Source organism: Schumannella sp. 10F1B-5-1, assembly GCF_006517535.1.
Taxonomy (GTDB): domain Bacteria; phylum Actinomycetota; class Actinomycetes; order Actinomycetales; family Microbacteriaceae; genus Schumannella.
In genome coordinates, this window is sequence record NZ_VHQH01000039.1 from 364,469 (window position 1) to 566,631 (window position 202,163).

191 protein-coding genes, 2 tRNA genes and 1 pseudogene (1 of these 194 cut by a window edge) are annotated in these 202,163 nt (G+C 71.7%); 53 read left to right on the plus strand and 141 right to left on the minus strand.

Features of this window, described 5'->3' with window-relative positions:
• From FJ658_RS12445 to FJ658_RS12455, 3 genes are all read left to right on the plus strand, one after another.
• Window positions 1-2,861: the 3' portion of an RHS repeat-associated core domain-containing protein gene (locus FJ658_RS12445; protein WP_181408443.1), read on the plus strand. Its footprint begins 238 nt before the window's first position; only the last 2,861 of its 3,099 coding nucleotides appear in the window; its start codon lies off the left edge, out of view; it ends in the stop codon at window positions 2,859-2,861.
• A gap of 1,097 nt (window positions 2,862-3,958) precedes the next feature.
• Window positions 3,959-4,510: a dihydrofolate reductase family protein gene (locus FJ658_RS12450; RefSeq protein WP_141145688.1), complete on the plus strand. Its 552-nt coding sequence runs from the start codon at window positions 3,959-3,961 to the stop codon at window positions 4,508-4,510.
• 53 nt (window positions 4,511-4,563) lie between these two features.
• Window positions 4,564-5,115 (plus strand): dihydrofolate reductase family protein, encoded by a 552-nt coding sequence (locus FJ658_RS12455; protein WP_141145689.1) that lies wholly within the window; start codon window positions 4,564-4,566, stop codon window positions 5,113-5,115.
• A 25-nt stretch (window positions 5,116-5,140) separates the two neighbouring features.
• Here FJ658_RS12455 and FJ658_RS12460 read toward each other — a convergent pair whose 3' ends face one another.
• From FJ658_RS12460 to FJ658_RS12475, 4 genes are read right to left on the minus strand one after another with little or no spacing between them, the layout of a single operon-like run.
• Entirely contained in the window at window positions 5,141-5,953 is an 813-nt protein-coding gene (locus tag FJ658_RS12460; RefSeq protein ID WP_141145690.1) for an ABC transporter ATP-binding protein, read from the minus strand.
• Entirely contained in the window at window positions 5,950-6,441 is a 492-nt protein-coding gene (locus tag FJ658_RS12465) for a heme-degrading domain-containing protein (protein ID WP_141145691.1), read from the minus strand. The genes FJ658_RS12460 and FJ658_RS12465 overlap by 4 nt, the downstream gene beginning before the upstream one ends.
• 40 nt (window positions 6,442-6,481) lie before the next feature.
• On the minus strand, window positions 6,482-6,952 hold the full coding sequence (locus FJ658_RS12470; RefSeq protein WP_141145692.1) for an NUDIX hydrolase: 471 nt from the start codon (window positions 6,950-6,952) through the stop codon (window positions 6,482-6,484).
• A 4-nt stretch (window positions 6,953-6,956) separates the two neighbouring features.
• Complete coding sequence (locus FJ658_RS12475; RefSeq protein WP_141145693.1) at window positions 6,957-7,718, minus strand: SDR family oxidoreductase; 762 nt, start codon at window positions 7,716-7,718, stop codon at window positions 6,957-6,959.
• Window positions 7,719-7,874: 156 nt separating this feature from the next.
• Here FJ658_RS12475 and FJ658_RS12480 point away from each other — a divergent pair, with 156 nt between their 5' ends.
• The 4 genes from FJ658_RS12480 to FJ658_RS12495 all read left to right on the plus strand — a co-directional run bounded on the left by FJ658_RS12480 (window position 7,875) and on the right by FJ658_RS12495 (window position 10,625).
• Window positions 7,875-8,348: an NfeD family protein gene (locus FJ658_RS12480; protein ID WP_141145694.1), complete on the plus strand. Its 474-nt coding sequence runs from the start codon at window positions 7,875-7,877 to the stop codon at window positions 8,346-8,348.
• Entirely contained in the window at window positions 8,345-9,364 is a 1,020-nt protein-coding gene (locus tag FJ658_RS12485; protein WP_141145695.1) for an SPFH domain-containing protein, read from the plus strand. Before FJ658_RS12480 ends, FJ658_RS12485 begins: the two co-directional genes overlap by 4 nt.
• 2 nt (window positions 9,365-9,366) lie before the next feature.
• The gene (locus FJ658_RS12490) at window positions 9,367-10,155 is read left to right on the plus strand and encodes a glycerophosphodiester phosphodiesterase family protein (protein ID WP_255447707.1); all 789 of its coding nucleotides are present in this window, start codon (window positions 9,367-9,369) and stop codon (window positions 10,153-10,155) included.
• Window positions 10,156-10,262: 107 nt separating this feature from the next.
• Complete coding sequence (locus FJ658_RS12495) at window positions 10,263-10,625, plus strand: RNA polymerase-binding protein RbpA (RefSeq protein ID WP_141145696.1); 363 nt, start codon at window positions 10,263-10,265, stop codon at window positions 10,623-10,625.
• Window positions 10,626-10,666: 41 nt separating this feature from the next.
• Here FJ658_RS12495 and lnt read toward each other — a convergent pair whose 3' ends face one another.
• From lnt to FJ658_RS12540, 9 genes are all read right to left on the minus strand, one after another.
• The gene (gene lnt / locus FJ658_RS12500) at window positions 10,667-12,301 is read right to left on the minus strand and encodes an apolipoprotein N-acyltransferase (RefSeq protein ID WP_370454797.1); all 1,635 of its coding nucleotides are present in this window, start codon (window positions 12,299-12,301) and stop codon (window positions 10,667-10,669) included.
• Window positions 12,298-14,742 carry an RNA helicase gene (locus FJ658_RS12505; RefSeq protein WP_141145697.1) on the minus strand — a complete coding sequence of 815 codons (2,445 nt, stop codon included), beginning with the start codon at window positions 14,740-14,742 and terminating at the stop codon, window positions 12,298-12,300. The genes lnt and FJ658_RS12505 overlap by 4 nt, the downstream gene beginning before the upstream one ends.
• Window positions 14,739-15,503 carry a twin-arginine translocase subunit TatC gene (gene tatC / locus FJ658_RS12510; RefSeq protein WP_141145698.1) on the minus strand — a complete coding sequence of 255 codons (765 nt, stop codon included), beginning with the start codon at window positions 15,501-15,503 and terminating at the stop codon, window positions 14,739-14,741. Before tatC ends, FJ658_RS12505 begins: the two co-directional genes overlap by 4 nt.
• Before the next feature lie 53 nt (window positions 15,504-15,556).
• Entirely contained in the window at window positions 15,557-15,817 is a 261-nt protein-coding gene (tatA, locus tag FJ658_RS12515; RefSeq protein ID WP_141145699.1) for a twin-arginine translocase TatA/TatE family subunit, read from the minus strand.
• Window positions 15,818-15,888: 71 nt separating this feature from the next.
• Window positions 15,889-16,887 carry a YafY family protein gene (locus FJ658_RS12520; protein ID WP_141145700.1) on the minus strand — a complete coding sequence of 333 codons (999 nt, stop codon included), beginning with the start codon at window positions 16,885-16,887 and terminating at the stop codon, window positions 15,889-15,891.
• Entirely contained in the window at window positions 16,874-17,887 is a 1,014-nt protein-coding gene (locus FJ658_RS12525) for a YafY family protein (protein WP_141145701.1), read from the minus strand. The genes FJ658_RS12520 and FJ658_RS12525 overlap by 14 nt, the downstream gene beginning before the upstream one ends.
• A gap of 62 nt (window positions 17,888-17,949) precedes the next feature.
• A complete protein-coding gene (locus FJ658_RS12530) occupies window positions 17,950-18,882 on the minus strand; it encodes a hypothetical protein (protein ID WP_141145702.1) in 933 nt (310 codons plus the stop codon).
• 31 nt (window positions 18,883-18,913) lie between these two features.
• Window positions 18,914-19,942 (minus strand): tRNA (adenine-N1)-methyltransferase, encoded by a 1,029-nt coding sequence (locus tag FJ658_RS12535; RefSeq protein WP_141145703.1) that lies wholly within the window; start codon window positions 19,940-19,942, stop codon window positions 18,914-18,916.
• The gene (locus tag FJ658_RS12540) at window positions 19,939-20,625 is read right to left on the minus strand and encodes an HAD family phosphatase (RefSeq protein WP_255447709.1); all 687 of its coding nucleotides are present in this window, start codon (window positions 20,623-20,625) and stop codon (window positions 19,939-19,941) included. The genes FJ658_RS12535 and FJ658_RS12540 overlap by 4 nt, the downstream gene beginning before the upstream one ends.
• Window positions 20,626-20,696: 71 nt before the next feature.
• Between FJ658_RS12540 and FJ658_RS12545 the strand changes: the two genes are divergently transcribed.
• Both FJ658_RS12545 and FJ658_RS12550 read left to right on the plus strand, forming a co-directional pair.
• Window positions 20,697-21,557 (plus strand): proteasome assembly chaperone family protein, encoded by an 861-nt coding sequence (locus FJ658_RS12545; protein ID WP_141145704.1) that lies wholly within the window; start codon window positions 20,697-20,699, stop codon window positions 21,555-21,557.
• 131 nt (window positions 21,558-21,688) lie between these two features.
• Window positions 21,689-22,180, plus strand: coding sequence for a VanZ family protein (locus FJ658_RS12550; protein ID WP_181408444.1), 492 nt, complete (start codon window positions 21,689-21,691; stop codon window positions 22,178-22,180).
• Here FJ658_RS12550 and FJ658_RS12555 read toward each other — a convergent pair.
• The gene (locus FJ658_RS12555) at window positions 22,117-22,977 is read right to left on the minus strand and encodes an undecaprenyl-diphosphate phosphatase (RefSeq protein WP_141145706.1); all 861 of its coding nucleotides are present in this window, start codon (window positions 22,975-22,977) and stop codon (window positions 22,117-22,119) included. The genes FJ658_RS12550 and FJ658_RS12555 overlap by 64 nt on opposite strands.
• Before the next feature lie 14 nt (window positions 22,978-22,991).
• Entirely contained in the window at window positions 22,992-24,290 is a 1,299-nt protein-coding gene (locus FJ658_RS12560) for a M20/M25/M40 family metallo-hydrolase (RefSeq protein WP_141145707.1), read from the minus strand.
• A 109-nt stretch (window positions 24,291-24,399) separates the two neighbouring features.
• Between FJ658_RS12560 and FJ658_RS12565 the strand changes: the two genes are divergently transcribed.
• The 3 genes from FJ658_RS12565 to FJ658_RS12575 all read left to right on the plus strand — a co-directional run bounded on the left by FJ658_RS12565 (window position 24,400) and on the right by FJ658_RS12575 (window position 26,239).
• Window positions 24,400-24,484, plus strand: a tRNA-Leu gene (locus tag FJ658_RS12565).
• Window positions 24,485-24,627: 143 nt separating this feature from the next.
• The gene (locus FJ658_RS12570; RefSeq protein ID WP_141145708.1) at window positions 24,628-25,107 is read left to right on the plus strand and encodes a hypothetical protein; all 480 of its coding nucleotides are present in this window, start codon (window positions 24,628-24,630) and stop codon (window positions 25,105-25,107) included.
• Between the two features lie 109 nt (window positions 25,108-25,216).
• Complete coding sequence (locus FJ658_RS12575) at window positions 25,217-26,239, plus strand: hypothetical protein (protein ID WP_141145709.1); 1,023 nt, start codon at window positions 25,217-25,219, stop codon at window positions 26,237-26,239.
• Window positions 26,240-26,246: 7 nt separating this feature from the next.
• Here the strand turns inward: FJ658_RS12575 and FJ658_RS12580 are convergent, their stop codons facing one another.
• Window positions 26,247-26,597, minus strand: coding sequence for a VOC family protein (locus FJ658_RS12580; RefSeq protein ID WP_141145710.1), 351 nt, complete (start codon window positions 26,595-26,597; stop codon window positions 26,247-26,249).
• Between the two features lie 98 nt (window positions 26,598-26,695).
• On the opposite strand from FJ658_RS12580, the gene FJ658_RS12585 reads away from it, so the two are divergent.
• The gene (locus FJ658_RS12585; protein WP_141145711.1) at window positions 26,696-28,345 is read left to right on the plus strand and encodes a DNA polymerase Y family protein; all 1,650 of its coding nucleotides are present in this window, start codon (window positions 26,696-26,698) and stop codon (window positions 28,343-28,345) included.
• Between the two features lie 19 nt (window positions 28,346-28,364).
• Here the strand turns inward: FJ658_RS12585 and FJ658_RS12590 are convergent, their stop codons facing one another.
• Entirely contained in the window at window positions 28,365-28,979 is a 615-nt protein-coding gene (locus tag FJ658_RS12590; protein ID WP_141145712.1) for a GNAT family N-acetyltransferase, read from the minus strand.
• Between the two features lie 86 nt (window positions 28,980-29,065).
• Here FJ658_RS12590 and FJ658_RS12595 point away from each other — a divergent pair, with 86 nt between their 5' ends.
• The 3 genes from FJ658_RS12595 to FJ658_RS12600 are packed head-to-tail and all read left to right on the plus strand — an operon-like array spanning window position 29,066 to window position 33,502.
• Window positions 29,066-32,611, plus strand: coding sequence for an error-prone DNA polymerase (locus FJ658_RS12595; protein ID WP_141145713.1), 3,546 nt, complete (start codon window positions 29,066-29,068; stop codon window positions 32,609-32,611).
• Between the two features lie 51 nt (window positions 32,612-32,662).
• Entirely contained in the window at window positions 32,663-32,914 is a 252-nt protein-coding gene (locus FJ658_RS17000; RefSeq protein ID WP_370454798.1) for a hypothetical protein, read from the plus strand.
• 39 nt (window positions 32,915-32,953) lie between these two features.
• Window positions 32,954-33,502 carry a hypothetical protein gene (locus tag FJ658_RS12600; RefSeq protein WP_370454799.1) on the plus strand — a complete coding sequence of 183 codons (549 nt, stop codon included), beginning with the start codon at window positions 32,954-32,956 and terminating at the stop codon, window positions 33,500-33,502.
• Window positions 33,503-33,616: 114 nt separating this feature from the next.
• Here the strand turns inward: FJ658_RS12600 and FJ658_RS12605 are convergent, their stop codons facing one another.
• From FJ658_RS12605 to FJ658_RS12625, 5 genes are all read right to left on the minus strand, one after another.
• Window positions 33,617-34,054 carry an MSMEG_6728 family protein gene (locus FJ658_RS12605; RefSeq protein WP_141145714.1) on the minus strand — a complete coding sequence of 146 codons (438 nt, stop codon included), beginning with the start codon at window positions 34,052-34,054 and terminating at the stop codon, window positions 33,617-33,619.
• A gap of 55 nt (window positions 34,055-34,109) precedes the next feature.
• On the minus strand, window positions 34,110-35,921 hold the full coding sequence (locus tag FJ658_RS12610; protein WP_141145715.1) for a DEAD/DEAH box helicase: 1,812 nt from the start codon (window positions 35,919-35,921) through the stop codon (window positions 34,110-34,112).
• Between the two features lie 136 nt (window positions 35,922-36,057).
• Complete coding sequence (gene dinB / locus FJ658_RS12615; RefSeq protein WP_141145716.1) at window positions 36,058-37,293, minus strand: DNA polymerase IV; 1,236 nt, start codon at window positions 37,291-37,293, stop codon at window positions 36,058-36,060.
• Window positions 37,294-37,354: 61 nt separating this feature from the next.
• On the minus strand, window positions 37,355-38,875 hold the full coding sequence (locus FJ658_RS12620) for an FG-GAP-like repeat-containing protein (protein ID WP_141145717.1): 1,521 nt from the start codon (window positions 38,873-38,875) through the stop codon (window positions 37,355-37,357).
• A 163-nt stretch (window positions 38,876-39,038) separates the two neighbouring features.
• A complete protein-coding gene (locus FJ658_RS12625; protein ID WP_141145718.1) occupies window positions 39,039-39,311 on the minus strand; it encodes a GlsB/YeaQ/YmgE family stress response membrane protein in 273 nt (90 codons plus the stop codon).
• A gap of 68 nt (window positions 39,312-39,379) precedes the next feature.
• Here FJ658_RS12625 and FJ658_RS16880 point away from each other — a divergent pair, with 68 nt between their 5' ends.
• Both FJ658_RS16880 and FJ658_RS12630 read left to right on the plus strand, forming a co-directional pair.
• Window positions 39,380-39,508, plus strand: a complete 129-nt coding sequence (locus FJ658_RS16880) for a hypothetical protein (protein ID WP_255447710.1) — start codon at window positions 39,380-39,382, stop codon at window positions 39,506-39,508.
• 4 nt (window positions 39,509-39,512) lie between these two features.
• On the plus strand, window positions 39,513-40,373 hold the full coding sequence (locus FJ658_RS12630) for an SGNH/GDSL hydrolase family protein (RefSeq protein WP_141145719.1): 861 nt from the start codon (window positions 39,513-39,515) through the stop codon (window positions 40,371-40,373).
• A 13-nt stretch (window positions 40,374-40,386) separates the two neighbouring features.
• Here the strand turns inward: FJ658_RS12630 and FJ658_RS12635 are convergent, their stop codons facing one another.
• From FJ658_RS12635 to FJ658_RS12655, 5 genes are all read right to left on the minus strand, one after another.
• Window positions 40,387-41,058 carry a hypothetical protein gene (locus tag FJ658_RS12635; protein WP_141145720.1) on the minus strand — a complete coding sequence of 224 codons (672 nt, stop codon included), beginning with the start codon at window positions 41,056-41,058 and terminating at the stop codon, window positions 40,387-40,389.
• Window positions 41,059-41,168: 110 nt separating this feature from the next.
• Window positions 41,169-41,738 (minus strand): SMI1/KNR4 family protein, encoded by a 570-nt coding sequence (locus FJ658_RS12640; RefSeq protein WP_141145721.1) that lies wholly within the window; start codon window positions 41,736-41,738, stop codon window positions 41,169-41,171.
• Between the two features lie 76 nt (window positions 41,739-41,814).
• Window positions 41,815-43,056: a D-alanyl-D-alanine carboxypeptidase family protein gene (locus tag FJ658_RS12645; protein ID WP_141145722.1), complete on the minus strand. Its 1,242-nt coding sequence runs from the start codon at window positions 43,054-43,056 to the stop codon at window positions 41,815-41,817.
• 79 nt (window positions 43,057-43,135) lie between these two features.
• Window positions 43,136-44,743: an APC family permease gene (locus FJ658_RS12650; protein WP_141145723.1), complete on the minus strand. Its 1,608-nt coding sequence runs from the start codon at window positions 44,741-44,743 to the stop codon at window positions 43,136-43,138.
• A gap of 98 nt (window positions 44,744-44,841) precedes the next feature.
• A complete protein-coding gene (locus FJ658_RS12655) occupies window positions 44,842-45,657 on the minus strand; it encodes an RNA methyltransferase (protein ID WP_141145724.1) in 816 nt (271 codons plus the stop codon).
• A gap of 157 nt (window positions 45,658-45,814) precedes the next feature.
• Here FJ658_RS12655 and FJ658_RS12660 point away from each other — a divergent pair, with 157 nt between their 5' ends.
• Window positions 45,815-46,609 (plus strand): Sir2 family NAD-dependent protein deacetylase, encoded by a 795-nt coding sequence (locus FJ658_RS12660; protein ID WP_141145887.1) that lies wholly within the window; start codon window positions 45,815-45,817, stop codon window positions 46,607-46,609.
• Between the two features lie 23 nt (window positions 46,610-46,632).
• Window positions 46,633-47,256, plus strand: coding sequence for a histidine phosphatase family protein (locus tag FJ658_RS12665; RefSeq protein WP_141145725.1), 624 nt, complete (start codon window positions 46,633-46,635; stop codon window positions 47,254-47,256).
• A 52-nt stretch (window positions 47,257-47,308) separates the two neighbouring features.
• Here the strand turns inward: FJ658_RS12665 and FJ658_RS12670 are convergent, their stop codons facing one another.
• Both FJ658_RS12670 and FJ658_RS12675 read right to left on the minus strand, forming a co-directional pair.
• Complete coding sequence (locus tag FJ658_RS12670; RefSeq protein WP_141145726.1) at window positions 47,309-48,409, minus strand: glycosyltransferase family 1 protein; 1,101 nt, start codon at window positions 48,407-48,409, stop codon at window positions 47,309-47,311.
• A complete protein-coding gene (locus FJ658_RS12675) occupies window positions 48,406-49,302 on the minus strand; it encodes an alpha/beta fold hydrolase (RefSeq protein ID WP_141145727.1) in 897 nt (298 codons plus the stop codon). Before FJ658_RS12675 ends, FJ658_RS12670 begins: the two co-directional genes overlap by 4 nt.
• Window positions 49,303-49,464: 162 nt before the next feature.
• Between FJ658_RS12675 and treS the strand changes: the two genes are divergently transcribed.
• The 3 genes from treS (at window position 49,465) to FJ658_RS12690 (ending at window position 52,439) form a co-directional block, all read left to right on the plus strand.
• A complete protein-coding gene (gene treS, locus FJ658_RS12680; RefSeq protein WP_141145728.1) occupies window positions 49,465-51,192 on the plus strand; it encodes a maltose alpha-D-glucosyltransferase in 1,728 nt (575 codons plus the stop codon).
• Window positions 51,193-51,276: 84 nt separating this feature from the next.
• Window positions 51,277-51,966 (plus strand): exonuclease domain-containing protein, encoded by a 690-nt coding sequence (locus FJ658_RS12685; protein ID WP_141145729.1) that lies wholly within the window; start codon window positions 51,277-51,279, stop codon window positions 51,964-51,966.
• A complete protein-coding gene (locus FJ658_RS12690; RefSeq protein ID WP_141145730.1) occupies window positions 51,963-52,439 on the plus strand; it encodes an NUDIX domain-containing protein in 477 nt (158 codons plus the stop codon). The genes FJ658_RS12685 and FJ658_RS12690 overlap by 4 nt, the downstream gene beginning before the upstream one ends.
• Window positions 52,440-52,547: 108 nt before the next feature.
• Here FJ658_RS12690 and FJ658_RS12695 read toward each other — a convergent pair whose 3' ends face one another.
• From FJ658_RS12695 to glgA, 3 genes are all read right to left on the minus strand, one after another.
• Complete coding sequence (locus FJ658_RS12695; protein WP_141145731.1) at window positions 52,548-52,796, minus strand: type B 50S ribosomal protein L31; 249 nt, start codon at window positions 52,794-52,796, stop codon at window positions 52,548-52,550.
• Window positions 52,797-52,920: 124 nt separating this feature from the next.
• Entirely contained in the window at window positions 52,921-53,706 is a 786-nt protein-coding gene (locus FJ658_RS12700; RefSeq protein ID WP_141145732.1) for an ABC transporter ATP-binding protein, read from the minus strand.
• A 123-nt stretch (window positions 53,707-53,829) separates the two neighbouring features.
• A complete protein-coding gene (gene glgA / locus FJ658_RS12705; RefSeq protein WP_141145733.1) occupies window positions 53,830-55,023 on the minus strand; it encodes a glycogen synthase in 1,194 nt (397 codons plus the stop codon).
• A gap of 87 nt (window positions 55,024-55,110) precedes the next feature.
• Here glgA and glgC point away from each other — a divergent pair, with 87 nt between their 5' ends.
• Both glgC and serB read left to right on the plus strand, forming a co-directional pair.
• Complete coding sequence (glgC, locus tag FJ658_RS12710) at window positions 55,111-56,349, plus strand: glucose-1-phosphate adenylyltransferase (protein WP_141145734.1); 1,239 nt, start codon at window positions 55,111-55,113, stop codon at window positions 56,347-56,349.
• 32 nt (window positions 56,350-56,381) lie between these two features.
• Window positions 56,382-57,056, plus strand: a complete 675-nt coding sequence (gene serB / locus FJ658_RS12715; RefSeq protein WP_141145888.1) for a phosphoserine phosphatase SerB — start codon at window positions 56,382-56,384, stop codon at window positions 57,054-57,056.
• 63 nt (window positions 57,057-57,119) lie between these two features.
• On the opposite strand, the gene FJ658_RS12720 is transcribed toward serB, so the two are convergent.
• Entirely contained in the window at window positions 57,120-57,308 is a 189-nt protein-coding gene (locus FJ658_RS12720) for a hypothetical protein (protein WP_141145735.1), read from the minus strand.
• Window positions 57,309-57,475: 167 nt separating this feature from the next.
• Window positions 57,476-58,183, minus strand: coding sequence for a 3-oxoacyl-ACP reductase FabG (fabG, locus tag FJ658_RS12725; RefSeq protein WP_141145736.1), 708 nt, complete (start codon window positions 58,181-58,183; stop codon window positions 57,476-57,478).
• 84 nt (window positions 58,184-58,267) lie between these two features.
• Between fabG and FJ658_RS12730 the strand changes: the two genes are divergently transcribed.
• Genes FJ658_RS12730 through FJ658_RS12740 form a run of 3 tightly spaced genes read left to right on the plus strand, consistent with a single transcriptional unit; the run spans window position 58,268 to window position 59,657 of the window.
• Window positions 58,268-58,552: a DUF3099 domain-containing protein gene (locus FJ658_RS12730; RefSeq protein WP_141145737.1), complete on the plus strand. Its 285-nt coding sequence runs from the start codon at window positions 58,268-58,270 to the stop codon at window positions 58,550-58,552.
• A complete protein-coding gene (locus tag FJ658_RS12735) occupies window positions 58,549-58,824 on the plus strand; it encodes a hypothetical protein (protein ID WP_141145738.1) in 276 nt (91 codons plus the stop codon). The genes FJ658_RS12730 and FJ658_RS12735 overlap by 4 nt, the downstream gene beginning before the upstream one ends.
• The gene (locus FJ658_RS12740) at window positions 58,821-59,657 is read left to right on the plus strand and encodes an SURF1 family protein (RefSeq protein ID WP_255447711.1); all 837 of its coding nucleotides are present in this window, start codon (window positions 58,821-58,823) and stop codon (window positions 59,655-59,657) included. Before FJ658_RS12735 ends, FJ658_RS12740 begins: the two co-directional genes overlap by 4 nt.
• A gap of 56 nt (window positions 59,658-59,713) precedes the next feature.
• Here the strand turns inward: FJ658_RS12740 and FJ658_RS12745 are convergent, their stop codons facing one another.
• The 4 genes from FJ658_RS12745 to FJ658_RS12760 all read right to left on the minus strand — a co-directional run bounded on the left by FJ658_RS12745 (window position 59,714) and on the right by FJ658_RS12760 (window position 63,375).
• Window positions 59,714-61,312 carry an ABC-F family ATP-binding cassette domain-containing protein gene (locus FJ658_RS12745; RefSeq protein WP_141145739.1) on the minus strand — a complete coding sequence of 533 codons (1,599 nt, stop codon included), beginning with the start codon at window positions 61,310-61,312 and terminating at the stop codon, window positions 59,714-59,716.
• 106 nt (window positions 61,313-61,418) lie between these two features.
• Window positions 61,419-62,027, minus strand: coding sequence for an energy-coupling factor transporter transmembrane component T (locus FJ658_RS12750; RefSeq protein WP_141145740.1), 609 nt, complete (start codon window positions 62,025-62,027; stop codon window positions 61,419-61,421).
• The gene (locus tag FJ658_RS12755; protein WP_141145741.1) at window positions 62,024-62,752 is read right to left on the minus strand and encodes an energy-coupling factor ABC transporter ATP-binding protein; all 729 of its coding nucleotides are present in this window, start codon (window positions 62,750-62,752) and stop codon (window positions 62,024-62,026) included. The genes FJ658_RS12750 and FJ658_RS12755 overlap by 4 nt, the downstream gene beginning before the upstream one ends.
• On the minus strand, window positions 62,749-63,375 hold the full coding sequence (locus FJ658_RS12760) for a biotin transporter BioY (protein ID WP_141145742.1): 627 nt from the start codon (window positions 63,373-63,375) through the stop codon (window positions 62,749-62,751). The genes FJ658_RS12755 and FJ658_RS12760 overlap by 4 nt, the downstream gene beginning before the upstream one ends.
• 116 nt (window positions 63,376-63,491) lie before the next feature.
• Here FJ658_RS12760 and FJ658_RS12765 point away from each other — a divergent pair, with 116 nt between their 5' ends.
• Both FJ658_RS12765 and FJ658_RS12770 read left to right on the plus strand, forming a co-directional pair.
• Window positions 63,492-64,148: a TetR family transcriptional regulator gene (locus FJ658_RS12765; protein WP_255447713.1), complete on the plus strand. Its 657-nt coding sequence runs from the start codon at window positions 63,492-63,494 to the stop codon at window positions 64,146-64,148.
• Entirely contained in the window at window positions 64,145-64,813 is a 669-nt protein-coding gene (locus tag FJ658_RS12770) for a biotin transporter BioY (protein WP_141145743.1), read from the plus strand. Before FJ658_RS12765 ends, FJ658_RS12770 begins: the two co-directional genes overlap by 4 nt.
• Before the next feature lie 39 nt (window positions 64,814-64,852).
• On the opposite strand, the gene FJ658_RS12775 is transcribed toward FJ658_RS12770, so the two are convergent.
• From FJ658_RS12775 to FJ658_RS12805, 7 genes are all read right to left on the minus strand, one after another.
• Entirely contained in the window at window positions 64,853-65,182 is a 330-nt protein-coding gene (locus FJ658_RS12775) for a metal-sulfur cluster assembly factor (protein WP_141145744.1), read from the minus strand.
• A 20-nt stretch (window positions 65,183-65,202) separates the two neighbouring features.
• Window positions 65,203-65,961: a Fe-S cluster assembly ATPase SufC gene (gene sufC, locus FJ658_RS12780; protein WP_141145745.1), complete on the minus strand. Its 759-nt coding sequence runs from the start codon at window positions 65,959-65,961 to the stop codon at window positions 65,203-65,205.
• A 34-nt stretch (window positions 65,962-65,995) separates the two neighbouring features.
• Window positions 65,996-66,322 carry a non-heme iron oxygenase ferredoxin subunit gene (locus tag FJ658_RS12785; RefSeq protein ID WP_141145746.1) on the minus strand — a complete coding sequence of 109 codons (327 nt, stop codon included), beginning with the start codon at window positions 66,320-66,322 and terminating at the stop codon, window positions 65,996-65,998.
• Window positions 66,319-67,506, minus strand: a complete 1,188-nt coding sequence (gene sufD, locus FJ658_RS12790) for a Fe-S cluster assembly protein SufD (RefSeq protein WP_141145747.1) — start codon at window positions 67,504-67,506, stop codon at window positions 66,319-66,321. The genes FJ658_RS12785 and sufD overlap by 4 nt, the downstream gene beginning before the upstream one ends.
• Window positions 67,503-68,921, minus strand: coding sequence for a Fe-S cluster assembly protein SufB (gene sufB, locus FJ658_RS12795; RefSeq protein WP_141145748.1), 1,419 nt, complete (start codon window positions 68,919-68,921; stop codon window positions 67,503-67,505). The genes sufD and sufB overlap by 4 nt, the downstream gene beginning before the upstream one ends.
• Window positions 68,922-69,123: 202 nt before the next feature.
• Window positions 69,124-70,095 (minus strand): heme A synthase, encoded by a 972-nt coding sequence (locus FJ658_RS12800; RefSeq protein WP_141145749.1) that lies wholly within the window; start codon window positions 70,093-70,095, stop codon window positions 69,124-69,126.
• 13 nt (window positions 70,096-70,108) lie between these two features.
• On the minus strand, window positions 70,109-71,044 hold the full coding sequence (locus FJ658_RS12805) for a heme o synthase (RefSeq protein ID WP_141145750.1): 936 nt from the start codon (window positions 71,042-71,044) through the stop codon (window positions 70,109-70,111).
• A gap of 406 nt (window positions 71,045-71,450) precedes the next feature.
• Here FJ658_RS12805 and tkt point away from each other — a divergent pair, with 406 nt between their 5' ends.
• From tkt to pgl, 6 genes are read left to right on the plus strand one after another with little or no spacing between them, the layout of a single operon-like run.
• Window positions 71,451-73,550, plus strand: a complete 2,100-nt coding sequence (gene tkt / locus FJ658_RS12810; protein ID WP_141145751.1) for a transketolase — start codon at window positions 71,451-71,453, stop codon at window positions 73,548-73,550.
• 36 nt (window positions 73,551-73,586) lie between these two features.
• Window positions 73,587-74,702, plus strand: a complete 1,116-nt coding sequence (gene tal, locus FJ658_RS12815) for a transaldolase (RefSeq protein WP_141145752.1) — start codon at window positions 73,587-73,589, stop codon at window positions 74,700-74,702.
• The gene (locus FJ658_RS12820; RefSeq protein WP_141145753.1) at window positions 74,699-76,306 is read left to right on the plus strand and encodes a glucose-6-phosphate isomerase; all 1,608 of its coding nucleotides are present in this window, start codon (window positions 74,699-74,701) and stop codon (window positions 76,304-76,306) included. The genes tal and FJ658_RS12820 overlap by 4 nt, the downstream gene beginning before the upstream one ends.
• 2 nt (window positions 76,307-76,308) lie before the next feature.
• On the plus strand, window positions 76,309-77,871 hold the full coding sequence (zwf, locus tag FJ658_RS12825; protein ID WP_141145754.1) for a glucose-6-phosphate dehydrogenase: 1,563 nt from the start codon (window positions 76,309-76,311) through the stop codon (window positions 77,869-77,871).
• Complete coding sequence (locus tag FJ658_RS12830; RefSeq protein ID WP_141145755.1) at window positions 77,868-78,869, plus strand: glucose-6-phosphate dehydrogenase assembly protein OpcA; 1,002 nt, start codon at window positions 77,868-77,870, stop codon at window positions 78,867-78,869. The genes zwf and FJ658_RS12830 overlap by 4 nt, the downstream gene beginning before the upstream one ends.
• Complete coding sequence (gene pgl, locus FJ658_RS12835) at window positions 78,866-79,669, plus strand: 6-phosphogluconolactonase (RefSeq protein ID WP_141145756.1); 804 nt, start codon at window positions 78,866-78,868, stop codon at window positions 79,667-79,669. Before FJ658_RS12830 ends, pgl begins: the two co-directional genes overlap by 4 nt.
• 114 nt (window positions 79,670-79,783) lie before the next feature.
• Here pgl and FJ658_RS12840 read toward each other — a convergent pair whose 3' ends face one another.
• The 19 genes from FJ658_RS12840 to uvrB all read right to left on the minus strand — a co-directional run bounded on the left by FJ658_RS12840 (window position 79,784) and on the right by uvrB (window position 103,566).
• Window positions 79,784-80,149 carry an RNA polymerase-binding protein RbpA gene (locus tag FJ658_RS12840; RefSeq protein ID WP_141145757.1) on the minus strand — a complete coding sequence of 122 codons (366 nt, stop codon included), beginning with the start codon at window positions 80,147-80,149 and terminating at the stop codon, window positions 79,784-79,786.
• 53 nt (window positions 80,150-80,202) lie between these two features.
• On the minus strand, window positions 80,203-80,454 hold the full coding sequence (gene secG / locus FJ658_RS12845; protein ID WP_141145758.1) for a preprotein translocase subunit SecG: 252 nt from the start codon (window positions 80,452-80,454) through the stop codon (window positions 80,203-80,205).
• A gap of 123 nt (window positions 80,455-80,577) precedes the next feature.
• Window positions 80,578-81,366: a triose-phosphate isomerase gene (tpiA, locus tag FJ658_RS12850; protein WP_141145759.1), complete on the minus strand. Its 789-nt coding sequence runs from the start codon at window positions 81,364-81,366 to the stop codon at window positions 80,578-80,580.
• Window positions 81,357-82,565 carry a phosphoglycerate kinase gene (pgk, locus tag FJ658_RS12855; protein WP_141145760.1) on the minus strand — a complete coding sequence of 403 codons (1,209 nt, stop codon included), beginning with the start codon at window positions 82,563-82,565 and terminating at the stop codon, window positions 81,357-81,359. Before pgk ends, tpiA begins: the two co-directional genes overlap by 10 nt.
• 60 nt (window positions 82,566-82,625) lie before the next feature.
• Window positions 82,626-83,630, minus strand: coding sequence for a type I glyceraldehyde-3-phosphate dehydrogenase (gap, locus tag FJ658_RS12860; protein ID WP_141145761.1), 1,005 nt, complete (start codon window positions 83,628-83,630; stop codon window positions 82,626-82,628).
• A gap of 87 nt (window positions 83,631-83,717) precedes the next feature.
• Entirely contained in the window at window positions 83,718-84,344 is a 627-nt protein-coding gene (locus FJ658_RS12865; RefSeq protein WP_141145762.1) for a superoxide dismutase, read from the minus strand.
• Window positions 84,345-84,478: 134 nt separating this feature from the next.
• The gene (gene whiA, locus FJ658_RS12870; RefSeq protein WP_141145763.1) at window positions 84,479-85,456 is read right to left on the minus strand and encodes a DNA-binding protein WhiA; all 978 of its coding nucleotides are present in this window, start codon (window positions 85,454-85,456) and stop codon (window positions 84,479-84,481) included.
• A 69-nt stretch (window positions 85,457-85,525) separates the two neighbouring features.
• Window positions 85,526-86,419, minus strand: a complete 894-nt coding sequence (rapZ, locus tag FJ658_RS12875; RefSeq protein ID WP_141145764.1) for an RNase adapter RapZ — start codon at window positions 86,417-86,419, stop codon at window positions 85,526-85,528.
• On the minus strand, window positions 86,416-88,518 hold the full coding sequence (gene uvrC / locus FJ658_RS12880; RefSeq protein ID WP_141145765.1) for an excinuclease ABC subunit UvrC: 2,103 nt from the start codon (window positions 88,516-88,518) through the stop codon (window positions 86,416-86,418). The genes rapZ and uvrC overlap by 4 nt, the downstream gene beginning before the upstream one ends.
• Complete coding sequence (gene uvrA, locus FJ658_RS12885; protein ID WP_141145766.1) at window positions 88,518-91,421, minus strand: excinuclease ABC subunit UvrA; 2,904 nt, start codon at window positions 91,419-91,421, stop codon at window positions 88,518-88,520. Before uvrA ends, uvrC begins: the two co-directional genes overlap by 1 nt.
• 62 nt (window positions 91,422-91,483) lie before the next feature.
• Entirely contained in the window at window positions 91,484-92,965 is a 1,482-nt protein-coding gene (locus FJ658_RS12890) for a CoF synthetase (RefSeq protein ID WP_255447714.1), read from the minus strand.
• Window positions 92,958-93,626: a phosphohydrolase gene (locus FJ658_RS12895; protein WP_255447715.1), complete on the minus strand. Its 669-nt coding sequence runs from the start codon at window positions 93,624-93,626 to the stop codon at window positions 92,958-92,960. Before FJ658_RS12895 ends, FJ658_RS12890 begins: the two co-directional genes overlap by 8 nt.
• Window positions 93,619-95,592, minus strand: a complete 1,974-nt coding sequence (locus tag FJ658_RS12900) for a VWA domain-containing protein (protein WP_255447716.1) — start codon at window positions 95,590-95,592, stop codon at window positions 93,619-93,621. Before FJ658_RS12900 ends, FJ658_RS12895 begins: the two co-directional genes overlap by 8 nt.
• Complete coding sequence (locus tag FJ658_RS12905; protein ID WP_141145767.1) at window positions 95,589-96,254, minus strand: hypothetical protein; 666 nt, start codon at window positions 96,252-96,254, stop codon at window positions 95,589-95,591. The genes FJ658_RS12900 and FJ658_RS12905 overlap by 4 nt, the downstream gene beginning before the upstream one ends.
• The gene (locus FJ658_RS12910; RefSeq protein ID WP_141145768.1) at window positions 96,251-97,819 is read right to left on the minus strand and encodes a MoxR family ATPase; all 1,569 of its coding nucleotides are present in this window, start codon (window positions 97,817-97,819) and stop codon (window positions 96,251-96,253) included. The genes FJ658_RS12905 and FJ658_RS12910 overlap by 4 nt, the downstream gene beginning before the upstream one ends.
• Window positions 97,820-97,847: 28 nt before the next feature.
• The gene (locus tag FJ658_RS12915) at window positions 97,848-98,933 is read right to left on the minus strand and encodes a hypothetical protein (RefSeq protein ID WP_141145769.1); all 1,086 of its coding nucleotides are present in this window, start codon (window positions 98,931-98,933) and stop codon (window positions 97,848-97,850) included.
• On the minus strand, window positions 98,933-100,072 hold the full coding sequence (locus tag FJ658_RS12920; RefSeq protein ID WP_141145770.1) for a hypothetical protein: 1,140 nt from the start codon (window positions 100,070-100,072) through the stop codon (window positions 98,933-98,935). Before FJ658_RS12920 ends, FJ658_RS12915 begins: the two co-directional genes overlap by 1 nt.
• A 55-nt stretch (window positions 100,073-100,127) precedes the next feature.
• Window positions 100,128-101,324, minus strand: a complete 1,197-nt coding sequence (locus tag FJ658_RS12925; protein WP_141145771.1) for a hypothetical protein — start codon at window positions 101,322-101,324, stop codon at window positions 100,128-100,130.
• 175 nt (window positions 101,325-101,499) lie between these two features.
• A complete protein-coding gene (gene uvrB / locus FJ658_RS12930; protein WP_141145772.1) occupies window positions 101,500-103,566 on the minus strand; it encodes an excinuclease ABC subunit UvrB in 2,067 nt (688 codons plus the stop codon).
• 160 nt (window positions 103,567-103,726) lie between these two features.
• On the opposite strand from uvrB, the gene FJ658_RS12935 reads away from it, so the two are divergent.
• The gene (locus tag FJ658_RS12935) at window positions 103,727-105,028 is read left to right on the plus strand and encodes an MFS transporter (protein ID WP_141145773.1); all 1,302 of its coding nucleotides are present in this window, start codon (window positions 103,727-103,729) and stop codon (window positions 105,026-105,028) included.
• Between the two features lie 4 nt (window positions 105,029-105,032).
• Here the strand turns inward: FJ658_RS12935 and FJ658_RS12940 are convergent, their stop codons facing one another.
• The 15 genes from FJ658_RS12940 to FJ658_RS13010 form a co-directional block, all read right to left on the minus strand.
• The gene (locus FJ658_RS12940) at window positions 105,033-106,151 is read right to left on the minus strand and encodes an acyltransferase (RefSeq protein WP_141145774.1); all 1,119 of its coding nucleotides are present in this window, start codon (window positions 106,149-106,151) and stop codon (window positions 105,033-105,035) included.
• Window positions 106,148-107,788 (minus strand): class I adenylate-forming enzyme family protein, encoded by a 1,641-nt coding sequence (locus tag FJ658_RS12945; RefSeq protein ID WP_141145775.1) that lies wholly within the window; start codon window positions 107,786-107,788, stop codon window positions 106,148-106,150. The genes FJ658_RS12940 and FJ658_RS12945 overlap by 4 nt, the downstream gene beginning before the upstream one ends.
• Window positions 107,785-108,471, minus strand: a complete 687-nt coding sequence (gene coaE, locus FJ658_RS12950) for a dephospho-CoA kinase (protein WP_141145776.1) — start codon at window positions 108,469-108,471, stop codon at window positions 107,785-107,787. Before coaE ends, FJ658_RS12945 begins: the two co-directional genes overlap by 4 nt.
• A 148-nt stretch (window positions 108,472-108,619) precedes the next feature.
• A complete protein-coding gene (rpsA, locus tag FJ658_RS12955; protein ID WP_141145777.1) occupies window positions 108,620-110,080 on the minus strand; it encodes a 30S ribosomal protein S1 in 1,461 nt (486 codons plus the stop codon).
• A 209-nt stretch (window positions 110,081-110,289) separates the two neighbouring features.
• Complete coding sequence (locus tag FJ658_RS12960) at window positions 110,290-110,976, minus strand: hypothetical protein (RefSeq protein ID WP_141145778.1); 687 nt, start codon at window positions 110,974-110,976, stop codon at window positions 110,290-110,292.
• Between the two features lie 83 nt (window positions 110,977-111,059).
• Entirely contained in the window at window positions 111,060-112,739 is a 1,680-nt protein-coding gene (locus FJ658_RS12965) for a DUF885 domain-containing protein (RefSeq protein WP_141145779.1), read from the minus strand.
• A gap of 65 nt (window positions 112,740-112,804) precedes the next feature.
• Complete coding sequence (locus FJ658_RS12970; protein ID WP_141145780.1) at window positions 112,805-113,074, minus strand: HPr family phosphocarrier protein; 270 nt, start codon at window positions 113,072-113,074, stop codon at window positions 112,805-112,807.
• Window positions 113,075-113,144: 70 nt separating this feature from the next.
• Window positions 113,145-114,185 carry a zinc-dependent dehydrogenase gene (locus FJ658_RS12975; RefSeq protein WP_141145781.1) on the minus strand — a complete coding sequence of 347 codons (1,041 nt, stop codon included), beginning with the start codon at window positions 114,183-114,185 and terminating at the stop codon, window positions 113,145-113,147.
• A gap of 7 nt (window positions 114,186-114,192) precedes the next feature.
• Window positions 114,193-114,654, minus strand: a complete 462-nt coding sequence (locus FJ658_RS12980; RefSeq protein WP_141145782.1) for a PTS sugar transporter subunit IIA — start codon at window positions 114,652-114,654, stop codon at window positions 114,193-114,195.
• Window positions 114,655-114,658: 4 nt separating this feature from the next.
• Entirely contained in the window at window positions 114,659-114,967 is a 309-nt protein-coding gene (locus FJ658_RS12985; protein ID WP_141145783.1) for a PTS lactose transporter subunit IIB, read from the minus strand.
• Between the two features lie 34 nt (window positions 114,968-115,001).
• Window positions 115,002-116,258: a PTS transporter subunit EIIC gene (locus FJ658_RS12990; RefSeq protein WP_141145784.1), complete on the minus strand. Its 1,257-nt coding sequence runs from the start codon at window positions 116,256-116,258 to the stop codon at window positions 115,002-115,004.
• Window positions 116,259-116,318: 60 nt separating this feature from the next.
• Complete coding sequence (locus FJ658_RS12995; RefSeq protein WP_141145785.1) at window positions 116,319-117,299, minus strand: 1-phosphofructokinase family hexose kinase; 981 nt, start codon at window positions 117,297-117,299, stop codon at window positions 116,319-116,321.
• On the minus strand, window positions 117,296-118,060 hold the full coding sequence (locus tag FJ658_RS13000; protein ID WP_141145786.1) for a DeoR/GlpR family DNA-binding transcription regulator: 765 nt from the start codon (window positions 118,058-118,060) through the stop codon (window positions 117,296-117,298). Before FJ658_RS13000 ends, FJ658_RS12995 begins: the two co-directional genes overlap by 4 nt.
• A gap of 164 nt (window positions 118,061-118,224) precedes the next feature.
• Entirely contained in the window at window positions 118,225-120,882 is a 2,658-nt protein-coding gene (gene polA, locus FJ658_RS13005; RefSeq protein WP_141145787.1) for a DNA polymerase I, read from the minus strand.
• A gap of 86 nt (window positions 120,883-120,968) precedes the next feature.
• The gene (locus tag FJ658_RS13010; RefSeq protein WP_141145788.1) at window positions 120,969-121,721 is read right to left on the minus strand and encodes a hypothetical protein; all 753 of its coding nucleotides are present in this window, start codon (window positions 121,719-121,721) and stop codon (window positions 120,969-120,971) included.
• Window positions 121,722-121,879: 158 nt separating this feature from the next.
• On the opposite strand from FJ658_RS13010, the gene FJ658_RS13015 reads away from it, so the two are divergent.
• Together FJ658_RS13015 and FJ658_RS13020 are read left to right on the plus strand one after the other, a co-directional pair.
• Window positions 121,880-122,302: a PaaI family thioesterase gene (locus FJ658_RS13015; RefSeq protein WP_370454804.1), complete on the plus strand. Its 423-nt coding sequence runs from the start codon at window positions 121,880-121,882 to the stop codon at window positions 122,300-122,302.
• The gene (locus FJ658_RS13020; protein WP_181408445.1) at window positions 122,299-123,060 is read left to right on the plus strand and encodes a tyrosine-protein phosphatase; all 762 of its coding nucleotides are present in this window, start codon (window positions 122,299-122,301) and stop codon (window positions 123,058-123,060) included. The genes FJ658_RS13015 and FJ658_RS13020 overlap by 4 nt, the downstream gene beginning before the upstream one ends.
• A gap of 39 nt (window positions 123,061-123,099) precedes the next feature.
• On the opposite strand, the gene FJ658_RS13025 is transcribed toward FJ658_RS13020, so the two are convergent.
• A complete protein-coding gene (locus tag FJ658_RS13025) occupies window positions 123,100-123,708 on the minus strand; it encodes an ANTAR domain-containing response regulator (protein ID WP_141145789.1) in 609 nt (202 codons plus the stop codon).
• A 109-nt stretch (window positions 123,709-123,817) separates the two neighbouring features.
• Here FJ658_RS13025 and FJ658_RS13030 point away from each other — a divergent pair.
• Window positions 123,818-123,901: transfer RNA gene (locus FJ658_RS13030), tRNA-Leu, on the plus strand.
• Between the two features lie 87 nt (window positions 123,902-123,988).
• Here the strand turns inward: FJ658_RS13030 and FJ658_RS13035 are convergent.
• The 32 genes from FJ658_RS13035 to pyrR form a co-directional block, all read right to left on the minus strand.
• Window positions 123,989-124,246: a hypothetical protein gene (locus FJ658_RS13035; protein WP_141145790.1), complete on the minus strand. Its 258-nt coding sequence runs from the start codon at window positions 124,244-124,246 to the stop codon at window positions 123,989-123,991.
• Between the two features lie 223 nt (window positions 124,247-124,469).
• Window positions 124,470-125,927, minus strand: coding sequence for a pyruvate kinase (gene pyk, locus FJ658_RS13040; RefSeq protein WP_141145896.1), 1,458 nt, complete (start codon window positions 125,925-125,927; stop codon window positions 124,470-124,472).
• 42 nt (window positions 125,928-125,969) lie between these two features.
• Entirely contained in the window at window positions 125,970-127,427 is a 1,458-nt protein-coding gene (locus FJ658_RS13045) for a glutamate synthase subunit beta (protein ID WP_141145791.1), read from the minus strand.
• On the minus strand, window positions 127,420-132,012 hold the full coding sequence (gene gltB, locus FJ658_RS13050) for a glutamate synthase large subunit (protein WP_141145792.1): 4,593 nt from the start codon (window positions 132,010-132,012) through the stop codon (window positions 127,420-127,422). The genes FJ658_RS13045 and gltB overlap by 8 nt, the downstream gene beginning before the upstream one ends.
• A gap of 115 nt (window positions 132,013-132,127) precedes the next feature.
• The gene (gene lgt, locus FJ658_RS13055; protein WP_370454800.1) at window positions 132,128-133,165 is read right to left on the minus strand and encodes a prolipoprotein diacylglyceryl transferase; all 1,038 of its coding nucleotides are present in this window, start codon (window positions 133,163-133,165) and stop codon (window positions 132,128-132,130) included.
• A gap of 78 nt (window positions 133,166-133,243) precedes the next feature.
• Window positions 133,244-134,074, minus strand: coding sequence for a tryptophan synthase subunit alpha (gene trpA / locus FJ658_RS13060; RefSeq protein ID WP_141145793.1), 831 nt, complete (start codon window positions 134,072-134,074; stop codon window positions 133,244-133,246).
• Window positions 134,071-135,282: a tryptophan synthase subunit beta gene (gene trpB / locus FJ658_RS13065; protein ID WP_141145794.1), complete on the minus strand. Its 1,212-nt coding sequence runs from the start codon at window positions 135,280-135,282 to the stop codon at window positions 134,071-134,073. Before trpB ends, trpA begins: the two co-directional genes overlap by 4 nt.
• Window positions 135,279-136,100 (minus strand): indole-3-glycerol phosphate synthase TrpC, encoded by an 822-nt coding sequence (trpC, locus tag FJ658_RS13070; protein WP_141145795.1) that lies wholly within the window; start codon window positions 136,098-136,100, stop codon window positions 135,279-135,281. Before trpC ends, trpB begins: the two co-directional genes overlap by 4 nt.
• Window position 136,101: 1 nt before the next feature.
• Window positions 136,102-136,332, minus strand: a complete 231-nt coding sequence (locus tag FJ658_RS13075; protein WP_141145796.1) for a DUF6704 family protein — start codon at window positions 136,330-136,332, stop codon at window positions 136,102-136,104.
• Window positions 136,333-136,426: 94 nt separating this feature from the next.
• Complete coding sequence (locus FJ658_RS13080) at window positions 136,427-137,227, minus strand: Trp biosynthesis-associated membrane protein (protein ID WP_141145797.1); 801 nt, start codon at window positions 137,225-137,227, stop codon at window positions 136,427-136,429.
• Entirely contained in the window at window positions 137,224-138,774 is a 1,551-nt protein-coding gene (locus tag FJ658_RS13085; RefSeq protein ID WP_141145798.1) for an anthranilate synthase component I, read from the minus strand. Before FJ658_RS13085 ends, FJ658_RS13080 begins: the two co-directional genes overlap by 4 nt.
• On the minus strand, window positions 138,771-139,259 hold the full coding sequence (gene hisI / locus FJ658_RS13090) for a phosphoribosyl-AMP cyclohydrolase (protein ID WP_141145799.1): 489 nt from the start codon (window positions 139,257-139,259) through the stop codon (window positions 138,771-138,773). The genes FJ658_RS13085 and hisI overlap by 4 nt, the downstream gene beginning before the upstream one ends.
• Window positions 139,256-140,017: an imidazole glycerol phosphate synthase subunit HisF gene (hisF, locus tag FJ658_RS13095; protein ID WP_141145800.1), complete on the minus strand. Its 762-nt coding sequence runs from the start codon at window positions 140,015-140,017 to the stop codon at window positions 139,256-139,258. The genes hisI and hisF overlap by 4 nt, the downstream gene beginning before the upstream one ends.
• A gap of 10 nt (window positions 140,018-140,027) precedes the next feature.
• Window positions 140,028-140,867 carry an ATP phosphoribosyltransferase gene (hisG, locus tag FJ658_RS13100; protein WP_141145801.1) on the minus strand — a complete coding sequence of 280 codons (840 nt, stop codon included), beginning with the start codon at window positions 140,865-140,867 and terminating at the stop codon, window positions 140,028-140,030.
• Between the two features lie 63 nt (window positions 140,868-140,930).
• On the minus strand, window positions 140,931-141,194 hold the full coding sequence (locus FJ658_RS13105) for a phosphoribosyl-ATP diphosphatase (RefSeq protein ID WP_141145802.1): 264 nt from the start codon (window positions 141,192-141,194) through the stop codon (window positions 140,931-140,933).
• A gap of 94 nt (window positions 141,195-141,288) precedes the next feature.
• Window positions 141,289-141,660 (minus strand): FKBP-type peptidyl-prolyl cis-trans isomerase, encoded by a 372-nt coding sequence (locus tag FJ658_RS13110; RefSeq protein WP_141145803.1) that lies wholly within the window; start codon window positions 141,658-141,660, stop codon window positions 141,289-141,291.
• Window positions 141,661-141,691: 31 nt separating this feature from the next.
• The gene (gene rpe / locus FJ658_RS13115) at window positions 141,692-142,384 is read right to left on the minus strand and encodes a ribulose-phosphate 3-epimerase (protein WP_255447718.1); all 693 of its coding nucleotides are present in this window, start codon (window positions 142,382-142,384) and stop codon (window positions 141,692-141,694) included.
• A 37-nt stretch (window positions 142,385-142,421) separates the two neighbouring features.
• On the minus strand, window positions 142,422-144,065 hold the full coding sequence (locus FJ658_RS13120; RefSeq protein ID WP_141145804.1) for an RsmB/NOP family class I SAM-dependent RNA methyltransferase: 1,644 nt from the start codon (window positions 144,063-144,065) through the stop codon (window positions 142,422-142,424).
• Window positions 144,062-144,982 (minus strand): methionyl-tRNA formyltransferase, encoded by a 921-nt coding sequence (gene fmt, locus FJ658_RS13125; RefSeq protein WP_141145805.1) that lies wholly within the window; start codon window positions 144,980-144,982, stop codon window positions 144,062-144,064. The genes FJ658_RS13120 and fmt overlap by 4 nt, the downstream gene beginning before the upstream one ends.
• A gap of 253 nt (window positions 144,983-145,235) precedes the next feature.
• Window positions 145,236-147,356, minus strand: a complete 2,121-nt coding sequence (locus FJ658_RS13130; protein WP_255447719.1) for a primosomal protein N' — start codon at window positions 147,354-147,356, stop codon at window positions 145,236-145,238.
• A 1-nt stretch (window position 147,357) separates the two neighbouring features.
• Window positions 147,358-148,554: a methionine adenosyltransferase gene (gene metK / locus FJ658_RS13135; RefSeq protein WP_141145806.1), complete on the minus strand. Its 1,197-nt coding sequence runs from the start codon at window positions 148,552-148,554 to the stop codon at window positions 147,358-147,360.
• 65 nt (window positions 148,555-148,619) lie between these two features.
• On the minus strand, window positions 148,620-149,843 hold the full coding sequence (coaBC, locus tag FJ658_RS13140; protein WP_141145807.1) for a bifunctional phosphopantothenoylcysteine decarboxylase/phosphopantothenate--cysteine ligase CoaBC: 1,224 nt from the start codon (window positions 149,841-149,843) through the stop codon (window positions 148,620-148,622).
• Window positions 149,844-149,877: 34 nt separating this feature from the next.
• Window positions 149,878-150,147 carry a DNA-directed RNA polymerase subunit omega gene (rpoZ, locus tag FJ658_RS13145; protein WP_141145808.1) on the minus strand — a complete coding sequence of 90 codons (270 nt, stop codon included), beginning with the start codon at window positions 150,145-150,147 and terminating at the stop codon, window positions 149,878-149,880.
• 61 nt (window positions 150,148-150,208) lie between these two features.
• Window positions 150,209-150,970, minus strand: coding sequence for a hypothetical protein (locus tag FJ658_RS13150; protein WP_141145809.1), 762 nt, complete (start codon window positions 150,968-150,970; stop codon window positions 150,209-150,211).
• 32 nt (window positions 150,971-151,002) lie between these two features.
• The gene (gene gmk, locus FJ658_RS13155) at window positions 151,003-151,908 is read right to left on the minus strand and encodes a guanylate kinase (protein ID WP_141145810.1); all 906 of its coding nucleotides are present in this window, start codon (window positions 151,906-151,908) and stop codon (window positions 151,003-151,005) included.
• A complete protein-coding gene (gene pyrF / locus FJ658_RS13160; protein WP_141145811.1) occupies window positions 151,905-152,783 on the minus strand; it encodes an orotidine-5'-phosphate decarboxylase in 879 nt (292 codons plus the stop codon). The genes gmk and pyrF overlap by 4 nt, the downstream gene beginning before the upstream one ends.
• Complete coding sequence (carB, locus tag FJ658_RS13165; RefSeq protein ID WP_141145812.1) at window positions 152,776-156,087, minus strand: carbamoyl-phosphate synthase large subunit; 3,312 nt, start codon at window positions 156,085-156,087, stop codon at window positions 152,776-152,778. Before carB ends, pyrF begins: the two co-directional genes overlap by 8 nt.
• Window positions 156,087-157,250 (minus strand): glutamine-hydrolyzing carbamoyl-phosphate synthase small subunit, encoded by a 1,164-nt coding sequence (gene carA / locus FJ658_RS13170; protein WP_141145813.1) that lies wholly within the window; start codon window positions 157,248-157,250, stop codon window positions 156,087-156,089. Before carA ends, carB begins: the two co-directional genes overlap by 1 nt.
• Window positions 157,247-157,798 carry a hypothetical protein gene (locus tag FJ658_RS13175; RefSeq protein ID WP_141145814.1) on the minus strand — a complete coding sequence of 184 codons (552 nt, stop codon included), beginning with the start codon at window positions 157,796-157,798 and terminating at the stop codon, window positions 157,247-157,249. Before FJ658_RS13175 ends, carA begins: the two co-directional genes overlap by 4 nt.
• Window positions 157,795-159,108 (minus strand): dihydroorotase, encoded by a 1,314-nt coding sequence (locus FJ658_RS13180; RefSeq protein ID WP_141145815.1) that lies wholly within the window; start codon window positions 159,106-159,108, stop codon window positions 157,795-157,797. The genes FJ658_RS13175 and FJ658_RS13180 overlap by 4 nt, the downstream gene beginning before the upstream one ends.
• Window positions 159,105-160,058 carry an aspartate carbamoyltransferase catalytic subunit gene (locus FJ658_RS13185; RefSeq protein ID WP_141145816.1) on the minus strand — a complete coding sequence of 318 codons (954 nt, stop codon included), beginning with the start codon at window positions 160,056-160,058 and terminating at the stop codon, window positions 159,105-159,107. The genes FJ658_RS13180 and FJ658_RS13185 overlap by 4 nt, the downstream gene beginning before the upstream one ends.
• A complete protein-coding gene (pyrR, locus tag FJ658_RS13190) occupies window positions 160,055-160,630 on the minus strand; it encodes a bifunctional pyr operon transcriptional regulator/uracil phosphoribosyltransferase PyrR (RefSeq protein WP_141145817.1) in 576 nt (191 codons plus the stop codon). The genes FJ658_RS13185 and pyrR overlap by 4 nt, the downstream gene beginning before the upstream one ends.
• Before the next feature lie 169 nt (window positions 160,631-160,799).
• On the opposite strand from pyrR, the gene FJ658_RS13195 reads away from it, so the two are divergent.
• Window positions 160,800-161,240: a MarR family winged helix-turn-helix transcriptional regulator gene (locus tag FJ658_RS13195; protein WP_141145818.1), complete on the plus strand. Its 441-nt coding sequence runs from the start codon at window positions 160,800-160,802 to the stop codon at window positions 161,238-161,240.
• A 30-nt stretch (window positions 161,241-161,270) separates the two neighbouring features.
• Here the strand turns inward: FJ658_RS13195 and nusB are convergent, their stop codons facing one another.
• The 13 genes from nusB to FJ658_RS13260 form a co-directional block, all read right to left on the minus strand.
• Window positions 161,271-161,732 carry a transcription antitermination factor NusB gene (nusB, locus tag FJ658_RS13200; protein ID WP_141145819.1) on the minus strand — a complete coding sequence of 154 codons (462 nt, stop codon included), beginning with the start codon at window positions 161,730-161,732 and terminating at the stop codon, window positions 161,271-161,273.
• Window positions 161,729-162,292 (minus strand): elongation factor P, encoded by a 564-nt coding sequence (gene efp / locus FJ658_RS13205; RefSeq protein WP_141145820.1) that lies wholly within the window; start codon window positions 162,290-162,292, stop codon window positions 161,729-161,731. The genes nusB and efp overlap by 4 nt, the downstream gene beginning before the upstream one ends.
• Before the next feature lie 167 nt (window positions 162,293-162,459).
• On the minus strand, window positions 162,460-162,897 hold the full coding sequence (locus FJ658_RS13210; protein WP_141145821.1) for a type II 3-dehydroquinate dehydratase: 438 nt from the start codon (window positions 162,895-162,897) through the stop codon (window positions 162,460-162,462).
• A gap of 38 nt (window positions 162,898-162,935) precedes the next feature.
• Window positions 162,936-164,057: a 3-dehydroquinate synthase gene (gene aroB, locus FJ658_RS13215; RefSeq protein WP_141145822.1), complete on the minus strand. Its 1,122-nt coding sequence runs from the start codon at window positions 164,055-164,057 to the stop codon at window positions 162,936-162,938.
• Entirely contained in the window at window positions 164,054-164,584 is a 531-nt protein-coding gene (locus FJ658_RS13220; protein WP_141145823.1) for a shikimate kinase, read from the minus strand. The genes aroB and FJ658_RS13220 overlap by 4 nt, the downstream gene beginning before the upstream one ends.
• A complete protein-coding gene (gene aroC / locus FJ658_RS13225) occupies window positions 164,581-165,780 on the minus strand; it encodes a chorismate synthase (protein ID WP_141145824.1) in 1,200 nt (399 codons plus the stop codon). The genes FJ658_RS13220 and aroC overlap by 4 nt, the downstream gene beginning before the upstream one ends.
• A 134-nt stretch (window positions 165,781-165,914) precedes the next feature.
• On the minus strand, window positions 165,915-166,730 hold the full coding sequence (locus FJ658_RS13230) for a shikimate dehydrogenase (RefSeq protein ID WP_141145825.1): 816 nt from the start codon (window positions 166,728-166,730) through the stop codon (window positions 165,915-165,917).
• Window positions 166,731-166,739: 9 nt separating this feature from the next.
• The gene (gene mltG / locus FJ658_RS13235; protein WP_255447720.1) at window positions 166,740-168,095 is read right to left on the minus strand and encodes an endolytic transglycosylase MltG; all 1,356 of its coding nucleotides are present in this window, start codon (window positions 168,093-168,095) and stop codon (window positions 166,740-166,742) included.
• A gap of 1 nt (window position 168,096) precedes the next feature.
• A complete protein-coding gene (gene ruvX, locus FJ658_RS13240) occupies window positions 168,097-168,579 on the minus strand; it encodes a Holliday junction resolvase RuvX (RefSeq protein WP_219995771.1) in 483 nt (160 codons plus the stop codon).
• A gap of 2 nt (window positions 168,580-168,581) precedes the next feature.
• Window positions 168,582-171,239: an alanine--tRNA ligase gene (gene alaS / locus FJ658_RS13245; protein ID WP_141145827.1), complete on the minus strand. Its 2,658-nt coding sequence runs from the start codon at window positions 171,237-171,239 to the stop codon at window positions 168,582-168,584.
• Between the two features lie 71 nt (window positions 171,240-171,310).
• Window positions 171,311-171,538 carry a hypothetical protein gene (locus tag FJ658_RS13250; protein WP_141145828.1) on the minus strand — a complete coding sequence of 76 codons (228 nt, stop codon included), beginning with the start codon at window positions 171,536-171,538 and terminating at the stop codon, window positions 171,311-171,313.
• A 183-nt stretch (window positions 171,539-171,721) separates the two neighbouring features.
• Window positions 171,722-172,351 carry a 30S ribosomal protein S4 gene (rpsD, locus tag FJ658_RS13255; RefSeq protein WP_141145829.1) on the minus strand — a complete coding sequence of 210 codons (630 nt, stop codon included), beginning with the start codon at window positions 172,349-172,351 and terminating at the stop codon, window positions 171,722-171,724.
• A gap of 178 nt (window positions 172,352-172,529) precedes the next feature.
• Complete coding sequence (locus FJ658_RS13260) at window positions 172,530-173,978, minus strand: replication-associated recombination protein A (RefSeq protein WP_141145830.1); 1,449 nt, start codon at window positions 173,976-173,978, stop codon at window positions 172,530-172,532.
• 156 nt (window positions 173,979-174,134) lie between these two features.
• On the opposite strand from FJ658_RS13260, the gene FJ658_RS13265 reads away from it, so the two are divergent.
• From FJ658_RS13265 to FJ658_RS13275, 3 genes are all read left to right on the plus strand, one after another.
• Window positions 174,135-174,920 (plus strand): peptidylprolyl isomerase, encoded by a 786-nt coding sequence (locus tag FJ658_RS13265; protein ID WP_141145831.1) that lies wholly within the window; start codon window positions 174,135-174,137, stop codon window positions 174,918-174,920.
• Window positions 174,921-175,027: 107 nt separating this feature from the next.
• The gene (locus FJ658_RS13270) at window positions 175,028-176,257 is read left to right on the plus strand and encodes a DUF349 domain-containing protein (protein ID WP_255447721.1); all 1,230 of its coding nucleotides are present in this window, start codon (window positions 175,028-175,030) and stop codon (window positions 176,255-176,257) included.
• Between the two features lie 110 nt (window positions 176,258-176,367).
• Window positions 176,368-176,991: a hypothetical protein gene (locus FJ658_RS13275; RefSeq protein ID WP_141145832.1), complete on the plus strand. Its 624-nt coding sequence runs from the start codon at window positions 176,368-176,370 to the stop codon at window positions 176,989-176,991.
• Here the strand turns inward: FJ658_RS13275 and FJ658_RS13280 are convergent.
• The 8 genes from FJ658_RS13280 to FJ658_RS13315 form a co-directional block, all read right to left on the minus strand.
• The gene (locus FJ658_RS13280; RefSeq protein WP_141145833.1) at window positions 176,978-179,233 is read right to left on the minus strand and encodes a bifunctional (p)ppGpp synthetase/guanosine-3',5'-bis(diphosphate) 3'-pyrophosphohydrolase; all 2,256 of its coding nucleotides are present in this window, start codon (window positions 179,231-179,233) and stop codon (window positions 176,978-176,980) included. The genes FJ658_RS13275 and FJ658_RS13280 overlap by 14 nt on opposite strands.
• Before the next feature lie 61 nt (window positions 179,234-179,294).
• Complete coding sequence (gene secF / locus FJ658_RS13285) at window positions 179,295-180,326, minus strand: protein translocase subunit SecF (RefSeq protein ID WP_141145834.1); 1,032 nt, start codon at window positions 180,324-180,326, stop codon at window positions 179,295-179,297.
• On the minus strand, window positions 180,326-182,038 hold the full coding sequence (gene secD / locus FJ658_RS13290) for a protein translocase subunit SecD (RefSeq protein WP_141145835.1): 1,713 nt from the start codon (window positions 182,036-182,038) through the stop codon (window positions 180,326-180,328). The genes secF and secD overlap by 1 nt, the downstream gene beginning before the upstream one ends.
• A 99-nt stretch (window positions 182,039-182,137) precedes the next feature.
• Window positions 182,138-182,512 (minus strand): preprotein translocase subunit YajC, encoded by a 375-nt coding sequence (gene yajC, locus FJ658_RS13295; RefSeq protein ID WP_141145836.1) that lies wholly within the window; start codon window positions 182,510-182,512, stop codon window positions 182,138-182,140.
• 103 nt (window positions 182,513-182,615) lie between these two features.
• Window positions 182,616-183,698 carry a Holliday junction branch migration DNA helicase RuvB gene (ruvB, locus tag FJ658_RS13300; protein WP_141145837.1) on the minus strand — a complete coding sequence of 361 codons (1,083 nt, stop codon included), beginning with the start codon at window positions 183,696-183,698 and terminating at the stop codon, window positions 182,616-182,618.
• Window positions 183,699-183,729: 31 nt separating this feature from the next.
• On the minus strand, window positions 183,730-184,338 hold the full coding sequence (ruvA, locus tag FJ658_RS13305) for a Holliday junction branch migration protein RuvA (protein WP_141145838.1): 609 nt from the start codon (window positions 184,336-184,338) through the stop codon (window positions 183,730-183,732).
• Entirely contained in the window at window positions 184,335-184,985 is a 651-nt protein-coding gene (ruvC, locus tag FJ658_RS13310; protein ID WP_141145839.1) for a crossover junction endodeoxyribonuclease RuvC, read from the minus strand. Before ruvC ends, ruvA begins: the two co-directional genes overlap by 4 nt.
• Window positions 184,986-185,058: 73 nt before the next feature.
• A complete protein-coding gene (locus tag FJ658_RS13315) occupies window positions 185,059-185,826 on the minus strand; it encodes a YebC/PmpR family DNA-binding transcriptional regulator (RefSeq protein ID WP_141145840.1) in 768 nt (255 codons plus the stop codon).
• Between the two features lie 169 nt (window positions 185,827-185,995).
• Between FJ658_RS13315 and FJ658_RS13320 the strand changes: the two genes are divergently transcribed.
• Window positions 185,996-186,502, plus strand: coding sequence for a hypothetical protein (locus tag FJ658_RS13320; RefSeq protein WP_141145841.1), 507 nt, complete (start codon window positions 185,996-185,998; stop codon window positions 186,500-186,502).
• Window positions 186,503-186,532: 30 nt separating this feature from the next.
• Here FJ658_RS13320 and FJ658_RS13325 read toward each other — a convergent pair whose 3' ends face one another.
• The 4 genes from FJ658_RS13325 to pdxS all read right to left on the minus strand — a co-directional run bounded on the left by FJ658_RS13325 (window position 186,533) and on the right by pdxS (window position 190,095).
• On the minus strand, window positions 186,533-187,189 hold the full coding sequence (locus tag FJ658_RS13325) for a response regulator transcription factor (RefSeq protein WP_141145842.1): 657 nt from the start codon (window positions 187,187-187,189) through the stop codon (window positions 186,533-186,535).
• Complete coding sequence (locus tag FJ658_RS13330) at window positions 187,186-188,421, minus strand: sensor histidine kinase (protein ID WP_141145843.1); 1,236 nt, start codon at window positions 188,419-188,421, stop codon at window positions 187,186-187,188. The genes FJ658_RS13325 and FJ658_RS13330 overlap by 4 nt, the downstream gene beginning before the upstream one ends.
• Window positions 188,422-188,543: 122 nt before the next feature.
• Window positions 188,544-189,170, minus strand: a complete 627-nt coding sequence (gene pdxT / locus FJ658_RS13335) for a pyridoxal 5'-phosphate synthase glutaminase subunit PdxT (RefSeq protein WP_255447722.1) — start codon at window positions 189,168-189,170, stop codon at window positions 188,544-188,546.
• Window positions 189,160-190,095, minus strand: a complete 936-nt coding sequence (gene pdxS, locus FJ658_RS13340) for a pyridoxal 5'-phosphate synthase lyase subunit PdxS (protein ID WP_370454801.1) — start codon at window positions 190,093-190,095, stop codon at window positions 189,160-189,162. The genes pdxT and pdxS overlap by 11 nt, the downstream gene beginning before the upstream one ends.
• 199 nt (window positions 190,096-190,294) lie before the next feature.
• On the opposite strand from pdxS, the gene pdxY reads away from it, so the two are divergent.
• Window positions 190,295-191,146 (plus strand): pyridoxal kinase PdxY, encoded by an 852-nt coding sequence (pdxY, locus tag FJ658_RS13345; RefSeq protein ID WP_141145844.1) that lies wholly within the window; start codon window positions 190,295-190,297, stop codon window positions 191,144-191,146.
• Window positions 191,147-191,170: 24 nt separating this feature from the next.
• On the opposite strand, the gene FJ658_RS13350 is transcribed toward pdxY, so the two are convergent.
• The 3 genes from FJ658_RS13350 to FJ658_RS13360 all read right to left on the minus strand — a co-directional run bounded on the left by FJ658_RS13350 (window position 191,171) and on the right by FJ658_RS13360 (window position 195,946).
• Complete coding sequence (locus FJ658_RS13350; protein WP_255447734.1) at window positions 191,171-191,674, minus strand: HIT domain-containing protein; 504 nt, start codon at window positions 191,672-191,674, stop codon at window positions 191,171-191,173.
• Between the two features lie 125 nt (window positions 191,675-191,799).
• Window positions 191,800-193,755, minus strand: coding sequence for a threonine--tRNA ligase (gene thrS / locus FJ658_RS13355; protein WP_141145846.1), 1,956 nt, complete (start codon window positions 193,753-193,755; stop codon window positions 191,800-191,802).
• A gap of 28 nt (window positions 193,756-193,783) precedes the next feature.
• The gene (locus tag FJ658_RS13360) at window positions 193,784-195,946 is read right to left on the minus strand and encodes an alpha-galactosidase (RefSeq protein WP_141145847.1); all 2,163 of its coding nucleotides are present in this window, start codon (window positions 195,944-195,946) and stop codon (window positions 193,784-193,786) included.
• Window positions 195,947-196,122: 176 nt separating this feature from the next.
• On the opposite strand from FJ658_RS13360, the gene FJ658_RS13365 reads away from it, so the two are divergent.
• From FJ658_RS13365 to FJ658_RS13375, 3 genes are read left to right on the plus strand one after another with little or no spacing between them, the layout of a single operon-like run.
• Complete coding sequence (locus FJ658_RS13365; RefSeq protein ID WP_141145848.1) at window positions 196,123-196,578, plus strand: hypothetical protein; 456 nt, start codon at window positions 196,123-196,125, stop codon at window positions 196,576-196,578.
• A gap of 55 nt (window positions 196,579-196,633) precedes the next feature.
• The gene (locus FJ658_RS13370; RefSeq protein ID WP_141145849.1) at window positions 196,634-197,977 is read left to right on the plus strand and encodes a TrkH family potassium uptake protein; all 1,344 of its coding nucleotides are present in this window, start codon (window positions 196,634-196,636) and stop codon (window positions 197,975-197,977) included.
• On the plus strand, window positions 197,970-198,662 hold the full coding sequence (locus FJ658_RS13375) for a TrkA family potassium uptake protein (RefSeq protein ID WP_255447723.1): 693 nt from the start codon (window positions 197,970-197,972) through the stop codon (window positions 198,660-198,662). Before FJ658_RS13370 ends, FJ658_RS13375 begins: the two co-directional genes overlap by 8 nt.
• Window positions 198,663-198,746: 84 nt before the next feature.
• On the opposite strand, the pseudogene FJ658_RS17005 reads toward FJ658_RS13375, so the two are convergent.
• Window positions 198,747-198,857: pseudogene (locus FJ658_RS17005) on the minus strand (dihydroxyacetone kinase subunit DhaK); the annotation flags it as partial.
• Between the two features lie 423 nt (window positions 198,858-199,280).
• Between FJ658_RS17005 and FJ658_RS13385 the strand changes: the two are divergent.
• From FJ658_RS13385 to FJ658_RS13400, 4 genes are all read left to right on the plus strand, one after another.
• The gene (locus tag FJ658_RS13385) at window positions 199,281-199,559 is read left to right on the plus strand and encodes a helix-turn-helix domain-containing protein (protein ID WP_141145850.1); all 279 of its coding nucleotides are present in this window, start codon (window positions 199,281-199,283) and stop codon (window positions 199,557-199,559) included.
• Complete coding sequence (locus FJ658_RS13390) at window positions 199,559-199,804, plus strand: hypothetical protein (RefSeq protein ID WP_141145851.1); 246 nt, start codon at window positions 199,559-199,561, stop codon at window positions 199,802-199,804. Before FJ658_RS13385 ends, FJ658_RS13390 begins: the two co-directional genes overlap by 1 nt.
• A gap of 464 nt (window positions 199,805-200,268) precedes the next feature.
• Entirely contained in the window at window positions 200,269-201,237 is a 969-nt protein-coding gene (locus FJ658_RS13395) for a hypothetical protein (protein ID WP_141145852.1), read from the plus strand.
• A 5-nt stretch (window positions 201,238-201,242) separates the two neighbouring features.
• Window positions 201,243-201,911: a zinc ribbon domain-containing protein gene (locus tag FJ658_RS13400; RefSeq protein ID WP_141145853.1), complete on the plus strand. Its 669-nt coding sequence runs from the start codon at window positions 201,243-201,245 to the stop codon at window positions 201,909-201,911.
• The last annotated feature ends 252 nt before the right edge of the window (window positions 201,912-202,163 follow it).

Consider the following 202,163-nt stretch of genomic DNA (forward strand, 5'->3'; position numbering starts at 1 on the left):
CCGGCTATCTCACTTCGGGTGCGTCGGGTGTGGTGGTCTATGTCGCCGGGGATGGGGGGACGTGGTCGTTCACGCCGGTCGCGGGGTCGTCGACGGCGTACACGGCGCCGGCGGGGATCAAGGCTGACCTGGTGGCTGGGGGAGGGGGCTGGACGCTGACGTTCCGGCAGTCGCAGCAGAAGGTCGTCTTCAACGGCAATGGCCAGCCGACCTCGATCGCGGACCGCAACGGCAACGCGACCACGATCGCGTACACGGGCGCGAACCCGACCTCGATCACCTCGTCGGGAGGTCCGGTCGCGGCGCGCACGGCGACGCTGAGCTACTCCGCGTCGACCTACACGCTGACCGCGTCGCAGGCCTCGGGGTCGTCGTCGCGGCAGCTGCAGTATGTGAAGAACTCGGCCTCCAACCTGACCTCAATCGTGGATGCGAACGGCAAGACCACGAGCTTCGGCTACACCGGCACGAACCTGACCACGATCACCTCGCCATCGGGCAGCGTGATGACGATCACCTACAACACCACCACCGGGAAGGTGGAGAAGGTCGCCCAGACCAACACCACCTCCGGCTCCCCGGGTACGTCGACGACGCGGATCTCGTACCCGTCGGCGACGCAGACCCTCGTCGCGGGCCCGAACACCGACCAGGCGCAGCCGATCACCTCGGTTCCGCGCACGACGTACACGATCGACGCGGCCGCTCGTCTCGCGACGGCCGCGGTCGACGCGGCGGGCAGGTCCCGTTCGGCGACGTACACGCCGAATGGAGATATCGCCTCGAGCACCGATGGTGCGGGCGCCGGGTCGGGAACCACGACCTCGACCTTCGGCGCGAACGGCGGCGACTCCAAGACCGGCCAGAGCGACCCCGGTGGTGCGAGCTCGGCGGCCGCGTACGGTAACACGGCCGCCGCGACCTCCTACCTGGCGTCCTCGAGCACGGACGACGCCGGCAACAGCTCGACCTTCACCTACAACGGTGCCGGGAATCAGCTCACCTCCACCGATGCGCTGACGAACGTCGCCACCCTGACCTACAACGCAGACGGCACGGTCGCGACCGCTCTCGCTCCCGGCAACGGGACCAACAAGACCCTCTACGGCTACAACGCGACGACGAAGCAGCTGACCTCGATGACCCCGGTCACCGGCGCCGGGCTCGGCGCGCGCGCGTTCACCTACGACGACTTCGGCCGCCTGCGCACCGCCACCAACGGCCGCGGGATCACCACGACCTATTCCTACGACAAGCAGGACCGACTGCTGACGACGTCGTTCTCCGACGGCACCGGAACCGTCACCAACACCTACACCGACACCGGCCTGACGAAGACCCGCGCCGACGCGAACGGCACCACCACGTTCGGCTACGACCAGCTCGGCCGGCTGACCTCGCGAGTGAACACCTTCGCCGGTGGCACCATCAGCTATGGCTACGACCGCGCCGGCAACCTGACAACGACGACCGACTCCCGTGGGACCACGACAAACGCGTTCGACGCCTCCGGCGTGCCCACCCAGATCACCTACGTCAAGGGCGCCGGCACCCAGGTCCTCGGCTTCGCCACCGACAACCGCGGACGCCGCACCGACTCCTGGCTGCAGACCAACGCCGCACACACCACCTGGAAAGCGCACTCGCACCAGGACTACGACACCTCCGGCCGAGTCAGCCGCGTCATCGGCGAGACCATGGACTCCGGCACCATCGCCAAGATCCTCGACGTGTCCTACTGCTATAACACGGCGACCGCGGCCCCCACCTGCTCCACCGGGACGACCACGGATCGCAAGAAGCTGCAGTGGGAACTGAACAACCTCACCGGCCAGGTCACCGCCTACAGCTACGACACCGCTGGTCGGCTCACCGGTGCCGCCCAGTCTGGCGGCAGCGGACCCAACAGCACCTACGCCTACACCTACGACGCGCGCGGCAACCGCCTCACGGCCGTCGTGAGCGGCGCGAGCCCGTCGTCGCAGACCTTCACCGTCAACGCCGCCAATCAGATCACCTCCACCGGCTACAGCTACGACGGCACCGGAAACCTCACCGCCGATACCGGCGGCAGCTACGCCTACAACGGCGCCGAGCAGATGACCACCGTCACCCAGGCGAGCGCGAGCTACACCTACAAGTACGCCGGCGCCAGCCAGAACGAGGTGATCCAGCAGGACAAGGCCGGCGCCTCCTACAAGCTCGTCTACGGCCGCACCGCCGCCACCGGTGAACCGGTCGTCGAGCAGGTAAAGGTCGGCTCCGACACTGCTTACATCGAGAACGACCCTGTCACCGGCCAGCCACTGCTGCTGCAGGCATCCTCCGGGGTGCAGTCGCTCTACGTCTACTCCGGCACGGGCTCACCGGTGGCGGCGCTGACCGACTACTCCTACGCCGCCTACGCCTACAAGTTCGACCCCTACGGCGTCCCCACCGTCACCACCAACACCGGCGGCAACGGCTACGTCCAGAACCCCTTCGTCTTCTCCGGCGGCATCCAAGACCGCGCCACCGGATGGATCCACTACGGCGCCCGCTGGTACAACCCCAACGTCGGACGCTGGACCCAGCAAGACACCCTCGACGCACCCCTCGAACCCGCCAACGCCAACCGCTACGCCTACGCCGGCGGCGACCCCATCAACGCAATCGATCCGACCGGTAACATCACCCAGTCGCAAGCCTGCAGCCTTACCCTCGTTGGAGTCGGGCTCGCGCTCGGAGCGCTGGCGGCCGGGGCGACAGCGGGGCTCGGCGCGGCGGCCATTGTATCGGCCAGTGCGGCGGGAGCGATCGGAGCAGGCGCCGATATTGGGATCGCAGCCGGGATAGGTGTTTTCAGCACCTTCGTCTGCTGAGGACGATCCGTGCGCGCACCGATATGGGCAGTAATACTTCTCGTCGGGGGGGTGGCCATGACTGTCCTGTTTGTCGCCCTGGCTATAGCGGATGCGAATCCTGATCCAGCCATACCCCTGATGTGGGCAATAATCGGCGCCATTTTCGCTGCTGTCGGAGCGATCCGATTGTGGCTAGCGCGGCGCGGCAAGTGACTGGTAGAGCGCCTCTCGCCGCGGCAGCGCCGGTCATAGGGGCAATTGCCGGAGCGATCCTCGGGGTTGGCGTTGGTGCCGGCGGCTTGGCTGGGTGTCATGCGGTGGCCGATCCTCCCGGTTTCGCGGGCACAGTACTCGGCACCGTAGGTGGGTTCTACTCGACGATTCCGGGCTGATGATGCAGTCAGAACGCTCAGGATGGGCGGCGGCAGCCATCAGCGGGCTTGTCACCGTTGCGTGCGTGGTCGTATGTATCACTAGCGCCCAGGACGGCAATTCGAGTCTGGCAGCCTTCACGGGCATCTTGGCTGGCCTGTGCGCAGCGTGGATGATCATCTCGACGATTCGGCTGCTGACGCGGCGCCGAGCCGGGCGTAGGTGAAGCCGGGAGGCCGCCCGTGGGACCACCTGGATCATGTGGGCAAGCTTTGTTCAGCGCGGGTCTGACCATCGTCGGCACCGTTGGCTGCGTTGCCGGCTTCACAGCGGCCGTTGATGCTCAGATCGAGCAGTACTAATGCGACCCGGAATTCTGATCGCGGGATTCGCGATCGCTGCTATTGGAACGGCGATCGTCGGGATCGACGCCTTGGTAGAGGCGAATTGGGTGCTGGCGGTGGCGATGTTCCTTATCGCCGTTGCGGCCGTAGGTTGCGGCGCTACCTGGGTGGCTCGTCTTCGTCGGCCACGTACAGACGGAGACTCCGACGCCGATGGGCCGACGCAGTAGCAGTTGACTCTCGACCCTCGTGATAACTGCACCATGAGAAAGAGAGGCGCATCCGACCCATCGATCTGCCTTAAACTGACATAATGTGCATTATCGGTTTAATCCACTGGATGCGGCGGCCGCCGCTGCGCATCGCCGAAATGTCGGCGGTTGATCCTACGGTCGCCGCATGGCGATCTTCTTCGACACGGCGACGACGCTCGACGGGTACCTGGCGGACGACGAGGATTCGCTGGCCTGGCTGTTCGCCGTTCCCGGCGGCGATGAGCCGGCTCCCGAGCTCGCACCCGCGCCGGCGGCCGTCATGGTCGAGGGCTCGACGACGTACGAATGGGTGCTGCGCGATCAGGACCTGATCGCGCATCCGGAGCGCTGGGCGCAGTTCCACGGCGCGACGCCGGTGTTCGTGTTCACGACGCGCGAGCTGCCGGTTCCCGACGGCGCGGATGTGCGGTTCGTGCGCGGGCCGGTCGCCGACGCGCTGCCGCAGATCCGCGCGGCGGCCGGCGAGAGCGACATCTGGCTCGTCGGTGGCGGCGACCTCGTCGGCCAGTTCGACGACGCCGGCGCCCTCGACGAGCTCCGGCTGTCGTACGCGCCAGTCACGCTCGGCTCGGGGGCCCCGCTGCTCCCCCGGCGCCTCGAGGCCGATCGGCTGGCGCTCAGCTCGGCGACGCAGGTCGGTGCCTTCGCCCGACTGATCTATCGCGTCACGCGCTGATCGCCGCATCCCGTCTCCCCTGCATCATCGCCCTCGATGTGTACAGTGTACACATGAGCGCGACTCTGCTGCACTTCACGATGTCGCTCGACGGCTGCATCGCCGACGAACACGGCTCGATCGACTGGGCCTTCGGCTTCGGTCCCGCCGTGCTGCCCGAGGCCGACCGCATCCGCACCCGCGCGACCGTCGTGGTCGGCGGCCGACGCGGCTACGACGTCGACCCCGCGGCGCAGCCCTATGGCGGTGACTGGAACGGCACCGTGATGGTGCTCAGCCATCGCCCCGCTCCCCCGGATGCCGACCCGGCGACCGTCTTCCTCGACGCGTCGATCGACGACGCGCTCCGGGCGGCTCACGCCCGCGCGGAGGGCGGCGACGTGCTGCTGCTCAGCGCCGACCTCGCGCGGCAGGCGCTCGATGCGGATCTGGTCGACGAGATCCTGCTGCACGTCGTGCCGGTGGCGCTCGGCCGCGGCATCCGCCTGTTCGACGGCCTCGCCGCTCCGCGGCGCTTCAGAACCGCGCTCACCGCCCAGTCCGGCGAGGTCACGACCCTGCTCCTGCGCCGGGCCGCCGACGGCGACTGCGCGAGCCTCGGCTGATCCGCCGCACGCGATCCGCCGGTGCTCAGTCGAGTCGCACGGCGCGCCGCGCCCGCGCCGACCAGCGCCCGCCGCGGTGCTCGACGTCGATCGGGTGCTCGAACGCCGCCGAGACCGCCTCGCTCGTCACGACGTCGCCGACGGGTCCGGATTCGGTGATGCGCCCGTGCGCCACCAGCACCGCGTGCGTGGTCGTCTCCGGCAGCTCCTCGAGGTGGTGCGTGACCAGGATCGACGCCAGCTCGGGATGCGTGCGCTCGAGCGAGTCGACGGTCTCCAGCAGCTGCTCGCGCGCCGCCACATCGAGTCCTGTCGAGGGCTCGTCGAGCAGCAGCAGCGCGGGATCCGAGAGCAGCGCCCGCGCGATCAGGGTGCGCCCGCGCTCGCCCTGCGAGAGGGTCGGCCAGCGCGACTCGGCGATCGCCGACAATCCCAGCTGGGCCAGCATCCCGTCGACGCGCTCGATCTCGGTCGCGCTCGCCTCCCAGCGCATCGGCAGCTCGATCGTGCCGGTGAGGCCGGTCAGCGCGACCTCGCGCACGGTCAGCGGCGAATCCAGGGCGTGGCGCGGATTCACGTGTCCGATGCGACGGCGCAGCGCCGCGAGCTCGACGCGTCCCAGGCGCTCCCCCAGCACCTCGACGGAGCCCGACGAGGGATGCGTCACCGCCCCGCAGAAGCCGAGGATCGTGCTCTTGCCGGCGCCGTTCGGACCGAGCAGCGCCCAGTGCTCTCCCGCCTGCACCTCGAGCGAGACCTCGTCGAGGATCTGACGCCCGCCGCGCCGGAATCCGACGGAGCGCAGTGCGATGACCGGAGTCGGCGACCCGGCGCTCACCGGCCGTTCTCGGCGCTGAGGAACTGGCTGACCGCATCCACGACGAGCGCGTGGTCGTCGGCCTGCGACAGACCCGAGATGCCCACCGTGCCGAGCAGGGCGCCCGACGCGGTCTTGATCGGCACGCAGCCGCCGGCGATCGCGAAGCGCGTCGAGTCGAGCTCGGCGTAGGAGCGCCCGCTCACCTCGCCGCGGATCTTCAGCAGGAACGTGCTGGCGCCGAAGCGCTGCACGGCGCGCGCCTTGCGCACCAGCCAGTCGTCGTTGTCACTCGACGAGCCCGGCATGCCGACCTGGAACGCGGTCTGCTCGCCGATCGTGATGCGGATCGCGATCGGCAGGCTGCGCTCGGCGGCGATGCCGACCAGGATCGTGCCGAGCTGCCAGGCGTCGGCGTGCGAGAAGTCGGCGAAGACGAGCTTGCGCTCCTGCTCCTCGAGGCGCTTGAGCTTGCGACGCTGCGTGGTGGTGGTGTCGCCGTCGGCCATTCGGTCCTCCGTGTCAGTGCCGTATCAGTGCTGGGATGCGTCAGTGCTGGGACGCGTCGGGCCGGGAGGAGCGGATGGCGCGGCGCACCAGCTCGGGGAGCTCCTCCGGCTCGTAGGGGTCGTCGGTGGCGTCGAGCTCGTCGACGCTCCACCAGCGGTGCTGCTCGAGATCGACCTGCTCGTCGTCGGTCCAGTTGTCGCTGGCCGGCGTGAAGCTCATCGTGCGCGTCACGTAGTACTCGGCGTGTCCGCGGTCGTGATCGGCCTGATCCCAGGTCACATCGAAGTCGAGGCTGAACACCGGGCCCTCGAGCGGCGCATCCTGCAGCCCGGTCTCCTCGAACAGCTCGCGCACGCCCGCCTCGAGGTGCGTCTCGTCGCCCTCCACTCCCCCGCCGGGCGTCATCCAGCGCGCGAACCCGCTCGAGTCGGGAGCGCGCGTCAGGAAGAGCAGCACCCGGTCGCGCTCGTCGACGACCAGGATGCGCGAGGTGCGGCGCAGGCGGGGCATGCGCTCAGCGCTGGAAGCCGCTGATGTCGCCGACGTAGCGCGTGTGGTCCTCGGGGATCGGGTCGACAGCCGCCTGGGCGACCTCGGCGGCGAACTCGTCGACCTTGTAGAGACGGCCGGCGTCGTCGCGACGCGACTGGATCGCGCCCGGATTGACGCGCTCGAGCAGGGTCGCCGTGATGGTGCCCTCGATCATGTCGCCCGAGACCACCACGAAGGCGATGTCCTTCTCGGTCAGGCCGGGGATGCGCTCGCGCAGCGCGTCCTCGCCGGCCCGCTTCGACAGGGCGACCGCCTCGTACTCGGGCATCGTCGGGGTGGTCTTGATGAAGTGCGCCTGGTGGCTCGTGACGAACACGACGCGCGATCCGGGCACGAGCACCTTCTCGGCGGCGGTGAGCACGTTGACCTGCGCGTCGCGGTTGAGCTTCATGGCGTAGTCCTCGCCGAGGCCCGACTCCATGCCGCCCGAGGCGTTGAGCACGAGCAGGTCGAGGCCGCCCCAGCGCTCCTGCACCTGGGCGAACATCGCCTCGACCGAGGCGGGGTCGGTCAGGTCGGCGCCGACGGCGAAGGCCTCGCCACCCTGCGCCTCGATGCCCGCGACGATCTTGAGCGCGCGCGGCTCCTTGTTGCGGAAGTTGATGACGACCTTCGCGCCGGCGTCGGCGAGGAACTTGGCCGTGTCGGCGCCGATGCCGCGGGAGGAGCCGGTGACGAGTGCGCGGATGCCGGTCAGGGAGCCGGGAGCGAGGGGAGTTTCCACGGACAGCGAGCCTAGCAACGCCCGCCGCCGGAGGAATTCTCGCGCCCGGTCGGGGATGACCCGGAACCCCGGCCGGCGCTGTGGAGAGCCCCGTCTCGCCGCCACCCGCGGGTGATAGTTTCGACACATCGTCGGACTATCCGAAGGAGGCGCCCGATGGCCGAGTTCCTGACCCAGTGGGCCTGGGTGGTCTGGATCGCGCTGATCCTCCTGTTCGTGATCATCGAGATGATGAACCTCGAGTTCACCTTCCTCATGCTGGCGATCGGCAGCCTCGGCGGGCTCGTCTCCGGTCTCTTCGGCGCTCCCTGGTGGGCGCAGGTGATCATCGCCGGCGTCGCCGCGGTGCTGCTGCTCTTCCTCGTGCGCCCGGCGCTGCATCGCCGGCTGCACCGCGGGGCCGACCCCGCCAAGAGCAACGTCGAGGCGCTCCTCGGCCTCACCGGCAGCGTCGTCAAGGCCTTCGACGAGGGCCGCGGTCAGGTGAAGCTCGCCAACGGCGAGACCTGGACCGCCCGGCTTGGCGTCGACTCGCCCCTCCAGCCCCACGACGGCGACCGCATCGTCGTCACCGCGATCGAGGGCTCGACCGCCGTGGTCGCGCCCGCAGAAAGGACCGCACCCCAGTGAATTCCTCCGGTGAGCTCTTCGGAGCGGCCCTCCTCGTGATCCTCGTGGTCATCGTCGTCATCTTCGTGCTGGTGACGATCTTCCGCTCGATCCGCATCGTGCCCCAGGCCTACGCCGGCGTCGTCGAGCGCCTCGGCCGCTACCACAAGACCCTCACGCCCGGTCTGAACCTGCTGGTGCCCTTCATCGACCGGCTCCGTCCGCTCGTCGACATGCGCGAGCAGGTCGTCTCCTTCCCTCCGCAGCCCGTCATCACCGAAGACAACCTGGTCGTCTCGATCGACACGGTCGTCTACTTCCAGGTGACGGATGCGCGCGCCGCGACCTACGAGATCGCCAACTATCTCGGGGCGGTCGAGCAGCTCACCACGACGACGCTGCGCAACGTGGTCGGCGGTCTGAACCTCGAGGAGGCGCTGACCAGCCGCGACAACATCAACGGCCAGCTGCGCATCGTGCTCGACGAGGCCACCGGCAAGTGGGGCATCCGCGTCGGCCGCGTCGAGCTCAAGGCGATCGACCCGCCCATCTCGATCCAGGACTCGATGGAGAAGCAGATGCGCGCCGAGCGTGACCGCCGCGCGCAGATCCTCACCGCCGAGGGCACCAAGCAGGCCGCGATCCTGCAGGCCGAGGGAAGCCGTCAGGCCGCGATCCTCGAGGCCGAGGGTGACGCCAAGGCCCAGGTGCTGCGCGCGCAGGGTGAGGCCGAGGCGATCCAGACCGTCTTCAGCGCCATCCACACCGGCGACCCCGACAGCAAGCTGCTCGCCTACCAGTACCTGCAGACCCTGCCGAAGCTGGCCGAGGGCGACGCCAACAAGCTCTGGATCATCCCGAGCGAGCTGACCGAGGCGCTCAAGGGCATCGGTCAGGGCTTCTTCGCGCCGCGGGCCGAGCAGCCGTTCACGGCGAAGCCCGCCGGAGCGACGAGCCCGGTCGCGACGACCGCGGCGCCGACGTCGCCGGCTGCGCCGCCGAGCACGCCACCGACCACCCCGCCGACGAGCGCCTGAGCGTGGGCGCTCGAATCGGGTCGAGCGCCTACCTGCAGCCCGCTCCCCCGCGCGTGATCGCGCACCGTGGGCTCGCGCTCGACGCCCCGGAGAACACCCTGCTGGCGTTCCTGCACGCCTTGAACGTCGGCGTCACGCATCTCGAGACCGACGTGCACGGCAGCCGGGATGCGGTGGCGGTCGTCAGCCACGATCCCGACCTGCGGCGCGTGGCCGGGCGCCCCGACCGCGTGTCGGAGCTGACCATGGCGGAGCTGCGCCGCGTGCCGCTCGGCCACGACCAGGGCTACTGCTCGCTCGAGGAGCTGCTCGACGCGTTCCCCGAGGCGCGCGTGAACATCGACATCAAGAGCGCCGACGCGATCGGCCCCGCGCTCTCGGCGATCCGCCGCACGCGCGCGGAGCGGCGGGTGCTGATCGGCTCCTTCAGCGGCACGCGCCGACGCGCGGTCGTGCGCGGGCTCACCGGCGTGGCGACCTCGGTGTCGGCGCGTGGCGGTGTGGCGGCCGTGGCCGCCGCCAACGCGGGTCTGACGCCGATCGTGCGACGGGTGCTGCGCGATGTCGACGCGACGCAGCTGCCCGTCCGGGTGCTCGGCATGCCCGTCGACAGCGCCCGCGTCATCCGCGCCTTCCACGCCGCGGGCGTCGAGGCGCACTTCTGGACGATCAACGACGCGACCGAGATGGAGCGCCTTCTCGACGCCGGGGCGGACGGGATCGTGACCGATCGGGCCGACATCGCGATGCAGGTTCTGCGGGCCAGGGCAGGTGCCGCCGATCCCCTGTGAATGGTCTGGAAAGGGCCGTTCGCGGGCATCCGCAGAGGACCCTTTCCGTTAGACAGTGGTGTCACAGCGACAGGTTGTGGCACACAGCGCACGGAGGAGGCCACACGATGGCAGATCGAAGCCTGCGCGGTATGCGACTCGGGTCCCAGAGCCTGCAGAGCGAAGAGGGTATCGAGTTCTCACCGCGCAAGAAGAGCATCTATCGCACCGAGGACGGACAGACCTTCGAGGTCATGTTCTCGGCCGACGCGGAGGTGCCGGAGTTCTGGTCCTCGCCCCGCACCGGTCAGGAGGGCCACCTCGTCGGCGAGGACGGCGAGCTGGTCGAGGTCGAGCAGGTCGAGGCGAAGCCCGCCCGCACCCACTGGGACATGCTGCTCGAGCGCCGCACCGAGGCCGAGCTCGAAGAGCTCCTGCAAGAGCGACTCGAGTATTTGCGAGCCCGCCGCGGCAGCCGCAAGAGCGCCTAGCGCTCCCCGCTCCACTCCCCCGATTTCCGAGGGCGTCGTCGTCAGACGGCGCCCTCGTCGCGTGTCCGGCGAGTGACCGACCGCGTGAGGCGGAGCATGACACCCGCGGCGATCAGCAGGAGCAGCGCGCCGAGCGCGAGGAACCACTCGAGCTGCGCGCCGATCGCCACCGCGGGCGTCGTGCCCGTGCGCAGCGGCACATCGTCGACGATGACGCCGGGCTCGTAGGTCGCCAGCCGGTGCGTGACCGTGCCATCGGGCAGCACCACGGCCGAGGTGCCGACGGTCGAGATGTTCACGACCGAACGCCCGAGCTCGAGGGCCCGCACCTGCGCGATCCCGAGCTGCTGCACGCTCTCGTCGGTGTCGCGACCGAAGTCGGCGTTGTTCGTCTGGGCCAGGATCACCTGGGCCCCGTCGTCGACGCTCTGCCGCATGATCGCGTCGTCGACGATGTCGAAGCAGATCGCGAACCCGGCGATCGCGCGGCCCACATCCATCACCGTGTCGGTCGTGCCGGGGGTGTACTCGCGCTGCACCAGATCGATCAGGTCGGGGGCGAAGGGCCGCCAGAAGGCGCGGTCGGGGATGTACTCGCCGAACGGCACCGGATGCTTCTTGTCGTAGTGGTCGACGGCGTCGCCGTCCTCCCAGAGCAGCGAGGTGTTGAAGTACTCGTCGCCGCGCTGCGTGATCGTGCCGCCGACGATCGGGGCGTCGGTCTCGGCCGACACCAGATTCCAGATGCGAGCGGCCCACGGATCGCGCAGCGGGTCGACGTCGGAGGCGCCCTCGGGCCAGACCACGACGTCGACGTGCTGGTCGAAGACGGGCTCGGTCGCCTCCGCCTGGCCGATCAGGTTGTCGCCGACCGCCGCGGGCGGGTCGAAGTAGCCCGCCTTCGTGTCGCCCTGCACGGCGCCGACGCGCAGCGTGCCGTCGGGAGCGGTGGGGAACGCCGGCACAATCAGCAGCACGAGCGTCACGGCGGTCACGAGCGCGCCGCGCCGCGCACGCCCCGGCGCGAGGAGCCGCGAGAAGCGTGCGGCTGCGCCGACCGGCGTCGACGCGGCGCGCGAGCGGAGGGCGGGGGCGAGCGCGGGGTCCAGCGCCACCTCGATCGCGACCGCGACGAGCAGCACCATGACGAACCCCACGCCCGAGGTGCCGAGCCAGCTGAACAGGCCGTCGAACGGCGAGGCCGACTGCGAGAACGCGACGCGCCCCCACGAGAAGCCGCCGTAGGGCCACACGCTCGACACGCCCTCGCGCAAGGTCCACAGACCGGCGACCACGGCGGGAGTCAGCAGCAGGCGACCGAGGCGTCCCGGGGCGACCCGCGGCATCCAGCGGTAGGCGAGGGCGATCAGCATCGTGCCGAGCCCGGTCCAAATCGTCATGAGGCCCGCGAGCGCCGCCCAGGGCAGCACGCCGAGGAACCGGCTGGCCCAGCCGATGTGCGGGAACCAGAAGGCGGCGCCGAACGCGAGCCCGATCAACAGTGCAGCGCCGAGGCGTCGGCCCCGCGCGGTGAGCAGCGCGAGCGCGATCGCCGGGAAGGCCAGCACCCAGATGCCGAGCTCGGGGAACGCGGCGTCGAGCACGGGCCCGGCCGCGAGCGCGACCAGCACGGCGGCGCCGAGCGGCAGGCGGCCGCGCGGCGGGGATGCGATCACAGGGCGCCGTCCGACACGACACCGCGGCGGATGCCGTCGATCGCCCGGCGCGCCGTCGGCCCGACCTTGCCCTCGGCCACGATCGAGATCTGGTCGAGCAGATCGATCGCCTGCTTCATCCAGCGCACGAAGTCGCCGGCGGCGAGGCCCGCATCCCGCAGCACGCTGTCGAGGCGGGCGCCCCCCGCCCAGCGGTAGGCGGCGAGCGAGAGGCCCGCGGCGGGCACGTCCTTCGAGGGCAGGCGGTGCTCGTCCTCGAGGTCGCTGAGCTGCGCCCACAGCTCCTCGGTGGCCGTGAAGGCCGGGCGGAACGGGCCGCGGGGCAGCTCGATCGGCTCGCCCGTCTCGCGGCGCGGCTCGAAGACCAGCGCGATGGCCATCGCGGCCAAGGCCGGCGCATCCAGCTCGTCCCAGAGGCCGCGACGCAGGCACTCGGCCACGAGCAGGTCGCGCTCGCCGTAGATGCGGCGCAGCAGGCGGCCGTCGGCGGTCGTCTCGATCTGGTCGCCCGTGCCGGCCAGGTAGCCGAGCTCGAGCAGCACCTCGGTGACGCGGTCGAAGACCTTCGCCACGGCCCCCGTGCGCCCGTCGACCTGCGAGCTGAGCTTGTCGGTCTCGCGCTTGAGACGCCACCAGCGCTCGGCCCAGCGGGAGTGCGCCTCGCGGTCGTTGCAGGAGTGGCAGGGATGCTGCCGCATCCGCCGTCGCAGGTCGGCCATGTGCCGCTGACGCCGATCGCGCTCTCCGCGACTGCCCCCGTCGGAGCGCGAGTTCTTGCGCTCGAGATCGCTCAGCTCGCGACGCATCGAGGCGTACTCACGGAAGTCGCCGAGGTGGCAGGTCATCGCCTGGGCGTAGCCGTCGAGGCTCTCGCGCTGCGACTTGACCTTGCGCGCCAGGTCGACGACCGCGCGGTCGGCCTGGAACTGCGCGAACGAGCTCTCGAGGATCTCGCGCGTGCGCACCCGGCCGAACTGCGCGACCAGGTTGACGGCCATGTTGTAGGTCGGCCGGAAGCTCGAGTTGAGCGGATAGCTGCGCCGGGAGGCGAGCGAGGCGACGGCCTGCGGGTTGAGTCCGCTCGACCACTGGATGACCGAATGGCCCTCGACGTCGATGCCGCGGCGCCCGGCGCGACCGGTGAGCTGCGTGTACTCCCCCGGCGTGATCGGCACGCGGGCCTCGCCGTTGAACTTCTCGAGCTTCTCGAGCACGACCGTGCGGGCGGGCATGTTGACGCCGAGCGCGAGGGTCTCGGTGGCGAAGACGACCTTGACCAGCTTGCGCTGGAACAGCTCCTCGATGACCTCTTTGAAGGCCGGCAGCAGCCCCGCATGGTGCGCGGCGACGCCCCGGGTCAGCCCCTCGAGCCACTCCCAGTAGCCGAGCACCGCCAGATCCTCGTCGCGCAGGGTGCGGCAGCGCTCCTCGGCGATCGCGCGGATCTCCTCGCGCTCCCACGCCTCGGTCAGCCGGATCCCGCTGCGCACGACCTGCGTGACCGCCTGGTCGCAGCCGATGCGACTGAAGACGAAGAAGATCGCCGGCAGCAGGTTCTTGTCGTCGAGCATCCGCACGAACTCGGCACGGTCGATGCGATCCGCGTTGCGGAAGTCGCGACGCCCCTTGTCCTTGTGGTGGATGCGCCGCAGGTCGCCGCCCGCGCGCCCGCCGAGCCCGCGCCCTCCCGCCGCCGCGAGGCGGGCGAGCTCGGGATTGACCCGGTTCGTCGCCGCCTGCCCCGAGGAGTCGAAGAGGTCGAGCATCTTGGTGCGCACGACGACGTGCTGGTCGAGCGGCACGGGCCGCTCCTCCGAGACGATCACGTCGGTCTCGCCGCGCACGGCGCCGAGCCAGTCGCCGAACTCCTCGGCGTTCGACACCGTGGCGCTGAGCGACACCATCCGCACCGCCGGGGGCAGGTGGATGATGACCTCCTCCCACACGGCCCCGCGGAAGCGGTCGGCCAGGTAGTGCACCTCGTCCATGACGACGAAGGCCAGGTCGCGCAGCAGGGGCGAGTCGGCGTAGAGCATGTTGCGCAGCACCTCGGTCGTCATCACGACGACGCGGGCGGAGCTGTTGACGTTGCTGTCGCCCGTGAGCAGGCCGACCTCGTCGGGGCCGTACTCGGCGACGAGCTCGGCGTACTTCTGATTCGACAGCGCCTTCATGGGCGTCGTGTAGAAGACCTTGGCGCGCGGCGAGAACATCGCCAGGTACACGGCGAACTCGGCGACGATCGTCTTGCCGGCCCCGGTCGGGGCAGCGACGAGCACGCTGCGGCCCTCCTCCAGCACGCGGCACGCCGCCAGCTGGAAGGGATCGAGGTCGTAGCTCAGCTTCGACCGGAACGCCTCGAGGCGTGGAGACCCGTGCCGCGCCCGCGACGCGGCATAGCGCTCGGAGGGGCTCGGGGCGCTCGGCTCGACGGCGCTCATGCCTCGGCCGGCAGGCCGGAGGAGGCGAGGGCGGCGGCGGCCCGCCGGTCGACGGCACGGTCGTGCCACATCGAGAGGCCGACCGCGGCGAAGTAGAGCGCGACCATCGGCACCGCGAGCAGGAACATCGAGAAGATGTCGGCGGCCGGGGTCGCCGCCGCCGTGAACAGCGTGATCGCCAGGATCGCCCAGCGCCAGCCCTTGAGGATCGAGCGGCCGCGCAGCACCCCGGCGAAGTTCAGCAGCACGAGGAACACCGGCAGCACGAAGGCGACGCCGGTGGCCAGCACGAGCTTGAGGATGAAGTCGAGGAAGTACTTCGCGTCGAAGAAGGTCGTGCCGTTCGCCGGCACGAAGCTCGCCATGAGCTCGACGATGTGGGGCATCACGAAGAAGCCGGCCGCGCATCCGGCCAGGAACAGCGGAACCGCCGAGAAGAAGAAGCCGAAGACGTAGCGCTTCTCGGTGCGGGTCAGACCCGGCGTGAGGAACGCGAAGATCTGCCACAGCCAGACCGGGCTCGAGATGACGATGCCGATCGCCAGGGCGATCTGGAACCTCACGTCGAAGGCGGTGGCGATGCCGGAGAAGTTGATCGACACCGCGCCCTGCTTGGCCTCGGAGAGGACCGTGACGGGGTTGGAGAGGATCGGCCAGACGAAGTCGTAGAGGAAGAACCCGGCGACCGTGCCGGCCACGACGCCCAGGGCGCCGATCATCAGGCGATTGCGGAGCTCGACGAGGTGTCCCCCGAGCGACATCCGGCCCTCGGGGTTACGCTGCCGCTTCCGCTTGGTGCGCGCGGCCACCCGGGTCAGGACTTGTCAGCGGGCGGGGCGCTGCTCGTCGTGGCCGTCGTGGTCTCGGCCGGCGCGGCGGGGGCGCTCTCGACGGTGCCGACCGGAGCATCCTTGGCCGGCTTGTCGTCGCTCTTCATCTCGTTCTTGAGGATCTTCGCCGACTGGCCGACGCTCTTGGCGAGGGCGGGGAGCTTCGTCGCTCCGAAGATCAGCAGGATGACGACGAGGACCAGCAGCAGGTGCCAGCCGGTGAATGCGTTTCCGAAGATGCCCATGGTCCGATCCTCCGTGGTCGGGAAGTGTCCTTCAGTGTAACCCCGTCACGACGATGCCCCGGGGATCGAGGTCACACCTCGTCGTATCGTGCGAGCGCCCTGTGAGCCCACGCGGCGACGGCTGTGCGCGCCTCGGGCGGCCCGACGACGGTCGCGACGCCCGGCATCCCCGAGATCAGCCGGGTGAGCACCTCGAGGTGCGAGATCGGCAGTTCGAGACGCACGAGGTCGCCGTGCTGCGACCGCGGGGCGTCGTCGGGCAGGTAGTCCGCCAGCAGCGGCAGGGCCGCGGCCGCGACGTCGATCGTCGCGACGAGCTCGGTGGATGCGCCCTCGAACAGCTTGTCGGGCAGCGCCACCTCATCGACGCCGTGCTCGATCGGCCGGTCGGTCACGACCACGTCGGACATCCGGTCGAGCCGGAAGGTGCGCACGGCCTGACGCAGGTGGCACCAGCCGCGCAGGTACCAGTCGGTGTCGTTGGAGTCGATGCGCAGCGGATCGACGCGACGACGCTCGCTCTCGCCGCGCGAGTTGAGGTAGTCGAGCTCGAGCTGCACGCCGCGGGCGACGGCGTCGCGGATCGTCGCGAGGGTCGCATCCCCCGCCACGCCGGCCACGCCCACGGGGGCGACCTGCCCCGAGGTGCCGCGCGAGAGCTTGCCCATGAGCGTCGCGATCGCGGCGCTGTCGGCCGTCTCGGGCAGCGACGAGAGGTACTGCAGGCCGGCGATGAGCGCCGCCGCCTCCCGTGCCGAGAAGCGCGGGGCGTCGTCGATGGCCACGAGGTTCGTCAGCACGATCTCGCCGCGCTCCTCGAAGGCGTCCCAGGCGATGTCGAAGAGGTCGCCGTGCTGGTACGACGAGGTGTCGCCGGGCACGCCGCTCACGGCGATCAGCTCCACCGACTCGCGCACGAGGTCCGCATCCACGTCGAAGTGCGCGGCGGCCTCGTCGACCGTGACGCGCTCGTGGTCCATGAGCCACGGCACGAGCGCCAGCAGGAACGCCAGGCGGTCGCGCGCGCTGAACTTGGGCGCCGACGGCGCGTCGGCCTTACGCCTCGGCATGGGCGTCTCCGATCGCGGTCAGGCGCTGGCGCACGGCCGAGCGCAGCTCGGGCGGCGCGAGCACGAGCACCTCGGGGCCGAAGGCCGCGAGCTCGTCGGCGAGGATCGCCAGATCGACGTAGTGCAGTCGCAGGCGCGGATCGGCGGCCGCGTCGTCGAGCACGCGCTCCGCCCCCGGACGGTGTCCGAGCCGGCGCTCGGCGTCGCTGCCGGCCACGACCTCGACCTCGGCGACGCCGTCCTGCCAGACCTCGGCGAGCGAGGCCAGGGCCTCGGCCGCGAAGTCGCCGTCGCGCGGCGGAGCGGCCCGGCCCGTCGCGACCGGCCCGACGATGCGGCGCAGCAGGAACATCTTGCGGCGCCCGGTGTCGGGCTCCTCCGCCGAGAGGTGCCAGCGCCCCTGGTACTGCACGAGGGCGAGCGGGATGACGTTCCGGTCGCTCGCGGCCGTCTGGCCCGGCTTGAGGTACTGGAACCGCACCATCAGGTGCTTCTCGAGGGCCGCATCCAGGGCGGCGAAGGCCGCATCGCGCGAGCGCACCCGCGGCTGGTAGCCGAGCACCGGCTGCGGCGTGTCGGCGCCGATGCCGCGCAGCTTGAGCAGCGCGCGCCGCGACTCCCCCGACAGCGCGCCCTCTCGCCACACCATGGCGGCGAGGTTGAGCATCGAGGTCTCCTCGGCCGTGAACCGCACATCGGTCGGCAGCTCGTAGGCGCCCTTGCGGATGCGGTAGCGCAGCGTCTGGTTGTTGCCGGCGTCGCCCGGCGCCTCGATCGTCTCGAGCGGCACTCCGAGCTCGCGGATGTCGTCTTTGTCGCGCTCGAACTGACGCTCGAGGTTCGCGTTGTCGCCGCCCGCGACGTAGCGCTGGCGGTAGCCCTGCACGGTCGACAGGATCTCGCTCTTGCTCAGGCCGCCCTCGGTGGCGAGCAGCGCGAGCACGAGGCTGAAGAGGCGCTCCTCGACGGCGACGCGCGGCGCGGGGGTGGATGCGGACACGTGAAGGATCCTAGGTCGCGACACCCGGCCGTGTCGGTGGTGGAGGTGAGGAGGTGCGTCGCCTACTTGACGACGCCGAGCACGTCGACGACCACGATCGTCGCGGCGGCGTCCGTGCCACCCGAGGCGCTGGCGGGCAGCACCTGGATCAGCTGGGTGCCGATCTTCTTGCCGACGAGCTGCGGCGAGAAGGGAGCTGCCTGGTCGCCGGTCTCCCCCGCGGGCACGATCTGCGGCGAGCCGTTGTCCCAGGTGGAGGTGTTCACCGAGGCGGTGTCGCCCCACGACCAGGCGGTGTACTGCACGAGCACGTTGTCACCCTTGTGCACCGTCGCTCCGCCGCCGGCCTTGACGGTCGCCGTGGTCTTCTTCGTGGGGGCGTCGTCGCCCGGCAGCACGATGCCCGGCTGACCGTCGGTCGCGGTGACGACCGAGGGCAGGCCCGGGGTCTGCAGCTGGTTCACGCCATCAGCCTTGCCGGCGTAGCGGCCGACGACGTCGATCACGAAGACGAGCGAGGTGTCGTCGGGGATGCCCTGCTGGGCGAGGGCGCCCTCGCCGAAGGCGGCCTTGACCGTCGCGGTCATCGCGACGCGCGAGCCGACGGTCTGGCACACGAGGGCCTTCGCCAGAGCATCCTTGCCGTGGGTCCACCGCAGCACGGCGCCGGAGTCGTCGTAGCCGGCCGAGGTGACGGTCTGGCCCGTGCTGGCGAGCTCGATGCGCGCCGTGAACGCGGCCACGTCATCCTGCTGCACCTGCGCGCCGTCGCCGCGCGTGATCGCGCTGAGCTGCACGCCCTTGGCGTTGAGCGGGGTCGGGAAGTCGATCTTCGGCTCGGCGCCGATCTTGCCCGTGGCCTCGATGGTCGAGCTGGCCGCTCCCGAGCGGTAGGGGCTGCAGGAGACGTCCTTGCCGGTCTCCGCCGCCGCGCAGGCGCTCAGCGAGGCGATCGCCAGGGCGGCGATGGCGAGAACGGGGGCGATGCGACGCACGGGTGTCCTTCCGAAGGGGCCGAGGGGAAGTCTAACGGGGCTGATCGGCGTCGCCGTGCGCGCCGTCGGCGTCGGGCGAGCTCTCGGCGCCGGTCTCGCTGGCGAGCTTCTGCGCATCCCGCACGACGCGGCGCAGGCGCTTGTCGCTCGTGTTCCGCTGCCCGAGCGAGCCCGGGGTCCACAGCTCGACGTCCTCGTCGCTGAACTCGCTCTTGGATGCGCGGCGCTTCAGCTGCGGCAGCTCCGCGCCCGGCGCGAGCCGGCGCGCGGTCACGAGGAAGCCGGTGTGACCGACCATGCGGTGGTCGGGTCGCACGGCCAGGCCCTCGACATGCCAGCCGCGCACGAGGGTCTCGACGGGCTCGGGATGCGTGTACTCCCCCGTCGCGCGGATCGCCTCGACGACGCGCGAGAGCTGCGTGACCGTGGCGACGTAGCAGATGACGACGCCGCCGGGGCGGAGCGCGGCGGAGACGGCGGGCAGGCACTCCCAGGGCGCGAGCATGTCGAGCACGACCCGGTCGATCGTGCCCGGCTCGGCCGCCTGCGGCAGCTGCTCGGCCAGGTCGCCGACCGTGACGCTCCAGTTCGCGGGCTGCTCGCCGAGGAACGCGGCGACGTTCGCCTGCGCGATCTCGGCGAACTCCTCGCGGCGCTCGAACGACATCAGGCGCCCCTCGGAGCCGACGCCGCGCAGCAGCCAGAGCGACAGCGCGCCCGAGCCGACGCCGGCCTCGACGACGGTCGAGCCCGGGAAGACGTCGGCCAGCGCGAGGATCTGCGCGGCGTCCTTCGGGTAGACGATCGCCGCACCGCGTGGCATCGACATGACGAAGTCGGCCAGCAGCGGCCGCAGCGCGAGGTACTCGTCGCCGTTCGTCGCGGTGAGCACCGAGCCGTCGGGCCGGCCGATGATCTCGTCGTGATTCAGCATGCCGCGGTGCGTGTGGAACACCTTGCCCGGCTCGAGCGTGATCGTGTTCATGCGGCCCTTGGGGCCGGTCAGCTGCACGCGGTCGCCCGTCACGAAGGGGCCGCTGCTGCGGCGCTGGGCGCTCATGCGACACCCCCGCTCGTGCGCGCGGCCCGCGAGGCGTGCACCGCGAGCAGGTCGTCGAGGCCGCGGCCGGCGAAGCCATCCCACAGCGCGTAGTCGGGGCTCTCGGGCAGCTGCACGTGCAGCGGCACCGCGATCACGGCGGCACCGGAGGCGACGGCGGAGGCCACGCCGGGGCGCGAGTCCTCGACCGCGACGGCGGTGCGCGCATCCACCCCCAGCAGCTCGGCGCCGCGCAGGTAGGGGGCGGGATCGGGCTTCGTCGCCGCGACCTCGTCGCCCGTCACGGTCACGTCGAAGAGCTCGGGGCCGATCGCCGCGATGACGACGTCGGCGAAGTCGCGGTACGACATCGTCACCAGGCCGGTCGGGATGCCCGCCGCCCGCACCGCGCGCAGCAGGTCGAGCGCGCCCTCCCGGTAGGGAACCTCGACGCGCGTCAGCTCGATCACGCGGTCGGTGAGGGTCTGGATGATCTGCTCGACCGGGAGGTCGACGCCGTGGCTCTGGAACACCTTCGCGGCGTCGGGCAAGCCGAAGCCGACGACCGAGAGGCCGTCCTGCTCGGTCCAGGTGCCGCCCCACGATCCGATCAGCTCGGATTCGGCCCGCATCCAGTACGGCTCGGTGTCGACGAGCGTGCCGTCCATATCCCAGAGAACAGCAGAGGGCAGCGCGTCGGTCACGAGCGACGAGTCTACGACGCGCCTATTGTGGGTCAGGACAGCGGCCCCGTCGGTCGCGGGACGGATGACGCATGACGGATGAGCAGGGCTTCGGCGCCGGACCCGTCGTCGTCGTGGCCTTCGAGGGCTGGAACGACGCCGGCGAGGCCGCCAGTGGCGTCGCCCGCGCGCTGCGCGATCAGCTCGAGCTCGATCCGATCACCAGCGTCGATCCCGAGGACTACTTCGACTACCAGTTCAACCGCCCGCAGGTCGAGACCGACGAGAACGGCGACCGCGTGCTGCGCTGGCCCGAGGTGACGCTCTACGGCGATGGCGGCGGCGCGTCGCCGGTCATGCTGCTCATGGGCACCGAGCCCTCGCGCGGCTGGCGCACCTTCTCGGCCGAGATCGTCGACAAGATCCTCGCCTCGGGCGCGAGCGGCGTCGTCTTCCTCGGCGCGATGCTCGCCGACGTGCCGCACACCCGCCCGATCTCGATCTTCACCTCGAGCGAGAGCCCCGAGCTGCGCGAGCGCTTCACGCTCGACCGGTCGAGCTACGAGGGCCCGGTGGGCATCCTCAGCGTGCTCGGGGATGCGCTCGACCGCGCCGGCGTGCCGACCCTGTCGATCTGGGCCTCCGTTCCGCACTACGTGCACAACTCCCCCAGCCCCAAGGCCACGCTCGCCCTGATCGAGCGGCTCGAGGACTTCATCGACGTGCAGATCGCGCGCGGCTCGCTCGTCGAGGAGTCGGCGGCCTGGGAGGACGGCATCGACGCCCTGGCCGGCGACGACGACGACATGGCCGCCTACATCCAGCAGCTGGAGCAGGCGCGCGACACGGTCGACTCGCCCGAGGCCAGCGGCGACGCGATCGCCGAGGAGTTCGAGCGCTACCTGCGCCGCCGCGACGGCAAGGCCGGCGGCGAGCCGGGCCCGCGGGGCTAGACCGGCCGGGTGAGGACACGATGACCGCACGCGCACCTCACCGCCCCGGGCATCGACACGCCCTGCATCACGAGCACCGGCGCGCGCTGCACCACGAGCATCGGCGCGCACTCACCCGCTCGAAGGCGGTCGTGATCGCGCTGAGCGCGGCGTATGCCGTGCTGCTCGGCGTCGTGGTGCTGTCGCCCGAGCGCATCGACGGGATGCACGGCGAGCGGATCGAGCCGGTGCTGCGGCTGCTCGCGGGCTGGGGCGTGCCGCGGGCTGCGGCCTACGACGTCATCGAGTCGGCCGCGAACGTCGTGCTCTTCGTGCCGGGCGGACTGCTGGTGGTCGCGCTGCTCTCGTTCCGCTGGCGCTGGTGGGTGCCCGTGCTCGGCGTCGCGATCTCGACGGCCGCCGAGCTCGCGCAGCACACCTGGCTGCCCGACCGGGTGGCCGACCCGCGCGACATCGTCGCCGACGCGGTCGGCTTCACGCTCGGCGGGGTGATCGGCGTGCTGATCGGGGTGGCGCTGCACCGCCGGCACGCACGGCCGTCCCCGGCCCCGTCCGCGGATCAGGCCGCGACGACTCCCGTGCCCAGCAGCACCAGCAGCACGACGCCGAGCAGCACGCGGTAGATCACGAAGGGCAGGAACGAGCCCTTCGACACGTAGCGCAGGAAGAAGTGGATGACGGCGAAGCCGATCACGCCCGCGATCACGGTCGCGACGAGCGTCTCCACCGGGCCGAACACCTCGGGGGCGCAGGCTCCCGCGGTTGCCGAGGGGTCGCATCCCCTGACCGACTTGTAGACCTGATAGAGCCCGCTGCCGAAGACCGCGGGCAGCGCCAGCAGGAACGAGTAGCGCGCGGCCGACGGGCGGTCGTAGCCCATCAGGCGACCGGCGGTGATCGTGCCGCCCGAACGCGAGACGCCCGGGATGAGCGCGGCCGCCTGCGCGAGACCGTAGATCACCGCGTGCGGGAAGGTCAGCTTGTCGAGCGTGCGGGTGCGGGCCGCGAAGCGATCGGCGACGCCGAGCAGGATGCCGAACACGATCAGCGAGATCGCCACGAACCAGAGCGAGCGGAAGGTCGTCTCGATGTCGTCCTGGAACAGCAGGCCGAGCACGACGATCGGGATCGTGCCCAGGATGATGAACCAGCCCATGCGCGCATCCGGATCGCTGCGCGGCGCCCTGCCGACGAGCGACTTCGCCCAGGTGCCGACGATGCGCACGATGTCGCGCCAGAAGTAGATCAGCACCGCCGTCTCGGTGCCGAGCTGCGTGATCGCGGTGAACGCCGCGCCGGGGTCGCGCCCGTCGAGCAGGAACTCCCCCACGATGCGCAGGTGGGCGCTCGAGGAGATGGGCAGGAACTCGGTCAGACCCTGGACGATGCCGAGGATGATCGCGGTGAGGAGATCGGTCACGGGGAGGAAGTCTGTCAGCAGTCGAGCAGGAGGTCGCCCAGAACCCGCCGCCCGAACGTCAGAGCGCTCAGCGGGACCCGCTCGTCGACGCCGTGGAACATGGCCGGGAAGTCGAGATCCCCGGTCAGCTGCAGCGGGGCGAAGCCGTAGCCGGCGATGCCGAGCTTCGACAGCGCCTTGTTGTCGGTGCCGCCGCTCAGCAGATAGGGCAGCACGGCCGCACCCGGGTCGGCGCGCAGGAGCGCGTTCGACATGCGCTCGACGAGGTCGCCCGAGAAGGGGTTCTCGAGGCCGACGTCGCGGTGCATCGTCTCGATCTCGATGTCGGAGCCGACGATGCGCTGCACCTCGGCCAGCACGCGGTCCTCCTCGCCTGGCAGCACGCGGATGTCGACGAGCGCCTCCGCGCGGTCGGGCACGACGTTGTGCTTGTAGCCGGCCTGCAGCACGGTCGGGTTCGAGGTGGTGCGCAGGGCGCCGTAGAGGAAGCCCGCACCGGTGCCCGTGCGGCGCAGCAGCTCGTCGGGCTCGACCGAGCCGGGCTCGACGCCGTGCAGCCTCGCCAGCTCGGTCAGCATCCCGTCGGTCGTGCCGGTCAGCTCGATCGGCCAGTCGGTGCGGCCCAGCGCCGAGACCGCCTCGGCGAGCCGCGTCACGGCGTTGTCGCGCACGAGGCGCGAGCCGTGCGCGGCCGGACCGCGGGCGATCAGCTTGATCCACAGCAGCGCCTTCTCGCCGGTCTGCAGCAGGTAGGCGCGGCGGCCGGCGACGTCGATCGAGTAGCCGCCGACCTCGCTGATCGCCTCGCTCGCGCCCGCGAAGAGCTCGGGATGCGCATCCACGACGTGATGGGCGCCGAAGTCGCCGCCGTTCTCCTCGTCGGAGAAGAACGCCACGATCACGTCGCGCGCCGGGCGCTTGCCGGCGTCGTGGATGTCGCGGAGCGCGGTGATGATCATCGCGTCCATGTCCTTCATGTCGACCGCGCCGCGGCCCCAGAGCAGGCCGTCGCGCACCTCGCCGCCGAAGGGGTCGACGGTCCAGTTCGCGGGGTCGGCCGGCACCACGTCGGTGTGCCCGTGCAGCACGAGCGCCGGGCGGCTCGGGTCGGCGCCCTCGACGCGGGCGACGACGCTCGTGCGACCGGGCGCCGCGTCGAAGAGCTGCGGCGCGAGGCCCATCGAGCGCAGCTCGGCCTCGAGGTACTCGGCCGCCTCGGTCTCGCCGTTCGAGCGCCCCTCGCCGTGATTCGTGGTGTCGAACCGGATGAGGTCGCGGGCGATGCGGGCGGTGTCTTCGAGCTGCTCGGCCATGCTCTCCACGCTACCCGGGGGCGGCGTGCGCGAGTGGTCGGAGAGGGGGTCTGGGCCGTGCTACTGTCGTCTCTCGGTGCTGACGCTCAGAGCGTCGGGACCGCGACTCGCGCGGGTGGCGGAAATGGCAGACGCGCTAGCTTGAGGTGCTAGTGCCCGTATAGGGCGTGGGGGTTCAAGTCCCCCCTCGCGCACGCGAGTCAGACGGCCCCGGATCGAGAGATCCGGGGCCTTCTGCGTTCTCGGATGGCGTGCTCTGCGTTCTCGGATGCCGTGGTCCTGCGCGCGCGCTGAGTGCGCATCCGGAGCCCGCTGTCGCACCTCTAGCCTCGTTCTCATGGACCAGGACGCCGCATTCGATCAGGTCGCGACCGCGCTGCGCGCGTCATCCATCGTCTGGGACTCGGCCGGCTTCACGACCGCGTTCCCCGACGGCTTCGAGCGCATCGTCTCGGGCATCGTGCACACGATCGGCCCCGAGCGCATCGAGTGGATCGAGTCGCGGTTCCTGCCCGACAGCCCCAAGGCCCAGGCGATCGTGCTCGCGGACGGACTCGTGCTGCTCGCGGTCATGACGCCCGAGGGCTTCGGACTGCACGTGCGGCCGCTGCACGTCGAGGCGCTGAGCGTGACCGCGACGCCGCTCGTGCATCCCGTCGGACACGGCGGCGGATCGGTCACCGAGGAGTCGGTGTTCCGCTTCTCCGCCGCGATCGACGGGCTCGACCAGGTCGAGTTCCCCTGGCAGCCCGAGACCTCGGCGCAGCTCGAGCGGCTGTCGGCGCAGTACCAGCGGATGCTCGCGCGGCTGCGCTGAGCGCGGCGGGCTGAGGGCGGTTGGGCTGATGTGAGGGATGTCGGCGGCCTTTGACACCATCGAACATGTGTTCGATGCTGGGTCCATGAGAGCGGGAGCGGAGCGCGGGGTGGCAGCGGCCGTCGCCGTGCTCGAGATCGCGCCCGATCTGCTGGGTGACGAGTTCGGCGACGGCGGAGAGGGCGCCGACACGAGCGACGACGAGTTCGACGCCGCAGGCCCCGCGGGCACCACGGCCTCGTCGAGACGCTCCGGAGTCGCCGGCCTCGCCGGCATCCCCGGTCTCCGATCGGCCTCGGCGCTCGGAGGCTCCGGCGCGCATCCGGATCGCCGACCCGAGCGACGAGACGGCACCCGGGAGACGCAAGGCCGCGACCAGCACGGGCAGGGCGAGATCGTGCAGGAGCTGCAGGGGCGCATCCGGGGCATGCAGCGCCGGCGGCTCGACAGCCGCGCCCTGCCGGCCGACGAGACGCTCGGCGATCTGCTGCCCGGCGGCGCGCTCGCCGCGGGCGACAGCTATGCGATCCGCGGCTCGACCTCGCTCGCGCTCGCGCTGCTGCGCGCCCCCAGCCAGGCCGGCTCGTGGTGCGCGATCGTCGGCCTGCCCGACGTCGGCCTCGAGGCGGCCGCGGGGCTGGGGCTCGACCTCGATCGCGTCGTGCTGGTGCCGCATCCCGGCGACCACTGGATGGCCGTGGTGTCGGCGCTCGTCGACGTCGTGTCGGTCGTGCTCGTGCAGCCGCCCCTGCGCGACGGGCGCGCGCGCGTCGGCGAGACGGCCGCGACCCGGCTCGCCTCGCGCCTGCGCCAGCGCGAGGCGGTGCTGCTCGCGATGGACGACTGGCCGCGGGCCGAGGCCCGGCTCGCGGTCGGCGAGTCGAGCTGGTCGGGCATCGGCGCCGGATTCGGGCACCTGACCGGACGCCAGGCGACCGTGACGTCGGTCGCGCGCGCCTGGGCGGGGCGGGAGCGCTCCCGGCGACTGTGGCTGCCGGGCGCCGACGGCGCGATCGCCCCGGTCGGGCGCGCCGCGGGCGGCGCGGCGAACCAGGACTCCCCCACGACCGCGATGCCCGGCGAGGTGACGGGGGGCGAGGCGCGGCATCCCCGCCTGCGCAGCGCGGGGTGAGGGGGCGCTACTCGCTGTCGAGCACGCAGAAGGTGTTGCCGTCGGGATCGCGCAGCACCGTGTAGTCGGCGTCGTCCTCATAGCGCCAGTCGTCGACACGGGTGGCGCCAAGACCGACGAGGCGCGCGATCTCGGCCTCGGCATCATCGGGCGTCAGGTCGAGATGGTGGCGACGCGGTCGATCCGACGTCGCCTTCTGCAGTGCGAAGCGCGGGATGGCCTCCCCCGTGCGCGGCACCAGCACGGTCCACTCGTCGTCGGAGCCGGGCTTGACCTCGTAGTCGAGCGCGGCCGTCCAGAACTCGATCGCCCGCGACATGTCGGTGACACCCCAGACGAAGGTCTTGATCGTCAGCATGGCGGCAGTCTGCCGTGCGCCTCCGACAGCGACGACGGCTCTCGGAGGCTGTGGAGAATCGGAGTTGACACACTCGAACATGTGTTCGAATATGTGGCATGCGATTCCGACCGACACCCGGCCTGGCGGAGTCCGGCCGTCCGGCCGGCGACCGTCTCGGGCAGCGCCTGCTGGTGCTCTGGGCGCCCGACTGGCCGGTCGTGGCGCACGCGCGGGCCGAGCGTCTCTCCGCCGACGCCCCGGTCGCGCTCGTCGATCGCGGCGAGGTGCTCGCCTGCTCGCGGGCGGCTCGGGCCGAGGGCGTGCGGCGGGGTCTGCGTCAGCGCGAGGCGCAGTCGCGCTGCCCCGGCCTGCGCGTGCTGCGCTACGACTCGTCACTGGATGCGCGGGCCTTCGAGCCGGTGATCGCCGGCCTCGAGCAGCTGCTGCCGGGGGTGCACCCGATCCGCCCGGGCATTCTCGCCGTCGCGGCGCGGGGCCCGGCGCGCTTCTACGGCGGCGAGAAGGCGGCGGCGCTGGCGCTCCTGGGCGCCCTGCACGAGCTGGGGGTCGCCGATGCACGGGCGGGCGTGACCGAGGGGCTCTTCGCCGCGACGCTCGCGGCTCGGGCGACCCGCGCCGACGCCCCCGTGCTCGTGGTTCCGGCGGGCTCGGCGGCGGCGTTCCTCGCCCCGCTCCCGGTGCGGCTGCTCGAGTCGCCCGAGCTGGGCACGCTGCTCCCTCGGCTCGGTGTGCACGACCTGGGCTCGTTCGCGGCCCTGCGGGCGCATGACGTGGCCTCGCGCTTCGGCCCCGAGGGCTCGCGTCTGCACGCACTCGCCAGCGGATCCGACGTGCGAGCGGCGACCCCGCGCACGCCTCCGCGCGACGTCGAGGCCGTGATCGACTTCGAGCCTGCGCTCGACCGTGTCGATCAGGTGGCGTTCGCCGTGCGCTCTGCCGCCGACGACATCGTGACGGGTCTGCTCGAGCAGAAGCTCGTCTGCACCGCGCTGCGCATCGTATTCGAGGGCGAAGAGGGCGAGCAGAGCGATCGGCTCTGGCTGCACCCCCGCTGGTTCCAGGCGACCGAGATCGTCGACCGCGTGCGCTGGCAGCTCAGCGGCGCCCTGCGCAGCGACGAGCGCCGACACGACCCGGATGCGGCGGGCGAGCTGCGCAGCGCCGTCGCGCGGGTGCGCATCGAGCCCGAGACCGTGGATGCGGCCGGCAGTCACGAGCGCGGGCTCTTCGGCTCGGGGCCGGAGGAGGGCGTGCACTCGGGGCTCTCGCGCGTGCAGGGGCTCATCGGGCACCGCGGCGTGCTGACGGCGACGCCCTCGGGCGGGCGCGGGCCGGCCGAGCGGCAGACGACCGTGCCGTGGGGCGATCGCGCGATCATCACCCGCGAGCGCCGTCGCCCCTGGCCGGGGAGGCTGCCCGACCCGGCGCCGTCGACGGTCTACGAGCTGCCGCGTGAGCTGCGGGTTCAGGATGCGGCGGGCCGAGCCGTCGCGGTCGACGAGCGCGGTGTGCTCAGCGCGCCCCCGGCGGCGCTGCTCTGCACGACGCCGACCACGCCGCTCTGGCCCGGCGGCGAGCGGCTCGACGTGAGCTCGTGGGCGGGGCCCTGGCCGCTCGACGAGCGGTGGTGGGATGCGCGGGCCGCGCGGCGCGCGCACCGGTTCCAGATGGTCGACAGCCGCGGCGGCGCCTGGCTGCTCGTGCTCGACGAGCGCGGCTGGTGGGCGGAGGGCCGCTATGACTGAGCGTGCCGACGCGCTGGTCTCAGGCGTCGGCCGCCGTCAGCTCACGGCGCATGATCCAGCGATCCCGGCCGCCGCTGTGCGCGGTCGTCTCCGCGGCGCGGGAGAAGCCGTGCTGCTCGAAGAGTCGCACCGTGCCGACGTAGCCCGAGATCACATCCACCTTGTCGGTCGCGTCGATCTCGACCGGATAGCCCTCGATCACGTCGGCGCCGTGGGCCGCCGCGTGCGCCACGGCGCCCTCGAGCAGCACGTGCATGAGCCCGTGCCGGCGGAAGCCGGCGCGCACGACGAAGCAGACCGCCACCCAGGCGTCGCGCTCGTCGAGCACCGGGATCGTGCGCGAGTTCATGAGTCGGCGATAGCTCGAGCGCGGAGCGATCGAGCACCAGCCCGCGACCTCGCCGTCGACGTAGGCGAGCACGCCGGGCCCGGGCTCCTGCTCGCACTCGGCGCGCATGTAGAGAGGGCGCTCGGCGTTCGAGAGCCGCGCGTCGCGGTAGCTCATGCACCAGCATCCGCCGCCACCCGGCTTCTTCACGCCGACCACCTCGGTGAAGTCGTCGAAGCGGTGCAGGGCCGGGCGCACCTCGATGTCGGGCTCGTGGTCGACGGGATACCTCGGTCGGCTCGCCATGTCGGGAGCGTAGACCCCGCCCCCGACGATGTGGCCACGCGGGATGCGGCGCACGTCACGGCGGCACGCGATCGGGCGGTGCGCTGATGGGCTGGAGCAACCCCCCGATCCCGTGGTCGGAGTTCGAGCGCGCGCTCTCCGACGTGCGGCGCCCGAGCGAGAAGCCCGGCGACGTCGACGGCGGCGACAGCCCGGCCTGGGGCCCGAAGCGCCCGCGCTACCAGGCGCCCGGCGACGTCGTGCGCGCCGCCGACGCCCTGCCCTACGCCGAGCTGCACGCGCACTCGAGCTACAGCTTCCTCGACGGCGCATCCGGCCCCGAGGAGCTCATCGAGGAGGCCGAGCGGCTGGGTCTGCACGCGCTCGCGCTGACCGACCACGACGGCTTCTACGGCATCGTCCGCTTCGCCGAGGCCGCCGAGCCCGCGCAGGTGAAGACCGTGTTCGGCGCCGAGCTGTCGCTCGGGCTGTCGGGTCCGCAGAACGGCGAGGCCGACCCCGAGGGCACTCATCTGCTCGTGCTGGCACGGCGAGAGGAGGGCTACCACCGGCTCTCGGCCGCCATCACGGCCGCCCAGCTGGCCGGCGGCGAGAAGGGGCGGCCGATCTACGACCTCGCCGATCTGGGCCGGCGGGCCGAGGGGCATTGGGTCGTGCTGACCGGATGCCGCAAGGGCGCCGTGCGCCAGGCCCTCGAGCGCGAGCTGCCGCAGGCCCGGCGCCGCGCGCAGCAGGGCGATGCCGACCAGAACGGCGCCGTCGGGAATCGAGCCGATCACGACGACGTCCGGCGCGGGGCCGCCACCGAGCCCCCGCCCTTCCCGCAGACCCTCGCCGAGCTCGACCGCCTGGTCGAGCTGTTCGGCGCCGGCAACGTGGTCGTCGAGATCTTCGACCACGGCGAGCCGCTCGACAGCGAGCGCAACGACGTGCTGGCCGCGCTCGCCGCACTGCGCGGCCTGCCGGTGATCGCGACCGGCAACGTGCACTACGCGACCCCCGACCGGCATCCGCTTGCGACCGCCGTCGCCGCCGTGCGCGCGCAGCGCAGCCTCGACGAGCTCGAGGGCTGGCTGCCGCCCTCCGGCGCCGCGCACCTGCGCAGCGGGCGCGAGATGCGCGAGCGCTTCTTCCGCTATCCCGGTGCCATCGAGCGCACGGTCGAGCTGGCCGACGAGCTCGCCTTCACCCTGCGCACCGCCCGGCCTAAGCTGCCGCGGCAGCAGGTGCCCGAGGGGCACACCCCGATGTCGTGGCTGCGCCACCTGGTCTGGGATGCGGTGCCCCGCGTCTACCCCGACGCCGACGACGCCGTGCGCGAGCGCATCGAGAGCGAGCTCGCGGTGATCGAGACGAAGGACTTCCCCGGCTACTTCCTGATCGTGCACGAGATCGTGAGCTTCGCGAAGGGCGAGGGCATCCTCTGCCAGGGCCGGGGATCCGCGGCCAACTCGGCCGTCTGCTACCTGCTCGGCATCACCGCCGTCGACGCGATCTTCTACCGGCTGCCGTTCGAGCGCTTCCTCTCCAGCCTGCGCGACGAGGAGCCCGACATCGACGTCGACTTCGACTCCGACCGGCGCGAGGAGGTCATCCAGCACGTCTTCGATCACTACGGTCGCGAGCGGGCCGCGCAGGTGGCGAACGTCATCCAGTACCGCCCCAAGAACGCCGTGCGCGACATGGCGAAGGCGCTCGGGCACTCCCCCGGCCAGCAGGACGCCTGGTCGAAGCAGGTCGAGCGCTGGGGTGCGCAGCTCACCAGCGACGAGGGCAACGACATCCCCGAATCGGTGATCGGCCTGGCGACGCAGCTGCTGAAGTTCCCCCGCCACCTCGGCATCCACTCGGGCGGCATGGTGCTGACCGAGCGTCCCGTCGGCGAGGTCGTGCCGATCGAGCACGCGCGGATGGAGAAGCGCACGGTCGTGCAGTGGGACAAAGACGACTGCGCCTGGATGGGGCTCGTCAAGTTCGACCTGCTCGGCCTGGGGATGCTCGCCGCCCTGCAGCACTGCTTCGACCTGCTGCGCGCCGGCACGGGCGAGGACTGGACGCTCGCGACCCTGCCCAAGGAGGAGGCCGGCGTCTACGACATGCTCTGCCGCGCCGACTCGATCGGGGTGTTCCAGGTCGAGTCACGGGCGCAGATGGGCCTGCTGCCGCGCCTGCAGCCGCGGCGCTTCTACGACCTCGTCGTGCAGATCGCGCTCGTGCGCCCCGGGCCGATCCAGGGCGGCGCCGTGCATCCCTTCGTGCGCCGCAAGCTCGGGCAGGAGCCGATCAGCTACCTGCATCCCAAGCTCGTCGGCCCGCTCGAGCGCACGCTCGGGGTGCCCGTGTTCCAGGAGCAGCTGATGCAGATGGCCGTCGCCGTCGGCGGCTGCACGGGCGAGGACGCCGACCAGCTGCGCCGGGCGATGGGCTCGAAGCGCGGGCTCGAGCGCATCGACCGGCTCAAGGCCAAGCTCTACGAGGGGATGGCCGAGAACGGACTCGTCGGCGAGGTCGCCGACGACATCTACGGCAAGATCCAGGCCTTCGCGAACTTCGGCTTCGCCGAGAGCCACAGTCTCAGCTTCGCTCTGCTCGTCTACGCCTCGTCGTGGCTCAAGCTGCACCACCCCGCCGTCTTCCTCGCCGGGCTGCTGCGCTCGCAGCCGATGGGCTTCTACTCCGCCTCGTCGCTCACCGCCGACGCGCGCCGGCACGGCGTCGAGGTGCGCCGGCCCGACCTGCAGCGCTCCGACTGGCAGGCCGGGGTCGAGCCGCTCGACCCGGATGCGCCGCTCGCGCCCGCGGGAGGACCGGCCTCACCGCAGACGGTCACCGGGCGCGATGCCTGCGCCGAGCGGCTGCAGCCCGAGGTCGATCGATTCGACCCCGCCGCACCGAACGAGGATGCGGCGCACCGCCGCGACGGCAACCTGGCCGTGCGGCTCGGGCTCGCCTCGGTCACCCGCATCGGCGACGCCGTCGCGAAGCGGATCGTCGCCGAACGGGTGCGCGGCGGCGCCTACCGCGACATGGAGGACCTGGTGCGGCGCACCGGCCTCACGACGCCGCAGCTCGAGGCGCTCGCCTCGGCCGGCGCGCTCGAGTGCTTCGGCCTCAGCCGCCGCTCGGCGCTGTGGCGCGCGGGCAGCGCCGCGCAGGACCGCGCCGAGTTCCTGCCCGGCACGGTCGTGACCGTGCAGCCGCCGCTGTTCCCCGACCCGACCGGATTCGAGACCCTCGCCGCCGACCTCTGGGCCACCGGCGTCAGCGTCGACGACCATCCGCTGCATCACCTGCGGCCCCGGCTCGACGAACGGAAGGTGCTCACCTCGGCCGGCCTGCGCACGGGCGAGAGCGGGCGGCGCATCGAAGTGGCCGGCGTCGTCACGCACCGCCAGCGCCCGGCGACCGCGAGCGGCATCACCTTCCTCAACCTCGAAGACGAGACCGGCCTCACGAACGTGATCGTGTCGATGGGCGTGTGGGGGCGCTACCGCCGGGTCGTGCGCGACTCCCCCGCCCTGATCGTGCGGGGCATGCTCGAACGCAGCAGCGAGGGCGTCACCAACGTGCTCGCCGACCGCATCGAGCCGCTGCGCCTCGACGTCAAGCACCGCAGCCGGGACTTCCAGTGAGCAGCGGGTCGGGCGACCGGTGCGGGCTCGCCGGAATGGGAGGATCGACCCGTGAGTGAGACCCCCCGCCTCGGCCTGCTGCTCGACGTCGACGGTCCGATCGCCAGCCCGATCACCCGCACCGTCGCGATTCCGAGCATCGCGAGCGACCTCGTCGCCATCGCGAACGCCGGCAACCCGGTCGTGTTCAACACCGGGCGCTCGGATGCCTTCATCCGCGAGGTCGTCATCCCCGCCCTCGTCGAGGCCGGCCTCGACAGCGCCGCGCCCGTGCACGCGATCTGCGAGAAAGGCGGCAGCTAGTTCTCGCTGGACCGGAGCGCTGCCGACCTCGTCGGCCCCGTGCGCACCGACCCGCGTCTCAGCACGCCCGCCGAGCTGGGCGACGTCGCCCGTGAGGTCGTCGCCGCCCGCTACCGCGACCTCATGTTCTTCGATGAGACCAAGCTCACGATGGTCTCGGTCGAGCAGAACGTCGAGGTCGACAACGGCGACTACCGCCAGGCTCAGGCGCGCTTCGATGCCGAGATGCTCGCCTTCATGACCGAGCACGATCTCATCGAGTCGTTCCGCATCGACCCGACCATCATCTCCACCGACATCGAGCACCGCGAGACCGGCAAAGACCTGGGGGCGCGCCGGGCGCTCGAGCTGATCCAGGCGCGCGGACCGCTGCCCCGCCGCTGGTACACGGCCGGCGACTCCCGCAGCGACTACGCCATGGCCGACGCCCTGCACGAGCTCGGCTACGAGGTCGAGCACCTCGACGTGCGTCCGCTCGACGGCGTGCCCGAGACCCCGTATCCGGTGCTGCGCGCCGCCGACGACGACGTCATCCACGACGAGGCGACGGCGCAGTTCCTCACCGCTTGGCGCGGCGGCGCGCACTGATTCACACCACAACCCGCACACCGCGCCGCCACGAGCTCTAGTTCATCCCGCTGCGCGGCCGAGGGACGAACCGGAGTGGCGCGCACTGCCCCGCTCTGACGGCGTGAGACCGCGTCAGGCGTCGCCCGCGGGCCAGACGTAGGGCAGGTCGTCGGGGATGCCGCCGAACAGGGGCCGGTAGAACTCCGGATCCTTGCGCACCAGATTAGAGCGGTGGCTGAGATGCAGCGCCGCGTCTCCGAGCCAGCTCGGCATCTCGATCGACGACTCCGCGGCGCCATCCGCCTCGGGCGCGAACTCGAGCAGCTGGTCGCGCACCGTGTCGGCGTGACCCTCGGCGATCCAGCGATCGGTCATCGCGAGTCCGTAGAGCACGAGCGCCGGCAGACGCCCCGCCCACATCCGCGCGGCTGGATGATGACGCCACCCGTAGTCGGGCACGGTGTTCGCGCGCAGCAGCTGCAGTGTCTCGACACGCTGCTTGCCGAGCCGCGCCCGATCGAGCACGGCCGCCGACTCGGCGAACGACGGAAACGGCAGGAAGGTCTGCATCGTCGTCGACCCTACGGGCGGCGCCGCGCACCCCACGGTGACGGTCGGCTCCCGGTCAGGTCCCGTGCAGGCGCCGGCGCAGGTGCTCGATGCGGGCCTGCAGCTGCACGACGGTCGCCCGCGCGACCTCTGGGCCGCCGCAGAGCCGGCGCACCTCGGCATGCACCTGTCCGTGGGTCATGCCGCTGTTGCGGGCCTGGATGGAGACGAGGCTGTTGAGCAGACGGCGCTGCTCGGCCATGGTGCGGTGCAGGGCGACGGGCTCCGCGGCCGCGGCGGCGACGCGCTCCGACTCGGGCAGCGAGCGGCGTCGCTCCTCGGCGCGGCGCGACTGTCGCGCCTGACGCTGCCGCAGCAGGTCGCTGACCTGCTCGGGTTCGAGCAGCCCGGGCAGGCCGATGAAGTCCCACTCCTCGTCGCTCCCCGGCTCGGCGAGCGTGCCGAACTCGTGCCCGTCGTACATGACCTTCTCGAACTCGGCGACCGAGCCGAGCGCCTGCCAGGTGAACTCGTCGACGAGGGCCTCCGAGGCCTTCTCCTCGCGGTTCGCGCTCTCGATGAGCGAGTCGTCGAGTCCGGTCTCGTCGTCGCTGTCCTTGTCGAGGGCGTGGTCGCGCTCCCGCTCGAGCTGGGCGGCCAGCTCGGTCAGCACGGGCACGCTCGGCACGAAGATCGACGCGAGCTCACCACGACGGCGGGCGCGCACGAAGCGGCCGATCGCCTGGGCGAAGAACAGGGGCGTGGATGCGCTGGTCGCGTAGACCCCGACGGCGAGCCGCGGCACGTCGACCCCCTCCGACACCATGCGCACCGCCACCATCCAGCGCTGGTCGCCGTTCGAGAACTGCTCGATGCGCTCGCTCGCGCCGACGTCGTCGGAGAGCACGACGACCGGCTCGCGTCCGGTGCGCTGGGTGAGGATCTCGGCGTAGGCGCGCGCCTGGGTCTGGTCGGTCGCGATCACGAGACCGCCCGCATCCGGGATCGCGTGGCGCACCTCGGTCAGGCGGCGGTCGGCGGCGGTGAGCACGGCGGGGATCCACTCGCCGCCGGCGTCGAGCGCCGCGCGCCAGGCCTGCGAGGTGACGTCCTTGGTGTCGTCCTGCCCGAGCCGCGCCTCCATCTCGTCGCCCTGGCGGGTGCGCCAGCGCATCGAGCCGGCGTAGGAGAGGAAGATCACCGGGCGCACGACGCCGTCGCGCAGCGCGTGCCCGTAGCCGTAGCTGTAGTCGGTGCGCGAGAGGCGGATGCCGCGCTCGTTCGGCGCGTAGTCGACGAAGGGGATCGGCGCGGTGTCGCTGCGGAACGGCGTGCCCGACAGCGACAGCCGCCGCTCGGCCGGTTCGAAGGCCTCGCGCACGGCGTCGCCCCAGCTCAGCGCGTCGCCGGCGTGGTGCACCTCGTCGAGGATCACGAGACTGCGCGCCGACTCGGTCAGCTGGCGGTGCAGCGCCGCGCGCACGGCGACCTGCGCGTAGGTCACGACGACGCCGTGATAGCCGCGCCCCTCGCGCCGGTGGCGGTTGCTGAAGCGCGGGTCGAGGTGGATGCCGGCCCGGTGCGCCGCATCCGCCCACTGCACCTTGAGGTGCTCGGTCGGCGCGACGACGGTGACGCGGTCGATGACGCGCTCCTGCAGCAGCGTGCTGGCGAGACGGAGCGCGAAGGTCGTCTTTCCCGCGCCAGGGGTCGCGGCGACGAGGAAGTCCTTCTGGCCGGCGGCGGCGTAGGCGTCGAGCGCCTCCTGCTGCCAGGCTCGCAGCTTGGTGACGGTGCCGCGGGCGGCGCGATCGGGGAAGGCCGGCGAGAGATGGTCCGCGGCGGCGGTGGCGCGGAAGGCGGCACTGCTCGCGGAGGTGTCGGTCATCGTTCCTCGATGGTAGGTCAGGGTGGCGACACGGGCAGGGTCGGGCGGGGTGTCACGGCCTCCCTCGGGCGTGTCGCCGGGGAGACGGGTCGATCAGGGGTCGATCACGGGACGAGCACGACACGAACGCCCCGATCTACTCGATCCGCATGCGCCGCCGCGTCTGGCCGTTGAGGAGCGTGGCGGGACGCAGGGCGGCCGTGCCGAACCGCTGGGTGACCGCATCCACTGTCGACTCGGCGTCGCGCCACTGCTCGTCGTCGTCCCAGAGCGCGAGCCCCGCCGCCCCTCCGCCGAGCTGCTCGGCGCGCACGCCGATCAGCCGCACGGGACGGCCGCCCTGCGACGCCTGATCGTAGAGCTCGCGCGCGGCCTCGTAGATGCGGCGGCTCACGTCGGTCGGGTCGCTCAGCGTGCGCGAGCGGGTGATGGTCGAGAAGTCGCCGAAGCGCAGCTTCAGCACGACCGTGCGGGCCGTGACGCCGTTCGCCCGCAGGCGCGATCCGACGCCGTCGGCGAGCCGCAGCAGCTCGCGGTGCAGCTCTCCGCGATCGCTCACGTTGCGCTCGAAGGTCGTCTCGTGCCCGATGCTCTTCTCCTCGCGCTCGAGCGTCACCGCGCGCGGGTCGCGGCCCCAGGCGAGGTCGTGCAGGCGCTGGGCGCCGGCGTCGCCGATCGCGCGCCGCAGCGTGTCGACCGGCGTCGTGGCGAGGTCGCCGACCGAGCGGATGCCGAGCCGGGTGATCTTCTCCTCGGTCGTCGCGCCGACGCCCCACAGCGCCGACACCGGCTGCGGATGCAGGAAGCCGAGGGTCGCGTCGCGGGGCACCACGAGCAGCCCGTCGGGTTTGGACCGCGACGACGCGAGCTTGGCGACGAACTTCGTCGCGCCCGCGCCCACCGAGCAGACGAGCTGCGTCTCGCGCAGCACCCGCGCGCGGATCGCCGTGCCGATCTGCCACGGAGAGCCCATCAGCCGCAGCGCGCCCGACACATCCAGGAAGGCCTCGTCGATGCTGAGCTGCTCGACCATCGGGGTGACGTCACCCAGGATGCGCATGACCGCCGTCGAGGCGGCGCTGTAGAGCTCGAAGTGCGGCTCGAGCACGATCGCGTTCGGGCACAGCCGCAACGCGACCGACATCGGCATGGCCGAGTTGACGCCGTAGCGTCGCGCCTCGTAGGTGGCGGCCGTGACGACGCTGCGCGTGGAGTCGTGGCCGACGATGACCGGCTTGCCGCGCAGCTCGGGGCGCTGCAGCAGCTCGACCGAGGCGTAGAACGCATCCATGTCGACGTGCAGCACGGTGGCGGTGAGGTCGCCGGTGTCGGCGTCGGTGACCTGCCGACCCCGCCCGTCCTGCTTGCTCACGCGCACATCCTCGCACCCGCCGCCGACATGCGCGGCGCAGCGGACAATCCGGCGGCGCCCGTCAATCGAGGAAGGTGAGACCGCCCCAGCCCCACCCGACGACTCGTCCGGTCCCGCCTGCTATCCAGCCGCCTCGAGCGTTGCTGCGGTACATGACGAGGTTGCCGTTGCCCGCGTCGCGCGCAAGCACATCCGCGAAGCCATCGCCGTCGAAATCTCCCGCGTTGATGATCGCGTCGAAGATGTTCCACCCTGATCCGACCTGCACGCCTCGGGCGTTGGTCCATCCGCCGGCGCCGTCGCCGTAGTAAGCGAACAGCGCACCGCTGCGAGTGCGAGCGAGCACGTCTACGTCGCCATCTCCGTTGTAATCGTCGCCAGCGAGGATGCTGTCGAAGATGTTCCAACCCGCACCGGCGAGGCTGCGGGATTTGAAGCCGCCAGACCCGTCACCCGGGTATAGCCACAGGTTCCCCGACACGTCCCGAGCAAGCACATCAGCGACGCCATCGCCGTCGAAATCGCCCGGGCTGAAGACAGCGGTCATCACATTCCAGCCGCGTCCGACCAGCTCGTTCGTCCTCGACCAGGTCGTCCCCGGCATGCCATACCCACGGTAGAGATACAGGTTGCCAGCGGCGTCACGGCCCAGCACATCGGGCTCACCGATCGCACCGAATCCGGTCGCGTTGAAGACCAGATTCATGTTGTTCCAGCCGCCGTACCCGATCTGCTGCGTCTGTAGCCAGCCGGCACCGCCATTCCCCCGATAATTGATCAGGTCGCCGCCCGACGTGCGCACGACCACATCGCTCTTGGCGTCGCCGTCGAAGTCGATTCCTCCCCCGACCTTGCGCAGGGCAGGTGAATCGATGTCGCGGGCCTCGCCGGCTTTCAGGTAATACGGCCCGAGGACGCGTGAGCAGACGCCCCGCCTGCCAACGGTCTGAACCCGAACCATGTACGCCTCACCGTTGGCGTGCAAACCGGTGAAGCTGATCACGCCACCGCCGATGGCGGGCGGTGTCACGGGCTCGATTATCGAGAAGCCGAACGGGGGGAACTGCGGGCTCACCTGCAACTGCGCCGTGGTGGTCGCCGTCGGAGAGTCACATGCCGATGCGACGCCGACGGTGAGCGCGGCTCCCCGGAACGCCTGCCAGGACTGCACCGTGTAAGTGCCGCCATCGGGAACACGGATCGCCGTCTCGGGCCGAGCCGAGTACTGATAGTACTGGCGAGTGATCCCAGTGCTGCCTGGGCCGCTGCGCAAGTCGTGCGCGCTGAGCACATAGTCACCGGCTTCGACCCCGGTGAACTCGAACCCGCCGTCGTCGTCGCTCACCTGAGATGCGACCGCCTGGCCCAGCGCGTTCGGCTTCTCGAGCGCGATCGTCACGCCCACCGCCGGGCGAGTCTGCTGCGTCGTTGGATCGACGAAACTGATCATTCCCGTCACAGAACCCGGCGCCGCGGCGCGAGCCGGCTGTGCAACCGTCGAGGCGAGCGCGACTGCCGCCGACAACGCGATGATCGACAGGCGGAGGGTGCGGGACGAGACCGGGCCGCTGGTGGGAGGCATGGCACGATCTTCCCACCCCTCAGCGAGCTCCGCGACCGCTGATCTGAGGGGTCAGCCACCGGATGCCAGGTCGCCTTGTCGCGGACAAGCACAGCGCATGCGCCCGGACACGCAGAAGGGCGCCGATCCCGGAGGATCGACGCCCAGCGCTGTGACGCGGCGGTCAGGCCTTCGCGCCGCCCTTGCGGCCCACGATGAGGCCATAGACGAGCAGCACGATGATCGAGCCGATCACCGCGAGGATGATGCTGCCGAGGTTGATGCCGGTGACATCGGCGCCGCCGAACAGCGCGCCGCCGATGAATCCGCCGACGAGGCCGCCGATGATTCCGATCACGATCGTCGCGATGATGCCTCCGGGCTGCTTGCCCGGAAGGATCAGCTTCGCGATGGCTCCGGCGATCAGCCCGAGCACGATCCAGGCGAGAATTCCCATCGTTCGACCTCCCAGTCGGTCTGGTGCACAGGGTGAGTGCACGGCCCGTTGCCGGGCCTGAATCCACCGTGGCACTGCACCCAGACGAGGGCAACGAGGAACTGCCTGGGCGCCGTCTGGGCGCTCGCCGTGCATTCCTGAACGCCGCCCGCGAGCTCATCGACCTGGCCGCGCGTCTGTGGGATGCGGCATCCTGAGGGCATGGACCGACGGCATCCGTGGTCGCGCTACGTCGCGATCGGCGACTCGTTCACCGAGGGCATCGGCGACCCCGATCCGGGCAGTCCGGGCGGGCACCGCGGCTGGGCCGACCGGGTCGCCGAGGTGCTGGCCGGCGACGCCGACGCCGCTCCCGACGAGTCCGGTGACGACGACCGCGGTCACGACCTCGCTTACGCGAACCTCGCCATCCGCGGCCGTCTGCTGCAGCAGATCCTCGACGAGCAGGTGGATGCGGCCCTCGCGCTGCGCCCGGACCTGGTGACGATCTCCGCCGGCGGCAACGACATCATCCGCCCCGGCACCGACCCCGACGAGGTCGCCTCGCGCCTGGACGGCGGCGTCGAGCGGCTGAGTCGCGACGGCGCGACCGTCGTGCTGTTCACCGGGCCCGACATCGGCATGACCCCGGTGCTCAGCCGCATCCGGGGCAAGGTCGCGATCTACAACGAGAACGTGCGCGCCGTCGCGCTGAAGCACGACGCGATCGTGGCCGACATGTGGGCGCTGCGCGAGCTCGCTGACCCGCGCATGTGGGCGCCCGACCGGCTGCACTTCTCGCCGCTCGGCCACCACACGATCGCCCGCATGGTGCTCGACGCTCTCAACGTCGAGAACGATCTGGTGGCCTCCGACCCCGGCCCCGCCCCGGTGCGGCACTGGCGCGAGGCGCGGGCCGACGATCTCGGCTGGGCGCGCGAGTACCTCGTGCCCTGGGTGCTGCGGCGCATCCGGCACCAGTCGTCGGGTGACGGGATCGACCCGAAGCGCCCGGTGCCCGGCCCGATCGCGGCGATGCGCGCGGAGTCGGCGGCCAAGCCCGACACCCACGGTCGGCGCTGAGCCTCGCGGATTCTCAGGTCGTCGTGAGTCCGCGGCTGGCGGCGAAAGCGGCAGTGGCGAAGATCGCGTCGCCCAGGTCACGAGCCGTCGACGCCTTCTCTCGTCGGACCGTCACGGCCACTCCGGGGCTGAGCTGATCGTCGAGACCATCGGCGATGTCGTAGATGTCGTCCTCGTCGAGGTCATTCGGCTCGGTCAGAGCGAAGACCAACTCGACAGCGTCGACGCCGCACACGACGCCGACCGCCGCAGCACCCGGCGGAACGAGACCACAGAGCGCCTCCGTCGACAAGGCCACGAGATAGTCGCACCAGTTGCGCGAGTCTGGGTCGTTCGTCGTGATCGCCTCGACGGTCCCTGCCGGCCAACGCTGGCCATCGCTCGGATATCGGTCGACGTGACGACGGTAGATCGTCGCCGCGTCTCGCCCCGGCGGAGTCGTGCGACCGCTCACCACGCCGGCAATGACTCGCACTCCGGGATCCAGTCGGGCGCTCAGTGCTGCGCCGATGCCACGAATCGAAGCCGTTGCCTCGTCCGAAGGCACCACCATCTCTAGTTCGATGCGTACCGAATCGCCGTGAATCGACACCGCGAGCGTGTCAGCGTCGGCAGGAATGGCGCCGGCGCTGGCGCGCGCGGTCTCGGCCACGACTCGGTTGCGCCAGAGCGGCGCGAGACCCATGTCTCCGAAACGAGGGATGCGCATGGCCGCGGGATCGCCGTCATCGGCGGTGGAGACAGGAGTCGAGTCTCGGGAGCCCCGAGCGGATCGAGACTGCCGTGGCCACCAGCTCAGTCCCACCACGGGACTCCCGGGTTGAGCCGCTTCGCGAGGGCGTCGAACTGTTCGTGATCCATCTCGAGCGAGCCGCGTGGGCCCCGATGGATCACCCCTGACTCGAATCCCGCCGCGATCGTGCCGAGGAGATGCTCGAGGTCGCGGTGGATGAAGGGCTGCTCGTCCTCGTCGTTGTAATAGCGCCGGGCAGGCGGGCCTTCGACGTAGTAATCGAGGAAGACGAAGTCACCGGCGCCGTCGGCGAGCACGGGAAGCCACCCGTCGTTCCACCGTCCGAACGAATTGAGCTCGTCGTAGTACTCGATCGCCTCTTCGGCGCTGAGCAGGAAGAAACCCGGCATGATCCAGCTCTGACCGATCAGGGGTGTGAGGTCCGGGTCGAACCCGTTGTGCCAGGCCCACAGCTGTTCGAGCGCTGGCGTGCGCGGAAAGCCCCGAGAGTCCAGTGTCCGCGCGACCTGCTCTGCGGAGATGCCTTCGTTCCAAGCGTTAAGCAAGACCTCGGCCTGCGCTCGACGCAGCCCCGCGTCGATCACTCTTCCCGAGTCCAGAATGTGCCCCACGTCTGCGAGCCTAGATCGACGATCTCAGTCTGCAGGCTAGAAGAGCCGTGTCGCGCGGTGGCGGAGTCCGCCCGCGTCAGCCCAGAGAGCCCGGATTCGTCAGGCGCCACCAGGCGCCCGGGTCGGTGACGCCCTTCGAGAGCTCGAGCGGCACGGTCACGGTGTTCGGCCCCGCGGTGAAGGTGGCCTTTCCGACGTCGGCGCCCTTGACCGCGACCCCGGTGGGATCCGCGGTGACGGCGACGGCGACCGGCGTGTCCGACCAGACCAGCAGGCTCTTCTTCGCGGCCGCGACCGCCTGGGTCTTCTGGCCCCACACCGTGCGATACGACGCGAAGGCGGTGCCCTCTGCCGAGACGTCAACCGAGTGGAAACCATCATGCGTCGACTGCAGCAGGTTGACCAGATCGCCCTTGAGGGTGCGATGGTCGGGCGCGCCGAGCACGACGCCGACGACGCGCACGGCGTGGCCGCCGATCTTCCAGCTGGCCGAGAACAGCAGGTTCGCGCCGTAGCCGTCGAGCGTTCCGGTCTTGATGCCGTCCACCCCGTCATGGCCAAGCAGGTAGTTGGTGTTCTCGACCTCGCCGACGCCGTGGATGTCCGCCTTCTTGGTGTCGACGATCTGCGCCAGGGCGGGCTGCGCCAGGGCGAGCTTGCCGAGCTGCACGAGGTCGCTCGCGGTGCTGCGGCTGTTCGGGTCGAGTCCGATGGTGTCGGCGACCGTCGTGGAGTTCAGGCCCTTCGAGGCCAGCCAGTCCTTCGCCGCCGCGAGGTAGGCGTCCTCGCTGCCGTAGGCCCACACGGCGATCGTCTGCGCGTAGTTGGCGGCCGACTCGATGAGCGCCAGCTGCAGCAGCTCGCGCTCGGTGTAGACGTCGCCCGCCTTGACCGGCTTCACCGCGCCGTTCTGGCGCTGGTAGTAGGAGTAGTAGCCCGCATCCGTCGCCGACATGGTGACCGAGGGGCCGTCCTCGTCGGCGCCGAGCGGATGCTTCTCGAGCACGACCATCGCGGTGACGATCTTCGTGATCGAGGCCATCGCGTGAGGCTGTCCGTCTCCGGATTCGGCGAGCACGCCATCCCAGCCGATCGCGCCGATCGCGCCGACGCCGTAGCCGGGGAAATCCGGCGCGGCCGCGGCCTGCGGTCCGGCGGTCGACGGGATGGTCTGCGCCGAGGCCTTCGCGACGGGCGCGAGCAGGGTCAGCGGCAGGTAGACGAGCAGGGCGACGACGAGCGCGAGCCCCGTGCCCACGACGAGACGGCGGCGACGGTAGACCTGCGCGCGCGATCGGGTCGGGCGTTGCGATGGCACCGCCTCAGGCTAGTCGGGCGAGGATGCGCATCCGGTCAGACCCGCCCGCGGCAGCGCTCAGACCCGCCCGTGGCAGCCGTCAGACCCGCCCGCCGTCGACGCTGCGGCCGTAGTCGACCTCCTCGTCGGGCACGAGCACCGCGGTGTCGCGGTTGAGGCTCTCGCCGCGGAAGAACGGCTTCGACGCCGGGAAGAGCGACCACACGATCATCAGCACGACGCCGAGCGCGAGCGATCCGACGCCGACGACGAAGACGCCGCCCACGCCGAGCAGCACCGTGTAGCCGTAGTCGGGGTCGAGCATGTCGATCGCGCTGACCACGAAGGCTCCGAGCAGCATGAGCCCGCCGAGCAGCGGGAACACGAGGCGGTAGACGACGTTGCGGGCGCTCGAGAACAGCGAGTCGCGGAAGTACCAGACGCAGGCGAAGCCGGTGATGCCGTAGTAGAACGCGATCGCGAGCCCGAGCGAGAGGATCGTGTCGGCCAGGATGTTCTCGCTGATCAGCGTCATGCCGACATAGAACGCGACCGCGATGACGCCCATCACGAGCGTCGAGAACCCGGGCGTCTTGAATCGGGGATGCACGCGGCCGAAGCGCTCGGGCAGGGCGCCGTAGACCGCCATCGCGAGGGTGCCGCGCGCCGTGGGCAGGATCGTCGTCTGCGTCGACGAGATCGCCGAGATCATGACCGCGAGCACCAGCAGCCAGGCCCAGGGACCGAACAGCGCATCCTTGACCGCGAAGAAGACGTCTTCGGCGTTCGATTCGTTGCCGAGCCCGATGCCGCTCGAGCCGAGGCCGGCGTAGGCCATCGCCGCGACCGTGACGCCGACGTAGGTGACCATGAGGATGACGGTCGACAGCAGCGCGGCCCGGCCCGGGATGCGCGCGGGGTCCTTGGTCTCCTCGTTGAGGGCGAGGCAGGTATCCCAGCCCCAGTAGATGAAGAGCGCGAGCAGCACCGCCTCGGTGAAGCTGTGGAAGTCGGAGAAGGCGAAGGGGTCGAACCAGTCGAGCTCGGGCGGCGCCGCCCCGGCCGGCGCCTGGCCGGTCGCGAGGGCGACCACGGCGAAGACGACGAACAGGATGAGCGCCAGGTACTGGATGGCGAGCAGCACGTTCTGCAGGCGCTCGCCGATCTCGAGGCCGCGGTAGCTCACGTAGACCATGAGCGCGATGAACACGACGCCCGTGATCGTCTGCACGGCGATGTTCGAGGCCAGGTCCTCCTGGCCGAGCAGCAGCCAGAAGTACTTGCCGCCGATCTGCGCCAGGTTCGCGAGCACGATGATGCCGGCGACGGCGACGCCCCAGCCGCCCATCCACCCGAGCCTCGGCCCGAAGGCCTTCGTCGCCCAGGTGAAGGTGGTGCCGCAGTCGGGCACGGCCGTGTTGAGCTCTCGGTAGGCGAAGGCGATGAAGAACATCGGCACGAACGCGAGCAGCATCGCGATCGGCGCCTGCTGGCCGACCGCGACGACGACGAAGCCGAGGGTCGCCGCCAGCGAGTAGACGGGGGCGGTGGAGGCGAGCCCGATCACGGTCGACCCGATCAGGCCGAGCTGCCCGGTGGCGAGTCCCTTGCCGTCGCCCGTGGGCGGGCCCGCGGCACTCCCCGGGCTCACCACACCTCCGGGGCTCGCGGCTCTGCCGGGCTTCGCGCTGCTGCTCGGGTCGGACATGGCGGCCTCCCGTCTCGGGTGGCGCGAGCCTACTCGGCGGCGCGTCCGGCGCGGAAGAGCGGACGGCGCGGAGAGAGTCGAAAGCGGTGGATGCCCGCTCAGGCCGCTCCGGCGCCCGGCCGCAGCGCCCACAGCGCCACGGCGCTCGCTGCGGCCACGTTGAGCGAGTCGACACCGTGCAGCATGGGGATCGTGACGACCCGGTCGGCGTCGCGCAGCGCGGCCCGGCTCAGCCCGTCGCCCTCGGTGCCGAGCAGCAGCGCGACGCGCTCCGGCGCCGCGGCCGCGTAGACGTCGAGCGGAACGGCGTCGTCGGCCAGCGCCAGCGCCGCGATCTCGAAGCCGGCGGCATGCAGCTGGTCGGCGCCCTCGGGCCACTCGGCCAGTCGCGTCCACGGCACCTGCAGCACCGTGCCCATGCTGACCCGCACCGCACGCCGATAGAGCGGGTCGGCGCAGCGCGGCGTGACGAGCACGGCGTCGGCGCCGAGCCCGGCGACCGCGCGGAAGATCGCGCCGACGTTGGTGTGATCGACGACGTCCTCGATCACGACGACGCGGCGCGCACGGATAAGCAGCTCGGCGACCGGGCGGAGCGCCGGCCGGTGCATCGAGGCGAGCGCGCCGCGGTGCATGACGTAGCCGGTGAGCTGCTCGAGCACGCTCGACTCCCCCACGAAGACGGGGATGTCGTAGCTCTCGACGAGCGGACCGATCTCGTCGAGCCACTTGCGCTGCAGCAGAACCGAGCGCGGGCGATGCCCGGCGGCGAGAGCGCGCTCGACGACCTTGGTCGACTCGGCGATGTACAGGCCGCCTTCGGGCTCGGTCTTGCGCCGCAGCACGACGTCGGTGAGGCGGTTGTAGTCCTCGAGCCGCGGATCGGCGGGGTCGTCGATCTCGATCAGCTGCACTCGCGGAAACATATCCGAAAACTCGTGCGTTTAGTCTGGCGAGGCACGACCGCTCCCGACGGGTCGTCGCCGGAGAGGAGGTCGCCGCGTGACGAGCACCAGCACGGCCGGCGAACCCGCGGTGCGCAGCGCCGGACTCGACGAGGCGGTCGACGCCATGGCCGCGATCCTGACCGGGCGGCCGATCGCGATCCTGACCGGCGCCGGCATCAGCACCGACTCCGGCATCCCCGACTACCGCGGCGAGGGCTCGCGCGTCGTCAACCCGATGACCATCAGCCACTTCCTCGGCGACCCGACCGCGCGCAAGCGCTACTGGGCGGGCAGCCACCTCGGCTGGCGCCGCTTCACCGAGGTGCGGCCGAACGCCGGCCACCGCGCCGTTGCCGCGCTCGAGCTCGCCGGCGTCGCGAACGGCGTCGTCACCCAGAACGTGGATGGGCTGCACCTGCGGGCCGGATCGCGGCGGGTCGTCGACATCCACGGTTCCTCCGACCGCGTGCGCTGCCTGCGCTGCGGCCAGATCTTCGCCCGCGACGGCATCGCCCAGCGCATGGCCGACGCGAACCCCTGGCTGAACGCACCCGAGAGCGTCGAGCTCAACCCCGACGGCGACGTCGCGATCGAGGCCTACGGCGACATGATCGTGCCCGAGTGCACGGTGTGCGGCGGCGACCTCAAGCCCGAGGTCGTCTTCTTCGGCGAGTTCGTGCCGACCGAGAAGTTCGCCGAGGCGAGCGCGCTCGTCCGCGGGGCCGAAGCGCTCGTGATCGCCGGGTCGTCGCTGACCGTGAACTCCGGCATCCGGCTGCTTGACCAGGCCGCCAAGCGGCGCATCCCGATCGTGATCGTCAACCGCGGCACGACCAAGGGCGACGCCCGGGCGACGCTTAAGATCGACGCGGGGACCTCGGAGGTGCTCGGCGCTCTCGCCGAGCGTCTGACCTCCTGAGCCGGGTCCCGAGAGACGGATCCATGACCGAGCTGTACCTCGTGCGCCACGGCGAGACCGACTGGAACCTCGCCCGGCGCATCCAGGGCACGACCGACATCCCGCTCAACGACACCGGTCGCGCGCAGGCGCAGGCGACGGGGCGGCTGCTGGCCCGGCGGCAGTGGGACGGCATCTACGCCAGTCCGCTCGGCCGCGCGATGGAGACCGGGTCGATCATCGCGGCCGAGCTCGGGATGCCGACCCCGACCCCGGTGCTGGGCGTCGTCGAGCGCGAGTACGGCGAGGCCGAGGGCCTCACCTGGGAGCAGATCGAGGAGCGCTTCCCCGAGGGCGCGGAGGTGCCCGGCCGTGAGACGCGGGAGCACGTCGCCGAGCGCGTCGTCGCCGCGCTCTGCGAGCTCGCGAACGCGCATCCCGGCGAGAAGCTCATCGTCGTCAGCCACGGCGGCGCGATCCGCTCGGTGCTGCAGACCGCCGAGCCCGACGCGAAGCACCCGATGATCACGAACGGCTCGGTGCACAGCTTCCGGATGACCGAGGGCGGGCTCGAGCTGATCGCCTTCGACGACTCGATCGAGGCCGAGTCGCTCGGCGGGGGCGGCGACATCGAGCAGCAGAACGCGCTCGAGCACCGGCCGGCCTGAGCGGGATCGCTCCGCCGACCCGGGTCGTCAGCCCAGCTGAGCGGCTGTCCGCTCAGCGGCGCGCGGATCGGGCGGCGTGCACGCGTTGCAGCACCGCGAAGAGCGCCGCGGCGGCATCCGACCAGCGGTAGTGGGCGGCCCGCTCGCGCGAGGCGGCCGACCGCGACGTCCACTCCGCCGGATCCTCGAGCGTGCGCACGGCGGCGGCCAGCTGCTCAGCCGAACCCGGCGCGAAATAGAGCGCCGCATCCGCCCCCACCTCGCGGAAGATCGGGATGTCGCTGACGACGACGGGGGTCCCGCGGCTCATCGACTCGACGAGCGGGATGCCGAAGCCCTCCGCGCGCGAGGCGTGCACGAAGGCGGTGGCCCGGTCGAGCGCGGCGGCGTACTCGGCGTCGCTCGCGCCGTTCGCGAAGGCGACGCTCTCGGGCGAGGGCGCGAGCGCCGTCAGCCGCGCGCGCTCGGCGTCGGAGATGCGGCTCAGCAGGTTCAGCCGGTAGCCGGGAAGGTGATGCAGAGCCTGCACCAGCACATCCACGCCCTTGTAGGGCATGTACGAGCCCATGTAGACGAGCTCGCGCGGGACGTCCGCCGTCGCGACCGCGGCCACCGCGCGCTCGACCGGCGGCGCCAGCTCGTCGGCCGCGTTCGTCACGACCGTGAGTCGGCGCTTCGTCAGGCGGTTCTTCCGGATGAGCCGCTCCGACGTCGCCGAGACGGTCACGACCTCGTCGGCGCGGTTCAGCAGCCAGCGCTGCGGCCACCACGACAGGTGGTAGACGCGCCACAGCAGCCGGATGATCTGGGGCAGGTCGCGCGGCGGGGTGCGGTTCTCGTAGTAGATGAGGTCGTGCAGCGTCAGCACGAGCCCGTAGCGGCGGCCGGCCGAGCCGATCGTCTGCATCGGCGACCAGACCACGTCGGGCTTCAGCCGGTTGATCTGGCGAGCGATGAACGGCTCGCGGACGCTCGTGGGCCCCGAGACCTTCTGCCACGGCAGGTCGGGCAGCATCTCGAGCTGCCGCTCGTCGTTCACGAGCATCGTCACGTCGTGCAGCTCGGCCAGAGCGCCCACGACGCGCGCGGTGTAGCGGCTGATGCCGTCGTGATGCCCGATGCGGGTGTAGCGGCAGTCGACGACGATCCTCACGCGGCGCCCTCGGCCAGGAAGCGCTCGATCTCGGCCGCGGCCTCGCGCGGGCGCTCGTAGTGCACGAGGTGCCCGACGCCGGCCAGCTCGACGAGCCGCGCATCCGGGAGCTGCGCCGCGAGGGCGCGCTGACCCGCGAGCGGCGCGATCATGTCGTCGGAGCCGACGATCAGCAGGGTCGGCATCGTGAGCGCACCGGCGGCGCGCGCGACATCGGTGCTGAGCGAGGCGTCGAAGCCCTCGGCGAGGGTGTCGCGGTCGCTGAAGCCGGAGAAGTAGCGGCCGTGCTCCTCATGGATCCAGCGCTTGAGTCGCGCATCCGGCGTCTTCGCCAGGGTCACCGACATGAAGCGCACGATCAGCGGGTTGCCGAGCCACGCGGCTCCCGCCCGCGCGGGGAGCTTGCGGCCGACCGTGTAGTAGAGCCGGGTCAGGCGCGCGAGCACGCCGTTGACGCCCGACATCGGGTCGGTCGAGATCGGATTCACCAGCACCAGGCGCGGCGTCGTCAGCCCGGCGGCCAGGGCGTGCGCGACCACGATCGAGCCGAAGCTGTGACCGAGCAGCGGCACGGTTCCGCGCAGCCCGAGCGCGTCGAGGAAATCGCCCAGCCAGGCCGCGTAGCCCGGGATGCCGTGCTCCCCCGCCGCCATCGGCGACGACTCCCCGAAGCCGGGCAGATCGGGGGCGATGATGCGCAGGCCCGGCAGCTGCGCGAGCACGGGCTCGAGGCCGTGGTGGTCGCCGCGGTAGCCGTGCACGACGACCAGGGCGACCGGGGCGTCTGCGGGGCCGTAGTCCCAGTACCGGGTGCGCGCGCCGCGCGCCACGACCTCGCCGGTGCGGGTGGGCAGGGCGGCGAGCTGGGCGGCGTAGGGCGAGGCGACGGGCATCCCGGCCAGTCTAGAGAGCCGAGGATGCGCGGCCGCCGCTCCCCCGCCGACGCCGCGATCGCTCCCCTGATGCGCGGCCGCCGCATCCCGGACCCGAGCCCAACCCGGACGAACCCTGAACGCCTCTGGGCACGCGCCGACCCCGTGCCTAGGGTGAGGAGGGTGACCTTCACCGCGCCGATCACCCTGCCCGGTCTCGCCCTGAACCCGCAGTGGTATCGCAGATCGGTGTTCTACGAGGTGATGGTGCGCTCGTTCGTCGACTCGAACGGCGACGGCACCGGCGACCTGGCCGGCCTGATCGGCAAGCTCGACTACCTGCAGTGGCTGGGCATCGACGGCATCTGGATCCCGCCGATCTACACCTCGCCGCTGCGCGACGGCGGCTACGACATCAGCGACTACAAGGGGATCCTGCCCGAGTTCGGAACCCTGGATGAGTTCCGCGAGCTCGTGACCAAGGCGCACGAGCGCAACATGCGCATCATCATCGACCTGGTCATCAACCACACCTCCGACCAGCACGAGTGGTTCCAGCAGTCGCGCAGCGACCCCGACGGGCCCTACGGCGACTTCTACGTGTGGAGCGACACCGACGACAAGTACAACGACGTGCGCATCATCTTCGTCGACACCGAGGACTCGAACTGGACCTTCGACTCCGAGCGCCGCCAGTTCTTCTGGCACCGCTTCTTCTCGCACCAGCCCGACCTCAACTTCGAGAACCCGGCCGTGCACGACGCGATCTTCGACGTCGTGCGGCACTGGCTCGACATGGGCGTCGACGGCCTGCGACTGGATGCGATCCCCTACCTCTACGAGTCGGAGGACGGCAACGGCGAGAGCGAGCCCGAGACGCACGAGTTCGTCAAGAAGCTGCGCGCCATGATCGACGTCGACTACCCCGGCCGCGTGCTGATCGCCGAGGCGAACCAGTGGCCGAGCGAGGTCGCCGAGTACTTCGGCACCGAGGAGGAGCCGGAGTGCCACATGGCCTTCGACTTCCCGGTCATGCCGCGCATCTTCTACTCGCTGCGCTCGCAGTCGGCGCAGGAGCTCAAGCGCGTGCTGTCGGAGACGCAGGAGGTGCCCGAGGGCGCCGCCTGGGGGGTGTTCCTGCGCAACCACGACGAGCTGACGCTCGAGATGGTGAGCGAGGAGTACCGGCAGGCGATGTACGGCTGGTACGCCTACGACCCTCGGATGCGCTCGAACATCGGCATCCGGCGCCGCCTGGCTCCCCTGCTCGACAACTCGCGCGCCGAGCTCGAGCTCGCGCACGCGCTGCTGTTCTCGCTGCCGGGATCGCCGTTCCTCTACTACGGCGACGAGATCGGCATGGGCGACAACATCTGGCTGCCCGATCGCGACTCCTCGCGCACGCCCATGCAGTGGACGCCCGATCGCAACGCCGGATTCTCGACCGCCGACCCGGGCAAGCTCTACCTGCCGGTCGTGCAGTCGCTCGTCTACAACTACTCGCTCGTCAACGTCGAGTCGCAGCTGGCGCAGTCGCGCTCGCTGCTGCACTGGGTGCGCAACGTCATCCACGTGCGCAAGAACCACCCGACCTTCGGCCTCGGCTCGATCCAGGTGCTCGACACCGATCACGAGTCGGTGCTGGCCTTCGTGCGCGACTACCCCGGCTCGGGAACCCAGTTCGGCGACGCGCCCGAGCGCATCCTGTGCGTGTTCAGCTTCGCCCACAACCCGGTGTCGGCGCGCATCCGCCTGCCCGAGGATGCCGGCGAGCCGCTGTTCGACCTGTTCGGCGGCGGGGAGTTCCCGACGATCGGCGACGACGGCGAGGTGCGCCTCACGCTCGGAACGCAGAGCTTCTTCTGGCTTCACGTCGGCCAGCCGCGATTCACGGCGACCCAGCACTACTGAGACGCCGACACCGAACGGGCGCGGGATGCGCGGCTCCCGCGCGCGCCGCCCGGCCGTGTCCGTGGCTCGTCTTAGCCTGAGGCCATGAGCAACTGGTTCGACCTGCTGGGCGTCTTCGATCTCGAGACGACGGGAGTCGACACCAGCACGGCACGGATCGTCAGCGCGCACGTCGGTCTGCTCGACCACACCGGCGCCGTGCTCGAGCGCGACGACTGGCTCGCCGATCCGGGCGTCGAGATCCCCGAGCAGGCGAGCGCCGTGCACGGCATCACGACCGAGCGCGCCCGCGCCGAGGGCGCCCCGGCGTCGATCGTCGTGGCCGAGATCATCGAGACGCTGCGCCGGCTGATGGACCGCGGCATCCCGATCGTGGTCTACAACGCGCCCTACGACCTCAGCCTGCTGCACGCCGAGGCGCTGCGGCACCACCTCGAGCCGCTCGGCGAGCCCGGCCCGATCATCGACCCGCTCGTGATCGACAAGGCCGTCGACCGCTACCGCAAGGGCAAGCGCACGCTCGTGCTCGCCGCCGAGCATTACGGCGTCGATCTGGATGCGGCGCACGACGCCGGCGCGGATGCGATCGCCGCAGGGCGCGTGGCCCAGGCGATCGCCCGCACCTTCCCCGACGAGCTCGCCGTGACCGCGCAGGATCTGCACGGCCGCCAGGAGATGTGGTTCGCCGAGCAGGCGCGCAGCTTCCAGGACTACATCCACCGAGTGAAGGGCGACACCTCCTTCGTGGCGCCGACCGCCTGGCCGGTGCGATGAGCGCGGCCGTCCCGCTCGATCCGTCCGACTCCCCCTCCACCGGAGCCCCTGCCGCCGACACCCCCGCACCCGCGGTGCTGCGCATCGCCGCCGCGGTCATCGAGGGTTCCGACGGCCGGCTGCTGTTCGTGCGCAAGCAGGGCACGACGGCGTTCATGCAGCCGGGCGGCAAGCTCGAGCCCGGCGAGGCCCCCGACGCCGCCCTGGTGCGCGAGCTCGCCGAGGAGCTCGGGCTGTCGGTCGCGACCGACGAGCTCGGCTTCCTCGGCCGGCACCGGGCCGCCGCGGCCAACGAGCCCGACACCGAGGTGGATGCGTGGGTCTACGACGCCCCGCTGCGCACCGAGCCGCGCATCGCCGCCGAGATCGCCGAGCTGGCCTGGGTCGATCCGACCGACCTCGGCGACCGCGACGTCGCGCCCCTCAGCCGTGACATCCTCGTGCCCCTCGTGCTCGCCCGCCGCGAGGTCTGAGACGCGCCCACGGCGCAGCCCGGCGGCGGCTCGGACGGCGCCCGACACGACGAAGGCCCCGACCAGACGGTCGGGGCCTTCGTCGTGTCGCCCGCGTGGGGCGGTGGCTCACTTGCCGAAGTTGGCGAAGCGCTTGTTGAACTTCTCGACGCGGCCGGCGCTGTCCATGATGCGCTGCTTGCCCGTGTAGAACGGGTGCGAGGCCGACGAGATCTCGACGTCGATGACGGGGTAGGTCTCGCCGTCGAGCTCGATCGTCTTGTCGCTGGTCGCGGTCGAGCGGGTCAGGAAGGTCTCACCGCTCGCGAGGTCGCGGAAGACGATCGCGGTGTACTCGGGGTGGGTTTCGGTCTTCATGGCTCTACCTCGGTGGATCGGATCGTGAATGGAGAGAAAGTCTGCGGGTCCGAGAGGACCAAGGAGCGATGCTATCAGATCGGCTCCCCCGCGCGGATGCAGTATCCGGCGGTGCGTCCGGCGCTCAGGCGGCGCGGGCGGTGAAGCGGCCGTCGTCGCTGCGCTCGACCTGCAGCGGAAGGCCGAAGGCCTCGCTCAGGTGCGGCTCGGTGATGACGTCCTCGATCGCTCCCGCGGCGCGCACGCGCGCGTCGGCGATGAGCAGGGCGTGAGTGAATCCCGGCGGGATCTCCTCGACGTGGTGGGTGACCATGACCATGGCCGGGGCCTCGGTCGAGCGGGCGTAGTTGCCGAGCAGCTGCACGAGCTCCTCGCGCGCGCCGAGGTCGAGGCTGGCGGCCGGCTCGTCCAGCAGCAGCAGCTCGGGGTCGGTCATGACCGAGCGGGCGATCTGCACGCGCTTCTGCTCGCCGTCGCTGAGGTTGCCGAAGCGGCGCTCGGCCAGGTGGTCGAGCTTCCACTCGGCCAGCACGCGGCGGGCCCGGCGGATGTCGACGTCCTCGTAGGTCTCGTTCCAGCGGCCGGTGACCGAGTAGGCGGCGGTGAGCACGACATCCAGCACGCTCTCGTCGGCCGGGATGCGGCGGGCCAGCGCGCTCGAGGCGAAGCCGATGCGCGGGCGCAGGTCGAAGACGTCGATCTTGCCGAGCGTCTCGCCGAGCAGCACCGCCTCGCCCTCGCTGGGGTGGATCGACGCGGAGACGACCTGCAGGAGCGTGGTCTTGCCGGCGCCGTTGGGGCCGAGGATGACCCAGCGGTCGGTGGGCTGCACCTCCCACGACACACGATCGAGGATGCGATTGCCGTCACGCACGACCGACACGTCGGTGAGCTGGAGAACGCTGCCCATGATCCCCCACCCTAGTGGCCGCGAGCCGGGCGTTCCGGGTGCGTGGGCGCGTGTCCCGAGGTCGAGTCGCCCGGGCGGCTCCCGAGCCGGCGGCGGCTCGTCAGTGTGAGCGGCGCCGGGTGCTCAGGCGAGCACGCGGTCGTAGATGGCGCGGGTCGCCTCGGCGATGCTCGTCCAGGCGAACTGCGCCTCGGCCCGGGCGCGGCCGGCCTCGCCGTAGCGACGGGCCTGCTCGGGGTCGGAGACGACCTCGGTGAGCGTGCGCGCGAGATCGGCGACGAAGGTCTCCGGATCGATCGGCGTGCCGGTGCCGTCGTCGACCTGCTCGATCGGCACGAGGCGGCCGGTCACGCCGTCGTCGACGACCTCGGGGATGCCGCCGGTGGCGGTGCCGACCACGGCGGCGCCGCAGGCCATCGCCTCGAGGTTGACGATGCCGAGCGGCTCGTAGACCGAGGGGCAGACGAAGGTGGTGGCCTGCGAGAGCACGGCGCTGAGCTCGTGGCGGCTCAGGATGCGCTCGATCCACACGACGCCGGTGCGCTCCTGCTGCAGCAGGTTCACGCCCGCCTGCACCTCGGCCAGGATCTCGGGGGTGTCGGGCGCGCCGGCGCAGAGCACGAGCTGCACGTCGGCGGGCAGGCTGCGCGCCGCCTGCAGCAGGTAGGGCAGGCCCTTCTGCCGGGTGATGCGGCCGACGAAGACGACGCTCGGGCGATCGGGGTCGATGCCGAGCTCGCGCAGCACCTCGCCGTCGTCGACGCGCTGCCAGCGGCTCAGGTCGATTCCGTTGTGCACGACATGCACGCGCGTCTCGTCGAGGTCGGGGTAGCTGCGCACGATGTCGAGGGCCATGCCGTTCGAGACCGCGATCACCGCATCCGCCGCTTCGAAGGCGGTCTTCTCGATCCAGCTCGACACGCGGTAGCCCCCGCCGAGCTGCTCGGCCTTCCAGGGGCGCAGCGGCTCGAGGCTGTGCGCGGTCACGACATGCGGGATGCCGTGCAGCAGCTTCGAGAAATGTCCGGCGCCGTTCGCGTACCAGGTGTGCGAGTGCACGAGGTCGGCGCCGGCGGTGTCCTGCGCGATCGAGAGGTCGACGCCGAGGGTCGCGAGCGCGGGGTTGGCGGAGGTCAGCGTCGGGGGCACGAGGTAGCTCGTCACGCCGTCCTCGTCGCGCGGCATGCCGAAGGCGCGCACCTGCACGTCGAGGTCATCCTGCGTGGCGCGGAGCGCGGTCACGAGCTCGGCGACGTGCACGCCCGCACCTCCGTAGACCTCCGGCGGGAACTCACGGCTCAGCAGGTCGACTCGCATGGAGCCGACGGTAGCGCAGACTGACCGGCGCCTGTACGGATCGATCCATGCTGGTCGCGCGCCGCTCCCGCCCCGTATGTTGGCCCCATGGCATCGAGGAAGATCTTCGGAATCGTTCTGGCAGGGGGCGAGGGGAAGAGACTGATGCCCCTCACGGCCGACCGCGCGAAGCCCGCGGTCCCGTTCGCCGGCGGCTACCGCCTGATCGACTTCGCGTTGTCGAACCTCGTGAACTCCGGCCTGCGCCAGGTCGTCGTGCTGACGCAGTACAAGTCGCACTCGCTCGACCGCCACGTCTCGCAGACCTGGCGCCTCTCGGGCATGCTCGGCGCCTACGTGGCCTCGGTGCCGGCGCAGCAGCGTCTGGGCAAGCGCTGGTTCAGCGGCTCGGCCGACGCGATCCTGCAGAGCCTCAACCTGCTGCGCGACGAGAAGCCCGACATCGTGGTCGTGGTCGGCGCCGATCACGTCTACCGCATGGACTTCAGCCAGATGATCGAGGCGCACATCGCCTCGGGCGCCGGCGCGACGGTCGCGGCGATCCGCCAGCCGATCGCGCTCGCCGACCAGTTCGGCGTGATCCAGACGGATGCCGACGACCCGACGCGCATCGCCGAGTTCCTCGAGAAGCCGAAGAACCCGGTCGGCCTCGCCGACTCCCCCGGCGAGGTGCTCGCCTCGATGGGCAACTACGTCTTCGACGCCGACGTGCTGATGGATGCCGTCATCCGCGACGGGGAGAAGCCCGACTCGAACCACGACATGGGCGGCGACATCGTGCCCGACTTCGTGTCGCGCGGCGATGCAGCGGTCTACGACCTCAACCGCAACGAGGTGCCCGGCTCGACCGACCGCGACAAGTTCTACTGGCGCGACGTCGGCACGATCGACAGCTTCTTCGAGGCCCACCAGGACCTCATCTCGTCGCTGCCGGTGTTCAACCTCTACAACCGCGACTGGCCGATCTTCAGCCAGCAGCTCAACTCGCCGCCGGCGAAGTTCGTGCGCGACGAGGTCGGCTCGATCGGCACGATGATCGACTCGATCGTCTCGCTCGGCGTCGTGATCGTGGGCGGGCACGTGGAGCGCAGTGTTATCGGACCCTGGACGACGGTCGACTCGGGCGGCAAGGTCGTCGACTCGATCCTGTTCGACCAGGTCTCGGTGGGCGCGGGCGCCGTCGTGCAGCGCGCCATCCTCGACAAGGAGGTCGTGGTGTCGCCCGGCGCACAGGTGGGCGTGGACCACGCCGCGGACCGCGCGCGCGGCTTCACCGTGACCGACTCGGGCATCACCGTGGTGGGCAAGGGCGAGCGGGTCGACTGACCCCGTCCGCGACTGACCTCGACGGCGTCGTGATGCGCGTCCCCGCGCCGCTAGGCTCGGGAGCCGTGCCTCGCTTTCTCGTCGTGCTCGATGTCGACTCCACGCTGATCGAGAACGAGGTGATCGAGCTGCTCGCCGACGAGGCGGGCTCCGCCGAGGCCGTGCGCGACGTCACGTTCCGCGCGATGAACGGCGAGCTCGACTTCGAGCAGAGCCTGCGCGAGCGCGCCGCCACCCTGGCCGGCCTCGACGCGGACGTCTTCGCCCGCGTCGGCGAGAAGGTCGTCGTGACGCCGGGTGTGCCCGAGCTGGTCGCCGGCGTGCAGGCCGCGGGCGGGCGGGTCGCGGTCGTCTCGGGCGGGTTCCACGAGGTCGTCGACCCGGTCGCCGAGCGGCTGGGTCTCGACCACTGGCGAGCGAACCGGCTCGAGGTCGTCGACGGCCGCCTCACCGGCGGGCTGACCGGGCCGATCATCGACGCGGCGGCGAAGTCGACCGCGCTGCGCGAGTGGGCCGACGCGCTCGGGGTGCCGCTCAGCCAGACCGTCGCGATCGGCGACGGCGCCAACGACCTCGACATGATGTCGATCTGCGGGCTCTCGATCGGCTTCGACGCGAAGGCCCCGGTGCGCGACGAGGCGGCCGTGCTGCTCGACCGCCGTGACCTGTCGCTCGTGCTGCCGCTGCTCGGCCTTCCCCGCGGCTGAGTCACGGCCGGGCGGTGCGCCGGCCCTCGGCTGACGAAGCCCCGCGTACTCACGAGCCGCGGGTCAGAGGAAGCTGACGACCGCCAGCACGACGACGACGGCGAGGGACACGACCCCGATCGGGATCAGCACCGCGCGACGCACCGGCTCGCGCATCCCGCCGCGGTTCAGAGCCGTGCTCGCCACCAGCAGGGTCGCGAACAGGATGCCCGCCGTCAGCAGCAGGCCGATCGCGAGCGGGATCGGCAGCACGCCGTCGCCCGTGCCGCGCAGCGCGGTCGCGACGAGCGGCGCCGAGACGAGCCACTGGATGCCGGCGCCGATCAGGCCGATGCCGATCGCCGGGGCGACGACCCGCCCGGTGGAGGCCTGCTCGGGCTGCGGCTCGCGCGACGCGGAGCCGCCCGGCTGCCGCCGGCTCAGTGCCCCATCCCGAGACCGCCGTCGACGGGGATGACCGCGCCGGAGATGTAGCCGGCGTCGTCGCCCGCGAGCCAGGTCACGACGCGCGCGACCTCGTTCGCGCTGGCGTAGCGCCCGGCGGGGATCGCCTTCAGGTACTCGGCCTGCTGCGCCTCGGGAAGCGAGGCCGTCATCTCGGTCTCGATGAAGCCGGGGGCGACGACGTTGGCCGTGATGCCGCGGGCGCCGAGCTCGCGGGTGAGCGAGCGGGCCATGCCGACCAGGCCGGCCTTCGACGCGGAGTAGTTGACCTGGCCGGCGCTGCCGTACAGCCCGACGACGCTCGAGATCAGCACGATGCGGCCGAACCGGGCCTTGAGCATCCCCTTCGACGCCCGCTTGACGACGCGGAAGGCGCCGCCGAGGTTCGTGTCGACGACGTCGTGGAAGTCGTCGTCGCTCATGCGCATGAGCAGCGTGTCGCGGGTGATGCCGGCGTTGGCGACGACGACCTCGATCGGGCCGAGCTGCTGCTCGACCTCGGTGAACGCGGTGTCGAGCGCGGCCGTGTCGGTCACGTCGGCACGCACCGTCAGCGTGCCCTCCGGGCCCTCGCCCGAACGGGCGGTGACGGCGACGCGGTGGCCCTGGGCCACGAACTCCTCCGCGATCGCGCGGCCGATGCCGCGATTGCCGCCGGTGATGAGCACGGTGCGAGAGGTCATGACTCACGAGCCTATCCGCGCGCAGGACGGCTCCCGGCATCCGTGCCGGTTCGCGCGCCGCGACGGACGTACTCTTGAGGGGCCATGCGCACCGAGCACGCCACCGTCACCGAGCTGCCGCTCTCTCCCGAGCAGGAGCGGCGCTCGCGCATGATCAAGTACGTCGTGGCGATGTCGATCCGCGTCGTCTGCATCATCCTCTGCGTCGTCGTGAAGGGATGGTGGCTCGTGCTGCCGATCGCGGGCGCCGTCTTCCTGCCCTACTTCGCCGTCGTCGTCGCCAACGCGGGCGGCAGCCACGCGCCGCGCCGGCGCGTGCTGCGGCCCGGCGCGATCGTGCGCTCCTCGCGACGGGACGACGCGGCGTGATCGGACTCGGCTCGCTCGGGCTCGGCGGCGACCCCGACCGCCCGACCTGCTCCAGCGCGGCATGCCGCGCCGCCGCGAGCTGGCGGGTCAACTGGCGCAATCCCCGCATCCACACCGCCGACCGGGTGAAGGTCTGGCTCGCGTGCGACGAGCACCGCTCGAGCCTGAGCGACTACCTCGCGACCCGCGGCTTCCCCGTTCTCGTGAGCGCGCTCGACGAGCCGGTGGATGCGGTGCCCGACGCCGCGACGTCGGCGGGAGCCGGCTCGTGATCGCCGCGATCGGCCGTTTCCTGCAGCGCTGGGGCGGCTATCTCGCCCTCGTGATCGTCTTCGCGATCGCCTGCGCGCTGCTCTCGAACTGGCAGTGGGAGCGCCGCGCCGAGGCCGTCGCCGCCATCCAGCGCGTCGTCGACAACTACGACGCGAAGCCGGTCGCTCTCGACACGGTGCTGCCCGAGCTCGACTCCTGGAAGCTCGACGACGAGTGGACGCCCGTGACCCTGACCGGGCGCTACCTGCGCGCCGACCAGACGCTCGTGCGCAACCGCCCGCTCGAGGGCAACCCGGGTTGGGAGGTGCTCGTCCCGCTGCAGCTCGACGACGGACGCGTGTTCCTCGTCGACCGGGGCTGGGTCTCGGTGGGCGACACGCAGGACCTGCCCGACAGCATCCCGGCCGCGCCGAAGGGCGAGGTCACGGTGGTCGCGCGCCTCAAGCCGAGCGAGCCGACGATCGGGGCGAGCACCTCGACGAAGGGGCAGCTGGCGAGCATCCATCTGCCGACCGTCGCCGAGCACCTCGCCGGCGAGCAGGTCTACACGGGCGCCTACGGGCTGCTCGCGAGCGAGACCCCGTCGGCCGCGACCGCGACGCTGTCGACCAAGCCCGACCCCGACGAGGGTCCGCACCTGTCGTATGCGCTGCAGTGGATCGCCTTCGGCATCCTCGCCTTCGTCGGCCTGGTGTGGGCCGTGCGCCGCGAGCGGCGGATCGCCCGCGAGGAGGCCGCCGAGCGCGCCGGCCTGCCGGCACCCGAGCCGAAGCGGCCGCGCCGCAAGACAGACGCGGACATCGAGGACGAGCTGCTCGACCGGGTCGGCTGAGTCCGAGCCCCGCTCTGACGCGAGCTCGATCGGGTCGGCTGAGTCCGGTTCCCCGGCTACGCCAGCTCGACGAGCTCGGCGTACTCCTTGTTCCAGTGGTCCTCGACGCCGTCGGGCAGGATCAGCACCCGCTCGGGGTTGAGCGCCTCGACCGCGCCGGGGTCGTGCGAGACGAGCACGACGGCGCCTCTGTAGCCGGCCAGAGCCGAGAGGATCTCCTCGCGGCTCGCCGGATCGAGGTTGTTCGTCGGCTCGTCGAGCAGCAGCACGTTCGCGCCCGAGACCACGATCATCGCCAGCGCGAGACGGGTCTTCTCGCCGCCGGAGAGCACCCCGGCGGGCTTGTGCCCGTCGTCGCCCGTGAACAGGAACGAGCCGAGCACCTTGCGGGCCTCGGTGTCGTTGAGGTTGGGTGACGAGGTCTTCATGTTCTCGAGCACGGTGCGCTTGACGTCGATCGTCTCGTGCTCCTGCGCGTAGTAGCCGATGCGCAGGCCGTGACCCGGCTCGACGCGGCCCGTGTCGGGCGCATCCACGCCGGCGAGCATGCGCAGCAGCGTCGTCTTTCCGGCGCCGTTGAAGCCCAGCACGACGACCTTCGAGCCGCGGTCGATCGCCAGGTCGACGGCCGTGAAGATCTCGAGCGAGCCGTAGCTCTTCGACAGATTGGATGCGGCCAGCGGCGTGCGACCGCAGGCGGCCGGCTCGGGGAAGCGCAGCTTCGCGACGCGGTCGACCTGACGCACCTCGTCGAGGCCCGAGAGCATCTTCTCGGCGCGGGCGACCATCTGGTGCGCGGCGGCGGCCTTCGAGGCCTTCGCGCCGAAGCGGGCGGCCTGCTGCTGCAGCTGCGTGGCCTTCTTCTCGACGTTGACGCGCTCCTTCTTGCGGCGCTCCTCGTCGGCCTCGCGCTGGCGCAGGTAGTGCTTCCAGCCCATGTTGTAGACATCGATGACCTGGCGATTCGCATCCAGGTAGAAGACCTTGTTGACGGTCTCGCCGACCAGCTCGACGTCGTGGCTGATCATGATGACGCCGCCCGGGTAGCCCTTGAGGAACTCGCGCAGCCACACGACGCTGTCGGCGTCGAGGTGGTTGGTGGGCTCGTCGAGCAGCATCGTGTCGGCGCCCGAGAACAGGATGCGCGCGAGCTCGATGCGGCGACGCTGACCGCCCGAGAGGGTCTTGAGCGGCTGGTCGAGGATGCGGTCGGGCAGCGCCAGGTTCGACGCGATCGCGGCGGCCTCGGCCTCGGCGGCGTAACCGCCCTGCGCGAGGAAGCGGTCTTCGAGGCGGCCGTAGCGGGCCATCGCAGCCTCGCTGACCTTCGGGTCGGGCGAGCCCATGTCGTCGGTCGCGGCCCGCAGCTCGAGGGCGATCTGGCCGAGGCCGCGGGCGTCGAGGATGCGCGTGCGCGCGGTCGACTCCGGGTCGCCGGAGCGCGGGTCCTGCGGCAGGTAGCCGATCTCGCCCGTACGATCGATGCGGCCGGCCGTGGGCAGGCCCTCGCCGGCGAGGATCTTGGTCATCGTCGTCTTGCCAGCGCCGTTGCGGCCGACGAGGCCGATCTTGTCGCCGGCGTCGACGCGGAAGTTCACGTTCTCCATGAGGAGACGCGCCCCGACGCGGAGTTCGAGGTCGTGGACGGCGAGCACGATGATGATCCGATCTGCGGGAGGCCCGCGGAGGAGGTGGGCGTCGGCGGCGACGGCGGCCGGACGGCCAGCTGCCCAGTCTAGGCGCTCCGGACCGGACTCGCCGTCAGTCGATGCCGCGGGCGCTCAGCGCGTCGGCCACGTCGTCGGCGTGACGCAGCGCGAGCACGAGCAGCGGCACGACCGCACGCACGCCGAGGCGCACCCCGCGGGCCTGCTGCGCCTCGCGCACCTGCCGCGCCAGCTCGGCGATCACGGGGATCATCGTGATCGCCAGCGACAACGTCAGGCTGACGCGGCGCGGATCGACGCCGACTCGGGCCAGCGGCGCCAGCAGCCGCTCGAGCGTCGTCAGCAGCTCGGCTGTGCGGGTCGTGAGGCTCAGGAGCCCGGCGAGCACGACGATCGCGACGACGCGCACGGTGTTGTTCGCGGCTTCGGCGGGACCCAGGAAGATCAGCTGGGTCACGACCATGAGCACGACGATCCAGCGCGTCGACCAGAGCTGGCGCAGCAGCGGCCGTGCGGCGAGCCCAGCGAGGGCGTAGAGCAGGACCACGAGCACGAGCCCGGCACCCGCGAGCACCAGCCCGAGGAGCGCCGGCTCGCGCGGCAGCAGCGAGAGCGCCAGCCCGAGCACGGCCAGCAGCAGCAGCTTCACGCCCGCGGGGGCGCGGTGCACGAGGCTGTCGCCGGGCAGGTAGACCGCGATCACGCGTGCAGCGCCCGGTAGTCGGCGATCAGCGCGGCGGGCTCCCCCGCATCCACCAGACGCCCCTCGGCGAAGCGCAGGGCCACGTCGCAGCGCGCCGCCAGCTCGAGGTCGTGCGTGACCACGACGAGCTGCGCATCCAGGTCGTCGATGAGGATCCCGCCGATGCGACGTGCGTTGCCGAGGTCGAGCAGCGTGGTCGGCTCGTCGGCGATCACGAGCGCCGGCTCGCGGATCAGCACGGCCGCCAGGGCGAGCAGCTGCTTCTGCCCGCCCGAGAGCTGGTGCGCGGGCGCGTCGGCCAGCTCGGACATCCCGAAGCGGGCCAGCGTGCCCGCGACGCGCTCGACGACCGCGGCGCGGTCGAGCCCGCTCCCCCGCAGCGAGAACGCGACGTCGTCGGCCACGGTGGGCATCAGGATCTGCGCATCCGGGTTCGTGAAGACGACGCCGACCGCGGCGCGCAGAGCCTTCCGCCCGCGCTCCACATCGATCCCGTGCACGCGCACCGTACCGCGCGTCGGCGGCACGAGCCCGCCGAGCAGCCGGGTGAAGGTCGACTTGCCCGAGCCGTTCGCGCCGATGACGGCCACGCGGCGCTGATCGAGCCGCGCATCCACGCCCGACAGCACCGGCGTGCCGCCGAGTTCGACGTCGACTCCCGACAGCTCGATGACGGCGCCGGGCGGTCGACCGGGATGCGGTTCGGCGGGCTGCGCGGGCGTCATCGCGCCGCGGTCTCCTCGACCGACGTCGGCGCAGCAGAGCGGACGCCCCGACGCTCGGCGCGGCGGCCGAACGCCGGCGGGTAGGCGCGCCAGAGCGCGAGCGTCAGCAGCGTCGCCACCACGACCTTGATCAGATCGCCCGGGATGAAGGCGAGACTCGAGATGATCGTCGCGCCGAGCGGCAGACCCGTCACGAGCGACTGCACGGGGATGCCGCAGGTGTAGATCACGACGATGCCGCCGATGACCGCGCCGAGCGCCACGCGCCACCCGGCGAGCGCACCGCGGCCGCTGTGCGCCACGAGGCCGGTCACGAAGGCGCCCGGCAGCCAGCCGAGCAGGTAGCCCGCGGTCACGCCGACGAACACGGCCGGTCCACCGTGCCCGCCGGAGAGCAGCGGGAGCCCGACGAGCACGAGCAGCTCGAACACGGCGACGGCCGCGAGTCCGCGCAGCGGGCCGAGCACGGTGCCCGCCAGCACGACCCCGAGGGTCTGCGCCGTGATCGGCACGAGGCCGGGAACCGGGATCGGGCCGGGCAGCCCGAGCACCGCGATGATCGCGGCGAAGACGGCGATGCGCGCGAGGTCGCGGGTGTCGAAGCGGGAGGCGGTGCGGGCCATGTCGGCTCCTCGGGTCGGACGGCGGTGGAGCGCGACGCGAGCGGATCACCGCCGGACTCCGGAACGGCGCTCTCCTGAACACCGTTCACCTGAACGCCGTTCACTATAGTGGCGTCATGGCCTCCGACCGCGCGCACGCCCGTCACGACCGGGACTCCGTGATCGACGCGGCCCTGCGCCTGCTCGACGAGCACGGACTCCCCGAGCTCACGATGCGCCGCCTCGCCGGCGCCCTCGATGTGCAGCCCAGCGCGCTCTACTGGCACGTCGAGAACAAGCAGACGCTGCTGGCGGCCGTCGCCGACCGCATCCTCGCCGCCGCCCGCCCCGCGCCTGGTCCCGGCCTCGACTGGCGCGATGCGACCCGCCACGAGGTGCTCGCGGTCCGGGATGCGCTGCTCACCTACCGCGACGGAGCCGAGGTCGTGCTCAGCACGCGGGCCCTCGGTCTCGGCGGCGACGACGCGCTGCAGCGCATCTCCGCCGCGCTCGGACGCGGCCACGACGCGACCACCGCCCGCCGCGCCGCGACCGCGCTACTGCACCTCGTGCTCGGCGATGCGACGCTCGTGCAGCAGCGCATCCAGGCCGACAGCCTCGGCGTCACGACGCGTACGGCGGCGCTCGACCCCACCGGCCCGGCCGCCGACGTCGACACCGTGCGGACCGGACTCGAGCTCGTGCTCGACGGACTCGCCGCCGACACGGACGCCGCCGTCGATCCTGCCGCCGAGGCCGCCACGGCCCCGTATCGCCCGGAGCGCCGAGCATGAGCTTCGCCGTCTCGCGCCGGCTCGTGCTCGCCGACCGGCTGATCGGGCGATCGCTTCTCGGCGACATCGGCCTGGTCGCCGGAGGCGTCCTGTTCACAGCCGTGCTCGCGCAGGTCTCGATCGAGCTGCCCATCGTGCCGATCACCGGCCAGACGCTCGCCGTGCTGCTGGTCGGAGCGACCCTCGGCGCCGCCCGCGGCGCGCTGTCGATGATCGTCTACGCGGCCGCCGGAGCCGCCGGCCTCCCCGTCTTCAGCGGCCTGAGCAGCGGCGTGCACGTGCTGCTCGGCACGACCGGTGGCTTCATCGTCAGCTATGTCGTGTCGGCCGCGTTCGTCGGCTGGCTCTCGGAGCAGGCCTGGGATCGACGCCGCGTCACGGCGATGCTCACGTTCCTCGGCGGCACGGTCGTCACCTTCGCGATCGGCGTGCCGTGGCTCTACGCCTCGCTCACGCGGCTCGGGCCCGAGGTCTGGCGCGCCGAGGGCTATGACAGCGCGCTCGCCGCGGCGTTCGGGCTCGGACTGCTCCCGTTCATCCCGGGCGGCATCATCAAGGCCGGCCTCGCGGCGGTGCTCATCCCGCTGTGCTGGCGCGGTGCCGACGCCCTCGAGGCGCGACGCGAGCGTCGCCGTTCGGCAGCGGCCTCCGCGCCCGTCGGCTGAGGGTCACCCGACCGCGCGGGTCGGGGCTGACGGCTGACGTCAGATGCTGAAGCCGATCGCGCGCATCATGTCGCGACCGTCGTCGGTGATGCGCTCCGGACCCCACGGCGGCATCCACACCCAGTTGATGCGGAAGCGCTCGACGATGCCGTCGAGCGACTGCCCGACCTGCTCCTCGATCACATCGGTGAGCGGGCATCCGGCCGAGGTCAGCGTCATCGAGATGATGAGCGCGTCGTTCTCGTCGTCCCAGGCGAGGTCGTAGACCAGGCCGAGGTCGACGATGTTGACCCCGAGCTCGGGATCGATCACGTTCTTCAGGCCCTCCTCGACGTCGTCGAAGAGCTTCGGCTCGAGAGCAGTGGGCATGGTGACCTCCTGGCCGGAGCCTACGCCTGGGCGGTGAGGTAGCGGTCGTAGCCCTCGTCCTCGAGGCGGTCGGCCAGCTCGCGGCCGCCCTCCTCGGCGACACGGCCGTTCACGAAGACGTGCACGTGCGTCGGCTGGATGTATCGCAGGATGCGCGTGTAGTGCGTGATGAGCAGCACGCCGAGGTCGGTCTCCTGGTGGGCGCGGTTGACGCCCTCGGAGACGATCTTGAGCGCATCCACGTCGAGGCCCGAGTCGGTCTCGTCGAGCACGGCGAAGCGCGGCTTCAGCAGCTCGAGCTGCAGGATCTCGTGGCGCTTCTTCTCGCCGCCCGAGAAGCCCTCGTTGACGTTGCGGGCCGAGAACGAGCTGTCCATGCGCAGCTTGTCCATCTGCTCGTTGACGGTCTTGGCCCAGCCGCGGATCGCGGGGGCCTCGCCGTCGATCGCCGTCTTGGCGGTGCGCAGGAAGTTCGCCACCGTGACGCCGGGGATCTCGACCGGGTACTGCATCGCGAGGAAGAGGCCGGCGCGGGCGCGCTCGTCGACGCTCATCTCGAGCACGTTCTCGCCGTCGAGGGTGATCGAGCCGCCGTCGACGTTGTAGCGCGGGTGGCCGGCGATCGTATAGGCGAGCGTCGACTTGCCCGAGCCGTTGGGGCCCATGATCGCGTGGATCTCGCCGCTCGCGATCGTCAGGTCGACGCCCTTGAGGATCGGCTTCGTGCCCTGGTCGGTCTCGATGCTGACCTGCAGGTCGCGGATCTCGAGGGTGCTCATGCTTCTTCCTTGCTGATTCGGTTCAGTGCTGCGGTCAGACCGCGAGCTTCTGGCTCGGGTCGATGTAGACGTCGCCGTCGATGATCTCGACCGCGAAGACGGGGACCGGCTCGTACGCCGGCAGGGTGAGGGGCTTGCCGGTCGTCAGCTCGAACTTCGAGCCGTGCGCCCAGCATTCGAGGCTGCCGTCGTCGACGAAGCCCTCGGCGAGCGAGATGTCGCCGTGCGTGCAGGTGTCGCCGATCGCGTGCACCGCACCGGCCGAGTCGAGCACGACGGCGATCGCGACGCCCTCGACGACGACGCGGTGCGCTTCGTCCTGCGTCAGCTCGTCGAGTGCCAGCACCCGGGTCGCGCTCATGCCCCGGCCTTCGAGGCCGGCGCGAGGTCTGCACCGCGGGCGAGCTCCGCCTCGATGTCGGCCGCGAGACGCTCCTCGAGCTCGGGGATGCCGATGCGCTGCACGATCTCCATCAGGAACCCGGCGACGACGAGACGGCGGGCCGTCTCCTCGGTGATGCCCCGCGCCTGCAGGTAGAACAGCTGCTCGTCGTCGAACCGGCCGGTCGCGCTCGCGTGGCCGGCTCCGGCGATGTCGCCCGTCTCGATCTCGAGGTTCGGGATGCTGTCGGCGCGGGTGCCGTCGGTCAGCACGAGGTTCTGGTTCTTCTCGTAGCTGTCGGTTCCCGTCGCATCCGGCCCGATCAGCACGTCGCCGATCCAGACCGTGCGGGCTCCGGCGCCCTGGAGGGCGCCCTTGTAGAGCACGTCGCCCTTCGTGTCGGGGCCCTCGTGGAAGAGGTAGACCTGCGACTCGAGGTGCTGGCCGGAGTCGGAGAAGGCGAGCCCGTAGAGCGCGGTCTCGGCGCCCTCGCCGGCGAGGCGCACCGAAGGGTTGACGCGCACGACGCCGCCGCCGAACGAGACGACGATGTGCTTGAGGTTCGCGCGGGCGCCGACGACGGCCTGGTGAGCGGAGGCGTGCACCGCGGTGTCGTCCCACTGCTGCACGCTGATGAGCGTCAGGTCGGCCTTGTCGCGCACGATGATCTCGACGTTCTGCGCGAGCGCCGCCGATCCGCTGTGCTCGAGCACGACGGTCGCGTTGCTGCCGGGCAGGGCCTCGACCACGATGTGGGCGTTCGCGTGGCCGGCGGCGTCGACACCGCGCAGCCGCACGAACACCGGCTCGGCGATGGCCTCGCCCTCGGGGATGCGCACGTGCAGCCCGGTCTCGCTGCGCTTCCAGGCGATCGCGCTCGGCAGGTCCTCGGGGCGGAAGATCTCGCCGCGCACGGCGTCGCCCTCGGCGGGCGCGATCAGTCCGGCGGCCTCGAGAGCGGTCACGTCGAACTCGACGGCGCCCGAGGTCTCCTCATCGACGAACAGCGGCGCCAGGCGCGCCACGTCCGACAGCTTCCAGTTGACCTCGCGCCCGGTGGGCGTGCCGAAGTCGGCCGGGTCGAAGGAGGTCGGGCGCTCCGAGCGCGTCTGGATCGGCGCCGCCGATCCGGGGGTGGACGGGGCGGTGTCGACCAGGGTCATCCGACGCTGCCTTCCATGCTCATCTCGATGAGCTTGTTCAGTTCCAGGGCGTACTCCATCGGCAGCTCGCGCGCGATCGGCTCGATGAAGCCGCGCACGATCATGGCCATGGCCTCGTCTTCGGGCATGCCGCGCGACTGCAGGTAGAACAGCTGCTCCTCGCTCACGCGCGACACGGTCGCCTCGTGGCCGAGCTGCACGTCGTCGACGCGGATGTCGATCGCGGGGTAGGTGTCCGAGCGCGAGATGGTGTCGACCAGCAGCGCGTCGCAGCGCACCGTGTTGGCGGCGTGGTGGGCATTCGCATCCACCCGCACCTCACCGCGGTAGCCCGCACGGCCGCCGCCGCGCGCGATCGACTTCGAGACGATCGACGACGTCGTGTACGGCGCCATGTGGATCATCTTCGCGCCGGCGTCCTGGTGCTGGCCGGGGCCCGCGAACGCGACCGACAGGGTCTCGCCCTTGGCGTGCTCGCCCGCGAGGTAGATCGACGGGTACTTCATCGTCACCTTCGAGCCGATGTTGCCGTCGATCCACTCCATGGTCGCGCCCTCGTGCGCGATCGCGCGCTTGGTGACCAGGTTGTACACGTTGTTCGACCAGTTCTGGATCGTCGTGTAGCGCACGCGGGCGTTCTTCTTCACGATGATCTCGACGACGGCCGAGTGCAGCGAGTCGGACTTGTAGATCGGCGCCGTGCAGCCCTCGATGTAGTGCACGTAGCTGCCCTCGTCGGCGATGATCAGCGTGCGCTCGAACTGGCCCATGTTCTCGGTGTTGATGCGGAAGTAGGCCTGCAGCGGGATCTCGACGTGCACGCCCTTGGGCACGTACACGAAGGAGCCGCCCGACCAGACGGCCGTGTTCAGCGCGGCGAACTTGTTGTCGCCCGAGGGGATGACCGAGCCGAAGTACTCCTCGAAGAACTCCGGGTGCTCCTTGAGCGCCGTGTCGGTGTCCATGAAGATGACGCCCTGACGCTCCAGGTCCTCCTGGATCTGGTGGTAGACGACCTCGGACTCGTACTGCGCGGCGACGCCGGCGACGAGGCGCTTGCGCTCGGCCTCGGGGATGCCCAGGCGGTCGTAGGTGTTGCGGATGTCCTCGGGCAGGTCCTCCCACGACTGGGCCTGCTTCTCGGTCGACCGCACGAAGTACTTGATGTTGTCGAAATCGATGCCCGTGAGGTCGGCGCCCCAGGTCGGCATCGGCTTGCGGTGGAAGATGCTGAGCGCCTTGAGGCGGTTCTTCGTCATCCACTCGGGTTCGCTCTTCAGCTGCGAGATCTCGCTGACGATCTGGTCGGAGAGCCCGCGCTTGGCGATCGCGCCGGCGGCGTCGGAATCCGCCCAGCCGAACTCGTACTGGCCGAGGGAGGCGAGTTCGGGTCGGTCGATGAGCACATCGGACATGGGTTACCTCGTTTCTGCCGAAGCGGACTGTCCTGTCCGTGTCGGTCGCGTCGGGCTGCGCATCCGGATCCGGAGGATCGGCGTCGCAGACGCTGCGGTTCAGGCGCCGGGCTCGTCCGGAAGCCGGGGCGAGCGACCGTGCTCCTGAACCCATCAAGACTACAGGGCGCGAAGCCCGAACGCAGGCGCGCGCACGGCCTGTTCAGGATGCGGTGACCGCGGGCTCCTCGGCGGCGGCCCGCGGCGCGCTCACGTCGTGCACGGCGAAGAGCCGCGTGTCGGTGTCGAGCAGCACGCGCAGCGCGCCGATCCACACCAGCGCCGCGCCGACCAGGTGCAACGCGACCTGCCACTCGGGCAGCCCGGTCAGCGCCTGCGTCGCGCCGAGCGCGCCCTGCAGCACGGTGACGACGATGAACGCGATCACGCGGCGACGCGCGAGCGGATACCCGCGCAGGGCGAGCAGCAGCGCGATCGCGAGCACGAGCACGCCCGAGCCGAGCACGGCGTGCACGACCGTGACCGAGGCCCAGTCGAAGGGCATGCGCGGAACGTCCGTCGAGTCGCCCGAGTGCGGGCCCGAGCCGGTCACGAGGGTGCCGACGAGGATCAGCAGCAGCGTCAGCGAGACCAGCGCCCAGGCGAGTCCGCGGGCCAGGCGCGGCGCGCGCGGCGGATGCTCCTGCCGCAGCCCGGCGCGGGCGCGGTGCCAGGTGAGCGTCGCCGTGGCGAGCAGTCCGATCGCGAGCACGAAGTGCACCGCGACCATCCAGGGGCTCAGCTTGAACAGCACCGTGAAGCCGCCGGCCACCGCGTTCGCGACGACGAGCCAGAACTGCGACCAGGCGAGACGGGTCAGCACGCGGTCGCGCGGGCGCTGCAGTCGCGCCGCGACGATCGCCCAGCCGACCGCCACGATGAGCAGGCCCGTCAGCATCCGGTTCGTCTGCTCGATCAGCAGGTGGATGGAGTCGGGCACGACCAGGATGACGCTCTCGCCGTCGCAGGTCGGCCAGGTCGGGCAGCCGAGGCCCGAGCCGGTGACGCGCACGACTCCCCCGCCGAGCACGATCAGCACGCTCACCACGAGCGCCGCGGTCGTGCCCCAGCGCAGCGCGCGCGGGCCGAGCCGCCAGCGCGCGGCCGCCCAGCCGAGCGGGGTCGTGATCCTCATCGCCGCGCCTCGATCAGAACGGGATCGGCAGGTGCACGAGCGGGTCGATGCCCACCGCGAGGAAGACCAGCGTGAGGTAGCTGATGCTGGCGTGGAACACGCGCATCGGCTTGATCTCGGCGCCACGCACGGCACGGCCGTAGAGCTTGTGCGACTCGACCACGAACCAGGCGCCCGAGGCGAGGGCCGCGACGCCGTAGATCATGCCCATCTGCGCGAGCGGCACGAGCAGCAGCGAGCACGCCACGGTCGCCCAGGCGTAGAGCACGACCTGCAGGCCGACCGCGGTGCCGCCGCGCACGACGCCGAGCATCGGCACCGAGACGGCCGCGTAGTCGGCCTTGTAGCGCATCGAGAGCGGCCAGTAGTGCGGCGGCGTCCAGAGGAACACGATGCCGAACAGGATGACGGGCGCCCAGTCGAGCGAGCCCGTCACGGCCGCCCAGCCGATCAGCACCGGCATGCAGCCGGCCGCGCCGCCCCAGACGATGTTCTGCGGCGTGCGGCGCTTGAGCCACAGCGTGTAGACGAAGACGTAGAAGAGGATCGCGACGAGCGAGAGCCCCGCGGCGAGCCAGGTCGTGACGACGCCGAGCCAGACGATCGACACGACGCCGGTCGTGAGGGCGAAGACGAAGGCCTCGCGCGGGCTCAGCTCGCCGGTCACGAGCGGACGCTTCTTCGTGCGCTCCATGACCTTGTCGATGTCGCGGTCGATGTAGCAGTTGAAGGCGTTGGCCGACGCCGCCGACAGCGTGCCGCCGACCAGCGTGGCGAGCACGAGCCAGAGGTTCGGGATGCCGCCCGCGGCGAGGATCATGACCGGCGCGGTCGTGACCAGCAGCAGCTCGATCACCCGCGGCTTGGTCAGCGCGACGTAGGCCTTGACCTTGCGGCGGACGCCGATCCGCTCGAGCTGCGGGCTCGCGGTGTCGGCGACAGGCTGCATGGTTCCTCGGGGTGACGATCCGGCGGGGTGAGCGCCGGGTGGCGACGCGGATGACGCGGGATGACGCGCCGGCGGCCCGGACGGCCGCCCGCCGGAGGTGACCCGGCGACTCCCTGAGTCTAGGCGATCCGCGCGCGCACGCCGACACGGCGCCCGGACCCGCCCGGTGCCCGGCGCGGGCTCGGCGCCGCCTGTGCGCCGCCTCCGATTCGGCGGCGGACGTGAGCACAGCACTAGGATCGGGACTGCTCGCCGACCGTCGCCTTCCACCCCCGGCCGACATCCCCGGTGCTCCGAGATGAGCAGCGCGGGAATCCGGCGCGGTGCGCCGACGACGACGACGGCGAGATGTCCAACCATCCGCGATGAATCCGTCCGTCGCACAGCACATGAAGGGTCACTCTCCGTGGCAGCTCTCTCCTGGGAACCCATCGACGCGAAGGCAGTGGACACGGCGAGGGTTCTCGCCGCCGATGCCGTGGAGAAGGTCGGCAACGGCCATCCCGGCACCGCGATCAGCCTCGCTCCGGCCGCCTACCTGCTGTTCCAGAAGGTCATGCGTCGCGACCCGAGCGACGACCAGTGGATCGGCCGCGACCGCTTCATCCTGTCGGCGGGCCACAGCTCGCTGACGCAGTACGTGCAGCTCTACCTCGGCGGATACGGGCTCGAGCTCAAGGACCTCGAGGAGCTGCGCACCTGGGGTTCGCTGACCCCCGGCCACCCCGAGTACGGCCACACCAAGGGCGTCGAGATCACGACCGGCCCGCTCGGCCAGGGACTCGCCTCGGCCGTCGGCTTCGCCTACGCCCAGCGCTACGAGCGCGGTCTGTTCGACCCCGAGTCGGCGCCCGGCACGAGCCCCTTCGACCACCACGTCTACGTGATCGCCAGCGACGGCGACATCCAGGAGGGCGTCACCAGCGAGGCCGGCTCGCTCGCCGGTCTGCAGCAGCTCGGCAACCTCATCGCGATCTACGACTCGAACCAGATCTCGATCGAGGACGACACCGACATCGCCCTCGGCGAGGACGTCGCCGCCCGCTACGCCGCCTACGGCTGGCAGGTGCAGACGGTCGACTGGAACACGAAGGCCGGCTACGTCGAGAACGTGCAGGAGCTGTTCGACGCGATCGAGACCGCCAAGGCGAACACGACGCAGCCGTCGCTGATCGTGCTGAAGACGATCATCGGATGGCCGTCGCCCACCAAGCAGAACACCGGCAAGATCCACGGATCCGCGCTCGGCGGCGACGAGGTCTCCGGCCTGAAGAAGGTGCTCGGCTTCGACCCCGAGAAGCACTTCGACGTCGCCGACGACGTGATCGCGCACACGCGCCGCGCGATCGAGCGCGGCCAGGCCGAGCGCGCCGAATGGCAGACCGGCTTCGACGCCTGGGCCGCCGCGAACCCCGAGCGCAAGGTGCTGTTCGACCGCCTCGAGGCGGGCGAGCTGCCCGACGGCCTGGGCGAGGCGCTCCCGGTCTTCGAGCCGGGCAAGGACGTCTCGACCCGCGTCGCGTCGGGCAAGGCCATCAACGCCGTCGCCGGGCTCCTCCCCGAGTTCTGGGGCGGATCGGCCGACCTGGCCGAGTCGAACAACACCACGATCGAGGAGGCCGGCTCCTTCGCGCCGGCCGAGCGCTCGACCGCGATGTGGAAAGCCAACCCCTACGGCCGCGTGCTGCACTTCGGCATCCGCGAGCACGCCATGGGCGCGATCGTCAACGGCATCGTGCTGCACGGCAAGACGCGGGCCTTCGGCGCGACCTTCCTGATCTTCAGCGACTACATGCGCCCCGCCGTGCGTCTGGCCGCCCTCATGGGCATCCCGTCGGTCTACGTCTGGACGCATGACTCGGTCGCGCTCGGCGAGGACGGCCCGACCCACCAGCCGGTCGAGACCCTGACGGCGCTGCGCGCCATCCCGAACCTGACGATCGTGCGCCCCGCCGACGCCAACGAGACGGCGTGGGCGTGGAAGGCGATCCTCGAGCACCGCGACGGCCCCGTCGGCCTGGTGCTGAGCCGCCAGAACCTGCCCGTGTTCGAGCGCGGCGAGGGCGACGCGTCCGGCGACGTCTTCGGCGCCGCGTCGAACACCGCCAAGGGCGCCTACGTGCTCGCCGAGGCCCCGAACGGCACGCCCGACGTGATCTTCCTGGCCACCGGCTCGGAGGTGCAGCTCGCCGTCGAGGCGCGCGAGGTGCTGCGCGGTCAGGGCGTCAACGCCCGCGTCGTGTCGGTGCCCAGCCAGGAGTGGTTCCTGGCGCAGTCGGCCGAGTACCGCGAGTCGGTGCTGCCGGCCGCCGTGAAGGCCCGCGTCTCGATCGAGGCCGGCCTGAAGCTCACCTGGGCGCCGTTCCTCGGCGACGCCGGGCGCAGCGTCTCGATCGAGCACTTCGGCGCCTCCGCCGACTACAAGACCCTCTTCCGCGAGTTCGGCATCACGACCGAGGCGGCCGTCGCGGCCGCCGTCGAGTCGATCGCCGCCGCCCGCGCCTGACGAGTCAGAACAGACAGAGAGAAGAAGAAGCGGATCATGTCCGACACCACAACCCCCACCGCCCAGCTCTCCGCCGTCGGCGTCAGCATCTGGCTCGACGACCTGTCGCGTGAGCGCATCGCCTCCGGCGGCCTCGAGAAGCTGATCGCCGAGCGCGACGTCGTCGGCGTCACCACGAACCCGACGATCTTCGCGGGCGCGCTCGCCAAGGGCGAGGCCTACGACGAGCAGGTCGCGAAGCTGGCCGCCTCGGGCGCCAACGTCACCGAGGCCGTCTTCGCCATCACGACCGACGACGTGCGCGCCGCGTCCGACGTCTTCCGCGGCGTCTACGACGCGACCGCGGGCCAAGACGGCCGCGTCTCGATCGAGGTCGAGCCCGGCCTCGCGCACGACGCCGCCGGCACGATCGCCCAGGCCCAGCAGCTCTGGGACACGGTCGACCGCCCCAACGCGATGATCAAGATCCCCGCGACCCTCGAGGGCCTCGAGGCGATCACCGAGGTCATCGGCCGCGGCATCAGCGTCAACGTGACCCTGATCTTCAGCCTCGAGCGCCACCGACAGGTCATCAAGGCCTACCTCGCCGGCCTCGAGAAGGCGAAGGCCGCGGGCATCGACCTGTCGACCATCCGCTCGGTGGCGTCGTTCTTCGTGTCGCGCGTCGACACCGAGACCGACAAGCGCCTGGCCGAGATCGGCACCGACGAGGCCGTGGCGCTGAAGAGCAAGCTCGGCGTCGCGAACGCCCAGCTCGCCTACCGCCTCTTCGAGGAGGAGTTCGCGACCGAGCAGGCGAAGGCCCTGCTCGAGGCCGGCGCGCACCCGCAGCGCCCGCTCTGGGCCTCGACCGGCGTCAAGGACCCGAGCCTGCCCGACACGCTCTACGTGACCGAGCTCGCCGTCGCCGGCGTCGTCAACACGATGCCCGAGAAGACGCTCGAGGCGACCTTCGACCACGGCGTCATCGAGGGCGACGCGGTCACCGGCTCCTACGCCGCGGCCGACGAGGTCTTCGCCGCCATCGCCGCGGCCGGCGTCGACTACGACGACGTCAGCGCCGTGCTCGAGAAGGAGGGCGTGGAGAAGTTCATCGTCAGCTGGAACGAGCTGCTCGACACCGTCACGGCAGCTCTGGAGGCGGCCAAGTGAGTGCCACCGTGCACGCCACCGGCGCCGCGGCCGAGGCCGTGGCGCGGGTGGTGCCGCAGCTCGTCGCCGACGGCGTCGCGAGCGGCATCACCACGCAGGACCCGACCCTCTGGGGCGAGGCCGCCGAGTCCGAGTCGGCCAAGCGCCTCGGCTGGGTCGAGGCGGCCGCGGTCAGCGCGCCGCTCGTCGACGAGATCCTCGCCCTGCGCGAGCAGCTGCACAGCAAGGGCGTCGAGCACATCGTGCTCGGCGGCATGGGCGGCTCCTCGCTCGCGCCCGAGGTCATCACCCGCACCTACGGCGTGCCGCTGACGGTGCTCGACTCGACCGATCCGCGCCAGGTGCGCGCCGCCCTCGACGACCGCCTCGCGGCGACCGCCGTGGTGATCTCGTCGAAGTCGGGCTCGACGCTCGAGACCGACAGCCAGAAGCGCGTCTACGAGGCGGCGTTCCGCGAGGCCGGCATCGAGCCGACCGAGCGCATCGTGATCGTGACCGACCCGGGCTCGCCGCTCGACGAGTCCGCGCGCGCCGACGGCTACCGCGTCTTCAACGCCGACCCCAACGTGGGCGGCCGCTACTCGGCGCTCACCGCCTTCGGCCTCGTGCCGAGCGGACTGGCCGGCGCCGACATCCGCGAGCTGCTCGACGAGGTGCAGGCCGCCTCGCTCGAGCTCGCGATCGACCGCGACAGCAACCCGGGTCTCGTGCTGGGCGCCGCCATCGGCGGCACGCAGCCCCTGCGCGACAAGATCGTGATCGTCGCCGACGGCACCCACATCGTGGGCTTCGGCGACTGGGTCGAGCAGCTGATCGCCGAGTCGACCGGCAAGGACGGCACCGGGCTGCTGCCCGTCGTCGTGGGCGTGGATGCTCCCGAGCTCTCCTCCCCCGCCGCCGACGTGCAGATCGTGCGTCTGGTGGCCGACGCCGACGCGACCCGCGAGGTGCGCGAGGGCGAGATCGAGGTCTCGGGCTCGCTCGGCGCGCAGATGCTGACCTGGGAGTACGCGACCGCGGTCGCCGGGCGCCTGCTCGGCATCAACCCCTTCGACCAGCCCGACGTCGAGTCGGCCAAGGCCGCCGCGCGCAGCCTGCTCGAGGCCACCCCGGCCGCGGAGGAGCCGCTGTTCGTCGACGGCGCCGTGCAGGTGCGGGTGAAGGGCGACCTCGCCCCCGCCGAGCACACCGTGGCGTCCGCTGTTCAGGCGCTCGTCGCCGCGCTGCCCGCCGACGGCTACGTCGCGGTGCAGGCCTACCTCGACCGGCTCGCGCACGCCGAGCTCGAGTCGGTGCGGGATGCGCTCGCCAGCGCATCCGGACGCCCCGTCACCTTCGGCTGGGGCCCCCGCTTCCTGCACTCGACCGGCCAGTACCACAAGGGCGGAGCGCCGGTCGGCGTGTTCCTGCAGATCGTCGCCGACGCCGACAGCGACGGCCCCGACCTGCCGATCCCCGAGCGGCCCTTCACCTTCGGCCAGCTCATCCGGGCTCAGGCCGCGGGTGACGCGACGGTGCTCGCCGAGCACGGCCGCCCGGTGCTGACGCTCACGCTGAGCGACGTGGCGGCGGGAATCGCCCAGATCCGCGCGGCGGTCGCCTGAGCATGGCCCCTGCTGAGATCACCCCGGAGTCGAATCCGCTCCGGGTCTCCTACGACCGGCGCCTGAACCGGATCGCGGGGCCCAGCGGCCTCGTCATCTTCGGCGTCACCGGCGATCTGTCGCGCAAGAAGCTCATGCCGGCGGTCTACGACCTCGCCAACCGCGGTCTGCTGCCGCCGGGCTTCGCGCTCGTCGGCTTCGCGCGTCGCGACTGGGAGGACCAGGACTTCGCCCAGGTCGTGCACGACGCCGTCAAGCAGCACGCGCGCACCAAGTTCGACGAGGACGTCTGGGCGCAGCTCGCCCAGGGCATCCGCTTCGTGCAGGGCGAGTTCGACGACGACGCGGCCTTCGACCGCCTCAAGGAGACGCTCGACGAGCTCGACCGCGACCGCGGCACGATGGGCAACCACGCGTTCTACCTGTCGATCCCGCCGAAGTCGTTCCCCCAGGTCACCGAGCAGCTGCGCCGCAGCGGCCTCGCCGAGCCCAAGGGAGGCGAGAACGGCGAGCCCGGCCAGTGGCGTCGCGTCGTGATCGAGAAGCCCTTCGGCTCCGATCTGAAGACCGCCCGCGAGCTGAACGCCGTCGTCGAGTCGGTGTTCCCGCCCGACTCGGTGTTCCGCATCGACCACTACCTGGGCAAGGAGACGGTGCAGAACATCCTGGCTCTGCGCTTCGCCAACCAGCTCTACGAGCCCATCTGGAACGCCAACTACGTCGACCACGTGCAGATCACGATGGCCGAGGACATCGGCGTCGGCGGGCGTGCCGGCTACTACGACGGCATCGGCGCGGCCCGCGACGTCATCCAGAACCACCTGCTGCAGCTCTTCGCGCTGACGGCGATGGAGGAGCCGGTGTCGTTCGACGCCGCCGACCTGCGCGCCGAGAAGGAGAAGGTGCTCTCGGCCGTGCACCTCGATGAGGACCTGTCGAAGGCCACGGCCCGCGGACAGTACTCGGGCGGATGGCAGGGCGGCGAGAAGGTCGTCGGCTTCCTCGACGAAGACGGCATGAACCCGGAGTCGGTCACCGAGACCTACGCCGCGATCAAGCTCAACGTGGACACCCGCCGGTGGGCCGGGGTGCCGTTCTACCTGCGCGCCGGCAAGCGCCTCGGACGCCGCGTGACCGAGATCGCCGTCGTGTTCAAGCGCGCGCCGCAGTACCTCTTCGCCGAGGAGCAGACCTCGGCGCTCGGCCAGAACGCGCTCGTCATCCGCGTGCAGCCCGATGAGGGCGTCACGCTGCGCTTCGGCTCGAAGGTGCCGGGGGCGGGCATGCAGGTGCGCGACGTCACGATGGACTTCGGCTACGGCCACGCCTTCACCGAGGCGAGCCCCGAGGCCTACGAGCGCCTCATCCTGGATGTGCTGCTCGGCGACCCGCCGCTGTTCCCGCGCCACCAGGAGGTGGAGCTGAGCTGGAAGATCCTCGACCCGATCGAGGAGTTCTGGGCCGCGCAGGGCGGACCGCTCGAGCAGTACAAGCCCGGCACGTGGGGGCCGTCGGAAGCCGACGATCTCCTCGCCCGCGACGGACGTGTCTGGAGGCGCCCGTGATCGTCGATCTGCCCAACACCACGACGAGCGCGGTCTCGAAGGCGCTCGTGTCGATCCGCGAGGAGGGCGGCGCCGTCGCCCTCGGCCGCGTGCTGACGCTCGTGATCTCGACCGTGCTCGGCGAGGAGGAGGAGGCCATCGAGGCCGCCAACGACGCCTCGCGCGAGCACCCGATGCGCGTCATCGTCGTGTCGCTCGGCCCCGACGCCCGCACGGGCGTCAAGACGGCCGCCCCGGCCGGAGCCGAGATCCAGGACGCGCGTCTCGACGCGCAGATCCGGGTCGGCGGCGACGCCGGTGCGAGCGAGGTCATCGTGCTGCGCGCCTACGGCGACGCCGCGTCGGACGAGGAGGGGCTCGTCACGAGCCTGCTGCTGCCCGACGCGCCCGTCGTCGTGTGGTGGCCGCACGTGACCCCCGAGAACCCGAGCGAGTCGCCGCTGGGCCGCATCGCCCAGCGCCGCATCACCGACTCGGCCACGGCCGACGACCCGAACACGTCCATCGAGCGTCTCGCCGCGACCTACCGCCCCGGCGACACCGACTTCGCCTGGACGCGCCTGACGCTGTGGCGGGCCCAGCTCGCCGCGGTGCTCGACCAGCCGCCCTTCGAGCCGGTCACCTCGATCCAGGTCGAGGGCGCCGCGCAGTCGCCGTCGACCGAGCTGCTGGCCGCCTGGCTCGGACTGCAGCTCGACGCGGAGGTGACGCTCGAGCTGGCCGGTCCCGGTCACGGCTCCAGCGGCATCCACAAGGTCGTGCTGAACCGCCCGTCGGGCGAGGTGCGCCTCGAGCGCATCACCGCGACGGTCGCGAGCCTCGTGCAGCCGGGACAGCCGACGCACGACATCTCGCTCCCCCGCCGCAGTCTGCGCGACTGCCTGGCAGAGGAGCTGCGCCGCCTCGACCCGGACGAGCTGTTCGGCGAGGTCGTGCAGACCGGCGTCGGCCGCCTCGAGCGCCGACTCGGCACCACCGTGGGAGGAGACCGGGCGTGACCAACGAGCGGCGGGTGCTGGTTCACCCCGACAAGGCGTCGCTGGCCGGCAGCGTCGCCGCGCGCTTCATCACCAAGATCATCGACGTGCTCGAGGAGCAGGGCTCGGCCCATGTGTCGCTCACGGGCGGCAGCATGGGCGAGGCCGTGCTCAGCGCGATCCGCGACTCCGCCGCACGGCAGAGCGTCGACTGGTCGAAGATCACCTTCTGGTGGAGTGACGAGCGCTACCTGCCGCGCGGCGACCCGGATCGCAACGACACCCAGGCGAAGGCCGCTCTGCTGGATGCGCTGGGGCTCGATCCCGCGCAGATCAAGTCCGCGCCCGCTCCCGGCGAGCACGCCACGATCGAGGAGGCCGCGGAGGCCTACGCGGCGGAGCTGAAGGCGGCGGCGCCCGAGGGCGCCGAGCACCCGCGCTTCGACGTGCTCTTCCTCGGCGTCGGCCCCGACGGGCACATCGCGTCGCTCTTCCCCGAGCGCGCGGCCGTGCATGTCACCGACCGCACGGTCGTGGCCGAGACCGACTCCCCCAAGCCGCCGCCGGAGCGCCTCAGCTTCACGCTGCCGGTGATCAACGCCGCCGACCGCATCTGGCTCGTGCTCGCGGGCGCCGACAAGGCCGGTGCACTCGGGCTGGCTCTGGCCGGCGCGAGCATCTCCGATGTGCCGGCCGCCGGCGCCGAGGGGCGCAAGCGCACGGTGTTCTTCGTCGACCAGGATGCCGCGGCCGAGGTGCCCGAGGATCTGATCACCCCCGAGCAGTTCTGGACGGCGGCGCACGCGGTCGACCCGCTCTGAGCCGGCGCTGCGACCGCGCGCAGCACGCACCACGCAGCACGCACGCGAAAGGCCCGGATCCGTGAGGATCCGGGCCTTCGTCGTCGGGGCTGCGCTCGCTCCGGCGCGCAGCGCTCAGGACGCGGCGCTGGTGCCGCGACGGGCGCGCAGCTGCTGCAGCGCCTCCTCGAGGAGCTGAGCGGCCTCCTCGTCGGTGCGACGCTCCTTCACGTAGGCGAGGTGCGTCTTGTAGGGCTCGTTCTTCGCCATCTGCGGCGGGTTCGCCTTGTCGCGACCGGCCGGCAGACCCGAGCTCGGGCTGTCGATGGTCTCGGGGATCTCCTCGGCCGGCACGTTCGCGGCGAAGTAGCGCACGGTCTCGTTGCCGAGCGCATCCCAGTAGGACACGGCGACGCGCTCCGCGTGATAGCCGCGGTCCTGCTCGCCCATGGGTCCGGATCCGACACGGGATCCGCGGATGGCACTGCCTCCGGTAGCCACTGATGCTCCTTGCTCCGTCGCCGCGCGACGGATGCTCGATCGGGTGGCCGGGCTTACGCGCCGGCGTCGAACTTGGTGATGAGGCCCAGCACGATCACCGACGCGACCCAGACGAGTCCGAGCACGACGGTGATGCGGTTGAGGTTGCGCTCCGCGACGCCCGAGGCGCCGAGGTTCGAGGTGACGCCGCCGCCGAACATGTCCGACAGACCGCCACCGCGACCGCGGTGCAGCAGGATGAGCAGGGTCAGCAGGAGGCTCGTGATGCCGAGCACCACCTGCACGATGACCTGGAGGATTTCCACGCGAGACCTTTCCTGTGCTTCCGGGCGCGAAGAGGCGCCGGAATGCCAGCGTTCAGTATAGGCGACGGGCCGCGCGCCGAGGCGACGCGTCCCGCCGATGCCATGAGGCAGGTGAGCCGGAGCTCAGACGCCCACGTGGCTCTTGAAGCGCACGATCGCGGCGAACTCGTCGACCTGCAGGCTCGCGCCGCCGACCAGGGCGCCGTCGACGTCCTTCTCGCGCAGGAAGCCGGCGATGTTGCCCGACTTGACCGAGCCGCCGTACAGGATGCGCGTCGACTCCGCGGCCTCGGCGCCGAGCTCCTCGGCGACGACGGCGCGCAGCGCCTCGCAGACCTGCTGGGCCTGCTGCGCCGTGGCGGCCTGGCCGGAGCCGATGGCCCAGACCGGCTCGTAGGCCACGACGATCTCCGAGGCCTTGAGCGCGCCGCCGAGGGCGGTGCGCAGCTGGGCGACCGGCACGGCGCTGGGGCCGTGCTGCTCGAGGTCGTCGGCGGTCTCGCCCACGCAGATCACGGGCACGATGCCGTGACGGTGCGACGCGGCGACCTTCTCGGCGATGAGCTCGTCGGTCTCGCCGTGGTACTGGCGGCGCTCCGAGTGGCCGATGATGACGTACTTGGCGCCCAGGGCGGCGAGGAACGCGCCCGAGGTCTCGCCGGTGTACGCGCCCGAGTCGTGCGCCGAGACGTCCTGCCCGCCGTAGGCGAGCGAGTACTTGTCGGCGGCGGCCAGCGTCTGCACCGAGCGCAGGTCGGTGAACGGCGGGAAGACCGCGACCTCCGCGTCGGCGTAGTCGTGGTTGCCCTCTTCGAGCTTCCAGTGCAGCTTCTGCACGAAGGCGATCGCCTGCAGGTGGTCGAGGTTCATCTTCCAGTTGCCTGCGATGAACGGGGTGCGCTTCACTGCCATCCGAGGACCTCCAGTCCGGGGAGCTTCTTGCCCTCGAGGAATTCCAGGCTCGCTCCGCCGCCTGTCGAGATGTGTCCGAACTGTTCGTCGTCGAAGCCGAGCGTGCGCACGGCCGCGGCGGAGTCTCCGCCGCCGACGACGCCGAGACCCGAGACCCGGGTCAGCGCCTCGGCGACCGCCTTCGTGCCGGCCGCGAATGGCGCGAGCTCGAAGACGCCCATGGGCCCGTTCCAGAACACCGTGCGCGAGCGCTCGACGACGGCCGCGAAGGCCTTCGCCGTCTCGGGCCCGATGTCGAGGCCGAGTCCCTCGGCGCCGAACGGGGTGTCCTCGATCGCGTCGGCGGAGGTCACGACGTGCTCCGCGTCGGCGCCGAACTTCGAGGCCACCACGACGTCGGTGGGGATGATCAGCTCGACGCCGCGCTCCTCCGCCTCCTTCAGGTAGCCCTTCACGGTCTCGATCTGGTCGGCCTCGAGCAGGCTCTTGCCGACCTGGTGGCCCTGGGCCGCGAGGAAGGTGAAGAGCATGCCGCCGCCGATGAGCATCGCGTCGACGCGCGGCAGCAGGTGGCCGATCACGCCGAGCTTGTCGCTGACCTTCGAACCGCCGAGCACGACCGCGTAGGGCTTCTCGGGGTTCTCGGTGAGCCGGTCGAGCACGTCGAGCTCCGCGGCGATGAGCAGACCCGCCGCGCTCGGCAGCTGCTGCGCGAGCTCGTAGACGCTGGCCTGCTTGCGGTGCACGACGCCGAAGCCGTCGGAGACGAGCACGTCGCCGAGCTCGGCGAGCTGCGCCGCGAAGGCCGCGCGCTCGTCGTCGGCCTTGGCGGTCTCGCCCGCGTTGAACCGCAGATTCTCGAGCAGCACGACACGCGCGCCGCTGTCGACGGCCGCGCGGGCGCTGTCGCCGACGGTGTCGTCGGCGAAGCGCACGTCCTCACCGAGCAGCTCGCCGAGTCGCGCGGCGACGGGAGCGAGGCTGTACTTCGGGTCAGGCGCGCCGTCGGGGCGGCCCAGGTGCGACATCGCGATGACGGTGGCGCCGGCCTCGACCAGCGCCTGGATGGTGGGCACCGACGCGCGCACGCGGCCGTCGTCGGTGATCACGCCGTCCTTGAGCGGCACGTTGAGGTCGCACCGCAGAAGGACCTTCGTGCCCGCGAGAGCGCCGAGGCTCTCGATCGTGCGAAGAGCCATGCTCTCCCTTTCTGCAGAGAGAGCCCGGAGCCCTGACGGGCTCCGGGCTCTCCAGTCGGATCAGAGACGCGCGGCGACGAACTCGGCGAGGTCGACGAGGCGGTTCGAGTAGCCCCACTCGTTGTCGTACCACGAGGTCAGCTTGACCTGGTTGCCGATCACGCGCAGCAGGCCCGCGTCGAAGATCGACGAGTGCGGGTCGCTGACGATGTCGCTCGAGACGATCTCGTCTTCGGTGTACTTGAGGATGCCCTTGAGCGGGCCCTCGGCGGCGGCCTTGTAGGCGGCCTTGACCTCGTCGACCGTGACCTCGCGCGAGGCGGTGACGGTGAGGTCGGTGACCGAGCCGGTGGGCACGGGAACGCGGAGAGCGAAGCCGTCGAGCTTGCCGACGAGCTCGGGCAGCACGAGGCCGATGGCCTTGGCGGCGCCGGTCGAGGTCGGCACGATGTTGACGGCGGCGGCGCGGGCGCGACGCAGGTCGCTGTGCGGGCCGTCCTGCAGGTTCTGGTCGGCGGTGTACGCGTGCACCGTCGTCATCAGGCCGCGCTCGATGCCGAAGGTGTCGTTGAAGACCTTGGCGAGGGGCGCGAGGCAGTTCGTCGTGCACGAGGCGTTCGACAGGATGTGCATGGTCGCCGGGTCGTACTCCGACTCGTTGACGCCCATGACGAAGGTGCCGTCCTCGCCCGAGGCGGGGGCCGAGATGATGACCTTCTTCGCGCCGCCGGCGATGTGCTTCTTGGCGTCGTCGGCCTTGGTGAAGCGGCCGGTCGACTCGATGACGATGTCGACGCCCAGCTCGCCCCAGGGCAGGTTCGCGGGGTCGCGCTCCTCGAAGACCTTGATGGCCTTGCCGTCGACGTAGATGTTGGCCTCGTCGTAGGTGACCTCGGCGTCGAGACGGCCGGTGATCGAGTCGTACTTCAGGAGGTGCGCGAGCGTCTTGTTGTCCGTGAGGTCGTTGACGGCGACGATCTCGAGGTCGCTGCCCTTGGCGAGGGCGGCACGGAAGTAGTTGCGACCGATTCGGCCGAAGCCGTTGATACCGATCTTGACGGACATGGTTCTCCTTGAGCTCGTGCGTGACGGCGGTGGGGGGTGGTGGTAGAAGGTCGGGGGAACCGGGCCTGAGCCCGGTTCCCGGACCGCTTACGACAGTACCAGCAGGCCCTCGGTCTTCTGACGGGCGGCGTCGAGGCGGGCGGCCACGTTCTGCCAGTTCGCGATGTTCCAGATCGCCTTCACGTAGTCGGCCTTGACGTTCAGGTAGTCGAGGTAGAACGCGTGCTCCCACATGTCGATCTGGAAGATCGGGGTGAGGCCCAGGTTCGTGTTGCCCTGCTGGTCGAACAGCTGCTCGATGATGAGCTTCTGGCCGATCGGGTCCCAGCCGAGCACGGCCCAGCCGGAGCCCTGGATGCCGGTCGCGGCGGCCGTGAAGTGCGCCTGGAACTTGTCGAACGAGCCGAAGTCGTTCTCGATCGCGGCCTTCAGCTCGCCGTCGGGCTCGCCGCCGCCCTCGGGCGACAGGTTCGTCCAGAAGATCGAGTGGTTGACGTGCCCGCCGAGGTTGAAGGCGAGGTCCTTCGAGAGCTTGTTGACGTTGGCGAGGTCGCCGCTGTCGCGGGCCTCGGCGAGCTTCTCGAGGGCGGTGTTGGCGCCCGCCACGTAGGTGGCGTGGTGCTTGTCGTGGTGCAGCTCCATGATCTTGCCGCTGATGTGCGGCTCGAGCGCGGCGAAGTCGTACGGGAGCTCAGGGAGCGTGTACTGGGCCATTCGGATGTCATCTCCTCGGGGATCGATCCGGATGCCAGTTCGAACTGCATCCGGCTTCTTCTTTCACAGTAGTGAAAGCCGCGACCCCTTTCAGGGATTCCGTGAACGACGTCCAGAGAACTCCCGGTGCGCGCCTACTCGGCTCCCGGAGGCACGTTGGCCTCGGTGCCGGGGATGCCGCGGTCGGTCGCTTCCTTGTCGGCCATCGCGAGCAGGCGGCGGATGCGGCCGGCGACCGCATCCTTCGTCATCGGCGGGTCGGCGTGGTGGCCGAGTTCGTCGAGGCTCGCGTCGCGGTGCGCGAGGCGCAGCGCGCCGGCGTAGCGGAGGTGCTCGGGCACCCCGTCGCCGAGGATCTCGAGGGCGCGCTCGACGCGGGCGCAGGCGGCGACGGCGGCCTGCGCCGAGCGGCGCAGGTTCGCGTCGTCGAAGTTGACGAGGCGGTTGGCGGTGGCGCGCACCTCGCGGCGCTGGCGCATCTCCTCCCACTCGTCGACCGTGTTGCCGGCGCCCATGAGGCGCAGCATCGCCGAGATGGCCTCGCCGTCGCGCACGACGACGCGGTGGATGCCGCGCACCTCGCGCGCCTTCGCCGGGATGCGCAGACGACCGGCCGCGCCGACGAGGGCCATCGCGGCCTCGTTGCCCGGGCAGACGACCTCGAGCGCGGCCGAGCGGCCGGGATCGGTGAGCGTGCCCGCGGCGAGGAAGGCGCCGCGCCAGATGGCCGCGAGCTCCTCGCGGGAGCCGGTGGTGAGGCGGTTCGGGAGTCCGCGGATGGGGCGGCGGCGCGCATCCATCAGCCCGGTCTGGCGGGCCAGGGTCTCGCCGCCGTCGATCACGCGCACGACGAAGCTCTCGCCCTTGCTGCGGCCGCCGCCGGCGCCGATCGAGGCGACCTCGCTGCGCACGCCGTAGAGCTCAGCCAGATCCTTGCGCACGCGGCGCGCGATCGCGGGCGTGTCGACCTCGGACTCGACCGCGATGCGGCCGGAGATGATGTGCAGCCCGCCCGAGAAGCGCAGCAGCGACGCCAGCTCGGCGGCGCGGACCGTGTTCTTGCCGACCTGCACGGCGGTCAGCTCGTCCTTCACATCGGACGTCAATGCCACGCCGGGTCCTCTCTCGCGGGATGTCAGGGGAAGTGCGGCGCGCGGGCGCCGCGGTGCTGGGGTGGGCTGCTACTCGCGGCCCAGATCGCGGTGCTTCACGGTCACCGACACATCCGGTGCGGTGCGGAGCCTGCGGGCGATCTCCTCGGCCATCGCGACCGAGCGGTGCTTTCCGCCGGTGCAGCCGACAGCGATCGTAGCGTGTCGTTTGTTCTCGCGGAGATACCCCGCGAGCTGCGGCTCGAGCGCCGCCACATAGCGCTCGGCGAACTCGAGCGCGCCTTCCTGGCCGAGCACGTAGTCGGAGACCTCGGGGTCGAGTCCGGTGTGCTCGCGCAGCCCCGGAACCCAGAACGGATTCGGCAGGAAGCGCACGTCGGCGACGTTGTCGGCATCGGCGGGCAGGCCGTACTTGAAGCCGAAGGTGAGCAGGATCAGCCGCAGGCGCACCGCGTTTTCGGCCGTGAAGCGCTCGGCCGTCTCGCGCGCGAGCTGGTGGATGTTGAGGTCGGAGGTGTCGATCAGCACGTCGCTGGTCGAGCGCAGCTCGGCCATGCGCGCACGCTCGGCGTGGATGCCGTCAAGCAGCGTGCCCTCGCCCTGGAGCGGATGCGGTCGCCGCACCTGCTCGAAGCGGCGCACGAGCGCGGCGTCGCTGGCGTCGAGGAACACGACGCGCACCTCGGCCATCGAGCGCAGCTCGTCGATCGCCTGCTGCACGTCGGAGAACAGCCGGCCGCCGCGCACGTCGACGACGGCGGCGACCTTCGGGACCGCGTCGGCCGCGTGGCCGGAGAGGTCGGCGAGCGGTCGCAGCATCTGCGGTGGGAGGTTGTCGACGACGTACCAGCCCAGGTCCTCGAGGGCGTTGGCGACCGTGGAGCGGCCCGCCCCCGACATCCCCGTGACGATGAGGATCTCGCGCTCGTCGGGACTGCTGGTGCTGTGGCCGCTGTCGGTCATGGCTCCCCGGGGCTGCTGTCGTGGTCCGCGGTCGCGGGTACGGCATCCGCCGTTCCCCGCGTGCCCAGCCTAGCCGCGATGGTCGCGGCGAGAGCCGGGCCGATGCCCTTGACCTCGCCGATCGCATCGGCGTCGGCGGCGCGCAGGCGGGTCACCGAGCCGAAGTGCTTGAGCAGCGCCGTCACGCGGGTCGGCCCGAGGCCGGGGATGCCGCTCAGCTCGGTCTGGATGCCGCCCTTGCGCTTCTGCCGCTGGAAGGTGATGGCGAAGCGGTGGGCCTCGTCGCGCACCCGCTGCAGCAGGAACAGCGCCTCGCTGTTGCGCGGCAGGATGACCGGGTAGTCGCTGCCGGGCAGCCAGATCTCCTCGAGGCGCTTGGCGAGCCCGGCCAGCGGGATGTCGTCGGCGCCGGCATCGCGCAGGGCGCGGGCCGCCGCCTCGACCTGCGGCTGTCCGCCGTCGACGATGAGCAGGCCGGGACGGTAGGCGAAGCGCTTGCGCGGGCCCGTCGCCGTCTCGGCCGCGACGCGGTCGGCGATCTGCTCGGCGGAGGGCGCGGCGCCGTCGAGGTCGGACTCGGCCTCATCGGGATCCCCGCCGAGGCGCGCATCCACGTCGTCGTCGAAGCCGTCGACGTCGTCGTCGGCCTCGTCGCGGAGCTCGATCGTCGTGCCCCGCTCCCCCGGCGACCCGGGCTCGGGGTCGTCGTCCAAGTGGGCGAGGCGCCGCGACAGCACCTGGTAGAGCGCGGCCGTGTCGTCGGCGTACTCGGGCACCGAGAACTTGCGGTACTGGTTCTTGCGCGGCAGGCCGTCTTCGAACACGACCATCGACGCGACGATCCCGGTGCCGCCGAGGTGCGACACGTCGTAGCACTCGATGCGCAGCGGCGCCTCGGCCAGGCCGAGCGCGTCGCGGATGTCCTCGAGGGCCTGCGTGCGCGCCACGTAGTCGCCCGTGCGCCGCGTCTTGTAGAGCGCGAGCGCCTGCTTCGCGTTCATGGTCGCGGTCTCGAGCACCTGGCGCTTGTCGCCGCGCTGCGCCGTGCGGATGACGACCTGGCGACCGCCGCGTCGCTCCCCCAGCCACAGCTGCAGCGCCTCGACGTCGTCGGGCACCTCGGGCACGATGATCTCGCGCGGCGGCTCCTCGCGCTCGTAGGCGGTCTCGAGCACGCCGTCGACGAGCTCGCCGAGCGGCACGTCGAGCTCCTTGTCGACGACCCAGCTGCGCACACCGCGCACCCGCCCGCCGCGCACCACGAACTGCTGCACGGCCGCCGCGAGCTCGTCGTGCTCGATGCCGAACACGTCGGCGTCGACGCCGTCGGCCAGCACGACCGCGCTCTTCTCGAGCACGTTCTCGAGGGCCTGGATGCGGTCGCGCAGCTTGGCGGCCTCCTCGTAGTCCTGCATGCCCGCGGCATCCTTCATGTCCCGCTGCAGCCGGCCGATGATCGACCGGTCGTGGCTGGCCATGAAGGCGACGAACTGCTCGACGACGCGGCGGTGCTCCTCGATCGTGACCTTGTGCGAGCAGGGCCCGCCGCAGCGGCCGATCTGGCCGGGGAAGCAGGGCCGCCCGGTCTGCATCGCGCGCTTGTAGCTCGAGTCGGAGCAGGTGCGGATGGGGAACGCCTTCACCATCAGCTCGATCGTCTCGCGCACCGCCCAGATCTTCGGGTACGGCCCGAAGTAGCGGGCGCCCGGGATGCGGCGGTTGCGCGTCACCATGACGCGCGGCGCCTCGTCGGCCATCGTCACCGCGAGGTAGGGGTAGCTCTTGTCGTCGCGGAACTTGACGTTGAACGGCGGATCGAACTCCTTGATCCAGGTGTACTCGAGCTGCAGCGACTCGAAGTCGCTGCCGACGACGGTCCACTCGACGCTCGCCGCCGTCAGCACCATCGCGCGGGTGCGGTCGTGCAGGCTGCGCAGCGGCTGGAAGTAGTTCGCCAGCCGCTGGCGCAGGTTCTTCGCCTTGCCGACGTAGATCACGCGGCCCGACGGCGACCGGAAGCGGTAGACGCCCGGCTGGGTCGGGATCTCGCTCGGCTTCGGCCGCCACGGGATGGCGTCGGCGCGCTCGGGCCTCGCCATCAGCCGGCCTTCCGGCGACCCCGTCCCGCGGCCTCCGACTCGAGCAGCTCGGCGAGGAACCGCCCGGTGTGGCTGTCGGGGTTCTCGGCCACCTTCTCGGGCGTGCCCTCGGCGATCACCGTGCCGCCGCCCGAGCCGCCCTCCGGGCCCATGTCGACGAGCCAGTCGGCGCTCTTGATCACGTCGAGGTTGTGCTCGATCACGATGACCGTGTTGCCCTTGTCGACGAGGCCGTTGAGCACCAGCAGCAGCTTGCGCACATCCTCGAAGTGCAGACCCGTCGTCGGCTCGTCGAGCACGTAGATGCTGCGGCCGTTCGAGCGCTTCTGCAGCTCGGTCGCGAGCTTGACGCGCTGCGCCTCGCCGCCCGAGAGCGTCGTCGCCGACTGGCCGAGGCGCACGTAGCCGAGGCCGACATCCACCAGGGTCTTGAGGTAGCGGTGGATGGCCGTGATCGGCTCGAAGAACGTCGCGGCCTCCTCGATCGGCATGTCGAGCACCTCGGCGATGTTCTTGCCCTTGTAGTGCACCTGCAGGGTGTCGCGGTTGTAGCGCGCACCCTGGCACACCTCGCACGCGACGTAGACGTCGGGCAGGAAGTTCATCTCGATCTTGATCGTGCCGTCGCCCGAGCAGTTCTCGCAGCGCCCGCCCTTGACGTTGAAGCTGAAGCGGCCCGGCTGGTAGCCGCGCGACTTCGCCTCGATCGTCTCGCTGAACAGGGTGCGGATGCGGTCGAAGACGCCCGTGTAGGTGGCCGGGTTCGAACGCGGGGTGCGGCCGATGGGCGCCTGGTCGACGTGCACGACCTTGTCGAGCTGGTCGAGTCCGGTGACGCGCTTGTGCTTGCCCGGCACCTGCTTGGCGCCGTTGAGCGTGTTGGCGAGCACCTTGTAGAGGATGTCGTTGACGAGCGACGACTTGCCCGAGCCGCTGACGCCCGTGACGGCCACGAAGGCGCCGAGCGGGAACTTGACCGTGACATCCCGCAGGTTGTTGGCCGAGGCGCCCTCGACGGCGATCATGCGCTTGCGGTCGATCTTGCGGCGGCGCTCGGGCATCTCGATCGCGCGGCGGCCGGCGATGTAGTCGCCCGTGATCGACTTGCGGTTGTCGAGCAGCGCCTGGTAGCCGCCCGAGTGGATGACCTCGCCGCCGTGCTCGCCCGCGCCGGGGCCGATGTCGACGATCCAGTCGGCCGTGCGGATCGTGTCCTCATCGTGCTCGACGACGATGAGCGTGTTGCCGAGGTTCTTGAGCTTGACGAGGGTGTCGATCAGGCGACGGTTGTCGCGCTGGTGCAGGCCGATCGACGGCTCGTCGAGCACGTAGAGCACGCCTGTCAGACCCGAGCCGATCTGGGTGGCGAGACGGATGCGCTGGGCCTCGCCGCCCGACAGCGTCGCCGCCGCGCGGGCCAGGGTGAGGTAGCCGAGGCCGACCTCGAGCAGGAACTCGAGGCGCAGGCGGATCTCGCGCAGCACCTGCGCGGCGATGCGCGCCTGGCGCTCGGTCAGCTCGAGCGTCTGCATGAGCTGGTAGGCCTCGATCAGGCTGAGGTCGGTGACGGCCGAGATGCTGTGGCCGACGACCGTGACGGCGAGCACCTCGGGCTTGAGCCGCTGCCCGTCGCAGACGTGGCAGGGCACCTCGCGCAGGTACTCGCCGTAGCGCTGCTGCGACCAGTCGCTCTCGGCCTCCTGGTACTTGCGCTCGATGTAGGGCATGACGCCCTCGAAGCCGGTCGAGTACTTCATGGTGCGGCCGAAGCGGTTGCGCCACTGCACGACGACCTCGAAGTCGTTGCCGCGCAGGATGGCCTGCTGCACCTCGGTGCTGAGGTCGCGCCACGGGGTGTCGAGATCGAAGCCGAGGTCGCGGGCGAGGCCGCCGAGCAGGCGCTGGAAGTAGCTGTAGAGGCCCTTTCCGCCCTGGTTCCAGGGCAGGATGACGCCCTCGTTGAGCGTCAGCTCGGGGTCGCCGACGAGCAGGTCGGTGTCGACGGCCATCTTGGTGCCGAGGCCCGAGCACTCGGGGCAGGCGCCGAAGGGCGCGTTGAACGAGAAGGTGCGCGGCTCGATCTCGGTGAGCTGCAGCGGGTGGCCGTTGGGGCAGCTGAGCTTCTCGCTGAAGGTGCGGCGGCGGCCCTTCGCCTTCTCCTCGCGGTCGACGAAGTCGATCGTCACGAGCCCGTCGGTCAGGCGCAGCGCCGTCTCGAGCGAGTCGGTCAGGCGGCCGATGATGTCGTCAGCGGCGACGAGGCGGTCGACGACGACCGCGATGTCGTGCTTGTACGACTTCTTGAGCGTCGGCGGCTCGGTCAGCTGCACCATCTCGCCGTCGACGATCGCGCGGGAGTAGCCGCTCGCGCTGAGCTCGGCGAACAGGTCGACGAACTCGCCCTTCTTCTGGCTCACGACCTGGGCGAGCACCTGGTAGCGGGTGCCGGTCTCGAGCTCCATGAGCTGGTCGGCGATCTGCTGCACGGTCTGCTTCTGGATCGCCTCGCCGCAGACGGGGCAGTGCGGCTCGCCGACGCGGGCCCAGAGCAGGCGCATGTAGTCGTAGATCTCGGTGATCGTGCCGACGGTCGAGCGCGGGTTGCGGTTCGTCGACTTCTGGTCGATCGACACGGCCGGGCTCAGGCCCTCGATGAAGTCGACGTCGGGGCGGTCGACCTGGCCGAGGAACTGGCGGGCGTAGGCCGAGAGCGACTCGACGTAGCGGCGCTGGCCCTCGGCGAAGATCGTGTCGAAGGCGAGGCTCGACTTGCCCGAGCCGGAGAGGCCGGTGAAGACGACGAGCGAGTCCCGCGGGATCTCGAGGTCGACGTCCTTCAGATTGTGGACGCGGGCACCGCGGACGCTGAGTTTCGAGTTTCCGGGCACGGCAGAGATCGACACCCCGAGAGTCTACGAACGACCACCGACATCCGCCGGACGGTCCGCTCTCGGCGGAGCCCTGCTCAGCCCTCCCGGAGGTAGCGCCGCGGCTTGCCCTCGCCGAGGTCGATCGGGCGGGGCACCGCATCCACCTCGACCGGCACCCCGAGCAGGGCGTGGATGCGGCGGGCCGCGGCGGGCGCGTCTCCCCCGGCGATGCGCGCCAGCACCGAGCCGTCGAGCCGCTGGGTGAGCGACCAGGCCAGCGCGCCCGCATCCTGCAGGTACTGGGTGAGGTCGACCGTGTTGATCGGCGCGCCGTCGGCCGTGACGAAGTCGACGTGCTCGCGCCCCTCGAGGTCGGCGATCGCCGGGGCGCCGTCGCGCAGCACGAGGCGTCCGTGGTCGCCCGTGCGGTAGCGCACGAGCGGCAGCAGCGGATTGCTGCCGGCCGTGACGACGAGCTCGCCGCGCGGGGTCGCTCCCTCGGCGTCCGGGGCGAGCATCCGGCCCGCATCGTCGGCCACCTCGACCCGCACGCGCGTGTCGAGCACGCGGAACGGACCGTCGTCGGCCCGCCAGGCGATCGGGCGGGTCTCGTGCAGGCCGTAGAGGTCGAGCACCGGAACGCCGAAGCGCGCCTCGAGCGCCGCCCGCAGCGGGGCGGTCAGGTGCAGGGCGCCGCTCACGATCGCGAGCGGCGCCACGGCCGCAGCCGTGTCGGGCTCGAGCAGGGTCGCGAGGCTGCTCGGGTTGCCGCTGATCACCTGCGGGTCGTGCGCGCGCAGGAAGGCGACGCGGTCGGCGACGGGCCAGTCGCGGGCGTCGAGGTTGAGGCGGGCCATGATGCCCGGGCCGGCGGCGGCGGCGCCCGGAGCGTGCGGGCCCGCCGCGTCAGCGTCGGTGACGACATCGCCGGCGAACCCCGGGATGGGCGAGGCGTAGGTGAACGCCTGCCGCTGGTGCACGACGAGAGCGAGCGCCAGGCGCCGCGCATCCGGCTGCCAGTCGACGCCGAGCCCGGCGAGCAGCCGGCGCACGAGCCAGAAGGTGCGCGCGACGTCCTCGGTGTCGTCGGGCAGCAGCAGCGCCGCCCCGGTCGACCCCGAGCTCGAGCCCTGCACGAGCCGGCCGAGATCCGCGTCGCGCGGCACGAAGCCCGCGACGTCGGCGGCGAGGTCGCGGCGCGAGATCAGCGGGAAGTCGTCGAGCTCACGGAGGCCCGCGTCGTCGCTTCCCCGCAGGGCCCGATAGGCGGGCAGAGCCCGCGCGACCGCGAGATGCCCGGGCAGCCAGTCGTCGGCCGGCAGCTCGGTGCGCGCGCGAGCGACGCCGTCGGCCGCGAGCCGGTGGCCGACGCGATGCCGCCAGACCGGCGCGGCGGGATGCGCGAGCACTGCCTCGAGTCGGTCGCGGTCGTGCGGGGCCAGCCCCGGCCAGCGCTCCTCGTCGCTCAGCGCGACGGTCGAGCCGGGCACGTAGTGCGGCAGCACGATGTCGGCGATCGGCTCCGTCGCGCTCCGAGGAGCGGCCGGATCGCTGATGCGGGCATCCGCCTCACTCATGCGAGTAGCGGGCCGCCGCCTCCGCCGCGCGCTTCTCGGCCAGAGCCGCCTGGATGCGCCGCCGGTGCTCCTCGTCGGCGACGAGCTCGCGCAGCGCCGCGTCGCGGGCCAGGCTGTCGCGGCGCTCCCAGCGGGCCCGCGCCGTCGGCACGTCCTCCCCGGCCGGCAGCCGTCCGCTCCACAGCAGGAACAGGCGGGCGGCCTCCTCGCGGGTGTCGTCGTCCGACAGCCAGCGTCGCGGGGGCGCGACCGGCGCGAGCCGGAAGGCGAGCGCGCCGATCGAGGAATGGGCCCAGCGCGCATCCAGAGGCGGATCGAAGGGCTCGAGCAGCTCGTCGCTGGCCCAGAGCCAGAGCGCGAGCGCCGCGCCCTGACGGCTCGCCGGATCGGGCTGCGCCTCGGCGGCGATGGCGGCGGCGCTCGCCCGCACGTGATCGGGCGCGCCGGCCAGCACATCGCCCGCGAGCGCGACGAGCGACACCGCATCGGCGAGGAAGGCCTGCGGCGCCGACGAGAGCCGGGTCTGCACGACGTCGAGCGACGGCCCGGGCGCGAGAGCGTCCCAGACGCGCACCTCGTCGAGGCGCAGGTCGAACCAGCGGCGCAGCGGCTGGTCGCCGAGTCCGCCCCCGGCCGGCCGGGGATCGGGACGGTCAGTCACGGGCGTCCTCCTTCGCGGTGCGCACGATCGTGGCGGCGAGACGCCGACAGGCCGCCGGGGCGTCGGCGTGCGTGGCGATGTGCTCGAGCGTGTACCCGTTGGTCCGCGCGAGCGCCGGCAGATCGCCGAGCCACCCGATCACCAGCAGGGTCGCGGTGTCGACCTTCGCCCGCACCTCGCCCGCGACGTGCTCGAGCCCGTCCTGGCCGCGCCCGAACAGCGACTCGAGCCCGCCGTCCGAGAGCACGACGAGATGCCGCCGCCTGTCGGCGCGACGACGCTGCTCGCGGTAGCGCCGGCCGAGCAGGTCGAGCGGGAAGGTCGTGCCGCCGCCGAAGTAGTGCAGCAGCGCGCCGATCGCCTCGCTGCGGTTGCGCGTCGGCCGCTCGAGGCCGGCGACCTGACCCGGGCCCGAGAACGAGGTGACCTGCACGCGCCCGCCGCCCGCGAGCACCGATTCGAGCAGGATCGCCCCGGCCAGCAGCGCCGGCGAATCGGCCGAGGGCCTTGGCATCGAACCCGAGGAGTCGACCCAGAGGTCGAGGTCGATGCCCTCCTCGCGCACGGGCGGATCATCGTCGAGCCAGGTGCGCCGGCGCGTGGTGACGCCCGGCACGATCCGCGGCGCCGCCGCGAGCGTCGCCCGCCAGTCGACCGCCGTCAGCTCGTCGTCGACGCCCCAGATCTCGGTCGGCCCGGGGATCTGCTCCCCGGTCGGCTCGGGCACGGCGGGCTCCCGCAGCGGCGTCACCCAGCGCCGGGCGCCGTCGAGGTACCACGCGCGCAGCACGCGGTCCGCCATCGCCGGCCCGTAGAGCTCGAGCGTCTGCGCGAGCCCATAGCCCTGACCGCCCGAGGCGGCGGGCGCGCCGGCGCTCGTCGCGACCTCCTGCACGGCGCTCGCGCCGCTGCCGCCGCCCGCCTCCAGCGCCGGATGCTGCGGGGTCTCGCTGAGGCGCGCATCCCGCAGCACCTCGCCGAGCTCGGCCTCCGTGGGATCGGGGCTGCCGATCTCGCCGGCGCAGGGCACGCCCGTGCCGCCCGCATCGCCCGCGCCGCCGCGACCCGGGCGGCCGCGCCCGGAGCCGCGCCCGCCGCCGCCGCCGGCACGATCGGCCTCGAGCAGGTACGGGGCCAAGATCATCCCCGCCCGCAGCGCGCCGCGGATCGGGTCGTCGCCGAAGGTGCGCACCGTCCGCGCCAGCAGACGCGCGTCGGCCTCGGGATGCGTGCGGGTCAGCGCGAGCAGCTCGGCGTGCGCGCGCTCGGCCTCGGCGGTCGCGGCGTCGAGCTTCGCCTGCTGCTCGCGGAACCGCTCAGCGACCGCGGTCGCGCGCGCCGCCGAGGGCTCCGGTACCGCGGGCGGCGGCGGGGCGGCGGGCGGCTCGATCGGCACCAGGCTGCCGTCGGGCAGGTCCCACAGGTGCTCGTAGGCACGCAGCACGACCCAGAACAGCCGACCCGGCGGCTCGGTCGACAGCAGACGCCAGAGACGGATCATGCCGGGCTCGCGCACGACGCCGTCGCGCGCATCCCGCTGCGCCTGCATCTCGGCGACGCGCACGTTGATCAGCATGTCGGACCAGAGATTCGCCATCAGGGCCGCGCGATCGGCGAGGTCGTGCGGCGCCTCGAACGAGCTCGCCACGAGCGCCCGCGCCATCTGCTGGCGGATCTTCAGACTCGCGATCCGCGTGCTCGGCGACAGCACGTGGTGGCCGATCTCGTGCGCGAACACGGTCGCCCACTCCCGGTCGGCGCCGACGCGCCGCGCCTCGACCGGGTCGACGGTCACCTGCGGCGGGAAACCGAACCAGGCGAAGCTCGGCTGCCCGGCCTTCGGCTCGATCTGCGCGGGGTGCAGGCGCACGCCCCACAGCTCCTGCGCCTCCTCCCACGCCGGCGCGAGCTCGGGCGGCAGCGGCTGCGGCCGCGCCCGCGATCCCGGGTGCGCCGCGCGGCTCACGCGCGCCGCCGCACGGTCACGAGGTAGCTGTCGGGCGCGATCGCGGCCTCGAGACGGGCGTCGGGATGCGCGGCCCCCGCGGGCGCGTCGGCTCCGAGCGGCACGGACTCGAGCGCGTGCAGGCGCACGCCCACCGCATCCAGCTCGACCCGCCACCAGGCGCCGTCGGCCCGCACGGCGAGATCCTCGCCGGCGCCGACCACGACCTGCGCGGGAGGGGCGGTCCAGGCTCCGCCGAGCCCGCGGAATCCGCCGACGCGCACGATCTCGTCACCGGGTCCGGTCCCGGGCCAGAACAGCGGATCGTCCGCCGCCGCACGCCAGTCCGCCACCGCCGCGACGCCGATGCCGAGCACGGCCGCCACCGCCGCATCCGGCAACGCGCCGGCGCCCTCGTGAGCGCTGCGCCGGAACGCCGGGATGCCGGAGCGCCACGCCGCGAGCGTGCCCAGCGCGCGCACCGCCGCGTCGGTCGCCGCTGTCGCATCGTGCCCCGCGGCATCCAGCGCCGCCAGCCCGGCCGCCGCGGCGGCCCGGTAGCGGGCGACGTCGCCGCCCCAGGTCGCGACGCGCTCGACCGTGGCGGCGAGCGGCTCGGGCAGCGCGCCCGGATCCGCGACGACGCCGGCGTCGTTCGCCGACACCCCGGGGTGGCGCATCATCGCCGCGACGACTCGAGCCAGCGCAGGTAGTTCGTGTAGCGCTGGTGCAGGTATTTGAGGGCGAGCAGGTCGTCGTAGTCGCGGCCGTAGAGCTTGCCGGTCGCGGCGATCGCGCCGATCGCCGACTCGACCGCGGTCACCCGCCGCGACGTGGTCAGCGCATCCAGCCCCTCGAGCCCGGGCGCGGCCTCGGCGAGCAGCCGACCCACCGGATCCTCCCGGTCACGGCGCAGCGTGGCGAACTGCGCCGACGACTGCCGCCACAGATCGCGCAGCCAGGCCACCGCATCCGTCGCCAGCTCGCGATCGAGCTCGCCCTCGAAGCGCGGATGCGTCGGGTTCGGCAGCAGCTTGCCGCGCAGCACGAAGGGCAGCACGGCCGCCACGTCGTCGTGCGTGACCTCGGCGACGCCGCGGAACCAGGCCATCGCCTTCGCGTACAGCACGAGCGTCTGCAGCGCGCGCACCGAGATGCTGTTGGTGGTCTGCGCCCCGAGGTCGGCCTCGAGGTCGGCGCCGCCGTTGCTCTCGATCACCTCGGCGACGCTCGCGCCGGCCGTCGCCACCGTGTCCTTGGTGCGGTACTCGAAGGCGCGACCGCCGTGCTGCACGAACTCGAAGTGACTCGTGAAGAACTCCAGCCGCCGCAGCACGGGCGCCGGCACCGGCACCGCGCGGATCTCGGCGGCCATGCTGCGCCGCCCCTCGGCGTCGAAGCGCAGCTCGGGCGGCACGTGGTCCTCGGGGCGCTCGCCGCGCTCGACCCGCGCCACCAGCTCGCCGAAGAAGCGGCTGTTGAAGCCGAGCGCCGCGACCGTCACATCCATGCGATCGCGCAGCGCCTGGATGACCGGGAAGGTGCCGCCGCCGGCGTCGTCGTTCGCCGTGAAGTACCAGGCGTCGACCCCCGACTCCCCCGCCGTGCGCAGCTGCTGGTCGTAGCTCTCGACGTAGCCCTCGGCCACCATCGTGAGCAGCGCCGACTGCGTCTTCGTCGGGATGCGGTTGTACTCGTCGACGATCTTCACCGGCCGGGCGAGCCAGCCGCGCCAGGCGACCCGCACCGCATCCAGGCTCTCGGCCTCGACCAGGTCGCGCGGCAACGGGGCGCCCACGAGGTCGCTCACGGTGAGCTGCGGCTGACCCTGCACGACGGCCGTGCGCACGGCGGCGGGCTCGTCGCCCGCCAGCACGCCCATGAGCACGGCGAGTGTCGTCTTGCCGCGCCCCGGCCCGCCGATCAGCAGGCAGCGTCCGCCGACGGCGAAGGTCAGCAGCGGCAGCAGCACGTTCGACGAGTACGACTGGTCGGTCGCCAGCTCGAGCCGCGCGCCCGCGTCGCCCAGCTCGAACGAGAGCGGCGCATCCCGCGAGAACTCGACGTCGTAGAACGGCGAGATGACGGCCCGGTTCACGAGCCAGAAGTAGGCCTGCCGCAGCCGCTCGTCGAGCGGCGGCGCGACCGGCGCCGCCGTGCCGAAGAGGTCGTCGGCGTCGAGCTCGGCGCCCTGGTCGGCCCCGCTGCGGGTGGGCGACGACGAGACGTGGCTCCAGCGGTCGCTCATGTCGCCACCCTAGCCGCCGGGTCGGTGATCACTCGTCGACCGTCACGGTCACCGTGTCGCCGTCGAAGGAGCCCGATCCGCGCAGCACGATGGTCGACTCCCGCTGCTGGGATGACGTCGCACCCGACCGGTCGGTGACGTCGTAGGTCGCGACGGCGACCCCCTCCACCCGCCACTCGAAGGCGCCGTCGGGCTGGATCGACACCTGCGCCGGCTGCCGCGACCCCAGGCTCCAGCTGACGGGCCCGGTGCGCGCGGGCAGACCGGGCATCAGGCAGTCGCCCCGGTTCGGCCAGGGGTCGCTCGTGTGCAGGCAGGCCGCGATGCGCGCGTCGGCCACCGGGTCGATCTGGGCCGCGAGATCGTCGGTCGCCTGCGCCTGCAGCAGCAGACTGCGATCGCCGAGCGTGTCGGACATGTACGTCCAGACCGGCCCCGCCGTCTGCCAGCGATCGCCCGCCCAGCTCGCCTCGTAGCGGCCGGGCATGACCGCGAACGACCGCGGTGCGCCGTTCTCCAGATCGACGTCGACGCCGTTGACCTGCACGGGAGCTCCCGGCAGCTCGTGGATGTCGAAGCCGATCGCCGTCGAGACGGAGATCTGGCCCCGCAGCGGCTCGGTGACCTGCCAGCTGTCGAGCAGCACGCGGGGCTTGTCGAAGCGCGGAGACCGCAGACGGACCTCCGTGTGCACGGTCTCGCCGCCCAGCGCGTAGGCGACCTTCACGGTCGCCTCGTCCCACTCACGGCCCACGTGCTGGCTGACGGCGCCGATGCGGATGTCGCGGATGCGCGACCCGGCGGGCAGCGCGGCATCGACGAGCAGCGGGTCGGCGTCGGTCTCGTCGGCGTCGTCGGCGGCGTCGGACTCCCCGGCGTCGTCGCGCTCCTCCATCGCGATCGCCGCGCGCACCTGCCCGTGCGCGATCGCGTCGAGGTAGTCCCGCACCCGCTGCTCGGGCGAGAACCACTGCGCATTGACGACGGCGACCGCAGCGACTCCGGCGATCAGCGCGAGCACCACGAGCGACGCCGTGACGGTCATCCACGGCCGGATATAGAGCACGCGCCGACCGTGCTCGTCGAAGCGCGGCTCGTCGCGCAGGTCGGCCATCAGTCGGCCGTCACGGTCGGCTCGGCGCCGTCGAGCGCGACGGACCCGCTGACGACCGAGCGCACCCGGCGCGTGCTGGTCTCGGGCCCGGCGCCGTCGTCGCGGGTGTAGGTGGCGACGACCACGCCCTCGCCCGACCAGCTGAGCTCGTGCTCGTCGACGAGGCGGAAGTCGAGGCGCGGGTACGACTCGACCGACCAGGTGACGGCGTCGACGCCGCGGATGCTCGTGCCGAAGGGGCACCCGGCGGGCATCGAGGCGGTCTGCGCGAGGCAGGCGTCGACCTCGCCGTCGGCCACCGGCTGCACCAGGGCGGCCAGATCGTGCGAGGCGCCGAGACTGAGGCTGATCGCCGCCTTGTCGTCGTCGGCGCCGACGGCGGTCGAAGCGCTCGCGGCGTAGAGCCAGCGCGAGTCGCGGTACTCGGCGTCGTAGCGGCCCGGCAGCACGGCGAACACGGCCTGCCCGCCGTCGACGTCGACATCCACGCCGTTGACGGTCGCGGTGTCGACGGTGTCGATGCGCACGCTCAGCTCGCGGTCGAGGCCGCGCACGACGCGCCAGTCGTCGAAGACGCCCCACTGACGGCCGCGGGACTCGAGCTCGATCTCGGTCTGCACCTCGGCGCCGCCCAGCTGGTACTCGACCTCGATGACGGCTCGGTCGACGCCGTCGCTCGTCGTGCGGCGCACGTCGCCGAGCTTCCAGTCCTGGAGGCGGCTCTCGGGATCCGCCAGCGCCGCGTCGACCAGCAGCGCGGACCCGCCGTCGGCGGTCGGCGGCGCCAGCTTCACGGCCTGCGCGACATCACCGCGGGCGACCAGGCGCAGGTACTGCTCGGCCGTGCCGGTCGGCGCGAACATGGCGCGGTTGACGGCGCCGATCGTGATGCTGCTCGCGATGATCAGCACGAGAAGCACGGCCGCCGAGATGGCGATGGCGCGCACCCGGCGCCCGCGACGCGAGAGCCCGGTCGGCGCCGCTGACGGGTTCGCGCCCGCGGCGACCGGCGGGACGTCGGCACGCGGCGCCTCGGAGAAGACGGCGCGACGCCCGTGGTCGGCCGGCAGCTCGTTCGCGCGGCGGTAGCCGAGATCGAAGGGAGGCGGAGCAGGATCGCTCCTCGGAGGGGTGGTCATCTCGGCTCCGCCTCGCTCGATGCGCCGGGTCGTCGTCGCGACCGTGTTCCGCGGGTCAGGAGTAGGTGATCTTGACCTTGCCGCCGGAGATCGTCACGTCGCCGTAGAGGTAGAACGTGTCGGTGTCGACCTGGGTCTCGTACGCCGAGCTCGAGCTGTAGCGCTGCTGGTACGTCGCCGTCGCCGATCCGTTCTCACCCGAGAAGCGGATGCTGCTGCCCGAGTCGATCGTCAGGTCGGGGTAGCTGTCGATCTTCCAGCTGAGGCCCTGCACGTCGCCGTAGGCGTAGGTGCGGAAGGGGCATCCGCTCGGACGCGTGTCGGTGCTGGCCGCGCACTCGTCGAGGTAGGCCTTGACCTGCGACTCGACCTCCTTCTCGAGCGCCTGCGTCGGCTTGACCTCGAGGTCGGCCGACGAGTACGAGGCGGCGCTGCCGCCGACGACGAGCTTGGCCTTGTCGGCAGCGAGCCACTTGCTGGTGTCGGGGATCGACACGTCGTAGACACCCGGGTAGGCGACCATGCGCACGACGCCGTAGTCCTTCTGCGGCAGATCGACCTCGACGCCGTTGACCGACACGGCGTCGGCCCCGCGGGCGCTGACCGTGATGGTGCCGGCGAGCGAGTCGGCGATGACCCACTTGTCGAAGAAGACGGCCTGCTTGCCGTCGCGCTCGAGGCGCAGGTAGTCGTTGTTGGTGCGGCCGTCGAGCTTGTAGCTGATCGTGGCGTAGCCGCCGCTCGAGATGCGCGAGACCTTCACGTCGGAGATGCGGTTCTCGGCCGACTTCAGCACCTCGCTGTTCACGAGCGAGGTATCGGGGCTGCCGGTGCCGTCGGGCTCGATCATCTTGTCGGCCTTCTCGAGGTCGCCCGACGCGATCGCGTTGAGGTACTCCATCGCCACGGCCTTGGGCGAGAACGCGACGTCGCGGATCGTGTTGACGGCGAAGACGCCGACCACGAGGGCGGCCAGAACGATGCCGCCGATCACGATGCCGCGGGCGAGACCGGTCATGCCCGGCGTCGCGTTCGGGTAGCCGGGGTGACGGCCGTCGGGGCCCGGCGTCGCCGTGGGGGCGACGGGGGTGCCGCCGCCGTAGGCCGCGCCGTACGGGGCGCCGGCGGGCGCGCCCTGCGGCGGGGTCGGCTGCTGCTGCGGAGCGCCCTGCGGCGACCCGTATCCGAAGCCGCCGTTCGGCTGCTGACCGTGCTGCTGCGGATACGCGTTCGGATCGTTCGGGGTGGACATGCGCTCTGCTCCGTGTCTCGTCGTGAAGTCCGAATCACCCTAACCGAGAAGTCGAGGGGTCTTCGACGCCCGTCGGGGATGACACCATGGTGCTCCCCCGTCCGCTCCGACGCGATGGAGAGCACTCCCCATCAGCGCGGGACCCCGCCGGAGGCGACTCCGCAGCACGGCGGGATCAGCGCACGTGCCCCGCGGCCTCCATCTGCCGCAGCTCCTTCTTGAGGTCGGAGAGCTCGTCGCGCAGCCGCCCGGCCAGCTCGAACTTGAGCTCATCGGCGGCGGCGAGCATCTGGCTGTTCAGATCGGCGATGATCGCCTCGAGCTCGTTGGCGCCCTTCGCGGCCAGGCCCTCGCGCCGCAGGTTCGGCGTCGCGGCCCGCTTGCCGGGGTCGCGCCCCGAAAGCAGCTTCGCCGTGTCGGCGCCCTCGCGCGCCAGCACGTCGGTGATGTCGGCGATGCGCTTGCGCAGCGCGGTCGGCTCGATGCCGTTCTCGACGTTGTAGGCGATCTGCTTCTCGCGGCGCCGCTCGGTCTCCTCGATCGCCGAGGCCATCGAGTCGGTCATGTTGTCGGCGTACATGTGCACCTCGCCCGACACGTTGCGCGCGGCGCGGCCGATGGTCTGGATGAGCGAGGTCGAGCTGCGCAGGAAGCCCTCCTTGTCGGCATCCAGGATCGCGACCAGCGACACCTCGGGCAGGTCGAGCCCCTCGCGCAGCAGGTTGATGCCGACGAGCACGTCGTAGACGCCGGCGCGCAGCTCGGTCAGCAGCTCGACGCGGCGCAGCGTGTCGACGTCGCTGTGCAGGTAGCGCACCTGCACGCCCGCCTCGCCGAGGAAGTCGGTGAGCTCCTCGGCCATCTTCTTGGTCAGCGTCGTGACCAGCACGCGCTCATCGCGCTCGACGCGGGTGCGGATCTCCTCGAGCAGGTCGTCGATCTGCCCCTTCGAGGGCTTGACCACGATCTTCGGGTCGACGAGGCCGGTCGGGCGGATGATCTGCTCGACCACGCCGTCGGCGACGCCCATCTCGTAGCGCCCCGGGGTCGCCGAGAGGTACACCTTCTGCCCGACGCGGTCGAGGAACTCCTCCCAGCGCAGCGGCCGGTTGTCGAGCGCGCTCGGCAGGCGGAAGCCGTGCTCGACGAGCGTGCGCTTGCGGCTCGCGTCGCCCTCGTACATCGCGCCGATCTGCGGCACGGTCACGTGCGACTCGTCGATGACGACGAGGAAGTCGTCGGGGAAGTAGTCGAGCAGCGTGTTCGGCGGCTGGCCGGCGACGCGGCCGTCCATGTGCCGCGAGTAGTTCTCGATGCCGTTGCAGAACCCGATCTGCTCCATCATCTCGAGGTCGAAGGTCGTGCGCATGCGCAGGCGCTGGGCCTCGAGCAGCTTGCCCTGGCGCTCGAGCTCGGGCAGCCGCTCCCCCAGCTCGGACTTGATCGTGCCGATCGCCTTGTGCATCGTCTCGGGGCTGGCCGCGTAGTGCGTCGCCGGGAACACCGAGATCGCATCCATCTTGCGGATCACCTCGCCGGTGAGCGCGTGCAGCTCGTAGAGCGCCTCGATCTCGTCACCGAACATCTCGATGCGGATCGCGTGCTCCTCGTACATCGGGATGATCTCGATCGTGTCGCCGCGCACGCGGAACTTGCCGCGCGAGAAGTCGATGTCGTTGCGCTCGTACTGCATGTTGACGAACTGGCGGATGAGGCGGTCGCGCGAGACGCGATCACCCACCTGCACGGCGACCATCGCATCCAGGTACTCCTCTGCCGCGCCGAGGCCGTAGATGCACGAGACCGTGGACACGACGATGACGTCGCGCCGCGACAGCAGCGAGTTCGTCGTCGAGTGACGCAGGCGCTCGACCTCGGCGTTGACCGAGGAGTCCTTCTCGATGAAGGTATCGGTCTGCGGCACGTAGGCCTCGGGCTGGTAGTAGTCGTAGTAGCTGACGAAGTACTCGACCGCGTTGTTCGGCAGCAGCTCGCGGAACTCGTTCGCGAGCTGCGCGGCGAGCGTCTTGTTGTGCGCGAGCACGAGCGTCGGGCGCTGCACGGCCTCGACGAGCCAGGCCGTCGTGGCCGACTTGCCGGTTCCCGTCGCGCCCAGCAGCACGATGTCGGTCTCGCCCGCGTTCACCCGGCCGGCGAGCTGCGCGATGGCCGTCGGCTGGTCGCCGCTCGGCTGGTACTCGGAGATCACCTCGAAGGGGCGCACGGAGCGGGTCGGTTCCATGGCTCCAGCCTAGGGACGACCACCGACACGCGCTGGGGTGCCGGGAGCGCCCGGACGTTGCCTGAGCGCCGGACGGGTGGACATAGCCTGAACATAGGGTGGACGAGTAGCGTTCCCGGGTGATCCTGCGCCCCCGAAACCCGCGATCCGAGGTCATCCGATGAGCGTCACCGCGCCCTCCCCCGTGCGTCCCACCCCGCTTCTGCACCGTCGACGCACCCGGGTGGTGGTGCTGCTGTGCGTCATGTACTTCATCGCGTACTTCGACCGCACCAACATCTCGACCGCGGCGACGCACATCATGGACGAGTTCAGCCTCGACAAGGCCCAGTTCGGCCTGCTCGCCTCGGTGTTCTCAGCCTTCTACGTCTCGCTGCAGATCCTCGGCGGCTGGGTCGGCGAGAAGATGGGCCCGCGCCTCGGCCTGCTCGTGCTCGGTCTGCTCTGGGGCGTCTCGACGCTCTTCACCGGCATGGCGGTCGGCCTCGTGACGCTGCTGCTGGCGCGCGGCCTGCTCGGCCTCAGCGAGTCGGCCACGTTCCCGACGGCGACCCAGGCCATGAGCCGCTGGGTGCCGCAGGACCGCAACGGCTTCGTGCAGGGCATCGTGCACTCCGCATCCCGTCTCGGCACCGCCGCCGCGCCCTTCGTCGTCGCGTGGCTCATCGGCCTGGTCGACTGGCGCTTCTCGTTCATCGCCGCCGGCGTCGTCAGCATGGGCTGGGCGGTCGTCTGGTACATGCTCTTCCGCGATCGCCCCCGCGACATGAAGGGCATCAGCCGTCAGGAGCTGTCGGAGATCCCCGACATCCCCAAGGCCGCCGACCGCCCGCCGGTGCCGTGGAAGCGCCTGATCCGCTCGATCCTGCCGGTCACGATCGTCGACTTCGGCTACGGCTGGGTAGCCTGGGTGTTCTTCACCTGGATCCCGACCCTGCTCACCGAGACCTACGACCAGGCGCTCACCGGCACCGGCATCCTGGCCTCGGTCATCCTGGCGGGCGGCGTGATCGGCGACACGCTCGGCGGCGTCTGGAGCGACCGCATCTACGTGCGCACCGGCGACGCGCTGCGCGCCCGCAAGACGCTGCTGCTGATCGGCTTCATCGGCTGCGTCGTCTGCCTGCTGCCGGTCGTCTTCACCCCGCCGCTGTGGGTCGCCGTCGTGTCGCTCGCGCTGTCGTTCTTCTTCCTCGAGCTGACCAACGCGCAGCTGTGGTCGATCCCGATGGATGTCGCGCCCACCTGGTCGGGAACGGCCAGCGGCATGATGAACACCGGCTTCGGCATCGCCGGCATCGTCTCGCCCCCGATCATCGGCGCGCTGGCCGACTCGACCGGCAGCTTCGGCTTCCCGTTCGGGCTGTCGATCGGCATCCTCGTCGCCGCGACCGTGCTGGCCGCGGTCATGCGCCCGAAGCGCGTCGACCCGATCGCTCCGGCCGAGGAGCGCGTGGCCTGAGCGGTCAGCCGCCGACGCGGCGGCGCTGGTAGCGGCGCCCCGTCAGCGGCAGGCTGGCCGGGGTGCGCCGCGCGATCTCGGCGAACACGATCGAGCCCGCGATCACGGTCACGTAGACCAGCAGGGTCAGCCACGGACTCGGCACGACCGAGGCGAGCCAGCCCGCGCCGGCCCAGCCGAGCACCCAGATGAGCAGCGGGTGGATCAGGAAGATCGCGAAGGAGCGGTCGGATGCCTGGTCGACGGCGCGCGCCGTGAAGCTCGCCGGGTCGCGGCGATCGGCCCACCAGGTGCCGAGGGCGAGGAAGCCGAGGCCGATCGCGGCCGACCAGACCATCATGATCGGCTGCAGCGGCGTGCCGGCGCGGTAGAGCGAGAGCCCCTGCAGGTGCGCGATCCACCACCAGGTCAGCAGCACGAGCGCGCCGACCGCGGTGATCACGGCGATCAGCCGCCGGTTGCCGCGCACCCAGCCCAGGAACGCATCCTTGTGCCAGGCGCAGACCGCCCCGGCCAGGATGAAGAACAGGTAGCTGAAGAAGAAGATCTTCGAGTTCGACGATACGAAGCCGAGCGAGCCCGGCAGGTACATGTAGACCGCCGTGATCGCGAGCTGGAACACCGCCGCGACGCTCAGCAGCAGCGCATGCCGGCCGGCCGTCTTGCGCACGAGCCACATGATCAGCGGGTGCAGCAGGTACACCTGCATCGTCACGAGCAGGAAGTACAGGTGGTACCAGCCGGTGCCGGTCACGACGCGGTAGAGGAAGCCGCCGATGTCGTTCCACTCGAGGTCGTCGCGCTGGATGTTGGAGGCGAGGAAGTAGATCGCCGTCCAGGTCAGATACGGGATGCCGACCAGCAGGAAGCGCTTCGGCCAGAACTTCTTCAGCGGCGTCGGCTTGGCCAGGTAGCTCAGCGCGAGCACGAAGCTCGTCAGCCAGAAGAACACCTCGCGGGTGAAGTGCAGCAGGGCGAGCAGGCCGTAGAGCCCGACGTCCTCCGAGCGGGCCGTATGGCTCGTCGTGTGCACGCCGATGACGCAGGCGAAGGTCAGGATGCGCAGCACATCCACCTCGTAGAGGTGACGTGCCTTCGTGACGACGGTGGCGGCGGCGCTCATCCGGCGGCTCCGGCCGGCGCCGAGGGCGCGGTCGGGCCGGTGGGACCGGAGGGGGCGGCCGGGCCGCTCGGGGCGTCGAGCTCGCGCACGCGGCTGCGCTGCACCTTGCCGGCGGCGGCGCGCGGCAGGTCGGCGACGACCGCGATCTCGACGGGGCGACGGAAGCGCGCGAGCCCCCGATCGGCGGCCGCGGTGAGCGAGGCGACCAGCTCGGCGTCGGCGGACTCGGAGCGCTCGACGCCCGGCGCCGGGATCACGTAGGCGACCGGCACGGCCCCCAGCACCTCATCGGGGCGGCCGATCACGACCGCCTCCTGCACGCGCTCGTCCTGCAGCAGCACTTCCTCCACCTCTCCGGGATAGACCTTCTCGCCGCCGCGGTTGATCACGTCGTCGTCGCGGCCGACCAGGCTGACCCGGCCGTCGGCATCCACCGCGCCGAGGTCGCCCGTGCGCAGCCAGCCGTCGGCGTCGAAGCGGTCGGCCGCCGCGCCGAACAGATAGCCATCGATCACGCCGGGTCCGCGGATCCAGAGCGCGCCGACCTCGCCCGCGGCCAGCGCCGCACCGTCGTCGCCGCGCGCGACGACCTCGCTCCCCCGCGGCAGGCCGACGCCCTCCGCGCTCGCCGCCGGGGTCGGGTCGGTCGCCGTGATCTGGCTGGCGCCCTCGGTCATTCCCCAGCTGAGCACGAGCGGGATCGGGTCGAGCTGCTCGCGGATGCGGTCGGGCAGGGGCGACGACGCGCAGCGGATGAGGCGCAGGGTCGCGGGCGGCGCGAGCGGACCCGAGCGGGCGAGCACGGCGAGGATGGCCGGGACGGCGTTGAGCCAGGTCACGCGCCGTTCGGCGAGCAGCTCCCAGAAGCCGGTGCGCCGGAAGCGGCGGTCGAGCACGAGCGTCGAGCCCGCCGTCAGCGTCGCGAGCAGCGCGACGACCTCGGCGTTGACGTGGTGCAGTGGCAGCGAGTTGAAGCCGCGATCGCCGGGCTCGAGGCGCAGGTCGTCGACGACCTGACGCGCGACGAACAGCAGCTGCGGCTCGGGCAGCTCGACGCCCTTCGGCGTCCCCGTGCTGCCGGAGGTGAAGAGCACGGCCGAGCCGGTCTCGCGGGGCTCGGCGGGGTCGACCGGCACGGTCGCGGCTGAACCGGCGTCGGCGGGGAACTCGACGACATCGGGGCGGAGACCGCCGCTCTCCGCATCGGCGGGGCGGATGCGCGCCACGCCGGCGACCGCGCGGTCGTCGTCGCCGTCGCTCACGAGCACGCCGGCGCCGCGGATGAGTCCGGCCAGACGCGCGGGCTCGCCCGCCGCGGCGGAGGGGTCGACGGGCAGCGACCGGAGTCCGTGGGCGATCGCCGCCAGGTGCACGACCGCGAAGGCGAGGGGATCGGCCAGGTCGACGAGCACGGCGGCCGAGGGGCGCAGCGCGAGCTCGCCGAACCGCTCGCGCCAGGCGGTGGTCAGCTCACGCAGCTCGGCGAAGGTCAGGGCTCGGTCGCTGCGGGCGTCTTCGAGGTAGACCGCGTCGGGGCTCTGCGCGGCGCGCTGCGCGAGCAGCGCATCCAGGGTCCCGGTCGACGCGGCGACCGGATCGTCGGCGCTGCCGCCATCGGGAGTTCGGGCGTCGTTCACCGCTCCACGCTACCGGCGTCGGACTGAGCGGCCGATGCGCCGGGTGTGTGCGGGCTGTGAGCGGCGTGTGCTGAGGGCGACGCGAGCGCCGTGTGCTGCGTCCACCAGGCGTCGACCTGGGCGAGCGTGCTCTCGAGGGTTCCGCTGGAGTCGATGATCCGCGTGGCGACCGCGGCGCGCTGCGCGTCGCTCGCCTGCGCGGCGATGCGGCGCTCGGCCTCCGCGCGTTCCATGCCGCGCAGCTCGACCATGCGCCGGATGCGCTCCTCGGCCGGCGCCTGCACGACCAGCACCTCGTCGAAGCCGTGATCGCTCCCCCGCGACTCGACCAGCAGCGGCACGTCGTTGACGACCACCGCCTGTGAGTCGCGGGCGAGAGCGGCATCCCGCAACGCGCGCGTGCGCTCCCGGATCGCCGGATGCAGGATGCCCTCGAGCACCCCGCGCTTCTCGGGGTCGCGGAAGACGATCGCGCCGAGCGCGGGCCGGTTCAGCGCGCCCTCCGCGTCGAGCACCTCGGGGCCGAAGGCCTCCGCCACGGCCGCGAGCCCCGGCGTGCCGGGCTCCACGACCTCGCGCGCGACCACGTCCGCGTCGATCACGACCGCGCCGTGCTCGGCCAGACGTGCGGCGACCGCCGACTTGCCCGCCGCGATGCCTCCGGTCAGTCCGATCCAGCTCACCGATCCAGCCTAGCCAGCCGGATGCGGCATCCACTCGCCGACGGCGGTCCTGCAGCAGGCCCGGTGGTGATACGCCGGAAGCCGGCCGACACGAGGTGTCGACCGGCTTCCGAAGCGGGTCTCGGCTGGATCAGCCGATGACGTGCGATCAGGCGTTGCCCGACAGCTTCTCGCGCAGAGCCGCGAGCGACTCGTCGTCGGCGAGGGTGCCGGAGTTGCTGTCGCTCGAGTAGCTCGACGACGTGCTCGGGAGGAAGTCGTCGTTGTCGCCGGCCGCCTCGGCCGCCAGGATCTGCGCCTTGTGCGCCTCCCAGCGGGTCTGAGCGGCGGCGTACTCGCCCTCCCAGGCCTCGCGCTGCGCCTCGAAGCCCTCGAGCCACTCGCCCGTCTCCGGGTCGAAGCCCTCGGGGTACTTGTAGTTGCCCTGCTCGTCGTACTCGGTGACCATGCCGTACAGCGCGGCCAGGCCCGAGTCGAACTCGGCCGAGTTGGGGTCGATGCCCTCGTTCGCCTGCTTCAGCGAGAGGCTGATGCGGCGACGGTCGAGGTCGATGTCGATGACCTTGACGAAGACCTCGTCGCCGACCGAGACGACCTGCTCGGCGAGCTCGACGTGCTTGGTCGAGAGCTCCGAGATGTGCACGAGGCCCTCGATGCCGTCGGCCACGCGCACGAAGGCGCCGAAGGGGACGAGCTTGGTGACCTTGCCCGGGGCGATCTGGCCGATCGCGTGGGTGCGGGCGAAGACCTGCCACGGGTCCTCCTGCGTCGCCTTGAGCGACAGCGACACGCGCTCGCGCTCCAGGTCGACCTCGAGGATCTCGACGGTGACCTCCTGGCCGACCTCGACGACCTCGCTGGCGTGCTCGATGTGCTTCCAGCTGAGCTCGGAGACGTGCACGAGGCCGTCCACGCCGCCCAGGTCGACGAACGCGCCGAAGTTGACGATCGACGAGACGACGCCCTTGCGGACCTGCCCCTTCGAGAGGTTGTTGAGGAAGGTCGAGCGCGACTCCGACTGGGTCTGCTCGAGCAGCGCACGGCGGCTCAGGACCACGTTGTTGCGGTTCTTGTCGAGCTCGAGGATCTTCGCCTCGATCTCCTGGCCGAGGTACGGCGTGAGGTCGCGCACGCGGCGCAGCTCGATGAGCGAGGCCGGGAGGAAGCCGCGGAGGCCGATGTCGACGATGAGGCCGCCCTTGACGACCTCGATGACGGTGCCGGTGACGACGCCGTCCGACTCCTTGATCTTCTCCACGTCGCCCCAGGCGCGCTCGTACTGCGCGCGCTTCTTCGACAGGATCAGGCGGCCTTCCTTGTCCTCCTTCTGGAGAACGAGGGCCTCGACGGTGTCGCCGACCTCGACGACCTCGTTGGGGTCGACGTCGTGCTTGATCGAGAGCTCGCGCGAGGGGATGACGCCCTCGGTCTTGTAGCCCACGTCGAGGAGGACCTCGTCGCGATCGATCTTGACGACGGTGCCCTCGATGAGGTCTCCGTCGTTGAAGAACTTGAGCGTCTTCTCGACCGCGGCCAGGAAGTCGTCGGCGGATCCGATGTCGTCGATCGCGATCTGCTTGGGGGCCGTGGCGGTCGTAGCGGTAGTCATGTAGTGGTTGCTCCGTGGGGCGGATGCCCGGGGGTCATGTCAGGCCGACGACGACGTGCTTCCGGAGGAAGAGGACCGGTCTCACGCGAGTGATCACGATGCTTCGCCGACGGCGTGCGGATGGGATGTCGCAGAGAAGCGACGGTCTAGCTTAGCCATCCCGGGGAAACGGTTCAACCACGGCATCCATTCCCCGCGGTCAGATGGGATCAGCTGTCGTGGTCGGCGCCGGGCGCGAGCGTCACGATCGTGATGTCGGCGTAGACCAGCCCCACCGAGACGACCCCCGGCCACAGCCCGTCGTCGTCTCCCGGCCCTCCGAGCGCGATCGCGATCCCGTGGCTCCCGTCCGGGCCGTCCGCATCGCGGTAGTACTCGATGAAGAGGTCGCCGAGGTCGTCGCCGCCGGCGTAATCATCGATCAGCTCGAATCCTCGCGCCTGCAGACGCGCCAGCAGCGCGTCGCGTGCCGTGCGCAGTTCGGCCGGATCCCGCGCGTAGTAGTAGGCCTGCACGAAAGCGCCGTCAGGGAACTGCGCGTCGCAGTCCCAGCCCGCGCAGTCGTCGACCCCTCCACCACCCCAGGATGAGGTGCCCGCGAGCACGCAGGATGGCGCGACATCGAAGAGGAGCTCGGCGTCGACGGCCCCGGAGTACGGCGCGAGCCCCCAGGCCTCGCGCCATGTGGCGCTCCACTCGGCCGCGAGGTCACTGCCATCGGGGTCGGCGCAGGTGCCCTCGTCGGCGCCGACCTGCGTCGTGCGTGCGGAGTCGTCGGCGCTCGATGCACCGGCGTCGCCATCGCCCATCCCACGGACGAAGGGCTGCAGTGCGCAGCCCGCGAGGAGGGTCACCACGACGAGAGCGGGCGCGAGCACGCGGATGGCACGGCGCATGATGAGGCCCTTTCGACTTCATCGAGCGTAGGTGCCATCGTGCGCGCGTCCGATCCCCCGACCGGGGGTGGACGCCGGAGCGGTCAGTCGAGCAGCGCCGACTTCAGCGTGTCGAGGCCGACGCCGCCGATGTCGAGGGCCTTCTGGTGGAAGCGCTTCATGTCGAAGGCCGCGCCCTCGCGGCGGCGGTACTCGTCGCGGAGCTGCTCCCAGATGCGCTGGCCGACCTTGTACGACGGCGCCTGCCCCGGCCAGCCGAGGTAGCGGTTGGTCTCGAAGCGCACGAATTCGTCGGGCATGTTCACATTGGCGCGCAGGAAGGGGAAGGCGTCGTCGCCCGTCCAGACCCGGTCGGAACCGGGCATCCGCTTCTCGAGGTGCACGCCGATGTCGAGCACGACGCGGGCCGCGCGCATCCGCTGCCCGTCGAGCATGCCGAAGCGGTCGGCCGGCCTGTCGAGGTAGCCGAGGTCGGCCATGAGGCGCTCGGCGTAGAGCGCCCAGCCCTCGGCGTGACCCGAGGTGCCGGCGAAGCGGCGCCAGGTGTTGAGCTCGGCCTTGTTGAAGGTCGCCTGCGCGATCTGCAGGTGATGGCCCGGAACGCCCTCGTGGTAGACGGTGGTCAGCTCGCGCCAGGTGTCGAACTCGGTCACGCCCTCGGGCACGCTCCACCACATCCGGCCCGGGCGCGCGAAGTCGTCGGAGGGGCCGGTGTAGTAGATGCCGCCCTCCTGCGTCGGCGCGATGCGGCACTCGAGCGCGCGCATCTCGGGCGCGATGTCGAAGTGGGTGCGGCCGAGCTCCTCGATCGCCCGGTCGCTGGTCTCCTGCATCCAGCGCTGCAGCGCCTCGGTGCCGTGCAGCTTGCTCGCCGGGTCGGCGTCGAGGAACGCGATGGCCTCGGCCACTCCCCCGCCCGCGACGATCTCGGCGGCGATCGACTCCTGCTCGGCGGTCATGCGCGCGAGCTCCTCGATGCCCCACTCGTAGGTCTCGTCGAGGTCGACGACGGCGCCGAGGAAGCCGCGCGAGGCGAGCTCATAGAGCTCGCGGCCCACCGCGTCCTTCTCGGGCGCGACGGGGGCGAGCTCCTGCTCGAGGAACTCGGCGAGGCGGCCGTAGGCGGCCGTGGCGCCTTCGGCGGCGCGGCCCAGCTCGGTGCGCAGCGACTCGGGCAGCTCGTGGCCGTCGGCCGTGGCCGAGCCGGTGAACTCGGCGAAGAAGCCGTCGGCGGCGGCCTGGCGGCGGGCCTGCGTCGCGACCTCGCGCACCTGGCGCACGGCCGGCACGACGCCGGTGCGGATGCCCTCGCGCAGCGTCGCGACGTAGCCGTCGAGAGCGCCCGGCAGATTGCGCAGGCGGGTCGCGATCGCCTCCCAGTTCTCGGGGATGGCGGTCGGCTCGAGGTCGAGGATGTCCCGCAGCTCCTGCGCGGGCGAGGCGATCACGTTGAGGTCGCGCAGGGGGAAGCCGGCCTCGTGCTTCGCGATCTCGAGCTCGAGCTCGCGGCTCAGGTCGAGCTGCGTGACGCGGTCGATCTCGTCGGCGACGGGCGCGCGACGCACCTCGTCGAGGGTCGCGCGCATCGCGGCGACGGCGCGCTCGGAGCCGGCCGGCGAGTAGTCGGAGTACTCGCCCTCGCGGCCCGGGCGGCCGAGGTAGACGTGGAACTCGGGGAAGAGCTCCAGCTGGGTGTCGATCCATCGCTCCGCGACGGCGTCGAGCTCGGTGGATGCGCGGCCGGGCTGGGGTTCATTCGCCATGAGCCCCAGCCTGGCACGCGGTGGTCCGGACGGTCCACCGACCGGACCGGACGATCAGCGGGTCGTCACTCCTTGTCGAGGTCGCGCGACAGCAGCGCGACGAGCTCGTCGAGCGCGCCCTCCGAGCCCTCGGCATCGGAGGCCAGGGTGACCTCCTCGCCCGAGCCGATGCCGAGCGAGAGCACGCCGAGGATGCTGGCGGCGTTGACCGACTTGCCGGCGGCCGAGGTGAGCGTGACGGGCACTCCGACCTTCGCGGCGGCCTGGCTGAAGAGCGAGGCGGGGCGGGCGTGCAGGCCGACGCTCGAGGCGACGGTGACGGTGCGTTCGGGCATGGGATCCTCCTGAGGGTCGGGGGTCGTGGTGGTCGGAAGTCGAAGTCGGACGGCGGCGGACCGCCGGAGGTCAGGGCTCGATCGTGACCTTGATGGCCTCGCCGCGGGCGACGAGCTCGATCGCGTCGAGCACCTGCTCGAGCGGGAGGCGGTGGGTGATGAGGTCGGCGACCGGCACGGCGCCGGTCGCGATGAGGCGCAGCGCCTCGGCGTTGTGGGCGGGGCTCGAGCCGTTGACGCCCAGCACGCTGAGCTCGCGGTAGTGCACGAGGTTCGCATCCAGCGCGATGACGGCGGCGTCCTTCGGCAGCCCGCCGAACAGGCTGAGCCGACCCCGGCGGGCCAGCATCTGCAGGCCCAGCTCCTGGGCTCGGCCTGACGCGGCGGCGGTGATGACGACGTCGGCGCCGTCGCCGCCGGTCGCTTCGAGAACCTGCTCGACGATGTCGCCGTCGCCGGCCGCGAGGGCCAGGTCGGGCTGCACGAGCGCGGCCGAGGCCGCCAGGCGTTCGGCGTTGAGGTCGATCAGGATGACGCGCTCGGATCCGCGGGCCCGCGCGAGCCGCACGTGCAGGCAGCCGATCGGGCCGGCGCCGATCACGACGACCGTGTCGCCGTCGCCGACGCCCGCGATCTGCTGGCCGTTGAGCACGCAGGCGAGCGGCTCGGCCAGCGAGGCCTCGGCGAAGGAGAGGGTGTCCGGGATGCGGTTCAGTCCGTCGACCGCGAGCACCTCGCGCGGCACGATCATGTGCTCGGCGAAGCCGCCCGCGAACTGGTAGCCCATCGACAGCTGGTTGCGGCACACCGCCGGAAAGCCGGAACGGCACTCCCGGCAGGTGCCGTCGGGGATCGCGGCGATGACCTGCACGCGATCCCCGACGCTCCACCCGTCGACGCGCGCGCCGACCTGGGTGATCTCTCCCGCGATCTCGTGGCCCATGACCTGCGGAGCAGACATGTTCGGGTGGCCCGAGCGGGAGATCTTGACGTCGGTTCCACAGGTCGAGCACGCGCGCACGCGGATCACGACCTCGTCGTCAGACGCCACCGGGTCGGGATCCGTCTCGAGACGGATGTCGCCCGGGGCGTGGAACCTCGCGACTCTCACGAGCTGATTACTCGTCCTCGTCAGTGGCGGCGAGCAGCTCGTAGACCGTCTCCGGGGTCGTCGCGCCGCGCAGGGCGGCCGCCTTCTCCGGGTCGAGCAGGATCGTCGCGAGCTGCGAGAGCAGGGCGATGTGCCCGTTGCCCTTCGCGGCGATCCCCACGGCCACGCTGACCTCGTTGCCGTCCCAGTCGACCGTGGCGGGGAAGCGGATGACGCTGAGCGCGTCGTCCTTCACCGCCTCCTTGCCGGCGAGGGTGCCGTGCGGGATCGCCACACCCTCGCCGACGAAGGTCGACACCGAGTTCTCGCGCTCGAGCATCGCGTCGATGTACGAGGCGTCGATCGCCCCCGCGTCGAGCAGGGCCTGGCCCGCCTGACGGATCGCGTCGTCGCGGTCGGTCGCCGTCGCATCCAGTCGGATGGACTGCTCGGCCAGCAGCTCGGTCAGGGGCTTCGACTCGTCGCTCATCGGATCAGACCTCGACCGTCTCGCCGTTCAGGATCGCCTTGACGACCTTGGTGACCGAGGGGTCGCCCATGAAGAGCTGGAAGGGCACGACCGGGACGTCGGGCACGACGCCCCGGGCGCGCTCAGCCAGGCTCGCCTGGGTGACAACCACGTCGGCGTCGGCCGGGATGTGCGCGACGGGCGAGTGCTCGACCGTCACGCCGCTCTTGGCGAGCTGCTTCTTGAGGGTCGAGGCGAGCATGACGCTCGATCCCATCCCCGCGTCGCAGGCCACGATGAGCTTCTTGACGTTCGATCCGTCGATGGTTGCCATGAGGGTCTCTCCTTCGATGAGTGAGGTGGTCGGGTCAGCTCGCGGCGTCGGCCGCGGGCTGGTTCTTCGACTGTGCCTTATTCTGCGCCGACTTCTGCTGAGCCGCTTCGAGGTTCATCGCCTCGTCAGCTGCGCTCTCACCGCGGCCGAACTTGAGCAGGGCCGAGCCGACGAGCGCCGCGACCGCGGCCGCCAGCACGATGCCGACCAGGTTGAGCAGCACGTTGTCAGGCGGCGAGACCAGGATCCAGGCGATCACGGATCCCGGGGAGGCGGGAGCCCGCAGGCCCAGACCCCAGATGACCTCCCACAGCACGCCGGTGGCGCCACCCGCGATCGCGGCGATCACGAGGATCGGCTTCATGAGCACGTAGGGGAAGTAGATCTCGTGGATGCCGCCGAGGAAGTGCACGACCATCGCGGCCGGGACGGTCGGGCGGATCGCACGGGGTCCGAAGAGCAGCATCGCGGTCAGGATGCCGAGGCCCGGGCCGGGGTTCGACTCAAGCATGAAGAGGATCGACTTGCCGGCCTCGCCCGCGGCCTGCTCGGCGCCCAGCGGGGTGAACACGCCGTGGTTCAGGGCGTTGTTGAGGAAGAGGATCTTCGCGGGCTCGACGATGATCGACACCAGCGGCAGCAGCTTCGCCTCGACCAGCGCGTTCGTCGCGGCGCCGAGTCCCTGAGCGACCCAGAAGGTGGCCCAGCCGACGACGTAGAGGCCGAGCACGGCCATGGCGCCGCCGATGATGCCGGCCGAGAAGTTGTCGACCAGCATCTCGAAGCCGCCCTTGACCTTGCCGGCGATGGCGCGGTCCCAGAGCTTCAGCAGCAGGGCGGTGAGCGGTCCGAGGATGAAAGCCGCGAGGAAGTTCGGCGCGATGCCCGCGATGTTCTCGGGGGCGGCGGCCGGCTCGTCGGCGTTCAGCTGGATGCCGACGAGCTGCAGCGCGACGGGCGACAGCATGCCGCCGAGGGTCGCGACCGCGCCGACGACGGCGCCGCGGGTCTCGTAGACCATCTTGCCGCCGGTGTAGCCGATCAGCAGCGGCAGCAGGATCGAGATCAGCGGACCGACGAGCTGCCCGATCTGCACCGTGATGGGCAGCGGGTTCTCGGTGGTGCCGGCGATCGTGTTGATCCATCCGGTCGGGATGAAGAGGGCCGTGACGAGGCCGAAGGCGATGAACGCGCCCAGGTTCGGCATCACCATGCCGGCGAGGAACGCGCCGAACCGCTGGACGCGGGCGCGCGCCCCGGAGCCGGTGGCGGCGGGGGTGTAGTCGGACATCGGGGGTACTCCTTCGTACAGAGTGAGGTGCGGTGGTAGGTGGTGGTGCAGGGTTCGGCGTCAGCCGGCCACGAGGGGCCGATCCAGGTCTGGCTGCCACACCAGCTGGACGTTCTCGGGATGGAGGTCGCCGGGCGACGGCACGGCGCTGCCGGGGAGTCCGGCCGCGGCCGCGCCCCAGGTCAGGCCGGTCGTGAACGCATCGGCGAGATCGCTCTCGACCGACGCGCCCGCGCTGAAGGCCCCGTCGGCGCCGTAGCGCGACAGGAACCCGGCGAGCAGGCAGTCTCCCGCGCCGACCGGGCTGACCGGGCGGGCGACGGGCGACTCGCCGACGAGCTCGACGTCGTCGGCGACGAGCACGGCGCCCGCGGCGCCGAGCGTGACGAGCACGATGCCCACGCCGCCGTCGCGCACCTGGCGCGCGGCGTCGAGCACGTGGGCGATCGTGTGCAGGGGGCGGCCGACGAGCTCGGCGAGCTCGTCGCGGTTGGGCTTCAGGATGCGCGGCGCGGCCGACACCGCCGCGGCGAGGGCCTCGCCGCTCGTGTCGACGGCGACCTGGGCTCCCCCGGCGCCGGCGGCCTCGATGAGGGCGCGCAGGTCGTCGGCGATGAGCCCGGGCGTGACGCTGCCCGAGACGACCAGCCAGTCGCCGGGGCGCACGGTGCCGCGCAGCGTGGTCGCGATCGCGAGCAGATCGTCCGCGTCGAGCGGCGAGCCGGGCTCGTTGAGCTTGGTGACGGTGCCGTCGTCGCCGACGATGCTGAGGTTCGAGCGGGTGCGACCGCTCACGGCGACGTAGCGGCCGTCGACCTCCGCCGCATCCAGCAGCCGGCCGAGCTCGCTGCCCTCGGCTCCGGCGACGGGCACGACCGCGATCGAGGGGTGGCCGTTGGCGGTGAGCGCGCGGGTGACGTTGACGCCCTTGCCGCCGGGCTCGAGCACGGGCTCGGAGGTGCGCAGCACGGCGCCGGGCACGAGCCGGTCGAGCGTGACCGTGCGGTCGAGGCTCGGGTTGAGGGTCAGCGTGACGATCACGGCACGATCACCACCCGCGGTCCGGCGTTCTCGAGGTCCTCAGCCAGCTCGGCGTCGATCGCGGCGTCGGTGATGATCGTGTCGATCGCCGAGATCGGGGCGACGCGGGCGAAGTCCTCGCGGCCGAACTTGGTGTGGTCGGCCAGCAGCACCGTGCGGCGCGCGGCGGCGATGAGCTCGCGCTTCACCGAGGCCTCGGCCATGTCGGGCGTGGTGAGACCGCGCTCGACGCTGATTCCGTTCGTTCCCATGAACGCCACGTCGGCGAAGACCTCGCCGATCTGCGCCCGCGTCCACTCGCCGACGGCGGCGAGCGTGCGCGGACGGACGACGCCGCCCAGCAGGTGCAGGCTGATGTTCGGGCGCGCGACGAGCGCGGCGGCCACGGGAAGACTGTGGGTGACGACCGTGAACTCGCGGTCGGTCGGCAGGAGCTCGGCCAGGCGCACGGTCGTGGTGCCGGCGTCGAGGATGATCGAGCCGCCGTCGGGCAGCTCGTCGAGCGCGGCGCGGGCGATGGTCTCCTTCTCGCCGGTCGCGCGCACCTCGCGGTCGGCGACGCCCGGCTCGATGCCCAGGCGCTCGACCGGGATGGCCCCGCCGTGCACGCGACGCAGCACGCCGCGGCGTTCGAGGGCGGTCAGATCGCGGCGCACCGTCTCGGGCGTGACCGAGAGCTCCTTGGCGAGACCGGCGACATCCACGCGACCGCGCGAGCGCGCGGTGGCGAGGATCTGCTGGTGACGCTCCGGTGCGTACATCGATCCGACCTCTTCGTGGGATGCGATCGCCGATCGCCGTGCTGATTTCTGACAAAGACCTGTGTTGGTCTGTGCCCATAAAAGCCCGATTGCCTGCGGATGTCAACACAGACGGGCGGCGCGGCGTGGCGAACCCGGAACGAAACGGGCGAGATCGGGGGTGTCTAGTGCGCGGCGGCGTCCCAGTTCGCGCCGACGCCGACCTGCACGACGAGCGGCACCGACAGCTCGGCGGCGCCCTCCATGCGCGAGCGCACGATCTCGGCCATCGCCTCCTGCTCGCCCTCGGCGACCTCGAAGACGAGCTCGTCGTGCACCTGCAGCAGCATGCGCGAGGCGAGCTGCTGCTCGCGGATGTCGGCGTCGATGTCGATCGAGGCGCGCTTGATGATGTCGGCGGCCGAGCCCTGGATGGGCGAGTTCAGCGCCTGGCGCTCGGCGTTGTCGCGCAGCACGCGGTTCGTCGACACCAGGTCGGGGAACGGCCGGCGACGACCGAAGATCGTGGTCGTGTAGCCGTCGACGCGCGCCTGCTCGACGACGCCGCGCAGGTAGTCGCGCACGGCCCCGAAGCGGGCGAAGTAGTCGGCCATGAGCTCCTTGGCCTCCTTCGTCTCGATGCGCAGCTGCTTCGACAGGCCGAAGGCGCTCAGGCCGTAGGCGAGGCCGTACGACATCGCCTTGACCTTCGTGCGCATGACCGGCGTGACATCGGCGGGGTCGACGTGGAAGATGCGCGCGCCGACGAAGCGGTGCAGGTCCTCCCCCGAGTGGAACGCCTCGATCAGGCCCTCGTCGCCCGAGAGGTGCGCCATGATGCGCATCTCGATCTGCGAGTAGTCGGCCGTGATCAGCTGCGAGAACTCCGGCCCGCTGCGGAACGCCGAGCGCACCTCGCGCCCGGTCTCGGTCTTGATCGGGATGTTCTGCAGGTTGGGGTCGTTCGACGACAGGCGGCCCGTGCTCGAGCCGGCCTGCTCGTAGGTCGTGTGCACGCGGCCGTCGGCCGCGACCGCCTTCTCGAGGGTCTCGACCATCTGCTTGAGCTTGGTCGCGTCGCGATGCTTGAGCAGCAGCTCGAGGAAGGGATGCGGGTTCTGCTCCTGCAGGTCGGCCAGCGCCGCCGCATCCGTCGAGTAGCCGGTCTTGTTCGCGCGGGTCTTGGGCATCTGCAGCTGCTCGAAGAGCACCTCCTGAAGCTGCTTGGGCGAGCCGAGGTTCACCTCGCGGCCGATCTCGGCGTAGGCGGACGCGGCGTACTCCCCCGCCGCCTCGGTCAGGCGCGTGTTGAGCGAGCCGAGCACCTCGCCGTCGACCGTGATGCCCTGCAGCTCCATGCGGGCGAGCACCGGGATGAGCGGCACCTCGATGTCGGCGAGCACGCCGAGCGAGCCGGCGTCGAGCTGCTCCTGGAACTCGTCGCGCAGGCGCAGCAGGTACCAGGCCTCGGTCGCCGGGCTGACCTGAGCCTCGGGCACGAGCTGGTTGGGGTCGGGCTCGGGCAGGGTCTCGCCGAGGTGGTCGTAGACCTGCTTCGACAGCGACTCCGGCTTGTTGCCGGGCCGCAGCAGCCAGCCGGCGATCGCGGTGTCGAAGACGACGCCGTCGAGCGGGATGTCGAGCCGGGCGAGCGCCTTGATCGCGCGCTTCGACTCGTGCAGCACCTTGGGGGCCGGGCTCGCCAGCCATTCCTCGAGCGCGGCGTAGTCGGGGCGGTGGGCGCCCCAGGGGACCCAGGCGGTCTCGGTGGGCGTCGCGATGCCGAAGCCGTCGAGTTGCCCGCCGGTCACGACCACGCGCAGGCCGAGCGGATCGCTCGACTTCGTGGCGGTCTGCAGCCACTTCGCGAGCTCCTCGTCGACCATCTGGCGCACGGCGGGCGCACCGGCTCCCGCCAGCGTCTGCTCGACGCCGGCCGCCGCATCCTCGGCCGTGCCCTCGAGCTTGATCACGCGATCGAGCAGCGTGCGGAACTGCAGTCGCGCGAAGACCTCGCGCACCGCGGCCGCGTCGATCGGCTTGCGCGCCAGGTCGGCGGGGCCGTAGGGCAGCTCGACGTCGCGCACGAGACGGTTGAGGCGGCGGTTGCGCACCGCGCGGTCCTGCTGCTCGCGCAGGTTGTTGCCGACGACGCCCTTGATGTCGTCGGCGTGCTTCAGCAGCTCGTCGACGGTGCCGTACTGCTGGATCCACTTGACGGCGGTCTTCTCGCCGACCTTGTCGATGCCGACCAGGTTGTCGCTGGTCTCGCCGACGAGCGCCGCGATCTCGGGGTACTGCGCCGGCTCGATGCCGTAGCGCTCGACGACGGCGTCGCGGTCGTAGCGCTTGAGCTCGGAGACCCCGCGCACGTTCGGGTAGAGCAGCGTGATGTCATCGTCGACGAGCTGGATCGTGTCGCGGTCGCCCGACACGACGAGCACGCGATAGCCCTCGGCCGCCCCCTGGGTCGAGAGGGTGGCGAGGATGTCGTCGGCCTCGAAGTCCTCTTTGCTCAGGGTCGCGATGCCCATGGCGTGCAGCGCCTCTTCGAGCAGCGGGATCTGCCCGACGAACTCGGCCGGCGTCTCGCCGCGGGTGCCCTTGTACTCCGGGTGCTCGCGCGTGCGGAAGGAGTAGCGCGAGATGTCGAAGGCGACCGCGAGGTGCGTCGGTTTCTCGTTCTGCAGCAGGTTGAGCAGCATCGAGATGAACCCGTGGATGCCGTTCGTGTGCTGCCCGTCGCGGGTCACGAAGCTGTCGACCGGCAGCGCGTAGAAGGCGCGGAACGCGAGCGAGTGGCCGTCGATGATCAGGAGTGTGGGCTTGTCGTCGTCAGGCACGCGACCAGCCTAGCGACGACCTGCGACACCCGATCCGGGCTCCCGGCGCCGGCCGCCGGTCCTTCCGCCGCGGGCGGCGGCGCGGCTCAGACGGGCGGCGCGATCGTCACCGGCACGCCCCAGTCGCGGTAGACGAAGAGCGTGTCGGCCTGCACCCCGTCGGGCGTCTGCGAGCGGCCCGCCGAGCTGAGCGGACGGTAGTCGGCGTCGAGCACGAAGGCGAGATCGGAGATCACGACCGTGTCGAGGTCGCGCCGGTTCTCGACCGGCTCGACCCGCATCCCGCTCGCGCCGCCGACCGTCTCGGGGCCGGTGACGGTCCACTCGTCGAACTGGGCGATGTACTCGGCGTTCGCGCTCGGGTCGGCGACGGTCTTCAGCGTCGACACCGCCCCGGAGGCGGAGATCGCGCGCAGGTCGCCGTTCGGATCGGCCTCGATCCAGCCGGCCGGATCGCGCAGCCAGCCGCGGTCGCCGATGAGGATGATCTCGCCGATGCTGGCGTCGCCGACCAGGTGGACCGAGGTCGGGTCGGTGGTCGTGAAGGTCAGCGACGCCGCGATCCGGCTGCCCAGCGCATCCACGGTCGCGGTGGCGGCGCCCGAACCCGCCTTCTCGGTCGCGGCGACCACGCAGGCCGAGAGGTCGGCGCCGCTGATCCGGTCGCCCTCCTCGAGGGCCGGGCAGACGGTGGATGCGGTGTCCTCTGCCGCGGCGTCGTCGCCCCTCGTCGACGTTCCCGACGACGAGCTCGGCGTCGTCGGCGTGCAGGCGCTGAGCGCGAGCACCGCGGCGGAGGCGAGGGCGAGCAGGGCGGGGGCGAGTCGTCGGGCGCGCATCCGCTCCAGACTAGGCGCGCGTGTCAGCCGCGGCGCGGCCGCGCGCGCTCCTGTGGAGAACTCGCCGCACCGCGCAGCGCTCTCCCATCGCCAACCGCTCGCCGGGCCGCGACGTAGGCTCGAGGCATCCGTCTCGCGAACCGAAGGAGCCCCGCGTGGTGCAGCTGCCGCCCGACCTCGACCCCGAACTCGTCGACCGCATCGCGGGCACCCGCGGCGGCGCGCTGAGCCAGAAGATGGGCATCGAGCTGCTGGAGCTGTCGGCCGAGCGCTCGGTCGCGCGGATGCCGGTCGAGGGCAACACGCAGGTGATCGGGCTGCTGCACGGCGGCGCGCACGTCGTGCTCGGCGAGTCGCTCGGCTCGATCTCGGCGGCGATCCACGCCGGTCCCGGGCGCTACGCGGTCGGCATCGAGATCAACGCGACCCACAGCCGCTCGATCACCGAGGGCTGGGTCACCGGCACCTGCACGGCGCTGCAGCTCGGCCGCACCCTCTGCACGCACGAGATCGTCAACACCGACGAGCAGGGGCGCCGGCTGTCCACCATCCGCATCACGAACCTGCTGCGCGACCGGTGAGCGCGGAGCCGAGCTCAGAGCCGAGCGCCGCGCCGTCGAACCCGCCCTCCACGCCGCGCGACGTCGCGTGGGAGGGACTCGCGAACGGCCGCGACCTCGGCGGCCTGCCGCTCGGCGACGGCGCCGAGGCGGCCCGCGGGCGTGTGTTCCGCTCGGGGCGCCCCGACGGACTGACGGCCGCGGGCTGGGATGCGCTGGCCGCCGCCGGAGTGCGCCGGATCGTCGATCTGCGCAGCGACTGGGAGCGCACGGAGCTCCCGGGCGTGCCGGCGTCGGTCGAGATCGCCCACCGCCCGATCGAGGACGTCGACGACGAGGAGTTCATGGCCGAGTGGCGCGCCCACCTCGGCGGCCCCGCCTACTACCTGGCCGCGATGCGGCGCTGGCCCGACCGCCTGGTGGCGGCGCTGACGGCGATCGCCGACGCCCCGGCCGACGGCGGCGTGCTCGTGCACTGCTCGGCGGGGCGCGACCGCACCGGGATGATCGTGGCGCTGCTGCTGCGCGAGGCCGGAGCCGGGGTGGACGCGATCGCCGACGACTACGCGGCCGCGGCCCGCGGCATCCGCGCGCACTTCGCGACGATGCCGGATGCGCCCGAGCGGCCGGTGGAGGACGCCGTCTTCGAGCGCGCGCTCGCCGAGAACCTCGCGGCGCTGCAGGTCTTCCTGACGGAGGTCGACACCGCCGAGGGGCTGCGCGCCGGCGGCGCGGATCCCGGGCTGCTCAGCCGGGCCGCCGCGCGACTGCGCGGCTGAGCGGGGCGGCTGACGCCAGCATCCCGAATCGGGCGGCGACTACTTCTTCGCGGCCAGCTGGTCGATGATCGCCTGGGCGACGTCGTGCATCGTCAGACGGCGGTCCATCGACGCCTTCTGGATCCAGCGGAACGCCTCGGGCTCGCTGAGGCCCATCTTCTCGTTGAGCAGGCCCTTGGCGCGGTCGACGAGCTTGCGGGTCTCGAAGCGCTCGACGAGGTCGGCGACCTCCGACTCGAGTGTGACGATCTGCTGGTAGCGGCTCAGGGCGATCTCGATCGCCGGCAGCAGGTCGTTCGGCGTGAACGGCTTGACGACGTAGGCCAGGGCTCCGGCCTCGCTGGCGCGCTCGACGAGCTCCTTCTGGCTGAACGCGGTCAGCAGCACGACGGGGGCGATGTGGTTCTTGCTGAGCTTCTCGGCGGCCGAGATGCCGTCGAGCTGCGGCATCTTGACATCCATGATGACCAGGTCGGGCTTGAGCTCGGTGGCGAGCGCGACCGCGGTCTCGCCGTCGCCCGCCTCGCCGACGACCTCGAAGCCGTTGTCGCGCAGGATCTCGACGATGTCGAGTCGGATGAGGGACTCGTCCTCGGCGACGACGACGCGTCGCGGGGCGCTGTTCTCGGTCTGGTCGCTCACGGTCATGAGCCTACGGTATGTCCGCGCACCCCCTGCGCCGCGGTGAACGGATGTGCGCGCCGGAGACGCGCGCCCGGTCGGGTATCGTTCGAGTGCCGCGCCGTCGTGCGCGTGCGCCGGATTGGCGGAATTGGCAGACGCGGGGCACTCAAAATGCTCTGTCCGTGAGGGCTTAAGGGTTCGAGTCCCTTATCCGGCACCGCAGCTCGGAGTCGGCGACGGCCGGCCCGGGCGACCTCGGCCGGGCGACCCCGACCCGTTCGGCCTCGGCCGGCGAGGCCCCGGCTCAGGCGTCGCCGTGATCGGCGTCGGTGAAGTGCCCCGGGTGCTCCTCCTCGGCGCCCGCGTGCTTCTCCTCGCCCGGGATCTCGGCATCCGTGAACTCCCCCGGACGCACGCCGCTGCGCGCACGGCCGTCCTCGCCCGGGATGTCGGCGTCGGTGTACTCGCCGAAGGTCGCGTCCGGCACGATCGCGGGATCGGTCGGGATGTCGGAATCGGGGTACTCGCCCTGCAGGTCTCCGTCGTTGATGCGCTCGGTCATCGCGTCTCGTTCCCTCCACTCGGGTGCTGACGCGGCCAGGCTAGGCCCGGCATCCGTCGCCGAGGGCGACTCTCCGCTCACGTCCAGACAGCGCACTCGCGACGCCCGGCGACGGCGCCGACGACGATCGCGACCGGAGAGGCGCGACCGCAGAGAAGCGACGAGGCGGAGCCCCCGCAGGGACTCCGCCTCGTGTGATCATCCGCTCGCGCGGACGGGGCGATCAGTCGGCGTGCTCGCCCGACTCCCACACCGGCGCGGCGCCGTCGACGGCGGAGCCGATCACGTGCACGCGCATGTCGTTGGTCGATCCGGGGACCCCGGGAGGGGATCCCGAGATCACGACGACCTTGTCGCCGCGCTCCGCCAGGCCGCCCTCGAGCAGGATCTCGTCGACCTGCTTGTACATCGCATCCGTGTGGTCGACGCGGTCGACCAGGAAGGACTCGATGCCCCAGGTCAGCGACATGCGACGGCGGATCGCCTCATCGGGCGTGAAGGCCTTCATCGGGATGCGGAAGCGCAGTCGCGACATACGGCGGGCGGAGTCGCCCGACTCGGTGAAGACGCAGACGAACTTCGCCTCGACGAAGTCGGCGACCTCGGCCGCGGCGAGGGTGATCGCGCCGCCCTGGGTGCGCGGCTTGGTGCCGAGCGGGGGGATGCGCTCCAGACCGTGGTCCTCGGTCGACGCGACGATGCGCGCCATGGTGGAGACCGTGATCGCGGGGTACTCGCCCACGCTGGTCTCGCCCGAGAGCATGACCGCGTCGGCGCCGTCGAGCACCGCGTTCGCGACGTCGGAGGTCTCGGCGCGGGTCGGGACCGGGCTGCCGATCATCGACTCGAGCATCTGGGTGGCGACGATGACCGGCTTGGCCATGCGGCGGGCCAGCTCGACGGCGCGCTTCTGCACGATCGGCACGGCCTCGAGCGGCAGCTCGACGCCGAGGTCGCCGCGGGCGACCATGATGCCGTCGAAGGCGTCGATGATGCCCTCGAGCGCCTCCACGGCCTGCGGCTTCTCGATCTTGGCGATGACGGGCACGCGGCGCCCCTCCTCGGCCATGATCTCGTGCACGCGGGTCACGTCGTCGGCGTCGCGCACGAAGGAGAGCGCGATGTAGTCGGCGCCGAGGTTCAGACCCCAGCGCAGGTCGGCCTCGTCCTTCTCGCTCAGGGCGGGCACGTTGACGGCGACGCCGGGCAGGTTGATGCCCTTGTTGTTCGACACGGCGCCGGCCACGACGACCTCGGTGCGCACGCGCACGCCGTCGGTGTCGAGCACGCGCACGCGCACCTTGCCGTCGTCGATCAGCAGGAAGTCGCCGGGCTTCACGTCCTGCGGCAGACCCTTGAACGTGGTGCCGACGAGCTCCTTGGTGCCCTCGACCTCCTCGGTCGTGATCGTGAAGATGTCGCCTTCGGCCAGCTCGTGCGGTCCGTCGGCGAACCGGCCGAGCCGGATCTTCGGGCCCTGCAGGTCGACCAGAACGGCCACGGGCTTGTCCGCGTCGGCGGCGACCTGCCGCACGTTCGCGTAGACCTCCTCGTGCACGGCGTAGCTGCCGTGGCTGAGGTTCATGCGGGCGACGTCGACGCCCGCATCGACGATGGCCCGGATGTTCTCGTAGCTCGAGGTCGCGGGCCCGAGGGTCGCGACGATCTTCGCTCGTCTCATCATGTCCTTACTCGGTGGTGGTGGTAGGTGACGCAGACGGTGCTAGACCGTGATCGAGCGGTCCGAGGGCCGCACGGGGAACGGGAGCTGCGTCTCTCCCTCGAGGTAGCGGTCGACGGCGGATGCCGCGGCGCGACCTTCGGCGATGGCCCAGACGATGAGCGACTGGCCGCGTCCGGCGTCGCCGGCGACGAACACGCCGGCCTCGCTGGTCTGGTAGTCCTCGTCGCGCGCGACGTTGCCGCGCGCGTCGAAGGGCAGGCGGAGCTGGCCGTCGAGGGCCTCCGACTCGGCACCTGTGAAGCCCATCGCGATGAGCACGAGGTCGGCGGGGATCTCGCGCTCGGTGCCCGACTTGGGCACGCGGCGGCCGTCGACGTACTCGGTCTCCGCGACGCGCAGCGCGCGCACCTCGCCGGCCTCGTTGCCGAGGAACTCGACGGTCGAGGCGAGGTAGACGCGCTCGCCGCCCTCTTCGTGGGCGCTGGCGATCTCGAACAGCGTCGGCGTCGTCGGCCACGGCTGGTTCTCGGGGCGCTCCTGCGGCGGCTGGTAGCCGATGGCGAGGTTGGTCACGCTCAGGGCGCCCTGGCGGTGGGCCGTGCCGATGCAGTCGGCGCCGGTGTCCCCGCCGCCGATGACGACGACGTGCTTGCCCTCGGCGGTCAGCTGCTCGGCGACCGAGTCGCCCGCGACGACCTTGTTCTGCTGGACCAGGTAGTCCATGGCGTACTCGACGCCCAGCAGGTCGCGGCCGGGGATCGGCAGGTCGCGCGGGAGCGTCGCTCCGGTCGCGACCACGACGGCGTCGTAGCGCGCCTTGAGGTCGTCCCAGGTGATGTCGCGGCCGATCTCGACGCCGGCGCGGAAGCGGGTGCCCTCGGCCTGCATCTGGTTCAGACGCGCCTCGATCTGCTTCTTCTCCATCTTGAAGTCGGGGATGCCGTAGCGCAGCAGGCCGCCGATGCGGTCGTCGCGCTCGTACACCGCGACCGTGTGGCCGGCGCGCGTGAGCTGCTGGGCGGCGGCGAGGCCCGCGGGTCCCGAGCCGACGACGGCGACCGTCTTGCCGGTGAGGCGCTCCGGCGGGTGCGGCTGCACCCATCCGTTGGAGAACGCCTGGTCGATGATCGAGACCTCGACCTGCTTGATCGTGACGGCGGGCTGGTTGATGCCCAGCACGCAGCTCGACTCGCACGGGGCCGGGCAGAGCCGACCCGTGAACTCGGGGAAGTTGTTCGTCGCGTGCAGGCGCTCGATGGCCTGGCGGCCCTCGCCGCGCCACATGAGGTCGTTCCACTCGGGGATGAGGTTGCCGAGCGGGCAGCCGTGGTGGCAGAACGGAACGCCGCAGTCCATGCAGCGTCCGGCCTGGCGGCGGGTCTGCGTCAGGTCGCCCTGCTCGTAGACCTCCTTCCAGTCCATGAGCCGCAGCGCGACGGGACGGCGCGCGGGGAGCTCCCGCTCGCGGGTGGTCAGGAAGCCCTTCGGGTCAGCCACCGGTCACCTCCAGGATCTTCTTCCAGGTCGCGTCGCCGTCGGGGTCCACCCCGGCGTCGACCGCCTCCTGGCGGGTCTTGAGCACCGCGGCGTAGTCGCGCGGCAGCACCTTCACGAACTCGGTCAGCGTCGTCTCGAGGTCGTCGAGCATCCGCTGGGCCAGCGTCGAGCCGGTCTCGGCGACGTGACGCTGCAGCAGGTCGGTCAGGATCTCGGCGTCGGCGCTGTCGAGCTTCTGCAGCGACAGCTCGCCGGTCGCGAGCGCATCGCGGTTGACCCGCTCGCTCTGCAGCTGGTGCACGTAGGCGGTGCCGCCCGACATGCCGGCGCCGAGGTTGCGCCCGGTGCCGCCGAGGATCACGGCGAGGCCGCCGGTCATGTACTCGAGCGCGTGATCGCCCACACCCTCGACGACCGCGGTCGCGCCCGAGTTGCGCACCAGGAAGCGCTCGCCGACCCAGCCGCGCAGGAACATCGAGCCCTGCGTCGCGCCGTAGCCGATCACGTTGCCGGCGATCACGTTGTGCTCGGCGACGAAGCCGGCGTCCTGCGGCGGGCGCACGGAGATCTGGCCGCCGCACAGGCCCTTGCCGACGTAGTCGTTGCTGTCGCCCTCGAGGCGCAGCGTGATGCCCGACGGCAGGAAGGCGCCGAGCGACTGCCCGGCCGAGCCGCTGAGCTTGACCGTGATCGTGTCGGCCGGCAGGCCGTGCTCGCCGTGGCGCATCGTGACCTCGTGGCCGAGCATCGTGCCGACGGCGCGCTCGGTGTTCGCGATCGGCAGCTCGATCTCGACCTTCTGGCCGTGCTGCAGCGCGCTCTGGGCGCGGCGGATCAGCTCCTGGTCGAAGTGCTGCTCGAGCTCGTGGTCCTGCTCGCGGCGGTTGAGGCGCGGCTCGTCGTCGTCGAACTCCGGTCCGACGAGGATCGGACTGAGGTCGAGGCCGTCGGTCTTCCAGTGCTCGATGGCGCGGTCGACGTCGAGCAGTTCGCTGTGGCCGATGGCCTCGTCGAGCGAGCGGAAGCCGAGCGCGGCGAGGTACTCGCGCACCTCCTGCGCCAGGAACTCGAAGAAGGTCTCGACGAACTCGGGCTTGCCCGTGAAGCGGGCGCGCAGCTCGGGGTTCTGCGTCGCGACGCCGACGGGGCAGGTGTCGAGGTGGCAGACGCGCATGAGGATGCAGCCCGACACGACGAGCGGAGCCGTCGCGAAGCCGTACTCCTCCGCGCCGAGCAGCGCGGCGACGATGACGTCGCGACCGGTCTTCATCTGACCGTCGACCTGCACGACGACGCGGTCGCGCATCCCGTTCAGCATGAGGGTCTGCTGGGTCTCGGCGAGGCCGATCTCCCAGGGCGTGCCCGCGTGCTTGAGCGAGTTGAGCGGGCTCGCGCCGGTGCCGCCGTCGTGGCCCGAGACGAGCACGACGTCGGCCAGGGCCTTCGTCACGCCCGCCGCGACGGCGCCGATGCCCGACTGCGAGACGAGCTTGACGTGCACGCGCGCCGAGGGGTTGGCGCGCTTGACGTCGAAGATCAGCTGCTTGAGGTCTTCGATCGAGTAGATGTCGTGGTGCGGCGGCGGCGAGATGAGGCCGACGCCGGGCGTGCCGCCGCGCGTGCGGGCGACCCAGGGGTACACCTTCTGCGGGGGCAGCTGGCCGCCCTCGCCGGGCTTCGCGCCCTGCGCCATCTTGATCTGGATGTCGGTGGCGTGGCTCAGGTACATGCTCGTCACGCCGAAACGCCCGGATGCGACCTGCTTGATGCGGCTGCGGCGCTCGGGGTCGAGCAGACGGTCGACGTCCTCGCCGCCCTCGCCCGTGTTGGAGCGGCCGCCGAGACGGTTCATCGCGATCGCGAGGGTCTCGTGCGCCTCCTTGGAGATCGAGCCGTAGCTCATCGCGCCGGTGTTGAAGCGCGACACGATCGACGCGACCGACTCGACCTCGTCGAGCGGCACGGCCGGACGCAGCCCGTCGCGCAGACGGAACAGCCCACGCAGGGTGAGCAGACGCTCGGCCTGCTCGTCGACCTGCTTCGTGTACTGGCGGTAGATGTCGTAGCGCTTGGTGCGCGTCGAGTGCTGCAGCCGGAACACGGTCTCGGGGTTGAACAGGTGCGGCGGCCCCTCGCGGCGCCACTGGTACTCGCCGCCGGTCTCGAGGCGCTCGTGCGCGAGGATCGCGCCGTCCTCGGGGTAGGCGGCCTCGTGGCGCGCGGCGTTCTCGGCCTCGATGACCTCGAGCCCGACGCCGCCGAGCAGCGTGGTCGTTCCGACGAAGTAGTCGTCGATCAGCTGCTGGCTGAGGCCCACGGCCTCGAAGGCCTGGGCGCCGGCGTAGGAGCCGACGACCGAGATGCCCATCTTCGACATGATCTTGAGCACGCCCTTGCCGAGCGCCTTGATCAGGTTCTTGACCGCCTTCTCGCTCGAGATGCCCGTGAGCATCCCCGAGCGCACGAGCTGCTCGGCCGTCTCCATCGCGAGGTAGGGGTTGATCGCCGAGGCGCCGTAGCCGATCAGCAGCGCCACGTGGTGCACCTCGCGCACGTCGCCCGCCTCGACCACGAGGCCGACCTTCATGCGGGTCTCCTGGCGGATGAGGTGGTGGTGCACGGCCGACAGCATCAGCAGCGACGGGATGGGCGCCAGGTCGGAGTTCGAGTCGCGGTCGCTGAGCACGAGGAAGTGCGCGCCGTTCGCGATCGCCTCGTCGGCCTCGCGGCACATCGCCTCGAGGCGCTTGCGCAGGCCCTTCTCGCCCTTGTCCGCGTCGTACAGGCCGCGGATCACGGTCGTGGGGCGGCGGCCCGTCTTCGTCTCGAAGTGCTGGATCTTCGCCAGCTCGTCGTTGTCGATGACGGGGAAGTCGAGGATGATCTGCTTCGCGTGCTCGGGGCCCGCATCCAGCAGGTTGCGCTCCGGTCCGAGACCGAGCTTCATCGAGGTGACGACCTCTTCGCGGATCGAGTCGAGCGGCGGGTTCGTCACCTGCGCGAAGGCCTGCGTGAAGTAGTCGAACAGCAGACGTGGGCGGTCGCTCAGCACCGCGATCGGGGTGTCGGATCCCATGGCACCGAGGGGCTCGGCGCCGTTCTTCGCCATCGGCGAGATCAGGATGCGCACCTCCTCCTCGGTGTAGCCGAAGGTGCGCTGACGGCGCGACACCGACGCCGGGGTGTGCAGGATGTGCTCGCGCTCGGGCAGGTCCTTGAGGTTGATGCGGCCCTGGTCGAGCCACTCCCCCCACGGCTCCTGGCCGGCGACCGAGGCCTTGAGCTCGTCGTCCTCGACGATCCGCCCCTCGACCGTGTCGACGAGGAACATCTTGCCGGGGCGCAGACGGCCCTTGCGCACGACCTTCTCGGCCGGGAAGTCGAGCACGCCGATCTCGCTCGCGAGCACGACGAGGCCGTCGTCGGTCACGACGAAGCGACCGGGGCGCAGACCGTTGCGGTCGAGCGTGGCGCCGACGAGCGAGCCGTCGGTGAAGACCAGCGCGGCCGGGCCGTCCCAGGGCTCCATGAGCATGGAGTGGAACTCGTAGAAGTCCTTCTTCAGCGGGTCGATGTCCGCCTGGTTCTCCCACGCCTCCGGCACCATCATCATGACGGCGTGCGGCAGGCTGCGGCCGCCGAGCGTCAGCAGCTCCACGACCTCGTCGAACGAGGCCGAGTCGCTCGCGCCGGGCGTGACGATGGGCAGCACCGGGCGCAGGTCGCCGAACAGCTCGGACTCGAGCTGGCTCTGGCGGGCGCGCATCCAGTTGCGGTTGCCCTGCACCGTGTTGATCTCGCCGTTGTGCGCGATCATGCGGAACGGCTGCGCGAGCGGCCACGACGGGAAGGTGTTGGTCGAGTAGCGCGAGTGCACGAGCGCCAGGCGCGAGACGAAGCGCTCGTCGCTGAGGTCGGGGTAGAACGGCTCGAGCTGCAGGGTCGTGACCATGCCCTTGTAGACCACGGTGCGGCTCGAGAGCGACGGCAGGTAGGCGCCGAGCTCGCGCTCGGCCCGCTTGCGCAGGCGGAAGGTCAGGCGGTCGAGCTCGATGCCCGCGATCGGGGCGCCCTCGGCGCCCGTGCCGGTCGCGGCGACGAACAGCTGCTCGAACACCGGAGCGGCCTGGCGCGCCAGGTGGCCGAGCTCGTCGAGGTTCACCGGCACCTCGCGCCAGGCGATGACGCGCAGGCCGGTCTCGTCGGCGATCCGCGCGATCGAAGCCTTCAGCTCGGCGCGCTCGTCGTCGTCGGTCGGCAGGAACGACATGCCGACCGCGTACTCGCCCGCGGCGGGCAGCTCGGCCTCGACGACCGCGCGGAAGAACGCGTCGGGCACCTGCGTGATGATGCCCGCGCCGTCGCCGGTGCCGGCGTCGGAGCCGACCGCGCCGCGGTGCTCGAGGTGGCGCAGCGCGTCGAGCGCCGCGTCGATGATGTCGTGGCCGGCCGTGCCGCGCAGCGTCGCGACCATCGCCAGACCGCAGGCGTCCTTCTCGGACTCCGGGCGGTACAGGCCCTGGGCGGGCGGCACGGTTCCGAAGCGCTGGTACGGGCTCGGAACGGCAGGAGTGGGAACAGCCATGGGAACCGTCCTCATGATGTAGCGGGGATGGGACGTCGGCGGCCCAAGGAACGTGTGAGAGGCGTCGAGCCCAGAATACGGCTCGGCAGGAGTCTCGGCGTGGTGGTGCCGGAGATCAGGAGGCGACCTTCGCTCCGCTTGTGGCGGCTGAGTCGGACTCCGCGTCGGCGACCGTCTCGTCATCATCGTCGTCATCGTCGGAGTCCGAGTACGTGTCGCTGGAGTCTACGTCATCCTTCGGCGTCCACTCGCGACCCGGCAGGTACACGCTCGGCTCGGCGCCGGTGTGACGGCGGTTCTGCACGAGGAAGATGATGATGCCCAGCACGATCGCGGCGATCGCGGCCCAGACGTTGGCGCGGATGCCGAAGTAGTACTCGCTCGGGTCGACGCGGATCGACTCGAAGAAGCTGCGGCCGATGCCCTGCCAGATCAGGTAGATGGCGAGCACCTTGCCCCACTGCAGGTCGAACTTCTTCTGGATCGCGAAGATCACGGCGATGCCGATGATGTTCCAGATGATCTCGTAGAGGAAGGTCGGGTGGAACAGCGTGCCCTCGGGCAGCCCCTCCGGCCAGGCGGCGTTGCTGCGCTCGATCTGCAAACCCCACGGCAGGGTCGTCGGCAGGCCGAAGAGCTCGTGGTTGAACCAGTTGCCGAGGCGGCCGAGCGCCTGCGCGGCGAGCATGCCGGGGGCGATCGCATCCACGACGCTGGTGAAGCGCAGGCCGGTGAAGCGGCAGCCGATCCAGGCGCCGAGGGCGCCGCCGAGCAGCGCGCCGTAGTAGGCGTTGCCGCCCTCCCAGACCGCCCAGATCGAGCCGGGCTCGAAGGGGTTCCAGACATTCTTGCCGGGGCCGAAGTAGTCGCCGGGGTGGGTGACCACGTGGTACAGCCGCGCCACGACGATGCCGAGGGCGACCGTCCAGATGGCGATGTCCAGGATGACCCAGCGCTCGGCGCCGCGCTGCGTGAGGCGGTGGTTCGCGATGAGGATCGCGGCGATGATGCCGGCGAGGATGCACAGCGCGTAGACGTGGATGCTCAGCGTCCAGTTCGCGGGCCAGGCGGGGAGCCACGAGTGGATCCACGTGCCGACCTGCAGGATCTGCCAGTCGGACGGCGGGCTCGGGATGCTGGCGGGCACGGCCACGGATGGATCTCCTCAGATGTCGCGCGGGGACGGAGTCGACCCGGTGCGCTCGGTGGACTGGACGAGTCTACTGCCGGTCTACGGCCGCCCGGATCGCGCGCCCTCGGCGAGGGCGGCGGCCGTGCGGGCGAGTCCGGCGACCCCGCCGTCGGCGAGGGAGCTGACCAGCGCGGATCCGACGATCGCGCCGTCGGCGTACTCCAGCACCTCGGCGACCTGCTCGGCCGTCGAGATGCCGATGCCGACGCAGGCGCGCTCGGCGCCGGCGTCGCGCAGGCGCGCGACGAGGCCGCGGGCGGCCGCATCCACGTCGGCGCGGGCGCCGGTGACGCCCATGGTCGACACGGTGTAGACGAAGCCGCGGCTGGCGTCGACGATCTGCTTCAGTCGCGCGTCGGTCGACGAGGGCGCGGCGAGGAAGATGCGGTCGAGTCCGGTGCGCTCGCTCTCGGCGATCCAGTCGGCGGCCGAGTCGGGCGTGATGTCGGGCGTGATGAGCCCGGCTCCCCCGGCGTCCTTCAGCTGGTCGGCGAAGCGCGTGGGCCCGTACTGCAGCACGGGGTTCCAGTAGGTCATGACGACGACGGGCGCGTCGACGCGCGAGCGGATGCGCTCGACGGCCGTGAACACGTCGCGCAGGCGGAAGCCGTTCCGCAGCGCCTGCTGCGTGGCCACCTGGATGGCCGGACCGTCCATGACCGGGTCGGAGTAGGGCAGGCCGAGCTCGAGGATGTCGACGCCGTTCTCGACCAGGGCGACCGCGGCATCCACGCTCGTGTCGAGGTCGGGGAAGCCGATCGGCAGGTAGCTGATGAGCGCGCCCGAGCCGGCGTCGCGCCGGGTCTCGATCGTGCGCCCGACCGGCGAGTCGAGGGCGGACGAGCCGAGCCCTGCGGAGTCGATCGTCATTCCTGGGTCGCTCCCTCGTCGAACAGGTCGAACCAGCGCCCGGCCGTCTGCACGTCCTTGTCGCCGCGGCCCGAGAGATTCACGAGCAGTGTCGCGTCGGGTCCGAGCTCGCGGCCGAGCCGCAGCGCGCCGGCGAGGGCGTGGGCCGACTCGATCGCCGGGATGATGCCCTCGGTGCGGCTGAGCAGGCGCAGCGCCTCCATCGCCTCGGCGTCGGTCGCGGGCAGGTACTCGGCGCGGCCGGTGTCGGCGAGCCAGGCGTGCTCGGGGCCGACACCCGGGTAGTCGAGCCCGGCCGAGATCGAGTGCGACTCGAGGGTCTGGCCGTCGTCGTCCTGCAGCAGGTAGCTGCGGGCGCCGTGCAGCACGCCCGGTCGGCCGCGCTGGATCGCCGCGGCGTGGCGCTCGGTCTCGACGCCGTCGCCGGCGGCCTCGTAGCCGATCAGGCGCACGTCGGCGTCGTCGAGGAAGGCGTGGAAGATGCCGATCGCGTTCGAGCCGCCGCCGACGCAGGCGAGCACGGCCGTGGGCAGCGCCCCGGTCAGCTCGAGCACCTGCTCGCGCGCCTCCTCGCCGATGATCTTCTGGAAGTCGCGCACCATCGTCGGGAAGGGATGCGGCCCCGCGGCCGTGCCGAAGATGTAGTTGGTCGTGTCGACGCTCGCGACCCACTCGCGGTACGCCTCGTTGATCGCGTCCTTGAGCGTGCGGGACCCGGTCGTGACCGAGACGACCTCGGCGCCGAGCAGGCGCATGCGCGCCACGTTGAGCGCCTGGCGCTGCGTGTCGACCTCGCCCATGTAGATCGTGCACTCGAGCCCGAACAGCGCGGCGGCGGTCGCGGTCGCGACGCCGTGCTGGCCGGCGCCGGTCTCGGCGATCACGCGCGTCTTGCCGATGCGCTTCGTGAGCAGCGCCTGGCCGAGCACGTTGTTGATCTTGTGCGAGCCGGTGTGGTTGAGGTCCTCGCGCTTGAGCAGGATGCGCGCCCCGCCCGCGTGCGCGGCGAACCGCGGCACCTCGGTCAGCAGCGACGGGCGGCCGGTGTAGCTGCGGTGCAGCTCGGCCAGCTCGGCCTGGAACTCCGGGTCGACCTTCGCCGACTCGTAGGCGGCGGTGAGCTCGTCGATCGCGGCGATGAGCGACTCGGGCATGAAGCGCCCGCCGAACTCGCCGAAGAAGGGTCCCTCGACCTCGCGCAGGCTCATGCCGACTCCCCCGCCGTCTCGGTCTCCGATTCGCTGGGGTCGCTCTGCGCGTTCAAGAAGGACTCGAGCGTCTGCACCGGGTCGCCGCCGGTCACGAGCGCCTCGCCGACGAGCACGACGTCGGCCCCGGCGTCGCGGTAGTGCGCGACATCGGCCGGGCGCAGCACGGCCGACTCGGCCACGCGCACGACGCCCGCCGGGATGCGGTCGGCGAGCGTGCCGAACAGGTCGCGGTCGAGCTCGAAGGTGCTGAGGTCACGGGCGTTGACGCCGACGACCGAGGGCCCGAGGTCGAGGGCGCGATCGAGCTCCTCGGCGCTGTGCGTCTCGACCAGCGCGGTCATGCCGAGCGACTGGATGAGCTCGTGCAGCTTGGCGAGCAGCGGCTGCTCGAGCGCGGCCACGATGAGCAGCACGAGGTCGGCGCCCGCGGCGCGGGCCTCGAGAACCTGGTACGGCTCGGCGATGAAGTCCTTGCGCAGCACCGGGATGCCGACGGCGGCGCGCACGGCCTCGAGGTCGTCGAGCGAGCCGCGGAAGCGGCGCTGCTCGGTCAGCACCGAGATCGCGCTGGCGCCGCCCGTCTCGTAGGAGACGGCGAGGGCGGCGGGATCGGAGATCTCGGCGAGGGCGCCGCGCGAGGGACTCGCGCGCTTGACCTCGGCGATGATCTTGACGCGCTCGGCGGGCTCGAGCGCCGTGACGGCGTCGAGCGCGGCGGGGCGGGCCAGAGCGGCCGCCTCCACCTCGGCGAGCGGACGGATGCTGCGGCGCTCCGCAGCATCCGCGAGGGCTCCGGAGACCAGGTCGGCGAGCACCCTAGTCGTGCACCTTCGGCACGTAGCGCGGGCCGGCGACGCCGTAGCCCGCCTTGGCGAGGATGACGCCCACGAGCAGGCCGACGACGACGAGTCCGGCGCTGGCCCAGACGAGCCACGCGACGTCGAGGAAGAAGGCGACGGTGCCGATCGCGAATCCGATCAGCATGATGACGACGGCCGTCCAGGCCGCCGGCGAATTGCCGTGGCCGGGGTCGTTCTCTTCCGACACAGGTGACTCCTTCTCGGGGGTGTTCGGTCAGTCTATCGGGCCGGGCGGGGGCACCCGGACGGGAGCGCCGGTGAAGGCCGTCGGCGCGGCCGGCTCAGCGGGTGGGGTCGTCGCCCTCGCTCAGCGCATCCCAGTCGGCGACGGCGTCGCGGTCCTCGCCCGCGGGGTCGACATCCGATCCGGATGCGACGGTCGCCTCGGGCGCGTCGCCGTCGGCGTCGGGCGCGCCGGCGGACGCCGACGCGGCGGCCGCGGTCGCGGTCGTCGTCTCGACGGGGCGGCCGTCCGGACCGACGAAGCGGGTGCGGGTGTACCGGCGCGACGAGCCGGGCCAGCGGGTCGCGGTCGCCGCGACCGCGACGCCGAGCACGGCGAGCACGAGGCCGAGCACGAGGGCGACGGCCGGCCAGGGCGATCCGTCGACGCTGTCGACGAGGTCGGCGGCGTGCTCGCCGGCGAGACCGGCTGTCTCGCGCACGACCGCGGCCGACGCCTTCGCCGGGTCGGCGAGCGTCAACCCGGCCTGCAGCGCGATGCAGCCGCCGAGCAGCACCTGCAGCACGCCGAGCACGACGCGGAAGGCGACGCCCGCGAGCGCGAGCGCGGCGACGAGCACGAGACCTGTGAGGGCGAGCGCGAGCAGCGGGCCCGCCGCATCCTGACCCGAGGCCGGCAGCGAGCGGCCCTCGAGGTGCAGGGTGAACCACTGCTGGCTCCAGGCGAGCAGCACGAGCGCGTTGCCGGCGATGAGCGCCAGGAGCAGCGGCCCCTTGGGGCTGCGGCGCGAGCGCGGGGTCGACGGCGCGGGCTCGGCGGCGGAGCCCGGCTCCATGGGGTCGGGCTCCGCGGATCCGGGCTTCGCGGGTTCGGGCTCGGGATGCGCGGCGTCGGTCACCCGAGCCTCCGCAGCGCGTTGGCGACGGCCACCGCGCGCAGCGGCGCCGCGGCCTTGTTGCGCGTCTCCTCGAGCTCGGTCTGCGGATCGGAGTCGGCTACGAGACCCGCCCCGGCCTGCACGCGGGCGACGCCGTCGATCAGCGTCGCGGTGCGGATCGCGATCGCGAGGTCGGCATCCCCGGCGAGGTCGATGTAGCCGGCCACTCCCCCGTAGACGCCGCGCTGGGCGGGCTCGAGCTCGTCGATGATCTCGAGCGCGCGCGGCTTCGGCGCGCCCGAGAGCGTGCCCGCCGGGAAGGTCGCCCGGAACACGTCGATCGGCGTCGCCGCCTCGCGCAGGTCGCCCTCGACGCTCGACACGAGATGCATGATGTGACTGAAGCGCTCGACCTGCATGAACTCGGTCACCTCGACCGAGCCGGCGCGGCAGACCTTCGACAGGTCGTTGCGGGCGAGGTCGACGAGCATGAGGTGCTCGGCGCGCTCCTTCGGATCGGCGAGCAGCTCCTCGGCCAGGTCGAGGTCGTGCTCGGGCGTCGCCCCGCGCGGGCGCGATCCGGCGATCGGGTGCATGTAGACGCGCTGCTCCTGCACCTTCACGAGCGCCTCGGGGCTCGAGCCGACGACGCTGTAGGGGCGGCCATCGGGCGTCTCGAGGCTGAGCAGGTACATGTACGGGCTCGGGTTGAGCGTGCGCAGCACCCGGTAGACCTCGAGCGGCTCGGCCTCGAGCTCGGCGTCGAAGCGCTGCGAGATGACGACCTGGAACACGTCGCCGTCGCGGATGAAATCCTTCGAGCGCACGACCTCGTCGCGGTACTCCTGCTCGCTCTGGCGCGGCTGCGGCGCCGCCGGCACGGTCAGGTCGACCTCGCCGATCCACGCCTCGGAGGGCTGGGCGAGACCGGACTGCAGCGCATCCAGTCGGGTCTGGGCATCCGCCCACAGCGCGTCGTCGCCCTCGGCGCCGTCGTTGAGCACCGAGGCGATCAGCGTGGCCGTGCCGGTGCGGTGGTCGAGCACGACGAGCTCGGAGACGAGCGAGAGCGCCTGGCCGGGCACGTCGTAGTCGGCGGGCGGCGCATCCGGCAGGTTCTCGATCTGGCGGATCGCCTCCCAGCCGATGAAGCCGACGAGTCCGCCGGTCAGCGGCGGGTGGCCGGGCACGCGCGGGGTGCTCCAGCGGCGGTAGAGGTGCTCGAGCGCGGCGAGCGGTCCTGCGGGCGCGTCGGAGCCGAGCGCGCGCTCGGCCGGCACGCCGGTGTCGATCCAGTGCGCGCGGGCGCCCGTCTCCGGGTCGCTCGTGGTCGCGTCGCCGGTCTGCGTCAGCACGCCGAAGGAGGCGACCCCGACGAAGGAGTAGCGCGACCAGATGCCGCCCTGCTCCGCCGACTCGAGCAGGAAGGTGCCGGGCCGCCCCGCCGCGAGCTTGCGGTAGACGCCGACCGGCGTCTCGCCGTCGGCGAAGAGCTCGCGCAGCACGGGCACGATGCGGTGCCCCGCGGCGATCGCGGCATCGAAGTCGGCGCGCGAGGTCGAGCTCATGCGGTGCCCTCCTCGCGAGCGGATGCGGCGGGTGCGGTCGCCTCGGCGGCCGGTTCTTCCTTCGCGGCGACGTCGCCGTCGGCGCCCGGGAACTCCGGGTCGTCGTCCGACGATCCCACGACCGGCTGCAGCGGGTCCACGTCGAAGCAGGCGCGGGCGCCCGTGTGGCACGCCGGGCCGAGCTGCTCGACGCGCACCAGCAGCGTGTCGCCGTCGCAGTCGAGCGCCGCGGTCTTCACGTACTGCCGATGACCCGAGGTGTCGCCCTTGCGCCAGTACTCCTGGCGGCTGCGCGACCAGAAGGTCACCCGGCCCTCGCCGAGTGTGCGGCGCAGGGCCTCGGCGTCCATATAGCCGAGCATCAGCACGGCGCCGTCGGCGTCGTCCTGGATGATCGCCGGCAGCAGCCCGTCGCGGTTCCAGCTCACCCGCGCGACGACCGCCTCGGGGGTCTGATCGCTCGCGCTCTCGGTCGTCCAGCTCATCGCACCAGGATCCCGTCTGCGGCCAGCGCCGCCTTCACCTCGCCGATCGTCAGCTCGCGGTTGTGGAACACGCTCGCCGCCAGCACGGCGTCGGCCCCCGCCTCGACGGCCGGGGCGAAGTGCTCGAGCGCACCCGCTCCCCCGCTCGCGATGACCGGCACCGGGCTCAGCGCGCGGATCGCCCGCGTCAGCTCCAGGTCGAAGCCCGCCTTGGTGCCGTCGGCGTCGATCGAGTTGACCAGCAGCTCGCCCGCGCCGCGCTCGATCGCCTCGCGGGCCCAGGCCAGCGCATCCAGCTCGGTCTCGGTGCGGCCGCCGTGGGTCGTCACGACGAAGCCGCTCGGCGTGCGCGAGCTGCGCTTCACGTCGAGGCTCAGCACGAGCACCTGCGCGCCGAAGCGGTCGGCGATCTCGCCCAGCAGCTCCGGCCGCGCGATCGCCGCGCTGTTCACGCCGACCTTGTCGGCGCCGCAGCCGAGCAGCCGCGCCACGTCGTCGGTCGTGCGCACGCCGCCGCCCACCGTGAGCGGGATGAACACCTGCTCCGCGGTGCGGGTGACCACCTCGTAGGTCGTGGCGCGCGCGTCCACCGTGGCGGTCACGTCGAGGAAGGTGATCTCGTCGGCGCCCTGCTCGTAGTAGAGCGCCGCGAGCTCGACCGGGTCGCCGGCGTCGCGCAGGTCGAGGAAGTTCACGCCCTTGACGACGCGCCCGCCCGACACGTCGAGACAGGGGATGACGCGGGTCGGAACCGACATCGCCGCGCCCCTAGATGCGGGCCGCGTGGATCGGGCTGACCAGGATCGCGCGCGCGCCGAGCTCGTACAGCTCGTCCATCACCTGGTTCGTGTCGGAGCGCGGCACCATGGCGCGCACCGCGAGCCAGCCGGTGTCGGCCAGCGGCGACACCGTCGGCGACTCGAGGCCGGGCGTGACGGCCGTGGCCTTCTCGAGCAGCTCGGCCGGCAGGTCGTAGTCCATGAGCACGTAGCGGCGGGCGACCATCACGCCCTGCAGGCGGCGCTGGAACGTCGAGAATCCCGGGATGCCGTCACGGGCCGCGATCAGCACGCCCGTCGACTCGAGGATGACCGGGCCGAAGATCTCGAGGCCCTGGTTGCGCAGCGTCGTGCCGGTCGAGACGACGTCGGCCACCGCATCCGCGACGCCCAGACGCACGGCCGACTCGACCGCGCCGTCGAGGCGCACGAGGGTCGCGTTCACGCCGTGGCGCTCGAGGAAGTCGCCGACGAGGGTGTCGTAGCTGGTCGCCACGCGCACGCCCTCGAGGTCCTTCAGGTCGGAGAAGCGGCCGGCGGGACCCGCGAAGCGGAACGTCGAGCCGCCGAAGTCGAGCGCCTCGACCTCGAGCGCCGGCGAGTGCGAGTCGAGCAGCAGATCGCGGCCCGTGATGCCGATGTCGAGCGCACCCGAGCCGACGTAGGTCGCGATGTCGCGGGGCCGCAGGTAGAAGAACTCGACGTCGTTGCGGGTATCCGCGACGATCAGCTCCTTGCTGTCGCGGCGGGTGGCGTAGCCGGACTCGTGCAGCATCTGCACGGCGGTCTCGGAGAGCGTGCCCTTGTTCGGCACGGCGATGCGGAGCATTCGGGGTTCACCTTTCGCCGCGCTGCGCGGCGGATCGAGGACAGGAGGTCTGGCTGGGGTGGATCAGAGATGTCGCCAGACGTCTGCCGGGGTGAGGCCCTTGGCGACCATGAGCACCTGCAGGTGGTAGATCAGCTGCGAGATCTCCTCGGCCGTCTCCTCGTCGCTCTGGTACTCGGCGGCCATCCACACCTCGGCGGCCTCCTCGACGATCTTCTTGCCGATGGCGTGCACCCCGGCGTCGAGCTGCGCGACGGTGCCGCTGCCCGCGGGGCGGGTGGCGGCCTTCTCGCTGAGCTCGGCGAACAGGGCGTCGAAGGTCTTCATCGCGACAAGGGTATCGGGCGGCGCGGGGTGCGGATGACCGCGGGCCCGGATCCGTGGAGAGGATCCGGGCCCGCGGTCGGCTGGTCGGCTCGGGTCAGGCCTTGACGCCGAGCAGATCGATCACGAAGACGAGCGTGCGACCCGACAGGCGGTGCCCCGAGCCGGCGGGGCCGTAGGCCAGGTGCGGCGGGCAGACGAGCTGGCGGCGGCCGCCGACCTTCATGCCGGGGATGCCGTCTTTCCAGCCCTGGATGAGGTTGGTGAGCGGGAACTGGATCGACTGTCCGCGGCTCCAGCTGGAGTCGAATTCGTCGCCCGACTCGAAGTCGACGCCGACGTAGTGCACGTCGACGGTCGCGCCGGGGGTGGCCTCGGCGCCGTCGCCGACCTCGAGGTCGGTGATCACGAGCTCGGTGGGAGCGGGGCCCTCGATGAAGTCGATCTCGGGCTTGGTCTTGTCAGTCATGCGACCAGTCAAGCAGGTCTGCGGCATCCGGTCAGTGCCGGTGCGAAGCCGCGGCCGCCGCGGCACGCAGCCCCGCGATCGCCTCGCCGGCGTGCGGAGCGCCGTAGACGCTCGACCCGGCGACGAAGGTGTCGGCGCCTGCCTCGGCCGCCACGCCGATCGTGTCGAGGGTGATGCCGCCGTCGACCTGCAGCCACACCTCGGAGCCCGTGGCGTCGGCGGCGGCGCGCACGGCCGCGACCTTGGCCATCTGGTCGGCCATGAACGACTGCCCGCCGAAGCCCGGCTCGACCGTCATGACGAGGACCTGATCGAACTCCGGCAGCAGCTCGAGATACGGCTCGACCGCGGTGCCGGGCTTCAGCGCGATGCCGGCGCGCGATCCGATCTCGCGCAGGCGCCGCGCCAGGTTCACGGGCTCCTCGGTCGCCTCGGCGTGGAAGGTGACCGAGAACGCGCCGAGCTCGGCGTAGCCGGGAGCCCAGCGGTCGACGTCGGCGATCATCAGGTGCACGTCGAGCCCGATCGGCGAGACGGCCTGGATGCGCTGCACCATCGGCGGGCCGAAGGTCAGGTTCGGCACGAAGTGGTTGTCCATGACGTCGACGTGCACGTAGTCGGCGTCGGCGATGCGCTCGAGCTCGGCCTGCATGTTGACGAAGTCGGCCGACAGGATGCTCGGCTCGATGCGGGGCGCGGGGTGATCGGCGGGGCGGGAGGTCACGGTGCGACCCTACCGAGGCGCTTCTCGAGCGGACCTGTCACTCCGCGTCGACCGTCAGCAGCTGGATGAACATCGCGTCGGTGCCGTGCGCGTGCGGCCACAGCTGCGCGGCCGTGCCGGCCGGCAGCCCCAGGTCGCGCGTCGCGATCGGCGCGAGCGCCGCGGGCGTATCGAGGGCGCGGAGCCCGGGACGCCGGGCGAGCGCCCCGGCCACCACGTCGCGGGTCTCAGCGAGGTGCGGCGAGCAGGTCACGTAGGCGATCAGGCCTCCCGGCTTCAGGGCGGCGACCGCCGCATCCAGCAGCTCGGCCTGGAGCCCCGCCAGCTCGGCGACGTCGCCCGGCTGCTTGCGCCAGCGCGCCTCGGGCCGGCGGCGCAGCGCTCCGAGCCCGGTGCAGGGGGCGTCGAGCAGGATGCGGTCGAACTGCCCGGGGCCGGTCACGGTGCCGACGGCGCCGGTGCCGAAGCGGCGTCCGTCGCCCTCGACGACCGTCGGCGGCTCGGGCAGGGCGCCGAGCGCCCGGCGCACGAGTCCGGCGCGGGCGGGCACGAGCTCGTTGGCGAGCAGGGTCGCTCCCCCGGCGGCGGCCTCGGCCGCGAGCAGCGCGGCCTTGCCGCCCGGACCCGCGCAGAGATCGAGCCAGCGCTCCCCCGGGCCGACCGCGCGAGCGCGGCTCAGCACGAGGGCGGCGAGCTGCGAGCCGGAGTCCTGCACGCGGGCGCGCCCGGAGCGCACGGCGGGGATCGCCGCGGGGTCGCCGGCCGTCACGACCAGGCCGAGCGGCGAGACGCCCTCGACATCGGCGGAGCCCTCGGACGCGCCGTCGCGAGCGCCGGCATCGACCGCGACGTCGGCGGGCTCCACGAGCCCCGGCAGCGCGACCAGGTTCACGCGCGGCGGCACGTTGTCGGCGTCGAGCAGACGCTCGAGCTCGTCGTCGCGGCCATCGGCGGCGAGCGCGTCGCGCAGAGCGGAGACCACCCACTCGGGATGCGCGTGCTCGACCGCGAGGCGGGCGTCGCCGTCGACGTGGGCGGTGGCCCGGCGCATCCACGCCTCGGCGTCGTCGCGCGAGATCGTGCGCAGCACGCCGTTGACGAAGCCGGAGGCGTTCTTCGCGCCGGCCGCGCGGGTCAGCTCGACCGACTCGTCGACGGCCGCGTGCGCGGCGAGGCCCATGCCGAGCAGCTGGTGCGCTCCGAGACGCAGCACGTCGAGCACCGGCGGGTCGATGCGGTCGGTCTCGCGTCCCGCGGCGAGCTCGATCACGCGATCGTAGTAGCCCAGGCGGCGCAGGGTGCCGTAGGCGAGCTCGGTCGCGAAGCCGGCATCCCGCCCCGTCAGCCCGGCTTCGACGATGCGGTTGGGCAGCAGCAGATTCGCGTAGGCGTCGTCGGCCGTGACGGCGCGGATCACGTCGAAGGCGACCCGACGGGGCACCGTGACGCGCGGGCGCGGAGCCGGCGGGTTCGCGGCGCGATCGGCACGACGGCGGTCGCGCTCGGCGCGCTCGGCGCGGTCCCGGCGCTCCTCGCGGGCGTCGCGCGCGTCGCGGTCGTCGCGCGGGGCGTCGCGCCCGTCCCGCCGCCGGTCGCTCGGCCGGCCGCCGTCGTCGCGCCGCGGGCGACGGGGCGCGTCGCCGCGCCCCGCACCGTCACGTCCTCCGGATGCGCCGCTCACGAGAGCACCGTCGCACCCTGGCGTCCGCGCCACCAGTCGGCGGCGCGCATCCCCTTCTTGCCGGCGGGCTGCACCTCGGTCAGCTCGACCGGGGTGTCGGCCGTGCCGACCACCACCTGGCCGGCGCGCAGGTCCACGGCGCCCGGGGCGAGCGGGCCCACGTCGTGCGCGAGGGCACCCGCCAGCACCTTGAACCGGTCGCCGTCGAGCGTCGTCCACGCGCCCGGCTCGGGGGTCACGCCGCGCAGCCGCGCGACGAGCTCGGCGCCGGGCCGGGTCCAGTCGAGGCGGCCGTCGTCGAGCGTCAGCTTCGGGGCGAAGCTCGGCTCGCCCTGCTGCTCGACGGCGGCGAGGGTGCCGTCGGCGAGGCCGTCGACAGTGCGGGTCAGCAGCTCGGCGCCCGAATCGGCCAGGCGTGTCAGCAGCTCGCCGGCCGTGCTGTGGCGGCCGACCGGGGTCGCCTCGGTCGCGAGCAGGGGGCCCGCATCCAGTTCTTCGACCAGGCGGAACACGCTCGCGCCCGTCGTCTCGTCGCCCGCGATCAGCGCGTGCTGCACGGGAGCCGCACCGCGCCAGGCCGGCAGCAGCGAGAAGTGCAGGTTGATCCAGCCGAGGCGCGGGGCGCTGAGCAGCGGCTCGCGGATCAGACCGCCATAGGCGACCACCACGCCCAGATCGGCCTCGAGGGCGATCAGCTCGTCCGCGACCGGAGCCAGGCGCGCGGCGCGCACGACCGGCACACCCGCCTCCTCGGCGAGCTGCGCGACCGGCGTCGGCGTCAGCACCCGCTTGCGCCCCTGAGGCGTGTCGGGGCGGGTCACGACGGCGGCGACCTCGTGCGGGGAATCGAGCAGGCGCCGCAGGCTCGGCGCGGCGGCGGCGGGCGAGCCCGCGAAGATCAGGCGGAGCGGGGTCATCCCGATGATCCTCCCACGCGGGCGCGTGACGGGCCGCGCGCATCCGCACGCCCACACGGGTCGAGAGCACGGGCGCGGGTGGCCGCAGATGCACGCCCGACGCGGCGTGTCACGTACATTCCTGGCCACCCGCGGACTCCCCGGTCACGAGGCTGGCCACGAACGTACGGCTGACCCGGCGTGTCGCGAGCATTCGTGGCCAGCCTCGAAACGGCGTGCGGGCGACTCGTGCGCGGCGGAGCGGAACCGCGCGCTACTCGTCGAAGGGGGCCGGGTCGTCGAAGAGCACGCGCAGCGGCACCGGCTGCCGCCCGCGGCGACGCTGGTCGGGCCGCGCGCTGCGGCGGGCCGACGACAGCCGGATCATCTCCGCGCGCAGCTCGGCCGCGACCTCGCCGGCCGCTGCGTAGTCCATCCGCACGATCGCCCGCACGAGCCCCTCGGGCTGCGGCAGCGGGCCGAGCACGTCGAGTCCCGGCCGCTGGACGCGATCGAGTGCTCCGGCGACGACGTCGGGCGGGCCCAGCAGGGTCGCCGTGCGCACGGCGGGCGGGAAGCGCAGCGGGCGCCGATCGGCGAGCTCGCCGCGGGCGTAGTCGGCCAGGCGCCAGGTGCTGAGCGCCGAGGCGAGCGCTCCGCCGACGCCCACCAGCACGGTCGGCGCGTCGTCGGCGGCCAGCGCGGTCGCATCCGCCCACCACCGCAGGCAGTCCTCGCCGACGCGCAGGCTCTCGCGCGCGACCATGCGCTCGCCGTCGAGCAGCACGACGGCGCGGTAGCCGCCGGCCGCGATCGGCTCGGCGCCGCGCGTCGCGATCACCAGCGCGGGCGCGGCGTCGACGTGCTGCACGGGATGCTCGCCGTCGGCGACGATGACCCGCTCGCCCGGGAAGGCGCGGCCGAGGTCCTCGGCGGTGCGCAGCGACCCGCTGCCGCGCGGACGCAGCTTCACGCCGTCGCAGGAGGCGCACTGCCACTGCGAGTCGGGCACGCCGCACCACAGGCAGCTCACCGCGCCGCCGCGCCCGCGCTGCTGCAGCGGACCGCCGCAGTGGCGGCAGCGCGCCGCGGCGCCGCAGTCGGCGCAGGCGAGTCCCGGGGCGAATCCGGGACGGGCGACCTGGAACAGCACGGGCCCCGTGCGCAGCGCCTCCCTCGCGGTGCGCCAGGCGCTCGACGGGATGCGCGCCCGCTCGGCGAGCTCGTCGCGCGCCGTCAGGTTGGCGCTGGGCAGCACCGACGGCCGCGGCACCCGGGCCGGCGTGGCCTCCTCGACGAATCCGATCTCGACGAGCCGCTGCACCTCGGTCGTGCGCCCGTGCCCGGCGAAGAGCAGCGCGCCGCCCTGCTGCTGCTGACGCAGCAGCGCCGCATCCCGGGCGTGCACATAGGGGGCGTGGGGCTCGCGGTGCAGCGGGTCGCCGTCGTTCCAGAGCGCGATCAGCGCGAGCCGCTCGGCCGGGGCGTAGACCGCCGAGCGGGTTCCGACGACGATGCGCGGGCCGTCGATCGCGCGCAGGAGCGCACGGTAGCGCTGCGACGGCGTTCCGCCGGAATCCCAGCGCACGATCGCCTCGTCGGGCACGAGCGCGCTCAGCGCCGCGGTGAGCTGATCGATGTCGCGGTAGTCGGGCACCGCGAGGATCGCGGATCCGCCGGTCACGAGCGCCAGCCGAGCCGCCTCGGCGAGGGTGACCGCCCAGCGGCCCACCCAGTCGCCCGCCGGGGTCTTCGTCACCCCGGTCAGCGCCTGGAGCGCGGCGCGCCGACCCTCGCGCACGATCGCGTCGAGCGTATCGGGCGCGTGCGCGCTGATCGTCGGCGGCGCCGTGACCTGCGGGGGCGCATCCACGCCCGGCTCGCGCTCGAGCCAGGCCTTCTCGACGCGCGCCTGCCGCTTCGGCAGGGCCAGTCGCAGCACGTCCGACGCCGAGCCGGCGGCGCGGGTCGAGACGCCGCGCGCCAGCGCCCAGACCTCGGGGCGCAGCACCGGCACCGGCGAGACGACCGCCTCGAGGTCGCTCAGCGGCCCCGGGAACTCCTGCTGGTCGGTCAGATCCACGACGAGGCCGTCGACGGTGCGGCCGACCGTGCGCAGCGGCACGCGCACGCGCACGCCCGGCCCCAGCGACGGCTCGCCGCGCAGGAGCTCCGGGATGCGGTACTCCAGCAGCCGGTCGAGCTGCGGCAGCGGCGAGTCGATGACGACGCGCGCGACCGTCGGGCCGACGCACTCAGCCGGCGTCGGCGCGGAGGCCGGCGCGGGCGTCGGCGCCGACGTCGGCGCCGAGGGCTCGACCGACCCGGTCGTCGAGCCCGAGCCGGCGGAGTCCGGCGCCGCGGCGCCGGACTCCGCGGACCCGGGAGCCGTCACCTCAGAGTCCGGCGGACTCGCGGAGCGCATCCACGCGGTCGAGGCGCTCCCAGGTGAAGTCGGGCAGCTCGCGGCCGAAGTGGCCGTAGGTGGCCGTCGGGGCGTAGATCGGGCGCAGCAGGTCGAGGTCGCGGATGATCGCCGCGGGGCGCAGGTCGAAGACCTCGCGGATCGCGGCGGTCAGGCGCTCCTCGGGCACGTGCGCCGTGCCGAAGGTCTCGACGTAGAGCCCGACCGGCGCGGCGGCGCCGATCGCGTAGGCGACCTGCACCTCGAGGCGGTCGGCGAGTCCGGCCGCGACGGCGTTCTTGGCGACCCAGCGCATGGCGTAGGCGGCCGAGCGGTCGACCTTCGACGGGTCCTTGCCGCTGAACGCGCCGCCGCCGTGGCGGGCGGCGCCGCCGTAGGTGTCGACGATGATCTTGCGGCCGGTGAGCCCGGCGTCGCCCTGCGGGCCGCCGATCTCGAAGCGGCCGGTCGGGTTGACGAGCACCTTGTGCGCTCCCGAGTCGAGGTCGACCTCGGCGAGCACCGGGTCGATCACGAGCTCGCGGACGGCCGCGCGCAGGTCGTCGAGCGCGATGGAGGGCGCGTGCTGGGTCGACAGCACGACGGTGTCGATCGTGCGCGGCGTCGTGCCCTCGTAGCCGATCGTGACCTGCGTCTTGCCGTCGGGCCGCAGCCAGTCGACGACGCCGTCGTGCCGCACACGCGACAGGCGCTCGCTCAGCCGGTGCGCCAACCAGATCGGCAGCGGCATGAGCGACGGGGTCTCGGTCGTGGCGAAGCCGAACATGATGCCCTGGTCGCCCGCGCCCTGCCGGTCGAGCTCGTCGATGCTCGCCTGCTCGCGCGCCTCGTAGGCCGAGTCGACGCCCTGCGCGATGTCGGGCGACTGCCCGCCGATCGACACGGTCACGCCGCAGGAGCGGCCGTCGAACCAGACATCCGACGAGGTGTAGCCGATGTCGGTGATGCGCTTGCGCACGATCCCGGGGATGTCGACGTAACCGGTCGTCGAGACCTCGCCGGCCACGTGCACGAGGCCGGTGGTCACGAGCGTCTCGACCGCGACGCGGGCGCCCGGGTCGACCTCGAGCAGCGCATCCAGGATCGAGTCGCTCACCTGGTCGCAGATCTTGTCGGGGTGACCCTCGGTGACCGACTCCGACGTGAACAGGCGCAGGGGGGTGCTCATGGGCGCTCCGGGATTCTGGTGGTGCGGGCGCCGCCGCGGGCCGATCGGGCCCCGGCGGCGACGGACTAGCTGACGAGATCGAGGATACGGTCGGCGACCGACGCTTTACTCCCCGTGGCCTCGGCCACGATGCCGCCGGCCGCGTCGATCACGATGATCTCGTTCGTCTCGGCGGCGAAGCCCTCGGTCCAGCCGACCCGGTTCAGCACGAGCAGGTCGACGCCCTTGCGCTCCGCCTTGGCGCGGCCGAGCGCGAGCTGCGCATCCCGGTTCGTCTCGGTCTCGGCGGCGAAGCCGATGATCGTCTGACCCGCGCGGCGCGCGGCCGTGAGCTCGCGCAGGATGTCGGGGTTGCGGCTCAGGCGCAGGGCGAGCTCGTCGCCCTGGTCGTCTTTCTTGATCTTGGCGGTGGCGACCTCGACCGGGCGGTAGTCGGCGACGGCCGCGGCCATGATGACGACGTCGTGATCGGGCGACTCGGCGAGGGCGGCGCGCCGCAGCTCCTCGGCCGTGCCGACGGCGACGACGCGCACGCCCGTCGGGGCGGCGACGTCGAGGTTCGCCGCGAGCAGCGTGACGTCGGCTCCGCGGGCGGCGGCGGCCAGGGCCAGGGCGACGCCCTGGCGGCCCGAGGAGCGGTTGCCGACGAAGCGCACCGGGTCGATCGGCTCGCGCGTGCCGCCGGCCGTGACGAGCACGCGGCGGCCGGCCAGGTCGCCGGTGGAGCTCGAGGAGGCGCCCGCCGTCGAGCCGGCGGCGGACGACCCGGACGCGACAGCGAGCGCCGCCGCGACGATCTCGTCGGGCTCGCTCATGCGGCCGGGGCCGCTGTCGGCGCCTGTGAGCTGGCCGTCTGCGGGGCCGACGATCGTGCCACCGCGCTCGCGCAGGGTCCGGATGTTGGCGACGGTCGCCGGGTTCTGCCACATCTCGGTGTGCATCGCCGGGGCGATCACGAGCGGCGCGCGCGACGCGAGCACGGTCGTGCCGAGCAGGTCGTCGGCGATGCCGTTCGCGAGCTTGGCGATCGCGGCGGCCGTGGCCGGGGCGATCACGATCAGGTCGGCGCGCTGGCCGAGGCCGACGTGCCGCACCTCGCTCACGTCGTCGAAGACCGACGTCGTGACGGGGTTGCGGCTGATCGCCTCCCAGGTCGGCAGGCCCACGAACCGCAGCGCCGCCTCGGTCGGCACGACGTGCACCTCGTGCCCGGCGAGCACGAGGGCGCGCACGACGCCGACGGCCTTGTAGGCCGCGATGCCGCCGGTCACGCCGACGACGACGTTCACGCCGCTGCTCGTCCGGTCGCCGCTGTCGAGCGGATTACTCGGCGTCGGCGTTCGCGTCGGCGGCGAGGACGAGCTTGTCCTCGTTGATCTCGTGGAGGGCGACCGACAGCGGCTTGTCGTCGATCGTCGAGTCGACCAGCGGGCCGACGTTGTCGAACAGCGAGCCCTCGTGCAGGTCGGCGTAGTAGTCGTTGATCTGGCGGGCGCGCTTCGAGGCGAAGATGACGAGCTGGTACTTCGACTCCACCTTCGAGAGCAGGTCGTCGATCGGCGGGTCGATGATGCCGGAGTTCTTGTCGGCCATGGGATGCGCTCCTGACGGTTCGGAGGAAAAGACTCTCGATTCTAGCTGACGCCGAGCCCGTTCAGCTCTCGGCGCGCATCTGATCGAGCAGCCGGAAGGCGTCGACCTCGTCGCGCGGACCGCCGGTGTCGCCGAAGCGCACCCCCTGCGGGGCGCCGACCAGCTCGATGAGGAAGGCGAGCTCGAGCGCCTGCTCGGGCCGCAGCCCCGGGTCGAGATGCGCCACGAGGGCGCCCCACTGCTGACCGGAGGCGGTCGTGCACGGCATCACGACGCCGGCGTAGCGCGGGTCGACGCTGGCGCGGATGGCCGGACCATTGCGGACGAGCAGCACGAGCTCGCCGTCGCCGTCGAGCCCGCCGACGCCGGGATCCGACAGCAGCGGCGAGTTCCGGGCGCGACTGCGCAGCGCACGGAAGCTCGTGCGCACGACGAGCGCCAGGTCCGTCCACCGGATCAGCGGCACGCTCGGCAGATGGATGCCGGACATCGAGACGCCGATGAACGCGGTCGGGCCGTCGCCGAAGTAGGGGCGCTGCGCCTCCGTCTCGGCCCGCATCCGCTCCCGCTTGGCGCGGGCCTCGTACTGGCCGACGAAGAACAGCGTCGGATTGTGCTGGGCGATCGACATGTAGGTCCAGTAGGTGCCGTTCGGGTCCCTCACGCGCGGCGCGGCGGCGGCGAGCGAGTACTCGAAGCCGAAGCGGCCGCCGTCACGGAACCACGACCACCACTGTGCGCGATCGGCGCTGAACGCCGGGGTCGGGGCGGGCGCGGCCGGATAGCGCGAGACCAGCGTGCCGGCGTCCGCCCACACCGGCATCGTTGCGGGGAGGGACTGACCGGCGGGGAGCACTAGACCGTGCCCGCGTCGAGCTGCGCCACGACCGCGGCGGCGGCCCGGGCGACGTCGTCGTTGACCACCTCGACGTCGAACTCGCCGACCGCGGCGAGCTCGACCTTGGCCGTCTCGAGTCGGCGCGCCTGCTCCTCGGAGCTCTCGGTGCCGCGCCCGATGAGGCGTCGCACGAGCTCCTCCCAGGTGGGCGGCAGCAGGAAGACGAGCAGCGCCTCGGGCATCGACGCGCGCACGGCGCGGGCGCCCTGCAGGTCGATCTCGAGCAGCACGCTGCGCCCGGTGGCGAGCGCCGCGTCGATCGGACCGCGCGGTGTGCCGTAGCGGGAGGCGTTGTGGACGGTCGCCCACTCGAGGAACTCGCCCTCGTCGATCATGCGGTCGAAGTCGGCGTCGCTGACGAAGTAGTAGTGCTCGCCCTCGACCTCGCCGGGGCGCGGGGGCCGCGTCGTGGCCGAGACGCTCAGCAGCACCTCGGGGTACTGCTCGCGGATGTGGCGCGAGACGGTGCCCTTGCCCACGGCGGTGGGGCCGGCCAGCACCACGAGACGACCGGTGCGCGCCGCGGTGGAGCGGTCGCGCATCCAGCTGCGCAGCCGGGTGCGCTGGCGCACCCCGAGTCCGCCGACGCGCTTCGACGCCGCGATGCCGAGCTCGGCCATGGCGCGGTCGGCGCGCAGCGGGCCGACGCCCGGGATGCTCGTCAGCAGCTCGCGCACCCGCATCGACGACTCGGGGCTGCGCGGGTCGCCGCCCGACCAGGCGGCCTCGGCGACCGAGAGCGGGGTGCGGCGGCGCTCGGCGACGTCCTTCTTGACGACGGCGCGGGCACGGCGGGCGGCGACGGCGGCCTGCGCGGCCGCGACGCGGTCGACCTCGGGAGGGGTCGTGCTGCTGCCGGTCATGCGCCGAGCTCCGCGGTCGCGGCGTCGAGGCGGGCCCCGAGCTCGTCGACCGGGCCGGCGAGCAGCTCGCGCGACGACGAGGCCAGCACCTGGCGCGCGGCGTCGCCGTAGAGCGAGCGCAGGTCGCCGAGACGCGCGCCCTGGGCTCCGAAGCCCGGGGCGAGGATCGGCACGCCGATCAGGTCGGCCGGGCGGATGCCGTAGTCGATCAGGCGCACGGTCGCGCCGATCACGACGCCGACGTCGCCGAGCGAGCCGCGCTCGGCCGCCTCGGCGGCGCGGGCGGCGGCCTCGGCCACGATCGACGCGGCGACCGTGCGGCCGCGGTGCGCTCCCCCGCCGAGCACGGCGGTCTGCAGCGCGCGGGCCTCGGGGTTGCTCGTCGCGGCCAGCACGAAGACACCGGCGCCCGACTCCCCCGCGGTCGCGATCGCGCCGTCGAGCGAGCCGAAGCCGAGGTAGGGGCTCAGCGTCACGGCGTCGGCGGCGAAGGGCGCGCCCGACGCCGACCACGCGGCGGCGTAGCCGTCCATGGTCGAGCCGATGTCGCCGCGCTTCGCGTCGGCGATCACCAGCAGTCCGGCGGCGCGGGCCGCCGCGAGCACCTCGGCGAGGGCATCCAGCCCCGCCGCCCCGTGCCGCTCGAACAGCGCCACCTGCGGCTTGACGATGCCGACGCGGGGGGATGCCGCATCCACGGCCCGCAGACCGAAGTCACGCAGGCCGCTCGCGTCGTCGGCGAGGTCCCAGCCGGCGAGCAGCGCCGGATGCGGGTCGATGCCGAGGCACAGCCCCGTGCGCGCCGCGATCGCGGCGGCCAGGCGGTCGCCGAAGCGACCGCCCGCGCCGACCGCCGACGCCGACGACTCAGGCACCGGCCGGCACCTCCGCGCCGCGCGCCCGGTCGAGCGCGTAGTCCTGCAGGCTGCGCACCTCGATCGGCAGGTGCTTCTCGTCGAAGGTCGCGACCGCGGCGGTGAGCTGGGCGATCGAGGTGAACAGAGGCTTGTCGTTCGCGACCGAGGCGGTGCGGATCTCGTAGCCGTCGGCGCGCGAGCTGCGGCCGCTGGGCGTGTTGATGATCAGGTCGACCTTGCCCTCCTCGATCAGCTCCACGATCGAGGGCTCGCCCGCGACCGTGTCCTGACCCAGGTACCACTTGCGCACCGAGGTGGCCGGGATGCCGTTGCGGGCCAGCACCTCGGCGGTGCCGTCGGTCGCGAGGATCTGGAAGCCGAGCTGGTGCAGGCGCAGCACCGGCAGCACGACCGCGCGCTTGTCGCGGTCGGCGACCGAGACGAAGACGGTGCCGCCCTCGGGCAGGCCGCCGTAGGCCGCATCCTGGCTCTTGGCGAAGGCGCGCGGGAAGTCGCGGTCGATGCCCATGACCTCGCCGGTCGAGCGCATCTCGGGCCCGAGCACCGAGTCGACGACGCGGCCCTCGATCGTGCGGAAGCGCTTGAACGGCAGCACGGCCTCCTTGACCGACACCGGAGCATCCAGGGGCACCTGCGAGCCGTCGTGCGCGGGCAGGAGGCCCGAGTCGACGAGCTGGCCGATCGTGCGGCCCACCATGATGAGCGACGCGGCCTTCGCCAGCGGGATGCCGAGCGCCTTCGATACGAACGGCACGGTGCGCGAGGCGCGCGGGTTGGCCTCGAGCACGTAGAGCACGCCGGCGCCGATCGCGAACTGCACGTTGAGCAGGCCGCGCACGCCGACGCCCTCGGCGATCTTGCGCGTGGCCTCGATGACGCGCTGCTGCACGTCGCGGCCCAGGGTCACGGGCGGCAGGGTGCAGGCAGAGTCGCCGGAGTGCACGCCGGCCTCCTCGAGGTGCTCCATGATGCCGCCGATGTAGAGGCTCTCGCCGTCGAACAGCGCGTCGACGTCGATCTCGATCGCGTCGTCGAGGAAGCGGTCGACGAGCAGCGGCGAGCCGGGGCCGATGATGGCCTGGTCGCGCACGCGGTCGAAGTAGTCCTCGAGGTCGGGCGTCGAGTAGACGATCTCCATGCCGCGGCCGCCGAGCACGAAGCTCGGGCGCACCAGCACCGGGTAGCCGATCTCCTCGGCGACGCGCACGGCGCTCGGGGCGTCGGTCGCGGTGCCGTTGCGGGGGGCCAGGAGGCCCGCCTCGTCGAGGATGCGCGAGAACTCGCCGCGCTCCTCGGCCAGGTCGATCGCCGCCGGGGTCGTGCCGAGGATCGGCACGCCGGCCGCCTCGAGGCCCTTCGCCAGGCCCAGGGCGGTCTGACCGCCGAGCTGCACGACGACGCCCACGAGCTCGCCCGACTTCGACTCGGCGTGGATGACCTCCAGCACGTCCTCGAGCGTCAGCGGCTCGAAGTAGAGCCGGTCGCTCGTGTCGTAGTCGGTCGACACCGTCTCGGGGTTGCAGTTGATCATGATCGTCTCGAACCCGGCGTCGTGCAGCGCGAAGCTCGCGTGCACGCAGCTGTAGTCGAACTCGACGCCCTGGCCGATGCGGTTCGGGCCCGAGCCGAGGATGACGACCTTGCGGCGGTCGCTCGGCGCGATCTCGGTCTCGAGGTCGTAGCTCGAGTAGTGGTACGGCGTGATGGCCGGGAACTCGCCGGCGCAGGTGTCGACCGTCTTGTAGACCGGGCGCACGCCGAGCTGCCAGCGCAGGTTGCGCACCTCCTGCTCGGTGAGGCCGCGCAGCTCGGCGATCTGGGCGTCGCTGAAGCCGTGGTCCTTGGCGAGCACGAAGAGGTCCGCATCCAGCTTGCCGAGCCCCGCGATGCGATCGGCTACCTCGTTGATCAGCACGATCTGGTCGAGGAACCACGGGTCGATCGCCGTGGCGTCGAACACCTCCTCGATCGTCGCGCCGGCGCGGAAGGCCTGCTGCACCGTGACGATGCGGCCGTCGGTCGGGGTCTTCGCCTTCTCGAGCAGCGCCGACTTCGAGCCGGGCTCGCCCTGCCAGTGGAAGCTCGATCCGCGCTTCTCGAGCGAGCGCAGCGCCTTCTGCAGCGCGGTGGAGTAGTTGCGGCCGATGGCCATCGCCTCGCCGACGCTCTTCATGGTCGTCGTGAGGGTCGCATCCGCCGACGGGAACTTCTCGAAGGCGAAACGCGGCACCTTGACGACGATGTAGTCGAGCGTCGGCTCGAAGCTCGCCGGGGTGACCTGGGTGATGTCGTTCGGGATCTCGTCGAGGCGGTAGCCGAGCGCCAGCTTCGCCGCGATCTTGGCGATCGGGAAGCCGGTCGCCTTCGACGCGAGCGCGCTCGAGCGCGAGACGCGCGGGTTCATCTCGATCACGATCACGCGGCCGTTGGTCGGGTCGATCGCGAACTGGATGTTGCAGCCGCCGGTGTCGACGCCCACCCGGCGGATGATGTCGATGCCGATGTCGCGCAGGTTCTGGTACTCGCGGTCGGTCAGCGTGAGGGCGGGCGCGACCGTGATCGAGTCGCCCGTGTGCACGCCGACCGCGTCGACGTTCTCGATCGAGCAGACGACGACCGTGTTGTCGGCCGTGTCGCGCATGAGCTCGAGCTCGTACTCCTTCCACCCGAGGATCGACTCCTCGAGCAGCACCTCGGTGGTGGGCGACTGGTGCAGGCCGTCGGTGACCATGCGGATCAGCTCGGCCTTGTCGTAGGCGAAGCCCGAGCCGAGGCCGCCCATCGTGAACGAGGGGCGCACGACGAGCGGGTAGCCGAGGTCGTCGGCGCCGGCGATCGCCTCGTCGACCGTGTGCACGATGTGGCTGCGGGCCACGTCGGCGCCCGATTCGAGCACGAGCTCCTTGAACAGCTGGCGGTCCTCGCCGCGCTGGATGGCATCCACCTTCGCGCCGATCAGCTCGACGCCGTGCTTGGCCAGGATGCCGGCCGCGTCGAGCGCGATCGCGGCGTTGAGCGCGGTCTGGCCGCCCAGCGTCGGCAGCACCGCGTCGGGCTTCTCCTTGATCAGGATCGCCTCGAGCGACTCGGTCGTGATCGGCTCGATGTAGGTCGCGTCGGCGAAGTCGGGGTCGGTCATGATCGTCGCCGGGTTCGGGTTGACGAGGATGACGCGCACCCCCTCGGCGCGCAGCACGCGGCAGGCCTGCGTGCCGGAGTAGTCGAACTCAGCGGCCTGGCCGATGACGATCGGGCCGGACCCGATGACGAGGACGCTGTTGATGTCGTCGCGCTTGGGCATTACTGCTGAGCTCCCTGGCTGGCCTGGCGGGCGAGCACGAGCTCGCGGAAACGGTCGAAGAGGTAGTCGGAGTCGTGCGGGCCGGCCGCCGCCTCCGGGTGGTACTGCACCGAGAAGGCTGGCACGTCGAGCGCGCGCAGGCCCTCGACGACCTGGTCGTTGAGGCCCACGTGGCTGACCTCGACGCGGCCGAAGCCGGCCGGGCTGTCGACGACGCCCTCGACCGGCGCATCCACCGCGAAGCCGTGGTTGTGCGCCGTGATCTCGATGCGGCCGCTGGCCTTGTCGAGCACCGGCTGGTTGATGCCGCGGTGGCCGAAGGGCAGCTTGTAGGTGCCGAAGCCGAGCGCGCGGCCGAGCAGCTGGTTGCCGAAGCAGATGCCGAAGAACGGCAGACCCTCGCGCAGCACGCCCTGCAGCAGCTCGACGTGGTCGCCCGAGGCCTCGGGGTCGCCGGGGCCGTTGGAGTAGAAGACGGCGACGGGCTCGATGGCGAGGATGTCGGCCAGCGTCGACGACTGCGGCATGACGTGCACGTCGAAGCCGCGCTCGGAGAGGCGGTTGACCGTGGCCTGCTTGACGCCGAGGTCGAGCACGGCGAGGGCGCCGAGGCTCTGCTGCCCGTCGGCGACGACGGCGGGGGTGACCTGGGTCTCGGCGACCGAGACCTCGCCTGAGAGGTTGAGGCCGCGCATGTCGCGTCCGGCGCGCACGGCGGCGAGCTGCTCCTCGGGGTCGAGGCACGCGTCGTCGCCCGAGAACACGCCGGCGCGCAGGGCGCCGACCTCGCGGATGCGGCGGGTCAGGGCGCGGGTGTCGATGCCCGAGATGCCGACGATGCCGTTGTCGACGAGGTCGTCGTCGAGGCTGCGCTGGGCGCGGAAGTTCGACACGACGCGGCTGGGGTCGCGCACGACGTAGCCGGCGACCCAGATGCGTCGCGACTCGGGGTCTTCGTCGTTGACGCCGGTGTTGCCGATGTGCGGCGCCGTCTGCACCACGATCTGGCCGGCGTAGCTGGGGTCGGTCAGCGTCTCCTGGTAGCCGGTCATGCCGGTCGTGAAGACGGCCTCGCCCAGGGTGCGGCCACGTGCGCCGTAGGCGCGGCCGGTGTAGCGGGTGCCGTCTTCGAGGACCAGGACGGCGGGGTCGGCGGAGGTCATGCGGACTCCTTCGGAGCGGCGGGGGCGGCCGCGTCGGCGGTCGGCTCCCCGGTGTTCGGCGCGTCGGCGGTGGCCGGCGCGAGTCGGTGGAGCGCGGCGAGCAGCGCAGCGGGCTGCTCGGAGCGCAGGTAGGTGTCGACGTCGTCGCCCGCGAGCGTCCAGCCGAGCAGCACGAGGCCGTCGCGCTCGACGACGCGGTCGATCGTCCAGGTCGCGCGGCCGGCGCCGCGCAGGTCGTCGGCGGGGATCCAGCGGGCCGGGGCGCCGGCGAGCTCGAGCAGCACGCCGCGGTCGGTCACCGTGACGACCGTGCGGGCGCGGAAGCCGAGCCCGGCCACGGCGATGCGGTCATAGGGATCGCCGGCGCGCGTGGTGGCGACGTAGAGCAGGTCGTCGCGCAGCAGCTCGGCGCCGAGGTCGGCCGGGATCGGCGTGGTGCTGTCGAGGCCGGTCTGGCTGCGCGCGCGACGCCGCCAGGCGAGGATGCCGAGGGTCACGACGGCCAGGAAGCCGACGAGCACGATCGCCCAGATGAGCTCGCGGGTCACGCGGTCGTCACCTCCGCCGGCTCGAGCAGCGCGCCGTCGAGCACGGTCGGCCGGCCGTCGTGCACGACCGCCATGACGCGGCCCGGCAGGCTGCGGCCGAGGAACGGCGAGTTGACGCTCATGCCGTGCAGGCGGGCGACGTCGAAGTCGGAGCGGGCCGCCGCATCCACCAGGGTGATGTTCGCCGGGCTGCCGACCGCGAGCGGCGCGTCGTAGCCGGTGACGCGGCCGATGCGCGCGGGCGTCGTCGAGAGCACGCGCGCGACGCCCGACCAGTCGAGCAGGCCGGTCTCGACCATGGCCTCCTGCACGACGGCGAGGGCCGACTCGAGCCCGACCATGCCGACCGCGGCCTCGGGCCAGGCGCACTCCTTGGCCTCGACCGGATGCGGGGCGTGGTCGGTGGCGACGATGTCGATCGTGCCGTCGGCGAGGGCGGCGCGCAGCGCGAGCACATCCTCCTCGCGGCGCAGCGGCGGGTTGACCTTGTAATGCGGGTCGTACGTCGCCGCCAGCTGCTCGGTCAGCAGCAGGTGGTGCGGCGTGACCTCGGCCGTCACGTCGATGCCGCGGGCTTTGGCCCAGCGCACGATGTCGACGCTGCCGGCCGTGGAGACGTGGCAGATGTGCAGGCGCGCGCCCACGTGCTGGGCGAGCAGCACGTCGCGGGCGATGATCGACTCCTCGGCGACCGCCGGCCAGCCGGCCAGGCCGAGCTCGCTGCTCAGGGCGCCCTCGTTCATCTGGGCGCCCTCGGTCAGGCGGGGCTCCTGCGCGTGCTGGGCTACGACGCCGTCGAAGGTCTTCACGTACTCGAGCGCGCGGCGCATGAGCAGCGCATCCGACACGCACTTGCCGTCGTCGCTGAACACGCGCACGGCGGCGCGCGAGGCGGCCATCGCGCCGATCTCGCTGAGTCGCTCGCCGCCGAGGCCGACCGTGACCGCGCCGACCGGCCGCACCGTGGCATAGCCGTGCTGCGCGCCGAGCGAGGCGACCTGCTCGACCACGCCGGCCGTGTCCTGCACGGGCAGCGTGTTGGCCATCGCGTGCACCACCGTGAAGCCGCCGGCCGCCGCGGCGCGGGTGCCGGTGAGAACGGTCTCGCTCTGCTCGAAGCCGGGCTCGCGCAGGTGCGTGTGCAGGTCGACGAGGCCGGGCAGCGCCTGCAGTCCGTCGGCGTCGATCACGCGGCCGCCGTCGGCCGACAGACCGGAGCCGGTCTCGACGATCGCGCCGTCCTGCACGCGCAGATCGGCGCGGGTGCCGTCCGGCAGCGTCGCCGCCGTGATGAGGAGATGCTGGGTCATGCGTCCGTCCCGTCGTTTCCCGAGAGCACCAGGTAGAGCACCGCCATCCGTATCGACACCCCGTTCGTGACCTGCTCGAGCACGACCGATCGGGCCGAGTCGGCCGCGGCCGAGCTGATCTCGAGGCCGCGGTTCATGGGTCCGGGGTGCAGCACCATCGTATCCGCGCCGAGCCGGGCGAAGCGCTCGGCCGAGAGGCCCCACTCGCGCGCGTACTCGCGCTCGTTGGGGAAGAATCCCGAGGTCATGCGCTCGGCCTGCACCCGCAGCATCATGAGCGCATCGGGGCGGGCGGCGATCGCCGCGTCGAGGTCGTGGCCCGCCGTGACCGGCCATCTCTCGATCGAGCCGGGCAGCAGCGTGGCCGGCGCGACCAGCGACACCTCGGCGCCGAGCGTCGAGAGCAGCCAGACGTTCGAGCGCGCGACGCGCGAGTGCACGATGTCGCCGACGATCGTGACCCGCACGCCGTCGAGGTCGCGGCCGCGGGATCCGGCGCCGTGAAGGCGCTTGCGGATCGAGTAGGCGTCGAGCAGGCCCTGCGTCGGGTGCTCGTGGGTGCCGTCGCCGGCGTTGACGACGGCCGCGTCGATCCAGCCGCTGCCGGCGAGCGTCGCGGCGGCGCCCGAGGCGGGGTGGCGCAGCACCACCGCATCCACGCCCATCGCGGCGATCGTCTGCGCGGTGTCCTTCAGGCTCTCGCCCTTCGACACGCTCGAGCCCTTGGCGCTGAAGGTGATGACCTCGGCGCTCAGCCGCTTCGCCGCGGCCTCGAAGGAGAGGCGGGTGCGGGTGGAGTCCTCGAAGAAGAGGTTCGCGACCGTCTTGCCGCGCAGGGTGGGCAGCTTCGGAACGGCGCGCGTCGCGACGTCGGCCATGTCCTCGGCGAGGTCGAGGATGCGCACGGCGTCGACGCGGCTGAGGTCGCGAGTCGAGAGCAGGTGCTTCATGCCGCACCCCCGTCGCCCGCGGCGGCGGTGTCGCTCACCGCGGCGCCCTCGATCGCGACGCTGTCGTCGCCGTCGATCTCGGCGAGGCGCACGTTGACGCGCTCGGCGGCGGCGCTCGGCAGGTTCTTGCCCACGAAGTCGGCGCGGATCGGCAGCTCGCGGTGGCCGCGGTCGACCAGCACGGCCAGGCGCACGGCACGCGGGCGACCCAGATCGCCGATCGCGTCGAGCGCGGCACGGATCGTGCGGCCCGAGTAGAGCACGTCGTCGACGAGCACGACCGTGCGGCCGTCGATGCCCGCTCCGGGCACGCGGGTCGGGCTCGGCGTGCGCGTCGGGTGCCGGTCGAGATCGTCGCGGTACATCGTGACGTCGAGGGCGCCGACGGGGATGTCGCGCTGCTCGAGCGAGCCGATGATGCCGGCGATGCGCTCGGCGAGCATCACCCCGCGGGTGGGGATGCCGAGGAGGACGAGATCGTCGGAGCCGCGGTTGCTCTCGAGGATCTCGTGCGAGATGCGGGTCAGCGCCCGCTGGATGTCAGCTTGCTGCAGCACAGTGCGCACAGCCATCCTGACCTCCTTCCCCGCCTCTCTGGACGGAACTTAAAGGATGTCGAAACGTCCACGACCCTAGCATCCGCGCGACGTCGCTCCGCACGGATCGCCGGGCGCGGGCGTAGGGTCGGCAGCAGAGGGAGCCGCGGCGGAGGCCGCGCGCGGGAGGACCTCACGGAGCGTCATGAGCATGATCACCCGGCACGCCGCCGACGACGGATTCGAGATGGCTCACGCCCTCGCGCTCGCGGTCGGCCGGGTGAACCGGCGCATGCTGCGCGCCGGCGGCTCGCTCAACCACGCGCACCTGGCGGCGCTCGCCACCCTGCAGCGCGACGGCGCCCTGCGCCTCGGAGAGCTGGCCCGGCGCGAGCAGGTCTCGGCGCCGTCGATGACCCGCACGGTGACCGAGCTCGAGGCGCGCCAGCTGGTCGAACGCCGCCCCGACGCGAACGACGGACGCTCGGTCATCGTGCAGCTCACCGCGCACGGCCTCGAGACGGTGACGCTGGCCCGGTCGGAGCGGGCGGGCATCCTCGCCGAGCTGTTCGACCGGCTCGACCCCGAGCAGCAGCGCGCGCTCACCGGCGCTCTGCCGGCGCTGCAGCGGCTCGCCGAGCTCTAGCCGAGTCGGCCGACCTCTTGGGCTCGCCGGCTACTCGCCCTCGTCGCCGACCGGCAGGTCGATGTGCGGAGCCGCCTCGGGCTTCGGCACGCGCGCGACCGCGGCCAGCAGCCCGTTGAGGAAGCCGGCCGAGTCGTCGGTGCTCAGCACGGTCGCCGACTCGACGGCCTCCGAGATCGCGACGCCGTCGGGCACCTCGGCGTTGTAGAGGATCTCCCACGCCCCGACGCGCGCGATCGCGCGGTCGAGCACCGGCATGCGGTCGAGCGTCCAGCCCTGCGCGTGCTCGGCGATGATGCGGTCGATCTCGGCCTTGTTGTCGTCGACGCCTTCGACGATCTGCTTCGCGTACTCCCACGACGCCCGGCGGTCGGGCTCATCGAGGGCGCGCGTCGCCTCCTCACCCAGCAGCTGCCAGATGGGCAGCTCGCGCAGGTCGGCGCCGTAGAGCAGGTCGATGGCGCGCTTGCGGGCCTTGCTGCGGGCGCTCACTCGGTGACGCGACCCAGGTAGTCGCCGCTGCGGGTGTCGACCTTGACCTTGGTGCCCGAGTTGAGGAACAGCGGCACCTGGATCTCGTGGCCGGTCTCGAGGGTCGCGGGCTTCGTGCCGGCGCTCGAGCGGTCGCCCTGCAGGCCGGGCTCGGTGTAGGTGACCTCGAGCACGACCGAGGCGGGCAGCTCGACGTAGAGCGGCGAGCCCTCGTGGCTGGCGATCGTGACGGTCTGGTTCTCGAGCATGTAGTTCGCGGCGTCGCCGACGGTCGCGGCGGGCACGGTGACCTGGTCGTAGTCGCTCATGTCCATGAACACGAAGTCGGCGCCGTCCTTGTACAGGTACTGGAAGTCACGGCGGTCGACGGTCGAGAAGTCGATCTTGGTGCCGGCGTTGAAGGTGCGGTCGACGACCTTGCCGCTCATCACGTTCTTGAGCTTGGTGCGCACGAACGCGCCGCCCTTGCCCGGCTTGACGTGCTGGAACTCGATCACGTTCCACAGCTGCCCGTCGATGCTCAGCACGCTGCCGTTCTTGATGTCGTTCGTCGTGGCCATGTGTCGTTCTCCAGTCGGTTCCGTCGCGGGGCGCCCGTGCGGTGAGCCGGGGAATCGCCCGGACGATCTTACAGTCCGAGGCGAGACCGCCCGGCGAGCGGGCCGGAATGGGGTCGAGGCGTGCCGATCGCGCCCGCCGCGCGGCGCTCTGGCGACCGAGAGCCGGCTCAGGCCGCGGCGCCGACGGCGCGCAGCGCGAGCGCGTAGCTGTCGAAGCCGAAGCCCGCGATCACGCCGGTGGCGACGCCGGAGATGACCGAGCGGTGCCGAAACTCCTCGCGCGTGTGCGGGTTCGAGATGTGCACCTCGACGAGCTTCAGCTCGGCCTTCGTGACCAGGGCCGCCGCATCCCGCAGCGCGTAGCTGTAGTGCGTGAAGGCGGCGGGGTTGAGGATCACGTCATGCCGCGCATCCACGGCCTCGTAGAGCCAGTGGATGAGCTCGGCCTCGTCGTCGGTCTGGCGCAGGTCGATCTCGACGCCCTCGGCGGCGATCCCGGTCAGCGCGACGCGCAGTGCCGAGAGGTCCTGGCTGCCGTAGACGTCGGGCTCGCGGCTGCCGAGCCGCCCGAGGTTCGGTCCGTTGAGCACGAGCACGCGGGTCATGGCGTCCACCGTAGCGACATCCTCCCTCGCGGCCTGGCTCAGCCCGCGATCTCCTGGTACGCCGCGAACAGCAGGTGCTCCTCGGGTCCGTTGAGCACGGCCGGCTTGCCGATCGCGTCGAGCACGATGAAGCGCAGCATGCCGGCGCGGGCCTTCTTGTCGCGCTGCATCGTGGCGAGCAGGGTCTTCCAGCGGCCGACCGGGTACGTCGAGGGCAGCGACAGCAGATCCAGGATGCGCCGGGTGCGGTCGACCGCCTCGTCGTCGAGTCCGCGGGTCAGTCGCGACAGCTCGGCCGCGAACACCATGCCGATCGCGACGGCCGCGCCGTGGCGCCACTGGTACCGCTCGGCGTGCTCGATCGCGTGGCCGAGCGTGTGGCCGTAGTTCAGGATCTCGCGCAGGCCCTGCTCGGTGAAGTCCTCGCCGACGACGCGCGCCTTGACGCCGATCGCCAGCTCGACCAGGCGGCGCAGGCGGGGCGAGGCCGGGTCGGTCGCGTCGTCGGGGTCCTGCTCGATGAGGTCGAGGATCTCGGGCTCGGCGATGAATCCGGCCTTGACGATCTCGGCGAAGCCGGCGAGCAGCTCGTTGCGCGGCAGCGTGTCGAGCCAGGCCAGGTCGACGAGCACCTGCGCGGGCGCGTGGAAGGCGCCGACGAGGTTCTTGCCCTCGGCCGTGTTGATGCCGGTCTTGCCGCCGACCGCCGCATCCACCATGCCGAGGATCGTGGTCGGCAGCTGCACGACCTTGACGCCGCGCAGCCAGGTCGCGGCGACGAAGCCCGCGAGGTCGGTGGTCGCTCCCCCGCCGAGGCCGATGACGGCGTCGCTGCGGGTGAAGTCGGTCTGGCCCATGACCTGCCAGCAGAACGCGGCGACCTCGACGCGCTTGGCGGCCTCGGCGTCGGGCACCTCGGCGAGGTAGACCTCGAAGCGGCCGGAGAGGGCGTCGCGCAGCGCCTCGGCGCGGGCGCCGAGCGTCGGCGCGTGAACGACGAGCACCTTGCGAACGCCGGCGCCGAGCGCCTCGGGGATCAGCCCGTCGAGGCCGCGGCCCACGACGATGTCGTAGCCGGGCGAGCCCGCGACGGGGACGCGGGTGACGTCGCCGCCGGTCTCGGCGCCCCCGTGCGGGGCGGTGGCGGTGTCGTCGCTCATGCGGTCTCCTTGCCGGTCTGCGCGCGCCACCAGTCGGCCAGCTCGCTCGCGAGGCGGTCGATGGGCAGGCGCGAGGTGTCGATGCGGTGCGTGGCGAGCTGCTCGTAGATCGGGCGCCGCTCCTCGGCGATGCGGATCCAGTCGGCCACGCCGCCGCGCACGAGCGGCCGCTTGCCGTTCGCGAGCCGCGCCTCGACGGCCTCGGGCGAGGACCAGAGCAGCACGACCCGCTCGGTCGCGAGCGCGGCGCGGGTCTGCGCGTCGAGCACGGCGCCCCCGCCGAGCGACACGACGCCGCCGGCCGCCAGGGCGCCGGCGACCGCGTCGCGCTCGAGAGCGCGGAAGTGCGGCTCGCCGTGCGTGTCGAAGAGCTCGGCGATCGGCCCGTGCTCGGCGACCACGATCTTGTCGGTGTCGGCGAACGGCGCGCCGATCAGGCGGGCGACGCGCTTGCCCAGGCGGGTCTTGCCCGAGCCCATCGGTCCGATCAGCACGAGCTCGGCGCGGGGAGCCGGCGTCGCGGTCATCCCGTGATCGTCGCCGTGCGCAGCGCCTCCGGGATGGCCGCGAGGTAGCTCTCGAGGTTGCGCTTCGTCTCGGCGACCGAGTCGCCGCCGAACTTCTCGAGCACCGCATCCGCGACGACGAGCGCGACCATCGCCTCGGCGACGACGCCCGCGGCGGGCACGGCGCAGACGTCGGAGCGCTGGTGGTGCGCCGGCGCAGCCTCGCCGGTGCTCACGTCGATCGTGCGCAGCGCGTGGGGAACGGTCGCGATCGGCTTCATGCCGGCGCGCACGCGCAGCACGGTGCCGGTCGACATGCCGCCCTCGGTGCCGCCCGCGCGGTCGCTGACGCGCTCGATCAGGTCGTCGCCGACGACGAGCTCGTCGTGCGCGGCCGATCCGCGACGGCGGGTCGTCTCGAAGCCGTCGCCGACCTCGACGCCCTTGATCGCCTGGATGCCCATGAGCGCCGCGGCGAGGCGCGAGTCGAGGCGGCGGTCCCAGTGCACGAAGCTGCCGAGTCCCGGCGGCACGCCGTAGGCGAGCACCTCGACGACGCCGCCGAGCGTGTCGCCCTCCTTGTGCGCGTCATCCACCTCGGCGACCATGCGCTCGCTCGTGGCGGGGTCGAAGCAGCGCAGCGGATCGGCGTCGAGCGTCGCGACGTCGTCGGGGCCGGGCAGCGGCGCGCTCTCGGGCACGCGCACGGGACCGATCGACAGCGTGTGACTGACCAGGCGGATACCGAGCTCGGCCAGGAAGGCACGAGCGACGGCGCCGAGCGCGACGCGGGCCGCGGTCTCGCGGGCGCTCGCGCGCTCGAGCACCGGGCGGGCCTCGTCGAAGCCGTACTTCTGCATGCCGACGAGGTCGGCGTGACCGGGGCGCGGGCGGGTCAGCAGCGCGCCGCGGCCGGTCTCGAAGACGGACGGGTCGACGGGCTCGGGGCTCATCACCTGCGTCCACTTGGGCCATTCGGTGTTGCCGACGCGCAGCGCGACCGGGCCGCCCATGCTGAGGCCGTGACGCACCCCGCCGGAGAGGTTCAGCTCGTCGGCCTCGAACTTCATGCGGGCGCCGCGGCCGTAGCCGAGCTTGCGGCGGGCCAGATCGGCCCGGATGTCGTCGAGCGACACCGGCACGCCGGCCGGAAGCCCCTCGAGGATGGCCAGCAGTTCGGGCCCGTGGGACTCGCCCGCGGTCAACCAGCGCAGCATGCGATCAGAACTCCATCAGTGCGTCAGACGCGTGTCTCGCGCCGCACGCGGACCCGCGGCGGCACGCTGTCGATCCTCCCACAGCGCGCGCGGCGCTTCGCGCGGGGTCCCCCTGCCGACGCGCGCCGGCGCGGTCAGCGCCCGACGGCGGCGCGCATGGCCGCCAGCACCGCGGTCTCATCGGGCAGCGGCGCTCCCGGGTCGCCGGTGCGGAAGATGCGGATCTGGCGCACGGCCTGGTGCAGCAGCATCCCGAGTCCGTGCACGAGGCCGCCGCCGGCCTGCTGCCAGCGCGCCGCCAGCGGCGTCGGCCAGGGGTGGTAGACGACGTCGAGCAGCAGCTGCTCGGGGCGCAGCGCGGGAACCGCGACCGGGATGTCGACCCCGCCGGGGATCGTGCTGACGACGAGATCGGCCTCGCCCGGACGCGCGTCGCCGAGGGCGACGACCCGGGCCGAGCCGGCGTCGGCCACGCGCTCGGGCGCGCGCGCCGCGAGCACGACCTCGGCGCCGAAGACGCGTGCGGCCTCGACGGCGCTGCGGGCGGTCGCGCCGCCGCCGAGCACGAGCACGCGGCGCGGGTCGGCGCCGCCGGACTCGCGCACCGCATCCACGATGCCGTCGACGTCGGTGTTGTACGCACGCGGGCCCGCCGGATCGAGCAGCAGGGTGTTCGCCTGCCCGGTCGCGCGGGCGACCGGGTCGACGGTCCAGCCGGCGTCGTCGGCGAGCGAGATCAGTCGCCGCTTGAGCGGCATCGTGAGCGAGAGGCCGAGCCAGTCCGGCCCGAGGCCCGCCAGGAAGTCGGCGAGGGTCTCGTCGGTTACCTCGGCGCGGCCGTAGTCCCAGTCGAGACCGAGCACGCGGTAGGCCGCCTGGTGCAGCGCGGGCGACTGCGAGTGCCCGATCGGCGAGCCGAGCACCGCGAGGCGCCGGGATGCTCCGCTCACCGGGTGCGCTCAGGCACAGTAGGCCCGGTTCTCGTCGCTCTCGCGGCACCAGGCCTGCCACTCCTTCACGGCGGCGTCGTGCTCGGCGATCGTGGTCGAGAAGCGGGTCTCGCCCGTCTTGAGGTTGACCGCCACGAAGTACAGCCACGGACCGTCGGTCGGGTGCAGCGCCGAGTCGATCGCGTCCGCGCCCGGAAGGCCGATCGGACCGATCGGCAGGCCGGGGTTGGCGTAGGTGTTGTACTTGTTCGCCGCGTCGGCCCGCTCCGCGCCGGTCGTCGTCACGCGGTGCGTGTTGCCGGTTCCGTAGGCGACGGTCGCGTCGCTCTGCAGCAGCATCCCGTCGTCGAGGCGGTTCTGGAACACGCGCGCGATCTTGTGCATGTCCTCGACGCTCGGGCCCGATTCGCGCTGCACGATCGAGGCGAGCGTGACGACCTTGAAGCGATCGGCGGGGGCGACGCCGGCGGCATCGAGGCGCGCGTTCATCTCCCCCACGAGCTTCGCCAGCACGTCGTGAGCGGTCACACCGGGGTCGAAGGTGTAGGTCGCCGGGAAGAGGAAGCCCTCGATGCTGGGCGCCTCGGCCGGCACGCCGAGCGCGACGTAGTCCTGCGCGGCGGCCTGGAAGTCGGCGACCGGGATGCCGGTGCCCGCCGACAGCTGCTCGAAGGCCGCCTCGGCGCTGAAGCCCTCGGGGATCAGCACCGTGTTGACGACCCGGTTCTTCGGGTCCTGCAGGGCGGCCAGCGCCGACTTCGCGCTCATCTGCTTCTTGAGCTTGTAGTTGCCCGGCTCGAAGGAGACGTCGGGGCTCTTGAGCAGCAGCTGGTAGAAGGCGGTGTAGGTCTTGGTGACGCCCTCCTTCGCGAGGGTCGTCGCGACATCCGAGCCGATCTGCCCCGACTGGATGGCGATCGTCACCTCGCCGGTGCCCTCGCCCTCGTAGTCGTTCGACTCGCCGATGCCGAGGATCTGGTTGATGCGATCGCCGTAGCGGTCGTAGACCACGGCGCCGGTGACTCCGACGCCGGCGATGAAGACGACGAGCACGACGAGCAGCGCGATGCGGCGACGGCGCCGCGTGCGACGGCGGGCCTGCTCCCGCGGGGTCGCGGGCTCGCCACGACGACCGCCGCGGCGCGACGACGTCGTCGTCGGGGCGGCGTGCTGCTGCGCGATCTGACCCGTGCGGGCCTCCTCGGCGGCGGCCGCGACGCCGCTGCGCGGGGCCGGGGCGTGCTGCTCGGCCGGGCCGGCGGGCGCGGGGCCGTTCGGGTCGGAGGCGGGGGCCGGCGATCCGGTGGCCGGGTCGCGGCGGTCGCTCGGCTGGAAGATGTCGTCCCAGCTGGGCTCGTTCGGCACGTCAGGTTCCTTCCGGCGTCACCGGGCTGCCCGGCGGTCGTCCCGACGAGCGTTCGGCGTCGAGCGCGGTCTGCAGGATGATAACAGCGGCCGCCTGGTCGATCACGGGCCGCTGCCCGCGCGCCTTCCGGCCGTTCTCGCGCAGCTGACGCTGGGCGGTGACGGTCGACATCCGCTCATCCACGAGCACGACGGGGATGCTCGCCCCACCCTCGCCCGCGGTCGCGAACGCCGCCGCGATCTCGCCGGCCAGCGTGCGCGCGTCGTCGGTCGAGGGCGTGTCGGCGCCGGAGAGCGACAGCGGCAGGCCGACGACGATCTCGATCGGGAAGTAGTCCTCGGCGATCGCGCGCAGCGCGGCGATCGTGCCCTCGCCCCGCGGCACCGTCTCGACCGGCGTCGCGATCAGCCCGTCGAGGTCGCAGGTGGCCACGCCGACGCGCGCCCGCCCGACGTCGATGCCGAGCCGGCGGCCGCGCCGCACCCTCAGCCCTCCAGCGCCTGACGCAGCGCCGCGACCGCAGCCGGCACGGCCGCGACGTCGGTGCCGCCGCCCTGGGCGAGGTCGTCCTTGCCGCCGCCGCCGCCGCCGAGCACGCCCGCGGCCTGCTTGACGAGCGCGCCGGCCTTGACGCCCGCATCCCGCGCCGCCGCGTTCGTGGCGACGACGACCGAGGGCCGCTCGCCGACGCGCGCGAGCAGCGCGACGACGGCCGAGTCGCTGCCGAGGCGCTCGCGCACCTGCTGCGCCAGCTGACGCAGCTCGTCGGCCGAGGCCAGCTCGCCGAGATCCTCGACGACGGCCGTGTGCGCGCCGAGGCGGGTCGCACCCTGCGCGAGCGCGGGCACGCGGTCGGCCAGCTTGCTCGCCTCGAAGGCGGCGATCTTCTTCTCAGCCGTCTTGAGGCTCGCGACGAGCTCGGCGATGCGGTCGGGCAGCTGCTCGCGCGGCGTCTTGAGCGAGCTCGACAGCTGGCTCACGATCGCGCGCTCCACCCCGAAGTCGCGGAACGCATCCGCGCCGACAAGCGCCTCGACGCGGCGGTTCGTCGATCCGATCGACGACTCGCTGACCAGGTTGATGAGGCCGACCTGCGCCGAGCTCGACACGTGCGTGCCCGCGCAGAGCTCGCGCGACCAGGGGCCGCCGATGTCGACCATGCGCACGGTGTCGCCGTACTTCTCGCCGAACAGCGCCATGGCCCCCGCGGCGCGCGCCTCGTCGATCGGCAGCACGCGCGTGACGACCTCGAAGTCCTGGCGGATCGCGTTATTGGCGATCTCCTCGATCTCGCTGCGCGTCTCGGGGCTGAGCGACTGGCTCCACGAGAAGTCGAGGCGCATGTAGCCGGCCTTGTTGAACGAGCCGGCCTGGTGCGCCTGCTGGCCGAGCGTCTCGCGCAGGGCCGCGTGGATGAGATGGGTCGCCGAGTGCGCCTGAGTCGCCCCGCGGCGGTACTCGGTGTCGACCACGCTCGTGGCGGCGTCGCCGACGCCGACCTCGCCCGAGGCGACCTGCACGGTGTGGCTGATGAGCCCCTTGACCGGGCGCTGCACGTCGAGCACCTCGAGGTCGAAGCCGGCGCCGACGATGCGGCCCGCATCCGCCGCCTGGCCGCCCGACTCGGGGTAGAGCGACGTCTCGGCGAGGATCACCTCGGCGATATCGCCCGCGACCGCCTTCGTGACCGACACGCCGTCGACGAGCAGGCCGAGCACGCTGGTCTCGGTCTCGAGGTAGTCGTAGCCGGTGAAGGTCGTCTCGCCCTGCGCGCGGAATCCGCTGTAGACCGACAGGTCGGCGATCGCCTTCTTGCGGTTCTTGGCGTCGGCCTTCGCGCGGTCGCGCTGCTCCTTCATGAGCGAGTCGAAGGCGGCGCGGTCGACCGACAGGCCCGACTCCTCGGCGATCTCGAGCGTGAGGTCGATCGGGAAGCCGAAGCTGTCGTGCAGGAGGAAGGCGGTGTCGCCCGGGAGGACGGCCGAGCCGACCTTCTTCGTGTCCTGCACCGCGACATCCAAGATGCTCGTGCCCCCGGCGAGCGTGCGCAGGAAGGTGTCCTCCTCGGCGTAGGCCATGCCCGAGGTGCGCGCCCACTCCTCGGCGACGTCGGGGTAGGCGGGCGCCATCGCGTCGCGCGAGGCGGTGAACAGCTCGGGGAAGCTCGTGCTGTCGACGCCGAGGAGGCGCATGGCGCGGATGGTGCGGCGCATCAGTCGGCGCAGCACGTAGCCGCGACCCTCGTTCGACGGGCTCACGCCGTCGGTCATCAGCATGAGCGACGAGCGCACGTGGTCGGCGATGACGCGCATGCGCACGTCGTCCTCGTGGTCGGCGCCGTAGCGGCGGCCCGAGAGCTGCGACGCGACGTCGAGCACCGGACGCACCTGGTCGATCTCGTACATGTTGTCGACGCCCTGCAGCAGGAACGCGACGCGCTCCATGCCCATGCCGGTGTCGATGTTCTTCTTCGGCAGCTCGCCGACGATGTCGAAGTCGATCTTCGAGCGCACGTTCTGGATCGCGTACTGCATGAACACGAGGTTCCAGATCTCGACGTAGCGGTCGTCGTCGGTCGCCGGTCCCCCGTCGACGCCGTAGGCCGGGCCGCGGTCGAAGAAGATCTCCGAGCAGGGGCCCGCGGGGCCGGGCTGGCCGGTCGACCAGTAGTTGCTGTCCTTGCCGAGGCGCTGGATGCGCTCCTCCGGCAGTCCGGCGACCTTGCGCCACAGCTGGATCGCCTCGTCGTCGTCTTCGTAGACAGTGACCCAGAGGTCCTTCTCCTGGAAGCCGAATCCGCCATCCGCCTGGCTGCTCGTGAGCAGATCCCAGGCGTAGGTGATCGCGCCCTCCTTGAAGTAGTCGCCGAAGGAGAAGTTGCCGTTCATCTGGAAGAACGTGCCGTGGCGAGGGGTCTTGCCGACCTCCTCGATGTCGTTCGTGCGGATGACCTTCTGCACGCTCGTGGCCCGCGGGTACGGCGCGGGCACGACACCGGTCAGGTACGGGATGAACGGCACCATGCCGGCGACCGTGAACAGCAGCGACGGGTCGTCGCTGACGAGCGAGGCGGAGGGGACGACGGTGTGGCCGCGCTCTCCGAAGTAGGTGAGCCAGCGGCGTTGGATTTCAGCGGTCTGCACAGGGATTCCCGGATCGTGGGGCGGAGTCGCCCCGAAGAGCCGCGCGGGGCGCGGCGATGGACTTCAGCGGACTACTTGAGGCGCTTCGTGATGTCGGCGATCGCGTCCTCGGCGTCGCGGATCGAGTCGCGCAGCTCGGCCTCGCGGCTGCGGTAGCCGTCGAGCACGGCGGCGCCGAAGCCCCGGGTGCGGTCGTCGATCTCCTCGAACAGGGCTCGGCCCTGCGGGGTCTTCGAGACGTAGTGGGCGGCCACGAAGCCGGCGGCGACGCCGACGACCAGCCAGAAGGCGCTCTTCATGGGACTCTCCTCAGCTCGCGGGGCGCGCCGGCGCGGCGCGATCGAGCCCCCAGCCTATTACGCCGCGTCCGCGGCGGCGCCGTCGCACGACGCACCGCCGGCGCATCCGAGGACGACGATCCCGAGAACGACGAAGGCCCCCGGATCTCTCCGGGGGCCTTCGCGCTGTCGCTGAGCTTCGCTTTAGCGAGCGGCGTAGTACTCGACCACGAGCTGCACCTCGGCGGTCACGGGGACCTCCGCGCGCTTCGGGCGACGCACGAGGCGCGCCTGCAGCTTGTCGAGCTCGACCTCGAGGTAGCCGGGAACCGGGGGCAGCACCTCGGCGTGACCGCCGGCGGCCGCCACCTGGAAGGGCTCGGTGCCCTCGCTCTTGGGCTTGACGTGGATGAGCTGGCCCGGCTTCACGCGGAACGACGGGCGGTCGACGAGCTGGCCGTCGACCATGATGTGGCGGTGCACGACGAGCTGGCGCGCCTGCGCGGTGGTGCGGGCGAAGCCGGCACGCAGCACGAGGGCGTCGAGGCGCATCTCGAGGAGCTCGACCAGGTTCTCACCGGTCAGGCCCTGGGTGCGGCGCGCCTCGTTGAAGACGATGCGCAGCTGCTTCTCGCGGATGCCGTACTGCTCGCGCAGACGCTGCTTCTCGCGCAGACGCACGGCGTAGTCGCTGTCGGTGCGGCGCTTGGTGCGGCCGTGCTGACCCGGGGCGTAGGGGCGCTTCTCGAGGTAGCGCGCGGCCTTCGGGGTGAGCGCGACGCCGAGGGCGCGCGACAGGCGGACCTTGCGGCGGTCCTGGGACTTGGTGGTCACGGATGTGTCCTTCTGGTTGTCTCGAACGTTCGGATGTCACGGCCGCTCACGCGCCCGCGGACGCGCGCAACGGAGGATCCGTGCGAAGAGAGGGTGTGGACCACGGTGGACGCTCGGCTACAGAGCAGTTCCACCTCGACCGACGATCTCCCACGCAGCCGCACGGGGAGACCAGGTTTCAGGCCTCCGGAAGCTTAGCAGACGTGTCGTCCTGCTCCGCGGCCGCATCGGCATCCTCGGCGGGCTTCTCGGCGACCTTCTCGGCGGGCGCGGCGTCGGCCGGCCGCGCCGGCATCGGGCGCCCCTCGACGATGGCCCGCAGCCGCTCGAGCCGCGGGCCGACCTCGCGCTCGTGGCCGTTGCCGGTCGGCGTGTAGTAGCGGGTGCCGACGAGCTCGTCGGGCAGGTACTGCTGCTCGGCCACGCCGAACGGCGCATCGTGGGCGTAGCGGTAGCCCTGGCCGTGCCCGAGCCGCTTCGCACCCGGGTAGTGGGCGTCGCGCAGGTGCTTCGGAACGCGGCCGATCCGCCCGGCCCGCACATCCGCGATCGCCTGGTTGATGCCGTTGTAGGCCGCGTTCGACTTGGGCGCCGTCGCGAGGTAGACGACGGCCTCGGCGAGCGGGATGCGCCCCTCGGGCATGCCGATCATCTGCACCGCCTCGGCGGCCGCGACGGCGATGGGCAGCGCCTGCGGGTCGGCCATGCCGATGTCCTCGGCCGCCGAGATGATGACGCGGCGGGCGATGAAGCGCGGGTCCTCCCCCGCCTCGATCATGCGGGCCAGATAGTGCAGCGCGGCGTCGACGTCGCTGCCGCGCACGCTCTTGATGAAGGCGCTGATCACATCGTAGTGCTCGTCGCCGTTGCGGTCGTAGCGCAGCAGGGCGCGGTCGACGCTCGCCGCCACGATGTCGGCGGTCACGACCGGCGTCTCGCCCTCGGGCGTCTCCGACGCGGCCGAGCCAGCCGACGCCTCGAGGGCGGTCAGCGCGCGCCGCGCATCGCCCGATGCCAGGCGCACGAGCGCGGCCTTCGCCTCGTCGTCGACCTCGACGGCGCCGCGCAGCCCGCGGTCGTCGGCGACCGCGCGGTCGATCAGCATCGCCAGATCGTCGTCGTCGAGCTGCTGCAGGGTCAGCAGCAGCGACCGCGACAGCAGCGGCGAGATGACCGAGAAGGACGGGTTCTCGGTCGTCGCGGCGACCAGGATGACCCAGCCGTTCTCGACGCCCGGCAGCAGAGCATCCTGCTGAGCCTTGGTGAAGCGGTGGATCTCGTCGAGGAACAGCACGGTCGAGACGCCGTAGAGATCGCGGCTCGAGCGCGCCTCGTCCATGACCTGCCGCACGTCCTTCACGCCGGCGGTCACCGCCGACAGCTCGACGAAGCGACGACCCGAGCTGTGCGCGATCGCCTGCGCCAGGGTCGTCTTGCCGGTGCCCGGCGGACCCCACAGGATGACCGACACGGCTCCTGAGGTGCCGGTCGTGTCGTTCGCCAGATTGACCAGTGGCGAGCCCGGGCGCAGCAGGTGCTTCTGGCCGGCGACCTCGTCGAGCGAGGTGGGGCGCATCCGCACCGCCAGCGGGGTGGACCCGGAGAAGAGCCCCTGCTGACCTGCCATGTCCCCATGCTAGGTGCGGCATCCGACGTGCCGCCGCGCCGCCGGGGCCACAGGGACGGCGTCGACGGCATGACTAGAGTTCTCGGTGGCCGCGACGCCCGCGGCCGGCCGCGCGCACGCCGACGCGGCGCACGGCACGACGACACGGGAGGTCCGGTGGCACCGAGCAGGAACGAGCGCGACGCGCGCGAGGCGCGCGATCGACTCCGCAGCTACTCGGCCCGGCAGCAGGTGCACGAGGGTCAGCGCACCCGGCGCTGGCGCGACAACATCCTCGCCATCGTGGGCGTCGTCGTCGTGGCCGGCCTCGCCGCTGGAACGCAGATCTTCTACTTCACCGCCGGACCCGGCGGCTCGGGCGGCGCCAGCGCCTCGCCCTCGGCATCCGCCAGCGACCAGGCCGGGCAGAACGTCGGGGACGTGCCCGACCCGAGCCTCGCCGAGGATCGCGACTGGACCGGCACCCTCACGCTCAACGAGATCGCGCTCGGCGTGACGCTCGACGGCAAGAACGCCCCGCAGGCGGTCAGCTCGATCGTGCAGGACGTGCAGTCGAACTACTACCCCGGCAAGACCTGCCACCGTCTCGTGAACAGCGACGGCTTCGGCGTTCTGCAGTGCGGCTCGCTCACCGGCGACGGCTCGGGCGACCCCGACTTCCAGTACGGCCCGGTCGAGAACGCGCCCGAGGACGGCGTCTACCCGGCGGGCACGATCGCCATGGCGCGCAGCACCAGCGAGTACTCGATGGACCACCAGTTCTTCATCTGCTTCAAGGACACGACGCTGCCCACCGACGGCGGCGGCTACACGGTCGTCGGCACCGTGACGAGCGGCCTCGACCAGCTGATCAGCGGCGTCGTCGACGGCGGCATCGCCGACGGCGCGACCGACGGCGCGCCGAACGTGGCGACCACGATCACCGCCTTCAGCCTGAAGTAGGCGGTCGCGGCGAGCGGCAGAACCCGGGGTGAGCCGCGGGCGAGGGTGCCCTAGGCTTGACCGGGTCCGGTGCGCGCCGGCGAGATGACGACGAAGTGGGATCGAACGTGAGCGACGACAGCACGCCCTGGGGCCGTGTCGACGACGAGGGAACCGTGTACGTCCGCGAGGCGGACGGCGAGCGGGCGGTCGGCCAGTACCCCGACGCCACGCCCGACGAGGCGCTGGCCTACTTCACCCGCAAGTACGTCGAGCTCGAGGGCCAGGTGACGCTGCTCGAGCAGCGCATCCTCAAGGGCGCTCCCGCCGCCGATGTCGCGAAGGCGCTCAAGCACCTCGGTGAGTCCGTGGCCGAGCCGAACGCGGTCGGCGACCTCGCCGCGCTGCGCGAGCGCGTGCAGAAGCTCGGCGGCACGGTCGCCGAGGCGACCGAGAAGCAGAGCGAAGAGGCCCGCGAGGCCGTCGCCGCCGCTCTCGCCGAGCGCGAGGCGATCGTGGTCGCGGCCGAGAAGCTCGCCGCGCAGGATCCGGCCCGCGTGCAGTGGAAGCAGACCAGCGCCGAGCTCGACGGTCTGTTCCAGCAGTGGCAGCGCCACCAGCAGGACGGCCCGCGCCTGCCCAAGAACGAGAGCAACGAGCTGTGGAAGCGCTTCCGCACGGCGCGCAGCACGATCGAGACGCACCGCAAGGCGTTCTTCGCCGAGCTCGACAGCGCTCACAAGGATGCGCGCAGCCGCAAGCAGCGTCTGGTCGAGCGCGCCGAGGCGCTCGCGCCGCGCGGCGTCGCCGGCATCCCCGACTACCGCACGCTGCTCGACGAGTGGAAGCGCGCGGGTCGCGCCGGCAAGAAGGCCGATGACGCCCTGTGGGCGCGGTTCAAGGCGGCGGGCGACGTGCTCTACCAGGCCAAGGCCGAGGTCGACGCCGCCGAGGACGAGGAGTTCCGCGGCAATCTCGACCTCAAGCTGGAGCTCCTGGTCGAGGCCGAGAAGATCCTCGAGGTCTCCGATCGCGTCAAGGCCAAGGAGCTGCTGCTCGGCGTGCAGCGCCGCTGGGATGCGATCGGCAAGGTCCCGCGTGACTCGATCCGCTCCGTCGAAGACCGCATCCGCAAGGTCGAGGCGCACGTCAAGAAGCTCGACGAGGACCACTGGAACCGCAGCGACCCCGAGAAGCAGGCGCGGTCCGACGGCTTCGCAGCGCTGCTGACGGCTGCGATCGACAAGCTCGAGTCCGACATCGCCGACGCCAAGAAGCGCGGCGACGCGAAGAAGCAGGCCGCTCTCGAGGAGGAGCTCGCCTCGCGGCGCGCCCTGCTCGGCGCGGTGCGCAACTAGGCCGCTCCCGCCCGGGCTCTCCGGCGGCTGCTCTCTCCACAGGGCGCCGCCGTCCACAGATCGCGGATCCGCGCCGATCGGCGATCTCGCCGCGCGGCACGATCGGAGTCATGTCGATCCCGCGCTTCCTCTCCCCCGTCCGCCCCGTCAAGGCCGACGACGGCGAGCTGCCGGAAGCCGAGCTGCGCGCGGCCGTGCTCGACGGCGAGGTCTACCAGCTCGGCGACGGCTTCTCGCCGAGCGACCTGCCCTCGGGTCCGGCCGAACGGCTGGCCGTCGTGCTCCGCGGCCGATCGCCCCGGCTCGCCGCCGAGGGTCTGACGGCGGCGTGGGTGTGGGGCGCACGCTCGACCGCGCCGCCCGTGCTGCAGCTCTGCTGCGAGCTCGGCCACCGCGTCGCCAAGACCGCCGCGCCCGACGCCGAGGTGCGGGAGCTCACGCTGCAGCACGACGACCTGGTCCGCTTCGGCGGCCGGGCGGTGACCTCGCCGCTGCGCACCGTCGTCGATCTGGCGCGCGACGGCGACGACGGGCGACCCCGCGCCGACGACGAGCTGCTCAGCTCCCTGCTCGTGGTCGGCGGCATCGCGATCGACGACGCGATCGAGCGGCTCGACCGAGGGCGAGGACTGCCCGGCCGACGAGCGGCGCGCGAGCGCCTGAGGCGACTGACCTCGCGTGCCCCAGCAGGCCGCCCTCCGCGCGGCCCGGCGATCGACCTCAGCCGCTGTTGACGCGGTAGACGTCGTAGACGGCGTCGATGCGCCGCACGGCGTTGAGCAGTCGATCGAGGTGCACGGTGTCGCCCATCTCGAAGACGAAGCGGCTGATGGCCAGGCGGTCGCTCGAGGTCGACACCGACGCCGACAGGATGTTGACGTGGTGCTCCGAGAGCACGCGGGTGACGTCGGAGAGCAGCCCCGAGCGGTCGAGCGCCTCGACCTGGATGTGCACCAGGAACAGGCTGCGCGAGGTCGGCGCCCACTCGACGTCGATCATGCGCTCGGGCTCGGCCGTCAGGGTGCTGACGTTCGGGCAGTCGTCGCGGTGCACGCTCACGCCGGCGCCGCGGGTGACGAAGCCGACGATGGTGTCGCCGGGGACCGGGGTGCAGCACTTGGCGAGCTTGACCAGGATGTCGGGCGCGCCGCGCACCAGCACGCCCGAGTCGGTCGCGCGCAGCTGCCGGGCGCGAGACCGCGCCGGCACGGCGATCTCGTGCTCCTCGACCTCGCCGTCGCCCTGCACGAGAGCGACGACCTTCTCGATCACCGACTGGGTCGAGACGTGGCCCTCGCCGACGGCGGCGTACAGCGCCTCGACGCTGTCGTAGCGCATCCCGGCGGCGACCTCGCCGACCGAGTCCTGGTTCATGAGCTTCTGCAGCGGCAGGTTCTGCTTGCGCATCGCCCGGGCGATCGCGTCGCGACCCTGCTCGATGGCCTCCTCGCGGCGTTCCTTCGTGAACCAGCCGCGGATCTTGTTGCGCGCCCGAGGGCTCTTGACGAAGTTCAGCCAGTCCTTGCTGGGTGCCGCATCCGGGTTCTTCGAGGTGAAGACCTCGACCGAGTCGCCGGAATTGAGGGTCGACTCGAGCGGCACCAGTCGCCCGTTGACTTTGGCGCCCATCGTGCGGTGGCCGACCTCGGTGTGCACGGCGTAGGCGAAGTCGACCGGCGTCGCGCCGGCGGGCAGGCCGATGACCTTGCCCTGCGGCGTGAAGACGTAGACCTCCTTCGCGCCGATCTCGAAGCGCAGGTTGTCGAGGAACTCGCCCGGATCGGCCGTCTCGGCCTCCCAGTCGCTGATGTGCGCGAGCCAGGCCATCTCGGTGCCGGCCTGCTTCACGTCGGCGGTGCGACCCGCCATCCGCTCCTTGTAGGCCCAGTGGGCCGCGACGCCGAACTCGGCGCGCTGGTGCATCTCGTGCGTGCGGATCTGGATCTCGACCGCACGGCCCTTCGGCCCCACGACGGTCGTGTGCAGCGACTGGTACAGGTTGAACTTCGGCGTCGCGATGTAGTCCTTGAAGCGCCCGGGGATCGGGTTCCAGCGGGCGTGGATCGCGCCGAGCACGGCGTAGCAGTCGCGGATGTTGTTGACGAGCACGCGGATGCCGACGAGGTCGTAGATCTCGTCGAACTCGCGGCCGCGCACGACCATCTTCTGGTAGATCGAGTAGTACTGCTTCGGCCGGCCGACGACCTGGCCCTTGATCTTGCCGGCCTTGAGGTCGTCCGCGACGGAGTCGATGACCTGCTGCACGAACTCCTCGCGCTCGGGCGTGCGATCGCGCACGAGGCTCTCGATCTCGACGTAGAGCTTCGGGTACAGCACGGCGAAGCTCAGGTCCTCGAGCTCCCACTTGATGGTCTGGATGCCGAGGCGGTGCGCCAGCGGCGCGTAGATCTCGAGCGTCTCCTGCGCCTTGCGCCGCGCCGACTCGGCGGGCACGAAGCCCCAGGTGCGCGCGTTGTGCAGCCGGTCAGCGAGCTTGATGATCAGCACGCGGATGTCCTTCGACATCGCCACGACCATCTTGCGCACGGTCTCGGCCTGGGCGCTGTCGCCGTACTTCAGCTTGTCGAGCTTCGTGACGCCGTCGACGAGCATCGCGACCTCGTCGCCGAAGTCGGCGCGCAGCTCGTCGAGCGTGTAGTCGGTGTCCTCGACGGTGTCGTGCAGCAGCGCCGCCGCGATCGTCTTGGTGCCGATGCCGAGGTCGGCGAGGATCTGCGCCACCGCGACGGGGTGCGTGATGTACGGCTCGCCCGAGCGCCGGATCTGGCCGTTATGGGCCTTGCGCGCCGTGATGTAGGCGCGGTCGATGAAGCCGAGATCCGCCTTCGGGTGGTGCTGCCGCACCGTCTTGAGCAGGCGGTCGACCGCGCCGGCCGGCTGCGCACGCGAGAACAGGCGCGGCAGGATCGTGCGCAGCGTGGCCGTGCTCGACGGCGCCTGCTGGGTCTCGGTCATGCGCGCGCCTCCATCCGAGGATGATACGCGCGCATCGACCTGCTCACCGGACGCGCGCTGCTCAGGCCGGGACGACGTCGGTGGAGCGCTCGCGCTGCTGCAGGATGCGCTTGTCGGCCTTCGCGATCGCCGGCTCGTTCTGGCGGAACAGCGCGTACAGCGGCGTCGCGATGAACGGCGTCGAGTACGTGCCGATGATCGTCCCGACGAGCAGGGCGAGCGAGATGTCGCGCAGCGTGTCGGCGCCGAGCACGAAGGCTCCGATGAACAGGATCGCCGCGACCGGGAGGGCCGCCACGACGCCGGTGTTGATCGAGCGCACGAGCGTCTGGTTCGCCGCGAGGTTCGCCGTCTCGCCGAAGGTGCGGGTCGAGTCGGGGCCCCACTCCGAGGTGTTCTCGCGCACCTTGTCGAAGACGACGACGGTGTCGTAGAGCGAGAAGCCGAGGATGGTGAGGAAGCCGATGATCGCGGCCGGCGTGATCTCGAAGCCGGTGGCCGCGTAGACGCCGATCGTGATGACGAGGTCGTGCAGCAGGGCGAGCATCGCCGCGGCGGCCATCTTCCAGGTGCGGAAGTAGATCGCCATGACGACAGCGGCGAGCACGAGGAAGACCGCCAGACCGCGCAGGGCGTTGCCCGTCACATCGGCGCCCCAGGTCGCGCCGATGAACGACGCCGTGACGTCCTTCTCGGGCACGTCGAACTCGCTCGCGAGCGCGGCCCGCACATCCTGGGTCTGCTCGTCCTTCAGCTGCGTGGTCTGCACGCGCAGACCCGACTCGCCGAGGGTCGACGACCGCGGCACGGCGTCGGGCACGACCTCGGTGACGGTCTCCTCGCCGCGCTGCTGCAGCTCGGTGGGGCTGCCCGGGTTCGGGATGTCGTTCACGAGGAACTGCGATCCGCCGCGGAACTCGATGCCGAAGTTGAACCCCGCGCCGAAGTTGCCGGCGCCGCGCACGAACGGCACGAGCACGGCGATCACCATGAGCGAGATCGCGATCGTGAACCACAGACGGCGACGGCCGACGAACGGGACCGAACGGGCGCCCGTGTAGAGGTCGTTTCCGAACTTCTGGAAGCTGGCCATCAGGACTCCTTGCCCGAATCGGCGCTGCCGGATCCGCTCTTGGCCGAGGTGAGCTCGGCGGCCTTGCGTTCGGCGATCGTCTGTCGCCGCTGCGCCTCACGGCTCGCCCCGGAGCGGCGCTCCTCGGTCGAGACGCGGAACTGCGCGCGGCCGCGGTACACGGCGCCGAGAGCGTTCGGATCGAGGCCCGACAGCGGGTGCCCGCTCGAGAAGAAGCGCGTCTTGGCGAGCAGCTGCAGCACCGGGTGGGTGAACAGCAGCACGACCAGCACGTCGATGATCGTGGTGATGCCCAGGGTGAGCGCGAAGCCCTTCACGTTGCCGACCGCGAGGATGTAGAGCACGATCGCCGACAGCAGGTTGACGCCCTTGGCGGCCGCGATGGTGCGCAGAGCGCGCCCCCAGCCCGCTTCGACGGCGCCCACCAGACCTCGCCCGTCGCGCAGCTCGTCGCGGATGCGTTCGAAGTACACGATGAACGAGTCGGCTGTCAGACCGATCGAGATGATCAGACCCGCGACGCCGGCCAGCGAGAGCCGGTAGCCGGAGTGGTAGGAGGCGATCTGGATGACCCCGTAGGTGATCGCCGCCGTCACGACGAGCGAGGCGATCGTCACGAAGCCGAGCAGTCGGTATTGGAACAGCGAGTAGATCACGACCAGGATCAGGCCGATCAGGCCGGCGATGAGTCCGCTCTGCAGCTGGCTAGAGCCGAGGGTCGCCGAGACAGTGTCGCGGCTCTGCACCTGGAAGCTCACGGGCAGCGAGCCGTACTTGAGCTGGTCGGCCAGCGCCTGCGCCGTCTCCTGCGTGAAGTTGCCGGTGATCTGCGGCTGGTCGGTGACGCCCTGCACGACCGGGTCGGTGATGACCACGCCGTCGAGCACGGCGCCGAACTGGTTGCGCGGGCTCTCGAGGCTGATGAGGCGGTTGCCCATCTTCTTGATCGCGTCGCCACCGGTTCCGTTGAAGCGGATGCTCACGGCCCAGGTGTTGGTGCTGACGCCCTGCGATCCCTGCACCGTGCCGGCGCTGGCATCCGTGATGTCGGAGCCGTTGACCTCGACCGGGCCGAGGAGGTACTTCGTGGTGCCGTCGTCCTTGCAGGTCACGAGCGGCTGGTCGGGATCGGCGACGTTGGCGCCGGAGTCCTCGACGTCGGAGCACTGGAAGTCGTCGTACTGCTTCTGCAGCGCCGGGGTGACCCAGTTCGTGTCGCTCGCGTTCGAGGGCTTGACGCTCGGCGTCGACGACAGGCTCGCGTCGTCGCTCGGCGAGGCGGAGGCCGAGGGGTCGTCCGACGCGGCGGCGGTCGGCGCGCCGGTCAGCAGCACGGGGCGGAACTCGAGCTTCGACGACGACTGGATGCGCTGCAGGGTCGCCTGGTCGGGCGTGCCCGGGATCGAGACGACGATGTTCTGGTTGCCCAGGGTCGTGATCTCGGCCTCGGAGACACCGGAGGCGTCGACGCGCTGGCGGATGATCGACACCGCCTGCTGCAGCTGCTCGGCCGTGGCCTCCTTATCGCCCGGGACGACGGGCGAGAGGATGATCTCGGTTCCGCCGTCGAGGTCGATCGCGAGTTTGGGGGTCCAGCCCCACTTCCACGCGAGCACGCCGGCGGTCTGGAATCCCGCCAGCACCACCAGGATCAGGATCAGCCAGGTCAGGGCTCGCCACGCCTTGCGCGTGGGCGTCGTTCTCGTCGCCACGAAGGGTTCCGCTCTCCATCCGGAGCCGACGGCGACTGCGCCCCCGACCCCCTCGTCGTCACCCGTCAGATCGCGGGCGACGATTTCCCAGGGTAGTGCTTACTCGGCGTCCTTCTTGTCCGACGCGGTGCGCTCGCCGAACTCGGCCTTCTCGCTGATCGGCTCGACGCTCGACTCGTTGAGGCTGGGCTCCTCGGCCTCGGCCACCTCGGGCTCGACGACCTTCAGCAGGGTCTGCTTGTGGATGCGCAGGGTCTGGCCGGGCGCGGTCTCGATGACGGCCTCGTTCTTGTCGTCGTCGACCGAGATCAGCGTGCCGTAGATGCCGGTGGAGGTCATGATCTCGACACCGGGGACCATCTTGTCCTTGAGCTCGGCCTGCTCCTTCTGGCGCTTCTTGCTGTTGCGCCAGCTCAGGAAGATGAAGACGACGAGGACGGCGCCGAGGGCGACGTAGAGCAGGGTCTGGTCCATGGGGTGGTGTGGCCTTCCGGGGGTTTCGGCGGACTCGCCGATCAAGAGGAGCCGCGACGCGGCGGGCCGACCCTAGCCGTGGGGCCTGGGCGGCACCCGAAGATCATACGCCATCGTCGAAGAGCGCCCCCGTGTCGGGGCGGCGCACACCGAGGTGCTGCCAGGCGGTGCGGGTGGCCACGCGGCCGCGCGGCGTTCGGGTCACCATGCCGATCCGCACGAGGAAGGGCTCGACGACCGACTCGATCGTGTCGGCCTCCTCGCCGACGGCCGCCGCGAGGGTCGTCAGCCCCACCGGCCCGCCGTCGAAGCGGCTGACGATCGCGTCGAGCACGGCCCGGTCGAGGCGGTCGAGGCCGTGCGCGTCGACGTCGTAGAGCTCGAGCGCGGCCTGCACGGCGCGGGTGTCGGGCTCGATCGCGTGCACGAGCGCGTAGTCGCGCACCCGGCGCAGCAGGCGGTTCGCGATGCGGGGCGTGCCGCGGCTGCGCGAGGCGATCTCGGCGAGAGCCGACGAGGGGATGTCGAGCCCGAGCTTGCCGGCCGCGCGACGCAGCACCTCCTCGAGCTCCCCGTCGTCGTAGAACTCGAGGTGCGCGGTGAACCCGAAGCGGTCGCGCAGCGGGTTCGGCAGCAGGCCGCTGCGCGTCGTGGCGCCGACGAGCGTGAACGGCGCGAGGTCGAGCGGGATGCTGGTCGCGCCGGCGCCCTTGCCGACCATGATGTCGATGCGGAAGTCCTCCATCGCGAGGTACAGCATCTCCTCGGCGCTGCGGGCCATGCGGTGGATCTCGTCGATGAACAGCACCTCGCCGGGCACGAGGCTCGACAGCAGCGCGGCGAGGTCGCCGGCGTGCTGGATGGCGGGTCCGCTCGACATGCGCAGCGGCCGGTCGCCCTCGTGGGCGACGATCATCGCGAGCGTCGTCTTGCCGAGCCCGGGCGGGCCGGCGAGCAGGATGTGGTCGGGCGTGCGCTGCTGCAGGGTCGCGGCGCGCAGCAGCAGCTCGAGCTGGCCGCGCACCTTGCTCTGGCCGACGAACTCGGCGAGCGTGCGCGGACGCAGCGCGCCCTCGAAGGCCAGCTCGGCCTCCGACTCGGGCTGCGGGCGCACGACGGGGTCGTCTCCCCCGGCGCGGGCCACCGCATCCGGAGCGAGCTCGTGGTCGGGCTCGAACGCGGTCATCGCCGCCGTCCCCTCATCGCTGCGGTCGCGGTCATCGCTGCGGGCCCAGTCGCGAGAGAGCGAGGCGCAGCACGGTCGGCACCGACCCGCGGGTCGCGTCGTCGACCTCGGCGAGCACCTCGTCGACGGCCTGCGCGGCGGGCTTCTCGGCCCAGCCCAGCCCGACGAGGGCCGCGAGCACGCTGTCGGCCGTGCCGCGCGGAGCCGCGGTCGTGGCTCCCCCGGCTGCGGCGGGTGCGACGGGCACGAGCTTGCCGGCCAGGCTGACGGTGATCAGCTTCGCCGTCTTCGGGCCGATGCCCGAGACCTTCCGGAAGGCGGCGTCGTCCTCGGCGCCGATCGCGCGCGCCACCTCGTCGGGGCTGAGCGCGGCGAGCACGCCGAGCGCCGACTTCGGGCCGACGCCGGTGACGCCGCGCAGCAGATCGAAGACCGTGAGCTCTTCGCGGGTGGCGAAGCCGAACAGGCTGAGGTCATCGTCGCGCACGATCAGCGCGGTGTGCAGCAGCGCCTCGTGACCGACGCGCAGCGTGAGCGCGTGCTGCGGCGTGACCTGCACGGCCATGCCGACGCCGCCGACCTCGACGACGGCCAGGGTTCCGGCCGCGCTGAGCACGGGTCCGCGCACGGAGGCGATCATCGGGAGGCCTTTCGGGTCGGGGCGGCGAGACGGGGGTCGACGCGGGCTGTCCGCTTCTCGGCGTCACGCCAGGCGCGCTGCGCCGGGGTCAGTCCATCGCCCGCCGCCGACATCGCGGCAGAACCGGCGGACCCGATGGCTCCACCGACATCGGCTCGGGGCGCCGGCATGGCCGCCTGGCCGCTCCACGCATGGCAGAGGGCGAGCGCGAGGGCGTCGGCGGCATCCGCGGGCTTCGGGATCTCGTCGAGACGCAGCACCCGCGCGACCATCGTTCCGACCTGGGCCTTCTCGGCCGCGCCATAGCCGGTCACGGCGGCCTTGACCTCGCTCGGGGTGTGCAGGCCCACGCGCAGGTCGCGCTCGGCGGCGAGGGCGAGCACGACGCCGCTCGCCTGCGCGACGCCCATCACGGTGCTCAGGTTGTGCTGCGCGAAGACGCGCTCGAGCGCGACCGCGTCGGGCCGGTGCTGGTCGAGCGCGGCGCGCACCCCGACGGCGATGGCGTGGATGCGCTGCTCGAGCCGCGCATCCGGGCTCGTGCGGATCACGCCGACGTGCACGAGCGTCGCCCGGCGATCCGGCGCGACGTCGACGATGCCGACACCGCAGCGGGTCAGACCGGGGTCGATTCCGAGCACGCGCATGCAGGCGACGCTACGGCATCCGGTCGTACAGATGTTCGAGACTCACCGCGCGCGACAGCGCGAGATGGGCGACTCAGTCGTCGGAGTCGGTGTCGAGCTCGGCCTGCACGTCGGCGTTCACCTGGATGTTCGTGTAGACGTTCTGCACGTCGTCGCTGTCTTCGAGCGCGTCGATCAGGCGGAACACCTTGCGGGCCGTGTCGGCGTCGGCCTCGACCTGCAGGTTCGGCACGAACTCGGCGTCGGCCGAGTCGTAGTCGATGCCGGCGCCCTGCAGCGCGGTGCGCGCGGCGACCAGATCCGACGGGTCGGTCAGGATCTCGAAGCCGCCGCCCTGGTCGACGACCTCCTCGGCGCCGGCGTCGAGCACGGCCTCGAGGATCGCGTCCTCGGTGACGCCATCGGCCTTCGTGATCGAGATGACGCCCTTGCGGCTGAAGTTGTAGGCCACGCTGCCCGGGTCGGCGAGGGTGCCGCCGTTGCGCGAGAACGCGGTGCGCACCTCGGCCGCGGCCCGGTTCTTGTTGTCGGTGAGGCACTCGACGTAGAAGGCGACGCCATTGGCGCCGTAGCCCTCGTACATGATCGTCGTGTAGTCGATCGTCTCGCCGGTGAGGCCGGCCCCGCGCTTGATGGCGCGGTCGATGTTGTCGTTCGGGACCGAGGTCTTCTTGGCCTTCTGCACGGCGTCGACGAGGGTCGGGTTGCCGGAGAGGTCGGCGCCGCCGATCTTCGCGGCCACCTCGATGTTCTTGATGAGCTTGGCGAACGACTTCGCCCGGCGCTGGTCGATGACGGCCTTCTTGTGCTTGGTCGTCGCCCACTTGGAATGCCCGCTCACGGTGCTCCTTCGTCGATGAGATGAACCCGGCCATCTTACCGGCCGGGCGCGGGGCGAGATCCCGCCGCCCGCCTAGGCTGGTCGCGTGAGCGCTTCTCGGGTCCGTCGTCTGCCGTCCCGTCGAGCGCTCCGCACCTCCAGACTCGGACTCACCGCGCGCGGATCCCTCGTGGTCGGCGCGACGACCGCGGCGGTGCTCGCCCTGCTGACCGGATGCTCCTCCGATCCGGCCGCGGTCGACTACGGCTCGGCGCAGACGGTCTCGGTCGCCGACGAGCGCACGAAGACGGATGCCCGCCTCGAGGTCACGGTGACCGGCGTCGACGTCGCGCCCGAGGGCGCCCTCGACGGCGTCGACCTCGACCAGGAGGAGCGCGCGCTGACGCCGTACTTCGTGCAGTACCGCGCGAAGGTCTCCGACGGCGACTACGGCGCCGACTTCCAGACGCCGTTCTACGACGAATGGACCGGCCGGGATGCGGGCGGCGACGCCCTCGCCCCGCTCAGCGTCTTCGGGTCGCTCAAGTCGTGCCCGGCGTTCGGCGCCGACGAGGCGAAGGGCCTCGCGGCGGGCGACGAGGTGTCGGCCTGCCAGATCCTGCTCGGAGAGAAGGGCGGCGTGAGCGAGCTCACCTTGCTCGGGCATTGGCGCTGGCATCCCGCGAAGAAGGACTGAGCGCGGGGCGCGCATCCCGAGCGGTGCGCTCTACCCGACCAGCCCGTGCTCCCAGGCGAAGGCGACGACCTGCACCCGCGAGCGCAGCCCGAGCTTGGCGAGGATGCTGCCGACGTGCGTCTTGACCGTCGTCTCCTCGACGAAGGCGTCGGCCGCGATCTCGGCGTTGCTGAGCCCCTTGGCCGCGAGCAGGAAGATCTCCTTCTCGCGCGGCGACAGTGCCGCGATCAGGTCGGGGCGGGCCTCGCGCACCGGCTGCGAGAAGCGGGCGAGCAGGTCGAAGGTCGCGGCCGGCGCGATCACGGCCTGGCCGGCGTGCACGGTGCGGATCGCGGCGAGCAGGAACTCGGGATGCGCATCCTTCGTGACGAAGCCGCTCGCGCCCGCGCGGATCGCCCGGGCCACGGCCTCGTCGCGCCGGAAGGTCGTCACCACGATGACCCGCGGTGCGGCGCCACCCGGCGGCACCGGCGCGGTGAGCAGCCGCTCGGTCGCGCTGAGCCCGTCGAGGCCGGGCATGCGGATGTCCATGAGCACGACATCCGGACGGCTCGCCTCCGCGGCCGCGACCGCCTCCTCCCCTGTCGCGGCGCTCGCCACGAGCTCGAGATCGGGCTGCGACTCGAGCAGCATGGCGATGCCGTCGCGGAACAGCTCCTGGTCGTCGACGACGAGGACCCGGATCACGCGGCGACGCCTCGGGCGTGCGGCAGCGGCGCGGTCGGCGCCGCGACCTCCGCGGTGCGGAACGGCACGAACCCGGTGACGCGGTGGTCGCCGCCGTCGTCGACGCCGGCCGCGAGCCAGCCGCCCGCGAGCCGCGCGCGCTCGATCATGCCCGGGATGCCGCGCCCGCTGCCGCCCGACTCCTCGGTGCTGCGCTCCCCCGTCCCGCTCGAGACGAGCTGGATGGACAGGCCGGGACCGCGCCAGTCGAGGACCAGATGCACCGAGGATCTTCGGCCCCGATGCCGCAGCGCGTTGGTCAGACCCTCCTGCACGATCCGGTAGACGGCCGCCTGCTGGGCCGGGCCGAGCTGCTGCGGCTCGCCCGCGATGACGGCATTCAGCTCCAGCCCGGCGTCGCGCATCCCGTCGAGCAGCGCATCGAGCTCGGCGAGTGTGGGCTGGGGCGGCTCGACGCCGTCGACGATGCCGTCGATCATGCCGCGCACGTCGACCAGGGCCGTGCGGGCCGAGGCCGCGATCGCCTCGAGCGCGCCCGCCATGGCCGCCGGACGGGTCTTCTCCAGGAAGCGGGCGCCATCGGCCTGGGCGACGATCACCGCCAGCGAGTGCGCCACTACGTCGTGCATCTCCTGGGCGATGCGCTCGCGCTCCCCTGCGAGGCCGAGCTCCGCCTGCTGCGCCTCGACCTTGTCGACGAGCTCGGCCGTCTCACGCCATGCACGCCGCTCGCCCCATCCCGCTAGCTCGCCAAGAGCTATAGCTATCGCGATCGCGATCGTTCCGCCGACGGCAAGCTGACTCCAGTCGACCCCCGAAGCCTGCGAACTTCCGGTCCACGTCTCCCAGTTGCCCCACCGGCCGCCGACAACCATCAGACCCGCCGCCCACGACGTCAGTGCCACACCCGTGACGACGCTGACGACACGAGGACGCAGCAGGCGGTTGCCCCACCAGATGAGACCGATCGTAAATGCGATCCCGAGGTAGGCCGGCCACGTCGTCGACCGGAAGGGTTCAACCAGTCCGAGTGAAGTCGCGACCAGGGACAGCGCGAGAACGACGAGTGCTGCTATCCACGAAACTCGGGCAAGAGCCATGGCGAGCGCCATCAGACCAAACATCACGAAGGGCGTCGGCTGACGGCCTGCCTCGGCCATGACCCACAGCGCGAGGTAGACGAGCGCCACGAGAGGTGCGGGCACCTGGCGGACAACACGAAGCAGCTTCATGCCGCTCACGCTAGGTCGTGCCGACGCGCCACGGGAGCAGGTCGCCGCGGAAATCCTCCGAAAGTCGGAGGGGCGCGCATCCACAGGCCGCGGCGAAGTGCGACGGGCGGCGGCCGCACGGCTCAGGCGGCCGCGCGCACCCGCTCGAGGAAGCGCGCGTGGAAGCGCAGTTCGCCGTCGACCTCGGGATGGAACGCCGTGCCGAGCAGCGGGCCCTGCTCGACGGCGACGATGCGTCCGTCGGGCAGCGCGGCGAGCACGTCGACGCCGGCGCCGGCTTCCACGACCGCGGGGGCGCGGATGAACGTGGCCGGCACGGGCGGGGCGCCGAGCGCGGGCACGTCGAGCGCCGTCTCGAACGACTCGTTCTGTCCGCCGAAGGCGTTGCGGCGCACGGTGACGTCGAGTCCGCCGAGGGTCTGCTGGCCGGCGATGCCGTCGACGAGGCGATCGGCGAGCAGGATGAGCCCGGCGCAGGTGCCGTAGACCGGCAGGCCGTCGGCGATGCGGGCCCGCAGCGGGTCGCGCAGCTCGAAGCGGCGCAGCAGCTTGTCGATGACGCTCGACTCGCCGCCGGGGAGCACGAGGCCCGACACGGCATCGAGCTCGCTCGTGCGGCGCACCGGCACCGCGCGGGCGCCCAGCGCCCTCAGCGCGGCGACGTGCTCGCGCACGTCACCCTGCAGGGCGAGCACGCCGACCGTGAGGCCGGCGCCGACCGTCAGCCGCGCGCCCGACTCACCAGCCACGGTCGGCGAGGCGGTGCGGCGCGGGCAGGTCGGCGACGTTGATGCCGACCATGGCCTCGCCCAGGCCGCGCGAGGCGTCGGCGATCACGGCCGGGTCGTCGTAGAAGGCCGTCGCCTTCACGATCGCGGCGGCGCGCTTGGCCGGCTCGCCCGACTTGAAGATGCCCGAGCCGACGAAGACGCCGTCGGCGCCCAGCTGCATCATGAGGGCCGCATCCGCCGGGGTGGCGATGCCGCCCGCCGTGAACAGCACGACCGGCAGCTTGCCCGTCTCGGCGACCTCGACCACGAGGTCGTAAGGCGCCTGCAGCTCCTTCGCGGCGACGTAGAGCTCGTCGCGGCTCTTCGCGGCCAGCGCGCGGATCTCGCTCGTGATCGTGCGGATGTGCTTGGTCGCCTCCGACACGTCGCCCGTGCCGGCCTCGCCCTTCGAGCGGATCATCGCGGCGCCCTCGGTGATGCGACGCAGCGCCTCGCCCAGGTTCGTCGCGCCGCACACGAACGGCGTCGTGAACGGCTGCTTGTCGATGTGGTTGACGTAGTCGGCGGGGCTCAGCACCTCGGACTCGTCGATGTAGTCGACGCCGAGCGCCTGCAGCACCTGCGCCTCGACCTGGTGGCCGATGCGCGCCTTCGCCATGACCGGGATGCTGACGCTCGCGATGATCTGGTCGATCAGGTCGGGGTCGCTCATCCGGGCCACGCCGCCCTGCGCGCGGATGTCGGCGGGCACGCGCTCGAGCGCCATGACCGCGACGGCGCCGGCGTCTTCGGCGATGCGGGCCTGCTCGGCCGTGACGACGTCCATGATCACGCCGCCCTTGAGCATCTCGGCCAGGCCGCGCTTGACGCGCAGGCCGCCCGTGAGCGGAGTGGCGCCCGAGGCGTCGGCGGGAACGGGTGCGGCAGCGGAGGTATCGGTCACGATCCGGAACGGTAGGCGCGGCGCGGCACCGCCCGCGCGGGCCAGGGCGGATCGACTGGACCGGGGTTCGGGCCACCGGACGCGAATCGGCCTGCCGATCGGGCCGATCGCGATCAAGTGGACCGCTTGCGTCGCGCCCGCGGCCGTGGGCCGCCGCCGCGCGCCGCGCGGTCGGCCCCGCAGTGGCAGGATCGGCCAGATGAAGATCCTCTCGATCCAGTCGGCCGTCGCCTACGGACACGTCGGCAACTCCGCCGCCGTCTTCCCGCTGCAGCGCATCGGCGTCGAGGTGCTGCCGGTCTACACCGTCAACTTCTCGAACCACACCGGCTACGGCGCCTGGCGCGGACCGATGATCTCGCCCGACGACGTGCGCGAGGTCGTGACCGGCATCGAGGAGCGCGGCGCCTTCGGCGAGATCGACGCCGTGCTCTCGGGCTACCAGGGCGGCGAGGGCATCGGCGAGGTCATCATCGACACGGTCGCCCGTGTGAAGGCGGCCAACCCGAACGCGATCTACGCCTGCGACCCCGTCATGGGCAACGCAAAGTCGGGCTGCTTCGTCGCCCCGGCCATCCCGGTGCTGCTGCGCGAGCGCGTCGTGCCGGTCGCCGACATCATCACGCCGAACCAGTTCGAGCTCGGCTTCCTCACCGAGACCGAGCCCGACTCGCTCGAGTCGACCCTCGACTCGGTGGATGCGGCGCGTGCGATGGGCCCGAGCACCGTGCTGGTGACGAGCGTGGAGCGTCCGGACCGCCCTGAGGGCACGATCGAGATGCTCGCCGTGGACGACGCCGGCGCGTGGATCGTGCAGACGCCGCACCTGCCGTTCAAGGCGAACGGCTCGGGCGACGTCACCGCCGCGCTCTTCACAGCGCACTACCGCCGCACCGGCTCGGCCGCCGAGGCCCTCGCCGCCGCGACCTCGAGCGTCTTCGACCTGCTGCAGACGACGCTCGACTCGGGCGAGCGCGAGCTCAAGCTCGTCGAGGCGCAGGACTTCTACGCGAACCCCCGCCTGCAGTTCGAGGTCACGCAGGTCCGCTGAGGCGCCGACTCGCGGCGCACGGGGTCAGGCGTTGGCCGCCCAGCCCTCCGCGAGCTCACGGCGGGCGTCCCCGAGCAGCTTCGGGATCGCCTTGGTCTGGGCGATGATCGGAAAGAAGTTCGCATCCGACGCCCAGCGCGGCACGACGTGCTGGTGCAGGTGCGCGGCCACGCCGGCACCCGCGACGGCGCCCTGGTTCATGCCGATGTTGAAGCCCGCCGGGCGACTGACCGCGCGGATGACGCGCATCGCCGACTGGGTCAGCGCCGACATCTCGGCCGACTCCGCCGGCGTCGTGTCGTCGTAGCCGGCGACGTGACGATACGGGCACACGAGCAGGTGCCCGCTGTTGTAGGGGAACAGGTTCATCAGCACGTAGGCGTGCTCGCCCCGGTGCACGATCAGTCCGTCCTCATCGCTCAACGACGGCGCCACGCAGAACGGGCACTCGTGACTGGCCGGGACGCCGCCCGCCTCGATGTAGGCGATGCGGTGCGGCGTCCACAGCCGCGCGAGCCCGTCGGGCACGCCGGCGAACGACGACGCCGGCTCGGCGTGGGGGAAGGCGGTGCCGTCGTAATCGACCGGCGCACCGCTGTCATCCCGAGCCGTCGTGCCGTCGACGCCGTCTGCCGGATCGCCCGAGGGCACGCTCAGACCTGGGCCTTCGTCTCGATCGCCTCGAGGATGCGACGCACGGCCTCGTCGACCGGCACGCCGTTGTCCTGCGTGCCGTCGCGGAAGCGGAAGCTGACCGAGCCGGCAGCGCGGTCCTGCTCCCCCGCAATGAGCTGGAAAGGCACCTTGGCCTGCGTGTGCGTGCGGATCTTCTTCTGCATGCGGTCGTCGCTCGCGTCGAGCTCGGCGCGCACGCCGGCCTTGCGCAGCTGCGCGACGATGTCGCCGAGGTAGTCGTTGTACTCCTCGGCGATCGGGATGCCCACCACCTGCACCGGCGACAGCCAGGCCGGGAACGCACCCGCGTAGTGCTCGAGCAGGATCGCGAAGAAGCGCTCGATCGATCCGAGCAGGGCGCGGTGGATCATGACCGGCTGCTGCTTGGTGCCGTCGGAGGCGGTGTACTCCAGCTCGAAGCGCTCGGGCTGGTTGAAGTCGAGCTGCACGGTCGAGAGCTGCCAGGTGCGGCCGATCGCGTCGCGCGCCTGCACCGAGATCTTCGGGCCGTAGAACGCGGCGCCGCCCGGGTCGGCGACGAGCTCGAGGCCCGACTCCTCGGCGACCTGACGCAGGGTCTCGGTCGCCTCATCCCAGGCCTCGTCGCTGCCGACGTACTTCTCGGGGTCCTTCGTCGAGAGCTCGAGATAGAAGTCGGTGAGTCCGTAGCCGCGCAGGGTCTCGAGCACGAACTCGAGCTGTGTCGCGACCTCGGTCTTGACCTGCTCGGGCGTGACGTAGACGTGCGCGTCGTCCTGGGTCAGACCGCGCACGCGCGTCAGGCCCGAGAGCTGGCCGCTCTTCTCGTAGCGGTAGACCGTGCCGAACTCCGCGAGGCGCAGCGGCAGCTCGCGGTAGCTGCGCCCGCGCGCCCGGAAGATCAGGTTGTGCATGGGGCAGTTCATGGGCTTCAGGTAGTAGTCCTGGCCCTGGCGCGTGACGTGCCCCTCGGCGTCGGTCTCCTCATCCAGGTGCATGGCCGGGAACATCCCGTCCTTGTACCACTGCAGGTGACCGCTGGTCTCGAACAGATTCGCCTTGGTGATGTGCGGCGAGTAGACCTGCTCGTAGCCGTGCGCGATGAGGCGCTCGCGCATGTAGTTCTCGATCTCGGCGCGCACGACGCCGCCCTTGGGGTGGAAAACCGCGAGGCCCGAGCCGATCTCGTCGGGGAAGGAGAAGAGGTCGAGCTCCTTGCCCAGCTTGCGGTGGTCGCGCTTCGCGGCCTCCTCGAGGCGGGTCTGGTAGGCGCGCAGCTCGTCCTTGGTGGGCCAGGCGGTGCCGTAGATGCGCTGCAGCTGCGGGTTCTTCTCGCTGCCGCGCCAGTAGGCGGCGGCCACGCGCATGAGCTTCGCGCCGTTGCCGATCATCCGGGTGCTGGGCAGGTGCGGCCCGCGGCAGAGGTCCTGCCAGTAGCGCTCGCCGGTCTTGCCGTCGACGTTCTGGTAGATCGTCAGCTCGCCGCCGCCGACCTCGACCGACTCGTTGTCGCCGCCCTCCGCGGCGCCGCCCTTGAGTCCGATCAGCTCGAGCTTGTAGGGCTCGGCGGCGAGCTCGCGGCGCGCTTCGTCATCGCTCACGACGCGGCGCACGAAGCGCTGCCCCTGGCGGATGATGCGGTCCATCTCCTTCTCGATGGCCTTGAGGTCCTCGGGGGTGAAGGGGGTGGCGACGTCGAAGTCGTAGTAGAAGCCGTCGGTGACGGGAGGCCCGATGCCGAGCTTCGCCTCGGGGTTGATGCGCTGCACGGCCTGCGCGAGCACGTGCGCGGCCGAGTGGCGCAGGATGTTCAGCCCGTCGGGCGAATCGATCGTGATCGGCTCGACCGTCTGGGCCTCGGTGACCGTCGTCGCCAGATCCTTGAGCTCGCCGTCGACGCGCAGGGCGACGACGGAGCGGTCGGGGAAGAGGTCGAATCCGGTCTGCTCACTCACGATGCCAGGTTAGTGCGGCCGGGCGCGCTCATCCGACCGCGGTCAGGGTGAGCGCCACGATCGACTGCGGCAGCATCATCGGCGCCCGCACCCCGGTCGCACCGAGCGCCGCTCCGCTCAGCACGACGGGATCCTGCAGCCAGGCCAGCGGCGAGGGCGCGGGCTCGGCGGCGGGGTCGAGCGGCGCGAGGGCCTCGACGCGATACCGGCGGCGCGCATCCAGGCCGGGGAATCGCACCCGGCCGAAGGGATGCGCGGCGCTCGTCGCGACGCAGGCCACGGTCATGAGCGCCCGGGCCCCGTCGGCCGCGACGACGCCGCGCACGTCGAGCGCCGGGTCGGCGAGGTCGGCGTGCACCACGCGGCCGCTCGCGACAAGGTCGCGCAGGCCCTTCCAGCGCTCGACCCAGGCGGCGAGCGCCGTGAGCTCGCCCTCGTCGAGAGCCGTCACATCCCATTCGATGCCGAGGTGTCCGAGCAGCGCGACGCCGGCGCTGAAGTCGAGCGAGGTGTGCCGCTTCGTCGAGTGGATGCGCGGCGTCGAGATGTGGGCGCCCATCAGCTCGGGCGGCACGAGCAGGCCCGTGTGCTTCTGGGTGACGAGACGCTCGAGCGGGTCGATGCAGTCGCTCACCCAGATGCGGTCGGTGCGCTCGAGGATGCCGAGGTCGACCCGCGCCCCGCCCGAGGCGCACGATTCGATCTCGAGCCGGGGATGCCGCTGCCGCACGCCGTCGAGAAGCCGGTAGACGGCCTCGACGTTCCGGTGCCCGCGCGCCGCCGTGCCGGGGCCGGCGCCCGGCTCGACCAGGTCGCGGTTGTGGTCCCACTTGATGTAGGCGATGTCGTACTCGTCGAGCAGAGCGTCGAGTCGAGCGGCGAGATGGTCGAACGCGGCCGGGTTCGCCAGGTCGAGCACCTGCTGCTGCCGCGCCACCGGCGGCAGCTCGTCACGGCCGCGCAGGATCCAGTCGGGATGCTCGCGCGCCAGATCGCTGTCGGGGTTCACCATCTCGGGCTCGAACCAGAGGCCGAACTCCATGCCGAGCTCGCGCACGCGGTCGAGGAGCGGATGCAGTCCGTTCGGCCAGACGTCCGCATCCACGAACCAGTCGCCGAGTCCGGCCGTGTCGTCGCGGCGGTGTCGGAACCAGCCGTCGTCGAGCACGAAGCGCTCGACTCCGACCCGGGCGGCCGCTTCGGCCAGCGCGGTCAGGCGGGCGAGGTCGTGATCGAAGTAGACCGCCTCCCAGGTGTTGAGCGTGACGGGACGGGGGCGGCGGGGATGCGTCGGCCGCGCCCGCAGCTCGTCGTGGAACCGCGCCGACAGGGCGGTCAGCCCGTCGCCCCACGAGCCGACGACCCACGGCGCCACGTGGGTCACGCCGGGGGCGAGCACGATCTCGCCGGGCAGCAGCACCTCCCCCGCCAGCAGCACCGGGTCGTGGCCCGGCGTGCGCTCGGCGAGCAGGCGGTGACTGCCGCTCCACCCCATGTGCACGCCGTGCACCGCCCCGCGCTCGAAGCCGAAGCCGGGGACGCCCGCGCACAGCAGCAGCGTCGCGTCGGCGCCCGGGCGCCCGCGCCGGCTCTCGCGCAGATGCGTGCCGTTCGTGAAGGCGTGCCGCTGCGGCGCTCGCTCGCGCAGGTGATGCCCGGTCGTGTCGAAGAGCTCGACCTGGTCGTGCGGCAGCGGGAACGCCGCGAGCAGGCTCTGCAGGTGCAGGGCGTCGTCGCCGACGTTGGTCACCGCGAGACGCTGGCGCAGCAGTCCCGCGTCGCTCAGCTCGATCTCGACGGTCAGCTCGAGCCGCGACGCCGCGTCGCCCAGCCGGATCAGGAGCCCGGCTGGTGACGCGGGGCGCGCATCCACCAGCTCGAGACGGTGCGCGAACGCCCCGGAGGCGCGATGGGCTTCGAGCGCCGGGGTGCCGAGCCAGCCGTGACCGGGCTGCGGCAGCAGCGTGAGCAGGGCGGGATCGTCGAGGCCGCCCGAGGCGCGCTGGGGCCGGATGCCACGGGCGAGCCCGGCGAGCTCGTCGGCGGGCGCGTCGCCCAGGTCCGGGCCCCAGTGCACGATCGCCGGCACCGTTCCCGTCGTGGTGTCGATCACGACCGACGTGCCGCCGGCGCGGAGGTGCACGATCCCGTCGGCGTCGCGGAGAGTGGGCGCGGAGATGCGGCGCTGCATCGCTCCTGTCTACCGGTGCGATGGCGCGACCGGTAGGTGCCGCGACGAACGGAGTCGAGACGCCTCGTGTCAACCCCCTGGCCCGATCGCACAGCGCACCCGTAGTCTGAACCCGATCGCTTGACCGTGCCGCCGTCCCCCTCCGACGGGCCGCGCCGAGCAGAGATGAGGGCCGCATGGCCGCCGACAGCTCCACCTCCCCCGTTTCGAGCTCCGCCGCCCTCTGGTCCGAGACCCGCACCGGCGTCTGGGCCGGCGTCGTCGCCGGTGACACCGTCGGCCGCGTCGAGCAGCTGGCCAACGGCTTCTTCGCCGTGGTCGAGCCGAACACGCCGATCGGCCTCTTCCCCTGCCTCGGCGCCGCGCAGGAGGCCGTGCTGGCGAGCCCGCGACCCGAGGTGATCGTGCCGACTCCGGCCTCCGCCCGCCCGGCCGAGAGCTACGAACAGCTGACCGAGCGGCTCGCGGCCGAGCATCCCACGCTCACGACCGGGCAGATCGAGACGATCATGACCGAGGAGCACGACCTGCTCATGGGCATCGACCCGGCCGACATCGTGCCGCCGATCGTGGTCGAGGCCACCCTCGAGCGCGTCGAGCAGGTCGAGGCGCGTCAGGCCGACGCCGGCTGATGCGCCGCCGGTCCGCCGGAGCGGCCGCGACATCCGCGGACGCTACGGTGTCGGGATGACCGGAACCCGGCCACGTCGGCGGCTTCACCCCGCGCGGGCGATCTTCGGCGGCTTCGGCGCCGCGGCCGTGATCGGCACGGGTCTGCTCATGCTGCCGATCTCGGCCCGCGGACCCGGCGGCGCATCCTGGTCGGACGCCCTGTTCACCGCCGTGTCGGCGCTGTGCGTGACCGGGCACGTCGTCGTCGACACGCCGACGTTCTGGACGCCGTTCGGGCAGGTCGTGATCCTGCTGCTCGTGCAGCTCGGCGGCTTCGGCGTGATGACCTTCGCCACCTTCGTCGGCGTTCTCGTGGTGCGACGCCTGTCGTTCTCCGCCCGGCTCAACGCGGCCGCCGAGACCCGTTCGCTCGGCCTGGGCGATATGCGGCGCCTCGTGGTGAACGTCATCCGCATCTCGCTCGGGATCGAGCTCGTCGCCGCGATCATCCTGACGGCGCGGTTCGCTCTGGCCTACGACCAGCCGCTTCCCGAGGCGATCTGGCTGGGGGTGTTCCACGGCGTCTCGTCGTTCAACAACGCCGGCTTCGCGCTGTTCAGCGACAGCATGATGGGATTCGTCGGCGACCCCGTCATCTCGCTCACGATCTGCGGCGCCGTCATCCTCGGCGGACTCGGCTTCCCGGTGCTCGTGCAACTGGCGCGCGAGTTCCGGCATCCCCGCCTGTGGAGCATGAACACCCGGCTCGTGCTCGCGTTCAGCGCAGTGCTGACGGTCCTGGGATGGGTCGGCATCACGGCGCTCGAATGGAGCAACCCGGCGACGCTCGGTGGCCTGGACCCCGCATCGCGGGTGCTCGCCGGCTTCTTCCAGTCGGTGCAGACCCGCACCGCGGGGTTCAACTCGGTCGACACCGGCGAACTCACCGGCGCCACGCTGCTCGGGATGGACGTGCTCATGTTCATCGGCGGCGGCCCCGCGGGCACCGCCGGCGGCATCAAGGTCACCACCTTCGGCGTGCTGCTGTTCATCCTCATCGCCGAGGTGCGCGGCGACGGCGTGGTCAACGTGTTCGGCAAGCGGCTGTCGCGGGCCGTGCACCGCCAGGCGATCGCCGTCGTGCTGGTGTCGGTCGCGCTCGTCGTCGTCGCGACCATCGCCATCATGGTCATGTCGGGCGTCGAGCTGTCGAAGGTGCTGTTCGAGACGATCTCGGCATTCTCGACCGTCGGCCTCTCGACCGGTATCACCGCCGACCTGCCGATCGGCGCGCAGCTCGTGCTCGCAGCGCTCATGTTCATCGGGCGGCTCGGACCGATCACCTTCGCCACCGCACTGGCGCTGCGCCGGCGCCAGGTGCACTACCAGCTCCCGAAAGAGAGGCCCATCATTGGCTAGCTTCCGCTCCCCCGGAGACCTCGGCCGCATCGCCGCCGCCGACTCGGTCGCCGTGATCGGCCTCGGCCGGTTCGGCCAGTCCCTCGCCCTCGAGCTGATGGCGAGCGGCACCGAGGTGCTCGGCATCGACTCCGACGAGGAGATCGTGCAGCGGCTCAACGGCGAGCTCACCCGCGTCGTCGTCGCCGACTCGACCCACGAGGATGCGCTGCGCCAGCTGTCGGTGCCCGAGTTCGACCGCGTGGTGGTCGCGATCGGCGGCGACGTCGAGTCGAGCATCCTGACCACCTCGCTGCTGCTGCGACTCGGCGTGAAGCACATCTGGGCGAAGGCGAACAGCGACGCCCACGGCACGATCCTCGACCAGCTCGGCGTCGCGCACGTGGTGTACCCGGAGAAGGACATGGGGCGTCGGGTCGCTCACCTGGTGCGCGGCGCCATGCAGGACTACCTCGAGATCGGCGACGACTTCGCCCTCATCAAGTCCGCCCCGGCGCAGCGCTTCACCGGCGTCCCGCTCGGCGAGCTCCGGCTGCGCACGAGTCACGGCATCACGGTCACGGCGGTGCGCCGGCCGGGTGAGGCCTGGACGCACACGACCGCCGACACCGTGCTCGGCCCCGACGACGTGGTGCTGATCACGGGTCCCACCGACAAGGCGGAGGCGTTCAGCCAGTTGCGCTGACCCCGGCCGCTCTCGCCGAGCCGGCCGGAGCCATCGGGCCGGCGCGGCGTGTCCGCGTGCGCCGGCCCGCCCCGGACGGCCCGCTCAGCGACCCCAGCGGAGCGCCGCGGTCTGCACGGGCGCGTCCCACAGCCCGGTCAACTCGTCGTCGAGCTTGAGCACGGTGATCGAGAAGCCCTGCATCTCATTCATGGTGTGACGATAACGCGAGATCTCCATGGTTCGTCCTGGTTTTTCAAGCGTCTTCGGTGGGTTTCCGCGCTGGATCGTCTTGGTTTGCAATGGTTCGCCGTGGATCGTCACGGTTTCAAAGACCTGGCGATTACCTGGCCTAGACCGCGACTGGAAGCGTGCCCGAGTTCCGACGGCGGATCTTGAGTTCGGAGCGCCGCCGCCGATCGTCGTGGTCCTCACGTTGAGCACCGAGCACATGGGTCGTTCACGGAGACGCGACGACCCGTCCTCGGTGGTCGATCTTCGCCGCATCTCATGAGGCGTGACGTGACGCCGAACGATCGTGCGTCATCGAGGCCACATCCTCCTCTCCAAGCCGCGGCATAGAGGGATGTGGCCGAGGAGCCACACGCCGTACCTACGAGAGCGAGAGACAGGGTTCACATGAACAACAACAACGAGTCGATCGACAGCATCCGACCCCCGGGCTTGACGAGCCCCATCGACCCGCACCAGTTCCTCGACCCTGAGGCGGTCTCTGCGCTCCTGATGCTCACGGTGCCGCAGGTCTACCACTACAGGAAGCAGGGCCTGCTCCCGCCCGGGATCCAGATCGGCAAGCACCTGCGGTGGCACCGCGAGTCACTCATCGCGTCCGTGTTCGGCCAGACGCACGAGAACACCGCCCTGCCCTACGACGACGACACCGAAGAGGCAGCCTGATGCTGATCCTGAACTTCACCGTCAAGCAGGTCTACGTCCAGCACGCGGCCGGCCACCTGCCGGCCGCGAAGCGGATCGGCAAGCACATGCGGTGGCACCGTGGAACCCTGAGCGCCTGGCTCGTCGACGCCCCCGCGCACTCCGAGTCTGATGACGCTTCGACGGGCGACGAGTCCGACGGACCGGGCGGATTTCCTGAAGTGGCCGGCGACACGAACGCAGACCCGATCAGGCTGCCGAGATGACACGTAACTGAGGATTTCCTCCATCTGTGAAGGGAATCGAGGTACACCGCGTCACTGGTGGCGCGACTCTCGTCACCGTTCGGACCATTTCGGACGAGTTCCTCCGCTCGGGCATGCGACGTAACGGGGTGGTGGCGCCGCGCGGAGCGGAACGACGTCTGTAGCCGCCCAGTTCGCCCCATCTCATCGCGGCCTGAAGCGACATCGCCCGGTACCACTGGTCGGGTGCCCAACACCGTGCACCGGAATAGGGTGCCGATCCTTCTCCCGCGCAGCCTGCGTAAAGGGTCACAGGACGATCCGCGACCTTCACTGCCGTTCGTCCCGCTTCAGTCCGTGCGCACTGGACCGCGAGCGCACCGAAGTCGTGACCGATCGACCCGCCTTCGCTTCGCCTCGATCGTCGCCGAGCGGTACGACGCTCACTACGATGGCGGAGTGGCGAGATCGCGGCGGGCGTCGCGGTGATCGGGGCGATCTCGATTCAGCCCGCCGTCGCCGACACGTCGAACGCACTCGACGAGACCACCGCGGAGGTGATCGAGACTTCCGTCGACACAGCCGTGGCGATGCAGGACCTCGGGGTCGACCCGACAAGCTTCCCCGTCGTGCCCGCCGGCGCCGAGACGTACTTCGAGCAGGTCGCTGACCTCGCTCTGGCCCAGGCGAATAGCAACCTCCCCCAGCCCACTGGTTCGACCGCATCGACGAGTTCGACGACCTGCACTCCTGGTCAGCGATCCGTGTACGCGGCGAACATCGCCGCGGTCAACAGCGCCCGCGACCCGTACGCTCGCACAGCTGCACAGGAGACCGTCTACATGTACCTGTCGCATTACATCGACATGTCGCCGAGCCACGTCGGAGACACCTGCGACTACAACTCGGAATCGCAGTACTACAGCGCCTGGATCACCAACGACGATCGTCAGGCCTACGACCAGTTCCTCGGAACCATCGGCGTCTCGAACGCGGTCGGCGCCTTCGCGAACGGCATTGCCGCCGCCAAGACCCTCGCAGATGCGCCCGGGGCGATCTCCCTCCTCCCGAAGGTGCGCACGGTCGGCGATGCCGCGGACCACCTGGTGACAGGGGCAGCGCTGGTCGATGCGAGCACGACGGTGCTCGGGGCTGCGGACGACCTCATCCAGATCTGGCAGGCGGGATACACACCCGAGCAGGCAATCGCGCTCGTCGACGGCGCAGTCGGCCAGCCGGACCTCGCGGCCAACTACCAGAGCATGACCATCGGCATCGCGGCAGCTGGCCTGTCGGCGACGCTGATGGGTAGCGTCGTCGGGGTCGGGCTCGCGATGGTCCCCGTCTACGTCATGTTCGGCCAGTCGCTGGTCAACACCGCCGCGTGGTCGGGCCTTCTCTACTCGGCCCAGTCGCGAGTCCCCGGTCGCATGATGCGCTACTACGGAATGTGAGAAGAGTGGACCATTCGACCTACACCGTCGACATGGTCCTTCCCTGCCCGGAATGCGGCCTGCCGTTCGAGCAAGGAGAGGACTACTGCGACGCCTGCATGAGCCCTCTTCGCGCCCAGCGTGGACCCAATCCGGGCAGGGCCAGCCTGGCCGAGCGCCGTCGGACCAGTCAGCTCGTAAGAACCGTGACCATCGCTACGGTGATCGTCGCGTACGGCATCGTCGGAGCGACGTACGCGATCGCCCTCGGGATGGTCGGCATGCTCAAGACTCACGACTTCGTACTGTTCCCCTATGTGGCGGCGGTCCTCGTCGGAGCGGCCCTCGTCGGCATCCCGGGCGTGACCCTGCATCATTACCCGCAGGAAGGCTGGATTCGACGCGGACGTCCTCGCTGGTGGAAGGGGACACTCGCTGCAATGGCCTTCTCCGGAATGACCGCAATCTCGGTTGAGGTGTTCATGCGTCCCGAGCTCTCAGCCCGCGGGGCGCAGGTCTGGATGCATCCCGCCAGCGACGTCGCAACTGCCGTCTCCGCGGTCAGCACGTCGGCCTACCTCGGAGCTACCGTGCTGATTGCCTGGCTGGCGATCGCGCCGGCGTTCGGGCCGCAGCTGATCACACGAGTCGAGCGTCGCGCCCTGCGGAGGAGGGCCGCATCCGCAGCGGCATGAAGGCGGCGAGCCCAGTCAGTCTCGTTGAACGCTCCGACGCAGCCAGGCAGCTACCTGCTCGTCGGATGCGAGGCTGACCAGCTCCGCGAGTTTGCGCTGCCCCGCATGGTTCGGCGCCCGATGCAGCCGAGCCAGCCAGTCCGTCGCGTATTCCTGCAGGGCGAGGACGAGATCGCCGAGGGCGTCATCGAGAGTCGCGCCCTCGCTGGCGTGACCTGTCCCGGGTTCGGTGGAGTCCTAGCATCGGGTCGT

Coding starts and splice junctions, on each gene's coding strand:
- rpoZ (WP_141145808.1), bottom strand. CDS start 150,147: ATGGCCGACAAGAACTCCGGCATCATCGACCCGCCGATCGACGACCTG.
- ruvB (WP_141145837.1), bottom strand. CDS start 183,698: ATGACCGCGTTCGAGCCCGACCACGAGCTCGCTCCGGATGCGGTGGCC.
- trpB (WP_141145794.1), bottom strand. CDS start 135,282: ATGAGCCTGCGCGAGGTCGAGGGACCCTTCTTCGGCGAGTTCGGCGGG.
- FJ658_RS13085 (WP_141145798.1), bottom strand. CDS start 138,774: ATGAGCTCGACCTCGCGCGCCGACTTCGATGCCGCGATCGCCGCGGGG.
- zwf (WP_141145754.1), top strand. CDS start 76,309: ATGGCCCCTGCTGAGATCACCCCGGAGTCGAATCCGCTCCGGGTCTCC.
- FJ658_RS12990 (WP_141145784.1), bottom strand. CDS start 116,258: ATGTCCGACTACACCCCCGCCGCCACCGGCTCCGGGGCGCGCGCCCGC.
- uvrC (WP_141145765.1), bottom strand. CDS start 88,518: ATGGCGAGGCCCGAGCGCGCCGACGCCATCCCGTGGCGGCCGAAGCCG.
- FJ658_RS12935 (WP_141145773.1), top strand. CDS start 103,727: ATGAGCGTCACCGCGCCCTCCCCCGTGCGTCCCACCCCGCTTCTGCAC.
- FJ658_RS12915 (WP_141145769.1), bottom strand. CDS start 98,933: ATGGCCGACCTGCGCGACGAGCCGCGCTTCGACGAGCACGGTCGGCGC.
- FJ658_RS13250 (WP_141145828.1), bottom strand. CDS start 171,538: ATGAAGAGCGCCTTCTGGCTGGTCGTCGGCGTCGCCGCCGGCTTCGTG.
- FJ658_RS12595 (WP_141145713.1), top strand. CDS start 29,066: ATGGGCTGGAGCAACCCCCCGATCCCGTGGTCGGAGTTCGAGCGCGCG.
- FJ658_RS12940 (WP_141145774.1), bottom strand. CDS start 106,151: ATGAGCGCCGCCGCCACCGTCGTCACGAAGGCACGTCACCTCTACGAG.
- FJ658_RS13260 (WP_141145830.1), bottom strand. CDS start 173,978: ATGGCAGGTCAGCAGGGGCTCTTCTCCGGGTCCACCCCGCTGGCGGTG.
- FJ658_RS13180 (WP_141145815.1), bottom strand. CDS start 159,108: ATGACCCAGCATCTCCTCATCACGGCGGCGACGCTGCCGGACGGCACC.
- rpsA (WP_141145777.1), bottom strand. CDS start 110,080: ATGACTACCGCTACGACCGCCACGGCCCCCAAGCAGATCGCGATCGAC.
- metK (WP_141145806.1), bottom strand. CDS start 148,554: ATGAGCACCCCCCTGCGCCTGTTCACGTCGGAGTCGGTCACCGAGGGT.
- carA (WP_141145813.1), bottom strand. CDS start 157,250: ATGACCTCCGCCGACCCCGCCGTCCTGGTCCTCGAAGACGGCACCCGC.
- FJ658_RS13105 (WP_141145802.1), bottom strand. CDS start 141,194: ATGAAGACCTTCGACGCCCTGTTCGCCGAGCTCAGCGAGAAGGCCGCC.
- sufC (WP_141145745.1), bottom strand. CDS start 65,961: ATGAGCACCCTCGAGATCCGCGACCTGCAGGTCAGCATCGAGACCGAC.
- tal (WP_141145752.1), top strand. CDS start 73,587: ATGTCCGACACCACAACCCCCACCGCCCAGCTCTCCGCCGTCGGCGTC.
- FJ658_RS13280 (WP_141145833.1), bottom strand. CDS start 179,233: ATGACCGAGACCCAGCAGGCGCCGTCGAGCACGGCCACGCTGCGCACG.
- FJ658_RS12920 (WP_141145770.1), bottom strand. CDS start 100,072: ATGACCACCCCTCCGAGGAGCGATCCTGCTCCGCCTCCCTTCGATCTC.
- sufD (WP_141145747.1), bottom strand. CDS start 67,506: ATGACCCTGGTCGACACCGCCCCGTCCACCCCCGGATCGGCGGCGCCG.
- FJ658_RS12805 (WP_141145750.1), bottom strand. CDS start 71,044: ATGCAGCCTGTCGCCGACACCGCGAGCCCGCAGCTCGAGCGGATCGGC.
- pyrR (WP_141145817.1), bottom strand. CDS start 160,630: ATGGCTGTGCGCACTGTGCTGCAGCAAGCTGACATCCAGCGGGCGCTG.
- FJ658_RS12775 (WP_141145744.1), bottom strand. CDS start 65,182: ATGCCCACTGCTCTCGAGCCGAAGCTCTTCGACGACGTCGAGGAGGGC.
- FJ658_RS13390 (WP_141145851.1), top strand. CDS start 199,559: ATGCTGATCCTGAACTTCACCGTCAAGCAGGTCTACGTCCAGCACGCG.
- pgk (WP_141145760.1), bottom strand. CDS start 82,565: ATGGCTCTTCGCACGATCGAGAGCCTCGGCGCTCTCGCGGGCACGAAG.
- rapZ (WP_141145764.1), bottom strand. CDS start 86,419: ATGACCGACAGCGGCCACAGCACCAGCAGTCCCGACGAGCGCGAGATC.
- FJ658_RS12700 (WP_141145732.1), bottom strand. CDS start 53,706: ATGGGCAGCGTTCTCCAGCTCACCGACGTGTCGGTCGTGCGTGACGGC.
- tpiA (WP_141145759.1), bottom strand. CDS start 81,366: ATGGCAGTGAAGCGCACCCCGTTCATCGCAGGCAACTGGAAGATGAAC.
- FJ658_RS13370 (WP_141145849.1), top strand. CDS start 196,634: ATGACCGGAACCCGGCCACGTCGGCGGCTTCACCCCGCGCGGGCGATC.
- carB (WP_141145812.1), bottom strand. CDS start 156,087: ATGCCCAAGCGCGACGACATCAACAGCGTCCTCGTCATCGGGTCCGGC.
- FJ658_RS12980 (WP_141145782.1), bottom strand. CDS start 114,654: ATGAGCGACGAGTCGAAGCCCCTGACCGAGCTGCTGGCCGAGCAGTCC.
- FJ658_RS12890 (WP_255447714.1), bottom strand. CDS start 92,965: ATGAGTGAGGCGGATGCCCGCATCAGCGATCCGGCCGCTCCTCGGAGC.
- FJ658_RS12960 (WP_141145778.1), bottom strand. CDS start 110,976: ATGCGCCGTGCCATCCGCGTGCTCGCGCCCGCTCTCGTCGTGGTGACC.
- FJ658_RS12570 (WP_141145708.1), top strand. CDS start 24,628: ATGGACCAGGACGCCGCATTCGATCAGGTCGCGACCGCGCTGCGCGCG.
- FJ658_RS12470 (WP_141145692.1), bottom strand. CDS start 6,952: ATGCCCCGCCTGCGCCGCACCTCGCGCATCCTGGTCGTCGACGAGCGC.
- FJ658_RS12765 (WP_255447713.1), top strand. CDS start 63,492: ATGGCCTCCGACCGCGCGCACGCCCGTCACGACCGGGACTCCGTGATC.
- FJ658_RS12665 (WP_141145725.1), top strand. CDS start 46,633: ATGACCGAGCTGTACCTCGTGCGCCACGGCGAGACCGACTGGAACCTC.
- FJ658_RS12685 (WP_141145729.1), top strand. CDS start 51,277: ATGAGCAACTGGTTCGACCTGCTGGGCGTCTTCGATCTCGAGACGACG.
- FJ658_RS13110 (WP_141145803.1), bottom strand. CDS start 141,660: ATGACTGACAAGACCAAGCCCGAGATCGACTTCATCGAGGGCCCCGCT.
- aroC (WP_141145824.1), bottom strand. CDS start 165,780: ATGCTGCGCTGGTTGACCGCGGGCGAGTCCCACGGGCCCGAACTGCTG.
- FJ658_RS12785 (WP_141145746.1), bottom strand. CDS start 66,322: ATGAGCGCGACCCGGGTGCTGGCACTCGACGAGCTGACGCAGGACGAA.
- serB (WP_141145888.1), top strand. CDS start 56,382: ATGCGCGTCCCCGCGCCGCTAGGCTCGGGAGCCGTGCCTCGCTTTCTC.
- FJ658_RS12580 (WP_141145710.1), bottom strand. CDS start 26,597: ATGCTGACGATCAAGACCTTCGTCTGGGGTGTCACCGACATGTCGCGG.
- FJ658_RS12925 (WP_141145771.1), bottom strand. CDS start 101,324: ATGTCCACCCCGAACGATCCGAACGCGTATCCGCAGCAGCACGGTCAG.
- FJ658_RS13360 (WP_141145847.1), bottom strand. CDS start 195,946: ATGCAGCGCCGCATCTCCGCGCCCACTCTCCGCGACGCCGACGGGATC.
- fabG (WP_141145736.1), bottom strand. CDS start 58,183: ATGACCTCTCGCACCGTGCTCATCACCGGCGGCAATCGCGGCATCGGC.
- gap (WP_141145761.1), bottom strand. CDS start 83,630: ATGTCCGTCAAGATCGGTATCAACGGCTTCGGCCGAATCGGTCGCAAC.
- tatC (WP_141145698.1), bottom strand. CDS start 15,503: ATGTCGCTCGGGGGACACCTCGTCGAGCTCCGCAATCGCCTGATGATC.
- FJ658_RS12800 (WP_141145749.1), bottom strand. CDS start 70,095: ATGAGGATCACGACCCCGCTCGGCTGGGCGGCCGCGCGCTGGCGGCTC.
- FJ658_RS12585 (WP_141145711.1), top strand. CDS start 26,696: ATGCGATTCCGACCGACACCCGGCCTGGCGGAGTCCGGCCGTCCGGCC.
- FJ658_RS12675 (WP_141145727.1), bottom strand. CDS start 49,302: ATGCCCGTCGCCTCGCCCTACGCCGCCCAGCTCGCCGCCCTGCCCACC.
- FJ658_RS13365 (WP_141145848.1), top strand. CDS start 196,123: ATGGCCGCCGACAGCTCCACCTCCCCCGTTTCGAGCTCCGCCGCCCTC.
- FJ658_RS12695 (WP_141145731.1), bottom strand. CDS start 52,796: ATGAAGACCGAAACCCACCCCGAGTACACCGCGATCGTCTTCCGCGAC.
- FJ658_RS13220 (WP_141145823.1), bottom strand. CDS start 164,584: ATGACCGCGACGCCGGCTCCCCGCGCCGAGCTCGTGCTGATCGGACCG.
- FJ658_RS12760 (WP_141145742.1), bottom strand. CDS start 63,375: ATGGCCCGCACCGCCTCCCGCTTCGACACCCGCGACCTCGCGCGCATC.
- FJ658_RS12545 (WP_141145704.1), top strand. CDS start 20,697: ATGACGGATGAGCAGGGCTTCGGCGCCGGACCCGTCGTCGTCGTGGCC.
- FJ658_RS12620 (WP_141145717.1), bottom strand. CDS start 38,875: ATGCCTCCCACCAGCGGCCCGGTCTCGTCCCGCACCCTCCGCCTGTCG.
- FJ658_RS12730 (WP_141145737.1), top strand. CDS start 58,268: ATGCGCACCGAGCACGCCACCGTCACCGAGCTGCCGCTCTCTCCCGAG.
- trpA (WP_141145793.1), bottom strand. CDS start 134,074: ATGACGATCGACTCCGCAGGGCTCGGCTCGTCCGCCCTCGACTCGCCG.
- FJ658_RS12625 (WP_141145718.1), bottom strand. CDS start 39,311: ATGGGAATTCTCGCCTGGATCGTGCTCGGGCTGATCGCCGGAGCCATC.
- FJ658_RS13195 (WP_141145818.1), top strand. CDS start 160,800: ATGAGCATGATCACCCGGCACGCCGCCGACGACGGATTCGAGATGGCT.
- FJ658_RS12770 (WP_141145743.1), top strand. CDS start 64,145: ATGAGCTTCGCCGTCTCGCGCCGGCTCGTGCTCGCCGACCGGCTGATC.
- FJ658_RS12970 (WP_141145780.1), bottom strand. CDS start 113,074: ATGCCCGAACGCACCGTCACCGTCGCCTCGAGCGTCGGCCTGCACGCC.
- FJ658_RS12520 (WP_141145700.1), bottom strand. CDS start 16,887: ATGCCGAGGCGTAAGGCCGACGCGCCGTCGGCGCCCAAGTTCAGCGCG.
- secF (WP_141145834.1), bottom strand. CDS start 180,326: ATGGCCAGCTTCCAGAAGTTCGGAAACGACCTCTACACGGGCGCCCGT.
- tatA (WP_141145699.1), bottom strand. CDS start 15,817: ATGGGCATCTTCGGAAACGCATTCACCGGCTGGCACCTGCTGCTGGTC.
- FJ658_RS12535 (WP_141145703.1), bottom strand. CDS start 19,942: ATGAGCGCCCAGCGCCGCAGCAGCGGCCCCTTCGTGACGGGCGACCGC.
- efp (WP_141145820.1), bottom strand. CDS start 162,292: ATGGCCACGACGAACGACATCAAGAACGGCAGCGTGCTGAGCATCGAC.
- FJ658_RS13330 (WP_141145843.1), bottom strand. CDS start 188,421: ATGAAGCTGCTTCGTGTTGTCCGCCAGGTGCCCGCACCTCTCGTGGCG.
- glgA (WP_141145733.1), bottom strand. CDS start 55,023: ATGCGAGTCGACCTGCTGAGCCGTGAGTTCCCGCCGGAGGTCTACGGA.
- FJ658_RS12560 (WP_141145707.1), bottom strand. CDS start 24,290: ATGGCCGAGCAGCTCGAAGACACCGCCCGCATCGCCCGCGACCTCATC.
- gltB (WP_141145792.1), bottom strand. CDS start 132,012: ATGGCTGTTCCCACTCCTGCCGTTCCGAGCCCGTACCAGCGCTTCGGA.
- FJ658_RS12480 (WP_141145694.1), top strand. CDS start 7,875: ATGGCCGAGTTCCTGACCCAGTGGGCCTGGGTGGTCTGGATCGCGCTG.
- FJ658_RS12505 (WP_141145697.1), bottom strand. CDS start 14,742: ATGAGCGCCGTCGAGCCGAGCGCCCCGAGCCCCTCCGAGCGCTATGCC.
- hisI (WP_141145799.1), bottom strand. CDS start 139,259: ATGAGCTGGACGACCGAGAGCGCGAGCGATCAGACCCCCGAGGCGGTC.
- ruvC (WP_141145839.1), bottom strand. CDS start 184,985: ATGCGCGTGCTCGGAATCGACCCCGGTCTGACCCGCTGCGGTGTCGGC.
- FJ658_RS12905 (WP_141145767.1), bottom strand. CDS start 96,254: ATGATGCGCCACCCCGGGGTGTCGGCGAACGACGCCGGCGTCGTCGCG.
- FJ658_RS13150 (WP_141145809.1), bottom strand. CDS start 150,970: ATGCCGGTGTGGGCGGACGCCGGCACGCTGGTCTCGCGCTATCCGGCC.
- FJ658_RS12635 (WP_141145720.1), bottom strand. CDS start 41,058: ATGGGTCTCGCGCCGCTCTGGCGCAACCGAGTCGTGGCCGAGACCGCG.
- FJ658_RS13210 (WP_141145821.1), bottom strand. CDS start 162,897: ATGACCCGCGTGCTCGTGCTCAACGGACCGAACCTCGGGCGGCTCGGC.
- FJ658_RS12455 (WP_141145689.1), top strand. CDS start 4,564: ATGAGCGCGACTCTGCTGCACTTCACGATGTCGCTCGACGGCTGCATC.
- ruvA (WP_141145838.1), bottom strand. CDS start 184,338: ATGATCGCCTCCGTGCGCGGACCCGTGCTCAGCGCGGCCGGAACCCTG.
- pdxY (WP_141145844.1), top strand. CDS start 190,295: ATGAAGATCCTCTCGATCCAGTCGGCCGTCGCCTACGGACACGTCGGC.
- FJ658_RS12465 (WP_141145691.1), bottom strand. CDS start 6,441: ATGGCCGACGGCGACACCACCACCACGCAGCGTCGCAAGCTCAAGCGC.
- aroB (WP_141145822.1), bottom strand. CDS start 164,057: ATGAGCGACGACACCGCCACCGCCCCGCACGGGGGCGCCGAGACCGGC.
- FJ658_RS12650 (WP_141145723.1), bottom strand. CDS start 44,743: ATGTCCGACCCGAGCAGCAGCGCGAAGCCCGGCAGAGCCGCGAGCCCC.
- FJ658_RS13275 (WP_141145832.1), top strand. CDS start 176,368: ATGTCGATCCCGCGCTTCCTCTCCCCCGTCCGCCCCGTCAAGGCCGAC.
- FJ658_RS12590 (WP_141145712.1), bottom strand. CDS start 28,979: ATGGCGAGCCGACCGAGGTATCCCGTCGACCACGAGCCCGACATCGAG.
- FJ658_RS12605 (WP_141145714.1), bottom strand. CDS start 34,054: ATGCAGACCTTCCTGCCGTTTCCGTCGTTCGCCGAGTCGGCGGCCGTG.
- FJ658_RS13385 (WP_141145850.1), top strand. CDS start 199,281: ATGAACAACAACAACGAGTCGATCGACAGCATCCGACCCCCGGGCTTG.
- uvrB (WP_141145772.1), bottom strand. CDS start 103,566: ATGGAACCGACCCGCTCCGTGCGCCCCTTCGAGGTGATCTCCGAGTAC.
- FJ658_RS12965 (WP_141145779.1), bottom strand. CDS start 112,739: ATGGCGAATGAACCCCAGCCCGGCCGCGCATCCACCGAGCTCGACGCC.
- glgC (WP_141145734.1), top strand. CDS start 55,111: ATGGCATCGAGGAAGATCTTCGGAATCGTTCTGGCAGGGGGCGAGGGG.
- FJ658_RS12910 (WP_141145768.1), bottom strand. CDS start 97,819: ATGAGCGACCGCTGGAGCCACGTCTCGTCGTCGCCCACCCGCAGCGGG.
- hisG (WP_141145801.1), bottom strand. CDS start 140,867: ATGCTCCGCATCGCCGTGCCGAACAAGGGCACGCTCTCCGAGACCGCC.
- FJ658_RS12610 (WP_141145715.1), bottom strand. CDS start 35,921: ATGACCGACACCTCCGCGAGCAGTGCCGCCTTCCGCGCCACCGCCGCC.
- FJ658_RS12630 (WP_141145719.1), top strand. CDS start 39,513: ATGGACCGACGGCATCCGTGGTCGCGCTACGTCGCGATCGGCGACTCG.
- FJ658_RS13000 (WP_141145786.1), bottom strand. CDS start 118,060: ATGTACGCACCGGAGCGTCACCAGCAGATCCTCGCCACCGCGCGCTCG.
- FJ658_RS12495 (WP_141145696.1), top strand. CDS start 10,263: ATGGCAGATCGAAGCCTGCGCGGTATGCGACTCGGGTCCCAGAGCCTG.
- sufB (WP_141145748.1), bottom strand. CDS start 68,921: ATGTCCGATGTGCTCATCGACCGACCCGAACTCGCCTCCCTCGGCCAG.
- FJ658_RS13185 (WP_141145816.1), bottom strand. CDS start 160,058: ATGAAGCACCTGCTCTCGACTCGCGACCTCAGCCGCGTCGACGCCGTG.
- FJ658_RS12865 (WP_141145762.1), bottom strand. CDS start 84,344: ATGGCCCAGTACACGCTCCCTGAGCTCCCGTACGACTTCGCCGCGCTC.
- FJ658_RS12985 (WP_141145783.1), bottom strand. CDS start 114,967: ATGGCAACCATCGACGGATCGAACGTCAAGAAGCTCATCGTGGCCTGC.
- fmt (WP_141145805.1), bottom strand. CDS start 144,982: ATGACCCCGCTCCGCCTGATCTTCGCGGGCTCGCCCGCCGCCGCCGCG.
- FJ658_RS12450 (WP_141145688.1), top strand. CDS start 3,959: ATGGCGATCTTCTTCGACACGGCGACGACGCTCGACGGGTACCTGGCG.
- gmk (WP_141145810.1), bottom strand. CDS start 151,908: ATGACCGGCAGCAGCACGACCCCTCCCGAGGTCGACCGCGTCGCGGCC.
- yajC (WP_141145836.1), bottom strand. CDS start 182,512: ATGGACCAGACCCTGCTCTACGTCGCCCTCGGCGCCGTCCTCGTCGTC.
- FJ658_RS13035 (WP_141145790.1), bottom strand. CDS start 124,246: ATGACCGAGCGCATCAACGACGGAGACCTGCAGGGCGAGTACCCCGAT.
- FJ658_RS12755 (WP_141145741.1), bottom strand. CDS start 62,752: ATGACGCCCGCGCAGCCCGCCGAACCGCATCCCGGTCGACCGCCCGGC.
- FJ658_RS13010 (WP_141145788.1), bottom strand. CDS start 121,721: ATGCGCGCCCGACGACTCGCCCCCGCCCTGCTCGCCCTCGCCTCCGCC.
- FJ658_RS12660 (WP_141145887.1), top strand. CDS start 45,815: ATGGCCGCGATCCTGACCGGGCGGCCGATCGCGATCCTGACCGGCGCC.
- pyk (WP_141145896.1), bottom strand. CDS start 125,927: ATGAGACGAGCGAAGATCGTCGCGACCCTCGGGCCCGCGACCTCGAGC.
- FJ658_RS12690 (WP_141145730.1), top strand. CDS start 51,963: ATGAGCGCGGCCGTCCCGCTCGATCCGTCCGACTCCCCCTCCACCGGA.
- hisF (WP_141145800.1), bottom strand. CDS start 140,017: ATGTCGGTTCCGACCCGCGTCATCCCCTGTCTCGACGTGTCGGGCGGG.
- FJ658_RS13025 (WP_141145789.1), bottom strand. CDS start 123,708: ATGACCGTGAGCGACCAGACCGAGAACAGCGCCCCGCGACGCGTCGTC.